This is a genomic window from Sphingomonas sp. CFBP 13728 (genome assembly GCF_014841895.1).
Classification (GTDB): Bacteria; Pseudomonadota; Alphaproteobacteria; order Sphingomonadales; family Sphingomonadaceae; genus Sphingomonas.
Genome location: NZ_JACYUS010000001.1, coordinates 1771380 through 1963240, shown reverse-complemented (window position 1 = coordinate 1963240; position 191861 = coordinate 1771380). Strand labels below are relative to the sequence as shown.

Here is a 191861-nt window from a genome sequence, read left to right as displayed (position 1 = left end):
TGGAGCAGCCCGGTAGCTCGTCAGGCTCATAACCTGAAGGTCACAGGTTCAAATCCTGTCCCCGCAACCATACACCACGAAAGCCCCAGGCCCACCAGCCCGGGGCTTTCGTGCGTTTGGACTGCACGCCGCCGCGCCGCTGGAAATTCAGCGGCGGTCTCGGCGTTCAACATGGTATCAAAACGCCTGCGGACCGTGCTGGCAACACTCCCGCCAGCGTCGCCAGTCGCGACCTCGAGTAAGTTCAATTCGCCACCACTCGAGACTACGGAATGACTTGCCAGGATTTGATCCAGCAGGGTTGTCCCGGATCTCGGGAGACCGGTGACGAAGATCGGGTCGGTTGGTCCTAGGTCGGGCAGCGCGGCCTCGTCCAGCCATGACCGATCCAATTCATTCACCAACGCGAGCGCCGCCGCCTCGTCGCCATCGGCATCCCATGGACGTTCGCCCCGAATCAACGTCGCACCCACGTCGAACGCGTCGAACGCGCGATCATATTCGCCGAGATCGTCCCACGCCTTGCCCATTGCATACAGGTACGCCGCTCGTGCAGTCGGGGCGGCAAGCGCCGTATCCCGGTCTGCGGCCAGCAATGCCGCGAACGCCGTAGATCCGGATGCATAGCGTTGCGCACTGGCGATCGCGAGCCAGGTCATGCCGGAGGCAGGCCAGATCCGAGCCGCCGCGTTGAGGTGGTCGAGTCCCGACGCAGCGTTACCGACCTGGATATATGCCGTGCCCAGCAAGTGGTGCAATCGCGCATCGCCTGGTGCGCGCTGAGCCAAGGGCGCGATCAACGCGATTGCGTCGTCGAGACGTCCGGCGCTGGCGAAAATGTCTGCAAGTTGAAGCGTCCGATCGAGATCGCCTGGCTTGCGCGTGACAAAGCGACGCATCGCATCGATCGCGAGGGGCCATTCCGCGACGCGAACGGCGAACCGAGCGATCGCCTGCCATTGATCGCCAAGCATGGCATTGTTCGCAACCAGGCGGTTGGCTGCATCGACGGCAGCGGACCGATCACGACGATTGAGTGCGGCGATGAAATCAGCGGCGGTGGCCATCGATGTATAGCTTCCCGAAATGACATCGAACGCGGAAAGGGAGCCGACGATCGTCGATTCCCTTTCCGCGTTGCGCAGGTCTTCGCCTAGAAGTCGAAGCCCAGCTGGAAGCGAATGTAGCGGGGAGCCTGATAGCTGACCGGCGTACCGAAATCGACGCGAGGCGCGCCGTTGGCCTGCGTGCCGAGTTTGCGCACGTCCAGCACGGCCTTCTCATTGAAGACGTTGAACACGTCGATCCGGAACGTGCCGCTGAACAGGTCGGATGGCACCTTGATCGCCGCCGTGATGTTCGTGGTCGTTTGCCAATCCGACTTTATGACCGAACCGCGTGGCGTCAACTGACGCTCGGGAACGGCCTCGCCCGCTGCGAACGGGGTCGTCCTGATCGAGCCGTCGGTATTGACGTTACAGTAGAAGCCGGCGGCGCCGTATACGCCGGCGAACGAGTCGACAGAGTCCGGAACGCGTCCAAGGCACCCGAAGCGGCGGGGCGACTGAGCCGAGAAGTTCGCTCCCAGGGTTAGCCAGTTGGTGGGCGCGTACGATCCATACAGCTTGAACTTGTGGCGGTTGTCGGTTGGGAGATACCCGTAAGCGCCGTTCGTCAACCCAGGCTGATCGAATGCCGTGGTCAGGCCGGAGTCGGTCTGACCGTTGTCGGACCGGACACCGCCCTCGATGTTGCCCTTGTTCTTCGAGTAGGGGTACGAACCGTTGAGGCTCCAGACGCCGTCGAAATCGCGGTCGAAGGTGACCGTCACCGCCTTGTAGGTACGCCGTGCCTTGGGATAGCCGAGCTGCTCGCCGGTAAAGTCGATCGTCCGGATGGTGGTCTCTCCAGGGAGTACGTCCGACAACTGGATCTTCCTGCGCGGCGGCCAGAGAGGCCAAGAAAGTAGAGGCAATGATTCATACGGTCGCGAATTATGCCGCAGCGCACAATAATCGGGCACGCGAACGCGCAGGACTCAGAATTGCCCGCCGACATTGAAGGTGATCAGCTTGCTGTCGTCACCTGGTGCCTTCAGCAGCGCCTTGGCAAGGTCGATCCGCAGCGGACCGAATGGCGAGGTCCAGTTGACGCCGATGCCGACCGAAAGGCGCGGGCTCGCGGTGTTCCCCGAATAGGTCTCCTTATAGGTGCCGAGCGCGTAGGTGTACGGCGTGCCGGTGTTGGTGGTCGTGCTGGCACCCGCGGCATCGAGATACAGGAGGTTGCCGGAGCCGTCGGTATATTGGCGCGTGCCGGCGACGCACGCGACCGAGGCTGCGTTGGCGGTAGCGCAGGTGTCGGCGAGCGTCGGCGTTTTGCCACCGAATACCGCGCCGACGTCCATGTAGATCGACGGACGCAGGCCGAGTTCGCGTGCGCCGGCACCCATCGGCAGTTCGAGTTCGAGACGTGCCTGATAATACGCGGTGCCGCCGAGCGCGGTCTGCGTTGTCGTGCCGCTGGTGTTCGACAGCGTCGCGGGCACCGTCGTCGTGTCGTAATAGGTGCGCGTCACGCGGGGCCCCACGCCGCGGATGTCGAAGCCGCGCATCTGCGGATCGCCCAGATAGAAGCGATCGGTCAGCCGCACGTCCTGGCCAAGCCCCTTGATATAGCCACCCTCCGCATGCGCCGAGAGGATGAAGCTTGATCCCAGATCCATGTACTTGGTGTAGTTCGCGGTGCTGCGGATATATTTGGTGTCGCCGCCCAGTCCCGCGAAATCCTGGCTGACGGAGAACTTGCTGCCCTTGCTCGGTCGGGTACGGCTGTTCGTGCTGTCGAACACCAGCGAATAGCCGATCGACGAGGTCCAGCGATTGCCGACCGCGTCGCACAGATACGTGCCGGCGATCCCGGGATCGCAGACGCCGTTGGTGTAATAGGTATCGGCATCGAGCGTGACTTGGTCGTAGGACAATCCGTAGCGCGCGGTGGCGGACCAATATTCGGTGAGCGGGACCGCGGCGCGGATCTGGAAGCCGGTCGAGACCTGTTCGTAGGTCGTGTCGTTGCTGTCGCCGGTCGTGCTGTACGAGCTGTAGTCGCGGCGGAAGAGATCGCCGCCGAGCGCGACGTTGGTGTCGAACAGATACGGTTCGGTGAAGCCTAGATTGACCGACTTGGAATACGCCGAATAGCTGACCCCGGCACGTAGCTCCTGGCCCATGCCGCGGAAATTGCGCTGCGTGATGTTCGCGGTAGCGATGAAGCTTTCGAGGCTGGAATAGCCCGCCGAGAGCTGCAGCTCGCCGCTCGATTTCTCCTCGAGATCGGTCTCCAGCACGACGCGGTCGGGGGCCGAGCCGGGAAGCTGCTTGATGGCCATCTTGTCCTGGAAATAGCCCAGCGAATTGATCCGGTCTTCGGAGCGCTTCACCTGGAAGCTGTTGAACGCGTCGCCCTCCGCCAGACGAATCTCGCGCCGGACGACCTTGTCCTTGGTCTGCGTGTTGCCGTTGATCTCGATCCGCTCGACATAGGTCCGCTTGGCTTCGGCGATATTGAAGTTCACGCCCATCGTCAGCGTGTCGGCGTCCTTCTGGAACTCCGGGTTCACCTCGGTGAACGCGTACCCGAACAGGCCTGCGGTCTGGCTGATATTGTCGACCGAATCCTCGACCAGCTTGGCATTGTACCAGTCGCCTTTCTTGAGCGGCAGCGTGGCCGCGAGCTTCTTGCCGTCGAACTCGCGGATCTGGCTGTCGACGCTCACGTCGCCGAATTTGTAGCGTTTCCCTTCCTCCACCACGTAGGTGATGATGAAGTCCTTCTTGTCCGGCGTCAGCTCTGCAACGGCCGAGGTCACGCGGAAATCCGCATAGCCTTGCGTCAGGTAGAACTGGCGGAGCTTCTGCTGGTCGTACGACAGGCGATCTTGGTCGTAGCTGGTGGCCGATGACAGCAGGCGGCTTAACCGGGCCTGCTTGGTCGCCATCTGCGCGCGGATCTGCGTATCGGAGAATACGGTATTGCCCAGGATGTTGATCTGGCGGACCTTCGACTTGGGTCCTTCGCTGACCACGAAGACGACGTCGACGCGATTCTGGTCCAGCGTCACCATCTTGGGGTCGATCACCGCCGCAAACCGGCCTTGGCGGCGATAGAGTTCGATGATCCGCGCAACATCCTGGCGGACCGCGGTGCGCGTGAAGATCTGGCGCGGCGCGAGCTTGATCTCTTTCGTGATCTTGTCGCTTTTCAGCGCCTTGTTGCCCTCGATGATGACCCGGTTGATGATCGGGTTCTCGCGTACGCGCAGGACGATGTTGCCATCCGCGACGCCGGCGATCGAATAGTCCGCGAACAGGTCGCTCGCCTGCAGGTCCTTCAGCGCCTGGTCGAGCGTCTCCGTGGTGTAGGGGACGCCGACCCGCAGCTTGGTGTAGCTCAGCACCGTTTCCGCTTCGATACGCTGTGCACCCTCGACGCGGAGGGTCTTGATCGTCCGGGTCGTGGCGGGGACGGTGCCCGTGGTCGGCTGGGCGGGTTTGCCGGGCAGGCTGGGAGCCTGCGGCGGCGTGGTGCCGGACGCGGTGGCCAGTGTTCCTGCGATGGCCCAGGCCATGGAACCGGCGCCCAAATCGAAAATCATGCATGCATCTCCGGGGTGAGCCGGGCGCATCGACGGAGGATGTTTCCTCGGGATGTTCCAAGGTGTCCGATCGGCGACAGTGCTGCAACATCCGCCAACCGCTCGCTGGCAGTCGCACCGGGATGTGTCGCGGAGATGTCGCGAGGGAAATGCCGCGGACATTCGGGCGGCTTAGGCACGCGGCGGGCGCTCGTTCAGCCCCCGCCAATTGCAAGGAGCAGCATCATGCGTGTCGCCATCAAGGGCGTTCCGTCGGAACCCCAACCGTCGCCCCCTCAGTCAGCGGCGTTGCCCGCGTTGATCGACAATCCCTTCGCCCCCGAGGTCTTCGCGACCGGGCTATCGGGATTCGCGAACCTGAACGGCGTCATCGTGCTGACGCTGGAGAGCGCACGCTGCGATCACGCGCGCCAGCCGCCATCGGTGGACCGCGTCGTCGTCGGTCGCGTCGCGTTGACCAGTGGCGCCGCGCAGGATCTCGTCGCGGGGCTCAACCAGTTCCTCGAGCAGCAGGGGCTCAGCCCGAGCAAGGCGATGGCGAGCGGAGCGACGTTTCAATGACGCGCGCACCTGTCTCCGCCGCGCCGATTCCCGCCGCGCCGATTCCCGCCGCGCCGATTCCCGCCGCGCCGATTCCCGCCGCGCCGATCACCGCCTGGCCGATTACCGGCGCGACATCATCCTATGGTGCCATTCGCGGCACGGGGAGGATCGTGTTCGCCGGAGTGGCGCGCACCGCTCCGACCATGGTGTCGCACGCGCCGTTCGAACTGGCACCGAGAGAGATGACGGGTTGAGCCGGTGTGTCTCCGCCGTCATCGCGCGTCGTGCGAAGCCGTAATCCTGCAATAGAACGTAGCAAACCGTGCCGACCGTACAACACATCCCGTCGATGACGTTTCGATGACCAAATAGGCATTGTCGATCCCCGATTACGGCCGCAGACCGAAGCCGCGGAACCAATCCGTAATTGCACAAAATTGCCGCAATACATGGGATTGCGGTTCAGGGAGTACCGACATGCGTCTGGATTTTCGCAAGCGCCTTCTGGTGTCTACGCTTCTGCTTGGGGTCGCTACTCCGGTCTATGCACAGACCGTGGCACCCGTGGAAACGCCCGCCGATCCGGCAGCGCCCGCAGATGGGGATACGATCGTCGTGACGGGCTCGCGCCTGGGTGGCGACAGCCTGAAGCAGGCGTCGCCGATCTCGGTGGTGAGCGCGAAGGAGATCGCACTGTCCGGCCAGATCAACGTTGAAAGCGTCCTGAAGGACCTGCCGCAGCTCATCCCGAGCACCACCGGCGCATCGAACAATCCCGGCGGCGGCGTCGCTACGGCTGATCTGCGCGGGCTCGGCTCGACGCGTACGCTCGTGCTCGTCAACAACCGCCGCTACGTCGCTTATGACGCGAACCAGATCGTCGATCTGAACACCATCCCGGCCGCGTTGATCGAGCGCGTCGACATCGTCACCGGCGGCCGTTCGGCAGTCTATGGTTCGGATGCGATCGCGGGCGTCGTCAACTTCGTGATGAAGAAGGACTTCAGCGGCGTCCAGGCGAACGCGAACTACCGCATCAACGAAGCGGGCGATGGCGGCAACTTCAACGGCAACCTGTTGCTGGGCGGCAATTTCGAAGATGGCCGCGGCAATGCGACGATCTATTTCGATTATACCAAGCGCAACGGCATCCTCCAGTCGGCCCGCGACTATTCGAAGCAGGCGCAGGTCGACGACGGGGAGGGCGGCCTGATCGCCGGCGGCTCGGGTTCGATCGAAGGCACGCGGTTCGCGATCGGCGGCGTCAATCGCAAGTTCGAGACCGACGGCAGTTACACCCCGTATGATTCGACGACCGACGCGTACAATTACGCGCCGTCGAATTACCTCCAGGTCCCGCAGGAGCGGTTCCTGATGAGCGCGCAGACGCATTACGAGGTCAGCCCCGCGCTGAACGTCTATGCCGAAGGCCAGTTCATCAACAACCGCGTCAAGAACAAGCTGGCGCCGACGCCGTACACCGGATCGGTGGAGATCGATGCGGATTCATCGTTCCTGTCGCCCGCATCGCAGGCTTTGCTCAAGGGGCTCGACACCGACGGCGACGGCTATGTCACCTCGACCATCTATCGCCGCCTGACCGAAGTCGGCGATCGCGTATCGAGCCTCGACAACACGGCCTATCGTGCGGTGCTGGGCGCCAATGGCGACATCGGCGGCGGCTGGAACTACGACGCCTATTACAGCTATTCGCGCACGAAATCGATCGAGACGCAGATCGGCAACGTCTCCAACAGCCGCGTGCTGCAGGCACTGCGCACCAGCTATGATGCCAGTGGCAACCTGGTCTGCTCGGATACCAGCAACGGCTGCGTCCCACTGAATATCTACGGTGCGGGCAACATCAGTGCGGCGGCGGCGGCGTTCATCACCATCCCGGTGCAGAACACCAGCACGATCAGCGAGCAGGTCGCCAGCGCGTCGATCTCGAACCGCAACCTGTTCGATCTCGGCGCGGGCCCGGTCGGCATCGTGTTCGGCACCGAATATCGCCGCGAGCACGGCAGCTACAATCCCGACTTCGCGCTGTCGTCGGGCGACGTCGTCGGCTTCAACGCGGGCGAAGGCCTGAGCGGCGGCTATGACGTGAAGGAGGCCTATACCGAAGTCGCGGTGCCGCTGCTGGCGAACATCCCGTTCATCAAGAAGCTCGAAGTGAATGGCGCCTATCGCTATTCCTATTATTCGACCGCGGCGAAATCGGTGAACACCTATTCGGGTGGCGTGGTCTGGTCGCTGATCGACGACATCTCGCTGCGCGGCCAATATTCGCGGGCGGTTCGCGCACCGACCGTGTCCGATCTCTACAGCGGTTCGGCGCAGGACTTCCCGGCGGCGACCGATCCCTGCACTACCGCGATCGCGCTCACCAACACCAACCTGAACGCGAGCTGCGTCGCGACCGGTGTTCCGGCCGCGTTGATCGGCACCGCCTATGACGGCGGCAGCACGCAGATCCAGACGGTCAATGGCGGCAACCCCGCGCTCCGCGAGGAAACCTCCGACACGTATACGGCGGGCATCGTCCTCCAGCCGCGCTTTCTGCCCGGCTTCTCGTTCACCGCCGATTACTACAAGATCAAGATCGCCAACTATATCTCGACGGTCGGCACGACGAACCTGATCCGCGCCTGCTACGGCGATGCGGACAATGGGTATACGCCGTATGACTCGAGCTATTGCGCATCGCTGCCGCGCGATTCGAACAGCTATGCGATCACCGATGCCGCCAACACGCTGGCGAACACCGGTGGCGTGACGACCCGGGGCGTCGATTTCGAGGCTCGCTACGGCATGCCGCTGAACTTCGGTGCATTCGGCAGCGCGACCAGCAAGGTCGATTTCCGGATCAGCGGCACGCGCCTGATCGCCTTCGACTACAACCCGCTGGCGGCGATCCCCGATCTGACGATCAACTGCGCGGGCAAGTTCGGCCAGACGTGCGGCAACCCCTATGCGAAATGGCGCCTGTCGGCTCGTACGACCTACTCGACCGGCCCCGTGACGGTGTCGGTGCTGTATCGCTACCTGTCGCCGGTCAAGGACGACGACAGCGGCACCGTCTATGCGGTCGAGAAGATCAAGGCCTACAACTACTTCGACCTCACCACGTCGTTCGACGTCAAGCCGGGCTTCACCTGGACGGTCGGCGTCAACAACATCTTCAACAAGCAGCCGCCGATCCTGGGCGACAACCAGGAGCAGGCGAACACCTACCCGTCGACCTACGACCCTTATGGTCGTGCGTTCTTCGTCAGCACGAACATCAAGTTCTAGGACCGGACCATGGCGCTCATCCCCTCAGCGGGGGAGGAGCGCGGGCAACCGCCCTCGTCGTATGAGACAGCCGGATACCCCGCCATCGGCCACGATCGCGGGGTATTCGTGCGTCAGCGGAGCATCGATTGCCCGGTCCGCCCCGGTATCACCCCGGTATCGGGCGTCATGCATGCGCGATGGACCGCACAGCGTGTCCGGTTCGTCGCAGACGTCGGCACCGTGTCGCAACCCGTAACGATACTGTCTCGAACGCTTCGCAAAATTGACCCGAACCGGACGTAATGGCGCCGGGAGTGGCAGCGTCGCCACGGGGGACTTTCTACAATGCGTATGGTCAAGGGCCTGCTTCGGGCATCGGTTTCACTCATCCTGCTGACGGGGGCGGCGACCGCGCAGGCTCAGGCGCAGGTGCAGGCGGACGCTCCGAAGCGCGCCGACCAGCCGGCTCCCGGCGACGACGGCACCGACGAAAACGGCGAGATCGTCGTCACCGGCAGCTACGCGCGCAGCCTTCGCGCGGCGACCGAGACGAAGCGCCGCGCCGACTACGGCGTCGACTCGATCAGTTCGACCGACATCGGCAAGTTCCCGACGCAGAACGTCGCCGAAGCGCTCCAGATGATCCCGGGCGTCACCATCACCCGCCCGCGCGGCGAGGGGCTGTACGTCAGCGTCCGCGGGCTCGGGCCGCAGTTCCAGAGCACGCTGCTCAACGGCAGCACGGTCGCCTTGAACGACATGATCGAGAATGGCGGCGCCAACGGTCGCCAGTTCCGTTTCGAGATGCTGCCCGCCGAATTCACCTCGAGCATCGACGTCGTGAAGACGCCGACCGCGAACATGACCGAAGGCGCGCTCGGCGGTAACATCGACGTGAAGACGTTCCACCCACTCGACGTCAGCAACAAGACAACGGTCAACCTGCGCGGCACCTATACGAGCCAGACCGACAAGGTGAAACCGAACGCGACGGTCATCACGAGCGCGACCAACGCCAGCGGCACGTTCGGCATATTGGCCGGGGCGCAATATTGGGAAAAGGCGGTCCGCAACGATCGCTTCCTCAATTTCGGGTGGAACCTCAACAGGTTCACGGCGCCCGCCGCGGGTGGTCTCGCGACCGGTCTCTATACGCCGACGCGCACGCGCCCGACGATCGAGACCGAGAACCGCAAGCGTATCTCGGGCATGGTCTCCGCGCAGTGGAAGCCGAATGCCGAATTCGAGACGACGCTCGACATTCTCGCGACCCGGCTCGACGTGGCCTATGACGAGTTCGGCCTCGACATCTATCCCGACGACGCGAGCGTCGCGGGGCATCGCCCGGTGATCGTGCCCGGCAGCGTCAGGCTCGACGGCGATACGGTGGTCGGCGCGACGATCAACGACGTGCGTTTCATGGCGTCGCGCGAATACAGCCTCAACCGGCACGACCTGCTCAATATCGGCCTGCGCCAGACCTGGAACTCGGACCGCTGGCACGCGTCGGGCAACGTCAACTGGTCGAGCGCGCACAGCTATCACCCCGATTACAACGAGGGCACGGTACGCAGCCGCGCGATCTTCTTCGCGCCGCTGACCTATGATGCATCGGCGGGATACAAGACTATCCCGACCTTCACGACGACGGTCGATCCGACCAATCCAGCCAATTACCAGCTCTACCAGTTCAACATCGCGCCCAAGAACAGCAAGGACTGGGACTTCTACACGCGCGCCGATCTCGCCTATGATTTCGACGGGTTCCTGACCAAGCTGGCCGTCGGTGGCGAATATCACTGGCGCAAGCGCGACTATTTCCGCCGCGATTTCAACGTCAATCCAGCAGCCAACACGCCTCTGTCGAGTCTTGGAACGGGTGCGTACGAGCAACTGCCGTACGACGATTTCCTGAAGGGCGTCTCGGGCAACACGCTGCGTACATTCCTGGTGCCCGTCACGCAGGCCTATCTCGACGCGCTCTTCACCCCCGCGGTGCAGGCGTCGGCGCTGACCGCAGGCGATCTGCGCTCGTCGTTCGTCGTGAAGGAAAAGATCTGGGGCGCGTATGCCCGCGCCGATTACGGCTTCGATGTCGGCGCAGTGCCGGTCACCGGGAATGTCGGCGTGCGCTATGTCCACACCGATCAGGTCGCGAGCGGTACGCTGACCACGGGCAATGTCGCGACGCCGGCAAGTTTCCCCAAGACGTTCAACAACTGGTTGCCGAGCTTCAACCTGCGTGCCGAACTGACGCATGACCTCATCGGCCGTCTCGCCGCGAGCCGCGTGCTGACGCGCCCGAACGTCACCGACAGCGCGCCGCGGATCACCGTGTCGACCGACGCGCCGACCGCGAGCGGCGGTAATCCGCAGCTGGTGCCGTTCCTCGCCACGCAGTTCGACGGATCGCTCGAATGGTATTTCAATCGCGCGGGTTCGCTGACGGGCGCGGTGTTCTACAAGGCGATGGACGACTATATCACGCAGCAGAACGTCAACATCGAGATCCCCGGCCGCGGCACGGTGCTGCTCTCGACGCAGGTCAATGGCGGCGATGCCAAGGTGTACGGTGTCGAGGCGGCGTACAACCAGGTCTTCACCTTCCTGCCCGCGCCGTTCGACGGTCTCGGCGTGCAGGCGTCCTATACGCACACCTCGGTCAAGGCGAGCTACACCGCGGGCGCGCGGCCGATCCGCGACGAGCTGATCGGGCTGTCGAAGAACAGCGCCAACATCACCGGCTTCTACGAGAAGGGGCCGATCTCGACCCGGCTCTCCTATGTCTGGCGCGACCGGTATCTGTCGGGCACCGGCAGCACGACGCAAGCGCCGGTCTATACCGCGCCGTTCGGATCGCTCGACGGCAATATCTCGCTCAAGGCGACCGACCGGGTGACGTTCAGCCTCGAGGCGATCAACCTGTCGGGCGCGCATCTCTACACGTATAACGACAAGGACGTGCGGTTCGGCGAGATCAACTACTGGGGCCGGACCGTGCTGTTCGGTGTGCGAGCCGAATTCTGACCCGCAGGCCGGCGCGGCAGGGGGGAAGGCCCTTACTCCGCGCCGGCCTCCGTCAGGCATCGTGCCGGGTTCGGTGCGGTGCCGGCGGCGCCGGCGAGTTCGGTGCGCGCAGCATCCATGTCGCGTCGGAAGCCGGCGGAGGTGTGCAGCATCGCGACCAAGACCGAGCCTGCCATATACCCCGCCTCGACCGCACTTTTGCTGTGCGATCCACAGATATACCGGCTTTCGCCATATTGGCGTCCGCGGCGCAGGATCTGCGTCGCGCGGGACGGCATCAGTTCGGCAAGGATCAGTGCCGCGGACCAGCCCGACGTCGTATGCCCCGACGGGTAATCGCCGTTACCCGCCAGATGCGCGGTCTTGGGTTCGCAGATCGGCAGGTCGTCGTTGAGGTACGGGCGTCGCACCGCAAAGCCGTCCTTGGCGCGCCCGACCATGCCCTGGTCACCCATCTGAGCGAAGATGCGGGTGAGGGCAGGCGATGACGTCGCGTCCAGCTTGCGGCCGATCGCACAGGCGAAGACGGTAAGGCGATCGTCGGTCACGTCGCGCGTCGCCATGTCGCCGCGCGGCGTACCGAGCAGCGCGCGCGTCTGGCGGAATGTCGCGCGATCGGCGACGTTCTGCGGCGAGCCTGACTTGGGCGGGGCGGGGAGGACTTTCATCAGGTCCGGCATCGGCTGGTCGAGGAGATAGTCGGTCGATGCGGTCGCGCCGGTGGCCAGCGTCAACACGGCCAGGAGAGCGAGCGTCCGCATCACTTGATACCCTTGTCGAGATCGCCGCAGCCCTTGGGACGGCGCACGGGATTACAGCGCGCGATCAGCCCACCGGGCAGCGCGACGTGATAGCCACCGGCGAGGCGCGGATCAGGCCAGAGATAGTCGGTGGAGACATATTGCGCGCCGCCCGCCAGCGCGGTGTCGCGCGGGACGGTGTCGTTGGCGCGGGCCTCGCGCGTATTGGCGTCGGCGCGTGTGCGGACGATGAAGCCGGCAGCGACGTCGCGGCGGATGCGCGCTGCGTCACGAACCGGATCGTTGAGCGTCAGATAGGCGGCCGCGGGCGAGGCTTCGTCGGTGTTGATGAAGAACACGCGCCCTTCGAGCGAGCGCCGCTTGCCGCGATACACCGCGACCTTGGCCGGCGGTTCGTCCAGCGCGAACAGGAATTTCCCGCGCGATGCCTCCAGCAACGGCCAGTTGTCCGCCAGCACCGCCTCCCGGAGCGTCGGATAGCGGCCCTGAACGTCATCGGGCACGATCAACTTGCCGGGCGCCATCACCGAACGGATTTCCGCATCGAGCGCATCATATGCCGCCTCGTCGAACGGCAGCGCGTCGATCCCGCCCCGCGCGGCGTTCTGCTCGTCCTTCGCGTTGAACATCAGCAGGATCGGTACGTGACGCGGATGCTTTGCCGACCAGTCGCGGACGATCGTCAGGCATTCGGTCAGCAGCACGCAGCTCGATGCGTTGTCGATGCCGGGGATGTGCAGCACCTTGAAGCCCGGCCGCTTGAGCTTCGGATCGTTGGAGCCTCGCGCGTAATGCCCACCCTGCGGATCGTAGTTCACGTCGATCTCGAGTTGCCGCGCGCCGGCATCGAGCTGCTCGATCAGGCTGCGGTGCGAGTAATCGAGCGCATCGGCCATCGCCGGGTCGACCGCACGGACCTTTGCCATCGTCGCGGCAGGCATCGGCTGCTTGTAGCTGTTGTGCGTACCAATCACCGCGACGTCGTTGACCCGGAGCGGCATCGGCCTGTCGCGTGCGCCCGCCGACTGGGTAAGGAGTGCGATGGCGAGTCCCGCCACGATCGATCGCGTCATGTCCGTAGTCCCCGATCTCAATTCGAACGACGCCGCGCCCAGTACCGCACGATCGAAGATCGGTCGTGCAGGCCGACGTCGTCCGGCGCTATGGGGTCGGGTCGTGACAGTGACGGGACGGTTTCATGACGTCGCCGTGACCATGCGAGGCAGAACGTGTCACGATGTCCGCCGCGCGGTGGCCTGGCCGCACGGCGGGTCTTCGCGTTATCTGGTCAGATCGGTGAACAGCGAGCGGTAATAGGTGACCGCGAGCGGGATGTTGTCGATCGGGGTGCGTTCGTTGAGGCCGTGGCTGAAATCGTCCGACTGCTTGATGAAGATCGGGCTGACGCCGTAGCTCGGCACGCCGACCGAGCGGTACCACATCGAATCGCTCGCACCCGCCGACATGCTCGGGAAGACCGGCACGCCGGGGCGGATCTTGCCCATCGCCGCCTTGACCGCGCCGGTCAGGTCCGCGCGCAGTGGCGAGGCGTCGGTCGGGTTCGAGCCTTCGGTGACGTCGCTGAACTTCACGCCGGGATCGGCCGCGACCTTCGCCAGTTCGGCCATGACGGTCGCGGGCTTCACGCCAGGGAAGATGCGACAGTTGATGTTCGCGGTCGCGCGCTGGGGAAGCGCGTTCAGCGCGTGGCCGCCATTGACCATCGTCGTGACGCAGGTCGTGCCGATCTGCCCGACATACCCCGTGTTGGCGGCGAGCGTCTCGATCGCCTTCTGGTCGGCGGGATTGGCGACGAACGCGCGCATCGCGGCGCCGAGTTCGGGCGTTTGGCGTGGCGCGACGCCCTCGAAATAGCCCTTGGTGATCGGCGACAGCTGCGGCGTGAAGCGATAGGCTCCGATCTTTACCAATGCCGCCAACAACTCGTTGATCGCGTTGACTTTCCGCGGCGCGGACGAGTGACCGCCGGGGTTTGTCACCTCGAGCTGGAAGTCGGCATAGGTCTTTTCGGCGGCGCCGATCGTGAAATACTCGGCCTTGCCGTTTTCCGCGTACAGCCCGCCGCCGCCGTCGATGTTGAGCGCCATCTCGCTGGCCTTCAAACGGTCGGCGATCAGCGACGACGTCTTCATCACGGTTTCCTCGTCACCGGACAGCGCGAGGACGATGCCGCGCTTGGGGGTGTAGCCGGCCTTCTTCATGTCGAGCAGCGTCGCGATCGCGAGCGCGGCGTCGAGCTTCATGTCGGTCGCGCCGCGGCCATAGAGATAGCCGTTCTCGACCACTGCGGTGAACGGATCACGCTGCCAGTCGGCGGGCTTGGCCTCGACCACGTCGATATGGCCGGAGACGACGATCGGCTTCAGCGCCGGATCGCTGCCCTTCCATGTCGCGATCAGATACGCGGTGTCGTCGACCGGCGTGATCGTCACGTCGCTTGCCGGAAAGCCGCCCGCGACCAGCGTCGCCTTCAGATACGCTGCGAGTTGCGGAGTCTGGTTGCCGGGACCGCGCACGCTGCGAAACGCAATCATCTTCTTGGCGATTTCGAGGCCGTTGGTGGCGGCAGCCTGCGTCTGTGCCGTTGCGGGCAGCGCGGTCATCACGGCAGTGCAGGCCAGAAGAAGCTTGATCTTGGACGTCATCGTCATCGTTCCTCGAAGAAAACTCATCCTCCCCCGCGCAGGGGAGGATCGCAACCGTCGCCGCGCGTCTACCCTAGAATTTCGCGCCTGCACGCAGGCCGATCGTGCGCGGCGTACTGCTCACGATGTAGGTGCGTTGCGAACACGTCCCGCATTGCTGGAACCGCGACAACTGCGCGCGTTCGTCCCACAAATTCTGGACGAACAGCTCGAGCGTGTAGCCGGACAGCTCTGCGCCGATCGACGCGTTCGCCGTCGTATAGGCCTTGAGCCGGCCGAAACTCGCAGCCTGCTCCAGTCGGATGTCCGCGGCTGCCGAACTCTGGTGCGCGACCAGCCCCTGGATATACGCCTTTGCCGTGCCGACCGGGACGCTGTAGCGCGCCGTCCCGCTCGCCTTGAAGCGCGGCGTGATCGGCAGGCGTGTGCCCTTCGGCGCAAGCACGTCGAGACCCGTGCCGCTACAGGTCTGTGTTGCGCACAGATCGTTGCGCGTCTTCGCGTCGGTGTAGGAGGCCGCCGCGGTCAGCGACAGGCCGCCGGTCGAGAAGTTCGCATCCGCCTCCGCGCCCCTGATCCGCGCATTCGGGCCGTTCTGGATGATCGTGAAGCTGTTGAGCCCCAGGAACGAGAACTGGAACTTGTCCCAGGCCTGTTGATAGATCGACGCGTTGAACCGGAGACGATCGAACAGCGTCGTCTTCAAACCAAGCTCGTAATTGGTCAGGAAATCCGCGTCGTACGGTGCCACGTCGCCGCGGCGGTTGATCCCGCCCGGTCGGAAGCCGCGCGAGAACGTGGCATAGGCGAGCACCTTGTCGCTCGGCTTGAACGTCAGGTTGAAGCGATAGGTCGCGCCTTGCCCCTGCGTCCGCTTCGGGATCAGCCCGGTCGTCGTGTACGTCGCGAGGTTGGTACAGGGCGAGCCCGATACCGCTGCGGGCAGCAGGGCGGAGGTGTCGCCGCCGTTCAGATAGGCTTCGCGCAGGGTCTGGCCGTTCGCCAGATAGCAGCCTGCGACGCCCGTCTGGCTACTGCCCGCGGCATTGAACGGCGTCGCCGTGAAGGGCCGTCCATCGTCCGGATCGACCGCCGGATTGCGCCCGAACCCGTAGAAGCCGATCAGCGAATTGTCGTAGATGTACGCGCGGCCACCCGCGGTCGCGGTCAGGTTCGGCAGGATGTCGAAGCTTGCCTCGCCGAACATCGCGTAATCCTTGTCTACGCGCTTTTGCTTGGTCAGCCACAAGGTGCCGGGCGAGCCGTTGACCGACACCGCGGTGCCGAGATTGGCGATCTGGTAATCCTGGAAGATCGCGTTGGTCTGGCGCTGATAGAACGCGCCTGCGACGATCCGGAACCGGTCCTCGACGGGCGACGCGACGCGCAGTTCCTGGCTCGTCTTCTTGAAGTGATCGGTGCCGATGATCTTCTGGCGCGGATCGATCGTCCGGCCGGCATTGTCCTGGTAATAGAAATAGCCGGCAAGCCCGCCGACCGAGGAATAGGCCGAGTCATACGCTTCGGCGTAATCGGTATAGTCGCTCGACGTGTACGTCTTCCGGTCGAGATACGCGCCGGCATAGGTGACGTCCCAGTTGCCGACCTTGCCCTCGATCGTCAGCGCGCCCTGGATGAAGCGATCGCGGCGGAATTCGGGGAAGAAATGCTGGACCTGGAGATCGCCGACCTTCGGGTCGTAGCCATAGGTGCCGTGGTTGCGCTGTTCCTGGTACAGAACGGTCGGCGTCACGGTCCAGTTGCTGTCGAGATCGACCTTGAGCGCCGCGCGGCCACCATAGGTCTCGGTATCGTTGTAGTTCTTCTTCACGAATGCGGCGTTGTCGACGACCACGCCGCCATTCGCCGACGTGCACGAGGTCGGAGTCGGCTCGGGTAGATAGCTGCGGCACCCGGCCACATTGTCGATATAGCCTGCGTCGCGCTGGTAGAACCCGACCACGCGCAGCGCTGCGGACTGCGACAGCGGCATGTTGAGCATGCCCTCGATCTTGCTGCCGATGCCGCCCGACTTGACGCTGTTCACCTCGCCATCGACGCGGCCGTAGAAGCCGCTGGTGTCGGGCTTGTTGGTGATGATGCGGATCGTGCCGGCTTCGGACGAGGCGCCGTAGAGCGTCCCCTGTGGCCCGGCGAGGCTCTCGATCCGGGCGATGTCGTAGATGTGGACGTCGAGCGTACCGCCGATGGTCGTCACCGGCTGCTCGTCGAGATACGTGCCGACCGAGGGGAGCGGCCCCGAATGGTTGCCGTCGCCACCCGATGCGACGCCGCGCATGTAGACGACCGTCGAGCCGGGCTGCGTCGTCTGGAACGACACCGACGGCAGCAACTGCGTATACTGGTTGAAGTTCGAGATGTTCAGATCGTCGAGCCGCTTGGTGCCGATCGCCTGGATGCTGATCGGGACGTTCTGGATGTTCTGGTCGCGCTTCTGCGCGGTGACAACGATGTCGCCCTCATATTCGCCCGCCTGAGGCGCGGCGGCGTCCGGGGTCGGCACAGCGGTGGTCGCGGTCTGCGCAATGGCTGGCGAAACGATGGCAGATGACGCCAGGAGCGACGCGATGACTACGCGACGATCGATTATGTGCATGCCCGTTGCCCCCACGACGATTTGTGTCCGCAACCTGTGTTGCGGCGCAACAAACGTCAAACGAAGCTTCGCGGGGAGAAACTTTTTATGACGCATCCGTGACGTTTTCGCCACTGGTCAGGTCGTCGCGGCGAGTCCCAGTGCCGATCGCAGCGGCCCGAGCCACTGGTCATAGGGTCGCCAGGCATCGACGCCGTCGCGGTTGATCGGCCGGCGGACCTGTTCGGAACTCGCGGTGCGAACCGCACGCTCGGTCTCGTGGAAGGCGAGGCAGGCGGGTTCGAACGCCAAGCCGCAAGCGGCCAGCAGCGCGCGGACTTCGGCCTCGGTGTTCTCCAGCAGCGCTTCGTGATCGACGCGGTGGACGCGACCCGGCAACACTGCGTCGACATGCGTCATCAGCCGGACATAGTCGCGGTAATAGCGACCGAGATCGTCGAGCGCGTAGCTGAACGTCTGCCCCCGCGCGTAATGCTGCTTGAAGTTCGAGAAGCAGCAGTCGAGCGGATCGCGGCGTGCGTCGATGATCCGCGCATTGGGCAGCGCGAGGTGGATCAGTGCGACATGCGCCCAGTTGTTGGGCAGCTTATCGATGAAGAACGGACGATCGGTGCGCCGCTGGATCGCGGCACGACGCAGATAGTCCTCACCGATCTCACGCAGCGCATCGGCGGAGAGGGTGGCGAGGCCGTCGGGATAGTCGGCGATGCGGCGGGCGAGCGCGGGCATGTCCGGGAGTTCGGTGGTGCCCTCGACGAGACTGTGGCTGGCGAGGATCTGTTCGATCAGCGTCGAGCCTGCGCGCGGCATGCCCAGGACGAAGATCGGGTCGGGCGCATCGCAACCCTGGCCGCGGCGTGCGTCGAGGAACGCAGGCGTCAGCACCGCGATGCTGCGATCGACGAACGTGCTCGTTTCGTCGGCGTCGTACACGATCCGGGTCCGGCGCAGCGCGTTGCCGGCGTCGTAATGCGCGAACGAGCGCACCGGATCGCGCCGATCCTCGAACGCCTTGCCTAGCGCGAAATCGAGGTGGAAGCGGTCTTCGACGTCCAGGTCTTCCCGCGCGAGCGCGGCCTCCATCGCTGCGATGTCGGCATCGTCGAACCGCACCGTCTTGAGGTTGGCGAGGCTCCACCACGCATCGCCGAGCGTCGGCAACAGCGACAACGCGCGGCGATACGCGGCGATACCGTCGTCGCGGCGGCCGACGGTCTTCAGCATATGGCCATAGCTCAACCACACGCGCGGCCGGCCCGGCGCATAGTTAAGCACCTTCTCGTACAGCGCGATCGCGTCCTCGAACCCGCCCAGCCGGCCCAGCGCTGCGGCCTTCAGATTGGCATGTCCGGGATTGTCGGGTTCGTCGGCGATCACGGCGTCGAGCAGCGTCAATGCCTCGGGTGCACGATTCTGACGGTACAGCACGAGCGCAAGGTTCGCGCGCGCCGCGGTGAAGCCGGGTGCCAGCTCGACTGCACGACGCAGCAGCGTCTCGGCATCCTTGTACCGCCCGATCCGACCCGCCAGTTCGGCCAGCATCCGGATCGCGCGTGCATCGAACGGATCGCTCTTGAGATACGCTTTCAGCAGCGGCTCGGCGACGTGAAGCTGGTTGTCGTGGAGTGCGAGCGCGGCCTGCATGAGGTCGCTCGGCCAGCGGGGTTTCGGAGCGGGCACCATCGCATGACACTCGGGCTGAACCACGAGATCGTCAAGCGGTCGACGACCCGCTCGCCCACGCTCGATCCGGTCCGCTGGATCATCGACGGACCGGACATCGATACGGGATTAGCCGCCGCGTCGCGCGCGCTCGGCCATCTCGTTGAACTGCGCCACGGCCTCCGGAAAACGGTGATCGGCTTCGGCGTTGCGTAAAGGGCGGACGCGTTCGACGAGGATTTCGCTCGGCGTGGGCTGCTGCGTCCATAGCGCCATGACCTCGTCCGCAAATGCCTCCAGCGGCATGTAGCCGGGTCGCGTCTCCTGCCCGGGCGTCAGGCCGGTCTGGACGCCGGGGGGGACGATCTCGATCACCTCGACCTTGCCGTCCAGGGCGCGACGCAAGGAGACGGTGTAGGAATGGATCGCCGCCTTGGTCGCCGAATAGGTCGGCGCTGCGGTCAACGGGACATAAGCCAGTCCCGACGTCAGGTTGACGATCGTGCCGCCGGACTGCGCCGCGAGGTGGTCGACCAGTGCATTGGTCAACCGGATCGGCCCCAGCAGATTGGTGACGATCGTCGCCTCCGCATCCGCCAGATCGCGCCGCGCCGAGATGTCCTCCAATTTCATGATGCCGGCATTGTTGACCAGCACGTTGAGCGCGGGATGGTCGGCGACGAGGCGCCGCGCGAAGTCCTCGATCGCGGCGGGATCGTCGATGTCGAGCGTCATCGCGCGCATGTTTTCACGTCCCGCGATCGTCTCGTCGAGCGCCTCCTGGCGCCGGCCGGCAACGATCACCGCGTTGCCGGCATCGTGAAGACGCTGCGCCAGCGCGGCGCCGATACCCGACCCACCGCCGGTGATGAGGATGGTGTTGCCAGTCGGGTTCATGACGCATCTCCTGATGATAGCGGCCGTACAACGCAGGCGATGCGTGTTCGGTCCCCGTCCATCGCGGGTCGGCTTCTACATAGCCTCGACCGTATCCGCCGAAGCCGGATGGCGCTGACTATGCGCGATATTCCTGCGAACGCTGACGATGACCGCGATCAGCCCCAGCGCCGACGCGACGGCTCCTGCCACGGCGACGGCCGGATAGCCGAACCCTGCTGCGATCACGCCGCCGCCGACCGCTGCGCCGATCGCGTTGCCGAGATTGAACGCACCGATGTTCATCGCGGAAGCGAGGTTAGGCGCGTCTGCCGCGGCGTGCATCACGCGGATCTGGAGTGGCGGGACGAGCGCAAAGCTGGCGATGCCCCAGAGGAATATCAGGATCGCCGTCGGTACCTTGAACGGCATCACCACCGCGAACGCGAGGAGGATTGCCGTGAGCGAGGCGAGCGTGACGATCAACGTGCGGTCGACCGAGCGATCGGCGAACCGTCCGCCCAGCCAGTTGCCGAGCGTCAGCCCCAGCCCGTACGTCACCAGCATTGCGGTGACGTAGCCGAGCGAGGCGTGCGTGACCTCGCGCAGGATCGGCGTGATGTAGGTGAAGACGGTGAACATCGCGCTCGCACCGACGACGGTCAGGCCGAGCGCGCCCAGCACCGGCCCGCGGGTCAGCACGCGCAGTTCCGCCATCGCGTCGCTGCCCTTGGGGGCGGGCAGAGCCGGCAACGTCAGCCGCAATGCCGCCATCGTCGCCACGCCGAGTGCCGAAACACCCCAGAATGACGCGCGCCAGCCGAGATGATCGCCCGCCCAGGTCGCGAGCGGCACGCCAACGACGTTGGCGATCGTCAGCCCCATGAACATCGCCGCCACCGCGCCCGCGCGTCGCTCCGCCGGCACGAGGCTGGCCGCGACGACCGAACCGACGCCGAAGAACGCGCCGTGGTTGAACGAGGTCAGGATCCGCGCTGCCATCAACATGCCGTAACCGGTCGACACCGCCGCGAGCAGGTTGCCGATCGTGAAGATGCCGGCGAGTGCGATCAGCAGCGTCCGCCGCGGCACGCGTCCGGTGGTCAACGTCATCAGCGGCGCACCGATGACGACGCCGAGCGCATAGGCACTGATCAGCAGCCCCGCGGTCGGGATCGAGACGCCGAGGTCCTGCGCGATGACGGGCAGCAGCCCCATCGGTGCGAATTCGGTCACGCCGATGCCGAACGCACCGACGGACAGGGCCAGCAGGCCGGGATTGAACTTCATGATGTCGTTCCTCAAACCAGCGAAGGGTTCAGGCGGGCGAACCCCTCCTGCTGGCGGTACGGGGTGTGTGGATAAGCCGGCAGAACGTCGCTCGCCGCATCGAGCGCGGCGACCTGTTCCACCGACAATTCCCAGCCGACTGCGCCCAGATTGTCGCGCAACTGCGCCTCGTTGCGCGCGCCGATGATCACCGACGCGACCGTCGGGCGGCGCAGCAGCCAGTTGATCGCGACCTGCGGCACGCTCTTGCCCGTCTCCGCCGCAACTGCCTCCAGCGCGTCGATCACGCGGTACAGATGCTCGGTCTCGACCGGCGGCGCGAACTGTTCGGTGTCGTGCAGGCGGCTGCCCGCCGGGATCGGCCGGTCGCGTCCGATCTTGCCGGTCAGGCGGCCCCAGCCCAGCGGACTCCACACCAGCGCACCGACGCCTTGGTCGATACCCATCGGCATGAGGTCCGCCTCATAGGCGCGGCCGATCAGCGAGTAATAGACCTGATGCGCGACGAGCCGCGGCCAGCCGTGACGATCGGCGATGCCCTGCGCCTTCGTCACCTGCCAGCCCGGATAGTTCGACACGCCCGCATACCGCACCTTCCCCGCGCCGATCAGCAGGTCGAGCGTACCCATCACTTCCTCTGCGGGGGTCGACGCATCGAACGCATGAAGCTGGAGCAGGTCGATGTAATCGGTCCCCAGCCGCCGCAAGGAATCCTCGACCGCGCGGATCAAGCGGGCACGCGATGCACCCCAATCCTGCGGGCCATCGCCCATCGGCAGACCGGTCTTGGTCGAAATCAGGACCTGATCGCGGCGGCCCTCGATCGCCGCGCCGAGTACGGACTCCGAGGCGCCGTTCGAATAGACGTCGGCGGTATCGAACAGCGTCACGCCCGCTTCCAGGCAGACATCGACCAGCCGCCGTGCCTCGACGTCGTCGCTGCGGCCCCACGCGCCGAACAAGGGGCCGGTGCCGCCGAAGGTCGCAGTGCCGAAGCTCAGCGCCGGTACGCGCAGGCCCGAAGATCCCAATTGCCGATAGTCCATGTGCGTATCCCAATCTATGCGTCGAGGCATAGATGGCCCGTCGCGCTACCGCGTATTAGACCGCATGACAGCGAAGGATTTTTGACATGGACGCAAAGATGCCGATGGGCACCGATCGTGCCCGCGCGTTGGAAATCTTCGCGGCGGTCATGCGCGCGGGCAGTTTTTCGGGGGCGGGACGCGCGCTCGGGCTGACCCCGTCGGCGGTCGCGCGCTCGATCGACCGGATCGAAGCGCGGCTCGGCGTCCGGCTGTTGCTGCGCTCGACGCGCGCGCTGACACCGACTGCGGAGGGCCAGGTCTATCTCCAGACCGCGCGGCGTATCCTTGCCGACCTCGACGACGCCGAACAGCAGATCGCCGATCAGGGCTCGCCCCGCGGACGGCTGCGGATCAGCGCCGCGCTGTCGCACGGGCGGCTCTGCATCGTCCCGCTGCTCGGCGAATTCGTCCGCCTCCACCCGCATATCGTGCTTGATTTCGCGCTGACCGACGCCATCGTCGATATCGCCGCGGGGCAGGCGGACGTCGCGATCCGCTTCGGTCCGCTCGCCGACAGCCTGCTGACGGCTCGCAAGATCGGCGAGAGCGGCCGCGTGATCGTCGCGTCGCCGGACTACCTGGCACGCTGGGGAACGCCGACGCAGCCCGAAGACCTGCACCGTCACAATTGCCTCAACTTCAACTTCCGCCGGGTCGAACCGGTCTGGCCGTTCCGCCGCGACGGACAGGCGATCGCGCTGTCGGTGCGGGGCAATATCGAAGCGAACAACGGCGAGACGCTCGGCCAGCTCGCCGCCGCCGGCGTCGGCCTGGCGCGCGTCGGCGCCTTCAGCGTGGTCGACGATATCGCCGCGGGCCGATTGGTGGCGGTGCTCGAAGCGTATAATCCGGGCGACGTCGAGCAGATCCACGCAGTCTTCGTCGGCGGCACGAACGTCCCCGCTCGCGTCCGCGCCTTCGTCGATTTCCTCGCCGCGCAGCCCGGCCTGAGCGCGTGAATTTTCGGCGCCTGCCGTCGTCATGACGAACGAGGCGGCAACTGGCTGCGCGAACGCTCCCCGGTTCCGCGTCAGTCCTTGAACGGATCGATCTGCTGGATCGTGCCGTCGGCGTTGAACGACAATTCGGTCATCTTGGCGGAGCGGAGGTGGTTCTTATTCGACAGTTGCGTGTCGTGATAGAACAGCCACCAGCGGTTCTTGAACGCGATGATCGAGTGGTGCGTGGTCCAGCCCTGCACCGGCGTCATGATATGACCGGTATAGCGGAACGGACCATAGGGATTGTCGCCGACCGCGTAGGCGATGAAGTGCGTGTCGCCGGTCGAGTAGGTGAAGTAGTATTTGCCGCCGCGCTTGAACATCCATGACGCCTCGAAGAAGCGCCGGTCGTGGTCGCCGCCGAGGATCGGCTTGCCGGCTTCGTCGACGATCCGAACGTCGCGTGGCGCTTCGGCGAACTGTTTCATGTCCGCGGACATCCGTGCGACCTTGGGGGCGAGGGCAGGCTTGTCGTCCTGCTTCAGGTCGGTATCGCCGCCGTTCGGGTCGAACTTGCCGGTTGTCCAGCGCTGGAGCTGGCCGCCCCAGATGCCGCCGAAATACATGTAGCTCTCGCCGGTCGTATCGCTGAACACCGCCGGATCGATCGAGAAGCTGCCGCGGATCGGCAGCGCTTCCGACTTGAACGGGCCGGTCGGCGATTTCGAGGTGGCGACGCCGATCCGGAACACGCCCTGTTTGTCGCGCGCGGGCATGTAGAGATAATAAATGCCGTTCTTGTACGCGGCGTCGGGTGCCCAGGTCTGCTTCGAAGCCCAAGGGATCTGCTTCACGTCGATGCCGACCGGATGGATCGTCACCGGGCCGCCGGGGCGATCCATGCTCAGCACGCGGTAATCGTGCATCGCATATTGGTTGCCGAGATCGTCGTCGGGGATCCCCGCATCGACGTCGTGGCTGGGATAGACGTAGATCCTGCCGTTGAAGACATGCGCGGACGGATCCGCCGCGAAGATCTTGGCGACCAGGGGCTGCGCCAGATAGCGCTTGCCGTCGGGACTGCGCGGTTCGGCCTTGGCGGCACGCGCTGTTGCGGCGGGCGTCTTGGCGGGCGCCTTGGCAGTCTGGGCGATCGCGATGCCCGAGGCGATCATCACGGGCAACGCGACGACGAGGGCGGGGATATGGCCGGGTATACAGAGGCGCATGGCCTTTCGATCCTTCCTGATAAACGATCTTCTATGAGATCTGTGGTCCACGGATGTGGAGAGATAGCGCTATCATATCACGGCCGCGGACACCGGCAAGCGCTGATCGGCGCCGTCGGTCCGGGTGGTCAGAGGCAGAGGTCGGCGGGCGGTCCGGCAAGGGCGGGCGCGGATGGCGGTCCGGCCAGCGCGGGTGTCGGTCCCGGTCGCGACAGGTCAGTTGCGCTGGCGTAATAAGGATCGGCTTCGGCTTCCTGCAACGTCACGAACCGGAAGCCCATGTCGCGGTAGAGTGCGAGCAGGCGAGGCAGCATGCGTGCGTCGAACGCACCGACATGCATCAGCAGGACATAGGGGATGTCGCGTCCGACCTGCGTGTGCGCTCGCGCGCGTGCGGTCAGCGCGGCGGCGCGGGCGTCGGCGAGGAAGCTGGCCTCCAGCGCCTCGATGGCGGCGGCTTCGCGCTTGACCGCGCAGGCGGCGTAAACCGGGTTCCATTTGAAGTCGTTGAAACTCACCGTCACCGCGGCGGCACGGTAGCCGCGTTCGTGCAACGCCGTCCGTGCAGCGTCGCGTAGTGCAGGCGTGCTGCCCTCCGCGAGGAACGGATACCGGAACCAGTGCCAGTCGGTGCCTTTGGCTGCGGCGGCCAGCGCGGCTTCGTTGCGCGTCACCTCGGCGGCGAAGGCGGGGGCACCGACCTGATCGAGATTGACGTGCGAATAGGTGTGGTTGCCGAGCGGCAGTCCGGCGGCGCGCCACGCGGCGATCGCGCGTGCGGCATCGTCGGGCGTGTGGAGCCCGAACCCGGCGTTGAGGAAACCGAACGCGGGTGCCTTCGCCTTGGCCAATGCAGCGGCGATGTCGCGGATCACGCCGACGCGCGTCTGGCCGGGCGCGAGCGGTCCGTGCGCCGGGATGTCGTCGAAGGTCAGCGCGATCGCAGGACGCCGATCGCCGGCCGGTGCGACCGCCACGCGACCCGCAGCCCCGATCACCGCGCGCGAAGTCGACGCGGTACTGTCGAACAACGCCAACGGTACGGCCTCCCCCATGATTCGATATCCGGCCTCGGACGGGTGGAGATGATCGCTGGAATCATAAGGGGGGGCGAGCCGGTCGGGATGCGCGGGATCGCGCATCAGCCGGTCGAAGTCGATCACCGAGTCGAACACGCCCGACGTGCGGATGAAGCGGTTGACCGCCTGACGGTCGGCCTCGTTCGCGGCGCCCGGATGATAATAGTCGTTGCCGCCGAACGGCATCACCGTGCCGCCGATGACCTTGATCCCGTGAGCGTGCGCGCGCGCGACGATCTGCGCGTAGCCTGCCGTCATCTGCGCGACGATCGCGGCGTGCTGCGCAGGGGTGGCGGGGGCGTCGCGGGTGAGGACGCCGAGATCGTTGACGCCCTCCAGCACGATCGCCCAGCGCACGCCGCTGCGCGCGATCACGTCGCGATCGAAGCGGGCGAGCAAATTGGGGCCGAGCCCGTCGAGCAGCATGCGATTGCCCCCGATCCCGGCATTGACGACGCCGATCGCCTGCGTTGCCGGTCGCGCGCGCAGTCTCTGCGCCAACACGTCGGGCCAGCGGCTGTTGCGCTCGGGCTTCACGCCGTAGCCGTCGGTGATCGAATCGCCGATCGCGACGATCGTCCCGGCATTCGCGGTGCCCGAGACCTCGACATCCGCCAGCGCATACCAGCGCGTCGTCGACGTCGCGTCGGCCAGCGTCGCGGCGTCGACATGATCGCCGGCGAGCGTGAAGCTCGTCGCGCGCGCACCGGGATGGCCGGTCTGCGGGCTGGCGGCGTCCGGCAGGTACAGGCTCACGGCGAGGTCTGCGCCGGGTGCAACGGGGAACGCGATCGGATCCGAATAGACCTCCGCCCCCGCCGGGATCATCGCATCGGCGCGTCCCGAAAAGGTCAGCCGTGCGCCTCGCTCGATCTGCGGCGTGCCGGGCGCGACCGACCGCGCGACGTGCGCGCCGCCGATCGCGAGCGGGCGCGTGCCGAACGCGTTGGACAGGCGAACGCGGATGCGCGCGCCGCCCGCGGACAGCCGCACCACCTGCCGCAAGGTGATCGCGCCCGCACGGTCGGCGGGGAGCGCATTCTCGCCCTCGGCGATCATCTGCGACGAGCCCCAACTCGCGATCCACGGCGTATGGGGATGCGCGGGAACGACGTCGCGTGCGCCTGCGCCCGTCACGATCATCGCGCCCAGGATGAGCACTATTGGCCACCGCTTAGGCCGCAATGGGCTCGATCCGCCGATCATTGCGGATTGCCCGGTGCGTACGGAAAGTTCTGCGCCTTGTACCAGGCCAGATCGTGTTCGGGTGCGCGCGTACCCACCGGAAGCGGCAGGCGGTTGACCGACATCCAATAGGACAGGCTCGCATCGCGCCACCATCGCGCCTCGCGTTCCTGGATCGCCAGATACGTCGCGGTCTTGTCCCAGCGTCCCGCGTCGATCTGCGTCTTCAGGCCATCCCATTGTCTACGCATGTCGCCGACATAGCCGACGCCGGCATCATAATCATGGACCATTTCCGCCCACAGGATCCGCCCCGACGCCATCCGCCGATCCCACGGCACATGGTGGAACCACAGCAGTTCACGCTCGGGTGTCGTCGCTGGATCGGCGAGCCGGCGGGCGAGATCGGGTGCGTATTGCGCGACCGCGTTGCTCCCCGTTTTCGTCCGGTCGAAGCCGATCCCCGCCCTGTCGGCGCGGTGGTAATAGACCGGGTTCCATTCGGGGCGCTTGAGGTCCGCGATCCACGGGCCGGGGCCGTAGTGATGCCCCGTCGCCATGACGTGCGCGAGACCGAGCGGGGTCATGTAATCGACCACCGCCTCGCGCGATCCCATCATCATGCGCGTGACGGGATCGACGACGGCGGGCGAAGGGGCGAATGTCATCGCCGCCCATTCGCGCGCAACGGGGGCGGCGCCGAGCGTCGGATCCCATGCCATCCGTCCGAACGCATACCAGTTCGCCTGGTTGAAGGTGGAGCCCGCCCAGTCGCGATCGCGCCCGATATTTGCGACGCCGGCCATCCCGGTCAGTTTATGCCCCTCGACAGACCCGTCGACGACCTTCGCGACAGTCTCGCCGGGCGATCGCATCGTCTCGCTCGCCAGCGTCTCCGCGAACAGCGGCCCGAGATAGGCGAGGTGAGTCGCGAAGCCGAGATACTCCTTGGTGATCTGGAATTCGATCATCAGCGGCGTCTTCGGCATCGCGCCGAACAGCGGATGGAACGGCTCGCGCGGCTGGAAATCGATCGCGCCGTTCTTCACCTGGACGATGACATTGGCCGCGAACTTGCCGTCGAGCGGCTTGAACTCGGTGTACGCCTGTTTCGCGCGGTCGTCGGGGTCGGTCTCGGCATAGACGAACGCGCGCCACATCACGATCCCGCCATGCGGCGCGACCGCAGCGGCGAGCATGTTGGCACCGTCGGCATGGCTGCGGTGATAGTCGCGCGGACCCGGCTGGCCCTCGCTGTTCGCCTTCACAAGGAAGCCGCCGAAATCGGGGATCGCACGGTAGATCTCGTCGGTCTTCGCCCTCCACCATGCCGCGACCTGTGGATCGAGCGGGTCGGCGGTCTTGAGGCCACCGAGTTCGATCGGTGCCGAAAACCGCGCCGACAAGTACACCTTGATCCCGTACGGCCGGAACACGTCCGCCAGCGCCGCCGCCTTGGCGATATAGCGCGGCGTCAGGCTTTCGGCCTTCGCGTTGACGTTGTTGAGGACGGTGCCGTTGATGCCGATCGAGGCATTGGCGCGCGCGTAATCGGTGTAGCGCGGATCGCGGAGATTGGGGAGCGTCCACCAGTCCCACAGCGACACGCCGGCATAGCCGCGCTCGACGACGCCATCCAGATTGTCCCAATGGTTCAGCACGCGCAGTTTCACGCTGGGCGCGGACGTCAGGTCGATGCGGTCGAGACTGCCGCCGGTCTGGACGTACCGCAGCAGCGCGAAGCTGCCGTACAGCACGCCGCGATCGGTGTTCGCCGTCACCAGCGTCGCGCGCTTGCCGCCGATCGTCGTCGTGCGAACGATATAGCCTTCGTCGCCCAGCGTCGTGAGCGGCAGGCGGAGTGCGGCGACGTCGCGGTCCGTTGCGGTCGCCAGCACGATCGGATGCGCGCTCGCGCCGTCGGCGACCGCGTGCCCGGACAGCCCGGCGATCCCGCGGCGGACTTCGTCGGCGGCAACGCGGAGCGTCAGCGTGTCGCCCCTGCGTTCGATCGATTGCACGCTTCGGTTCAGCGCGCCGGCCTGCGTCGCCGCGAGCGGGCGATAGCGCATCCAGAGGTCGTACCCGTCCTCCGCCTGCGCCGCGGTGGTCCCCGTGACGATCATCGTGATCGCGACGACGAGCTTGCCGAATAGCGTCATTCTTTCCTCTCCCGCCGACCGACCGCGCATTGACAACGGTTCTGTTTGTCGGACATGTTATCGCTATCACGACGACGGCATCGACAGCAATGCCGCGTTTCAAAACAGGAGAACAGGGTGTCCGGCAACACAATCGCCTCGATCGCGACCAACCGCCGCAGCGTGCTCGGCTGGCTGGGAACCGCCTCGGTCGCAGCCCTGACACCCGGTATCGCGTGCGCCGCGGCGGCACCCGCGATTTACAAGGACGCGCGTGCGCCGGTCGATCTGCGGGTGCGCGATCTGCTGTCCCGCATGACGCTCGACGAGAAGGTCGCACAGTTGATCACGCTGTCGACCACCAAGCGGCAGGTGATGGATGCGGCGCTGAAATTCGATCCCGCGCGCGCCGATACCGCCTATCCGAACGGCATCGGCCAGATCGCGCGGCCGTCCGATCGCGGGGGTGCCGCGACCGCCGCGAACACGGGCACCGACGTCACCGGTCGCTGGCGCGCGCCCGCCGATACGATCGCCTTCGTCAACGCGGCGCAGCGCTGGGCGACGACTCGCAGCCGGCTCGGTATCCCGATCCTGTTCCATGAGGAGGCGCTGCACGGCTTCATGGCGCCCGAAGCGACGAGCTTTCCGCAGGCGATCGCGCTGGCGGGTTCGTTCGACCGCGAGCTCGTCCGCCGCGTGAACGCGGTGATCGCGCGCGAGGTTCGCGCACACGGCACCGTGCTGGCGCTGTCGCCGGTCGTCGACATCGCGCGCGATCCGCGCTGGGGCCGGATCGAGGAGACGTTCGGCGAAGACCCGTATCTGTGTGGGGAAATGGGTGTCGCCGCGGTGATCGGCCTGCAGGGCGAGGGCAAGACGCTGGCGCCGGGCAAGGTCTTCGCTACGCTGAAGCACATGACCGGGCACGGCCAGCCCGAAAGCGGCGAGAACGTCGCGCCCGCGCCGATCGCCGAACGCGAACTGCGCGAGAATTTCTTCCCGCCGTTCCGTTCCGTCGTCGCACGCACCGGGATCGGCGCGGTGATGCCGTCGTACAACGAGATCGACGGCGTCCCCAGCCACGCCAATCGCTGGTTGCTGCACGACGTGTTGCGCGGCGAATGGGGCTTCGATGGCGCGATCGTCAGCGATTATGCGGCGATCGGCGAGCTTGCCTCGCTGCACCACATCGCGGTCGATCGCGACGCCGCGGCCCGCCTCGCGATGGCGGCGGGCGTCGATTCCGACCTGCCCGACGGCGAGGCCTATCGCTCGCTCGCGGATCAGGTGCGCGCCGGCAAAGTGTCGGTCGAGGCGGTCGACGAGGCGTGCCGGCGGATGCTGACGATGAAGGTCCGGTCGGGCATGTTCGAACAGCCGATCGTCGATCCGAAGGCCGCCGCGCGGCTGACCGGCAATGCCGAGGCGCGCGCACTGGCGCTGGAGGCGGCGCGACGCTCGATCGCGCTGCTCGTCAACGACGGCACGCTGCCGCTGACGGCGGGTGCGCACAAGACGGTCGCGGTGATCGGCCCCAATGCGGCGATCGCGCGGCTCGGTGGCTATTCGTCGATCCCCAAGGCGACCGTCTCGCTGCTCGACGGCGTGCGCGCGCGGCTAAAGGGCAAGGCGGAGATGGTCCATGCGCAGGGCGTGTTCATCACCCAGAACGAGGATCGCTCTGCCAACGAAGTGCTGCTCGCCGACCCTGCGAAGAACCGCCAGCTGATCGCCGAGGCGGTCGAGGTGGCGAAGAGCGCCGACGTCATCCTGCTCGCGATCGGCGATACCGAACAGACCAGCCGCGAGGGCTATGCCAAGACGCATCTCGGCGATCGCACCAGCCTGGACCTGCTCGGCGAACAGAATGCGCTGTTCGCGGCGATGAAGGCGACCGGCAAGCCCGTCGTGGTCGTCGCGATCAACGGCCGCCCGCCATCCTGGCCGACCGCGGTCGAGAGCGCAAACGCGTTGCTCGAATGCTGGTATGTCGGACAGGAAGGCGGCACCGCGATCGCCGAGGCGGTGTTCGGCGACATCAATCCGGGCGCCAAGCTGCCCGTGACGGTCGCGCGGTCGACGGGGCAATTGCCGGTGTTCTATGACGCCAAGCCGTCCGCGCGCCGCGGTTATCTGTTCGACACCACCGCGCCGCTGTTCCCGTTCGGGTTCGGGCTCAGCTACACCAGGTTCGAGATCGGCACGCCGCGCCTGTCTGCGCCGAAGATCGGGATCGCCGGGACCGTCACGGTCGCGGTCGACGTGACGAATACCGGGCAGCGCGCCGGCGACGAAGTGGTGCAGCTCTACGTGCGCGACCAGGTCTCGTCGGTCGCGCGACCGGTCATCGAACTGAAGGGGTTCGAGCGCGTCACGCTGGCGCCCGGCGAGCGCAAGACCGTGCAGTTCGCGCTCGGCCCCGACGCATTCCGGTTCTTCGACCTCAACATGCGCGAGGTCGTCGAGCCCGGCCTGTTCGACATCTCGGTCGGACCCGATTCCGCACATCTCAAGACCGCCATTCTCGAAATCGCCTGAGGGACTGCCCATGCCCAAGATCGTCTCCGCCCGCGTCATCGTCACCTCCCCCGGGCGCAATTTCGTCACGCTGAAGATCGAATGCGACGATGGTACCACCGGGCTCGGCGACGCGACGCTCAATGGCCGTGAACTCAGCGTCGCTAGCTACCTCACCGACCACGTCGTACCGTGCCTGATCGGCCGCGACGCACACCGGATCGAGGACGTCTGGCAGTACCTCTACAAGGGCGCGTACTGGCGCCGAGGGCCGGTGACGATGGCGGCGATCGCGGCCGTCGATACCGCGTTGTGGGACATCAAGGGCAAGCTCGCGGGGATGCCGGTGTACCAGCTGCTCGGCGGCGCGGCGCGCGATGCGTGCATGGTCTACGCGCATGCCAACGGCACGACGATCGAGGACACGATCGCGGTCGCCAAGGCCGAGCAGGCTAAGGGCTACAAGGCGATCCGGCTGCAATGCGGCGTGCCGGGGCTCGCCTCGACCTACGGCGTCGCCAAGCACGGCGCGCGCTACGAACCCGCCGATGCCGACCTGCCGAGCGAGAGCGTCTGGTCGACTGAGAAATACCTGCGCGTGGTGCCCGAACTGTTCAAGGCAGCGCGCGAGGCGATGGGCTGGGACGTGCATCTGCTCCACGATATCCACCACCGCCTGACGCCGATCGAGGCGGGGCGGCTCGGCAAGGCGCTCGAGCCGTACAATCTGTTCTGGATCGAGGACCCCACGCCGGCCGAGAACCAGGAGGCGTTCAAGCTGATCCGCCAGCACACGACGACGCCGATCGCGGTGGGCGAGGTGTTCAATTCGATCTGGGACGCGAAGGACCTGATCCAGAACCAGCTGATCGACTATATCCGCGCGACCGTCGTGCATGCCGGCGGTATCACGCATCTGCGCCGGATCGCGTCGCTCGCCGACCTGTACCAGGTGCGGACCGGCTGTCACGGCGCGACCGACCTGTCGCCGGTGGCGATGGCGGCGGCGCTGCATTTCGGGCTGTCGGTGCCCAATTTCGGCGTGCAGGAGCATATGCCGCACACCGACGAGACCGATGCGGTCTTCCCGCACGCATACAGCTTCGACGACGGCATGATGCATCCGGGCGAGGCACCGGGGCTGGGCGTCGACATCGACGAGGATCTCGCGGCGACCTACGAGTATAAACGTGCTTATCTTCCGGTCGCGCGACTGGAAGACGGCACGTTGTGCAACTGGTGAGCGGCGACGTGACGGCCGCTCGCGTGATCGACAAGCCGCGCGGTCGGATCCGCTGGATCGTCTGCGCGCTGCTGTTTGCAGCCGTGGTGCTGAGCTATATCGACCGGCTCGTCCTGCCGACGCTCAAGCCCGATCTCCAGGTCCGCTACGGCTGGAGCGAGACGGGCTATGCCGATCTCGCCATCTGGTTCCAGGCTGCCTACGGCCTCAGCTACGTCATGTTCGGCCGGCTGATCGACCGGGTCGGCGCGCGCGTCGGCTATGCGCTGGCGGTGACGTTGTGGACGCTCGGCCATGTCGCGCACGTGTTCTTCACCTCGACCGGCGGCATGATCCTCGCGCGGATCCCGCTCGCGCTGGGGGAGGCGGGGACGTTCCCGGCGGCGATCGCGGCGACCAACGAATGGTTTCCCCGACGCGAGCGCGCGCTGGCGATCGGCATCTTCAACGCAGGCTCGAACGTCGGCGCGATCCTGACGCCGCTGGTGGTGCCGATCATCGCGGTGACGATGGGCTGGCGCTGGGCGTTCATCCTGACCGGGCTGCTGACCGTCATCTGGCTGGTCGCATGGCTCGGCTTCTATCGCCGCCCGCGCGAGCATCCCAGGGTCACGCCGGAGGAACTCGCCTATATCGAGAGCGAACCGGTCGAGCCCGGTCGGCCGGTGGCGTGGAAGACGTTGCTGCGCCAGCGCCAGACCTGGGCCTACATGCTCGGCCGGTTCCTGATCGATCCGGTGTGGTGGACCTTCCTGTTCTGGCTGCCCGACTTCTTCAACAAGCAATACGGCATCACGATGCTGGCATTCGGCCCGCCGCTGATCGCCGTGTATCTGCTCGCCGACGTCGGTTCGGTCGCCGGCGGCTGGTTCTCGTCGCGGCTGATCGGCCGGGGGCAGAGCGTCAACCGGGCGCGGAAAACCGCGATGTTCGTCTGTGCGCTGTGTGCGGTGCCGATCGCGTTCGCGACGCAGGTGCCGAACATGTGGTGGGCGGTGCTGATGATCGGCCTCGCCTGCGCCGGGCACCAGGGGTTCTCGGCCAATCTCTACGCGTTGCCGGGCGACCTGTTGCCACGCTGGGCGACGGGCTCGGTCGTCGGCCTCGGCGGGCTGTCTGGCGCGGTCGGCGGGATGCTGATGGCGAAGTTCGCCGGCTCCATCCTCGAGACCGTCGGCAGCTACCAGCCGATCTTCATCGTCGCGGCCTGCGCCTATCTCGTCGCGCTCGCCGTCATCCACCTCATCGTGCCGCGCTATGCACAGGTGCCTCCGGAACGCCTCCTATGACCAAGCCTTTGCGCCTTCATCCCGATCGCCTGTTCCCCGACGAACCGCGCACCCGCGACATCGCGCGCGCGCTGCATGCGGGCGTGAAGGACCTGCCGATCGTCAGCCCGCACGGCCATACCGATCCGGCATGGTTCGCAAGGAACGAGGCGTTCAGCGATCCCGCCTCGCTGCTGATCGTGCCCGATCATTATGTGTTCCGCATGCTCTACAGCCAGGGCGTGCCCCTCGACGCACTCGGCGTCCCGACGGTGGATGGCAGCGCGACGGAAACCGATCCGCGGAAAATCTGGCGCATCTTCGCAGGCCACTACCCCCTGTTCCGCGGCACGCCGTCGCGGATGTGGCTCGACTGGGTGTTCGCCGAGGCGTTCGGGATCAACGTCCGCCTCGAACCTGCGACCGCGGACCTGTATTTCGACACGATCGATGCTGCGCTGAAGACGCCCGAGTTCCGCCCCCGCGCGCTGTTCGACCGGTTCGGGATCGAGCTGATCGCGACCACGGAGAGTCCGCTAGACCCGCTGGAGCATCACGCCGCGATCCGCGCCAGCGACTGGAATGGCCGCGTCGTCACCGCCTATCGCCCCGACCCGGTCGTTGATCCCGACACGCCAGGTTTCGCCGCCAACGTCCGCCGCTTCGGCGAGACTGCGAACGCCGATGTCGGCAGCTATGCGGGCTATCTCGCCGCGCACCGCTTCCACCGCGCACGCTTCCGCGCGGCGGGTGCGACCTCGACCGATCACGGCCACCCATCGGCGGCGACGGCGGACCTGACGCCTACCGAAGCGGACGCGCTCTACGCCCGCGTCATGGCCCAGCCGACCGCCGCGGACGCGGAACTCTTCCGCGCACAGATGCTGACAGAGATGGCGGCGATGTCGGTCGAGGACGGGATGGTGATGCAGCTCCACCCCGCCGTCTCGCGCAGTCACAACGCGTCGGTGCTGGCGCGCTTCGGTCGCGACAAGGGCGGCGACATCCCGCTGCCCGGCGAGTTCGTCCGTGCGCTGAAACCGCTGCTCGACCGGTTCGGCAACGATCCCCGGCTCACGCTGATCCTCTTCACGCTCGACGAGGACACCTACGCGCGTGAACTCGCGCCGCTCGCCGGGCATTATCCGTCGCTGCGGCTCGGCCCGCCCTGGTGGTTCCACGATAGCCCGGAGGGGATGCGCCGCTTTCGCGAACGCGCGACCGAGACCGCCGGCTTCTACAACACGGTCGGCTTCAACGACGACACGCGCGCCTTCCTGGCGATCCCCGCGCGCCACGATGTCGCGCGCCGGATGGACTGCGCGTTCCTCGCCAAACTCGTCGCCGAACACCGGCTCGAAGAGGACGAGGCGCATGAGGTCGCCCGCGCGCTTGCCTATGACCTGGTCAAGGATGCCTACAAGCTGTGACACACATGATGACATTGCGCACTTCGATCCTGGCGCTGACCGCGCTCTCGGTCGCGACGCCCGCGCTTGCCGACGCACCCTCGCTGCGCAAACAGGGTAGCGCGACGCAGTTGATCGTCGGCGGCAAGCCGATGCTGATCATCGGGGGCGAGCTGAGCAATTCGGCGGCGTCCAGCGCGGCGTACATGGCGCCGCACTGGAAGAAACTGCGCGCGATGCACCTCAACACGGTTCTCGCGCCGGTCGCGTGGGAACTGATCGAGCCGCGCGAAGGCCAGTTCGACTGGACCTCGGTGGATACCATGCTGCGCGATGCGCGCGCCGCCGACCTGAAGCTCGTGATCCTCTGGTTCGGCGCGTGGAAGAATTCGATGTCGACCTATGTGCCTGCCTGGGTGAAGCGCGACCAGACGCGGTTTCCGCGCGCGCAGGGCCCGAACGGGCAGGGCGTCGACATCCTCTCGGCATTCGCGCCCGAGACGCTGAAGGCGGACCAGCGCGCCTATGCCGCGCTGATGGCGCATCTGAAGGCGGTCGACGGCACGCAGAACACCGTCGTGATGATGCAGGTCGAGAACGAGATCGGGATGCTGCCGGTCGCCCGCGATTACGGCCCGCTCGCCGAAGCCGCGTACCGCCAGCCGGTGCCGACCGAACTCGTCCGGTATCTGACCGCGCACAAGGCGAACCTCGTTCCCGAGATGCACGCGATGTGGGTCGAGCGTGGCGCGAAGACGCAAGGCTCCTGGGAGGACCTGTTCGGCGCGGGCGATGCGGCCGCGGAAGTGTTCACCGCCTGGTATTATGCGCGTTTCGCCGATCAGCTGACCGCGGCGGGCAAGGCGGCGTATCCGATGCCGATGTACGTCAACGTCGCGCTCAACCGTCCCGGCCGTGCACCCGGCGAATATCCGAGCGGCGGTCCGTTGCCGCATCTGATCGACGTGTGGAAGGCCGGTGCGCCGACGATCGATTTCCTCGCGCCCGACATCTATTTTCCGAACTATGTCGACCTGGTCGGCCGCTACAAACGCCCGGACAACCCGCTGTTCATTCCCGAAGCCAACAATGCGGACAATGCGGCTGTCCCGGCCAACGCATTCTATGCCTATGGCGAGCATGACGCGATCGGCTTCGGCCCGTTTTCGATCGACTCCGCCGACGATGCGCCGGGCGATCTGGCCAAGGCCTATGACGTGATCGCGCAGCTTTCGCCGCAGATCCTCGCCGCGCAGGGCTCGAACCGGATGGCGGGGTTCAAGCCGCGCGTTCTGTATGACGAGACCGTGATCTACGAACCGCAGACGCGCGACATCGGCGGATACCGGTTCACGATCGCCTATGCCGATATCCAGCGGCCGGTCGCGAAACCCGACATGGCGAGCTATGGCGGGATGATCGTCCAGACCGGACCGGAAGAGTTTCTGGTCGCGGGGCAGGGCATCACCGTCACCTTCAAGCCGATCGGCGACGGCCCCGGGCTTGCCGGTATCGACAGCGCGTACGAGGGGCGTTTCGACACTACGGGACGCTGGGTGGCGGGTCGGCTGCTCAACGGCGATCAGACTCATCAGGGCCGTCACATCAGCCTGCCGGCCGGCGAATGGCAGATTCAGCGGGTCAAACTGTACCGCTACCGCTGAAACTATTGACACCGATCGGTCAGACAATTACTCATAATATGATAGCGCTATCATAAATTGCGCAAGATTTAACGTATCCCGACATCGAAGCGGGGACATCACACGGAGGGGATATCCCATGAACTTCACCGCACGCCGTCACCACGTCCGCGCCACATTGCTGGCCGCTGCTGCCGGTAACATCCTGATCGTCGCGGCGCCTGTCGCCGCACAGGTCGCGCAGGCCGATGCGGCGACCAGCACGACCGCACCGGCAACCCCCGACCAGCAGGGCATCACCGGCACGACCACCCAGGCGGCGCCGTCGCAGGCCGATGCCACCGGGCAGAGCGCCACCGCCGCCGACAATGGTCTCGGCGCGACCGACGAGATCATCGTCACCGGCATCCGCGGCAGCCTGCAGAGCACGACCAACGCGAAGCGCAACGCGGTCGCGTTCGGCGACTCGATCTTCGCCGAGGACATCGGCAAGCTGCCCGCGACCAACCTCGCCGAGACGCTCAACCGCATTCCCGGCGTGCGCCTGAACCGCGATATCACCGGCGAAGGCGTCCAGGTCGCGATCCGCGGCCTCGGCCCGAGCTTTTCGAAGGTGCTGCTCAACAACACGCAGATCGCGATCGCGTCGGATGGCGGCACCAACGGCACCGGCGGCGGCAACCGCGAAGTCGATCTCGATTTCTTCCCGTCCGAACTGTTCACCCGCCTCGACGTGCTGAAGTCGCCGGTCGCATCCACGCTGGAGGGTGGGATCGCCGGTACGGTCAATCTGCGCAATGCACGCCCGTTCGACAATCCGGGCACGCACCTGACCGTCGTCGGGCAGGGCCAGTATAACGATACCAACAACCGCTTCGGCCCGCGCGGCGCGATCGTCGCGAGCAAGACCTGGGACAAGTTCGGCATCCTGATCGGCTTGCAGGGCGTCGATCAGAAAACCCGCGTCGATGGTTTCGAGACGGTCGGCTACACCGACGGCAACGTCCCGACCGGGCGGCCGGGCGTCGGCGACATCGGCGGCAACGGCTTCGCCTATGCGCCGGTCGTACCGCGCAACACCGGCTTCGGCCTGACGCCGGGTGCGCCCGTCAATCTCGCGGCGACGTCGGGGCTGACCGATACGCAGATCCGCAGCGCGCTGATCCCGCGTCTCGGCCGCAACAACGTGACGCAAGGGACCCGCTCGCGGTATTCGGCATTGCTCGCGCTCGAGTTCCGCCCGACCGACACGCTCAGCTTCGCGTTCGACGGCATCTACGCCAAGTCGAAGCGCGATTACGTCAAGTCGAACATGAACTGGTACGTCCGCAATTCGGGCCCCGGCACCGATCCGACGTCGACCGGCGGCATGGTGCCGATCGGCCTGACGGTGGACGCGAACAACGTCGTCACCAGCGGTACGTTCGCCAACTCGGTGTTCTTCCTCGAAGAGAGCATCTTCCGCCAGACCACCGAATTCTACAATGTGAACCCGAGCGTCACCTGGGCGCCGAGCGACACGTTCAAGGTCGAGGCGCAGGTCAATTACGGCAAGAGCACGTTCTATCGCGAACAGCCGAGCTTCCTGATCCAGACCCCGCGCGAGACCGGGATCAACGCGTTCTACGACAATACCGACAGCAACAATCCGCAGCCGATCATCACCTCGAACGTCGATCTCGGCGATCCGAACCTCGGCTGGAAATGGTACCGCCAGAACGTCCAGAGCGTACGCCGCAAGACCGAGACCAAGGGCGCGCATGTCGATTTCACGCTCGGCGATGCGAATATGAACCTGAAGTTTGGCGGCGCGTACGACAGCGCGCTGCGCAACGTCCGCGCCTACGACAATTCGACCGCGTACCAGACGTCGGTGTGCGGCGCGACGTGCGACGGCACCACCGGCAGCGTCACCAACGCGCAATTGTCACAGTATCTGCAACGCCTCAACGTCACCGATATCGGCAAGCTGTCCAAGGGCAATGTCGGCTATACGAGCATCATCTCGACCAAGCTGAAGGAGCTGCAGGCGGCGACCAACTACCAGTCGTTCCTCGACAACGCGCCCGAAGCGCGCGGTTCGGTGACCGGCGGCACGACCGGCGACATCCTCGAGAAGACGTTCGGCTTCTACATGGAGGGCAACGGCGTCACCGAGATCTTCGGTCGCGAACTGCGCGCCAATGCCGGCGTCCGCTATGTCCATACCGACCAGCACGTCGCCGGCCCGGTCCAGGTCGCGGCAGGCCTCGTCGACGTGATCCAGGACTCGTCCTACGAGAAGGTCCTGCCGTCGCTCAACCTGACCTACGACGTGGCGACCCGCCTCAAGCTGCGGTTTGCGACCTCGATCAGCATGACGCGCGCCGATGCCGGGTCGCTGCTGCCCGGCCTGACCTTCTCCGATCAGGGCGCTCAGGTCGCGACCGCGGGCAACCCCAACCTGAAGCCCTACACGTCGGAGAACATCGATCTGGGCGGCGAATATTATACCGGCGGGATCGGCTATGTCGGCGTGTCGTACTTCCGCAAGAACATCGACGGGTTCACCGCCAACATCCAGTCGACGGTGCCGTTCTCCGCGCTGAACCTCGCGTTCAGCACGCTCACCACGACGCAGCAGCAGGCGATCAATGGTCGCGGTGGTCCGGACGTTGCGCAGATCGTCGTGACGCAGCCGGTCAACCTGAACCAGCTCAAGATTCAGGGCGTCGAGGCGACCTGGGTCCAGCCGCTCGATTTCCTCGTCCGCGGGCTCGGCTTCTCGGCGAACGGCACGCGGATCACGCAGAAGTCGGATACCGGGCTGGTCGCGTCGGGCATCGCGCCGTGGAGCTACAACCTCCAAGGCTTTTATGAAGGCCACGGCGTGTCGCTCAGCCTGAACTATGTCTGGAACGACGAATCGATCGCCGCGAACGGTCCGCAGAACAACATCCCCGTGCCGCTGCGTGCCGATGCGCGCGGCCAGTTCGATATCTCCGCCGGATATCAGCTGCCGTTCTTCGACAACCGCGTGCGCCTGACGCTCGACGTACTCAACATCACCAACGAGCCGCTGCGGACCACCTTCGGCTACGACAATGCAGCCTATAGCGTCTATTATCCGGGTCGCCAGTTCCTCGCCGGCATCCGCGCCAAGTTCTAAGTCTCCTCTCCCGAGGACCCTGTGGGGCCGGTCCGAAAGGATCGGCCCCTTTTTTGTACATCCGCCGCCAATTCCCCGGGTCGTGCGCAACCTGCGTTGCTTGTCTATCCTGTGACGAGGGCGTGGTGGTGCTAATTTGTCACGGCCACGAGCGATGCTCCATTAGCTTTCTGCCGACTTATCAACCGATTGCAGATTAAATCCAATTTGGATCAATGTTTATCGCGGTGTGTGTAACAATAGAGAGATATTCGGTCGCAAAGATGCTTGCCACTGTCTCTGTAAGGTCTATGTTAGCGCTCGCACAGCCGGCGTACGATCGGCGTGGGAGTATCCGCGGTCACAAGATTGCGACCAAGAGGGGATGATCATGAAGGCTAATAGTCTTTCGTCGGCGCTCGCGCGTTCGGCATCCGTTATAGCGGTGGCGTACTGTCTTACGGTATCAGGCGTTGCTTCTGCACAAGCTCAGGCGCAGGCCGGCGCCGACGCCACGAATGCGCAGCCGACGACGGCACCGGGCACGACGGCAGACCCCACGGCCGCGGCCGGTCAGCTCACGCAACCACAGACCGCGCCGTCGTCCGAATCTTCTCTTGCTGCCCAGGCGCCCGCGAGCGACGAGATCGTCGTCACCGGCGTTCGTGCCAGCCTCGAACGGTCGATCGCGATCAAGCGCAATTCGACCGGCATCGTCGACGCGATCTCGGCGGAAGATATCGGCAAGTTCCCCGACACCAACCTCGCCGAGTCGCTGCAGCGGATCACGGGCGTCTCGATCAATCGTACCAACGGCGAAGGCGCGCTGGTCACCGTTCGCGGCTTCGGCCCGAGCTACAATCTGGTCACGCTGAACGGCCGCCAGCTTGCGACCGCTAACGTGCAGGTCGTCGGCGGCGATCAGAATTCCGATGGCGCGCAGGGTGCGAGCCGGTCGTTCGACTTCTCGAACCTCGCCTCCGAAGGCGTCCGTACGCTGGAGGTCTACAAGACCGGACGCGCATCCGTGCCGACCGGCGGCATCGGCGCGACCATCAACGTGGTCACGCGCCGTCCGCTTGACGGCAAGGGCGGCCTGACCGGCAGCATCGGCGCGAAGGGCGTGTACGACACCAGCACCGATGGCTGCCTGGATTGCGGATCGAAGGTCACGCCGGAGCTTTCGGGCGTGCTCAGCTGGGCCGATCCGACCGACCGGTTCGGCGTGTCGCTGTTCGGCAGCTACCAGAAGCGCAACTTCACCTCGATCGCGGCGACGTCCAACAACTGGAACATCATGCCGTACAGCACCTTCCTGTCGGGAGGGTTCGTCAAATCGGATGGCAGCACGAAGATCACGGGTGGGCCGAGCGACCCGAACCAGCTCGTCGCGATCCCCAACGACAGCCGCTATCACTATGCGGAAGGCAGCCGCGAGCGCATCAACGGCCAGGCGGTGGTCCAGTTCAAGCCGATCGAGACGCTGACGCTGACCGCCGACGCGCTGTTCGCGCAGAACACGCAGAAGGAAGTCCGTTCGGATCTGTCCAACTGGTTCAGCCGGCCGTTCGACGAGGTGCGGTTCGACGCCAACCCGACGGTCGCCACCGCGACGTATCTGCACGAAACGATCAACGGCGCGAAGGACGAAGGCTTCGAGGCGCAGAACCGCGGTCAGAAAAGCCGGATCCAGGATTTCGGCCTGAACGGCAAATGGGACATCACCGACAACTTCACGTTCAATCTCGATGGCCATTACAGCAAGGCATCGAGCCGGCCGGACAATCCCAACGGCAACAGCTCGACGCTGGTCGGCATGGCGGCCAACGTCGTTTCCTCGCATTCGGTGGATTTTTCCGGCGGTATTCCCGTGCAGGACATCACGCTCTCGGGTCCGCTGACGGTTACCCAGGTGGGGTCGCAGATCGGTCGCACGTTCGCGTCTGCGCAGGATCAGCGCGTGAAGGAACTGCGCGGCGATTTCGGCTGGGATCTCGGGGGCGGCAGTCGCTTCGATTTCGGCGGCAACCTTCGCAACACCAACATGCACCAGACGCGAACCACGACGCAGCAGGTTCTCGGCGACTGGGGCATCACCAACCCCGGCGACGTGGAACGGCTCGCGCCGGGCGCGCTGCAGGCGTTCTGCCTCGTCTGCAAATTCAAGCATTACGATCCCGGCAACGATCCGGAATCGCAGACGGCATTCCGCGGTGATGCGGCGTCCATCTACTCGGTCCTGTCGCCGTTCTACAGCAAGGCCGGCAATCTCGTCGGTACCACCGCCACCGAAGACAATCGGGTTCGCGAGAAGATCTGGTCGGCATATGGCCAGGTCACGTGGAAGGGTGAGCTCGGGCCATTACCCGCGACGCTCGTCGCCGGCGTGCGCTACGAACACACGAAGTCCACGTCGCGATCGCTGGTGGCCGTTCCTGCCGCGATCAACTGGGTTTCGGACAACGACTACACCCTCGTGATCTCGAACCAGAGCAGCTTCCTGACGGACGGCGGGTCCTATAATAATTTCCTCCCCTCAATGGATTTCCAGGTCGAGTTGAAGACCAATCTGATCGGGCGCCTGTCGTTCAGCAAGACGATCGCACGGCCGGAATATGGTAATCTGTTCACCTCGACCAGCGCCAACGGGCCATCGCGACCGGTCGCCAATGGCGGTATCCCGAGCGGGACGACGGGAAATGCGCGGTTGATCCCGCTCGAATCGGACAATCTCGATGCCTCGATCGAGTGGTATTACAAACCGGACAGCTACGTCTCGTTCGGGGTGTTCGACAAGCGGGTACGCAACTTCATCGGCAACGGCCAGTTCACCACCGAACTGTTCGGACTGCGCGATCCGAGCTCGGGCGCGCCGGGAACGCGATCGGGCCAGGCCAAGGCGGCGTTGCAGGCGCTGGGTGCCGATCAGAGCGACGTGAACCTGTTCGTGCTGACGGCATTGCTGGACCAGACCGGCTCGATCGGCGCGGCCACCACAGTGTTCCAGGCGAACTATAATGGCGCCACCGGCTCGCTGAACGACGATTTCGTCAAGCAGATCAACAGCAGCCGTGACGTGATCGCGAACGGGACGGACGTCCTGTATCAGTTCCAGCTCACCAGGCCGGTCAACAACAAGGACGCGGAGATCTACGGCTTCGAAGTCGCAGGCCAGCATTTCTTCGGATCGACCGGTTTCGGCGTCAGTGCCGCCTATACGCTGGTGCGGGGCGATGTCGGGTTCAACATCGGCGGGCTTCCGTCGGAGAACCAGTTCGCGCTGCTGGGCCTGTCGGACACGTTCAACGCGACGCTGATCTTCGACAAATACGGACTGTCCGCCCGGCTCGCGTACAACTGGCGCGACAAGTTCCTGTCGGGCATCAACCGCCAGGACTCGCGCAATCCGGAGTTCACCAAGCCGTTCGGACAGCTCGATGCGAACATCAGCTACGACATCACGCCGCGCTTCGCGGTGTCGATCGAAGGCATCAACCTGACCGAGCAGAAACTCCGGACCTATGCGCGCGACCAGAGCGAGCTCTGGTTCGGACAGGAACTGCGCCGCCGCTTCCTGCTGGGCGGGCGCTTCCGCTTCTGAACGGATGCGGGGGATCGACGGGCAACGATGTTCCCCTTCCAAGCCGGGGAGGGGGACATCGCTTGTCGGGATACCAGCGTGCGGCAATCCCACTTTCCACGTCATGCTTACGGTGGGGCTGGGTACGTCTCGGGAAACATGCACTGCCTGGAGAAATCCCCACCACCCTGAGGGCCGGAGCCCAATGGGAAGGCGCTTCTGGAACAGTGGTGGCGCGTTATTCTCGCGACCTAACGAACCTGCAAGGCTTATGGACAAGGCCCTGAATGCGCGCACGAGCAAACGACCTGATGTCTACGAAGCGCTCAGCGGCCCGCGCTGGATTGCGTGCCGCAACCGTGCTCTGCATGATGCCGCGCGTACCAGGCCCGTGGTTTGCGAAAGGCGCATCGTGACGAATATTGTCCTTCTGAATAACGTCGATCACCAGGATCTGACGGTCGCGACGGGCCATGGTCCCGAGTTCGGCGACGCCGTGAACCAGGTTCTGGTCTTCCCGACCGAATGGCAGGATCTGCAACGCGAATACCCGATCCTGTTCCGACGTTCGGAAGAGGGGCGGTTCCAGTCGGTCGCACTCGTCGGGCTCGATCGGGACGAAAATCTGTTTCTCGGCGATGGCGTCTGGCACGCGCGCTATGTCCCGGCGCTGCATCAGCGGGGCCCCTTCTCGATCGGCCTGACCCGCGCCGAGGACGGCAGCGAAGCCGAGCCGATGGTCCACGTCGACCTCGATTCCCCCCGTATCACCGCGCGGGGCGAGGGCGTTCCCGGGCAGATCGTCTTCCTGCCGCATGGTGGCAACAGTCCGTATCTCGATGCCGTGTCGGACGTGCTGGGGCGCATTCATGACGGGGTGATCGCGAACGACCCGATGTTCGACGCCTTCCAGGTCGAAGGCCTGATAGAGCCGGTCGCGCTCGAGATATTCCTCGACGAGACGAACAAATACACGCTCGACGATCTCTACACGATCTCGGCCGAACGGCTTGCCGCGCTCGATGGCGAAGCCCTGGCGCGCCTCCATGCCCCCGGATTTCTCCAACTCGCCTTCTTCGCGATCGCGTCGCTCGGGACCGTCTCGCGCCTGATCGAGCTCAAGACCAGTCGGCTCGCGGCGCGGTGACCGCTTCCGTTGCCTTGCCGGCCGTTCGCAAGATCGAAGGGGCGAAACGGGGCGAGATCGACTTCGCCGCGCTGATCGAAGCTGGCGAACCGGTCGTGCTGAAGGCGGTGGCGACCGACCTGCCGCTGGTCGAGACCGGGCGGGAGGGTGCGGACGCGGCGATGGCGTATCTGTTGCGGTTCGATGCCGGACGTCTGGTGGTCGGCTTCGTCGGCGAACCGAAGATCGGCGGCCGCTTCTTCTACAATGACGACGTCACCGGCATGAACTACGCGGCGAGCCGCGCGCCGCTGGCCGATTATCTCGACCGGATCCGCGCGGGTATCGCCGGAGCCGAGGCGCCATCGGTCTATCTCGGCTCGACCGACGTCGACACGTTCTTCCCCGGTTTGCGCGCCGAGAACCCCGTCGTGGCCAAGGGCGACCTGCCCGGTGCCGGCACGCCGCTCGCCAGCCTCTGGATCGGCAACCGCACGACCGCGGCGGCGCACTGGGACATGTCGAACAACATCGCCTGCCCGCTGGTCGGCCGGCGTCGTTTCACGCTGTTCCCGCCCGATCAGGTCGCGAACCTGTATCCCGGCCCGCTCGAACCGACGCCCGGCGGGCAGGTCGTCAGCATGGTCGATTTCGTCGCGCCCGATTTCGACCGCCATCCGGGCTATCGCGACGCGCTGAGCAGCGCTCGCGTCGCCGAGCTCGAACCGGGTGACATCCTCGTCTACCCAGCCTTGTGGTGGCACCGGGTCGAGGCGCTCGACGACTTCAACGTCATGGTCAATTATTGGTGGAACGACGTGCCGGGGTTCGTCGATACGCCGATGACGACGATGCTGCACGCGATGCTCAGCCTGCGCGATCGGCCCGAAGGCGAGAAGCGGGCGTGGCGCGAACTGTTCGACTATTACGTTTTCGGCCCCGCCGAGCGCGCGGGCGAGCACCTGCCGTCGCACGCCCGCGGTGCGCTCGCGCCGCTCGACGACACCGCCGCACGGCGATTGCGCGCACAAGTCCTGCAGCGTCTCAACAGATAGGATGGCCATGACGGACACACAGCGGAGCCGCGTCGTGATCGCGGGCGGCGGCACCACCGGCTGGCTCGCCGCCGCCGCAATCGCGCAACAGCTCGGCGCGCTGGTCGACGTCACGCTGGTCGAATCCGAGGAGATCGGCACGATCGGCGTCGGCGAATCGACCATCCCGACGGCACGCGCGTTCCACCGGCTGATCGGGATCGACGAGCAGCGGTTCATGGCCGAGACCGGCGCCACCTTCAAACTCGGCATATCGTTCGAGAACTGGGCTCGGATCGGCGATCGCTACATCCACGCGTTCGGCGAAACCGGCCAGTCGACCTGGATGGGTGCGTTCCACCATTTCTGGCTCCAGGCGCGCGAAGACGGTTTCGGCGGCGACCTCGGCGACTATTGCCTCGAACTCCAGGCGGCGCAGGCGGAGCGGTTCGCGATCGGCGGCAACGCGCCCGAGCTGAGCTATGCCTATCACCTCGACGCGGGCCGCTATGCGCGACACCTGCGCACGCTGGCCGAGGGTGCAGGAGCGCGCCGCATCGAAGGGTTCATCGACCGCGTCGAACAGGATGGCGAGAGCGGTGACATCGCCGCGCTCGTGCTGCGCTCGGGGGAGCGGATCGAGGGCGATCTGTTCATCGACTGCACCGGGTTCCGCGCGATGCTGATCGGCCAGACTTTGGGATCGCCGTTCGAGAATTGGCGGCATTGGTTGCCGACCGACAGCGCGGTCGTCACGCAGACGCGCTCGGTGGGGCCGGCGGTGCCGTACACGCGCGCGATCGCGCACGGTGCGGGGTGGCGCTGGCAGATTCCTCTCCAGCACCGCGTCGGCAACGGGCTCGTCTATGACAGCCGCCATCTCTCCGCGGACGAGGCGCACGCGCAATTGCTCGCCGAGGTCGAAGGCGAAGTCCTGTTCGATCCACGCCTGATCCGTTTCCAGCCCGGCCGCCGCCAGGACGTGTGGCGCGGCAATTGCGTGGCATTGGGGCTAGCGGGTGGGTTCGTCGAACCGCTCGAATCCACCGCGATCCACCTCGCGATGATCGGCATCACGCGCTTGCTCCAGGTGTTCCCGTTCGGCGGCAATCATGCGGCGACGGCCAAGCGCTTCAACGAACAGGCGGCGGCCGATATCGAACGGATCCGCGACTTCATCGTACTGCATTACGTGCTGACCGAGCGTGACGACACGGCGTTCTGGAATGCATGCCGGACGATGGATATCCCCGAGACTCTGAGTGACCGGATCGCGCTGTTTCGCGAAAGCGGCATGGCGTATCAGGACGGCGAGGAGATATTCCGCGTCGCTTCCTGGGCGCAGGTGATGACCGGCCAGCGACTGTCTCCGCGTCAGCATCACCGGATGGGCCGGATCATGGGAGAGCCGCGGTTGCGACAGATCCTGGGGGACATGAAGACGACTATCGCCAGACAGGTTGCGGTCCTGCCGACGCATCAGGACTTCCTGCGTAGCTATTGCCCCGCCGATGTTTGAGCGGACCGCCAACGATGCGTTCCGGCCGGGACGTCGCGACATCCTGCTTGGTGCGGTGGCGATGGTCGCCGCGCCTGCTTTTGGTGCGGGCCCCGCTGCCGAACCGCGCATCCAGCGGATGTCACCCGCGTTCGATCGGATGGTCGCGCCCGGCACGCGGGTCGAGACGATCGCGACCGGCATCCGCTGGGCGGAGGGCCCGGTATGGGTCGACGCCGGACAGTATCTGCTGTTCTCCGACCCACCCGCCAACATCGTTCGTCGCTGGCGCAAGGGTGGCCGCGCCGTGCCGTTCCTCGATCCGTCGGGGGCAGGGGGCACCGATCCCAAGCTTATCCGCGAGCCGGGTGCGAACGGACTGACGCTCGACCGTGAAGGCCGGCTGTTGATCGCGAACAGCGGCGGTCGGTCGATCGATCGGGTAAACCTGGTCACGCGGCGGCGCGAGACGGTCGTCGATCGCTACCAGGGAAAGCGGTTCAACAGCCCGAACGACATGCACGTCGCGCGCGACGGGACGCTCTACTTCACCGATCCGCCGTACGGCCTGACCGAAGGCGATACGTCGCCGCTCAAGGAACTGGCGGTGAACGGCGTCTATCGGCTGCGGCCGGGCGGCATGGTCGAACTGCTGGAGGGGAGCCTGACTCGACCGAACGGCATTGCGCTGTCGCCCGACGAAACGCGGCTCTACGTGTCGGTGTCGGACGAAAGCGCGCCGCGGATCATGGTCTATGATCTCGATGCGAAGGGCGTGCGCAATGCCAGGGTGCTGCTCGATGCCACGGCGATGAAGGCGCGGGGCGGGGCAGGGTTGCCCGACGGCATGAAGGTCGCGCGCGACGGGACGCTGGTGTGCTCGGTGCCCGGCGGCATGATGGTCATGACGCCCGACGCGGAGCCGCTCGCGCTCGTCACGACTGGCGCGCCGATCGCCAACTGCGCGTTCGGGGAACGAGGGCGGGCGCTATACATGACCGCCAACGACCGCGTCCTGCGCCTGCCGCTGCGTGGCGGTTGGCAAGGCGAGGGCTGATCGATCTTCGTTCGACACGGACCGTTCAGCCCTTCGGCGTGTGGGGTCTTATGACCGACACGAGTTGAATATTCGCGATTTTAAATGGTCTTGGAACGGTGCGCTCCCCCGGCAGCGGCCGCTGCCGGGGAAAGGCCGCTCAGAACCTGGCGCGAACGCCTACGCGGTAGATGCGGCCGAGCGTGTCGTACAGCGCAGGGTTCACGTCGAGACCGGTGTTGGTCTGTGGCGCGGGCGCCGGGTCGTGATCGAACAGATTGTCGACCTTGAAGAACATGCTGACCTGCTTGGTGAAGTTCACCGACCCGCCCAGGTCGACGTAGAACGCACCCTTCATCTTGTTATAGTCGATGGTCGGGTGGTTGGCGGTCGAGACTGGGCAGCCGGTGGTGCAGACCACATATTGGTTGCCGAAGACGCCGTCCGAGAACCATCGTTCTTGCAGGTTGATGCTGAAGACGTCGTTGTCGTAGCTTTGCGTCGCCAGCCACTTCCAGTCCGGCGTGTTGCCGTTGTTGGCCCCGGCCTGGTCGACCACGTCAACGCCGGCGATCCCGGCGTCGACGAGGAACTCCTTCACATGCGTGCCCAGTATGCGGAGCGTGAAGTTGCCGGGAATGCCGAGCGGCTTCTTCCATTGATAGCTCGCCTCGATGTCGAACCCACTGGTCTTCCACGACGCGAGATTGAACGGCTGGACGTTGATGAAATTGCCGCCTTGGGTCGGACTGTTCAGCACGAAGCCGCCGCAGAACGCCTGATTGCCCTCGAAGCAGAAGCGGACGATCTGGTCGGGCGACAATGTCGAGACGACGCCGTCGAGCTTGATCTTGTAATAGTCGAACGACAGGCCGAGACCCGGCGCCCATGACGGATGCGACAGGACGATACCGACCTCGGTGTTGCGCGCAATTTCCGGCTTCAGATCGGGGTTGCCGACGGTGTTCTGGAACGCCTGCACGCCGCTGCCGGAAAAGGGATTGGTGAAGTTCGGCAGCGTGGTGACGGTTGGTGCGGCGAAAAGTTCGGACAGGTTCGGCGCGCGGACGTCGCGCGACGTGACGGCGCGCAACCGGATGCCGTCCAGCGGCGTATTCCAGGTACCGCCGGCCTTCCAAGCCCAGACCGTGCCCGACGTGCTGTAATGCGTCACGCGGCCCGCGCCGTTGAGGTTGGCGCGGCCGATCGCCTCGCTGTTGAACAGGGGCAGGTTTAGCTCGAGAAAGCCCTCGTACACCTCGTACTTGCCGCGACCGTTCTTGTAGTTGCCGGCTGCCCAGTTGCTGCCCAACGCGGAATTCAACAGCGGATCGGCGGGATAGGCTGTGCTGTTGGGGCTGAGTGCGGCGACGCCCGCGCCATAGGGATCGCCGTGGACGCGGTAGAATTCACGACGATACTCGCCACCGAAGGCAACCGACAACGGCCCGGCCCACAGGTTGAGCGGCTCGCCGGAGAAGTTGAGGCTGGCGACGTCCTGCGTCAGCTTGGTGCGCTGGAGCGGGCCGTTGGCAGGCGTGACATAGGCGAGCGCCGCTGCCGACGGTACCGCGCCGCCGAAGATGTTGATCGGCTGGCACCCGGCGGCGCGCGCGGCAGGATCGGCGCAGACGATCGCGCCGTTCAGCGTGATCGCATTGGTCGCCGCGACATAGCGGGGCTGCAACACGGTGTTGTCGACGTCGATCGCCGCCTTCGTGATGCCGTGCTCGTAATAGGCATCATAGGTCCACGGCGTGCCGCCGATGTCGAACTTGCCCTTCAGGCCACCGACGAAGCGGTATTGGCGACGATCCGTCTGGACCAGCGGATCGGGGAAGTTGCCGTTGCTGGTACCGAAATTGAACTGCGTGATGTTGGCGGTCGCGCAGCGATCGCGGACCAGTTGCGGCAGGAAGGGGTTCGCGCACTGCACGGTCAGGTTCGGGCGGCCATACCCTGGGCTCGGCTGGTTGCTGGTCTTCACCTGCGCGATGTTGACGGTGACGTAGGCCTCGTTGTTCTCGGCGAAATCGAAGCCGATCCGCCCAAACCCGTTGAGCCGCTCCAGCGAGGATTTCAGCGATGCGCCCGAACCCGGCGCACCCGACAGGTCGCCGCCGACGCAGAAGCTGTTGGCGGGGAAGCAGTTGGTGACGCCGCCGGTGCCGGTCGGACGACCGTTCGAGCCATAGTTGAAATTATACGGCGCGCCGTTCTGGTCGAACGCGATGCCCTGCAACGGGCCGTTGTTGATCAGGCCGAAGCGCGCATATTGATACGGTTGCGCATAGTCGCGGTAGTTGAACTGCGGCAGGCCGTTGTTCGTTTGTCCGGTGTTGACGAGCGTCGTGGCGCGGTACCAGTCGCGACCTTTGGCGAGGTCGGTGCCGAAATCGCCTGGGCCGACGCCGTCTTCGTCGTCATATTCACCGCTGACGATCAAGTGCAGCTTATCGCCGAACAGCGACGTGCCGAACGCGGCCTGGACCAGCCCCTGCTTGTCGTCGCCATAATTGGTGATGCCGCCCTGGACGTTCGCCTTGAAGCCCTTGAAGCGCGTGTCGGTGATGAAGTTGACCACGCCGCCTACCGCGTCCGAACCATAGGAGGCGGACGCGCCTCCCGTCACGACGTCCACGCGCTTGACCAGCAACTGTGGGAACATGCTGATATCGGGCACGCCGGAGACGTTCGCGCCGACGACGCGCTGGCCGTCCAACAGGGTCAGCGTACGGATGGGGCCAAGGCCACGCAGCGAGAAGGAACTAAGCCCCTGCGTGCCGCTCGACGTGCTGAACGTGCCGGTGGAGGCGCCGGTCGAGCCCTGCAGCGACGGCAGCTGCGCGATCGCGTTGAAGATGTTGGGTTGCGCGTTCTTGAGGATCTGGTCCTCGCCGATCACGGTCGTCGGCGTCGGCGCATTGAAGCCGCTCGACGTGATGCGCGTGCCGGTGACGACGATGTCGTTCGAGGTGGTCGTCGCGCGGTCTTCGGCTTGCGCGGCCGGTTGCGGCGCGAGAAGCTGGTCGGGCGCGGCCGGGTCTGCGGACTGTGTCGAGGCCGGCAGGCTCGCATCCGGAGCCGCGGTCTGGCCAAGGGCGGGCGAGCAGAGCAGCGCAGTCGCGAGTACGGCTAAGCTGGTAGCGGTACCACGGAAATTCCGAACGGAGTACCGATCGCGCATATGCCTGTGCATCATTCCATCCCCATGTTGCACGACGCGCATACCGTGTGTCCGGCTTGGCGACGTGTCGTGTCCCGACGCTCTTTATCGGAAGCCGGTCGCGGTATCATCTACGACCATGGTCGCAGGGGCGGCGGTCGCAGGGGGCGGTCGCAGGGGGAGCGCATGCAGACCGCGCGCCAGTCAGGGCATCAACCGTTTGCGCCCCTGCGAGAGATGCCAGCGCATCGCCAGCGCGGCGCCGTCCGCATCCTGCGCGCGGATCGCCTCGACGATCGCGTCATGCTCGTCCATCATCGCCTTGATGACCTCGGGCGCCCGCGACCGCGATATGTCGACGCCGGCGCGCAGGATCTGCATCACCTGTTCCTGGAGGTGATCGAAGACGGGCAGGAATGCGGCGTTGGAGGTCGCTTCGGCGATCGCACGGTGCAGCACCCAGTCCTCGTCATGCGCCGGCGCATTGGACAGCAGCGCGGCGCGCAACGCCTCCAGCGCCTTCTCGATCGCATCGAGCTGGTGGTTCGACCGTCGCTGCGCCGCCAGCCTCGCGGCCTCGGCTTCCAGCACGAAGCGAACTTCGTACGTCCCCAGCGTCGTCGCCAGAGCGTCCATCGGCATGTGCGATCCAAGCCGTTCGGACGGCCGGCGCTTGACGAACGATCCCGCGCCGAGCCGCGCCTGCGTGATACCGTCGGACGCCAGCCGCGCCAGCGCCTCGCGCACGATCGTCCGCGACATCCCGAAGGTCGCCGCCAGCCGCAATTCCGAGGGTAGCCGGTCGCCGATCGCGAGCCGTTCGTCGAGGATGATCTGGACGATGCCGGCATAGGCGCGATCGGCCAGCCGTCCCTCGTTCGCCGCTGTCTTTTCCGGGGCGGCGCCGAACGGGTCAGATGACATGGCTGAGCGCCATGACCAGCGCGAGGCCGACCACCGAGATCGCCGTTTCGAGCAGCGACCAGGTCCGGAACGTGTCGGCGGTGCTGGTGCCGACATAGCTTTTCACCAGCCAGAAACCGGGATCGTTGACGTGGCTGAAGAACACCGATCCCGCGCCGATCGCCAGCACGACCAGCTCCGGCGACACGCCCGAACTCGCGACCACGCCCGGCATGATCCCGACCGCGGTGATCGTCGCGACCGTGGCGGAGCCCGCGGCGAGGCGGATCGCCACCGCGACCAGCCAGCCGAGCAGCAGCGGCGAGATCGCGTGCATCAGCACCGTGCGCGCGAGCAGATCGGACAGCCCGGCGGTCACCAGCACCTGCTTCAGCGCGCCTCCCGCGCCGATCGCGAGCAGGATCGCGCCCGCCGCACCCATCGTCTCGTGCCACACCGCATCCTGGATCGCCGCCTCGCGCAGCCGCCGCCCGAACAGCAACGGCAGTGCGAGGAGGTTGGTGATCAGCAACGCGATCACCGGATTGCTCGCCGCGACCAGCCACGCGGTGCCCTTCATCCCCGGTACGATCTGGCCCAGTTCGCCGGTCGCGATCATCAGCACGGGGAGCAGCACGATCAGCAGCGACAGCATCCGATGCGGCGGCGCGATCGAGAGTCCCTTGTCGGTCACGATCGGCGATGCGAGCCGCACGCCGCGCGTCGTCACCATCGCCAGCAACGGCCCGGCGATGATCGCGGTCGGGATCGCGATCAGGATGCCGTAGAACATCGTCAGCCCGAGGTTCGCGCCAAGCGCCTCGACTGCGAGCAGCGGCCCCGGATGCGGTGGCACGAGCGCGTGGACCACGCCCAGCCCGGCGAGCGCGGGCATGATGAGCCGCAACTTGGCCGCATCGCGATCGGCGCCGTCCTTGCCCGTCATCTCCTCCGCCGCCGCGACGACGATCGGCAGCAGCAGGACGAGACCGGTTTCGAAGAACAGCGGCAGTCCGACGACGATCGCGATTCCCAAGGTCGCCCAGGGTGCGGCGCGCACGCCGGTAAGCTGCAACGCGCCCTTCGCCAGCGACGCGGCAGCACCCGAAAGATGCAGCATCGCACCCAGCGACAGGCCGAGCGCAACGACGAGGCCGGTGCCGCCGATGATATCGCCGACGCCCTTCTGCACCGCCTTGGCGACGTCGGGCAGCGGCAGTCCGGCGAGCAGTCCGACGGTGAACGCGCCGCACAACAGCCCGATAAAGGGGTGAAGCCGCCCGCGGACGATCATCAGCACGGCGAGGAGGATCCCTGCCAGCGCGGCGATCACCAGCCGCATGTCGCTGCCGATCATCGGCGTGCGGCTCGCGATCGTCCGGAACGATCCAGTGCTCGTGGCATAAACGCCCCTCCTATCGGTCCCGCGGCGCCTTCGCCTGCTGGTACAATCGCATATCTGTACGACAGGTCTTTTCGAACTACCAACAGAAAAGGCTTGATTGCGCCCAAAGCTGCGGCCCATACATCGGACCTGTCCAACCGAATCCGCACAACCGGATCAGTGGATCAACAGCTCGAACCATGCCGTCGCGGTCCCGATCCGCTGCACACATGGCCGAAGCAGAGGAGGATGACCATGGAAGGACCTGGACACGAAACGCGCCAACCCACGGCCGCCGCAACGGTGACCGAGACCCGCGCCGCGCTGACGCCGACCCAGTTGAGGGTGCTTCGCGGCGTCCATTCGGGGTTGCTCAACAAGCAGATCGCCTTCGACCTCGGCATCGCCGAAGCCACGGTAAAGGTCCACATGACTGCGCTCATGCGCAAGCTCAACGTCCGCAACCGCACCCAGGCGGCGATCCTCGCGCAATCCCTGGCGATCTGACGCCCCTTTTATGGGGAGGGTTCGACGGCGCCCCAGCTACGACCATCGTCGCAGGTGAAGCATCCGCTCCCGAACGGTAGGACTGCTGTCCTGATAATTGGAGACGGATGATGGTTGCGCACTGGCTGCTCTGCGGAACGGCGCTGCTCGTCGCCGCGCCTGCGATCGCGAAGACCGCACCGCCTGCGAAGTCCGTCTCGGTCTATCTCAGCCAGCCCGACGATCCGCGTGCGATCACCGTCAAGGGCGTCGGCGACGGTCGCGCGGACGACAGCGCCGCGCTCCAGCAGGCGATCGACGCGGCGGCAGCCGGCGGTCATGGCGGCGTCGTGTTCCTGCCCTCGGGGCGCTACCGGATCAGCCGGACGATCTTCGTCCGCTCCGCCGTCCGCATCTTCGGCATCGGCCCGACCCGTCCTGAGATCGTGCTCGGCGACAACAGCGCGGGCTACGCCTCGGGCGTCGCGGCGATGGTCAGCTTCACTGGCGAGGATCAGTACCGCGTCGGCAAGGCGCCGGTCCCGCCGCGCACAAGCGTGCCTTTCGACCCCGCGATCTTCGACGCGACCTCCAGCACCTTCTATTCGGCGCTGTCCAACGTCGATTTCCGGATCGGCGAGGGCAATGCCGGCGCGGTCGCGGTGCGCTTCCGCGTCGCGCAGCATGGCTATCTGCGGCACGTCGACTTCCACATCGGCTCGGGGCTCGCCGGCGTCTATCAGGCGGGCAACGAGTTCGAAAACCTGCGCTTTTTCGGCGGTCGCTACGGCATCATGTCCGAAAAAACTTCGCCCGCATGGCAGTTCACGCTGATCGACTCCGAATTCCAGGGCCAGCGCGACGCCGCGATCCGCGAACACGAGGTCGACCTGACGCTGGTCAACGTCGCGATCCGCGACACGCCGGTCGGAATCGAGATCGACCGCGGCTATTCCGACTCGCTCTGGGGCAAGGACGTCCGGTTCGAGAACGTGTCGCAGGCAGGCGTGATCGTGTCGGCGGAGAACAGCGTCTTCACGCAGATCGGCTTCGACAATGCGGTGGCGTCGAACACCCCGACCTTCGTCCGCTTCCGAGACAGCGGCAAGACCGTGGCAGGGGCGGGGCTACGCTACCGCGTCAGCGATTTCTCCTACGGGCTGAAGCTGGCCGGGTTGGGCGCGATCGGCGAGTATGCGACCGACATCCAGATGGCGCCGCTCGCGCGCCTGCCGGCACGGCGTGCGCCGGCGATCCGCCCGATGCCGCCGGTCCGCGAATGGGCGAACGTCCACGATCTCGGCGTGAAGGGCGACGACACGACCGACGACACCGCGGCGTTGCAACGCGCGATCGACACGCACCGCGTGCTGTACCTCCCGGTCGGTCGCTACCGCGTCACCGACACGATCAAATTGCGTGCCGACAGCGTCCTGATTGCGCTGCACCCCAGCCTCACGCACCTCTATCTGCCCGACGAGACACCGGCGTACATGGGTGTCGGCGGACCAAAGGCGCTGTTGCAGAGCGCGAAGGGCGGCAATGCGGTCGTCTCCGGGCTTGGCCTGTGGACCGGCGGCGTAAATCCCCGCGCGACCGCGCTTCTTTGGAAGGCGGGCGAGGCGTCGATGGTCAACGACGTCAAGATCCAGGGCGGCGGCGGCACCGTGCTGACCAAGGGCAGCCCGATCGGCTTCGGCGATCCGCGCGCGCGCTTCGACGGCCAATATCCGAGCATCTGGGTCACCGACGGCGGCGGCGGCACGTTCGCGGCGATCTGGTCGCCGAACACGCTGGCGTCGGCCGGTTTCCACGTCTCGAACACCAAGACCCCCGGCCACGTCTACGAGCTGTCGGCCGAGCACCATTATCGCGCCGAGATCGTCCTCGATACCGTCGAGAACTGGGAATTCCTCGCGCCACAGACCGAGCAGGAGGTGCGCGACGGCGTCGACGCGATCTCCACCGAGATCCGCAATTCGCGCAACATCCTGTTCGCCAATTACCACGGCTACCGCGTGACGCGCTCGATCAAGCCGATGGACGCCGCGGTGAAGCTCTACAACTCGGGCGACATCCGTTTCCGCAACGTCCACGTGAACGCCGAAAGCGGATTTGCCAGCTGTGATACCAAGGGCTGCGGCACGTATCTGCGCGCGAGCAAATTCCCGTTCGAAAACGCCATCAAGGATATGACGGGAGGCCAGGAGGTCCGCGAGCTCGAGTTCGCCAGGCTCGACGTGCCGCCCGCACCCGCGACGGCAGTCCGAACCCTGATACCGGCATCGCCCGGTGTTAAGAAACTGGCCGACGGCTTCTACTCGATCGCCGGCGGCGCGGTCGATGCCCAGGGCAAGCTGTACTTCATCGATCGCCGTTTTCAGCGGATCCACGGCTGGTCGAAGACCGAGGGCCTGTCGATCGTCTCTGAGGCACCGCTCGATGCGGTCAACCTCGCCGTCGACCGGTCGGGCGATCTCCTCGTGCTGTCGTCGGCGGGACGCGACGGCACCGTCTACAGCATCGATCCGGCCAAGCCGACCGACGTCAAGGTCATCGCGCCGACCCCCGCCAAGCCGCGGCCCGGATCGGCAACCGTGCTTCCGGTCAACGTCTGGGCGAACGGCGAGTTCGCCGACCGGATCGATCCCGCGACGTACCAATATCCCCCGCTCGCAGATTTCTTCACGAGCAAGATGGGCGAGGCCAAGCCGCAGGACTATGTCTCGCCCGACGGGTCGCTGGTGCTGCCGGCGTTTCGCGTCTGGAACCAGGGTTCGGACGATCATCAGGGCTGGCGCTGGTCCGATACGCTCGATGCCAACGGCTTCGTTTCCGCCGCACCGGGCGAACGCATCGTCCTGACCAACGGATCGGAGAACCGCACGTATAGCGGGCTGGTCGGTGGCAACGGCAAGGTGACCGACCTCAAGATCGTCGCCGATCGCGGCGGCGAGAGCGTCGCGCGCGATGCTGCGGGCAACCTCTACGTCGCGAACGGCCAAGTGTTCGTCTACGCGGCCGACGGCACGCTCGCGCGCCGCATCGACGTACCCGAACGCCCGCTGCAACTCGTGATCGGCGGCGCCGACCACCGCACGCTTTACATCCTCACGCACCACGCCTTGTACGCGACGGGGATCTGAGGCGCAGCGGAATCAGACGTTGCCGTCGCCCTGTTCGAGCACCTCGACGTTGTCGCCCACGGCGATCGTGCCGAAGCGTTCGGGCACCGCGTTCTGCCCGAACATGATGCCGCCCGCATTGGCGTGACCCATCGCGCGCAGCGTGCCGAGCGGTTCGTTGCCGTCGAGCCGCTCTCCGGTCAGCGGTTGCTGCGTGACTATGATGCACCGCGAACAGGGCCGCGCGATCCGCAACACGGTCGTCCCGATGCGTATCCGCCGCCAGCGATCCTCCGCCCAGGGCTCCGCCCCCGCGATGACGATATTGGGGCGAAACCGCGCCATCGTCACGCCGTTCGCGAGCCGATCGTTCAGCGCGACGAGCGACGCTTCGGTGGTGACGAGCAACGGAAAGCCATCCGCGAGGCTCACCTGCTCGCCAGGCATGGACCAGTCCGGATGGATCGCCCGAACGCTCTCGTCATAGTGATACGCCAGCCGCACCGGACGGCCGAGCGCCTTGCTCAGGAACGCATCCGCCTCGGGGTTGCCGAAGCGGACCATCACGGTATCGCGCCACACCGTCGCAGCGACGCCTGCCACGCTGTCGTCGGGGACGGCGGCTTCGCACGTTCCCAGTTCGGCATGGTGGAACAGGATATGGCTGCCCTCTACCGTCACGCCGATACGCGCCATGTCCGGCACTTGGCGGCGCGTGATGAACCGGTCGGCGTCGTCGACCAGCATCCACCGCCGGTCGCCCGCGATACCCCGGGCTTCGAGGTCGGCATGCTCCAGCGCATGCCCACCCAGGCTCTTCACGGGATAGCGGAACAGGCTCGACACGATCATCATCGGGCGTGTCTAGCAAGGTTTCCGGGTCAGGATAGCGCAGGCTCGTGCAACATGCCGTGTCGACCGACGTCGAGAAATGCAGCCGAGCATGGTCGCGGCATCAATGCGTTGACCGAGCCCGGATCGATAGGCTCACGGCGATCCACTTCGTCGAGTGGCGGCCTGTTCGTTAGTCCAGCGCGGCGCGGATCGCTGCCGCCGCAAGGAACGGCGCGCCCGCGACCAGCACCAGGCTGACCGCGGCGAGCAGCTTGATCGCGCCCCCGCCGCCGGCCGGGTCGAGCGATCCCGCGCCGAAGATCAGCAACGGGACCGCGAGCGGCAGCATGACGAGGCCCGTCACCGCGCCGCCGCCGCGAACGCCCGCGACCAGCGCGCTCGTCGCGACCGCGAGTGCGGCGAGGCCGGGCGTACCGATCAGCAGGCCGATCTCGACTCGGAGCAGCGTGTCGGCCGACAGGTTGAGCAGGCCGGCGGCGATCACCGCGGCGAGCATCAGCGGGGGGCCGAAGCTCAGCCAGTGCGCGATCGTCTTCGCCAAGGCGACCAGCGCAAGCGACATCCCGCGGACGACGAACTGGTCGAACACCCCCGCCTCCAGATCGGGACCTACGAGGCGCTCGACCGGCAACAAGGCCGCAAGCAATGCCGCGGTCCAGATCACGCCCCCGCCGATCCGCGCAAGCAACGCCGCGTCGGGGCCGATCGCGAACGGGAACAGCGTCGCGACCAGCAGGAAGAACGCGACCACCAATGTCGCGCCGCCACTCGACACGCTGCGCCGCAGATCGCGGCGAATGAGCGCGATCACAACGCGATCTCCTGCGCGTGGGGAATCTCCAGCGCCAGATGCGTTGCGACCAGTGCGATACCCCCGGTGGCGCGGTGCTCGGCGATCAGCGTTTCCAGTCGAGCGATCGACACCGTGTCGAGCCCGTTGGCGGGTTCGTCGAGCAGCCACACCGGCGCTCCGCTGGCGGCAACGCGCACGATCGACGCGCGGCGGCGTTGCCCGGTCGACAGCAGGCGGACCGGAATGTCCGCGAGCGCGTCCAGATCGAGGGCGGACAGCGCTTGGGCGATCCGGGTATCGGGGGCGTGCGCATTGTCCAACGCAGCCCAGAAATGGAGCGCGGCGATCAGCGTGCGGTCGGGGTCGAGCGCGCTCGCCTCGGTCAGCAACGCCTGCGCCGCATCGCACGCCACGCTGCCCTCGAACGGCGCGAGCAGGCCGGCGGCGATGCGGATCAGGCTCGATTTGCCGACGCCATTGGGGCCGGTGACGATCGCCGCATCGCCCGGCCCGAGGTCGAACAACACGCCCGAGAACAGCAATCTTCCGCCCCGCACGCACGCCACGTCGCGAAACGCGAAGCTCACGTCGCGCTATCCTCCAGCGCATGCATATCGTCGTCGCTCAGGCCGAAATGATGGCCGATCTCGTGGATCGTCACGTGCGCGACGAGATCGTCGAGGCGCACCCCAGTCTCGATCCATTCCTCCAGGATCGCGCGCCGGTACAGGACGATGCGGTCGGGCATCGGCGCGACGTCCATCGACGATTTCTCGCCGAGCGGGCGGCCGTGATACAGTCCTGACAGGTCGAGCGGATGTTCGAGGCCCAGCGCGGCCAGCGTATCGTCGTCGGCAAACTCCTCGACCGCGAAGACGATGTCGCCGAGATGCTCCGCGAACTGCTGCGGCAGCCTGGCGATCGTCGCCCGCCCGATCGCCTCGATCGTGTCGGCGTCGGGGGCTTCCCCGGATATTGTCGCTTGCCCGCTCATGCCGCCAGCCATACGCGTCGGCGAACTGTTGCGGCAAGGGAGAGCCCGATGATCGAAGCGCTGAACGATACCGAGCGGGCCGAGGCGCTCGATGGGCTCGACGAGTGGGATTACGACGATGCGCGCGACGCGATCACGCGGACGATCGTGTTCGCCGATTTCGTCGAGGCGTTCGGCTTCATGACGCAGGTCGCGCTGATCGCCGAACGCGCGAACCACCACCCGGAGTGGAAGAACGTCTGGAACCGCGTCGAAATCCTGCTGACGACGCACGACGCGGGTGGCCTCTCACCGCGTGATATCGAGATGGCCGAAGCGATCGACGCGATCGTCGGCGACGCCTGAGCTGAAGGTATTTTGAGCACCACCCCGGCCTTCGCCGGGGTGGTGCTCAAATAAATTCCGCAACTTCTACTTCCGCATATCCCGCCGCATACGCTTGCGCAGCGCACCCGGCATCCACCGCGCGGCGAACGCCATCCGGTGCGCGGTCTTGCCCACGAAAGTGTGCACCTTGTCGCCGTGCACCGCCGCCCAGGCCGCCTCCGCGACCTTGTCCACGCCGGTCAGCTCCAGCCCCGCACCCGTCACCGTCTCGCGGATCGAGTGGTTCGTGTTCCCCGCCGCGGAATCGAGCAGCGGCGTGTCGATGAAGCTCGGCACGATCGAGCGCACCTTGATGCCGTCCGCCGCCCATTCGCCGTCGAGCGCCTCGGTGATCGCGCGCACCCCGAACTTGGTCGCGGAATAGGGCGCGAGCCCAGCCGAGCCGTAGATCGCCGACGCCGACGCGGTGTTGAGCAGGCACGATCCCGGCGTCCGCTTCAGATACGCATGGCCGATCCGCGCCCCGTTCAGCGCGCCGACCAGGTTGATCGCGATCACTCGATCGATCTCGGCGAAGTCCGTCTCCGCGAGCGGTCCGCCCGATCCGATCCCGGCATTGTTGAACAGCACGTCGAGCCGCCCGCCGGTGGTCGCGACGAACGCATCGAGCGACGCCACCCACGCATCGCGGTCGCGCACGTCCATCTGGTAGGTACTGACCATCCCCGCAGGCAGCAGCGCGGCGGTCTCGGCTAGCCCGGCGACGTTGACGTCGGCGAGCCCGACCCGCCAGCCTTTCCGCGCGAACAGTATCGCGGTCGCGCGGCCGATCCCCGATCCGCCGCCGGTGATGAAAATGCCCTGCTGGCTCATACCCTCTCCATTTGATTTTCCGGTATGTTTCCCGCATCCTGCGCGCAGATGCCAGACAATTCCCCAGCGCTCGCTTTCGAACGCGTCACCAAACGGTACCCTGGTTCTGGGGGGACGACGATCGCCGTCGATACGGTCTCGCTGGAGATCGCGCGCGGCAGTTTCGTCGCGCTCGTCGGCACGTCCGGTTCGGGCAAGTCGACGCTGCTGAAGACGCTCAACCGCTTGGTCGAGCCAAGCGAAGGCCGCGTCACGATCGACGGTGCCGACGTCGCCGCCGAGCCCGCGCCCGAACTGCGCCGCCGGATCGGCTACGTCTTCCAGAATATCGGCCTGTTCCCGCACATGACGATCGCCGAGAACATCGCGATCGGCCTGCGCATCGCCGGGCGCACGGACGAGGCGAAGGTCGGCGAACTGCTCGACCTCGTCGACCTGCCCCGCGACATCGCGAGCCGCATGCCCGACGCGCTCTCGGGCGGCCAGCGCCAGCGTGTCGGGATCGCGCGTGCGCTCGCACCCGGCGCGAAACTGCTGCTGCTCGACGAGGCGTTCGGCGCGCTCGACCCGGTCACGCGCGATGCGCTCGGCACGCGGATCCGCGAACTTCACGACCGGCTCGGGCTGACCACCATCCTCGTCACGCACGACATGGCGGAGGCGCTGCTGCTCGCCGACCGCGTACTGGTGATGAAGGCGGGGCGGATCGTCGCCGACGCCACGCCTGCCGACCTCGTCGCCGGCAAGGGTGGCGACGACGCGCAGGCACTGGTGCAGGTGCCGCGCGCGCAGGCCGAACGCCTCCAGGCGCTGGTCGCATGAGCGCGTTCCTCGACGCGCTCGGCCGCGTGCCGCCGCTGCTCGCCAATCACGTCCTGCTCTCCGCGGCGGCGTTGCTGCTCGGCATCGCGATCAGTCTGCCGCTCGGCATCTGGTCCGCGCGCAACGCGACCGTGGCGCGCGTGTCGCTTGGTTTCGCGAGCCTCGTCCAGACCATCCCGAGCCTCGCGCTGCTCGCCTTGTTCTATCCGCTGCTGCTCAGCCTCTCCGCGCTGGTCGGCGGCGGCATCCCCGCGCTCGGCTTCCTCCCGTCGCTGATTGCGCTGACGCTGTACGCGCTGCTGCCGATCCTGCGGAATGCGGTCGCGGGGTTGCACGGCATCGATCCAGCCGTGATCCAGGCGGCGGATGCGGTCGGCATGACGCCCGCGCAGAAACTGCGGCTGGTCGAGGCACCTCTGGTCGCGCCCGTGCTGATCGCCGGTATCCGCACCGCGGCGGTCTGGACGATCGGTGCCGCGACGCTGTCGACGACGGTCGGCCAGCCGAGCCTCGGCGACATGATCTTCGCCGGGCTCCAGACGCAGAACTGGGCGCTGGTGCTCGCAGGTTGCGTCTCGGCAGCCGCGCTCGCGCTGGCGGTCGACGCACTGATTGGGGGAATCGAATACGGCATCCGCTCGCGCCGCCGTTGGCTCTGGATCGCGAGCGCCGCGGTGCTGCTCGTCGGAACCGCAACGGCGACCGCCCCGCTATGGCCGAAGAGTGGCGCCGACCGCACCGTCGTGGTCGGCGCGAAGAACTTCTCCGAGCAATATATCCTCGCGCGGCTCATCGGCGACCGGCTCGAACATGCCGGCTACACCGTCGAATATCGCGACGGCCTCGGCTCGGCGGTGGTGTTCGGCGCACTCTCCGGCGGGGATATCGACGTCTATGTCGATTATGCCGGGACGATCTGGGCGAACGAGATGAAGCGCAACGACGTCCCTGAACGCCCGGCGATGGTCGCCGCGATCGCCGACTGGGCGAGGCGCGAGCATCATGTCGGCCTGGTCGGATCGCTCGGGTTCGAGAACGCCTATGCCTTCGCGATGAAGGGCGACGCGGCAAAGTCCAAGGGCATCGCCAGCCTCGACGATCTGGTGAAGGCCGCGCCCGGGATGACGCTCGGCAGCGATCTCGAATTCCTCGAACGTCCCGAATGGGCCGCGGTGAAGCGCGCCTATCCGCTCCGCTTCGCCAAGACGACGCCGTACAGCCCGACCTTCATGTACCGCGCGCTGGAGAGCGGCAATGTCGACGTCATCTCCGCCTTCTCGTCGGATGGCCGGATCGCCGCGGATGGCCTCACCGTGCTGACCGACCCGCGGCGTGCAATCCCCGGCTACGACGCGATCCTGATGGTCGCGCCGAAGCGGGCAGGGGACGCCAAGTTCCTCGCCGCGCTGAAGCCGATGGTCGGCCGAATTCCGGTCGAGGCGATGCGCGCCGCGAACTACCGGGTCGACCGCGATACCGACAAGCAGACGCCCGAGGCCGCGGCGAAATGGCTCGTCGCGAAGACCGGGCTTCAGGAATAGGCGCGGTAGAAGAACACGATCGTCGTCGTCGCGGTCACGAACAGCGTCCAGGCGCGGATCACACCGTCGGGCAGCTTCCGTCCGAATCGCGCGCCGAAATACCCGCCGACCACGCCGCCCGCCATCATCGGCAGGCACAGCGCCCACGCCACCATCCCCGTTGCCGCGAACACGATCGTCGCGGCGGCATTCGCGGTCGCCAGCATCAGCGTGCGCGGCGCGGCGAGCTTGGCGGGCGACGCGCCGGCCAACAATCCCCATGCCGCCGTCAGCATCATCCCGACGCCGCCACCGAAATAGCCGCCATAGATCCCCAGCAACGTCTGCGCGGCGATCAGCGAGCGCGACCCGATCGCGACGCGTGCGTGCAGCCAGGTCGACGCGGGCTTGCCGAACGCGATCGCCAGCGTCGCCATCAGCAACAGCCACGGCACGATCACGTCGAATGCGGTCGCCGGGGTGAAGAACAGCAGCAGGCTGCCGACCAGCCCGCCGACGAACGTGATTCCCGCCAGCGTCCGGATACCGACGCCGCCGACCGGCCCCAGATCGCTGCGATACGCCCATGCGCTAGCCATCGCCGCGGGCTGCACCGCGACGTTGCTGGTCGCGTTGGCGATCGGCGAGGGCAGGCCGAGCGCGATCAGCGACGGCATCGTCGCGAAGCTGCCACCGCCCGCCAGCGCGTTCATCGCGCCGCCCAGCATCCCCGCACCCGCCGCCAATCCCAGCGAACCCAGATCAGACAAGAGCATCCGCTTCGGCTGCAGCTTCGCGATCTACCTGCGCGCGGCTCTTCTTCTCCGACGCGGTCTTCAGCTGCCCGCACGCCGCATCGATGTCGCGCCCGCGCGGCGTCCGCACCGGTGCCGAGATCCCCGCGCCGAACACGATGCTGGAGAATGACTTGATCCGCTCGGGCGTCGAACACTCGTACTGAGCGCCCGGCCACGGGTTGAACGGAATGAGGTTCACCTTCGCCGGCAGCTCGTACTTCCGCAGCAACCGCACGAGCTCGCGCGCGTCGTCGTCGGAGTCGTTCTTGTCCTTCAGCATCACATATTCGAACGTGATGCGGCGTGCGTTGTTAGTGCCCGGATAATCCGCGCAGGCCTGCAACAATTCCTCGATGCCGTATTTCCGGTTGAGCGGCACGATCTCGTCGCGCACTTCCTTGGTCACCGCGTGCAGCGATACGGCGAGATTCACGCCGATTTCGGCCCCCGCCCGCGCCATCATCGGCACCACGCCCGACGTCGACAACGTGATCCGGCGGCGGCTGAGCGCGAGGCCCGCGCCGTCCATCACCAGCTTCAACGCATCGCGGACGTTCTCGAAATTATACAGCGGCTCGCCCATTCCCATCATCACGATGTTGGTGAGCATGCGGCCCTCGGGCTGGCTCGGCCATTCACCCAACGAGTCGCGCGCGAGCATCACCTGGCCGACGATCTCGGCCGGCGTCAGGTTGCGCACCAGCCGCATCGTCCCGGTGTGGCAGAAGGTGCAGTTGAGCGTGCAGCCGACCTGGCTCGACACGCACAACGTGCCGCGATCCGCGTCGGGGATGAACACCATTTCGTAATCCTGCGCGTCGTCCGACCGCAGCAGCCATTTCCGCGTGCCGTCGGTCGACACCTGCGCCTCGACGACGTTGGGCCGGCTGATCACGAAGCGCTGCTCGAGCCAAGGATGCATCGTCTTCGAGATGTCGGTCATCGCCGAGAACTCGGTCGCGCCGCGATTGTAGATCCAGTGCCACAGCTGTTTCGCGCGCAGCTTGGCCTGCTTCTCCTCGAGCTGCGACGTCTCCAGCGCCATCCGCAGATCGGCGAGCGACAGCCCGAGCAGGTCGATCCGCCCATCGCTACGCGGCACGAAGCTGCGGGGAACGGGCACGGGATCGATGTGCCCAGGGATGGGCATGAGGTTCGCGGCGGTCTGCATGCGCGAGCCCGTAGCGGAATTTTCGTGATTTTTCTACTGGCTGCGAGAAGGGGGTGGAGTCAGCGCAATCAGGCAGGACGTAGCTTAAAACAACCACCACCCCGGCGGAGGCCGGGGCCCAATTGGAAAGGTCGTTGTAACGGAGAACTGAGTGTCGTCATTCCCGTCCCCCAATTGGGCCCCGGCCTTCGCCGGGGTGGTGCCGGTGGGCGGGGCTCGCCCGAAGTTTCACCCCCCGCTGCACGCCAACACGGCCGCATCGATCGCCGTCGCCCCCCCAGACAGCGCATACACATCGACGAACGGCCGCCCGCCGACGCCGACCGCCTCGACACTCATGCTCCGTCCCGACCGCATCGCCGCCACGATCGCGCGATCGCTCGGCGCATCGCTCGCCCACGCATCCAGCCCATTCGCCACCAACGCGAATCGCCGCTCGCCGACCGTAAGCGTCACCCCCGCCGACCGATCCCGTTCCCGACTGAGCCGCACATACAAGGACGCCCGCAAACCCCGCTTCGGCCACGTCGCGACGCTGGCAAACCCGGACGAACGCCCCCCCGCCATCACCGGCCGCGCGATCGCGTAACACCGCGCCGGGCTCGCATCGCGAAACGCACCCCAACCCTTGTAGATGCCGATCGTCTCACGCGCCGCCGCCGGAGCAGCGATCGCCAACGCCAGCAGGACTGCGAATTTCACGCCGGAGCGAACCCCGTGCCGAGGTGTGGCACCGTCGCGCGTCCGTTCTCCACCAGCGTGACCGACCCCTGCGGCAATCCCTTCGCAACCGGCGCGCCGAGCGCAGGATCGATCGCCGCACCGGTCATTACGCCGAGCATTACCCGACTCGAGATGCCGTGCATGATCACCAGCCGGTCGCCCGGATCCTCCGCGGTATCCGCCAGCCACCCGCCGACTCGTGCCGCGATCTCCGCATAGGTCTCGCCGTCCGGCGCAGGCTTCAGCGTGCCCCCCGGCAGCATCACAGGCCCGACCTCATCGACGACGTCCGCATAATAGCGCCCGCCCCACGACCCCATGTCGATCTCGACCAACCGGGCATCGGTCCGGGCATCGTGCCAATCGAGCTCCAGATGTTCGCAGATCACCGCGAGCGTCTGCAACGCCCGCCCGGTCGGCGACGCCCACAAGGTCAGCCCCGGCTTCACCCCAAGCACCTCACGCAATGCACGGCCAAGCTCGTCCGCCTGCGCGAACCCAGCGCGGGTCAACGGCGTGTGCGCCGCATCCCCCTGCAACCGATGCGCCGCATTGAACACGGTTTCGCCGTGCCGCGCGACGAAATCGCGACCCTGGCGCAGGGGCGGCGTATCGATTGATCGGGCGTCTGCTTCACCCTGCCGTCGGCTTGGAATCATGGCCCGCGTTTCAACCCCCTGTGGCGCAAAAGCAACGGATTTCCCTGTTTATCTGGGGTTCATGCAACGCACGCCCGGCTAGTCCATTGGGGCTGTCCATCCCGCGTTTGCCCGTCGCGGCAGGGGTGTGACGAAGACATTATGGAGTATCCCAATGCGTAAGCTTATCGCCGTCTCGCTGCTCGCTACCACCGCGGTTGCAGCACCCGCCTTCGCGCAGACCGATCCGACCTTCACCGGCCCCCGCATCGAGGGCACGCTCGGCTACGACCACACCGGCGCCGGCAGCAGCGTGTCCAACAACAATGGACGCGACGACCAGAAGATCGACGGCCTGCTGTTCGGTGGCGGCATCGGCTATGACATCGCGACCGGTGGCGGCCTGGTGCTCGGCGCCGAAGCCGAACTGACCGGCTCGACCGCGAAGAGCGATCGCTACGACTACACCAGCGATTTCGGCTTCGGTCGCGTCAAGCAGGGCCGTGACATCTACGTCGGCGGTCGCGTCGGTTACGTCGTCGCGCCGACGACGATGTTGTACGTCAAGGGCGGCTACACCAATTCGAAGCTGAAGGTGCTCGCCGGCGACACCAACCAGACGACCGACAACAAGTTCAACCTCGACGGCTGGCGCATCGGTGCGGGTGCCGAGCACGCGATGGGTCCGAACACCTATGCCAAGCTCGAATATCGCTATTCGAACTACGAGCGCAGCAACATCGACTATGCGACCGGCGGCACCAGCGGCCGATTCGACGTCGACACGGATCGCCACCAGGTGGTCGCCAGCTACGGCTTCCGCTTCTGATCGAGACGGCTCGCGCGTTTTAACGCGACGTTTACCGTGATCAAAGAAGGGTCGGGGCGCTTGCTCCGACCCTTTGTTGTTGGGTAAGCCATCTGCGGATTGCCCCCAGCCCCGATTCTGGCTGTGGTGGCGGGGGGAATTACGATGAAGGCGACGATCGAACGCGCAACGCTCCTCAAGGGGCTGAGCCATGTCCAGTCCGTGGTGGAGCGGCGCAACACCATCCCCATCCTGTCGAACGTGCTGATCGAGGCGACCGCCGAGGGCACGCTCAAGCTGATGGCGACCGACCTTGATCTCCAGATCAACGAATCGATTGCAGCCGCAGTCGACCAGCCCGGCGCGACCACGGTGTCCGCGCACACGCTGTTCGACATCGCGCGCAAGCTGCCGGAAGGCTCGCAGGTCCAGCTCGCCGCGTCGGAAGGCCGGATGAGCATCGTCGCGGGCCGCGCGCGCTTCTCGCTCGGCACGCTGCCGCGCGACGATTTCCCGGTGATCGCCGAGGGCGAACTGCCGACCCAGTTCGAGCTGCCTGCCGAGACGCTCAAGCAGATCATCGACAAGACGCGCTTCGCGATCTCGACCGAAGAGACGCGCTATTATCTCAACGGTATCTTCCTGCACGTGGCGGACGGCGACAGTTCGAACCCGGTGCTGAAGGCCGCCGCGACCGACGGCCATCGCCTCGCGCGCGTCACGCTGCCGCGTCCCGAGGGTGCCGAATCGATGCCCGACGTGATCGTCCCGCGCAAATGCATCGGTGAGCTCCGGAAACTGCTCGACGAGGTCGACGGTTCGGTCGGTGTGTCGCTGTCGCCGACCAAAATCCGCTTCGACCTCGGCCAGGCGATCCTGACCTCGAAGCTGATCGACGGCACCTTCCCCGATTACAGCCGCGTGATCCCGACCGGCAACGACAAGATCCTCAAGATCGACCCGAAGAGCTTCATGGAAGGCGTCGACCGAGTCTCCACCATCGCCACCGAAAAGACACGCGCCGTGAAGATGGCGCTCGATCGCGACAAGATCACGCTGTCGGTGACCTCGCCCGAAAACGGCACCGCCGCGGAGGAAGTCCCCGGCGATTACGTCGCGCTCCCGTTCGAGATCGGCTTCAACAGCCGCTATCTGATGGACATCCTCGCGCAGATCGACGGCGACATGGTCGAGGTGCACCTGGCGGATGCCGCCGCCCCAACGCTGATCCGCGAGAACGACAAGTCGCCCGCGCTGTACGTGCTGATGCCGATGCGCGTGTGATTCGGTCTGCCTGTCGCGCCGTGGTATAGCGGCGCGACAGGCAGGAGCCGGATCATGGACTCGATCAACATCGCGGATCTGAAAGACGAACTGGGTACGCTCATCGACCGGCTCGAAGCTGGCGAGGCCGTGCAGATCACGCGCAATGGCCAACCCTTTGCCCGCGTGACCCCCGAGGCACCGCCGCTCCCGCGCCGCAAGCCCATCGATGTCGACGCGCTCGAAGCGCTTGCGAAGCGCCTACCGTTTCAAGAACAAGGCGCGGGCGACTTCGTGCGGATGATGCGAGACGGCGATCGGTATTGACCGTCTATTGCGACACGTCGCTGATCATCGCCTCGCTGACGTACGAGGCGCATAGTCCCGCGGTGTGGCGATGGCTTCGGACGCAATCTGACCGACGTTTGTATGTCAGCGACTGGACCGATACCGAAGTTTCCAGCGCGCTCTCCCTCAAAGTTCGTACCGGGCAGATTTCTGCCGTGGACCGAATTGATCTGCTGGAAACATGGCGCGCATCGATCGGCACGAACTATGAGCGCGTCGGGGTATCGGCAGAGAATTTCGCGACGGCCGCAGGCTTCGTCGAGCGCTATGAACTCGGATTACGCGCTGCCGATTCGCTTCATCTTGCGATCGCGCAAGCGCACGGATTGGCGATGGCGACGCTCGATACGCGCCTCCGACATGCAGCAATCGAATACGGAATCGTCGTCGAGAGCGTTTGATTATCCGCACTTGAATGCACCGTCGAACCTGATACTAACAGCAATGTCAGTAAGGAGTCGACTCGATGGCGAAGCTTCCTCCGTTTCCCGGTACGACCGGTCGTCGCGATTGGCGTACGGCGTTCGATGCGATCAAGAAACTGCTCGCGAATGGCGACGACACGACGCAGGTGTTCCGGATCATGCGCGCGCTGAACGTCGGCAATGCGCCGATGAACTACGCGCGGTTGATCGCCACCGAGCAGGGTGGGCGGATCGCCTATGACCGCGTCGAACTGGCGCAGCGTTTCTCCGACCCCGCGTTCGTCGCGAGCTTCGCGCCCGGCACGGTCGGGGCGGCGTATCGCCATTTCCTCGAGACGACGGGCTATTCCGCGGACGGGCTGGTCGAGGTCTCGCGGCTCGTGCCATCCGAGGACGATCTGGCGCACCCTTACGCGTGGTTCGGCCGGCGGGTGCGCGACACGCACGATATCTGGCACGTGCTGACCGGCTACAAGGCGGACGAAAGCATGGGCGAGGCGGCGCTCGTCGCGTTCAGCTATGCGCAGGTCGGCGGGCTCGGCTGGGCGCTGATCGGCTCGGCCGCGGCGCTGAAGAGCATGCGCGTCACCGGCAGCAAGCTGTTCGCCAACGCGGTCTGGGAAGGCTATCGCAACGGACGCAAAGCGAAATGGGTATCGGGCGAGGATTATCTCGAACTGCTCCACGAGCCACTGGAGGCCGCGCGCGAACGGCTCGGCATCGTCACGCCGGTCGCGTATCTGCACGCGCAGCGCGAATTAGGACCGGCGCTCGCATCGTATCTCAGCACGCAGAAGGCCGCGACCGCAGCAGCCGCACCGGCAAGCGCGCCGGAGCGGATCGCCGCCTGACGCGATGCTCGATAGCGACCGGGCGTGTCGCTAGCGCGGTTGTGATCGGATCGGTCCCCCCGTTCGTGCTGAGCGAAGTCGAAGCACCATAGCTTTTGCCACGCCTTTCGACTTCGCTCGGGGCGAACGGAAAAGGGCGATGCAATCGGCTTCGAAAGTCCTTTAAGGCGGGTGCAATGCTCTCGCGCCTCGTCCTTACCGATTTTCGCAATCATGCCGACCTGACGCTGACGCCGGGACCAGGGTTCGTCGTGCTGACTGGTGAGAACGGCGCGGGCAAGACGAATATCCTGGAGGCGGTGTCACTGCTCGCGCCCGGCCGCGGGCTGCGGAGGGCGGCACTAGGCGAGATGGCGCGACAAGGTGGGGCAGGCGGCTTCGGTGTCGCGGCCACACTCTTCCCCTCCCGCTTGCGGGAGGGGTTAGGGGAGGGCGCGACGTACGTACTGGCGTCCGCTCCCGAGGAAAGCGCGCCCCTCCCCCGACCCCTCCCGCAAGCGGAAGGGGAGTCAGAAGCACAGAGGCTGATACAGGCTCCGGCCGAAGTCGACGTCGCGACCGGCACACTCGCCTCCGCCCCCGAGCGCCGCATCGTCCGCATCCAGGGTGCGACCACCACCGCCAACGCGCTCGCCGAGTGGCTCACGATCCTGTGGCTCACCCCAGCAATGGACCGCCTGTTCGTCGCCCCCGCCGGCGAACGCCGCAGCTTCCTCGACCGCCTCACGCTAGCGCTCGCCCCGAGTCACGCCCACCACGCCGCCCGCTACGACGCCGCGATGCGCGCGCGAAATCGCCTGCTCGCCGACGAAGGCAGTCCCGACGGCGACTGGCTCTCCGCACTCGAAGCGCAGATGGCCGAGCACGGCGCCGCGGTCGATGCCGCCCGGCGCGAGACGGTGACGTTGCTCGGAACACGACTGGCGGAACAAGGCGACGGCCCATTCCCCCGCGCCGGCCTGACGCTTGAAGGCTGGAGCGGAGACACCACTCGCCTGCAAGCCGACCTCGCCCAGGGCCGCGCGCGCGACGCCGCTGCCGGGCGCACGCTCAGCGGCCCCCACCGAGTCGACCTCATCGTCACGCATCTCGACAAGGCGCGTGCCGCCTCGCTCGCCTCGACCGGCGAACAGAAGGCGCTCCTCCTCGGCATCGTCCTGGCGCATGCCGATCTCGTCGCCGAGCGAACCGGCCAGCCCCCCGTCCTTCTCCTCGACGAAGTCGCCGCGCACCTCGATCCCGCTCGCCGCGCGGCGCTGTTCGCCCGGCTCGCAGGCCGCGGCCAGGTGTGGATGACCGGTACCGAAGACGCGCTGTTCGACGCGATCGGCCCCCAGGCAACGCGCATCGCGGTCGGGCGTTAGGCTGAACGCGCGCTGTCGAGCAGGCTCACCGCGCGTTCAAGCGGGCGCGGGCAAAGCTCCGTCCATCGAAGATACGGAGAGACGATGATGACCCGGAAATTCACGCGCGCAGCCCTTGGCGTCCTGATGGTCGCAGCGACCACCGCCCCCGTTTTCGCGCAAGTCCGCGACGGCGGACGGCCCGAGGGGCGTTACGACATGAGCCGTGCCCCCTGGTCGCGTCCCGGCTATCGTCTGCAAGGCGCCGGCGTTCCGGTGCTCTTCCCCGAGCTGCGCAATACGCGGCGCGGCATCGCATTCGTGATGCCGAACTTCGACGCGAACGGCGACGGCCGGATCAGCCGCCAGGAAGCCGACGACGCCAACCGCGAATTCGCGCGCATCGCCGGCCCCCGCCGCGACCGCTTCGACTGGGATGCATACGGCCGTGACCCGCGCGGCTATCGCGGCGACCGCGGTGGTACGACGATCGTCGAGACTACCACGACCTGGGATCGCGGTGCGATGCGCAACTACGGCTTCCGCCAAACCCCGCGCGGCGCGACGCTGACGCTGCAGGAGGACGTGCTGTTCCGCACCGACAGCGCCGTGCTGCGTCCCGGCGCGATCGAGAAGCTGCGGCCGCTCGCGCGCTACCTGCGCGGCAACCCCGGCGTCCGCGTGGCGATCGACGGCTTCACGGACTCGCGCGGGACGGATACGCATAACCAGGACCTGTCCGAACGTCGCGCGGCCAGCGTCCGCCAGGCGTTTGACGACATGGACGTCGTCCGCGCGCGATTCAGCGTCGTCGGCCACGGCGAGAACCAGCCCGTCGCAACCAACGCGACTCCGGCCGGCATGCGCCTGAACCGCCGCGTTGAAGTGACCCTGCTAGGCCAGCGCGCCGACCGCTTCTGAAGCCGGTCTCCCTCGCCCCTCCGGGGAGAGGGAAGGGGCCCGCCGCGCTTGCGGTGGGAAGGGAGAGGGGAGTGGGGCTCGGGAGGTTGATCCCAACTCTCCCTCACCCTCCCGTCGCCTCCGGCTCCTCCTTCCCTCTCCCCAAGGGGAGAGGGAAGGAGGAGCCATGCGGCTTTAGTCGGTCACCACCCCGGCGAAGGCCGGGGCCTAATTGGGGGACATTGCTGACGAAGCGCAGTTCGTCGTTACTGAGACCTTTCCAATTGGACCCCGGCCTTCGCCGGGGCGGTACTAGAGCAAGCCGCTGTCCTACACAGCCAGACCCTGTCACCATCCCCGCATGGCGCTCCGAACCTCTTCGAAACCAACCCGCCCGGCACCCGAAGTGCACACTCGCCGCAAAACGCTCCCAGCGTCTGCACTTCCTATACTTCACTCGCCGACGCCCCGACCCCCGCAGGCCATTTCGCTTCCGTTTCGGCCCCCGAATGCCTATATACTCGGCATGGCATCCAACCCCGAAACCAACAATCCCAACCTCCCGAACATGGGCGACTATGGCGCGGACTCGATCAAGGTCCTGAAGGGCCTCGACGCGGTCCGCAAACGCCCCGGCATGTACATTGGCGATACCGACGACGGTTCCGGCCTCCACCACATGGTGTTCGAGGTCAGCGACAACGCGATCGACGAGGCGCTGGCGGGGCATTGCGACCGGATCGACATCGTCCTCAACGCCGACGGCTCGGTCTCCGTCACCGACAACGGCCGCGGCATCCCGACCGGCATCCACACCGAGGAAGGCGTGTCCGCAGCCGAGGTCATCATGACCCAGCTCCACGCCGGCGGTAAGTTCGAGAACACTTCGGACGAGAACGCGTACAAGGTCTCGGGCGGCCTCCACGGCGTCGGCGTCTCGGTCGTCAATGCGCTCAGCGAATGGCTCGACCTGACGATCTGGCGCAACGGCGAGGAGCATTACATGCGCTTCGCGTTCGGCGATGCGGTCGCGCCGCTGAAGGTCGTCGGCCCCGCCACCGAAGGCCAGAAGGGAACGCGCGTCACCTTCTTCCCGTCGCCCGCCACCTTCAAGATCACCGATTTCGACTTCGACAAGCTCGAACATCGCTACCGTGAGCTCGCCTTCCTCAATTCGGGCGTCCGCCTGTTCCTGAGCGATGCGCGCAGCGAAGAGCGCAAGACCGTCGAGCTCTATTACGAGGGCGGGATCGCCGCGTTCGTGAAGTATCTCGATCGCGCCAAGCTCCCGTTGATGCCAGAGCCCGTCGCGATCAGCGGCACGCGCGACGACGTCACGATGGACGTCGCGCTCCAGTGGAACGACTCGTATTACGAGAACGTCCTCGCCTTCACGAACAACATCCCGCAGCGCGACGGCGGCACGCACATGGCCGCATTCCGCGCCGCGCTGACCCGCACGCTCAACAACTACGCCGAGAAATCGGGGATGTTGAAGAAGGAGAAGGTCCAGCTCACCGGCGAGGATATGCGCGAAGGCCTGACCGCGATCGTCTCGGTCAAGCTGCCCGATCCGAAGTTCAGCAGCCAGACCAAGGACAAGCTCGTCTCGTCCGAGGTCCGTCAGCCGCTGGAAAGCCTCATGGCCGACAAGATGGCGGAGTGGCTGGAAGAGAACCCCGCGCATGGGAAAGCGATCGTTGCGAAAATCATCGATGCCGCCGCCGCCCGCGAAGCTGCCAAGCGCGCCCGCGAACTGACGCGCCGGAAAGGCGTGATGGACATCGCCTCGCTGCCCGGCAAGCTCGCCGACTGCCAGGAGCGCGATCCCGCCAAGTCCGAACTGTTCCTGGTCGAGGGTGACTCGGCAGGCGGCTCGGCAAAGCAGGGCCGCGATCGCCATTTCCAGGCGATCCTCCCGTTGCGCGGCAAGATCCTCAACACTGAGCGCGCGCGCGAGGACCGGATGCTGTCGAGCCGCGAGATCGGCACGCTCATCACCGCGATGGGCACCGGCATCCGCGACGACTTCAACGCGGACAAGCTGCGTTACCACAAGATCGTCATCATGACCGACGCAGACGTCGACGGCGCGCACATCCGCACGCTGCTGCTGACGCTGTTCTACCGGCACATGCCCAAGATCATCGAGGGCGGCTATCTCTACATCGCCCAGCCGCCGCTCTACAAAGCGACCAAGGGCCGGTCCGAGGTATACCTCAAGGACGACGCGGCACTGGACGAGTATCTGGTCGATGCCGGCGTCAATACGATGGTGCTCGACGGTCCCGGCGGCGGTCGTTCGGGGCGCGACCTGAAGGATCTGGTCGATCACGCGCGCCGGATGCGCACGCTGATGCGCTACGTTCCCAAGCGCTACGACGCCGGCATGATCGAGGCGCTGGCGTTGGGCGGCGTGTTCGATCCGGAAGTGTCGGTCGAGGACCGGACGTCGCGTCTCGAGATCGTCACGCGTCGTCTCGAACTCGACGACGGCGATGCCCGCTGGACCGCGGTACTAACCGAAGACGGCGGCATCCACTTCCAGCGCGCCTGGCGCGGCGTCACCGACCACCACATCATCGAAGCGAGCTTCTTGGTGTCGGCCGAGGCGCGCAAGCTGCACGCACTGTCGGGCGAACAGTCCGAGAGCTACGCCCACACCTCGAACCTCGTCCCCGCGAGCAAGGCCTCGCACGCCGAAGAGCCCGAGGCCGAAGAGGGCGCGGAAACCGGTGCCGGCGTGATCGGCTCCGCGACCGTCGTCGCGACGCGCGGTTCGACCCAGGTCTCGCGTCCGAGCCACCTGCTCGACGCGATCCTGACCGCGGGGCGCAAAGGTCTCGCGATCCAGCGCTACAAGGGGCTCGGCGAGATGAACGCGGAGCAGCTCTGGGAAACCACGCTCGACCCTTCGGTCCGCTCGATGCTCCGCGTCACCGCGGTCAACGCCGAGAGCGCGAACGAGATCTTCACGCAGCTGATGGGCGAAGTCGTCGAACCCCGCCGCGAGTTCATCCAGGACAACGCACTCAACGTTGCCAACCTAGACGTCTGAGACGACCCGGCGCGGACCGTCGCGAGTCGGTCCGCGCGCGGGGTGGGACACGCGCTGGTCGCGGATCGCTCTAACCCCGTCATCCTGACGAAAGCCGGGATCCAGGGCCAGGAACGTATCCGCCCGCTATTCGAAATCTCGACTTTCGTCAGTCTGACGGGGGCGGATGGGAATTCTATTCCACGACAAGCAACCGCCGAACGCGAACGGCGGTGCCCGGCAAAACGCTCTTAGTTGAGCGTCGTCATCTCCACGGGCTTGCCCTTGGTGGTCGGGTTCGACGCATTCGCCTTGGGGGCTTTTTCGGCCTTGGGTTTGCGAACTTCCTTGCTCGATTTCTTCTGGCTCTTGGCCATGACCACACCTCATGGGGCGGAAGGCCCCACGGCGATGCTACACCTTTCGCCGGCGATACACCCGTCTTATCGCGGGCCCGACGCAAGCAGGTCGAGCGTCGCCCGGTCGTCTTCGCCCCCAAAGAACCGGTCGAGCGCCGCGCGAAACGGCGAAGGGTCCTTGGCAACGGCAGCGAACAGCGTCATCGACGACCGTAACTTCACCGCGTCGATACCGCCCAGGATCGCGTCGGCGGATCCCGTCGCAGCCGTAACCACCTGCGCAACCTCGATCAGTCGCGGCCCGAGCACGGGATGCGCGAGATACGCCCGAGCCTCGTCCGCCCCGGCAATCGCATAGGTCCGCGCCATCTCGCTCTGCCCCAGCCCGGCGATCTGCGGGAAGATGAACCACATCCAGTGACTCCGTTTGCGGCCCGCGCGCAATTCGGCAAGCGCCTGCGGATACACGCCGTCCTGCGCGGCGACGAAGCGGTCGAGATCATGCGTCATCCTCGTCACATGGTCGGGCCATTGGGCTCCCGCAACCCTAATGCCCGCCGGTACGTTGCACCCGTAACGATCGAGGAAATGCCATGAAGACGATGATCACCGTTGCGCTTCTCGCTGCACCCTTGTTGCTCGGTGCGTGCGGGAAGAAGGACGATCCTACGAACACCGCCGCCCCAAGCGGGTTCACGCCCCCCGAAACGCGCGCGCCGACGCCGATCGCTGGACAGGCGCAGACCACGCCGATCACCGCCTATGTCGGCAAATATCCGCATGATGCGGTCGGCGGGGTCGATTTCTTCGACCGCACCGATGTCGCTACCGGCCTGGTCCATGCGGTTGGCGATGCGAAGCTGCGCGAGATGATCCGCGGGCGTACGGGGCCGGAGACGCCGATCTTCACGCTGGGCAACCGCGTCGCCGCATGGGGCTGCGAACAGCATAATTGCGGCGATCACAACTGGGCCGTGCTCGTCGATCCGAAGGGCGGCAAGACCGAAGTCTGCTACCACGACGCGGCGACGATGGGCACGCGGAGCGATTGGTACGACGGTGCCGCGCCCGCCCGCCGCGACGCCGCCTGCCCCTCGCAAGGATAAGCCATGCTCGAACACATCCCCGCCTGGCTCGGCGCCGCGATGAGCGGTCTGCGTGCCGGTGCCGACAAACTTGCTATCGCCCAGTTGGGCAGCGATTTCGAAACGCTCGACCTGTCCAGTCCCGCCTTCGCGCAAGAAAGCCGTCTGCCGCCGCGCTTCACCGCGGATGCGGAAGCCGGCGAGGGCGTATCGCCGCCATTGGTCTGGAGCACGCCACCGACTGGAACCCAGCGCATGGTGCTCGTCGTGGAGGATCCCGATGCCCCGGCACCGCAACCTCTTGTCCATGCGATCGTCTGGGGTCTCGAAGCCGATGCGGGACGGCTGGCGGAGGGTGCGATCGTCGCGGACGGCGCTGGCGCCGATACCGGCGGCCGTGATGTCGGACGCAACTCCTATCTGCGCGAAGGCTGGCTGCCGCCCGATCCACCGCGTGGGCATGGCGAGCACCGCTATGCATTCCAGCTTTTCGCGATCGGCGCGGGGGCAGGGGATCCCGGTACGACACCGGGTCGTTCTGCGGTTATCGACGCCATTACCGGTCATGTCCTGGCGGCGGGGCTGTTGATCGGGACCTATTCGCGCGAAGAAGATGCGCCGGTCGGACCGGTTGGGATCGGCGCGCCGGCCTGATCCAGCAGTGAAGCCCGGTCCGTCATTGGGCCACGGCCCGGATCGTCAGGCCAGCGCGCTGCCGGCATGTGACACGATCAACAGGATCGTGGTCGAGAAGGCGGCGAGGGCGATGATGATGCTGCGGTTCATGGTGATGCTCCTTGGCGCAGCGGTCAGGCGATCGGGATGATTGGGGTGGCGGCGCTGACGGCGATCGCGGCAAAGAAGAGCGCACCGACGAACGAGAGAGCGATACGCTGGGCGGTTTCGAAACGGAGCGACATGGGAAATTCCTTCGACTGGTGGGTGCCGGACCATCCAGCCTCCCATGTCGAATGAATTGCATGCGCCGTGCCAGTTTTTTAACGCTTTGATCTAGCTGGCATTTCTAGATCGCCTGCCAAGGAGTTGGGAAAACGCGCCACGCCAGCGCGGTAAATTGCACCAACTTCCAGGATCAGGCCGCGCAAACCTGATCGCGACCGCGTTCCTTGGCGGTGTACAGCAGCCGATCGGCACGCTCGAACGCGGTTTCGGCGGGTTCATCGGCGTGAATCGCGGTGATGCCCGCCGAAAACGTGATCGTCCCCAGCGCCGTATCCGTCTCGCGATTGCGATACCGTTTTTGCGCGACTGTCTGGCGAACCGTATCGAGCAGCTCGGCAGCATGGGACAGGCTCACGCCGCTTAGCAGCACCGCGAACTCCTCGCCGCCATGACGGACGACGAGATGTGGCGCGCATTCGGTCGCCATCGCCTGGCCGATCGCGATCAGCACGCGGTCGCCGACGCCGTGGCCGTGCAGGTCGTTGACGTGCTTGAAGCGATCGATGTCGCATACCGCGAGACAGTAAGGTCCGGCGCTCGGATCGCGCCCGGCAAAGGCTTCCTCGAACGCGCGGCGATTGGGCAGGCCGGTCAGGACGTCGCGCCGTGCCGTATCGCGCGCTTCGGCGAGTTTGGCGCGTAACGCATCGGTCTCCGCGGTCGCCTCGGCCAGTCGGACTTCGCTGTCGTGGATGCGCGCGATCATCGAGCTGGTGATCCGGGTGATTTCGTCGATCTCCGCCATCTGCGTGATCGAGGCCGCGCTTCTGGCCAGATCGCGCCCGAATCCGGACGTTTCGGCCTGCATCGTCCGCATCATCTGCGCGAAGTCGTCGACCTGTTGCTGTGTCTCGATGACCAGCGCGTCGGCCGTATCGGTATCGGCGTCGGACGTCGCCGCGCGGCGTTTTCGGACGGTTGGCGGGCCGTCCGCGACACGCCCCGCGAGTCGTTCGATGTCATGCGCCCTCAACCGAACACCGTGAGCGGTCAGCCGCGACACCGTCTTGGCCAACGGTCCGGTGGGGGCGGACAGCACTGCAAACGCGAACGCGTAATGCGCGGGATCGGGGCTAAGCCCATGTTCGGCCAGGAAACTACCGATGCGCTCGAACAGCATGCTGTCCGGCGATGATTCGATCACTGGCTTGGCCGCCCGCGCATTCCGCATGTCACTCTCCGCCTCTCGATCTAAATCAATAGACCCAAAAGCGTTAGGATAGCGTCACTGACCGGCAATTATTTGCCGGCCGTTGTAATTATCTACCGATTTACCGCCCCGCGAGCTTCTGAACGGCAGCGAGAGTCGTCGCGACATGCTCGGCGGGGTTCATGTCGTCGTGCACGAATGCGACTCGGCCGTCCTTGGCGATGACGTAGCTGGTGCGCTTGGTGATATCGCGGCCCGCGATCTGCTTGCCGAGCGCGACGTCGTAGCCCTTGACCACGTTCGGTCCGGCGCTGGCGACCGCGAACTTGCCCGCGCACTTCTCGGCCGAGAACTTGCTGAGCGTCTCGACGTTGTCGGCCGACATGCCGATCACCGTGCCGCCTGCCTTGGTGAACGCCGGGATCGCTTCGGCAAACGCGTGCGCCTCGGCGTTGCAGCCGCCGGTGTACGCCGCCGGGAAGAAATAGAGCACGACCGGACCCTTCTTCAGCTGCTCGGCGAGGTGGACGGTGAACACCTTGCCGGCGATCGCGCCGCGTGTGGTGAAATCCGGAGCTTTGGCACCAGGAGCCAGTGCCGCCAGCGCAGGCGCCGCGACGAGGAGGGCGGCGGCGGTAGCAAGTGTCGAGACGAGGCGCATGGATGATACTCCGTTTAGATCGCAATGACCTACGCCTGCACGAACGATCCGTCCATTGCCCGTGACGCCCGCGCTCGATAGGCTGGAAATATGCCAGTAACCCAAGCCGATATCGATCTCGCGCACCGCCTCGCGGATGCTGCGGGCAACGTCATCCGACCGTATTTCCGCCATGAGCACGGCGTCGAGATCAAGGATGACCAATCCCCCGTCACCCGCGCCGACCGCGAGGCCGAATCGGCGATGCGCCGGCTGCTCGACGCCGAACGCTCGGGCGACGGCATCGTCGGCGAGGAATATGGCGAGAAGACGGGTGTCACCAATCGCAAATGGGTGCTCGACCCGATCGACGGCACGCGCAGCTTCACCGTCGGGCGCGCGATCTTCGGCACGTTGATCGCGCTTGTCGAGGATGGCTGGCCGGTGCTCGGGATCATCGACCAGCCGATCCAGCGCGAACGCTGGGTCGGTGTCGCAGGGCGTCCGACGACGCTGAACGGCGTACCGGTCCGCACGCGTACCTGCCGCGAACTCGTTGGCGCGACGATCGCCACCACCAGCCCGCATCTCTTCGACGAGGTCGACGTCCCGCACTACTTGGCGCTGGTCGCGGCAATCTCGGGCGGCAACCCACGGCAGGGGCCGGTGTATGGCGGCGACTGCTACAATTACGGTCTGCTCGCGAGCGGGCATCTCGACGTGGTTTGCGAGTCTGGCCTCAAGCTCTACGACTTCGCAGCGCTGGTACCGGTGGTCGAAGGGGCGGGCGGCCGCATGTGCGACTGGAACGGTGACCCGCTGACCGCGGACAGCGAAGGCCACGTGCTGGCGATCGGCGATCCGGCGAGAATGGACGACGTGCTCGAGGCGATGCACCGGTTGCAAGATGACGGGCACGCCCATGACGGCCATAACCACTGAGAAAGATGCCCCTGCCGCCTGCGGGAGGGGCTAGGGGAGGGCGCGACGTACGTACCGGCGACCGGCATGCGTTCAGCCCTACTCAACTCCGCGGGCGGGAGGGGGAACCAAAGGGCTGCATCGCAAACCGCAACAGACCCATCTCACCACCCACATCCGTCATCCCGGCGGACGCCGGGACCCACGGACACGCAACGCTGGCCGTCTACGCGCGCCCAACCGCTGGCGCCGGCGCCGCCTGACCCCAGAACGGGCGAGGTAGGGAAGGGAGCGTATTTACTCGCCCCCGCCGCGTTAGAAGATTCCCAGGAACTTCTTCTTCTGCCCCTTCTTCTCCGCGTCAGACGTCTTCCCGTCCTCGGCCTTGGCGGTCGTCCCATGCCCCACGTCATCGCGCGGCTGGCCCTTGGTAGTCCGCTGCGCCGCCGCCGTAGCCCCGGAGAGGACCGGCCCACACGCAGTGGACTTCGCATCCCCGACATCGACGAACGCCAGGATCCCCGCAACCGGCGTTGCGACCAGCGCCAGCCCAAGCCCGCTGCCGACCCGCGCAAGCAGATCCTTCGAAATTACGTTGAGCTTAGGCGCGGCGAACATTCCGCCAACCCCAACCGGCGATTGCCCCGCAAATAGGCTGAACTTCTTTGAATCTGCTCGGAACGCCAGGTCCACCGCCTCATTCCGGAAGCTGAACCCACCGCGGCCGACGATCACGTTCTTGCGCGTATCGATCAGGATCGGGTCCGCAGCGGCGACCCCGCCGCGCACGGTGAATCCGATCAGCCCGCAATTGATCTGTACCGGCTCGTCGAGCTTTCCTTGGAACATCCGCTGCGCAAACGTGCCGATGTCGAGTTCTGCGAGTTGCACGTTGCGCACCGATAGCGCTCCCGACGGCAGCACGAACGCAATCCGCCCCCGCGACGACGCGAGCGAATCGTGGATTGAGTCGCCACGCCCGTCGAGCTTGATGCGACCCTTGACGGTCCCGGTCGTCCCGGCCTCGGTCAACCCATAGCCCTTAAGCAGTCGACCCAGTGGCGTCGGCGCAAGGCGAATGTCGTAGGACACCGCACTCGGCCGCGCGCGCGTGTCGAAGATGACGTCTGAGGCCACGTTGCCGCGCGCCATCGAGAAGGTCAGCGGCGACAGCGCCAGCCGCCCACGCTCCAGGTCGAGCGTCAGGTCGATGTTGGAAATCGGCAGGTTGCGCGACTTCACCACCCCGATCGTCCATTTCAGGTCGGCATCGAAGATCTGCATCGTCGCGACCGGCAGGTTCCCGTCGGGGAGCAGGCGTTGCGGAGCGGCGCCCGTGGCGGCGGCGGCTGCCACCGCGCCCTTCGACTCAACGATGTCGGGATTGAAGCCGATGAACGGCGCCGCATCGATGATGTCGAGGCTCTTGGTCGTGAGCACCGAATCGAGATGGATGCGCTCGCCGTTGACGATCGTCAGCTTCCCCGCGAGATCGGTCCGACCCGCGAAACCGCGCAGATGCGTGAAGGCGTATTCGTCGCCCTGCTTGATCAGCTGCGCGCGCAGTTTGTAGGTCCGCGTGTTCGGGATCGCGACGTCGATCACGCCCAGCAACGTCGAGAGATTGGCACCGCGCGCGGTGACGGCGAGCGGCACGTTCTCGACATCGGCGATGCTCGGCAGCGTGCCTGCGACGTCGATGATGTTCCCTGCCGCCCGCGCCCGCGCGACCAGCTTGTTCTGTCCGCGATTGGCGGTCGCGTCCGGCGACAGCAACTGCGCGGTCACGGTGAACGGCGTCTCGCGCAACCGCCCCTTGCCGGTCAGCCCGACCGCGCGACCGATCGTCGCATCGACCGATCGGATGTCGGCGACCTTCAGGTCCGCCAGCACGCGCATCCGCGGATCGAGATAGCGCACCGTCGTGCCCGTGACCGTCGCGACGTCGATCCGCGGGAACTCGAGCGGCTTGCCACCCTTCTTGTTCGAGAACGTCCAGGTGTTGGCCGAGTGCGCCGCGTTCCACTCGAGATCGACCGCGCCGTTGACGAGATCGAGCCAGTAGAGCCGCCGCTTGCCGAACAGCAGCGACAGCGGCGCGATCCGCGTGTCGAGCTTGTCCGCCTGGAACAGATTCGGCCTGCTCGCCCAATCGGGGTTCGAGAGCGTGAAGTTCTCCGCGTACAGCTTGATGCGGAACGGCGCGAAATAAAGCTGGAAATCGCCGCGCACGGTCAGCGTACGGTGCGTGAGCGAGCCGACGACGCGCTCGAACGGATGCTTCAGGAAGCGCCCCTTGGTGATGTACAGCACCAGCCAGATCGCGACGAGGACCGCGACGATCCCGAGCAGGATGTTGCGCAGTATCCGCCGCTTGCGACGTTTTTGCGCAGAGGCTGCTTCCGGGGCCGCGGAAGGGGTCTCGATCGGCTGCGTCGGGCTGTCGTCCATGCTTGGCCTATCGCACGACAGCCGCGTCAGTTCCACAGCGGTTGATATGCCGCATTAATGCGTCTATGCGGCCCGCTTCCTCGAAGGGAACGCGTTCTACGAATCGCCCGGCCAGTGTGGGCTGCCGCGGCGATTTCAGCGTCCTCCTTCGTAACCGAAAGGATAAAAATGCCCAAGCTGAAGACCAAGAGCGGCGTCAAGAAACGCTTCAAGCTCACCGCCACCGGCCTGCTCAAGCACGGCGTCGCCGGCAAGCGTCACCGTCTGGCGCATCACAACGGCAAGTACATCCGTCAGAACCGCGGCACCAAGCTGCTGTCGAAGGCCGATACCGCAGCAGTGAAGGCCTGGGCGCCTTACGGCCTGCGTTGAGCTGAGAAGGAATTAGACAATGGCACGCGTAAAACGGGGTGTTACCACCCGCGCCAAGCACAAGCGTATTTTGGTTCAGGCGAAGGGCTATTATGGCCGTCGCAAGAACACCATCCGCATCGCCCGTCAGGCCGTCGAGAAGGCCGGACAGTACGCTTACCGCGACCGCAAGGTTAAGAAGCGCACGTTCCGTGGCCTCTGGATCCAGCGCATCAACGCCGGCGTCCGCGCCGAGGGTCTGACGTATTCGCAGTTCATGCACGGCGTGAAGCTTGCAGGGATCGAACTCGACCGGAAGGTCCTGGCCGACATCGCCATGCACGAGGGCGCTGCATTCAGCGCGATCGTCGCCCAGGTGAAGGCGGCTCTCCCCCAGGCCGCGTAATCCGCGACTGAGGTTGGGTTTCGGGAGGGCGTCGGTGGGAGACCACCGGCGCCTTTTCTGCGTTCTGGCGGGGGGGGGGGCGCTGGAAGGAACGCGTAGTTTCTCAGGCTCAAGCTTCGATACCGATCCCCAACTATGATCACCCCTCGCCCCTCCTCCGTCATCCCGGCGAACGCCGGGGACCCATGGTTACGGCGGACCCGGCGATAACGTGCTACCATCACCCGCCCGCTACCGTGGGTCCCGGCGTCCGCCGGGATGACGGGGTGTTGATGGACGGAACTGCGAAGCACTTCGCTTTACAGATCAAGCGGACGAACAAGGGGAGTACGAAATGCGCGAAACCTTCCAGCCGTGCGTCTACATCCTCCACTCCCGCCGCCACGGCACGCTCTACATCGGCGTCACCTCAAACCTCCTCGCAAGGCTGGTTCAGCACCGAGAGGGGTTGATCCCCGGCTTCACTCGCCGGTACGGCATCAAGCGTCTCGCCTATTACGAGATGTTCGACACGATGGAGGCCGCGATCGTTCGCGAGAAGCGGCTGAATGAATGGCGAAGAGCGTGGAAGATCGAGCTGATCGAAGCGCGTAACGAAAATTGGGACGATCTGGGTATCGGCCTCGGGCTGCCCCGCCTAACCGAACCCGCCCTGGGAGTATGACGTGACGCAAGACCTGAACCAGATGCGCGACCACATGCTGACGGCGATCGCCGCCGCATCCGGGCTCGACGCGCTTGATGCGTGCCGGGTCGAGGCGCTCGGCAAGCAGGGCACGATCACCGCGCTGCTGAAGACGCTCGGCAAGATGACCCCCGACGAGCGCCTCGTGCAGGGCCCGCTGATCCAGGGCCTGCGCGAAGCCGTCGCCAACGGTATCGCCGAGCGCAAAGCCACGCTCGAACGCGCCGCGCTCGACGCGCGCCTCGCCAGCGAAACGCTCGACATGACGCTCCCTGCCGACGCGACGCCCGCCGGCACGATCCATCCGGTCAGCCAGGTCATGGACGAACTCGCCGAGATCTTCGCCGACCTCGGTTTCGCGGTCGCGACCGGTCCCGAGATCGAGACCGACTGGCACAATTTCACCGCGCTCAATATTCCCGAGACGCACCCCGCGCGGGCGATGCACGACACCTTCTATCTCCAGCAGGGGATCGACGCTAAGACCGCCGGCACCGCCGACGAGAAGACGACCTTCTCGCTGCTCCGCACGCACACCTCGCCGGTCCAGATCCGCACGATGTTGTCGCAGAAACCCCCGATCCGCATCATCGCCCCCGGCCGCACCTACCGCTCGGATTCCGACGCGACGCACACGCCGATGTTCCACCAGGTCGAGGGCCTCGTGATCGACAAGGGCATCACGCTCGGCCACCTGAAGTGGACGCTCGAGACGTTCGTGAAGGCGTTCTTCGAGCGCGACGACATCGTGCTCCGCCTGCGCCCGAGCTACTTCCCGTTCACCGAGCCGTCGGTCGAGATCGACGTCGGCTACACGCTGGTCAAGGGCAAGCGCGTCGTCGGCGGCGCCGAGCCCGATGGCTGGCTCGAGATCCTCGGCTCGGGCATGGTCCACCGCAAGGTCATCGAAGCATGCGGCCTCGACCCCGACGAATGGCAGGGCTTCGCGTTCGGCTGCGGCATCGACCGGCTGGCTATGCTCAAATACGGCATGGACGACCTCCGCCCGTTCTTCGACGGCGATATCCGCTGGCTCAAGCATTACGGCTTTTCGAGCCTCGACGTCCCCACTTTGTCCGGCGGAGTCTGCGCATGAAGTTCACCCTCAGCTGGCTCAAGCAGCACCTCGAAACCAGCGCCACACTCGACCAGATCGTCGAGGCGCTGACCCGCATCGGCCTCGAAGTCGAAGGCGTCGAGAACCCCGGCGAGAAGCTCGCCGCGTTCAAGATCGCCAAGGTGCTCAGCGCCGAACGCCATCCACAGGCCGACAAGCTCCAGATCCTGTCGGTCGACGCCGGTAACGGCCCGCTGCAGGTCGTCTGCGGCGCCCCCAACGCCCGCGCCGGCCTCGTCGGCGTGTTCGGCGCACCCGGTGCGTACGTCCCCGGCCTCGACGTGACGCTGAAGCTCGCCAGCATCCGCGGCGTCGAATCCAACGGAATGATGTGCTCGACGCGTGAGCTCGAACTCGGCGAAGATCACGACGGCATCATCGAACTGCCCGAAGACGCCCCGATCGGCACCGCGTACCCGGACTATGCCGGCCTGACCGACCCGGTCATCGACGTGGCGATCACGCCCAACCGCCAGGACTGCATGGGCGTCCGCGGTATCGCGCGCGACCTCGCCGCCGCCGGCCTCGGCACGCTCACGCCACTGACGTTCGACACGTTCACGAGCGAGGGCGCAGGCCCGGACGTCCGCACCGACGATACCGCCGGCTGCCCCGCCTTCTTCGCGCAGACCGTCACCGGCGTGACCAACGGCGAATCCCCCGAGTGGATGCGCCGCAGCCTCATCGCGATCGGCCAGAAGCCAATCTCCGCGCTCGTCGACATTACCAACTACCTGATGATCGATCTCGGTCGCCCGCTGCACGTCTACGACCGCGCAAAACTCTCCGGCGGCCTCGTCGCGCGCAAGGCAAGCGACGGCGAGCAGGTCGTCGCGCTCAACGGCAAGACCTACACGCTCGACGCGACCATGACCGTCATCGCCGACGACGCGGCCGTGCACGACATCGGCGGCATCATGGGCGGCGAGCATTCGGGCGTTTCCGCGGACACCACCGACGTGCTGATCGAATGCGCGTATTTCGATCCCGACCACATCGCGCGCACCGGCCAGAAGCTGACGCTGACCTCCGACGCGCGCAGCCGCTTCGAACGCGGCGTCGACCCGGCGTTCCTCGACGACGGCCTCGCGATCGCCACTGCGCTCGTACTCCACATCTGCGGCGGCACAGCCAACGACGTCACCCGCTCGGGCGAGCCCCCGCTCGAACCGCGCGTAATCCACTACGACCCGCGCCTCAGCGCCGACCTCGGTGGCCTCCACGTCGCCCCCGAACGCCAGGCGCGGACCTTGTTGTCGCTCGGCTTCACGATCGGCGCGATCACGTCCGCCGACGCGTTCAGCGACGCGCTGTTCTCGACGATCGAGGGCAAATGGCCGGTCACGATCCCGACCTGGCGGCGCGACGTCGACGGCCCCGCCGATCTCGTCGAGGAGGTCGTCCGCATTGAGGGCATCGACAATATCCCTTCGACGCCGCTCCCCCGCATGCCCGGCGTCGCCAAGCCGACCGCCACGCCCGAGCAGAAGCTCGAACGTAGGGCGCGCAGGGCCGCCGCTGCCCGTGGCCTCGACGAGGCGGTAACCTGGAGCTTCCTCTCCGAAGCCGAAGCCGCACCGTTCGGCGGCGGCGCGTGGACGCTCGCCAACCCGATCAGCGAAGACCTCAAGGTCATGCGCCCCTCGCTACTCCCCGGCCTGCTCGCCGCGACGGGGCGCAACCTGAAGCGCGGGGCACAGAGCGTCCGCCTGTTCGAGATCGGCCGTCGCTATCTGGCCGAAGCCGAACGCGCGACGCTTGGCGTGGTCCTCGCGGGCGACCGCCGCCCGCGCGGTTGGCGTGAAGGCAAGGCGGCGAGCTTCGACGCGTATGACGCAAAGGCCGAGGTGATCGCACTTCTTGCCGCCTCGGGCGCGCCGGTCGACAACCTGCAAGTGATGGGCGAAGCCGGTGACGCATGGCACCCCGGCCAGTCCGGCACGCTTCGCCTCGGCCCGAAGACGGTGCTGGCAAGTTTCGGCATGCTCCACCCATCCGTGCTGAAGGCGTTCGATCTCGACGGCGCCGTCGCCGCGGTGGAAGTCTACCTCGACGCGATTCCGCCCAAGCGTGCGACAGGCTTCTCCCGCCCAGCCTACACGCCGCCGGCGCTGCAAGCCGTCCGCCGAGACTTCGCGTTCCTCGTACCGGCGGCGCTTGCCACCGACACACTGGTCCGCGCGGTGAAGGGAGCGGACAAGGGCGCGATCGTCTCGGCCCGCGTGTTCGACGTGTTCACCGGGGCAGGGGTCGAGGATGGCCACAAGTCGGTCGCGGTCGAGATCGTCCTGCAACCGACCGCCAAGAGCTTCACCGACGAAGAGATCAAGGCGATCGCCGACAAGGTGGTCGCAGCGGCCGCAAAACAGGGCGCGACCCTGCGCGTTTAACCGTGCCCTCACCCTTCCCACGGCCAAGCAGCCGCGGGGCCCTTCCCTCTCCCCAAGGGGAGAGGAAGAAACGCCAAAGGCGGCGAGGGTGAGGGCACGCGCTGGCGTCCTCCTCAAAGAATCACCCTTCATGTCATCCCCGCGGAGGCGGGGATCCAGACGGGCTAACCAAGCGATTCCATCGACAGCGTCGCCACTCTGGATCCCCGCCTCCGCGGGGATGACATGAAGGGCATAGACCGTTCGACCGTCACGGAGACAGAGATGACCGACCTGATCACGATCGCCAACGACCACCTCACCGCGCAGATCAACCCGCACGGTGCCGAGCTCACCCACCTCCACGACGCAGCCGGCCGCGAGCTTATGACCAACGCCGACCCGGCCTTCTGGACCGGCCACGCGCCGATCCTCTTCCCCGTCGTCGGCGTCGTCAACGAAGGCGTCATCCGCCTCGACGGCCAGGCCTACCCGATGCAGAAGCACGGCTTCGCGCGCCATTCGACGTTCGACGCCGTCGCGCAGACCGAAACCTCCGCCATCTTCCGCCTCACCGACAGCGAGGAAACCCGGAAGGCCTACCCGTTCGCGTTCGCACTCGACATCGTCTTCACGTTAGAGGGCGCGACGCTTGGGATCGAGGCGCACATCCACAACCGCACCGACGCGGCGATGCCGGCAAGCTTCGGCTTCCACCCCGCCTTCGCCTGGCCGCTCCCGTACGGCGAAGCCCGCGCAGACCACCGCATCACGTTCGACGCCGACGAACCCGGCAAACTGAAGGTGATCAGCCCCGACGGCCAGATCGCCGTCGATGAGCGCCCCTCGCCGGTCGAGGACCGCGTGATCGCCCTGCGCGACGAGCTGTTCGCCAAGGACGCGCTGGTCTGGGACCCGATCCACTCCGACGCCGTCACCTATGGCGCCAAGACAGGCCCGCAGTTGAAGATCGCCTTCCCCGACACGCCGAAGCTCGGCATCTGGACAAAGCCCGGCGCGGCCTATGTCTGCGTCGAGCCGTGGCACGGCATCGCCGACCCCGAAGGCTATACCGGCGATTATCGCGCCAAACCCGGTGTGTTCGAGATCGCTGCGGGCGGCACGAAGACTATCACGATGAGCGTAACGCTGGTGGCTACCGCCCGCTGACGTACTTACGTCGCTGAAGTGCACACATTGTTCTCCCGCGAAAGCGGGAGCCTAGGGTCTCAGGTGTGACGTCCGCGACCCTGGCCCCCCGCTTCCGCGGGGGAACGGACAAGGTCAGGACTAGACGCGAACCCGCGCTGTTGAAGCGCCTCTGTCCTCCACGCCCTACATCTGCCAAGAGCGCGCATCCTCTTTTCCCGAGCCGGCCACCCGCGCTCACCGGACCCACGCCATGACCCAATTTCCCCGCCGCACCTTCGCGATCATCTCGCATCCCGATGCCGGCAAGACCACGCTGACCGAGAAGCTCCTGTATTTCGGCGGCGCGATCCATCTCGCCGGCGAGGTGAAGGCGCGCGGCCAGACCCGCCGCGCCCGCTCCGACTGGATGAAGATCGAGCAACAGCGCGGGATCTCGGTCACCTCGTCGGTGATGACGTTCGAACGACAGGGGATCACCTTCAACCTGCTCGACACGCCGGGCCACGAAGACTTCTCCGAAGACACGTATCGCACGCTTACGGCGGTCGACTCGGCGGTCATGGTGATCGACGCCGCGAAGGGCATCGAGCCGCAGACGCGAAAACTGTTCGAGGTCTGTCGCTTGCGCAACGTGCCGATCATCACCTTCGTCAACAAGGTCGACCGCGAGGGCCGCGATCCGTTCTCGCTGCTCGACGAGGTGGCGGAGATGCTCCAGCTCGACGTGTGCCCGATGAGTTGGCCGGTCGGCATGGGCGGCGAGTTCGAGGGCGTCTACGATCTCTACGCCAACACGCTGAGCCGTCCCGAAGGCGACAGCCGCGAGTTCATGGGCAAAGCGATCCCGTTCACCGGCATCGATGATCCCGAACTCGCCAAGATCCTCAGCCCGGAAGCGATGATCCGCCTGAACGACGAGGCCGAACTGGCACAGGGCGGCTATTCGAGCTTCGACCCCGAGGCCTATCGCGCGGGCAATTTGACCCCGGTCTATTTCGGTTCGGCGCTGAAGGACTTCGGCGTCGCCGAACTGATCGCCGCGCTCGCCGACTACGCCCCGCCACCGCGCGCGCAGCCCGCCGAGCCTGCGCCCGTCTCGCCGGACGAGCCCGAAGTCACCGGCTTCGTGTTCAAGGTGCAGGCGAACATGGACCCCAACCACCGCGACCGCATCGCGTTCATGCGGCTGTGCTCGGGCGTGTTCAAGCGCGGCATGAAGCTTACGCCCACCGGCCACGGCAAGCCGATCGCAGTCCATTCGCCGATCCTGTTCTTCGCGCAAAACCGCGAGCTGGCGGACGAGGCGTTCCCCGGCGACATCATCGGCATCCCCAACCACGGCACGCTGCGGGTCGGCGACACGCTCAGCGAGAAGGCCACGATCCGCTTCACCGGCCTGCCGAACTTCGCGCCCGAGATCCTGCGCCGCGTCGTACTGAAGGACTTCACCAAGACAAAACAGTTGCGCAAGGCACTCGACGACATGGCCGAGGAGGGGGTGACGCAGGTGTTCTATCCCGACATCGGCTCGAACTGGATCATCGGCGTGGTCGGGCAGCTCCAGCTCGAGGTGCTGCTGTCGCGATTGGATGCGGAGTATAAGGTCGCGGCCGGGCTCGAACCCGCCCCCTACGAGACCGCGCGCTGGATCACGGCGGAAGACCCGCTGGAACTGAAGACCTTCGCCGAGATCAACCGCGGCGCGATGGCCAAGGACCGCGACGGCAACCCCGTCTTCCTCGCCAAAAGCGCCTGGGAAGTGAACTACATCGCCGAGCGCTACGCCAAGATCCGCTTTGCCGCCACGCGCGAGCGGTAACCGGATCGGCAAGGCATCGGGGCGGCCAACGCCACCCCGATGCTTCGTGATTACCGTTTTGGGGCGGCCGCAAACGCCGTCTTCAGGCGCGCGATCGCCAGCGTGTTCGCGTCCTGCGCGCCGCGTACGACCATGCCCATCCCGAAGAACTCGTGCGTCACGCCTGGAAACGTGCGCTGCTCGACCTTGTCGCCGGCCGCACGCATCGCCGCCGCGAGCGTCTCGCCGTCGGAGCGTAGCGGATCGATCTGCGCATTGATGATCGTCGTCGGTGGCAGGCCGCGCAGGTTCGCCTTGACGAGGTTCAGGCGCGGGTCCTGCGCATCGGCTGGCGTGGTCTGGTAATAATACCCGAACCACTTCAGCATCGCGCCGTTGAGCGGCTTCGCATTGGCCGAATCCATCCGCGAGGGCAGCGTCATGCTGCTGTTGGCGATCGGGTAGACCGACAGGATATGCAGCGGCGTGGTCAGGCGATTGTCGCGCGCATAGATCGCGGTCGCGACGGCCAGATTGCCGCCTGCGCTCTCACCGGCGACCGCGATCTTGCGCGGATCGCCGCCCCAGGATGCAGCGTTCTGCAGCGTCCAGCGATAGGCTGCGGCAGCGTCGTCGTGCTGTGCAGGAAACTTGAATTCCGGTGCGTGGCGGTATTCGACCGATACGACGATCGCGCCAAGCTGCTTGGCGAGCAGGCGCGGGGCGGCATCATAAGTGTCGACCGTCGCGATTACCCAGCCACCACCGTGATAGTACACGATCACCGGGAGGTTTCTTGCGTTCGCCAGCGACGCGGGCTTGTAGATCCGCGCGAACTGGTTGGCATCGCTGCCATAAGGAACGTCCCGCGTCATCACTGTGGAGTCGGGCGTCGCCGACAGGCCGTGCTTGACCATCACCGCCTTGACGGCGTCGGCTGCGGACGGCTGGGTACGCGCGACGGCGGGCGTCAGCGTCTCGATCGGCTTGCCACCAAGCGCCGCCAGCTGGTCGAGCACGACCTGCATGTCCGGCGCGGCCTTGGCCGGCTTCGTCGCGGCCACGGGCGGTGGGGGCGGGGGAGCGGCATCGACCGATCGTGCCGACTGCGCGACCGCGTGGGTCGTCAGCGCGAGCCCGGAAGTCGTGATCAGCGCTGCGGCGGCCAGCGCCGTCATGGCGCGCGACGAACGATTGGTCATATGATGGAATATCCTGTTCGAGTGCCCCCACTCGCCGGCTTAAACCTCAATCGTACCGACTTCGTTCCGGTGATCGGACCGTAAGTCACGCATATAAAACGTATTTCAGAAGGCGGTCGGCCGTCCAGCTACCCAGGTCTCGACGACCTTGTCGGCATCGTCGATCGATCGCGCCGGATCGCCGTCGAGTACGAGCAGGTCGGCGCGCAGTCCCGGCGCGATGATACCGCGGTCGCGCAACGCCAGCAGGCCCGCAGCGTTCGCGGTGGCCACCTGCAACGCCTGTACCGGGGGCAGTCCGGCCTGCACCATCAGTGCGAGTTCGCGATGTTCGGCGATGCCGGGAACGCGAACCGCACTTGCGCCACTGTCGGTGCCGAAACCGATCTTCACGCCCGCATCGTAGAGCGTCTTCAGGTTGCGCAGGTTCATCGCCAGCGACGTGCGTGCGTCGGCGGTCTTTGGATCTGCCAGGATCTTGGCGCGCCACGCCGGATTGTCGATCTGCCGGGCAAGCGCCGGTGACAGCGCCGCCCGTGCGAACGGGGTCAGCGTCCACGGCGCGCGATCGGCCCAAGCGAACGTCGCTTCGTCGAGCTGGAGCGTGGCGATGTACCATACCCCCTTCGCCTTCAGCGTCGCAACGAAGCTTGGTGGCACAGGCTTGTCGCGAACGCCGTGCGCGATGATGTCCGCACCTGCCGCGACGATCGCCTCGGCATCCGCCAGATCGTGGATATGCGCGGCGACGCGAAGCCCGCGCGCATGCGCCTCGGCGATCACGGCGTTGTAGATCGCCGGGCTCATCTTCACCGGTACGCTGCCGCCGAAATCGTCGAGCCACAGCTTTACCAGGTCGGTCTTCTCGGCGGCCATCATCGCCACCGCCTTGCGTGCCTCGTCGGGCGTCGACGGACGGAAGAGCTGGTCAGGGCCGACCTTGAGCATCGCCTGGGGCGGCGCGCCGTTGGGAACGCCGATGCCCTGCATCACCCCGAACAGGTCTGCGCCAGCGATCCGCCCGGCATGGGCGTCGGCACGGATGGCGGCGAACGACGGCGCGTTGTTGCCCAGTGCGGTCACCGTGGTGACGCCGTAGCGGCGGAACTGCGCGAGCTGCGCGACGATGTTGGCGCGTGTGTAGTTCTGCGCGCCGGTCTCGGTGCCGCTCACCTGCCCGACATGGCTATGGTCGGAGATCAGCCCCGGTATCACGCTGCGCCCGTGATAGTCGCGTCGCTCGGCCCCGGCCGGAACCGCGACCTTGCCCGCCGCGACGATCCGCCCTTCGGTAATCACGATCGTCGCATCCTCGACCGGTGCGCCGCCGCGCCCGTCGATCAGCCGGACCCCGGTGATCGCCACGGTCTGCGCGAGCGCGGGCGTCGCGAGGGCACTGGCGGCCAGCAAGCCCGAAACCAGGTAGCGCATCATCGTTCATCCTCGATCGGTGCCGTCATCACGACGCGCAGCCCGGGCATGTTGTCGTCCTGCTCGATCGTCCCCGACAGTCCGGCGACCACCGCGTTCATCATCCGGCTGCCGAACCCGACTCGTCCATCCGTCGCTGTCGCAGCCTTGCCGACGCCCTTGTCCGCGACGATCAGCCGCAACCGGCTACGATGCTGTTCGAGCGCGATCAGGATCGGCCCTGGCTTGCCGGCATAGGCATATTTGCTGGCGTTGATGATCAGTTCGGTCAGCACCAGTCCGATGTTCACCGCACGGTCTGTGGGTACCAGCACCGGCGCCAGATCCAGGCTGATGTGCGCCGACCAGTCCTCGCCGAGCGACGTCTTCATGTCGTCCGCGAGTTCTTCCAGATACCGCGACAGGTCGACCGATTCGACCTGGTCGTCGCGGTACAGCCGGCGGTGGACCAGCGCGACCGCCGCGAGCCGCGCCTGTGCCTCGGCCAGATGCGCCTTCACCTTCGCATCGTCGGACGACTTCGCCTGCAACGACAGGAACGCGGCAACCAGTTGCAGGCTGTTCTGCACGCGGTGATTGACCTCCTTCATCAGGACGTCCTTCTGCGCGATCAGCGCATCCTTGTCGGCGAGCGTCCGCTGGAGGTCGGCGTTCAGCAACCGCAGTCTTTGGTTGACGTACGCATCGTGGAACGCCCGACGCAGCCGGTGCGCGGCCTCGATCTCCTCGCGCGTCCAGCGTCGCGAGCGACCGCTGACCGCCTGCGTCCAGGATTCGAACGAGGTACGCGGCGTCAGCATCGCATTCGGATCGAGCGAAACCGCCTTGTGAGGATTGCCCGCCCACTCGACCTCTTCGATCTGCTCGGCACGAAACCACAGCAGCACCGCTCCCTCGTCGACCAGCGACAGCGCGAGCAGACCGCTTGCCTGCGCACGGTATGCTTCGGCGCGGGGAAACAGCGACGGCAGCTCGTGTGTCGTGAACGGCTCGATCACACCGCGCGTGCGTGCCCATGCCGCGAGATCGAGAATGTCGTCCTTGCTCGGACACGGCCCGTCGGTGTCGACGATCGTGCCCTCGACATAGGCGAAACCGTCGCCGCCGAGCATCCGCCGAAGATCGTCGCGCAACGCGGCGACGATGCTGCGCGGGGCCGGTTCGGTCGCGAGCTTGGGGATGACCGCATCCTCCGCCGCGCGCAGCCGCAGCCGCTCGCGGTACGTCTCCGCCTCTTCCTTCGCGCGGATCTGGCGCGCCAGTCCGCTGGCCAGCGTCGCCGACGCCGCACGAATGTCGGGGGTCAGGCCCTTAGGCGTACCGTGATGGCAGGCGATCAGACCCCAGAGCAGCCCGTCCTTGACGATCGAGATCGACGCCGACGCCGCCACGCCCATGTTGGCGAGATAGCGCAGATGGATCGGCGACACGCTGCGCAGCGCGACGTCGCTCAGGTCGAGCGTCTCGAACCCGGCCGGGCGCAGCACCGCGGGCACGTAATCGATCGCCGGGATCGTCCGCGTCCGGTTGCGCACGTACAGCGCGCGCGCCTGTTTCGGAATGTCCGACGCGGGGAAATGGTGATTGAGGAACGTGCCGAGCCCTGTCGCCTTGTCCTCCGCCATTACGCGGCCCGCCTTGTCGTCGAGGAAGCGATAGACCATGACGCGGTCGAAACCGGTCAACTGCCGGAACGCGGTCGCGGCGCGCTCGCACAACGTCTGGAGGTTGCTCGCGCGCTCGAACGTCATCGCCATCGCATTGAGCCGGCCGAGCATGCCAGCCGCAGTGACCGGCTCACCTTCGACGGGTTCGAGTTCGACCAGCACGTGTTCAGAGGTACGGTGGAGGGTGATATCGAACCGCTCGGTCGGGCCCGCTACCGGCAGTCCGGCCAGCGCGACGCCGGCGACCGTGTCATTGGCTATGAGTGTCGCAGCGATATCCTGCGCCAACAGCGCCGACAGGTCGCGGCCGAGCCAGTCGGGGGTCAGGCGGGTCTCGAGATCGCCCGCGCCTGCCACGACCGTCAGACTGGTCGCGTCGGCGACGAGCAGCAGGCCATGCGGCTGGATCGCACCTGGAATGTGGATCGGCTCGCGGTCGCACGCATTGAGGTCCAGCCCCACGCCATCGGTGGAACCGGCAATATCGCTCGACGCGTTCATCTACCCGAAACTCTCCTATCGAGCCCCGATCATGCAACCCCCGGCGGAACAAAGCAAATACCCGCAGCGGGTTACGATATTAATCTGAAGCAATATCGCGCGGTGCGGACTCGGCATAGCGGCGCGCGATCACGGCGCAGGCGATCAACTGCAACTGGTGGAACAGCATGACGGGCAGCAGGATCACGCCGACCTGCGCGGGCGGGAACAGCACGCCGGCCATCGGCACGCCCGACGCGAGGCTCTTCTTCGAGCCACAGAATTGCAGCACGATCGCATCCTCGCGGGGCAGCTTCATCAGCCGCGCAACGGCAAACGTTAGCCCAAGCACGAAGGCGAGCAGCGCGGCGCACAGCAGTCCGATCAGGATCAGGTCGCCGATCGACAATTTGGTCCACAGCCCTTCCACCACGGCGGCACCGAACGCGCTGTAGACGACCAGCAGGATCGAACCCCGATCGACCACCGTCAGCAGGCCTTTGTTGCGCGTCACCCACGCACCGATCCACGGGCGCAACAGATGTCCTGCGACGAACGGCACCAGCAGTTGCAGCACGATCGCCTCGATACTCTCGATCGAGATCCCGCCGCTGCCCGAAGTGTTCATCAGCAGCGCGACCAGCGCCGGCGTCACGAGGATGCCGAGCAGGTTGGAGAAGGACGCGCTGCACACCGCCGCCGCGACATTGCCGCGCGCGATCGCGGTGAAGGCGATCGACGACTGCACGGTCGAGGGGAGCAGCGTCAGGAACAGCAACCCGGCGGCGAGCGGCCCGGTCACGAACGGCAATGCGGTCAGCCCAAGCCCGAACAGCGGGAACGCGACGAAGGTGATGGCCAGCACCGCCAGATGCAGCTTCCAGTTGCGCAGCCCCGCCCAGATCGCATCGCGCGACAGCTTCGCGCCGTGCAGGAAGAACAGCAGGACGATGCCAATATCGGCGGCGTAACCGACGATCGTCGCCATCTCGCCACGTGCCGGCAGCAGGCTCGCCAGCACCACGGTGCCGAGCAGCATCAAGATGAACGGCTCGAAGACCGCCAGGAACCGCCCGATCACGGATGCGCCTTCACATAGGCGTCGAGCGTCGCGAGGTGGCCGCTGAGCGCGTCGTCGTCCAGGAAACTGCCGAGGAAGCTGTTGCGCGCGAGCGTCACGACCTGCTCGCGAGACAAGTTCTTGGCCCACGCTGTCTGGCGGAAATTCTCGCCGATATAGCCACCGAAATACGCCGGATCGTCCGAATGGATCGTCGCGCGCAGGCCGAGATCGAGCATCCGGTCGATCGGATGGTTCTCCAGCCGGTCGACGTTGCGCAGCGCGACGTTCGACAACGGGCACACGGTGAGCGTCATCGCATCGCGTGCGAGGCGCGCGACCAGCGCCGGATCCTCCAGCGCGCGGTTGCCGTGGTCTATGCGGTCCACCTGAAGGATATCGAGCGCCTCGTGGATATAGGCGGGCGGGCCCTCCTCGCCGGCATGCGCGCACAGCATCAGTCCGGCATCCGCCGACGCCGCGAACACGCGTGCGAACTTCGACGGCGGATGGCCGACCTCGGACGAATCGAGCCCGACGCCGATGAACTGGTCGAGCCACGGCTCCGCCTGCGCGAACGTCTTGAACGCGTCCTCCTCGTCAAGGTGGCGCAGGAAGCTCATGATCAGCCCGACCGACATGCCGTGCTTGGCCTGCGCCTCGTCGATCCCCGCGAACAGCCCGCGCGCGACGACGTCGAACGGGATGCCGCGATGCGTGTGCGTCTGCGGATCGAAGAAGATCTCGGCGTGGACGACGCCGTCCTGCGCGACGCGGTCGAAATAGGCGACCGCCAGATCGCGGAAATCCTCTTCGGTCTGAAGCACTGCTGCGCCGGCGTAATAGATGTCGAGGAAGGTCTGGAGATTGGTGAAGCTGTACGCGGCGCGGACGTCTTCTACGCTCTTGAACGGGATTGCGACCTTGTTGCGCTCGGCCAGCGCGAACATCAGCTCGGGCTCGAGGCTGCCCTCGATATGGAGGTGGAGTTCCGCCTTGGGCAGGTTCGTGATGAAGTCGTCGGTCATAGCTCGTCCTGTCGCTTGGGTCGCGTCGGCTGCAACCATTCCGCCCGCCACGCACTACCGCAAGTGCGAAAGCCGTTGCATGACAATCCTGTCACGTTACCGAGCGGCGATACTTACGCGAAGGACACCATCGATGCCGACAGGATTGGTCGCACTGCTCGACGACATTGCCGGGATCACCAAGCTCGCCGCCGCCAGCCTCGACGATATCGCCGCGACCACCGGCAAGGCGGGCAGCAAGGCGATCGGCGTGGTGGTCGACGATGCCGCCGTCACGCCGCGCTACATGGTCGGGTTCGAGCCGAAGCGCGAACTGCCGATGATCGGGAAGATCGCGCTGGGATCGTTCCGCAACAAACTGGTCTTCATCCTGCCGGCAGCGCTGGCACTCAGCGCGTTCGCACCGTGGCTGCTGACGCCGTTGCTGATGATCGGCGGCACCTATTTGTGCTTCGAGGGCGCGGAGAAGATTCTCGAGGCATTCGGCGGCGGTCATGCCGAGGAGGTCGTCGCCGAGCCGGTCGATGCAGCGACGCTTGAGGCACAGAAGGTCTCGGGCGCGATCCGCACCGACTTCATCCTGTCCGCCGAGATCATGGTCATCGCGCTGTCCGATGTCGCGACCAAGCCGATCTGGGAGCAGGCGATCGTGCTGGCGCTGGTCGGGATCGTCATCACCATCGGCGTCTACGGCGTGGTCGCGCTGATCGTGAAGATGGACGATATCGGGCTGCATCTGGCGCAGCGCAGCAGCGCGGTCGTGCAGACGATCGGGCGTGGGCTAGTGAAGGGCATGCCGATCGTGATGTCGGCGCTGTCGGTGATCGGGACGGCGGCGATGGTGTGGGTCGGCGGGCAGATCATCGTTCACGGGATCGAGGAGTTCGGGTTTACCACGCTGCCGCACTGGATCCATGACACTGCGGAAGCCGCCTCGCATGCGGTGCCGTTCGCCAAGGGCGCGGTGAATTGGGTGATGAATGCGTTCTTCTCGGGGATCGTCGGTCTGATCCTTGGCGGCGCGATCGCGCTGGGGCTCCATGCGGTGAAGAAGCCGAAGGCGCACTGACCGGGAGAGCGTTGTCCGCCCTACCTTGTTCTCCCGCGAAGGCGGGAGCCCAGTCTGGGTCCCCGCCTTCGCGGGGAAACACGTCGCGCTTGGTTATGAGGCGCTACCACCACCATCAAACACCACCCCGGCGAAGGCCGGGGCCCAATTGGGGAACAGAGGTAACGGCGGATAGTCCCCCGTTACTGCGACCTTTCCAATTGGGCCCCGGCCTTCGCCGGGGTGGTGCTTCTGTTGGGAAGGAGACGCCCCCTACTTAGCCGTCCACTTCCCCATCCAGCCCAGCACTTCCCCATACCATTGCCGCGAGTTCTTCGGCTTCAGCACCCAGTGGTTCTCCCCCGGGTTCACCAGCAACCGCGACGGGATCCCTCGCCGCTGCAACGCAGTGAACGTCGCCAGCCCCTGCGTGTACGGAATCCGGAAGTCCTTCTCGCCGGTGATCACCAGCATCGGCGTCTTCCACTTGGCCACGTAATTGACCGGGTTCCATTTCTCGAACGCCTGCGGGTCCTCGTAATAGGCCTTCCCGCCATGCTCCCATTCGTCGAACCAGAGTTCTTCCGTCTCGTAGGCCATCGCGCGCGCGTCGAACACGCCGTCATGCTGGACGATGCACTTGAAGCGATCGGGCCACTGCCCCTCGATCCAGTTCATCATATAGCCGCCGTACGACGCACCGAGCGCGCACGCATTGTCGGCATCGAGCCACGCGAACTTGTCGGTCGCGGCAGCCAGCCCCTTCTTCAGATCCTCGAGCGGCCAGCCGCCCCAGTTGTTGCTGATCGCGTCGGTGAAGCCCTGTCCGTACCCGGTCGACCCATGGAAATCGACCGCGACCAAGCCGTAGCCAGCGCCGGCGAACACCGCCGGGTTCCAGCGATACGACCAGCTGTTGTTGCTCGATCCCTGCGGGCCGCCGTGGACCATGTAGGCAACCGGGACCTTCCCCGTGGAGCCGTACGGCTTCACCGCATAGCCCCAGACGGTGTCCGCGTTCGCGCCCTTGAAGTTGAACCGCGTGACCGTCGGCATGTCGATCCCGGCAAGCTTCGTCGCGTTGACCTGCGTCAGCCGCTGCGGTGTGCCGGTGCCCGCGATACGGTAGAAATCGGCGGGTGCGGTGAGGCTGTCGATCGCCACCACAGGCCCCCGCGGCGTGATCGCGACCGCGCTGACGTGACCCTCCTGCGTCAGCCGCGCGACCGCACCGCTGGTCGCATCGACACGGAACAGCGGCGTCTCCTGCGTGTCGTCCGCCGTCACGTAGAGCGACTTCGAGTCGGGCGCCCACGCGATCGAGCCGACCGACCGGTCCCAGCGCTCGGTCAGCGACACCGTCTTGCCGCTGGCGATATCGCGCAACGTCAGTACCTGGCGATCCGCCTCGAACCCCGGCCGGCGCATCGCGAAGTATGCAAGCGTGCGGCCATCGGGCGACACGGTTGGGAGGTTGTCGGTCGCCTTGTTCGTCGCGGTCAGGTTCACCGGCGCCGCCGAGCCGTCCGCGGGCACCGAGAAGATGTCGAGATTGGTCGACAGCGCTTCGATCCGGCCGGCCTCGCGCAGCGCAAAATAGACGGTGCGGCCGTCCGGGCTCCACGAGATTTCCTCGCCGCCGCCATTCGGCTTGGACGGAGTATCACCGACCAACGCGCCGACTAGCGGAACACCGTTTCCGGTCGCACCTGCGGCGGTCAGCGGCAACACGAACAGTTGCGAGCGCGTGCCGTCCGCCCACGTATCCCAATGCCGCACGAACAGCTGGTCGTACGTCCGGCCGGCCCCCGCGTTGGGATCCTTCTTCACCATCGCTGGCTCGAGGCTCGGCGCACCCGGCTTGCGATCCGCCCAGACGAGCAGTTTGTCGCCCGTCGGCGCGACCTTGAAGCCGCTGAACCCGCCCTTGAAGCTGGTGACGCGCCGCGACGCGCCGCCCGTGACCGGCACCGACCAGACCGCATCCTCGCCGCCCTTGTCGGACGTGAAGTACACGGTGTTGCCGACGATCTGCGGGTCGTTCTCGTTGACCTGCGGATCGGCGAGCAGCTTCACCGGCGCCGCGCCCGGCTTGCTCAGGTCGAGCCGCCAGAGATCGTAGCGCCCCTTGTCCGCCGCGAGATCGGTCTCGCGCTGTGCCCAGACGAGCCAATGCCCGTCCTGCGACGCGGTCGGCGCACCGACGCGGCTGAGCATCGTCACGTCGTCGATGGTGAGTTGCCGGGCGGCGGCAGGGGCACTCGCGAAGGCGAGCACGGCGAGGCTGGCGGAGAGCATGATCTTCATGGGCCGCTTGATAGGACGCATGCGGGAGCGCGCGCAATCACCAGGGTTTGCTTGCCTTGGACGTTTCAGGTCGCTTGCAAGACAGCGCCCGTTCAGATCATGGCGGTATCAGGCCACAATCGCCCAACGCCTCCAGGATCGCCGTGTATGTTGATGACCTTGATCCGCGCGACGGCGAGCGCGCTGCTGGTGATTGCCATGGCGACCGCGTCCGTGGCGCAGGTCGTTCCTCCGCCCACAAGCGGAGCGGCGCGTGTCCAATTGCCGGTCGATGCGTTGATGCAGGATGCAGCCGAATATGCGCAGCGGTTCGGCGTGCCGTTCGACGAGGCGATGCGGCGCATGCGTGCGCAGGGCGACAGCGTACCGGCAACCGACGCGCTGCGCGAAACCTTCAAGGATCGCTGGGCCGGAATAGCGATCGAGCATCTGCCGACCTACCGGATCGTCGTGCTGCTGACCGGCACCGATCCGGTCGCGGAGCAGTCGGTGATGGCAGGCGGCATGACCGTGCCGATCGTCTTCCGCACCGGCGCTGCCGCGACGCGCGAGGCCGTGCTCGCGGCGATCACCCGCTACCAGGCGAAGATCCGCGATTCCCTGCCGCATCCGCCTGGACTCGGCGTGGACCAGAGGACCGGCGAGCTCGTCGTGATGACCGCCAGTGCGGACTCCGATCTTGACCGGAACGGCGAATTGCGCGCGCGGATCACGGCGATGACGGGCGTACCGGTGCGGATCGATGTCGTAGATCGGCCGCCGGTCGACATGGCGCAGGACCAGGTCGTTCCGGTCCCCACGCTCATACCCGCCCCGGTCGACAGCGGCGCGATCGAGGGCGGGGCGCGCGTCGTCGGGACGGTCGATGGCAAGCGCTATGCCTGCACGACCGGCTTCGTCGTGTCCGACGGTTTGCGCAACGGCGTGGTCACCGCGGCGCATTGCCCGGACACGCTTTCCTATGTCGGCAAGCGCCCTTCGGACGGCAGCCGCGAGGAATGGCCGCTGGCGTTCGTCGGGCAATGGGGCTGGGGGTATCAGGACGTACAGGTCAACGTCGCGACCGCCCCAGGCGTCGGCTACGCACCGCTGTTCTACGCCGACACCGCCAAGACGCTCGCGCGGCCCGTCGCCACGTGGCGCTACCGGACGAGCACGCGCGCGGGCGACTTCGTGTGCCATCGCGGCGAGCGTACCGGCTATAGCTGTGCGGTGATCGCGATGGTCGATTTTGCGCCGGCGGGCGATCTGTGCGGGGGCGCGTGCCTGCCGACCTGGGTCGCGGTCGAGGGGCCGACGTGCAAGGCCGGCGACAGCGGCGCGCCGGTGTTCGAGGGCAGCACCGCGCTGGGCCTCGTCAAGGGCGGCACCTATCGCCGCGACGGGACGTGCCTGTTCTATTATTACATGTCGACCGACTATCTACCGCAGGGCTGGACGCTGCTGCACCAGTAACACGGCGTCGGGCGCGCTGATTGTGTCTCCCCGCCAAGCGCTGTACGTCCCGCCGGGAACACGGTGCCGCCGAGCGCCGATCGGCGGCCTATCGACACGGGCATGACATGGACTCCTCGGGCCTTGAGGCCGTTTTCCTGGCTAATCGCGATACGCTGCTGCGGTTTATCCGCTCGCTCGGCGCGAGCGATGCGGAGGATCTTGTGCAAGAACTATGGGTGAGGATCCAGACAGCCCCAACCGGCCCGATCGCGTCGCCGCTATCGTACCTCTACCGGATGGCGAACAACCTGATGCTCGATCGCCACCGCGCGGTGCGGCAGGCGGAGAAGCGCGATCGCGAATGGACCGAGGTGACCGGGGGACCGTCGCTAGACCGCTCCGAGGAGCCCTCCGCCGAACGCGTCGTGATCGCGCGCGAGCAGGCGGCGCTGGCGGAGTCGGCGTTGCAGTCGGTCGGCGATCGGGCGGCGCGGATTTTCCGACGTCACCGGATCGATGGGGTCGAGCAACGTGTGGTTGCAGCGGAGTTCGGGGTGAGCCTCAGCACGATCGAGGGTGATCTGCGCAAAGCCTATCGTGCGATGATCGATGCGAAGCGACGTTACGATGAGGCTTGATCGCAACGTCTCCGTCTTCGGCTATAGGAGGCCATGATGGCGGAGCATGACGATATCGAAGCACGCACGCTGAACGAGACCGCGCTGGATTGGGTGGTCCGCACCGGCAGCGATGCGTTCGACGACTGGCCGGCGTTCCACGCCTGGCTGGAGGCGGACCCGCGTCATGCGGCGGCGTATCATGCGATGTCGATGGATATCGAGGAGATGGCTGCGACTGTGCCGCCCGTGCAGGCCGCGCCGATCGTCATGCAGCCTCCGCGGAGACGGTGGCCGGTATGGGCCGGTGGAGCGATCGCCGCGTCGCTCGCGCTGTTCGTCGGGTATGAGTCGATCGAGACGCGCGCGCATCCTTATGCCGTCGAAACCGCGGCGGGGACGATGCGAACGGTTCGGCTTGCCGATGGCAGCACGATCGCGATGGGCGGCGCGACGCGGCTGATGCTCGATCGCAACGACCCGCGGATCGCGACGCTGGAGCGCGGCGAGGCGATGTTCGTAGTCCGGCACGACGACAGCGATCCGTTCGAGGTGAGCGTCGGTGGCGCGCGGCTGGTCGATGTCGGCACCGCGTTCGACGTGAAGCACGCGCGCGGCGAAACCCGCGTCGCCGTGTCGGAAGGTGCAGTCGACTACAACCCGGGACAGGGCGGCATCCGGCTCGTGAAGGGACAGGGGCTGGTCGTGCGCGACGGCAAGGCGACTGTGACCGCAGTGGATGTGGCGAGCGTCGGATCGTGGCGCGACAGCGTGCTGGCGTATGAAGGCGCGACGCTGGCGGAAGTCGCGGACGACCTGTCGCGTGCGCTCGGCGTCGATCTGCGCGCCGATCCGGGCGTCGCGAAACGCGCGTTCAGCGGCAGCATCGCGACCGCCAAGCTGTCGGGCGATCCCCGCCTCGCCGCGCCGCTGCTGGGTGTCGCGATCCGCAAGCGTGGCGGTCACTGGGTGATGTCCTCGCGCTCGTGAGGATGCGCGGATGTCTGGTCGTCGCGGCGCTAGCCGTCGCCGCTCCCGCGCAGGCGGGGCAGGGGGCGGTCGACTTGTCGGCGGGGCGTCTTGGGGATGCGGTGCTGGCGCTCGGGCGGCAGTCGGGGACGAGCATCGTCGTCGGCGATCCGGGACTGTGGGCGCGTCGCGTGCCGGCAGTGCGTGGGCGGATGACCGCGCGCGAGGCGCTCGACCGACTGGCGACTGCCGCGAATGCCGATGTCGTCGCAGCGGGTGCGGTCGGATGGCGGCTGACCGCTCGCGCACCGCGCGTCGTTCGGGTGAAGCGTCCGAAGGTCGTTCCGATCGCCGCGCCATCCGCGGTCCAGGGTGCGGACATCGTCGTCACCGGCAGCAAGCGCGACGTGCGACTGCGCGATTTCGCAGGGCAGGTCGCGTTGCTCGATGGCGTCGACCTCGCGCTCGGCGGTGCGGGCGGGACCGAGGCGATCCTCGCGCGGCTGGCCGGCGTATCGTCGACGCATCTGGGAGCGGGCCGCAACAAGCTGTTCATCCGCGGGATCGCCGATTCCAGCTTCACCGGACCGACCCAGACCACCGTCGGCCAGTATTTCGGCGACCTGCGGCTGAGCTATAACGCGCCCGATCCCGACCTGCGGCTCTACGATATCGCCTCGGTCGAGGTGCTCGAAGGACCACAGGGGACGCTGTACGGCGCAGGCTCGCTCGGCGGCATCATCCGCACCGTGCCGAACGCGCCGGAACTGGGCGCGGTGTCGGCGTCGATCGCAGGCGGCCTCTCCGCGACGTGGCACGGTGATCCGGGCGCGGATCTGGGCGCGACGCTGAACGTGCCGCTCGGCGAGCGCGTGGCGCTGCGCGTCGTCGGCTACGGCGTGAGCGAAGGCGGATATATCGACAATCCGGTGCTCGACCGGCGCGACGTGAACCGGACGCGGATCGGCGGTGGCCGCGCGGCGCTGTGGCTCGATGCGGGGAATGGCTGGACGGTCGATCTCGGCGGGATCGGGCAATGGACCAAGGGCGACGACAGCCAGTACGCGGACCGCAACGCGCCGCCGCTGACCCGGTCGAGCGCGATCGTGCAGGGGTTCTCGGCGGACTACACGATGGGGCAGCTCGTCGTGTCGGGCGCGATCGGCGGGCTGAAGGTGAAGTCCTCGACCGGGATCGTCAGCCAGACGCTGACCGAACGGTACGACGCGACCCTGCCGGCCGTCGATCCGACGCTACCGATCACCAATTGGCCTGCATTCGGCAGCCCCCTGACGACAGCCGCGGGCAGCCCGCGCGTGTTCGCGCAGCGCAACGCGACCGGCATGATCGCAAACGAGACGCGGGTATGGCGGCCGATGCGCAACGGGTTCGGCTGGGTGGTCGGCGGCAGTTTTACGCATAATCGCACGCGGTTGTCGCGCTCGCTCGGCCCGGTCGATGCGCCCGCGCCGGTGACGGGCGTGACCAACAGCATCGACGAGGCGACGCTGTACGGCGAGGGCAGCGTGCAACTGGTTCGCGGATTGACCGCCACCGCCGGCGCGCGGGTCACGCGGGCATCGCTAGCGGGGACCGGCGAGGATATCGCACCGGCGCGGCTTGAAACGGTCGCGCTGGCCCGTGCGCGCGTGACGGCGGACCGGATCGAGACGAGCGTGCTGCCGTCCGCCTCGCTGATCGCGGCGGTGTTGCCGAAAGTGTCGCTGTACGGCCGCTACCAGCAGGGGTTTCGACCTGGCGGGCTGGCAATCGAGAGTGATTTCGTCCGACGGTTCGAGAATGATCGTGTGCGGACGCTGGAGACCGGCATGCGCTTCGGGCTCGCCGGTGTCGATCGCGCGTACCTGACGGCGAGCGTGTCGCACACGATCTGGCAGGATATCCAGGCGGACTTCATCGACGCCACCGGCTTGCCAAGCACCGCCAACATCGGCGACGGGCGGATCTGGACGTTCAGCGCGGCGGGCGGGTGGAAGCCGCTCGCCGGGCTGACGCTCGACGCCGGCTTCACCTACAACGACAGCCGCGTCACCGAACCGAGCGCGGCGCTGTTCATGGCGCTGGCGCGGATGAGCCAGGTGCCGAACATCGCGCGCTATGCCGGGCGGCTCGGGGCGGACTACCGGCGTGATATCGGGCGGGACCTGGAACTGCGGGTCTATGGCTGGGCGCGCTATGTAGGGCGGTCGCGCTTGGGCGTCGGGCCGGTGCTGGGCGAGGAGCAGGGGGACTATCTCGACACGGCGCTTACTGCGCGGATCGGGCGGCCGTCGTTGGGCGTGACGCTTGGGGTGACGAACCTGACGGATAGTGTGGGCAACCGGTTCGCGCTCGGTACGCCGTTCCAGGTAGGCAGCGGGCAGATCACCCCGCAACGTCCGAGGACAATCCGCATCGGCTTGGACGCCGCCTTCTAACTTCCCCCCTCCCTGGAAGGGAGGGGTCGGGGGTGGGTCGGCTTCCGCATATTCGAATGGTGGTGGCTCAAACGGGCCGACCCACCCCCAGCCCCTCCCTTCAGGGAGGGGAGCTAGAAGGTCCCGACGCTTACTCCTTCGCGTTCACCAGTGCTCGCTGATCGGCCGGCAGCAATGCCAGCGCGGTTTTGTAGCAGTCGTCCACGTGTGAATTACCGACAAGTTTCATGGCGCCGAAGCTGATCGTTGCCGCTACCGCCGAGCCCGCGAACGGGATGAACTTCGCCATCGATCCCACGGCGATGCGGGCGCCGACGCGGCGGAGGAGGGCGGCGACGATGCGTTTGGTCACCATCCGGCCGATCATCGTGTTGCCCAGACTCGACGCCATTACGAGCGCCTGCTGCGCGAGCTGTGGCTCCATCGTCTTGACCTGCTCATGATCGAGCCCGAAGCGCTTGCTGATCTCGGGCAGCAGCTTGGTGAGCAGGCCGATGTCCGCGACGATGTCCGCGCCGGGGATCGGCACGACCGCCGCGCCCGCCGACATCACCGAGCGCGTCGTGACGAGGCGCTTGCTGTCGTCGCGGATGCGGTCGAGTTCGGCGATGGTGGTGATCATGCTGGCATTTCCCTGAAGATATCCGCCGCACAACGCGCCGCCTCCGCCATTGTGCCGCACGATAATAGAGCGCGCTTCAAGGTTCGCGAGCCGCGGCTCCGTCCTCTTCTCGAAAACACATCGAAAAGGGTTCCGTATGCGTCGTCTCCTGCTGACCACCACCTGCCTGTTCGCGGTAACGACGGGCGCCCAGGCGCAGACCGTGATCGACACCAAGCGGACCGACGCGGTGCGGACCTCGACGATCAAGGCCGGTGCGCCCGACAATATCCGCATCGCCGCCGCCGGTTCGGTGACGCCGACCACCGGCACCGTAGTCACCGTCGACAGCGTCAATTCGGTCGCCAACGAAGGCACGATCCAGATCACCAACGCCGACGGATCGACCGGCATCCTCGCCAACGCAGGCACCGGCGGCGGAATCACTAACGCGGCGACCGGCAAGATCATCATCGACGAAAGCTATGTCGCGACTGACACCGACAAGGACGGCGACCTCGACGGTCCGTTCGCGGCGGGCACCGGACGGACCGGAATCCGCACCGCAGGCGCGTACACCGGCGCGATCGTCAACAGCGGCGCGATCACCGTGAAGGGCAACAACTCCGCCGGCATCTGGCTCGGCGGACCGCTGACCGGCGCCTTCACGCATAACGGCCAGACATCGGTCACCGGCAACGGATCGACCGGCGTGCGGATCGCCGACGTCACCGGCAACGTCCGGCTCGCCGGTACGATCGCGGCGATCGGGCAGGGCGCGGTCGCCGCGCGCGTCGATGGCGACATCGCGGGTGCGCTGGTGGTGCAGGGCGCGCTCGGCTCGACCGGCTATCGCTATGCGACGGCGCCGGCCGATACGACCAAGCTCGACGCCGACGACCTGTTGCAGGGCGGATCCGCGCTGGTCGTCGCGGGCAACGTGTCGGGCGGTATCATCTTCGCGATCCCGCCGAAGGACGCGAGCACGACCGATGCCGACGAGGACAAGGACGGTCTTCCCGACGCCACCGAAGGCTCGGCCGCGATCACCTCCTACGGCGCGGCGCCTGCCGTACAGATCGGCTCGGCCACGCGGACGGTCGCGATCGGTGCGGTGGCGGGGACGGGGACCGGCTACGGCCTGATCGTCGATGGCGGCATCGCGGGCAACGGTGTCTATGGCGGGGTCGAGGGCAACGGCCTGGCGATCGGTGGGCTTGGCGGCGCGGTGACGATCGCGGGCGGGATCGGCATCAACGGCACCGTAGCGGCAACCGCGAACGGCGCGAGTGCGACTGCGTTGAAGCTTGGCGTGGGTGCATCCACGCCCGAGATCCGTAATGCCGGCACGATCTCCGCGGCAGGCGGCGGCACGACCGCATCGCGTTCGACGGCGGTCCTGGTCGACACCGGCGCATCCGTCGCCACGATCCGCAACAGCGGCACGATCAAGGCGACCGCACAGGCCGCCGACGGCACCGCGATCGCCATCCTCGATCGGTCGGGCACCGTCACATTGGTCGAGAACAGCGGCGGGATCGGTGCGTCGGGGGCGCTTGCGACGTCCGAGCGCAACGTCGCGATCGACCTTTCGGCGAACACGACCGGCACGATCGTTCGCCAGACCGCAGTCGCGACCGGCATCGCGGCACCAGCGATCGTCGGCGACGTGCGCTTCGGCAGCGGCAACGACGTGTTCGACGTCGCGGACGGCACCGTCGCCGGTACTGCGCGCTTCGGCACCGGCAACAACCGCCTGGCGCTGTCGGGTGACGCGAATTTCACCGGCGGCGCAGTGTTCGGCGCGGGCAACGACGCGCTCACGCTCGCGGGGACCTCGGTGTTCAGCGGCGCGGCGGACTTTGGCGGCGGTGCCGACACGCTGACGCTCGGCGGCACGTCGCGCTTCTCCGGCACGCTCGCCAATGCCGGCGGCCTTGCGGTCGCGGTCAACGGCGGTACGCTGGACATCACCAAGACGGCATCGATCGCGTCCTTGTCGGTTGGCGGTGGCGGCGTGTTGGCGGTAACGCTCGACAAGACCGGCGGCACCGGCACGATGATCCAGGTCGCCGGCACGGCTGCGTTCGACAAGGATTCGAAGCTCGCATTGAAGCTCACCAGTGTCGTCGATGCGGAGGGCCGCTACACCGTCCTGCGCGCCGGCACGCTGACGGGCGCTGCAAACCTTACCGCGACCACGACGTTGCTCCCGTTCCTCTACAAGGGCAGCATTGCGACCGGGACGGGCAACGACCTCGCGGTGGACGTCGCGCGCAAATCGTCGACCGAACTCGGGCTCAACCGCTCTCAGGCGTCGGCCTATGATGCGATCTACAAGGCGCTCGGCAGCGACGCCAAGATCGGCGGCGCGTTTCTCAATATCACCGACGGCGACGCGTTCCGCGGTTCGGTCCGCCAGATGTTGCCCGACCATGCCGGCGGCACGTTCGAGGCGGTCACGATGGGCTCGCGCGCGACGGCCCGCGTGCTCGCCGACCCGCACGGCCCGTTCAAGGACGAGGGCAAATGGGGCTATTGGGTGACGCAGGTCGCGTGGGGAACGTCGAAGAGCGTCGCGGATACCGCAGGCTACGACATCAGCGGCTGGGGCGTTTCGGCAGGCGCGGAGTACAAGACCGGCGTCGGCAACTTCGGCACCTCGATCGCCTATCTCCACGGACAGGACGCGGACGACGGCACGGACAATGAAGTGAATTCGGACCAGTATGAACTGGCCGGATACTGGCGCGGGCGTTGGGGCAGGCTGCAGGCCAACGCGCGGGCGTCGGGGGCGAAGGTGAAGTTCGACGGTATCCGGCAGTTCACCGGTGCTATCGGCAGCGAGGCGGTTGCCCGGACCGCGAAGGGCGAGTGGGACGGTACGCTCTACGCCGCATCCGGCGGGCTGTCGTATGAGGCAGGCAAGGGCATGCTGATCTTCCGCCCGGTGCTCGCGATCGATTACTACAAGTTGAAGGAAGACGGCTATGGCGAGACCGGCGGCGGCAAGGCGATCGACCTCGTCGTCAGGTCACGCACGAGCGACGAGCTGGCGGTTACGGGCAGCGGCGCGCTCGGGCTGAACTTTGGTGGTCCCGAGTATCAGGACGGCTGGTTCCGCGTCGAAGCCGAGGGCGGGCGCCGGCAGCTCGTTGGTGGCGGGCTCGGCGCGACCACCGCATCGTTCGAGGGCGGCCAGTCGTTCACGCTGACTCCCGACAAGCGCACCAGCGGCTGGGTCGGCAAGCTGCGCGGCGTCGGTGGCAACGGCATCTTCCGCATGGGCGGCGAGTTCAACGCCGAGCAGCAGCAGGGCCGCGTCGCGCTGTCGCTGCGCGCGAGCTTGCAGATCGGGCTCTGAGGCGACAGCTTTTCGGGGGCGGGGATGGCTCGATTCCGCCCCCGGACTGTTGTCCGCGCATAAGCGAGGAGTGAACATATGGCCGACGACCGTCTGAACATCGATACCAAGACTCTCGAGGACAACAGCGACCTGCGTCAGGTCGAGTTCGAGGCCGAGGTGAGCGAAGAGCGCTATCAGTTCGCGGTGCAATATGATGTGCTCGAAGCGCTCAGCACGGTATCGCCCGAGGGCGATGCGGTGGCGATCTTTCGACAGCATGCCGACGAGATCGCCGACCTCGGTGTCGTGGCCCTCGCGCGGGATCCGGATCAGGAGATCGTCGTGATCAGCGAGAACGATCTGGACTAGCGTCGTCTTCGGGACGATCCTCCCCATCGAATCCGGCACTATCGTCCGGACCGGTGGGAGACGGATGATGAAATCGATCTGGATGGGCGCCACGATGGCGGTGGCAATTGCCGGCGGTGCGGTGCCCGCAGGCGCGCAGAAGGCCAGCCCGGCGATAGCCAAGGCGCTGGCCGACCCTGCACGGACGGACCAACAGGGCGACGACGCGCGGCGCAAGGCGGCCGAGGTGCTGGCCTTCTCGGGGGTCCGGTCCGGTAACGTCGTCGTCGATTACCTTCCGGGTGCCGGGTATTGGACGCGGATCTTCTCGGGTGTGGTCGGTCCCAAGGGTCGCGTTTATGCGGTATGGACCGCATCCGGGGCCAAGTACGCCGAGAAGTCGCTACCGGCGTTGCAGGCGCGTGGCCTCGCCAACGTTACTGCGGAGGTACAGACGACCAACCTGCCGACCTCGCCGGTGCCGGTCGACCTGGTCTGGACCGCGCAGAACTACCACGACCTTCCGAACAAGGGCGCGGGCGAACCGGCGTTGCGCGCGTTCGACGGCGCGGTGTTCCGGATGCTCAAGCGCGGCGGCACGTATATCGTCATCGATCACGCCGATGCCGCTGGGACGGGCATGAGCGGCACCGAGACGCGTCACCGGATCGATCCGGCGGCGGTGAAGGCGCAGGTCCAGGCGGCGGGCTTCAAGTTCGTCGGCGAATCTACCGTGCTGCGCAATCCGGCGGACGACCACAGCAAGGCGGTGTTCGACCCGGAGATCCGCGGCAAGACCGACCAGTTCGTCTACAAGTTCAGGAAGCCGTAAGCGGCGCTGTTTGGGTGGTCCGCGCTGGTCGACGTCGCTTTGGATCGTCGACCAGCCGGGAAATACTGGTGCTGCCGGTGAGGATTGAACTCACGACCTCAGCCTTACCAAGGATGCGCTCTACCACTGAGCTACGGCAGCACTCGCTGGCATCGCTGCCGGCGGAGTGGGGCTAAGAGACGAGGGCGGGGCGGTTGTCAAGGCATCGCGGCCCGATATAGGGCGTATTTATGGACGATCGGGATCGGAAGGCGGCGGAGAAGGCCGAGCGCATGGCGGCTGCGCTGCGCGAGAACCTGCGGCGGCGGAAGGCGCAGGCGCGTGCCGTCGGGGCTGCGCCTGCGATCAAGGACGAGCCTTCTAGCTGAGGGGGGCGCATTTGGCGGTGAGCCAGGCGCGATCCTCCGCGTCGGTCATTTCGGGGGTCAGGACCGCCAGCACCTGCGCGTGATAGTCGTCGACCCATTGGCGCTCTGCCGCGGTCAGCAGCGTCGGCTCGATTAGCGTTCGCTCGATCGGGCAGAAGGTGAGCGTCTCGAAGCCGAGCATTGCGCGGTCGGCGCCGGGGATATCGCGCGGTTCGATCAGGATCAGGTTCTCGATGCGGATGCCGTATTCGCCGGCCTTGTAATAGCCGGGCTCGTTGGAGAGCATCATGCCGGCGCGCAACGGCTCCATCGCCGCGCCGCCGGGGTAGTTGGGCGCGGCGATCCGCTGTGGGCCTTCGTGGACCGCGAGATACGCACCGACGCCGTGGCCGGTGCCGTGGCCGAAATCGAGGCCGGCGTCCCAGAGCGGCCGGCGCGCGAACGCGTCGATCTGGCCGCCCATCGTACCGTCGGGGAAGACCGCGGTGGCGATGCCGATATGGCCCTTCAGGACGCGGGTGAAGCGGTCGCGCATCTCTTCGGTCGGTTCGCCGATCGGCATGACGCGGGTGACGTCGGTGGTGCCGTCCGCATATTGGCCGCCGGAGTCGATCAAATAGAGCTGGCCGGGTTCGATCGGCGCGCTCGATTCCTCGGTGACGTGGTAGTGCGGGATCGCGCCGTGTGGGCCGGTGGCGGAGATCGTGTCGAACGAGGTGTCCTTGAGGACGCCGGTCTGTTCGCGGAAGGCGAGCAGCTTGGCGGCGGCGCTGAGTTCGGTTTGCCCCCCCTTCACGCATTCGGTTTCGACCCAGCGCAGGAAGCGCGCGAGCGCGGCGCCGTCGCGGGCGGAGGCGGCGCGGTGGCCGGCGATCTCGACCGGGTTCTTGATGGCCTTGGCGAGGACGACTGGGTCGCGGAGGGGGAGGATCTTCGCGCCGCCTGCCTGGAGTGCTTGCGTGATTGCAGCGACGGCGCGTTCGGGGTCGGCGGCGACGCGTTTGCCGGCATAGGTCGCGAGGGTTGCGGCGAACGCGCTGCGGTCGTGGAGGCGGATGGCGTTGCCGAGATGCTGGCGTACCGCGTCGTCGAGCTTGTCGGGGGCGACGAACAGGTCGGTCGTGCCGTCCGCGCTCACGATCGCGTAGGACAGCGCGACGGGGGTGTGATCGACGTCGCCGCCACGGACGTTGAGTGCCCAGGCGATGGAGTCGAGTGCGGTGAGGACGACCGCGTCGGCGTTCTGCTCGGAGAGCCAGTCGGCAATGCGCGCGCGCTTTTCGGCGGAGGAGGCGCCGGTGAACTGGTCGGGCTGGACGGTGAGCTTGGCGGGCGAGGGGGCGGGGCGGTCGGTCCAGATTGCGTCGATGGGGTTGGTGTCGACCGCTACCAGCGTCGCGCCGCGTTCGGCGAGCGCTATGGTGGCTTCCGCGACCCAAATTCCGGTGTGGAGCCACGGGTCGTAGCCGATACGGCCGCCTTCGGGGGCGTGCCTGGCGAGCCAGGCGGCGGGGCTGGTCTGGGGGACGTCGGCATAGTCCCACTGCGCGCCGTCGACCTGTTCGCGGACCTGGATGGTGTAGCGACCGTCGGTGAAGATCGCGGCGCGATCTGCGAGGACGACCGCGGTGCCGGCCGAGCCGCCGAAGCCGGTGAGCCAAGCGAGGCGCTGTGCGTAGCCGCCGACATATTCGCTCATGTGCTCGTCGGTGAGCGGGATGACGAAACCGTCGAGAGTATCGGCAGTTAGCTGGGCGCGGAGGGCCGCGAGGCGGTCGGCTGAGCGGGCGGTCGGGGTCATCGGTTCGGTCTCTCGTCAAAAGTGAAGTATAGAAAGTGCAGACGCTGGCGAGGTTTCAATACTTGCATCCGGCGGGCGTGGGGGACGGGCGCGACGGCATCAATATGGGCGCGGATCGGGCGGTCACGGTCATGCCGGGGGTTGTGACAGAAAGCAGATGCGTAGGACAGCGGGTGCGGGCGGGGGAGCTTTGTCGGGTTGCTTTCTCGCGAGGCTGACGGACCACACCTGCCACTACCTTGTTCTCCCGCGAAGGCGGGAGCCCAGTCTGGGTCCCCGCCTTCGCGGGGAAACACGTTTGGGTCACGGTCGCTTACACCAATCGTTACCACCCCGGCGGAGGCCGGGGCCCAATTGGGGGGGCGATGGTAACGAGGGATTGCGCGCGGTTACTGCGACCTTTCCAATTGGGCCCCGGCCTTCGCCGGGGTGGTGGGGTGGGATGGTGGGCGGTCTTTATCGATCGCTCGCAAACGCCGCAGCGTTTGGCATCCACACCGGGCGCGGCTAACACCGCTGCATGACCACGCCCCCCATCGCCGAACAGCGCCCGCACAGCTTCACCACGCATGGCGTGACGATCGAGGATCCCTATGCGTGGCTGAAGGATCCGAACTATCCGGAGGTCGATGACGCCGACGTGCTGGCGTATCTCGCCGCCGAGAATGTGTATTTCGAAGAGCAGATGGCGCCGCACAAAGCGCTCACCGATACGATCTACGAAGAGATGAAGGCGCGCATCAAGGAGGACGAATCCTCGGTGCCGCAGAAGGATGGCGATTGGCTCTATTGGACCGCGTACGAGACCGGCGGGCAGTATAAGAAATGGTGGCGCAAGCCCGTTGCGGGGGGTGACGACGAGCTGTTGCTCGACGAGCCGGCGCTGGCGGCGGGGCATGAGTATTTCCGGCTCGGGGCGTTCTCGATCAGCAATGACGGGCGCTATCTCGCTTATGCGATCGACGACAATGGGAGCGAGCGGTTCGAGGTTCGGGTCAAGGACCTGGATACCGGCGAGCATCTGCCCGACGTGATCCCGGGGATGCTCAGCGAGATCGTCTGGACTGCGGACGATGCGGGCTTCCTGTACGGTCTGGCGAACGAGCAGTGGCGGACTGACAATGCGCGGTTCCACCGGTTGGGGACGCCGGTCTCCGAGGACGTCGTGCTGTTCCACGAGGAAGACGAGGGCTTTCGCGTCGGCGTCGGCGAGACGAGTTCGCGCAAGTGGATCGTGATCGCGACCAGCGATCATGTGACGAGCGAGCTGTATCTGCTGCCGGCGCATGAGCCTCTGGCGGTGCCGATCCTCGTTTCGGCGCGGAAAGTCGGCCGCGAATATGACGTGGACGAACATGACGGGACGCTGTTCATCCATACCAACGACGTCGATCCGAACTTCCGGCTGTGTACCGCGCTGGTCGAGGAGCCGGATGCGTGGACCGAACTGATCCCGGCAAGCCCGACGTTCTATATGACGGGCGTGGAGTGCTATCAGGACTTCTTCGTCGTCGATGGGCGCGAGGACGGCTTGGATCAGATCGCGATCCATCGGTACGAGACGCCGACCGAGGGCAAGCGGATCGACTTTCCGGAGGCGAGCTATGTCGCAGGGCTGGGGGACAATCCCGAGTACGACATGACGGTGCTGCGGCTTGGGTATGAGTCGATGGTCACGCCGGGGACGGTGTACGACTATGACGTCGATACCGGTGAGCGGACGATGCTCAAGGTGCAGGAAATCCCGAGCGGGTATGACGCGGCGAAATATGCGACCGAGCGGCTGAAGATCGTTGCGCGGGACGGGACCGAGATTCCGGTTTCGATCGTGTATCCGGCGGGGTTCGTGCGCGATGGGTCCGCGCCTTTGTTCCTCTATGCTTATGGGGCTTATGGCTATGCGATTCCGCCAGGCTTCTCGACTGGGCGGATGAGCCTGCTCGATCGCGGGTTCGCCTATGCGATCGCGCATATCCGCGGCGGCGACGACCTAGGCCAGCAATGGTATCTGGACGGCAAGCTGGAGAAGCGGGCGAACACGTTCAACGATTTCGTCGATGTGGCGAAGGCGCTGGTCGACGCTAAGTGGACGTCCGCGGGCAAGATCGCGATCGCGGGGCGGTCTGCTGGCGGCGAGCTGATGGGGGCGGTGGTCAATTCGGATCCCGAGCTGTGGGGCGCGGTGATCGCGGACGTGCCGTTCGTCGACGTGCTCAACACGATGCTCGACGAGAGCCTGCCGCTGACGCCGGGCGAGTGGCCGGAGTGGGGCAATCCGATCGAGGACGAGGCGGCGTTCGCGCTGATCCGGTCGTATTCGCCGTACGACAACGTGAAGGCGCAGGCTTATCCGCCGATGTTCATCAGCGGCGGGTTGAACGATCCGCGCGTGACCTATTGGGAGCCGGCGAAGTGGGCGGCCAAGCTGCGGTTGATGAAGACCGACGACAATGTGCTGCTGCTCAAGACCAACATGGGCGCCGGGCATGGCGGCAAGTCGGGGCGGTTCGAGTCGTTGCGCGAGGGCGCGGAGGAACACGCGTTCGTGCTGTGGCAGCTGGGCGTCGCGGGGTGAGCCGGTTCACGCTCTCGATCACGGCGCAGGACGCGGATATCGACGAGCTTGGGCATGTGAACAATGCGGTCTGGGTGCAGTGGATCCAGGCGATCGCGACCGCGCATTGGGAGGCTGTGGCGCCGGCCGAGCATAAGCTGGCGTATGTGTGGGTCGTGACGCGGCATGAGATCGATTACCGCGGGAGTGTCGTTTCGGGGAAGACGGTCGTTGGCGAGACGTGGGTCGAGGGCGCGCCGAAGGGGGCTCGGTTCGATCGGCATGTTCGGTTTGTTGGTGACGATGGGCGGGTGAAGCTTGAGGCGGTTACGACCTGGGCTTTGCTGGATCGGGCGACGGGGCGGTTGATGCGGGTGCGCGAGGATGTTGCTGCGCCGTTTTATTCCTAGTCCCTCTCCCCTTCGGGGAGAGGGAGGGAGCGACGCAGGAGCGGAAGGGTGAGGGGCGTGAGGCTCGGGACGTCCATCCCAACGCCCCTCTCCCTTCCCACCGCAAGTGCGGCGGGCCCCTTCCCTCTCCCCGGAGGGGCGAGGGAGTTTTTAGCCGCTGTTTCTTAGGGCGGTGGCGATGGCGTTGATGGATAGGAGGATGCCTTCGCCGATGCGGGGGTCGTCTTCGCCTGCTCGGCGGCGTTTGATCAGCTCGATTTGAAGGAGGTTGAGGGGCTCGATATAGGGGAGGCGGAGGCGGATCGAGGCGTCTAGGGCGGGGTGCTTTTCGAGCAGGCGGGACTGGCCTGTTACTGTGAGAAGCCCGTCGTGGGTCTGGTGCCAGCCGTCGCGGATCGTGGTGAAGATCTCGCGGAGTTTGTCGTCCTCGACTAGCCCGGCATAGCGTTCGGCGATGCCGATGTCGGACTTGGCGAGCACCATCTCCAGATTGGCCAGTGCGGAGGCGAACAGCGGCCAGCCTTGCGCCATGTCCTTCAGCAGCGCCTTGTCCTCGAAATCGGCGATCGCGCGGCCGACCCCGTACCAGCCGGGGAGCATGACGCGCGCCTGCGCCCAGCTGAACACCCAGGGGATCGCGCGGAGGTCTTCGATGCGGTCGGATTTGGTGCGGCTGGCGGGGCGGCTGCCGATCTTGAGGCCGGCGATCTCGGCGATCGGCGTCATCTGGCGGAAGAAGGTGCGGAAGCCTTCGGTACCATAGACCAGGTCGCGGTAGCTGTGGAAGGCGGTGTCGCTGAGCGTGTCCATTGCGGCGGAAAAGCTGGCGTTGTCGGCGTTGGAGAGGCGTTCGGGTTCGAGGCTGGCGAGCAGCGTGGCCGACGCGATCGCCTCGAGATTGGTCATCGCGGCGTCGCGCGTGCCGTATTTGGCGGCGATGACTTCGCCTTGCTCGGTGATGCGGATGCGGCCCTGGACGGTGCCCGAGGGCTGCGCGCGGATCGCGCGGAACGCCGAACCGCCGCCGCGCCCGACTGCGCCGCCGCGGCCGTGGAACAACTGCATGCCGACGCCGGCGGCTGCGAAGACGGGTTTGAGTGCGGTCGAGGCTTTCGAGAGCTGCCAGGTGGAGGTGAGGTAGCCGCCGTCCTTATTGCTGTCCGAATAGCCGATCATCACTTCCTGATGGCCGCGCGCCGTGGAGATCGTCGCGATCTCGGGGAGTGCGAACCAGGCGGTCATGACGGCGGGGGCGGCTTCGAGATCGCCGATCGTCTCGAACAGCGGGACCGCCATGATCGCTGCGGTCGGGGTTTCACCGGGGCGGTAGAGGCCTACTTCCTTGAGCAGGAGGTTCACTTCGAGCAGGTCGCTGACCGACTGCGCCATCGAGACGATGTAGTTGGTGATGCACGCGGGGCCGTAGGCGGCGTGCGCGTCGGCGGCGGCCTGGACGATCGCGAGTTCGCCGGCGGTTTCTTCGGAATATTCGGCGAAGCGCGAGGTGAGCGGGCGGGCGTTGGCGAGTTCGCGGCGGAGCAGCGCTACGCGGGCGTCTTCGCCGAGCGCGAGGTAATCGTCTTCTACGCCGGCGACTTTCAGCAGTTCGGCGACGACGCGTTCGTGGACGGCGCTGTTCTGGCGGAGATCCAAGGTGGCGAGGTGGAAGCCGAACGTCTCGACCGCGCGGATCAACCGGCCGAGCGCGCCGCCGGTCTTCAGCGCTATGCCGAGGCCGTGCGCGAGCGTGACGAGGTCGGCGCGGAAGTCGGCGGGGTTGGCATAGGGCTCGCCGACGAGACGGCCGGGGCGGGGGGCGTGCTTCCCCGTGAGTGCGTCGTGCGTCGCGGACAGGCGGGCGTAGATGCCGGAGAGTGCGCGGCGATAGGGCTCGTCGCTGCGACTGGCGGCATCGTCGCCGCTGGCGTCGGCGAGCGCCTGCACCGCGGCGTCGGCGGGGGCGTGTTCGGTCGAGATCGAGAGCTCGGCGCCGAGTGCGTGCACTGCGTCGCAGTAGTAGCCGAGCACGGCTTCGCTTGCCTTAGACAGCGCGGTCTTGAGCGACTCGGCGGTGACGTACGGGTTGCCGTCGCGGTCGCCGCCGATCCAGCTGCCGGGGCGCAGGAAACTAGGGGTGCGTTCGCCGAGTGCGCGGTCCCAGCGCTGGTAGAGCGCGGGGAGCGCGGGGAGGAACACGTCGCGCAGGTAGCTGAGCGCGGTGTCGACTTCGTCGGTGACGTAGAGGCGGTCGCGGCGCAGGACGCGGGTTTGCCAGAGCAGCGCGATCTGGCGGAGGATCGCGTCGTCGACGCTGTCGCCATCCGGCGTGGTATCGCGGCCGAGATCGCGCAGGCCCATCAGCTCGGCGATGCGGTTGCGGTGGTCGATCATGCTCTTGCGGCGGACTTCGGTCGGGTGCGCGGTGAGCACGGGGGCGATCAGCGCGTGGTCGAGCAGCGTACGGATCTGCGCTCGGTCGATGCCTTCGGATTCGAGCTGGGCGATCGCGGAGGCGAGGTCGGCGCCGTCTTCCGCGGCGATGCCCTGGCGGTCCTCGGCGAGGTTGGCGAGCATCGAGAACAGCATGAAGCCGCGAACGAAATCGAGCGTTTCGTCGAGGCTGAGCTTTTCAAGGCTGAGATCGACCGCGCGATCGTCGCCGGGCTTGCCTTCGGAGGCATCGCGGTGGCGCTCGACCGACGCCTTGCGGATCGTCTCGGTGGCTTCGAACAGGCGCTCGCCGCCATAGGCGCGGATGACGTCGCCGAGCAGTTTGCCGAGGAAGCGGATGTCGGAATTGTTCGCGATTGCGGGGAGGCTTGCCATGATTCCCTGCTGCGCTGCGGCAGGGATCAGGTCAACAACGAACACCGCGCGACACGGTTAAATAGTCGCTTGTTTAGTGCTTTAGGCGACAGATTATTGCACAGATCAGCGCTTGCGCGACTCCGCGCGCTCTTCCGACGTGACGGTGCCGTCGTGGTTCAGGTCCATCCTGTCGAACCAGGCGAGCGTGCCTTCGCTCCACTCGATCGCGGTAATGACGCCGTCCTTGTTGCGGTCGAATGCCTTGATGCGCGTGTTGGGCGAGGGGAGCTCGTCCTTGGTGACGCGATCGTCGCCGTTGCGGTCGAGCGTGCGGAAGCGGCGTTCCATGCTGGCGCCGAAATCGAGCCGCGAGGTTACCGAGGGCGGCACGAAGCCGACCGCGTTGGCGTCGGCCTGCGCGCGCTGCTCGTCCTTGTCGCCGCACGCGGACACCAGAATTCCCGTCGCGGCGAGCGCCGCTACCAGTTTCACCTGCATAGAATCTCCCGTCGTATCGATGCCGTCAGGCCTCGAGTTCGATGTCCCAATAGAGCCAGTCGTGCCACGTGTCGTGCAGGTAGTTGGGCGGGAAGCTGCGGCCGTGTTCCTGAAGGTGCCAGTTGGTCGGGCGGATCGCCTCGATATGCAGCGGCATCGCCGCCTGTTTCGGCGTGCGCCCGCCCTTTTTGAGGTTGCAGGGCGAGCAGGCGGTGACGACGTTCTCCCACGTGGTACGACCGCCTTGCGCGCGGGGGACGACATGGTCGAAGGTGAGATCGCGCAGCTTGCCGCAATATTGGCAGGTGAACTTGTCGCGCAGGAACAGGTTGAAGCGGGTGAAGGCGGGAAATTGCGACGGTCGGACGAACTGCTTGAGCGCGATCACCGAGGGCAGCTTCAGCGCGAAATTGGCGCTGCGGACTTCGCGTTCATAGGTGGCGACGATGTCGACACGGTCGAGGAACACCGCCTTGACCGCGGTTTGCCACGGCCAGACGCTGAGCGGATAGTAGGAAAGCGGCGTGTAATCGGCATTGAGCACGAGCGCCGGACAACCATCCGGGTGACGCATCAGATCGGGGTGAAACACGGCTCCTCCCACTCAGGCTTCGCAGAGCGCCCTATGGACCACAGCGATGACACCGACATGACAGCACGCCGCGTAGCGGTCGGTCAAGCATGCTGAGCGACGGACCGGTCGTAACGCGGTTCGCGCCGAGCCCGACCGGGCGGTTGCATCTGGGCCACGCGGTGTCGGCGATCCGCGCTCACGATTACGCGCGCGAGCGGGGCGGGCGGTTCCTGCTGCGGATCGAGGACATCGATGGGACGCGGAGTCGGCCTGAATTCGTCGCGGGGATTTTGGAGGACCTGGGGTGGCTTGGGTTGCGGTGGGACTCGTTGGTGTTCCAGTCGGAGCGGTTGGCTACGTATGATGTCGCGCTGGAGGCTTTGAGGGCGCGCGGGCTGGTTTACCCCTGTTTCTGTACGCGGGCGGAGATCGCGGCGAGCGCGTCGGCGCCGCAGGGGGATGTCGGGCCGGTCTATCCGGGGATTTGTCGCGGTCTGAGCGCGGCGGAGGTCGCTGCGCGGGGTGATGTGGCGCATTGCTGGCGGCTCGACATGGCGAAGGCTGTGGCGATTACCGGCGTGCTCGTTTGGCATGATGCGATTGCCGGGACGGTTGTCGCCGATCCGTTGGCGCAGGGGGACGTCGTGCTGGCGCGGAAGGACGCGCCGGCGAGCTATCATCTGGCGGTGACTTTGGATGATGCGGCGCAGGGCGTGACGGACGTGGTGCGCGGGGTGGACCTGTTCGCGGCGACGGACGTGCACCGGGTGTTGCAGGCTTTGCTAAGGTTGCCGGTGCCGGCGTATCATCATCATCCGCTGGTGGTGGATGCGGCGGGGCGGCGGTTGGCCAAGCGGGAAGGGGCTTTGTCGCTGGCGGAGATGCGGGCGGCGGGGGAGGATGGGGTGGCGTTGGCGGCTCGGGTGCGGAGTGGGGTCATCGCGGCCGTCTCGCGCTGCTGATCGTCAACGTCCGAGTCAGCGGCAAGGTGTGCTGAGAAACGGATGGCAGCCCATGCCTCCTTGTTCTCCCGCGAAGGCGCGAGCCCAGTCTGGGTCCCCGCCTTCGCGGGGAAACAGTGTTGGTTCACGGTAGCTCAACCCAACCACCACCCCGGCGAAGGCCGGGGCCCATTTGGGGCACGTTGCCAACTAAACGCTGCGCTTCGTTACTGCGACCTTTCCAATTGGGCCCCGGCCTTCGCCGGGGTGGTGCTACGTACGGGTGGCGCTGATTTACATCTGATGAGGGCGCTGCTGCTACAGCTCGATCCCTAGCCTTGGCGCCGCCCACGTCATCGCCGCGTACAGCGCGATCGTCAGCACGCACCCCGCCACCAGCGACACCCAGAACGGCGCACCATGTCGCAACAGCGCCGGGATCAGCAGGAACATCGGCAGCGACGGCAGCACGTACCAGAAGGTCGCGCCGGCATGTGCGGCCATCGTCCGAGGGTCGGGCTTGTCGCGCCATAGCCAGATCATGCCGAGCACCGACACCAACGGCAGCGACGCCACGAGTGCGCCGAAGCCGGGATAGCGCTTGGCGATCTCCGACGCGGCGGCGATAAGAATGCCCGAGATCAGAGCTTTCAGCGTCAAGTATAACATGTAGCATTTGCGCGCATCACGGGGGGATCCGCAACACTGTTCCAGCCATTGCTAGCGACAGCCGGTGCGCTTACATTCCTTGTATGAACACATTCCTCGTCATCCTCCTGATCGCGGCGATGATCGCGACCGTCGTGGCTCTGGTGCGGGGCGTCGTGTCGTTCCTGCAGGAGGGCACGGCGCAGGTCCGCGACGGAAACGGGCCGAGCGCGGCATCGCTTAAGTCGAATCGGATGATGCAGCAGCGGATCTTCTTCCAGGCGCTGGCGATCCTGATTGTCGTCGTGATCCTTTTCGCGGCGGGACGGAACTAGGGTCTAACGCGCTTTCCTAACCACCGTCATCCCAGCGCAAGCTGGGATGACGGTGGTTAGGCGGATGTCGCGAGCCACGAGGGATACCCCAGCTTTCGCTGGGGTGACGGGTTTGTGGCACAGCATGGTCGGACAGAAGGAATCGACCGATGGTCAAGCTCAACAAGATCTACACGCGAACGGGTGACGACGGCACGACGGGGCTGGTCGACGGCTCGCGCGTGTCGAAGGCGAGCGCGCTTATGCAGGCGATCGGCGATGTCGACGAGGCGAACTCGGCGATCGGCGTGGCGGTCGTGGCGCTTGGCAACGATCCGCTTGCCGCCGCGCTGGAGCGTATTCAGAACGACCTGTTCGATCTTGGTGCCGACCTTGCGACGCCTGCAGGCGATGACGGGTTCGCGCCTTCCGAGATGGTGCTGCGGATCGTGCCGGCGCAGGTCGAGCGACTCGAGCGTGAGATCGATGCGATGAACGTACACCTCGCGCCGTTGCGGAGCTTCATCCTGCCGGGCGGATCGCCGCAGGCCGCAGCGCTGCATCTGGCGCGGGCGATTTCGCGGCGTGCGGAGCGATCCGCGGTCGCGGCGACGCATGATATGCCGCTGAATCCGGCGGCATTAGCGTATGTTAACCGGCTATCCGATTTCCTGTTCGTGGCGTCGCGCGCAGTGAACCAAAACGGGGCCGGCGACGTTCTATGGCGACCGGGGGCTACGCGCGCGCAGGCGTGATCGGCGTTCGAGCGTTGCGGTACCGGGCGACGCATTGAAGGATAATCGATGCCGCAGCCTGTTCGTCCAGATATCACTCCCGGTCATTCGTCGGATTTGAGTGAGCGTTTTTCGGCCGTACGCGCGCTGACGCTGGCGCTCGCCGCGCCGCTGTCGGATGCAGATGCGACGGTGCAGTCGATGGACGATGCGTCGCCGACCAAGTGGCATCTGGCGCATACGACGTGGTTCTTCGAGACTTTCGTGTTGCGCGATCACGTCGCCGGTTATGCGCTCCACGACGAGCGTTTTCCGTTTCTGTTCAACAGCTATTACGAGGCCGAGGGGCGGCGCCATGCGCGCGATCGGCGGGGGATGGTGACGCGGCCGTCGCTCGACGAAGTGCGGGCGTATCGTGCGCATGTCGATGCGGCGTTGCTTGATGCGCTGCCTGGGTTGTCGTCGGATGCGCAGGCTTTGGTGGCGCTCGGGTGTCATCACGAGGAGCAGCACCAGGAATTGCTGGTGACGGACATCCTCCACATGTTTTCCGAAAACCCGCTGGAGCCCGCGATGTGGCCGGCGCCGCGGAAAGTGCCGGTCGAGATGCCGGGGCCGATCGGCTGGATCGCGCGCGAGAGCGGGATCGTCGAGGTCGGGCATGACGGCGACGGGTTCGCGTTCGATTGCGAGGGACCGCGTCACGCCGCCCTGCTGGTGCCGCATGCCATCGCGGACCGCACCGTGACGAATGGCGAATGGGCGGCGTTCATTGCCGATGGCGGCTATACCGAAGCGCGGCATTGGCTGGCGGATGGCTGGGCTTGGGTGAAGGCGGAGGGCATCGTCGCGCCGCTCTATTGGGAACAGGGCGAGGCGGGCTGGACGCGGTTCGGGCTCGACGGGCGGCGCGCGATCGATCCGGCGGCGCCGGTGACGCATGTGAGCTTCTTCGAGGCGGATGCGTATGCGAGTTGGGCCGGCGCCCGGTTGCCGACCGAGTTCGAATGGGAGGCGGCTGCGGCCTCCTACGACTCCACTGGCGGCAACCAGATGGATGTCGCGGGGCCGGTCGAACCTCGACCCGCGGCGAATGGCCCAGGGTTTTTCGGCGATGTCTGGGAATGGACCGGCAGCGCCTATCGGCCCTACCCTGGTTTCGTGACCGCGGCCGGCGCCGTCGGCGAATATAACGGCAAGTTCATGAGTTCGCAGTTCATCCTGCGCGGTGGCAGCTGTGCGACGCCGCGCGGCCATGCACGCGCGAGCTACCGCAATTTCTTCTATCCGCACCAACGGTGGCAGTTCACCGGCGTGCGTCTCGCGAAAGATATCTGATGTTGAAGCCTGAGATCGAGGACGGCCAGCAGACGCTCGCCGATCCGCAATTCCGCGCGGACGTGCTGGACGGGCTCGCGCGGCGCCCGCGGGCGATCCCGGCGCGGTGGTTCTACGACCGGCGCGGTTCGGAGTTGTTCGAGAAGATCACGGATCTGCCCGAATATTATCCGACGCGGACCGAGCGGTCGATTTTGGAGACGGCATGTCCCGAGGTGGCGACGCTTGCCGGCGCAGGGCGTGCGGTCGTCGAGTTCGGCTCGGGATCGTCGACCAAGACGCCGATCTTGCTCGAGGCCGTGGCGCCGTCGGTCTATGTGCCGATCGATATCTCAGGGGATTTCCTGCGCGAGTCATCGAAGGTGCTGGGCGAGCAGTTCCCGGACCTGCTGGTGCTGCCGTTCGAGGCGGACTTCATGCGGCCGTTGAGCTTGCCGAAGACGATCGCGGATACGCCCAAGCTCGGCTTCTTTCCGGGATCGACTATCGGCAACATGATCCCGCTGATGGCGGTCGATCTGCTGCGCGCGATGCGGTCGTCGCTTGGCGTCGGCGCGATGCTGTTGATCGGGATGGACCGGATCAAGGGCGAGGACGTGCTGGTCCCCGCGTATGACGATGCGCAGGGCGTGACGGCGGCGTTCAACCTGAACCTGCTCGAGCGGATCAACCGCGAACTGGACGGCGATATCCCGGTCGACGCGTTCCGGCACAAGGCGGTTTGGAACGACGATCGCGCTCGGATCGAGATGCATCTGGAGGCGGTGCGCGACGTCGCGTTCGCCGTCGACGGACGATCGTTCGAAATGACTGCGGGCGAGACGATACACACCGAAAATTCGCATAAATATGGCGCGCGCGATGCGCGGATCTTGCTGCGGTCGGGCGGGTGGACGCCGGTGGCGGCGTGGACCGATCCCGAAGGGCTGTTCGGCGTGTATCTGGCCGAGGCGCAGGTGGAGCGGCCGGCGCCCTGATTAGGGGGCGACGGCTTGATGCAGTATCGCCCAAACATGGACGTAGCGAGCCGGAGTTGGCGAGCCAGCAAGCGGCCGTTTGTTAATGCCGAAACCGGAACTCCAGTCAGAGGGTTTCGGCTGTCAGCTCAAACCCGATGTAGGATCGCTTATTGGTGACCACGAGCAAGACGCGGGTGATAGCTCCGCGCCACCCGAGCAGATCTGTCCGCTCTCAAGCACGCCAGAAACTGTGGTAGCCTTACCGGAATCAACAGAAACAAGACGTTGTCCGCTTCCGTCCTTGACCGCGAACCGACATGTTCCACTACTACTTTTCACGCAGCGCATAGACAGAACGTGACTATTGCCGTCGTAGTCGACCGCAGTTGAGATGATAGTCGCGGTTCGGACGGTTGCGGCCGGGTGATAACTATACCAGAAATTTAGTTTGGGCGACGGCAGAGCGGCTACCGCTAACGCACCTACTCCAATGACAGCAGCGACCGCTAAAGTTCGGCGTTTGGATATCATGATATGCCCCCGTTTTCCTGATCAAACTTGGTGGAGACTTGGTGGAATGTCGAGGTTTAAAACCATCAATTTTGGCCTTCAAGCGGCCGTTCCGCTTTCCTGCCCAACCCAGACATTCCCGAATTCGATTGGTTGTGGGAACGCTCGCGCGAAGATCGACAATCCCGCGATCTGATCGCTACGAAGGGCTATGTCCGTGCCCAGCCACTATAGGAGGCAGCGCCCGTCGTCATATCGATCACAAAGGTGTCACCGCCGATCCGGCTTGCATAAAATCGTCCTTCGATATTGCTGATGGCGGAGAAGGTGTCGGTCGCGGGGCGGGTCGCATCGAACTTCCGGTGCATGTCGTCCGTCGCGCCTGGTTCCGGTGCGATCTGCCAAACGGGCCGGTTGCCGGCGTCGAACAAGAACACCTCTCGCCCCCAGATTTCGCGGTGAATGACATCCCTCGTCGGATACGCTTCGAATAGAACCAGACGCCCCGAGCCGGGCACCGGTAAGATCATGCCGATAGGGTAAGACTGCACAGCCTGATCCGATATTCTTGTTCCACACACCACAATACGAGGCAGCGGTTAATTCCTCAAACTCGATCCTTTTCGGGAAAAGCTGAGCCCCGCAATGTCGGCTAATGCCACCTGCCTTCCCGAAAGCTGCCGTTCCGCTCCCCTCGCCTAACCAGCTATCTAGCTACTGTTGGATATGTCCCACCCCGACCTTCCCCTTAAGGGGAGGGAGCAAATCAGGGGCGCACGACTTTCGCGCGCCACGTCGTGATGTAATCGATGTTGCCGCGGCATTCGCTCATGTCGGCTTGTTCAGAGAGGCGGAAGCGGGTGGCGTCCCAGACGAAGCTCTGGTGCGAGCCGCAGTCGCCGAGACCTCGGCCCTTGGCGTAGCTGGTCAGGATGCCGTTCTTGAAGTCGCCGTTGATGATGCTCTTTACGGGGGTACCGGCGTCCGCGCCGGTCGCTTCGAAACCTGCGGGGGCGTCGAGTTGGGCTGGGGTAATGCTGGCGCCGTCGACGATGAAGAGCGCGCTGATCAGGTTATAGGCGCCGGTCGAGCAGGGGAAGATCACCAGCGACTTGCCGCCGCCGAGCGCGTGCGTTTCGGGGGTGAAGCCTTCGAGGTCGCAGGTGGCGCGTTTGCGGAGTGCTGCGACCTGGGTGGCGGTAAGCTTTGCGGGGGTGCCCGATGGCGCGATCGCGGCTATGACCGGGAGCGGCGGTGTGGGGGCGGTCGACGTGGCGGGGCCCTTGGCGACGATCGCGTCGGTGCTGCCGGCGCGGCCTTGTTGCGCGTCGATGTAGCGGAGTGCGGCGGCGGCGCCTTTCAGCGAGAGCGTGGCGAGCGTGCCGCCGTCTGCGTCGAGGATTTTGAGCGACTGGGCGTTGGCGATGGCGGCGGCGAGCGCGGTGGCGTTGCGCAGGGCTATGGCCTTGCCGTCGACCGCGAAGCTGGCGGGCGGGCGCTTGGTGGCGGCCTGGTCGTTGCGGGTTTCCAGCGCCAGCGAGATCTTGCCGCCGCCGTGCGATGCCGCGCCGGGCTCGCGCGTGAGGTTGAGCGTGATCATGTCGCCGCCGCCCGTCTCGGGGAGGAGCGAGGCTAGCGTGCAGCGGAGCGTATTGTCGCAGCCGACGGTCCAGTCGGTGAAGGTCTTCAGTTCGCCGGGTTTCGGTAGCGTGTGCGAGTCGGTGGCGGGGGTTGGCTGAGGTGCCGTCGGCGCGGCGGGGGCTGGCTCGGTCGTTGGCGCCGCCTCTGCTTTGGGCTGGGGTGCGGGCTGGCTCGGCGAACAGGCTGCGAGCGGCAGCGCGACGAGGGGGCCGAGGGCGGAAAAGATCGGTTTGCACAGCATTGTTGCCGTCTAGCGCTCTGGCTGCGCGGGGAAAAGCGGCTAGGGAGGGGGCAACAAATCAGGAGAGTGATGTGCAGACGATCGGCGTGATTGGTGCAGGGCAGATGGGCGCGGGGATCGCGCAGGTTTCGGCGCAGGCGGGGTACCGCGTGCTGCTGGCGGACGTGTCGCTGGAGGCTGCGACTAAGGGCAAGGCGGGGATCGCCAAGGCGCTTGGCCGGCTCGTCGAGAAGGAAAAGATCGCGGGCGAGGCGCGTGATGCGGCGCTCGCGCTGATCGAGCCGGTCGCGAGCGTGGCGGACATGGGCGACTGTGCGATCGTGGTCGAGGCGGCGACCGAGCGCGAGGCGGTGAAGCGAGCGATCTTCGCCGAGGTCGGCAAGGTGCTCGGGCCGGATGCGATCCTGGCGTCGAACACGTCGTCGATCCCGATCACGCGCCTCGCACAGGCGGCACCCGATGCGGCGCGGTTCATGGGGGTGCATTTCTTCAACCCAGTGCCGGTGATGCGGCCGATCGAGCTGATCCGGGGCCTCGCGACGTCGGACGCGACGGTGGCGGCGGTCGAGGCGTTTGCGGAAAAGCTCGGCAAGCAGGTGGTGCACGCGAACGACGCGCCGGGCTTTATCGTCAACCGGGTGCTGATGCCGATGATCAACGAGGCGTGCTTCGCGCTCGGCGAGGGCGTGGCGAGCGTGCGCGATATCGACCTGGCGTGCCAGTTGGGGCTGAACCATCCGATGGGGCCGCTGACGCTGGCGGACTTTATCGGGCTGGATACGTGCCTGGAGATTACGCGCGTGCTGTTCGAGGGGACGGGCGATCCGAAGTTCCGGCCGGCGCCGGTGCTGGTGAAGTATGTCGACGCTGGGTGGTTTGGGCGGAAGACGGGGCGCGGGTTCTATGATTATTCGGGCGCGGAGCCTGTGCCTACTCGGTGAAGGGAGCGCGGTTCGATGTGATCTGATCGGGCGTGCTTCACCATCTGAAGGGACCGCCGCAGCAATTGCCTGTCTTGCGATAGTCCATTGCGGGCCTTCGCAATGTGTGAGCATTTGACTGTCACAGGGGCGAATGCGCGGCGACCGACGGGCGAATTGAAATGACAGCGGCACAGTATGGAATCGGGGCCTACACGATCCCTGAAGCCGCACGCCTGATCGGGATGACGGCGGCGCGGCTGCGGCGTTGGCTGTACGGTTACGAATATGATGGTGGCCATGACGGCGAAAGGGGCACGCAACCGGCCCTCTGGCAGCCTCAGTACGACGTCGAGGCGGATGGCCAGCTTCTCGGTTTTCGCGACCTGGTCGAAGCGCGGATCGTCGCCGCGCTGACCAAGGCGCATTTTGGTTTGCCGACCATCCGCGCCTGCATCACGGCAGCGCGAGATCTGCTTGGCGACGAACGGCCGTTCTCGACACGTGCGTTCAAGACCGATGGGCGCAGGCTGTTTCTGGATATCACGGACGGGGTTCAAGACCCTGCGATGTACGACCTCAAGGCGAGACAACGGGTGTTCCGCGACGTTGTGATGCCGTCGCTGTCCGACCTGGATTTTGGGCCCAATGCCGCCGAGCGGTGGTGGCTGGTACCGGGCAAGCGGACGATCGTTGCCGATCCCGAGCGTTCCTTCGGGCAGCCGATCGTGGCGGCATCCGGGCTGCTGACGGCACGCGTCGTGCAGGAACTGAAGGCCGAGGGGTCGGTAGAGCGAGTTGCCAAGCTGTACGATCTACCCGTTCGTGCAATCCGCGATGCGCTCAAGTTCGAAAGCGATCTCCAACTGCGTAAGGCGGCTTGAAACTTTTCATCGACAACAACCTTCCACCGCGACTCGCGCGGGGGCTGGCAGCGTTGTTCGAGGGGGATCACGAGGTCGTCTGCCACCGTGACAAATACGGCGATACGCACCTACTCGACGAAGAATGGATACCCGCTCTCGGTGCCGAAGGAGATTGGGTGGTGCTGTCCGGCGATCTCAACATCGCGCGACGGCGTCCCCAGCGGGAGTTGTTCTTCCGGTCCCGTCTGGTCGGTTTCTTTCCGCGTGCGGCGGTGATGGAGTTGCCGTTACCGAAGAAGGCAGCGCGGATCTTGAGCGTGTGGGACCGAATGGTCGGTCTGGCCCGCGACGTACGGCCTGGGGCGTTCGAGCTTCAGCAGCGCGGCGAGCAATTTCGAGCTTTGTGAGCAGCCAAGGCGCTGGTGGTTAGGCTGGCTATTTGTCGTTCTCCCGCGAAGGCGGGAGCCCAGACTGGGTCCCCGCCTTCGCGGGGAAACATGCTCGCTGCTTGGTGTAGGCCGCGCGATCGCGAACCATATCGGTTAAACCGCTTGACATCGTCACGCTCGTTTGGTACATAACGGGAACGCTGAAGAATTGCGGGTCGGGCTGGTGGCTCGGGCGGAGAGAGGCCGGGACGGTCGGGGTGGGAGCCTCGGGTGTCGCCGGCCTTTTCGCGTTCTGGCGGACCTTGTTGTCGGGAGAGCGGGGATGGTGCGGTTGGTGGCGGCGGATAATCGGATCGTGCAGTGCGCCGCGGTGCGCAAGGATGGGTGGACCAAGGCACGGCGCGAGGGGTTTTTCGCGATGCTGAGCGCGACGTGCAACGTGCGGGCTTCGGCGGCGGCGATGGGGATGACCGATTGTGGCGCCTATCACGTGCGACGGCGCGATCCGGTGTTTGCGGCGCAGTGGCGGGAGGCGCTGGCGGAGGGCTATGGTCGGCTCGAACAGGCGTTGATGGCGCTGGCGCTGGAGGGGATCGACCCGGCGCCGGCGATCGAGGCGGGGATCGAGCAGGCGCGGGCGGCGACGTGCGGCGAGGCGAAGACCGAAGGCTTCGGGGCCGAGCGGCGGCGCGCGGAAGCGGCGGCTCGGGCGGCGGACGGTGGCGGGGATGCGGTGGTTCCGGGTGTCGGGCGCGAGGTTGGCGCTGGTGCGGGAGGTGGCAGTGGCGTGATCATGGGCTCGCCGGGTGGTACGCCGACCATAACGAGTGTCGACCTGGCGCTGCGGTTGCTGGCGCGGAATACGGATCGGGTTGCGGGTACGGCAGGGGGTCGCGGGCGCAAGGCGCGGGCTTCGGCGGAGGAGACCGATGCGGCGTTGATCAAGCAGCTCGATGCGCTGGCGCGGCGGATCGCGGCGAAGGAGGTCAAGCGGATCGAAGGCAAGGTGGTCGAAGGCAAGGTGGTCGAAGGCGGGGTGGTCGAAGGCGGGGTGGTCGAAGGCACGGTGGTCGAGCAGCGCGCCGTCGAAAATGATGGAGCCGAGCGGGCCGGCGTGCCCGGAACGCCTTCGGAATGAGTGCGGACGAGGGGGCTCCGGTGCGCGATCCGGTGGCGGAGCTGGCGATGTTGCCGCGGACGCGGGCGGATTGGGTGCTGGGTGCGCTGACCACGGCGCAGCGGCGGGAACTGCATGATCGGTGGGAGGTGTGGGCGCATCCGGGGCAGCATCTCGGCGCGCGCACGCGGGCTGGTACCGCGGCGGACGACTGGCGGATCTGGGTGATCCTGGCGGGGCGGGGGTTCGGGAAGACTCGGGCTGGGGCGGAGTGGGTCAGCCAGGTGGCGCGGGACAATCCTGGGGCTCGGATCGCGCTGGTCGGGGCGACCGTCGATGATGTGCGGCGGGTGATGATCGAGGGGGAGAGCGGGTTGCTCGCCGTCGCGCGCGATGACGAGGATCCGGTTTGGCGGGCTGGCTTGGGAGAGCCGCGGTTTGCCAATGGGACGTTGGCTTCGGCGTATTCTGCTGAGGCGCCGGAGGGGTTGCGCGGGCCCGAGCATCATGTGGCGTGGTGCGACGAGGTGGCCAAGTGGCGCAACGGGAATGCGACGTGGGACAATCTGATGATGGGGCTTCGGCTGGGGACGCTGCCGCGAATCGTGGTGACGACGACGCCTAAGCCGGTGGCGTTGCTGCGGCGGATATTGGCGCTGCCGGGGGTGGTGCGGTCGCAGGGGCGGACGCGCGATAATGTGCATCTGCCGGTGAGCTTCGTCGAGGCGGTGACTGCGTCGTATGCGGGGACTCGGTTGGGACGGCAGGAGCTGGATGGCGAGCTGATCGAGGATGTCGTGGGGGCGCTTTGGACGCGGGAACTGGTGGAGTCCCGGCGGGTGGCTTTTGCGCCTGCCGTCGTGCGGGTTGTCGTTGGGGTGGATCCTCCGGCGGGGAGTGTTTCCGGGGGGCCTGGGGATGCTTGCGGGATCGTGGTGGTGGCGCTGGGGGATAACGGGTTTGCGTATGTGCTGGAGGACGCCAGCGTATCTGGGGCCAGTCCTGAGGGGTGGGCTCGGGCTGTTGCCGAGTGCGCGGCGCGGCATGGGGCGGACCGGGTGATCGCGGAGGCCAACCAGGGGGGGACTATGGTGGGGAGCGTTCTTTCCGGCGCTGACCGGGCGATGCCGGTGAAGCTGGTGCATGCGTCGCTTGGGAAGGTGGCGCGGGCTGAGCCAGTGGCGGCTTTGTATGAGTCCGGGCGGGCCTGGCATGTGGGGGCTTTTCCGGACCTGGAGGATGAGCTTTGCGGGCTGATCGCGGGCGGGGGGTATGAGGGGCCGGGGCGGTCGCCGGATCGGGCTGATGCTCTTGTTTGGGCGATGACCGAGGTGATGCTGGGGCCGCGGGCGCGGGTTTCTGTGCGGGTGCTTTAGGTTTTCCCTCTCCCTTTCGGGGAGAGGGAAGGAGGAGCTCTTGCGACGGGAGGGTGAGGGGTGGTTGGGATTGCTGGTCCTTAGCCTCACTCCCCTCTCCCTCCCACGCGCAAGGGCGCGCGGTCCCCTCCCTCTCCCCGGAGGGGCGAGGGAATTTAGAGGAGATCGGCATGAAATTGTTCGGGTGGAAATCCGGGCGCGATGAGTCGCGGCCGGTGTTGTCTCGGTCTTCGGCGGGCGCGGTCGGGGGCTCCGCGTCTGGCGAGTGGCCGCGGAGTTACGAGGCTCAGGTGCGCGAGGCGTATCTCGACAATCCGATTGCGCAACGGGCGGTGAAGCTGGTGGTGGAGGGGCTGGGGAGCGCGCCGATCGTTGCGTCGGATCCGGCGTTGCTGGCGCTGGCGACGGTGCGGTCGGGTGGGCAGACGCTGATCGAGACGGTGGCGGCGCACCTGATGCTGCACGGCAATGCGTATGTGCAGGTGCTGCGCGACGTCGAGGGCGGGGCGGCCGAGCTTTATGCGCTGCGGCCGGAGCGGGTGACCGTCGAGCCGGATGCTAGCGGGTGGCCGGCGGCATATCGGTACCGGGTCGGGGAGCGGGTTTCGCGGTTGCACGCGGATCCGGTTCGGCCCGAGGTGATCCACCTGAAGAGCTTCAATCCGGTCGATGACCATTATGGGTTGGGGTGCCTGGGGGCGGCTTCGGGGGCGGTGGCGATCCACAATGCGGCGGCGCGGTGGAACAAGGCTTTGCTCGACAATGCGGCGCGGCCTTCGGGGGCGTTGATGTACGATCCCAAGGACGGCGCGACGTTGTCGACCGAGCAGTTCGAGCGGTTGCGGGGCGAGCTGGAGGCGTCGTTCTCGGGGGCGGGGAATGCGGGGCGGCCGATGCTGCTGGAGGGGGGGCTCAGGTGGCAGGCGTTGAGCTTGTCGCCGGCGGATATGGATTTCGTGGGCACGAAGGCGGCGGCTGCGCGGGAGATCGCGCTGGCGTTCGGGGTGCCGCCGATGCTGCTCGGGCTGCCGGGGGACAATTCCTATGCGAATTACCGGGAGGCGAACCGGGCGCTGTGGCGGCTGGCGATCTTGCCGCTGGCGACCGCGGTGCTGGGCGGGATCGCGCAGGGGCTGGCCGGGTGGTTCGACGGGGCGGCGATTTCGGTCGATCTCGACCGGGTGCCGGCGCTGGCGGAGGATCGCGAGCGGCTTTGGGGGATGGTGAGCGGGGCTTCGTTTCTTAGCGATGCGGAGAAGCGGGCTCTGCTGGAAATTCAGGAGGTGGTCTGATGGATGGGGCGGTTTTGGCGCAGTTGATGCGGCAGGGGGCTGAGCGGGGTGTGGACCTGGTGACGCTTCGGGCGATCGTGGAGGAGGCTGGGGAGTTGGGGGCGGCTCGGGCTTTGGCGCGGGTGGCGTTGAGTGACGAGCGGGCTCGGGAGGATGTGGCGGAGTTGCGCGAGCTGTTGGCGGCCTGGCGGGATGCGAAGCGGTCGGTTTGGAAGGCGGTGGTGGGGTGGATCGCTCGGCTGGCGATGGCGCTGATGCTGGCGGGGTTGGCGGTGAAACTGGGGTTTGCTGCGTGGTTGAAGTGACGGGCGCGGGGACGGTGGCTTTCGCGGGGTATGCGGCGGTGTTCGATGTTGTCGATCGGGCTGGGGATGTGATGCGGCGGGGGGCTTTTGCTGGGGCTGGGGTGGTGCCTTTGTTGTGGCAGCATCGTGGTGTGGCGGTTGGCTTGCTGGCCTCGGTTCGGGAGGATGCGCGGGGGTTGCGGGTCGAGGGGGTGGTTTCGGATGTTGAGCTGGCTCGGCTGGTGCGGTCTGGGGCGGTGGCTGGGTTGTCGGTTGGGTATCGGGCGACGTCCGTGCGGCAGGGGGTTCGGCGGGAGTTGCTGTCGGTCGAGCTGGCGGAGGTTAGTTTGGTGGCGGTGCCGATGCAGGCTTTGGCTCGGGTTGAGGTGGTGGACATCGTGGCGTGATCGTTTTCCTGCGGACGCAGGAATCCAGGGTCGAGGGGTGAGACGCGTGTGACCCTAGGCTCCTGCGTTCGCAGGAGAACGGTGATTGGCGCGGGCGTTCCGTGCCTCACGCCCCTCTCCCTCCCACGCGCAAGGGCGCGCGGGCCCCTCCCTCTCCCCGGAGGGGCGAGGGAATTTTGAGTTTCATGAGGCGTCCTGCGGGGCGCCTTTTTTCGTTTCATGCGAGGAGATGGACATGAGTGTTGTTGACCGGCCGGTTTTGGCGGGAGCTTCCCCCTTGGCGCAGAATGCGGCGTTTGCGGGGTTCGTTCGGACGGGCGCTACGCTGGAGATGAAGGCTTTTACCGGGGTTACGGGGGATGCCGGCGGGTTTGCGGTGCCGCGGGAGATCGATGCTCAGATCGATACGCTGCTGAAGGCGGTGTCGCCGATCCGGTCGATCGCCAATGTCGTGAAGGTTGGCTCGGCCGGGTATCGCAAGCTCGTGACCACGGGCGGTACGCCTTCCGGTTGGGCGGCGGAGAATGCGGCTCGGCCGGAGACCGCTTCGCCGGTGTTCGTCGAGATCGCGCCGCCTACGGGGGAGTTGTATGCCAATCCTTCGGCTAGCCAGGCGATGCTGGATGATGCCGCGTTCGATGTCGAGGAGTGGCTGGCGGGCGAGATCGCGATGGAGTTTGCTAAGGCCGAGGGGGCGGCTTTCGTGTCGGGTTCCGGTGTGTCGCGGCCTAAGGGGTTTCTGACGTCGGCTACTGCGGCGACTGCGGATGGCGTGCGGGCTTTCGGGACTTTGCAGTATCTCGCGAGCGGGACTGCGGGGGACTTTTCGGCGAACCCGCAGGAGCGGTTGATCGATCTGGTTCAGTCGTTGCGCGGGCCTTATCGGCAGGGGGCCAGCTTTGTCATGAATGCGGCGACGCTGGCGCGGATCCGGAAGTTCAAGACCACCGACGGCGCGTTCGTCTGGGCACCTTCGCTGGCGGCTGGGGTGCCGGCTACGCTGCTGGGGTATCCGGTGGTGGAGGCCGAGGACATGCCGGATATTGCCGCCAATGCGCTGGCGATCGCGTTCGGGAATTTCCGCGCGGGGTATATTATCGCCGAGCGGACCGAGACGGGGATCCTGCGCGATCCGTATTCGAACAAGCCTTTCGTGAATTTCTACGCGACCAAGCGGGTCGGTGGGTGCGTGACGAACTCCGAGGCTATCAAGTTGCTGAAGTTCTCGGTGGCTTGAGCTGTCCCTCTCCCCGTCGGGGAGAGGGAAGGAGGAGCACCTGCGACGGGAGGGTGAGGGGGAGTTGGGATTCACGTCCCGAGCCTCACTCCCCTCTCCCTCCCACGTGCAAGGGCACGCGGGCCCCTCCCTCTCCCCGGAGGGGCGAGGGAAGTTTTGGAGACATCGTTATGACGGGGTCGGCGATTTCTGCCGGGGTGATCGCTGAGGTGGTCGTCGCGGCTAGGGCTTTGTTGCGGGTGGAGACGGGGGAGGACGTCGTGCTGGCGCGGTTGGCGCAGACGGCGTTGCTGCTGGGGGAGGCTTTTCTGGGGGCGGCGGTGATTGTGCGGCCGTTCGAGGATGTGGTGACCAGTGCGGCGGGGTGGCGGCGGTTGTTGGTCGCGCCCGTCACCGTGATTTCCGGGCTGACCGGGTTGCCTGGCGAGGGGGCGCCGTTCGTGTTGGCGGTCGGGGCGTATGCTGTCGATATCGATGCGGATGGGGTCGGGTGGGTTCGGGTTCTTGCCGCGGGATCGGCCGGGCGGGTGGCTGTGGCGTATTCGGCGGGGCTGGCCTTGAGTTTCGAGGCGGTGCCGGCGCCGATCGCGCAGGGGGTGGCGATGCTGGTGGCGCATCTGTTCGATCACCGGGAGAGCGATGTCGCGCCGCCGGCTGCGGTGGCGGCTTTGTGGCGGCCTTATCGGCGGATGCGGTTGTCCGCTGCGGTGCATTCGTGAGTGGGCGGGTGGTCTTGCAGGCGGCGATCGTGGCTCGGCTGAATGCGGTGCTGGATGTCAGCGTGTTCGATGCGCCGCCGGTGCGCGGGGGGCTACCGTATGCGGTGGTCGACGAGCCGGTGTTGTCGGACTGGAGCACGAAGACCTGGGTCGGGCGGGAAGGGCGCGTTCTGCTGACGCTGTTCGATGGGGGGGGGCGGCCGGTTCGGTTGCGGGCTCTGCTGGCAGTGGCGGAGGAGGGGTTGGAGGCGCTGCCGCCCGATCTTGGCGAGGGGTGGCGGGTGGTTCGGTTGGCGCTGGTTCGGTCTCGGGTGCTGCGGGTCGGAGATCGGTGGCGGGGGACGTCGGAGTTTCTGGTGCGGATGTACCGCGAGAGCTGAAGGAGATCGACATGGCGGTGGAGAAGGGAAGTGCGTTCCTGCTGAAGGTGGGGAACGGGGCGGTGCCGGTGGTCTACGCGACGGTGGCCGGGCTGCGGACGACGCAGATGTCGGTGAATGGGGAGGCTATCGTTGTCACGACGAAGGATTCCGGCGGGTGGCGGCAGTTGCTGTCGGGGGCTGGGGTTCGGAGTGTGTCCGTTTCGGGGGCTGGGGTTTTTACCGGGTCGGTGGCGGAGTTGCGGGTGAAGGCTAGCGCGCTGACCGGCGTGCTCGATGATTATCGGCTGGCGTTCGAGGGGGGCGATACGATGACGGGTAAGTTCCTGGTGTCTCGGCTGGATTACGTCGGGGATTTCAATGGGGAGCGGTCTTATACGCTTAGCCTGGAGAGTTCCGGGGCTGTTGTTGTTGCTTAACTTTCCCTCTCCCCGTCGGGGAGAGGGAGGGAGGAGCTCTTGCGACGGGAGGGTGAGGGGTTTTGGGACTGGCGTCCTTAGCCTCACTCCCCTCTTCCTCCCACGCGCAAGGGCGCGCGGGCCCCTCCCTCTCCCCGGAGGGGCGAGGGGGTTTTTGGAGAATTCTCATGGGTGATTTGGCGAATCCGGTTCGGGGGGAGGGGTCTCTTCGGGTCGGGGGGGAGGTGCTTGTGCTTCGGCCTAGCTTTGCTGCGCTTGTGGCGGCTGAGGGGGAGTTGGGGCCTTTGTTTGCGCTCGTCGAGCGCGCGGCGGAGGGGAAGCTTGGGATCGGGGAGATGGTGGGGCTGTTCTGGCATTGCCTGCGCGAGTGTCCCGAGGGGGTTACGCGGGAGCGGTTGGGGGAGGCGGTCGTCGAGGCGGGGCTGGCGGCGGTGACGCCGGTGTTGCGGGGGCTGTTGCGGCAGATCCTGGCGGGGAAGTGACGTTTTCCGACAATGCGGCGCGGTTGGCCGGCTTTGCTGGCGCGGTGTTGGGGTGGGCGCCGGAGGTGTTCTGGCGGGCTACGCCGGCGGAATTGGCGGGGGTCGTGGGGGCTTTGGTGGGCGATGTGACGGCGCCGCCCGATGCTTCGACGATCGCGCGGTTGAGGGGGGCTTTTCCTGATGGATGATCTTGATGCTGCGCTGGTGAGCGTGCGGGCGGATACGACCGGGTTCTCGCGTGACGTCGAGGCGATGCGGGGGGAGCTGGAGGGGGTGCTTGGGGCTGGAGCCGAGCGGGCTGCGTTGCGGTTGGAGGCGGGGCTGTTGCGCGCGGTTCGGTCTGGGAAGCTGGGGTTCGAGGAGTTGAAGGGGGTCGCTCTGTCGGCGCTGGATGCGATCGCCTCGGCGGCTTTGAAGGCTGGGGTGCAGTCTGTGTTGCGTGGTGGGGGTTTGAGTGGGGCGCTTGCCGGGCTGGTTGGTGGGTTGCCGGGGCGGGCGACTGGTGGGCCGGTGTCGCCGGGGCGGGCTTATGTTGTTGGCGAGCGGGGGGCGGAGGTTTTCGTGCCTACTTCTAGCGGGCGGGTCGAGGTTGGCGCGTCGGGGGGCGTGCGCGAGGTGAGGGTGGCTATCACGGTGAATGCTGCCGGGGGGAGTGCGCCTGGGGTACGGCTCAGTCGAGCCGGCAGGTGGCTCGGGCTGTGAAGGCGGCTTTGGCCGTGGAGTGACCTTGTCCCTCTCCCTTTCGGGGAGAGGGAAGGAGGAGCTCTTGCGACGGGAGGGTGAGGGGTGGTTGGGATTTGGGTTCCTAGCCTCACGCCCCTCTCCCTCGCACGCGCAAGGGCGCGCGGGCCCCTCCCTCTCCCCGTAGGGGCGAGGGAATAGTGAGGAGATCCTTATGGCGCATTGGCTTTGCTCTGCTCGGACTGTGCAGGTCGAGGGGCTTGTGTCTCGGTTCGATCCTCGGTTCTGGACGGTGGATTTTCCGCGGCCGATGATGGCTTCGGTGGTGACTACCGGCCCCGCTTCGCTGCGGGTGGATGCGGTTTTCTATAAGGCGGACGATCTGGCCGGGGTGATCTGGGAGGCGGTGGACCGCTTCGATCATCCTTTGCTGAAGTATGAGACTTCGCGCGATTTTCGGGACTGTCGGTTGCGGTTTCGGTGGCGGTCTTCGGGGGTGATGGCGTTGGATGCCATTAACGGCCCGACCTTGACGATCGAGGGGCGGGATGCGGCTGGGGTGGCGCGGTCCTGGTATGTGCGGTTGTGGAATTATGCGGTGGGGACGCCGGAGGATGCGGTCGTTTCGCTCGATTTCGGGGCGATGGTGGGCGGGTATGAGCTGCCCGAGGATAGCGATCCGGTGTGGGCGGGGGATATCGACCGGATGTTCGTGTCGGTGGTGCCGCCGGACTATACCGAGGTCGATGTTCCGCTGGCTGCGCCGCGCGAGGGGTGGGTCGAGTGGACCGATCTCGTTTGCGAGGGGCCGGGGGCCGTGCTGGCGATCGGCGATGCCGTCGTGCCCGAGCACGGGGTTCGGATCGCGGGCGGATATGACGACAGTTATAATCTGACGCCGGCGCGGTTGCTGCGGAATGCGCTGCATCTGGGGTACCGGGGGAGCATCACGCATTATATCGGGATGAGCCATTATTTCCGGCTCGAGGCGCTTGGCGGCGGGTTCTACGTTTCGGCGGCGGGGGGCGTGCTGAACGTTGCGTGTGCCGCGTGGCACCGGGATTTTGCGGCGCGGGCGAAGGCGCTTGGCTATGACGTGATCTGGTCGCTGAGTTACGAGCTGTTCGATGCGCATTGCTGGAACGACTGGAAGCAGCGGGCGGCCGATGGCGCGCCCGCGCTGACGGGGTGGGAGCCGCCTTCGACGCTGCTGTCGCCGGCGCATGGCGGGGCGATGGGGTATCTCCAGGCGGTCGCGCGGGCTTTTCTGGGTATCGCGGTTGCGGCGGGGTTGGCGGCGAAGTTCCAGGTCGGCGAGCCGTGGTGGTGGGTGATGCCGGATGGGCGGCCTTGCCTGTACGACGCGAGCGCGGTGGCGGCGTTTGCGCCGGTGGCGATGGGGAGCATTCTGGGGCCCAAGACGCCGGCGCGGATCGCGACGCTGGATGCGGCCGGGGTGTGTCTGGCGGCGTCTACCGCTGCGCTTGTCGCGGCGGTGCGGGCGGAGGCGCCGGGGTGTGTGACGCATCTGCTGACGTATCTGCCGACCGTGCTGGATGCGGCGGCGCCGGAGGCGAAGCGCGCGAACATGCCGGTGGGGTGGGCGAGCCCTGCGTTCGATGTGCTGCAGCTGGAGGATTACGACTGGGTGACGGCGGGGGATTCGGCGTCGTCCGCGGAGGGCGTGGCGGTGGCGTTCGCGCGGCTGGGGTATCCGGTCGAGAGGCAGCATTATCTGTCCGGATTCGTGTTGCGGCCTGACCAGGCCGTGCAGTGGGGGCTGATCGAAGCCGCTGCCGAGGTGGCGCGGGCGCGGGGGGTGGCGGAGACGTTTCTGTGGGCGCTGCCGCAGGTGATGCGGGATGGGTTCGTGCATTTCGATACGGAACAGGAGGATGCCGTGGACGCGTTCGATGAGGTGCTGTTTCCGTTGGCGCTGGGGCGTGAGGCGGAGGTGGCGCCTGGGTTTTCTACGGCGATTTTGACGAGTGCCGGGGGGCGGGAGGCGCGCAACGCGGCCTGGGCGGAGGCTCGGACGTCGTATGATGTCGGGCCGGGGTTGCGGAGCGAGGCGGATATCGCGGTGCTGCTGGCGTTCTTTCGGGCGCGGATGGGGGCGGCGCGGGGGTTTCGGTTGCGTGATCCTTTCGACTTCGACGCGGTGGGAGAGGTCGTTGGGGTTGGCGATGGGGTGGCTCGGCGGTTTGCCTTGATGAAGTGTTACGGTGCGGCTGAGCGGCGGATTACTCGGCCGGTTGCTGGTAGTGTCTCGGTGGCTGTGGGGGGCGTTGGGACTTTGGCGTTTTCCGTGGAGGCTGGGGGGTGGGTGGTGCTGGATGTGGCGCCTGCTTCTGGGGCGGTGGTGACGGCGGGGTTTGCGTTCGATGTGCCGGTTCGGTTTGCCGAGGATCGGTTGAGCGTGGCTCGGGCTACGTTCCTGGCTGGGGTGGCGGCGAGTGTGCCGTTGGTCGAGGTGCGGGAGGCTTAGTTTCCCTCTCCCCTGCGGGGAGAGGGAAGGAGGAGCCGCTTGGCGACGGAAGGGTGAGGGGTGGTTGGGATTTGTGTCCCGTGCCTCACGCCCCTCACCCTCCCACGCGCAAGGGCACGCGGGCCCCTCCCTCTCCCCGGAGGGGAGAGGGTATGCTTTCGGAGGAGGCTTTCATGTTTCTGGATGCTGAGCTGGCGACGATCGCGTTGTGCTGGCGGATCGAGCGGCGGGATGGGGTGGCGGTGGGCTTGACCGCGCATGACCGGGACCTGGTGGTGGACGGGCTGGTGCACCGGGCTGCGCCGGGGATGACTCCTTCGGCGATCCAGCGAAGTGACGGGCTGGAGGCGGATACGATGGATGTGGCGGGGGCTTTGACGAGCGCCGCGATTGGCGAGCGGGATCTGCTGAGCGGGCGCTGGGATGGGGCTCGGGTGGTGCTGTTTGCGGTGGACTGGACCGATCCGACCTCGCGGGTGGAGTTGGGCGAGGGGGTGATCGGGGCGGTCGAGCTGGGGGATGCGGGGTTCACCGCGGAGTTGCGGGGGGCGAGTGCTGCGCTGGATCGGGCTGTGGTGGAAGAGACTTCGCCGGAATGTCGCGCGGAGCTGGGCGATCGGCGGTGTCGGGTGGCGATGGCGGGGCGGCGTAGGTTCGGCCGGGTTGTTGCTTGCGAGGGGGCGGTGGTGACGCTGGACTCGAGCGCCGAGGGGCTTGGGGGTGGGCTGCTGCGCTGGTTCGGCGGCGAGAATTGCGGGTTGGAGAGCGCGATCGCGCGGGGTGTCGGGGTGGCGGTTACTTTGCGGGCGGTGCCGGCTTTCGTGGTTGAAATCGGTGCTCTCGTCGAGGTGATGGAGGGGTGTGACAAGAGTCTCGCCACCTGTGCGGGACGGTTCGGGAATGCGGTGAACTTTCGGGGGGAGCCGCATTTGCCGGGGATCGATTTGCTCACGCGGTATCCTGGGGCTTGAGCGCGGTTGCGGCGGCTGCCGTTGCGGCGGTGGGGACGCGGTTTCGGTTGCATGGGCGAGGCGCAGACGGGCTCGATTGCGTCGGGCTGGTGGCGCTGGCGCTTCGGGCTGGCGGTTATCTCGGTGAGGTTCCGAGAGGGTATGCGCTGCGGGGGAACGATTGGGGTTTGCTTGATCGGGTTCTGGTGCGGGTTGCCGAGGCGGAGGCGGGCGACGTGCTGTTGATGGCGGCGGGGCCGGGGCAGCTTCATCTCGGGATCAGGACGGCGGCGGGGTTCGTGCATGCGGACGCGGGGTTGCGGCGCGTGGTGGAGCGGCCGGGGATGCCGCCCTGGCCGGTGCTCGGTGTTTGGCGGATGGGGGTGTGACATGGCGACCTTGGTATTGACGGCCGTGGGGAGCGCGGTGGGCGGGCCGATCGGGGGCGCGATCGGCGCCTTGATCGGGCAGTCGGTCGATCATGCGCTGTTCGGGCCGAAGCGGCGGGAGGGGCCGCGGCTGGTCGAGCTGGCGGTGCAGACTTCGTCTTATGGGGCGCAGATCCCGAAGCTGTTCGGGACGATGCGCGTGGCGGGGACGGTGATCTGGGCGACCGACCTGATCGAGAGTCGGGTTTCGTCCAGGAGCGGCAAGGGGCAGCCCAGCGTCTCGACCTATTCCTATGCGGCGTCGTTCGCGGTGCTGTTGTCGGCTCGGGCTATTCTGGGCGTTGGGCGGATCTGGGCCGAGGGGAAGTTGCTGCGGGGGGCGGCTGGGGACTTCAAGACAGCGACCGGATTTCGGTTGCATCTTGGTGGTGAGGACCAGGCGGTGGATTCTTTGATCGCATCTGCGGAGGGGCTGGCGACGCCGGCGCATCGCGGGTGCGCATATGCCTTGTTCGAGATGTTGCAGCTGGCGGATTTCGGGAATCGGATTCCTTCGCTGACGTTCGAGGTGATTGCGGACGAGGGGCCGGTGCTCGTGTCGACGATCGCGAAGGCGCTCGCGGGGGAGGTTTCGGGGACGGCGGCGCTGGCGGTCGGCGGGTTTGCAGCATCGGGCGGGAGTGTTCGGGCGGTGCTGGAGATGTTGGGGCAGGCTGGTGGGGCCTGGTTTGCGCCTTCCGGAGCCGGGTTGGTGATGCGTGATGTCGCGGGAGCGATCGTCGTCGTGGCCGACGAGGGGTTTGCGGTTGAGGGGAAGGGCGTGCGGCGGGCTCGGGCTGTGGCGGCGATCGAGACCGTGCCGCGGACAGTGACCGTCGGGTACTATGACGCGGCGCGCGATTATCAGGCGGGTGTGCAGCGGGCGCGGCGGCCGGGGGCTGGGGTGCGTGACGACCGCGTCGAGGTGCCGGCGGTGTTGGAGGCGGGCGCGGCGAAGACCGTGGCGGAGGCAATGCTCGCTCGGGCCGAGGCTGGGCGAGTGCGGCGAACGATCGCGGCCGGGTTCGGGGCGATGGCGATTGCGCCGGGGGCTTGCGTGACGGTTTCCGGCGAGGGTGGCGTCTGGCGGGTGGCTGACGTCAGTATCGAGGGCATGGTGACGACGCTTGGGCTGGTGCCGCTGGTGGCGGCTTCGCTGTCGACGACTGCGACGAGCGGGCGGGTCTCGGGGGCGGTGGATGCGATCGTCGGGGCGACGATCATGCGCGCGTTCGAGGTTCATGGGTTGGACGAGGCTCCGTTGAGCGCGCCGCGAATGACGGTGGTTGCGAGCGGCATGGGCGCGGCGTGGCGGCAGGCGGCTCTGCTCTACAGTGTGGATGACGGGGTGAGTTGGGTGGCGGCCGGGGCGACGGCTGCGCCTGGCGTGCTGGGAACGATCGCAGTGGTGGCACCGGGCGCTCCGGCGACGTTGGTCGATCTGCGCGGGACGTTCGAGGTGGTCCTCGCCCATTCGGACATGGAACTGGGCGATGCGGATGCGGCGGGGCTCGACCGGGGTGGCAATCTGGCTTTGCTGGGCGACGAGCTGGTGCAGTTCGGGCGCGCGGAACCGCTGGGCGGCGCGCGCTGGCGGTTGAGTGGATTGCTGCGCGGGCGGCGGGGCACCGAGGCGGCCGGCCTTCAAGCCGTGGGAGATCGGTTCGTGCTGTTGGCGGCGGAGGCCGCGCGGGCGTTCGACTTGCCACCCTCCGTGCTGGGACGCGAGGTGCGCGTGATGGCGTCGGGCGTCGGCGACGAGACACCGGTCGAGACGCGGTGCGTGATGCGGGGGGCGTCCGTCGTTCCGCCATCGCCGGTGCATCTTGGCTATCGCGACGAGGCTGATGGAAGTGCGACGGTGCGCTGGACGCGGCGGAGCAGGGCGGGGTGGCGATGGATCGACGGCGTCGATGCACCGCTTGCCGAGGAGCGCGAGGCGTACCGCGTGACGATCGCAACTGCTCTGGGCGTGCGCGACGTCGATGTGGCGGTGCCGTCGGTTTCGATCACCGCGGCCGAGCGTACGGGGGTGGTCAGCGTCGTGGTGCGGCAACGCGGGGTGTTCGGCGAATCTTCGGCGGCGGAATTGAACGTACCGGCATGATTTCGGAACGGGGGAACGAATTATGAGCGACGACATCACACCGCGACTGGCATTGCCGTTGTTGCAGCCGGGACAGGCGCAGAAGGAAACGACTCACAACGAGGCGCTCGTGCTGCTCGACCTGGCGGTGCAGGCGAGCGTGCTGGCCGTGGGAACGAACGTGCCGCCGGTCGCTCCGGCGGCGGGACAGGCCTGGATCGTCGGTGCCGCGCCGACGGGGGGCTGGCTGGGGCAGCCGGGCACGATCGCGGGGTGGACGAGCGGCGGCTGGCGATTCCTCGTGCCACGCGAGGGTATGGCAGTCTGGAGCGTCGCGGACGGGCAGGTCGCGCGGTTCGGTGACGGCGTGTGGACGCTGGGTGTCATCGCCGGGAGCCGCATCGCGATCGGTGGCCACGACGTCATCGGCGCACGCCGCGCGGCGGTTCCGGAACCGATCGGCGGAAGCATCGTCGATATCGAGGCCAGGGCGGCGATCGCGGCGATATTGGGTGGTTTGCGGGGTCACGGACTGATTGCTGGCTAAAACACCCCAAAAACTGTGTCGTTCCGGCAACACCCCCAACTTTTGTTAGCTTGCGTGGAAACAAGGCCGAGGATAGGGAGTTTGCGATGTCCGTGTGACACTCATGAAAGGGGATTTATATGCGGAAGCTTGCCGTCGTTCTGGCACTCGCCTCCACCGCTCTTGCTACTCCCGCCCTCGCCCGCGACAAGTCGTGGTACGTTGGCGTCGAAGGCGGTGCGATGATCGTTGAAGACATCGACTATGATATTGGCGCATTGAACAATGCCGGTTCGGTCGATCATGACTATGGTTACGATGTCGACGCCGTAATGGGCTACGACTTTGGCGGTTTCCGCCTCGAAACCGAAGTCGGCTACCGCAAGGCAACCGTGGACGGCTACTCGTCGACCACGACCACGCCAACGTTCGGTGCAACCGGCGTTCGCGGTAACGCGGCAACCGGCAACTACGACTATGCCGGTGGCTCGTCGTCGGCTCTAAGCTTCATGCTGAACGGGCTTCTGGACTTCGGTCCGGACGATGGCATCCAGGGCTTCGTCGGCGGTGGTGTCGGTGTTGCTCGCGTCAAGGCGCAGTACGCTCTCAACAACAACGGCGACTTCCTGAACGACTCGGACACCGTGTTCGCGTATCAGGGCCTGGCCGGTATCCGTGCACCGCTGACCGACCACATCGACGCGACGCTGAAGTATCGTTTCTTCAACGCCGAGAACGTCAAGCTGGTCGACGTTTCGAACCGCGTGTTCGACGGTCGCTATCGTTCGCACAGCATCCTTGGTGGTGTGACGTACAACTTCGGCGAGCCAGCAGCTCCGCCGCCGCCGCCGCCGGCACCTGCGCCTGAGCCAGTTCCGGCTCCGCCGGCACCTGTTCCGGAAGCAGTGGTCTGCTCGCCTGGTCCGTTCATCGTGTTCTTCGAATGGGACAAGTCGGACATCACGCCTGAGGCAGCGTCGATCCTCGACAACGCCGTCACGCAGTACCAGTCGTGCGGCAACGCACAGGTCATGCTGGCAGGTCACGCCGATAAGTCGGGTTCGGCATCGTACAACGTCGGTCTGTCGCAGCGCCGCGCAGATGGCGTGAAGGCATACCTGTCTTCGCATGCCATCCCGGACAGCGTCATCTCGACGGAAGCATTCGGCGAGAGCCGTCCGCGCGTCGAGACCGCCGATGGCGTTCGCGAAGTGCAGAACCGTCGCGTGGAAGTCACCTACGGTCCGGGTTCGGGCCAGTAAGACTTTCGCCAACCGGCTCTCGGGTCGGTTACGGAATGAAGATCGGGGAGGTCGGCGAAAGCCGGCCTCCCTTTTCTTTTGTCGAGCGTGCGGACCGTGGCTCGGTGAGTTTGCTGAAGAGGGTTGGAGACTGGGCTGTCTGTAGCATCCGTGATGGCGGCAGCGACGCTCCGGATCCCGCACACCTATGCGAACGCCCTCACCTGTTTACGAAGCCGACAAGTGATTATGCAGTCGATCGGGCGCGATCAGCGCCGCGCCCAGATCCTTCGCACGACGATCCACAGCACTACCGAAATTACGACTGCGAGGATCAGCGCGCCTGCAACGGCCCCGGCAACCCGGAAGATCCCCCAGAACAGCGCTTCAACGAAGCGGCCGACCGCGACCGAAAGGCCGATCATGCGAGAGGGTCCGAACGCGCCACTCCCTCGACCCTAGCCGGTGAAGGCTTGCGCGCCAAACCCCGTCTTCCTACGCCTCCGCCATGCATACCAAGCCGAGCCACGCGGAAATCGTCCCCGACAGCGAACACAAGGGCTTGGTCGGTCGCCTCCCGCCAACCCTCCGCGGCCTCGCGCTGCTCGCCCGCTTCGACAGGCCGATCGGCTGGTGGCTGCTGTTCTGGCCCGGCGCCTGGGGCGTCGCGCTCGCCGGTGGCGCAATCGAGCGCTGGGACCTGATCCTGTGGCTCCTCCTCGGCAGCATCGCGATGCGCGGCGCGGGGTGCGTGTTCAACGACATCGTCGACCGCGACCTCGATGCGCAGGTCGCGCGCACCCGTGCCCGACCGATCCCGAGCGGGCTCGTGTCGATCACGCTCGCCTGGGTCTGGCTCGTCGCGCTCTGCCTGATCGGGTTCGTCGTCCTGCTGCAACTGACCTTCTTCGCCGCGATCGTCGCGCTCGCCAGCCTCGCGCCCGTCGCGGCCTACCCGTTCATGAAGCGCATCACCTGGTGGCCGCAGGCGTGGCTCGGCATCGTCTTCTCCTGGGCATTGCTGGTCGGCTGGAGCGACATCGCCGGCGCGCTCGATATGCCGATGTGGCTGCTTTACACCGGCTCGATCGCGTGGGTGATCGGCTACGACACGATCTACGCGCTGCAGGACCGCGAGGACGACGCGATGATCGGCATCCGCTCCTCCGCGCTCCGGATGGGCAGCCACGTTAAGGCCGGCGTCGGCATCTTCTACGTCGCCGCCGTCGCGTTATGGGCCGCAGCCTTCTGGCAAGTCCGCCCGGATCCGCTCGCGATCGCCGCGCTCGTGCCCATTGCGCTCCACCTCGCATGGCAGGTCGTCACACTCAAACCCGACACGCACGAGGGCGCGGGCACCGCAGCGCTGGCCCGCTTTCGCGCGAACCGTTTCGCCGGACTGTTGATGTTCCTCGCCTGCGTGGTTGTCGGCACGAGCCTGCATCCCTAACTCGCTGATATGCTGACCCCAGACCAAGCCCGCGACCGCGCCCACGACATCGTCCAGCGCGCGAGGGCGGCGGGCGCCGACGCCGCCGACGCGGTCTTTGCCGCCGATGCCGCGCTCGACGTGTCGATCCGCCTCGGCAAGCTCGAGGATATCGGCCGCTCCGAGAGCGAGGATCTCGGCCTGCGCGTGTTCGTCGGCCAGCGTTCCGCCAGCGTCTCCACCTCCGACCTGTCGACCGCCGCGATGGACGCGCTGGTCGAACGTGCGGTCGCGATGGCGCGTGAAGCCCCCGAGGACCCCTGGGCCGGCCTCGCCCCTGCCGAGCGCCTGCTTCACGGCATCACCCCGATGCTCGGCCTCGACGACGGCGGCGAGGTCAGCCCCGAGCAACTCCGCGACGCCGCGCTAGAAGCCGAAGACGCCGCCCGCGCCGTCCCCGGCGTCTCGAACAGCGAAGGCGGCGGCGCCAGCGCCTCGCGCAGCGTCTGGGCGTTGGCGACCAGCCACGGTTTCGCCGGCGCCTATGCCGCGACCGGCTACGGCGTGTCGGCCAGCGTCTTGGCAGGCGAGGGCGGCAACATGCAGCGCGATTATGCGCACAGCAGCGCCCGGCTCCGCGCGCATCTCGAAGCCCCCGAAGCGATCGGCCGCCGCGCCGGCGAACAGGCGGTCGCGCGCCTCAACCCCGGCCGTCTCGTCAGCGGCCCCACCACGATCGTCTACGATCGCCGCGTCGGCGGATCGCTCGTCGGTCACATGCTCGGCGCGATCTCCGGCCAGGCGATCACGCGGAAGACCAGCTTCCTGCTCGACTCGCTCGGCAGCCAAGTGTTCGCGCACGGCATCACCATCCGCGACGATCCGCACCGCCCGCACGGCTTGCGCTCGCGTCCGTTCGATGGCGAAGGCCTGCCAGTGTCGCCGAGCGACATCATCGAGAACGGGATGCTCGAACGCTGGCTGCTCGATTCCGCCTCGGCGCGCCAGCTCGGCCTCGAACCGACCGGCCATGCCGCGCGCGGTGTCGGCGGCGGCCCCGGCGTATCGACCAGCAACGTGTTCATGGAACCGGGCCACGTGCCGCTCGAAACGCTGATCGCGGACATCGAGTCGGGCGTCTACGTCACCGAACTGATGGGCGGCGGGGCGAACGGCGTGACCGGCGACTACAGCCGTGGCGCGGCGGGCTTCAGAATCGAGAACGGGCAGATCACCACGCCGGTCGCGGAGTTCACGATTGCGGGCAACGTCAAGGACATGTTCCTCGCGATGACCCCGGCCAACGATCTCGAATTCCGCTACGGCGTCAACGTACCTACGCTGCGCGTGGAGGGCATGACGGTGGCCAGTGGCTGACCGGCGGCGCGGGGCCGAGCGGTCGCCGGCATGGCTGCGCGCTATGGCGGACGCGGTAGCGAGCATCGCCGCAGAGGCCGGCGCAATGGCGCTCGATCGCTTCGACACCGACTTCCAGCGCTGGGAGAAGACCCCCGGCAGCCCGGTCTGCGAACTCGACATCGCGATCGACCGGATGCTCAAGGCGCGGCTGTCGACGCTTCTCCCCGAGGCCGGCTGGCTCTCCGAGGAAACCGCCGACAACGCGGACCGCCTCGCACACGACCTGCTCTGGGTCGTCGACCCGATCGACGGAACGCGAGACTATATTCGCGCCCGTCCCGGCTGGTGCGTCTCGGTCGCTTTGGTCGATCGCGGCAAGCCGGTGATCGGCATCCTCGAAGCGCCGTCCCGCGACGAACGCTGGCACGCGGTCGCAGGGCAGGGGGCCACCCGCAACGGCATCCCGCTGAAGGCTGGCGACCGAACCGACTTCCCCGGTAGCCGAACCCCGGTGGACGCCCTCCCCAAAGCCGACCGAGACCTCGTCATGGTCCACAAACCCAACTCGATCGCCCTACGCATAGCGATGGTCGCCGCCGACGAAGCCGACCTCGTCGCCACCCTCCGCTGGGGCAACGAATGGGACATCGCCGCCGCTATCCTCGTCGCAAGCGAAGCGGGCGCGGTGGTGACCGATGCGCTGGGTGTGCCGCTGGTGTTTAACAAGCCGCGGCCGCAAGCGTTCGGCGTGTTGACCAGCGTACCGGGCATTCATGCCGCCGCGGTGGCGCGGCTCGCCGACCGGGCACGCGTGGGTACCGACTAAATACCCAACGATCAGCGGTGAGCGGTCACCGATTTTTCAGGCTCGGTCAGATCGAGAACCTCCAATTCGGCGGGGCCCGCCCGCCTACGGACCAAGCTGCCGGTTGGGACGAGATAAGTACCGCGCAAGGTGAACCGCTCGATCAGATATGTGCCGGGATCGCCTGCGGTTGCGGCATTTCCCGTGTAGCGACGGTCGGATATCTGGCTCAACAGATCCTTCGCCCACGCCGTCGATCGCGATCCACGCAAGATCTCCGGCTCACTGGTCCTGCCGTCGGGTCTGATCCAGAATCCGATATCGACCCATTGGATCTGGCCATAGTCGGACGGCCGGGTGGGAATTGGATCGATGACATCGAACTTTGCGGTGTTGATCTTGGCCGCCATCTCCGCGGTCGGCTTGTAGGGAGGCGCCCAGATCAGCACGGGGCGAGTCGAGGCGTCATGACCGATCGCGCGTACCAGCCGATCGACCTGCCCGTCATCGGCACGCTTGGCGGCCAGCCGTAACCTCACCACCTGCATCGCCGTGCGGAGCGTTGGATCCGACGCGTCGGGTCGCGCTTCGGCTTCGGCCATCAATCGCGCGGCGCCTGCGGTATCGCCGCGTGCGTTCGCGAGGCCGACGCGTCGCAGAACCGCCTGCAACGCCAATATCGTATTACCGTGTTGCAGCGCTTGCCGCTCGACCGCGTGGTACGAAAGCTCGGCCGATCTCGCATTCCCCAGCTGGGCCCACATGTCGCCCGTCGCGAACGCCGCGGCGAGCACCGCCGGATCGTCGGGCGGGAGGTTGTCGCGCAAGACCCGTACCTGTCGACCGACCGCCGTTCTGAAGGCATCCATGTCGCCGTCGTGTCGCGAAACCGTCGCATAGGCCTCATAGATCGCCGCGAGCGGTTTCGGTGCGGTCGCGGCGTTTCGCTTGTTGCGCGATGCCGCCGCGGCCAAGGTGTTGCGCGCCTTGACGTACGCCCCTTCGCGAAACTGGCGTTCGGCATATGCTATCGAAACCTGCGCATCGCGGAGCGGCGGACAGGCTTGCTGGATGCATTCCCGATAGGCATCGTCCAGCCGCTTCCCGGCAACGACGATTTCGGGAGCGACCTGTGTCGTCAGCAACAGCAACAGCGCGATCATGGCCTGGTCTCCGAATGCGTGCGCCCAGGCGATCATGGCCTGGTCTTCGAATACGTGCGCCCAGTCTAAGCGAATCGTCCGGGCTGCAAAGTCGAGATACGATCGAGTTTGAACCTAATGCTCGTGATGCCGGTGCTCGATCTCCCGTCGATCAAAGACCCGCCGGCGTTCCGGATACGCACTTGCCCTTCGTCCGGCTGGTCAGGTGAAAGTGCAGACACCGATCGCAGCGATAGGCCCTCAGCGGTACGCGTCCGGTCTGCGCCACGACGAGCGCGTCGGCTTCGGAGACAAAGCGCGCCTTGCGACGGCAGACGCTGAGCCGGGTGCGCTTCACCGCCTCAGTCCTTGTACTTCATCTCCAGGAAGCGGCCGCGGGTCGACAAATTGTCGAGGTCGCTTTGCGCCAGTCGCGCAGTCATCTCGCCAATCTCCTGTTCGATCAGCTTCAGGCCGTCGACCAGCTCGGCGTCGGGCGAGCGACCGTTGCGCGGAGTGGTGCGGAGCGACGCCGGCACTTTCTCGTAATCCTTGACGAAGGCAGGGAGCTGTTCGCCGATCAGTTTCCGGACGTCGACCGCTTCCTGCGTGTTCGCGTCGAGCGTCGCGAGTTGCGGCGTCAGCGTTTCGAGGCGCAGGCCGATCCGGTCGACCAAGGTCATCGCGGGTGCGGGGAGGGCCGGGCGCTGCGCTTCCAGCCAGCGTTCGGTCTGTGCGGGGAGGGCGCGGATATCGACCGCCGCGAGGCGCTCGGGCGTCGGCGCGCGTTCCGCCGGCCAGACCGCGAACAGCACCGTCGCGGCGACCAGCAGCGCCATCACCAGCATCGCGCCGCCGATCCCGAGCGGCACGATCCAGCCGATCACCATCGCCGCGATCAGGATCGACACGTCCGCGACCGCGATCCGGGTCAGCCGCTTGCCGATCGCCTGCGTCTGCCGCGCCCGTCCCCGCGATGGCGCGCGCGCGATCAAGGTGCCCGTCCGGTCGTCCGAAATGCGCGACCAGGAGGCGCGGGCGCTGGCGATGGCGTCGTCGACTTCGCTCACGAGGGTTACATCGCCTCCAGCTTGAACGGGCTGGCGGAAGGTCCGCCCAACTGCCCCTGCGTCGCACCTTCAGCACGCGCGATATAGCCACGGGATTTGTCGACCTCGTTCGACAGCGCGCCGACGGTGACCTTCATCGAATCGAGCGCCTTCAGCTTGAACACGTCAATCGCGTCCATCGTGTCGTAGATATTCTGGAACGCGCGTTGCAGCGTCTCCAGCGGGATCGTCGCCGATGCCGCCTGCTCATGGATCTGCGCGGTCTGCGATTTGAGCAGCTTGCCGGTCGAATCGATGATGTTCGCGGTCGTCGTGTTGAGCGCGGTGATCTGCTCCAGCACCAGCTTCTGGTTGGTCAGCGCCTGCGCCACCGTCACTGCGGTCCGCAGCGCCGACACGGTCGTGGTCGAGGCGCGATCGACGCCCTTCACGAGCTCGACATTGTTCTTCTTGACCAGATCGAGCGCGAGATAGCCCTGCACGGTGACCGCCATCTGCGTCAGCAAATCCTGCGTCCGCTGGCGCGTGTAGAACAGCGCCGTCTCGCGGATCGCCTTCGCCTTGGCGGGATCGGTGTGGTCGAGATCGTTGGCGACGTCCTCCAGCTTGGCGTCCATCGTCTTCGACAGATGGATCATCTGCTCGAGCCGACCCATCGCCGCCCACAGGTTCGCGCGCTCGGTATCGATCGCGGCATTGTCCATCAGCAGCTCGTCCTTGCCCGAGCCGAGGCTCTTCAGGATCTGCGCGATGTGCGTCTGCGACGACTTATAGCCGTCGAAATAATTGCGCATCTTGCCACCGAACGGGATGATCCCGAACAGCTTCTGCGGCGCGGTCAGATTGCCCTTCTTGCCGGGATCGAGATCCTCGACGACGCGGCGCAGCTCGGCGAGGTCCTTGCCGACACCGGTCTCCTGATCCATCGCCTTGACCGGGCGATCGAGGAAGCGGTTCGACTGGCCAGCGGCCTCGCGGATTTCCTTCGCGCCCATCGCGGTGATCGCGTCGACGCGCTTGCCGAATTCGGGCGAATTGACGTCCTGCGCGACGAGATCGGTGACGAACCCCGACACGCGCTCCTCCAGCTGCGACTTCACGCCGGCATCGACGGGGACCAGCCCGGACGCCTTCGCAGCCGCGACCGTGGGCACCGGATCGGGCGGGGTCAGCACCAGGCCAGGCTCTTCCGTCAGCGTGTTCGGGGTCGTCGCCATGCTCGTGTCTCCGTTCAGTGGGGCATCGTGGCTGCAACCCGCCCCGCGTTCAAGTGGCGTATATAGATAATACACTCAGGCTTGCCAACAGCTCTCCTTGAAACCGGGCGGCCGCGTGGACAGCTTGTCGGCAACATCACAGGAGTTCCAGCATGCGCGCCATCGGCTATACCAAGTCGCTCCCGATCAACGATCCGCAGTCGCTCGTCGACCTCGACCTCCCCAAGCCCGAGGCTATTGGCCGCGACCTGCTGGTCGAGGTGAAGGCGGTGTCGGTCAATCCGGTCGACACCAAGATCCGCCAGCGTCGCGAAGATCCCGACGGCAAGCCACAGGTGCTCGGCTGGGACGCATCGGGCGTCGTCGTCGCGGTCGGTCCAGACGTGACCGGGTTCAAGGTCGGCGATGACGTGTTCTACGCAGGCGCGATCGACCGGCCCGGTACCAATTCCGAATATCACCTCGTCGACGAGCGCATCGTCGGCCACAAGCCGGCATCGCTAGACTGGGCGCAGGCGGCGGCGCTGCCGCTGACCTCGGTCACCGCGTGGGAGACGCTGTTCGACCGGCTCGACGTGCGCAAACCCGTCCCCGGCGCCGCGAACGCGATCCTGATCATCGGCGGGGCAGGCGGGGTCGGCTCGATCACGATCCAGCTCGCGCGGCAGCTCACCGACCTGACCGTGATCGCCACCGCGTCGCGCGACGAGACGCGTGGCTGGGTCGAGGAGCTCGGCGCGCATCACGTGATCGACCACCGCAAGCCGCTCGCTGCGCAGGTCGAGGCGCTGGGGATCGGCGCACCGGGGTTCGTGTTCTCGACGACGCATACCGACGAACACATCGCCGAGATCGGCGAACTGCTGGCGCCGCAGGGCCGGCTGGCGCTGATCGACGATCCGAAGACGCTCGACATCGTGCCGCTCAAGCAGAAGTCGATCTCGGTGCACTGGGAGCTGATGTACACGCGCTCGCTGTTCCAGACCGCGGACATGGGCGAGCAGGGCAAGTTGCTCGACGAGGTCGCGCGGCTGGTCGATGCGGGGACGATCCGGACGACGCTCGCGGAGAATTTCGGGACGATCGATGCGGCGAATTTGCGGCGGGCGCATGAGCGGATCGAGAGCCACACGGCCAAGGGGAAGATCGTGCTGGAGGGGTTCTGACACCGCCCTAGTCATCCCTGCGCAGGCGGGGATCCATACTGGCAAGCCTTGAGACAGCGTCGCAAGCCTCCTGACAATATGGGCCCCGGCCTCGGCGGAGAAGACTTGCAAGGGTGTGCACCACCCCGGCGGAGGCCGGGGCCCAGTTGGGGAACGTTGCTAACGGATCGCGGCACGTCATTATTGCTGCCTTTCCAACTGGGCCCCGGCCTCCGCCGGGGTGGATAAAGTGGAGGGCGGGGCACTCCTTCTTGTTCCCTCGCGAACGCGGGGGCCCAGGAGCCAAGGACGTCATCGCTCGTAACCCTGGGCCCCCGCTTTCGCGAGGGAACGGCATTGGTTCGGCGGAAGGCGCATCTCCCGCCGAATGAGACTGGCGGCGGCGCAAATACACGATACTCTGCACCATGCTCCGCCCGCTGATCCTTGCGCTCGCCCTCCTCCCAGCGGCCGCCACGAATCGTCCCCCGCCAGCCGACCCACTCACCGCAACGATTCACACCGAAGACGCCGACCGCTTCGCCGCGCTGTTCGCCAAGACCAAGGGCAAACCCACCGCCGCGCAACTGAAACGCGAGTATCTCGACAAGGGCAGTTTCGGGATCGGCGTCTTCACCCCCGGCCGGATCGTCGACGCGGACACGCTCGCGCGCGCCATCGCTACCAACCCCACCCGCTACGCACAGGCGATCAAGACCTGCCTCCCCGCCGCCAAGACTGCGATCGGCGATCTCCGCGCGATCTATCTCGGCCTCCACGGCGCACTCCCCGACGTGAAGCTTCCGCAAGTCTATATAGTCTTCGGCGCGAACACCTCCGGCGGCACCGCCAAGCCCGGCGCGCAGGTGCTCGGCCTCGAAGTCCTCTGCCGCATGTCACCCACGCCCGAGAAACTCCGCCAGACGCTCCGCCACTTTTTCGCGCACGAGACGGTGCATTCCTTCCAGCAGGACGCCGGGATGACGCTCGCCCGCGATCCGCTGCTCACCGCGATCCTCGTCGAGGGCGCCGCCGACTTCATCGCGCAACTCGTCACCGGCGAGGAGCCGGACGCCGCCCGCGCCGCCTGGGCCGCCCCACGCGAAGCCGAACTCTGGCGCCAGATGCAGGCCGACATCGCGCTCACCCGCAAGCTTACCGACAAGGACGACCCGGAGGAAGGCTCGCCCGAAGCCAAGGCTTACGCGCGCTGGATTGGCAACTACTCCACGCCGCCCGCCGGCTGGCCGCCCGAACTCGGCTATTGGATGGGCCTGCGGATCTGGCAGCGTTACTACGCCGCCGCGCCCGACAAACGCGCCGCGCTGAGGGCAATGCTGGCGGTCCGCGATCCCCGTGCTATTCTCGCCGCCGGAACATATAAGCGCCGCGGAGGTTCCCTCTAAAGGCGACGAAATGCCGCTGCGTCTTCCCGCGGCGCAACAATTACGCTATGGCGCGCGCCAACCCCGTTCCTCGATCAAGAGAATACATTCATGAGCCTCCGCAACGTGGCGATCATTGCGCACGTCGATCACGGCAAGACGACGCTGGTCGACCAGCTCTTCCGCCAGTCCGGCACCTTCCGCGACAACCAGCGCGTCGAAGAGCGCGCAATGGATTCGAACGACCTCGAAAAAGAGCGTGGCATCACCATTCTCGCCAAGCCGACCTCGGTCGACTGGACCCCTCCCGGCGAGTCCGAGAGCATCCGCATCAACATCGTCGACACGCCCGGCCACGCCGATTTCGGTGGCGAAGTCGAGCGCATCCTGTCGATGGTCGACGGCGTCGTCCTGCTGGTCGATTCGTCGGAAGGCGCGATGCCGCAGACCAAGTTCGTCACCGGCAAGGCGCTGGCACTCGGCTTGAAGCCGATCGTCGTCGTCAACAAGGTCGATCGCAACGACGCGCGCATCCAGGAAGTGCTCGACGAAGTGTTCGACCTGTTCGTGTCGCTCGACGCGAACGACGACCAGCTCGACTTCCCCGTGCTCTACGCATCGGGTCGCAACGGCTATGCCTCGACCGACATGGACGCGCGCGAAGGCACGCTGATCCCGATGTTCGAGACGATCGTGAAGCACGTGCCCCCGCCCGCCGTGGAAGTCGCCGGCGTGCCGTTCACCTTCCTCGTCACGCTGCTCGACCGCGATCCGTTCCTCGGCCGCGTCCTCACCGGCCGCGTCAATTCGGGTACCGTGAAGACCAACCAGGCGATCCACGCACTCGATAACGACGGCAAGATCATCGAGACCGGTCGCGCGTCCAAGATCATGTCGTTCCGTGGTCTCGAGCGTGTTCCCGTCGACGAAGCCAAGGCCGGCGACATCATCTCGCTGGCAGGTCTCTCGGTCGCTACGGTTGCCGACACGATCGCCGACATCACGGTGACCGAGCCGCTGCACGCGCAGCCGATCGATCCCCCCACGCTGTCGATGCGTTTTGCCGTGAACGATTCGCCGATGGCGGGCCGTGAGGGCTCCAAGGTGACGTCGCGCATGATCCGCGAGCGCCTGTTCCGCGAAGCCGAGTCGAACGTCGCCGTGAAGGTGACCGAGGCGGCCGACAAGGACAGCTTCGAAGTCGCCGGCCGCGGCGAGCTTCAGCTGGGCGTGCTGATCGAGACGATGCGCCGCGAAGGTTTCGAGCTCGGCATCTCGCGTCCGCGCGTGCTGTTCGGCGAGGACGAGAACGGCAAGAAGACCGAGCCGTACGAGACCGTCATCATCGACGTCGACGAGGAGCATTCGGGTACCGTCGTCGAGAAGATGAACACGCGTAAAGCCGAGCTGACCGACATGCGTCCGTCGACCGGCGGCAAGACCCGCATCACCTTCTCGGCGCCGAGCCGCGGGATGATCGGCTATCATGGCGAATTCCTGTCCGACACGCGCGGCACGGGTATCATGAACCGGCTGTTCGAGAAGTACGGTCCGCACAAGGGCGCGATCGAAGGCCGCAAGAACGGCGTGCTGATCTCGAACGGTTCGGGCGAGGCGAACAACTACGCACTGGGTCCGCTCGAAGAGCGCGGCATCCTGTTCGTGGGCCACGGCGAGGCGCTCTATGAGGGCATGATCGTCGGCGAGAACGCCAAGCCGGACGACCTCGAGGTCAACCCGATGAAGACCAAGGCGCTGACCAACTTCCGCGCGAGCGGCGGCAAGGACGACCAGGTCCGCCTGTCGCCACCGAAGCGCGCGACGCTGGAGCAGGCGATCGCGTACATCGACGATGACGAGATGGTCGAAGTCACGCCGAAGTCGATTCGCCTGCGCAAGCGCTTCCTCGATGCGAACGAGCGCAAGCGCGCTAGCCGGGCTAAGCAGAGCGCCTGAGGCCAGCAAAGGCGGAGCCGGCTGAGCATCAGGCGCTCGGCCGGCCTCGCTCAAACGAGGTCCGACGACGCGGCTTTGCCGTGGCGCGCTGGCTAGGAATTGAAGAAGGGCCGGGGGGAAACCTCCGGCCTTTTTCTTTGTGCGAGAAAGTCCGAAGGCAGCACTCACGCTGACGGCAACGCGAGCGCTCAGGACTCAATTGGTGCATCTCCCCGGCGAAGGCCGGGGCCCAGGTGGAAAGGTCGCAGTAACTGGGCGCTGACCTTGGTTAGCGACGTCCCCCAACTGGACCCCGGCCTCCGCCGGGGAGGTGCCGATTTTCAGGATATGAAGGCGTTTCCAAATTCCTCTCCCGCGGGGAGAGGAAGAGACGCCGAAGGCGTCGAAAGGTGAGGGCACGGTGCGCTACCGCTCACTACACCCGCCCTCAAGCAGCAGTAATCCGCCCACCCCGCGCCAACATCTCCCCACTCGTAACGATCACCCGATCCCCAAGCTTAACCTGCTCGAAGATCAGCTTCGCAAACGCAGTCGGCACCCCAACGCACCCATGCGTAGCGTACTTCCCATCCATCAGCTTACTGCCATGGATCGAAACCCCATCATTGGTCAGCCGCATCATGTACGGCATCGGCGCCCCGTACAGGTTCGACACATGATGCGCGTCCTTCTGCGTGATCTTGAACACGCCGAGCGGGGTAGGCTTCTCATCCGCGCCATAGATCACGGCCGCCGTCCCGATCTCGTACCCGGCGCGGAAGATCGACAAGGTCTGCGCCACCAGATCGACCGTGATCACGATCGGCCCCTCCGGCACGCCCTCCGTATCCCAGTAATACGCCCCGTGCCGCAAAGGCTCGGGCACATTCAGCACCCGCTTCACGACATACGCGTCGACCGCTTCCTCGGCAGCGACCGCAACCGGCTTCGGCGCCGCGTTCGCAATCGGTCCAGCGACCTTCGCCACCCGAGCAGGTGCTTCGACCGCCCGCACCTTCACCGGCGACCCGGACAGCGCCAGCCCACCGATCAGCACCGCACTCCCGCCGAGCACGGCAAAGGCGATCGCTCGCGTCGTCATCATCCTGTGCATCGCGGCACCCTAACCGATATTCGTAAACATTGCCCAGCCGTGCCGCGCCGCCCGTGTCCCCGCACGGGACCACCTTCGCCAGCTATACAGTGGGTTAACAAGCCGTTCCGAACCAGTTCAGACCGAATCGCCTAAATGCTGAAACACGGTCGGACACTTATGCGTTTGTCCCAAGCGGACCGGGCGTAACTAGTAACGGAGTTCGGAAGAGATGAACGGATTTTTGAAGAAGGCAGGCTTGGGCGTAGCACTCGCCGCAACCGCGTTGACCGCGGCGGCACCGGCCGATGCGCAGCGTTGGGGCCGTGGGGGCTATGGGCGTGGCTATGGCGGCGGCTGGCACGGTCATCGTGGTGGCGGCAACGCGGCGGGCGCAGCGGTGCTCGGCGGCATCCTGGGTCTCGGCGTGGGCGCAGTGATCGCCAGCAACAACAACCGCAACCGCGGCTATTACGACGACGGCTATTACCGCGGTCCCCCACCGCGCGCGTATTACGCCGAGCCGGTACGCACCTACTACCGCGAGGATTACCGTCCGCGGTGCTGGAACGAGTGGCGCGTCGACCCCTATTACGGCGACCGGGTATCGGTTCAGGTCTGCAGCTGATCCGATCATAAGGTTGCGGAGAGGCGTCGGGAGCAATCCCGGCGCTTCTTTTGCGTCCGGTGCCTTTTTTCTGGCGCGCCCCCGGTGCTTGCCGCTAGACGCGCGACCATGACCGACACGCCAAACACCCCCGAGACCGAAGCCGCCGCCACCCCGGCCGCAACCGGCGACACGCCCCCCGATCGCCTGTCGATCAACCAGCGCAGCCCGTTCTTCCAGCAGGACCTGCTCGAACGCGGCATCGGCATCCGCTTCAAGGACAAGGTGCGCCACGACGTCGAGGAATATTGCATCTCGGAAGGCTGGATCCGAGTCGCGCTCGGCAAGAAGGTGGACCGCAACGGCAACGCGCTGACGCTCAAGCTGGTCGGGCCGGTCGAGGCGTGGTTCGAGCGGCCTGCATCAGGCGCGGACACCGACGAGGGCTGAGCCCAACGAGCTCGGAGCCTGCCTCCGAACCAAGGCAAGCATGTTTCCCCGCGAAGGCGGGGACCCAGACTGGGCTCCCGCCTTCGCGGGAGAACATGGAAGCGCGGAACGTCGCGGCAATACAGCCGCAACCGAAAGTCCGTCACCCCAGCGAAAGCTGGGGTATCCCGCTTGGCGGACGCTGCGACCCTAATGGGGAGATCCCAACTTTCGCTGGGATGACGGCGAGGGGCGAGGGACGTTACGCGGGGCGGGGGGCCTTAAGCCTCCACGCCCTCCAGCGCCTCGCTAGCCTCGAGCCACTTCGCCTCGCTAGCCTCGAGCTTCGCATGCACCTCGGCGCGACGCTTGCTCAAATCCCCCATCGACATCCGCGAGAACCGCGGCTCCGCGTTCGCCGGATCGACCATCGCGCGGTCCAGAGCATTCCGCTCCTTGGTGAACTTGGCCGTCTGCTCCTCGATCTCGCGCAGGGCCTTCCGCAACGCCGCGTCGTTGCTCTTCGCCTCGGCCGCAGCCTTCTTCCCGGCCTTCTTGTCGGCCTTCGACGCCGCATCGCCCTTGCCGCCATCGCCCTTCAGGACGAATGCGATGTAATCGTCGAGGCTGCCGTCGAACTCCTTCGCCGTCCCGTCATCGACCAGCACGAGCCGATCCGCGGTCAGCTCCAGCATATGCCGGTCATGGCTGACCAGCACCACGGCGCCGGTATAGGCGTTGAGCGCCTGCACGAGCGCCTCACGCGCATCGACGTCCAGATGGTTGGTAGGCTCATCGAGGATTAGCAGGTGCGGCGCATCGCGCGTGATCAGCGCCAGCGCCAGACGCGCCCGCTCGCCACCCGACAGCTTGCCGACCCGGGTCGTCGCCTTGTCGCCGGAGAACCCGAACCGCCCCAATTGCGCGCGCACCGCGGCCGGCGTCGCGCCCTTCATCAGGTGCGACATATGCTCAATCGGCGAATCGGTCGGATCGAGTTCCTCGACCTGATACTGGGTGAAGTATCCCACCTTCATCTTGCCCGACGACGACATCTCGCCGTCCATAGGCGTCAGCTGCGCCGCCAGCAGCCGCGCGAGCGTGGTCTTGCCGTTGCCGTTGCGCCCGAGCAGCGCGACCCGGTCGTCGGGGTCGAGCCGCATGTTGAGCCGCTTCAGGATCGGCACGTCGGCATAGCCTACCGTCGCCATGTCGAGCGTGATCAGCGGCGGCCGCAGTTCGGTCGGGTTGGGGAAGCCGAACGACAGCGTCGGATCGTTATAGCTCTCGGCGATCGGCTGCATCTTCGACAGCATCTTCTGTCGCGACTGCGCCTGCTTCGCGGTCGAGGCCCGCGCGGAATTCTTGGCGATATATTCCTGCAGCTTCTCGCGCTGGACCGCCTGGTTGGCGCGCGCCGCCTCGATCTGCGCGAGCCGCTCGGCACGCTGCCGCTCGAACGCGTCGTAGCCGCCCGGATACAGCGTGATCTTGCCGCCCTGCAGATGCAAAATGTGATCGACCACGTTGTTAAGGAAATCGCGCTCGTGGCTGACCACCACGATCGTCGCCTTGTAACCCTTGAGGAAGTCCTCCAGCCACATCACCGCCTCGAGATCGAGATGGTTCGAAGGCTCGTCGAGCAGCAGCAGGTCCGGCTGCGAGAACAGCAGAGCGGCAAGCGCGACGCGCATCTTCCAGCCACCCGAGAAGCTGTCGAGCGTGCGCGCCTGCATGTCCTCGTCGAAGCCTAGACCCAGCAGGATCTGCGCGGCGCGGGCGGGCGCGGTGTACGCGTCGATCGCGATCAGTCGCTCGTACACGTCGCCGAGCCGGTCGGGATCCTCGCTCGTCTCGCTCTCGATCATCAGCGCGGCGCGCTCCAGATCGGCTTCCAGCACGGTCTCGAACGGAGTCTTCACGCCGTGCGGTGCCTCCTGCGCGAGGTAGCCGATGCGGGCGCCCTTCGGCATGTCGGCGGACCCGTCGTCGGGCTCGAGCTGCCCTGCGATCACGCGCACCATCGTCGACTTGCCCGCGCCGTTGCGCCCGATCAGCCCGACGCGCGAGCCCGGCGGCAACGCGGCCGTGGCGCCATCGAGGATAACGCGTCCGCCCAGGCGCACCGTGATATTGTTCAGGTTCAGCATGCGCGTGCCGTTAGCAGATGCAGCATGGTTTTGCGAGGGTCGGGGTTTGGGCGTTTCGGGAGCCGAAGCCTCCGATCGAGCGGGGCTAGTTCCCCCGCGAAGGCGGGGGCCCAGGATCACAAACGCCACCGCCCGAGACCCTGGACCCCCGCCTCCGCGGGGGAACAATAGGGAGCAGTCTCGCCACCAAAACTATCCCGCATTACTCCCACCCCGGCGAAGGCCGGGGCCCAATTGGAAAGGTGGTCGTAACGGAGCGCCATCCGCCGTTAGCAACTTTCCCCAATTGGACCCCGGCCTCCGCCGGGGTGGTGTCCTTAGAGTGGTTAGGTTTCGTCCGACACTACCGCGTCGTCTGCGGTACCACTGCCGATCATCGCAGCCGCCCGCCCACGAACGTGAACCCGGACCCCAGAAACCAACCGGGTCTGCACAACTGCCGCGCCCGCCATCGCCGAGACAGAACGCAACACCCCCCGGTGCACCGTCACCCCGTGCAGCACATCGCCCGGCTCCGCACCCGATTCCGCAACGTCGTCCCGATTACCATAATGCACCGAAACGCCAGCAACCTGCGCCGCGACCGCCGCCACGCCACCATCGCTCGCGAAACCACCACCCCGAACCCCGGGCTCGACCCCGGCATAAGCCTGCCGAAACGTCAGCGCTCGCTCCAACGCCCCCTGCCAGCGATAGAACACATGCGCCCCGACCGTCGTGATCCGCGCCAGGCTCGACGCCCACCAAGGCAAAATGCTCGTCGTATGAAACGACGTCGCCGCCCCAACCGGTGCATAAACGCTCCCGCCAAGCGCCGCGCTCGCCACCGCCCGCGCGCGATCCCAAGCCCCCGGCTCGCGCGCACGGTTCATCGAGCCATCGCAGGTAAAGCTGAACTGGCACCCGGTCCGCCGCTCGGCCCCCTGGTACACGACCCCGCAAACGCTGTTCGGAAAAGCCCGGTCGCGCACCCGATTCAACACCACCTGCGCCACCGCGCGTTGGCCGTCTTCGGACTGCGACCGCGCCTCGTAATACACCGCCGCAGTCAGGCAGTCGGCTGCACGACTAGCGTCATCGACGGAATGCGACGTCAAAAACGGCGGAGCAACGAACGGCGCCGCAGCCGCAAACGGCGCATCAGGCGCGGCCGTCGCAATCTTCGCCGAAATATCATCGGGCACGTGCAACGCCATCCGGCTCAGCAAGGCTCGCGAGTTCCGCTCCGGCTGGACCCGAGCGATCGCCGCCGGCCGATCCGCCGGCACGCACGACGTCGCCATCACCAGAGCGGGCAGGCTGATCAGCGCGTGGCGGTAAAGGCCGTAACCCGACGTCTTCATCCCCCCGCTCTACGCCGCGGGGTTTAGGGACTGGTTAATCGCCACGGGAAGCGGGGGAAGCGCCCGCTAAGAGAGCGCACCCCCGTCATCCCGACGAAAGTCGGGACCTCGTACGGCAAGGGCACCCTTGGAACGGCGAGGTCCCGGCTTTCGCCGGGATGACGGGTGGCCCTAACTTATCGCGAGCTTGAGATCGTGACGTTCAAACTCAGTGAACGAACCGCGCCACCACATCGCGATACGACCGCGAAACCTTCACGCTCGCACCCGAATTCAGCACCAGGAAACATTCGCCGTTAGTATGCGGTTTAACCTGCTTCACCAGATCCAGGTTCACGATCGTCGACCGATGCACCCGCTGGAACCTGCGCGGATCGAGCCGCTTCTCCAGATCCTTCATAGTCTCGCGCAGGATCAGCGTATTATCGCCGGTATAAATGCACATGTAATCGCCCGCCGCATCGATCCGCTCGATCGTATCCACATCGACGCGGAAGATCTGCCCGCGATCCTTGATGTTGATGAGCTTCTCGAACCGGTTCGCCGACACGGCATCCCCATCCGGCATGTCCGCCGCCGCATCCGGCGCGACATCGGCGAGCACTTCGCGCAACCGATCGACCTCCTCGACGCCGCGCTTCTCCGACAGACGCTGCCGAACCCGCTCGATCGTATCGGCCAGCCGCGATTCCTCGACCGGCTTCATCAGATAATCGACCGCTTGAGCCTCGAACGCGCGCAACGCATGGTCCGAATACGCGGTGACGAACACGAACAGCGGCGGCTCGACCTCCATCAGGCCCTGCACGACGGAGAACCCGTCGAACCCCGGCATCTGGATATCGAGGAAGACCAGGTCGGGCTTGTGCGTCTTGATCGCGCGAATCGCCTCGCGGCCGTTCGAGCATTTTTCGATGATCTCGACGTCTTCATGGGCCTGGAGTCGGAGTTCCAGCCCCTGGATCGCCAGCGGCTCGTCGTCGACGAGAATGGTACGGATGGTCATGAGGCCTCTCTGTTCACGTCTTCAAGCTGATACGGAATCTCGATTTCCACCGAGAAGCCGCCAGCGGGCGTGGAGCGGGTTTCGAAACGGTGGTCGGGCCCATATGCCTGAGCCAACCTGTCTCTAATATTAGCGAGCCCCACGCCTGTGGATTGGCTTGAACCGATCCTGCCCTCGATCAAGCCCGGACCGGTATCGGATACGGCGATCTGCACGCGTTCCCCGGCGAGCCGCACTTCGACGCAGATTTCGGCGCCTTCCTCCTGCGGCGTGACGGCATATTTGATCGCGTTTTCGACCAGCGGCTGCAGCAGCAGCGACGGCAGCCGCGCGCGTTCGGCGCGCGGATCGATGTCGAACTTCGGCCGCATGCGGTCCTCGAAGCGCATCTTCTCGATCTCCAGATACAGCTTCAGCTGGTCCACCTCCTGCGCGACGGTGACGTGCGCGGTCGGCTCGTTCGCCAGCGTATAGCGCAGAAACGACGACAGTCGGCTCAGCATCGCATTCGCCCGCTCGGTCTGTTTCAGCAGCACCAGCGTCGAGATCGAGTTCAGCGTGTTGAACAGGAAATGCGGATTGAGCTGATAGCGCAGCATCGCCAGCTGCGCCGACGACGCCTGGTTCTCGAGATGCTCCATCTGGTCGATCTGCTGCTCGACGATCAGGTAGAAGTTGATCCCGAAATACAGCGCCGACCATCCGAACAGCACGGTGAAGGTAACGTACACCGACCCCAGCAGCCGCGTGAGAGTCACCCCCGGCGTCGCGGTCGCGATGAACGAGAAGGTGAACGCGTCGAGCACCGCATACAGGAACGTCGCCGCGGCGAGCGTCGCGATCGTCAGGAACATCCCGACCAGCCGGTTCATCCGCCGATACTGGCCGTACATCGTCGAGAGCAGCAGCGTGATGCAATATCCGACGATCGCCTCGACGATCACCGGGATCACCCCGTCGAGCGACAGCCCGTTCGAGATCGACACCACCCCGCGCAGCAGCAGATACCCGCTCCACCCGACCGCCTGGAGGATCCAGAACGCGCGCGCCTTGTTCTCGAAGAACGGTCGCGCGGTGAAGGGCAGACGCCGGGCGGAGTTCAAGGCGGACGAGCCGGGAGGCGGGGCGGGAGAGGTAGCCATTATGGCCTGCGCTCTTACACGGCGAAACTAGACCGCGCAAAACCTGGAGCGCGTAGTCCTACGCTTGCTCGATATCGAAGGACAAAGTTCGTAGCGGCCTGCCAGCCTGCCAAGGCATAACGCCCGCGGCATATCCGTCGCTACGAAGCGCGCGTTGCCCGTGTGGCGCCGACATAAAAATCGCCGCCCCGAACCCGGGACGGCGATTCTTCTCGTCACGATGTCGAAGGCTCAGAAGCCGACGATGAGCGATCCGCTGATCGCACGCGGCGAACCGAAGTTCACGAATGCGCCGGTGCCGAGCTGCGACAGGCTGCCGCTGAAGGAGCCAACATAGAACTCGTCGAACAGGTTGCTGACGTTGAGCTGCAAATACGTCTTCGCGAGCCCTGCACTCGCCAGCGAGTAACGGATGTCGAGGTCGACGACCGTGTAGCCGCCAAACTTTACCGTGTTGATATCGTTCAGGAAGCGACGACCCGTGTACTTGACCTGTGCGCCAAGATCGAGATCGCCGATGGTGCCCTGAAGACGTCCGCCGGCGAGCCAGTTCGGTGCGGCACGCTCGTAGTTACCCGCGGTGGCGGCGAACGTCGTTGCCCCGGTGGCGACGTTGTCCTGGATTTCCGACTTGATGTACGAACCGAAGACATAGGCGAGAACCTGCGGAACCGGACGAACCGATACGCTGGCATCAAAGCCGTACTTCTTCACTTCGCCCAGATTGGTGTCGACCGAGCAATCGCAGTCGAGGTCATAAGCCGATACGATGCGGTTCTTGTAGGTCGAGTACCAACCGGTCAGCGCTGCCTGGACGATGCTGCGCTGGTAACGCAGGCTCAGATCATAGCTGTTCGACGTTTCGGGCCGAGGCCGGGCTGCAGAGTTGGTCGCAGGCACGTACAGCGAGTTGTACAGCGTGTCCGTGCCGGGAACCGAGAGGTTCTGGGCAAAGCTCGCTGCGACGCTGACCGCCGGGGTCAGGCGGAACGTCGCGCCGACGTTCGGCAGGATCTTGTCGTACTTGTACGTCCGCGACTGCGGCGGCGCTGCACCCCGTGGTGCACCGGTTGCCGTCGTCGTGTACGGATTGGCGGCCTGGAAGGCAGCGGCGTTGCCGCCGGCAACGCAGTTAACGTTGCCGCTGAGCGACGTCGTGTAGCAATACTGGTTGAGATCGCGCTTGTAGAACGGTGCGCTCACGCCGAGCAGCAACGTCAGCTTCTCGTCAATGAACTGCCCGCGATATTCGGCGGCGACCTTGTTCAGCGTCGCGAACGACTTGCGGTCGCGCTTTTGCACTACGTTGCCGGCGCCATCGGTCAGCGGATTGTTGACCGGGAACACGTCGGACGGCTCGCCACCGATATCCAGCGCACCGGTTTCACCGGTCTGGCGATGGCGGGCGCGGTCATACGTATACGACAGGCGGACACGGTTGTTCGGGTCCAGATCGTACGCGAGGTTGGCAACGCCGGTATAGCGGTTGGTCTGCGTCTGGCTTGGCTGAAGGACGGTTACCCGACCGGTGGGGCTGATGATGCCGTCGCCGTTAAGATCCGCGTTATAGTACGGGATCGGTGCGCCGGTGTTGCCGATCGCCGACGGGAAATAGCCGGTGAAGCTCTGGCCGTTCTGCGTGAAGGCGCTCTCGCGGGCCGACACTGTGCCGCCGCCGTTTGCCTTCACATACTGATACGCGCCGTCGAGCGACAGGATCAGGCCTTCTGCCAGCGTGTAGCGCGAGTTGATGCGCGCATTGCCGTTATTCGACGGGTTGTAGCGACGCTCGAACGAGGTGCCGCACGTGTTCGGCGTGCCGTTCAAGCTGACGTTGCAGGGAATGCCGCCGGGAATGTCGTAGAACCGCACCGACTTGTCGTTGCCGAACGACGCAGCGTTCAGCGGCGAGCCACCGAAGTTGTTGCGGTTAACGTTATAGTTGCCTGCCAGCGAGATGAAGTCGCCGTTGCTGCCGATGTCCTGGCGGATCTTGGCGTTGTACTGCGACTTCTGGACGACGCCGTAGTTCGCGAACGCTGCCTCGTTGTGCGCATTCGATGCCGCGAACCAGGCCTTGGTGCCGTGGCCGGTAATGTCGCCGGTCTGGATCAGGCCGAAAACGCGCGTGTAGGGGCGGTCGCCTGCGCCGTCGGCGACGATGTTGCCATAGCTGGCGACAGCCATGCCGCTCAGTACTTCGCTCGGGTTCAGCGTATTGATGTTGACGGTGCCACCGACTGCCGAGGCGGTCGGGCTGTCGACGTCGGTCGCGCCCAGGTTGACGTTGACGTTAGAAATCAGTTCGGGGTCGACTTGCTGATTGGTATAGATGGCATAGTTGCCCGAGTCATTCAGCGGGATGCCGTCGAACGTCTGCGAGATGCGCGACGAATCGAAACCGCGGATCGTGAACGAACCGCCCGACGAACCCCAAGGATCGTTGTTCGTGAAGCTGACACCGGGGACGAGGTTGATGATCTCGTTGACCGACTGGCCAGGGCGCTGACGCTGGATCAACTCGCTGGTGATGACGACCTTGGGCTTCGGCGAGTCGGGAATCTCGACACCGCCGACGGCCTTGTCCTTCTTGCCGCTGACGACGATTTCGCCCGTTTCGTCGAACGACTGTGATCCGGTCGACTGAGCGAAGGCCGCGGCCGGAAGCATGAGCGCGGCTAATGCAACGCCGCAAGCAAGCATGGTACGCATCTGAATAATGTCCCCTTAGAGCTCGTAGCTCTGGATGTCGGCTTTCCACCGCACATCCGTGCCCCTGCACTCGGGATATTTCGGTTATGTTACATTGGCGAGTCGGGAATTGTCATAGAGTCACTCGGTGATGTTGCGTTGCAAAAAAGCCACGCAATCGAACCGATTCCGGGGGACTGGAACCAACCCCGGCGGGGGCATGATAGCGCCTAGCTGGCGGCGACGATCTCCGCCCATTCGGCTTCGGTGATCACCCGTATCCCCAGGTCGGTGGCTTTCTTGAGCTTCGATCCTGCACCCGGCCCGGCGATGACGAGGCCGGTCTTGCTCGACACCGATGCCGCGACGCGGGCGCCGAGGGCTTCGGCCTGCGCCTTGGCTTCGTCGCGGCTGAGTGTCTCCAGGCTGCCGGTAAATACCAGAATTTGCCCGGTTACCGGCGACTCGCGGGTCTCGTGGACGACGTCCGCGGGCTTCACTTCGCGCAACAGGTCGAACACGACGCGGCGATTGTGCGGCTCGGCGCAGAAGCCGACCAGTGCGCTGGCGACCTCGGGGCCGATCCCCGCGGTTTCGATCGCGCCGACCAGCAGCTTGTCGCGGCGGAGGACGAATTTGCGCTCGGGTTCGCCGATCACCGGTTCGATCTGGCCGCGGAGGAACACCGCGTGGCGGAGCACCGTGCCGAGCGCGCGCGCGGATACATAGCGTCGCGCAAGGTCGCGCGCGGTAATCTCGCCGACGTGGCGGATGCCGAGCGAGAACAGGAACCGGTCGAGCGGAATCGTCCGCTTGGTCTCGATCGCCGCGATGACCTTCGCCGCCCACACCCGCCCGTCCTTTTTCCGCGCGGCGAGCTGTTCCTCGGTCAGGCGGAAGATGTCGGCGGGCGATTCGATCAGTCCGTCGCGGAAGAACGCCTCGATCAGCGTCTGGCCGAGCCCGCCGATGTCGAACGCGTGGCGCGAGGCGAAGTGGATCAGCCGCTCGACGCGTTGCGCCGGGCAGATCAGCCCGCCGGTGCAGCGATAGACGACCTCGCCTTCCTCGCGCTCGGCAGCGGACCCGCATTCGGGGCAGACATGCGGGAAGACATACGCCTCGCGCTCGGCCTCGGGCGTGAGGTTCTCGACGATCTGCGGGATCACGTCACCGGCGCGTTGGACCAGCACGCGGTCGCCGGGGCGCACGCCGAGCCGCTCGATCTCGTCGGCATTGTGCAGCGTCGCGTTGGTTACGACGACGCCACCGACGGTCACGGGCGACAACCGCGCGACCGGAGTCATCGCGCCAGTCCGTCCGACCTGGATGTCGATCTTTTCGAGCAAAGTCTGCGCCCGCTCGGCAGGGAATTTGTGCGCGATCGCCCAGCGTGGCGCCTTGGCGACCTGACCGAGTCGGGCCTGCCAGTCGAGCCGATCGACCTTGTAGACCACGCCGTCGATGTCGAACGGCAGGTCGGCGCGTTCGGCTTCGATCTTACGGTACACGTCGAGCGCCGCGGCCGTTCCTTCGACCCGCGCGAACCCTTCGGCGATCGGAAAACCCCAGCCGCGCAACGTGTCGACGACTTCGGCCTGCGTCTCTCCCGGCACGACGCTCGCCTCGCCCCAGCCATGCGCGAGGAACCGGAGCGTGCGGCTCGCGGTGACGCTCGCGTCCTTCTGGCGCAGCGACCCGGCGGCGGCGTTGCGAGGATTGGCGAACTGCCGTGCGTCCTTGCCGGTCTCCTCGGCCTCGGCGAGCAACCGCGCGTTCAAGGCGGCGAAGTCGTCCTTCGCCATATAGACCTCGCCACGAACCTCGAAGACTGCCGGCGCTTCGCCGTGCAATTGCTGGGGAATATCGCCGATCGTGCGGACGTTCGCCGTCACGTCCTCGCCGACCTGCCCATCGCCGCGGGTCAACGCCTGGACCAGCCGCCCATCCTCATACCGCAGCGAACACGACAGCCCGTCGATCTTCGGCTCCGCGGTCAGCGCCACCGGCGCGTCGTCCGCCAGCTTCAGGAACCGGCGCACACGCGCGACGAACTCCTCGACCTCCTCGTCCGCAAACGCGTTGTCGAGGCTCATCATCGCCTTGGCATGCGCGACCTTCGCGAGATGCCCAGCAGGCGCCGCACCCACCGTCCGGCTCGGCGAATCAGTCCGCACCGCAGCCGGATACGCCGCTTCGACCGCCGCATTGCGCCGCACCAGCGCATCATAGTCGGCATCGCTGATCTCGGGCGCGTCGTCGGTATGATAGCGCGCGTTATGATACGCGATCTGCGCGGCGAGCGTCTCCAGCTCGGCAGCGGCTTCGGTCTCGGTCGCGGGAAGGTCGGTCATCGCGTCGGGTTAGGGGAGGGGGGCGTCTTTCGACAAGACCTGGATCAACTCTCGGTGAACATTCGTCCGACTTGCGCGCTGACATCCCAAGAGAATTTTTCCCAAGGACACGCCATCATGACCGACACCAGCCGCCGAGACCTGTTCAAGGGCGCCGCCGTCACTGGCCTCGCCGCCGCCGCCGCGCCTGCCTTCGCGCAAGGCGCCGCGCCGCTGGCCGACCCGCAGACTCGTTTCGTCTCGACGCCGTTCCCCGAACAGCGCCAGAAATGGCCGGCGCTCCAGCGCGACATGCGCCCGGTCCCCGATTGCGGCGAGGCAAGCTATCGCGGTTCGGGACGGCTCGCCGGTCGCAAGGCGCTGGTAACGGGCGGCGATTCGGGGATCGGCCGCGCGGCGGTGATCGCGTTCTCGCGCGAAGGCGCCGACGTCGCGATCAACTATTACCCGACCGAGGAACCCGACGCGCAGGACGTCGCCAAGCTGCTCCGTGCCGAGGGGCGGAAGGTCGTGCTGATCCCCGGCGACCTGACCGACGCGAAATTCTGCAACGACCTGATCGCGCGCGCCAACCGCGAACTCGGCGGGCTCGATATCCTCGTCAACAACGCCGCGTACCAGCAGTCGAAGGCGTCGATCGCCGAGATCAGCTTCGAGCAGTTCGACCGGACGATGAAGACCAACGTCTATGCGATGTTCCACCTCTGCAAGGCGGCGATCCCGCTGATGAAACCGGGTGCGTCGATCATCAACACGGGGTCGGTGAACTCGGTCGATCCGGGCGAGGAATTGCTCGACTATGCCACCACCAAGGGCGCGATCCTGATCTTCACCAAGGGGCTGGCGAAGCAGCTCGGCAAGAAGGGCATCCGCGTCAACATGATCGCACCAGGCCCGGTGTGGACGCCGCTGCAGGTCGCGGGCGGACAGCTGCCGGGCAAGATGGGCGAGTTCGGGCAGGACACGCCGCTCGGCCGCGCGGGTCAGCCGGCGGAACTGGCGTCGCTGTTCGTGACGCTGGCCGAGACGGGGACGAGCTTTACGAGCGGGAGTGCCTTCGCGGCGACCGGCGGCAGCGGGGTTCTCTAACTCTCCCCCAACACCACCCAGCGAAGGCCGGGGCCCAGTTGGCAAGGTCGTTGTATCGAGGCGCCGCGTTCACCAACTATCGTTTCCCAACTGGGCACCGGCCTTCACGGGGGTGGACGTGGGGAGGGTGCGATGAAAATAGCAGCTCTAGTGGCAGTCCTACTCTGCACGGCGCCAGCCGCAGCACAGCAGACGCACGTCACGCCTGAGCCCGCCCCGGCGATCGGCTACGACTGGAACGACGACTCCTCCGCCGACGACCGGGTCCAGCAGCCCCTATGGCCACGGTCGGATGCCAGCGCGGCGGGCCTCGACGACATGATTCACGCCGAGCAGGCGCCGGTCCGTGCCGCGATCCACGAAGACGGCGCGTTCGGCAGTCGCGCGCTCCACGGTCTGCGCAAAGTCGGCGGCGATTACATCGTCGTGCCGGTGCTGAAGATTCACCTGGGGCACCCGCGGCAGGCGATGCCCTGAAGTCAGCCCTTCGCGGCATCGTTCTCCCGCGAACGCGGGAGTCCAGGGTTAAAGGCGCTGCGGGTGATACCCTGGGCCCCCGCCTTCGCGGGGGAACAAGACCGGTGGTAAGTCCATCTGAACCTGAGTGCGTCAAGCCCGCTCGAGCAACCGCTCCGCCTGAGCCCGCGCTTCATCCGTAATCTGTGCCCCCGACAGCATCCGCGCGATCTCCTCCCGCCGCTCGTCCTCGCTCAAGGCCCGCACGCCGGTCCGCGTGACCGTACCGTCGCTGCTCTTGGCAATCAGCAGATGCTTCGCCCCCCGCGCCGCAACCTGCGGGCTGTGCGTCACCACCAGCAGCTGCGTGCTCAGCGCCAGTCGCGCGAGTCGCTCGCCGATCGCGCTGGCCACCGCACCGCCAACGCCGCGATCGATCTCGTCGAACACCATCGTCGACGCGCCGCCTTCCTCCGCCAGCGCCACCTTCAGCGCGAGGATGAAGCGCGACAATTCGCCGCCCGATGCGATCTTGGTAAGGGCGGCGAACGGCGCACCCGGATTGGTCGAGATCTCGAACTCGACGCGGTCCTTGCCCGCCGCCGACCAGCCCTCTTCACCCAGCGGCGCGACGACGGTCTGGAACCGCGCGGCGTCGAGCTTCAACGGCGCCAACTCGCCCGCCACCGCCACGTCGAGGCGTTTCGCTGCCGCCAACCGCCGCTTCGTCAACGCATCCGCCGCCGCATCGAAAGCCTTCCGCGCCGACGCCACGCGTGCCTCGATCTTCGCGATCCCGCCTTCGCCCGCATCGAGCCGCTCCAGCCGCGCGCGCATCTCGTCCGCCAGCGCCGCCAGATCGTCCGGCTGCACGCGGTGCTTGCGCGCCATCGCCCGAAGCTCGAACAGCCGCGCCTCGTCATCCTCCAGCGCGCGCGGATCATACGCCATCTCTGCCCGCGCATCCCGCAGGCTCTCCTCGGCGACCGAAGCCTCGATCACCGCGCGATCGACCGCCGCCAGCGCATTGCCGAGCGCAACATGATCCTCCGCGATCCGCTCGAGCACGCGCGCGGCCTGGCGCAACTTCGCCATCCCGCCGTCCTTGCCCTCGAGAAAATCGTCGATCGCGGCGAGATCGTCCGCGATCTTCTCCGCGCGCTGCATCGACCGCCGCGTATCCGCCAGCGTCTCCTCTTCGCCCGCGACAGGCGCCAGCGCGGTCAGTTCGGCAACCGTATGCTCGAGCCACTCGCGATCCCGCGCCGCCGTCTCGATGTCCGCGCGCGCCGCAGCAAGTTCGGCCTCGGCCGCACGAAACGCCGTGTAAGCCTTGCCCGTCGCACCCGGCTCGGTCCGCCCGAAGATGTCGAGCAACGCCCGATGCCCCCGCGCATTCAGCAGTCCGCGCTCGTCATGCTGCCCGTGGATCTCCACGAGATGCGGTGCCATCTCGCGCAACAGCCCCGCCGACGCGGGCTGGTCGTTGACGAACCCGCGACTGCCACCATCCGCCTTGACGATCCGCTTCACGATCAGCGGTTCGCCGCGCTCGATCTCCACCCCGTTCTCGTCGAACAGCAGCGCGAGCGGCGACTCGGGGGCAGGAGCATCGAACGTCGCGGTGACCACGGCCTGCGCGGCACCATGCCGCACCAGGCCACTGTCGCCACGCCCACCCAGCGCGAGGCCGAGCGCATCGAGCAGGATCGACTTGCCCGCACCGGTCTCGCCGGTCAGCACGCCGAGCCCTTCGCCGAATCCCAGATCCAGCGCTTCGATCAGCACCACGTCGCGAATGGAAAGTTCGGTCAGCATAGGATGTCCGCCATAGACGAACGGGCGCGCAATGCGATCCCCCTATGTTCCAACCGAACGATCTGGACTCGCGTCAGCTGCCGGTGTTGGACGGCTGGCCTGCCGAGCGCGGCTTCTCGGGCGTACGGATCGAGGGACCGGTCGGTGTCGAACCCGGCTCGTCCAGCTCGACCATCACCGAGGGCGTACCCTTGGTTCCGACCGGAACGACCTGCTCACCCGCGGGCAGCGGAGGCACAGCGGGGACCTGGTTCTTCTTCAGCAGGTCGTACGCATGCTGATACCAGTCGGTGCCGGGATAGTTGCGCCCGAGCACCGCGCCGGCCTTCTCGGCCTCGACGGGCACGCCGAGCGCCAGATACGTCTCGGTCAGCCGCATCAGCGCTTCCGGCGTGTGCGTGGTCTGCTGGAACTTGTCGATCACGGTGCGGAACCGGCCGTTGGCCGCGAGCCACTGGCCGCGCGTCTCGTAGAACCGCCCGATCTCCATCTCCTTGCCCGCGAGATGGTCGTTGACCAGATCGATCTTGAGGCGCGCATCCGACGCATAGCGCGTGTTCGGATAGCGGCGCATCAGTTCGCCCAGGGAATCGAGCGCCTGTCGCGTGATCTTCTGGTCGCGCGTGACGTCGGTGATCTGCTCGTAATAGCCGAGCGCGATCAGGTAATAGGCGTAGGGCGCGTCGCGGTTGCCCGGATGGACCGCGAGGAAGCGCTGCGCCGAGCTGATCGAGGCGGTGTAATCGCGTGCGAGGTAATAGCTGAACGCCGACATGATCTGCGCGCGGCGCGCCCAGATCGAATAGGGATGCTGGCGCTCGACCTCGTCGAACAGCTGCGCGGCTTCCTTGTAGCGGCCCTGGTCGAGCCGCGCCTTGGCGGTCGAATACAGCGTACCCACGTCGCGCGCGACATAGGGGAGGTCGCCCTTCGCGGCACGACCGCTCGCACAACCGGCAATGGGGAGCGCAAGCGCGGCGATGAGCGTGACCGCGAGGGCACGAGACTGGGTGATACGCATCGGCGTGATCCTTAGCGTAAGCGGATAGCCGCGAACAATCCTTTTCGCCGGACCGCGCTTGCCCCTTCACGTGCGCCGGATCGCACGGCAATAGTCATGCGTTCGCGTTACGCCATTCAGTCGAGGATCATGTCATGCCGGCCACATTGTTGCACACCCACCGCGTCGAAAAGCCATGGGGTCGCGACACGCTCTGGCCCGGTTTCGAGGACCCTGCCGCCGGCACGCCGCCGATCGGCGAAGTCTGGTTCCAGGAGCCCGGCAACACCACGCCCGACCTGCTGATCAAGTATCTGTTCACGAGCGAGAAACTGTCGGTGCAGGTCCATCCGAACGACGAGCAGGCGCACGCGCGCGGCCTGCCGCGCGGCAAGGACGAATGCTGGACGATCCTGGCGGCCGAACCCGATTCGACGATCGCGGTCGGCACCAAGGCACCGATCTCGAAGGACGAACTTCGCCAGTCGGCGATCGACGGCACGATCGAGGACAAGCTCGACTGGAAGCCGGTCAAGCCCGGCGACTTCATGTACTGCGCGTCGGACACGATCCACGCGATCGGCGGCGGCGTGACGGTGATCGAGGTCCAGCAGAACTCCGAGACGACTTATCGCCTGTACGATTACGGCAGCGATCGTGAGTTGCATCTGAAGGACGGGATCGAAGTCGCGGATCCCACGCCGTACGTGCCGGTCGCACCCCCGATCGAGATCGAGACGGGCCGGACGATCATGGTCGAGGGGCCGAAGTTCGTGCTAGAGCGCTGGAAGGGCGGCGACCACCTCGTCAACCTGCCCGAAGGCACGACCGGCTGGGTGATCCCGATCGCCGGCTCGGGCGAAGTCGCCGGCGTCGCGTTCAAGGCGGGCGAATGCGCGACGATGACGGGCAGCGAGACCGTGTCCACCAGCGCGGATGCGGACCTGCTGTTCGCGTATCCATTGGCGAAGCGGATCTGATCAAGCTGGGCGGGAAGAGCGCTTTCCGCCCTTGTTCTCCCACGAAGGCGGGAGCCCAGCCTGGGTCCCCGCCTTCGCGGGGAAACAGGGTAATCGAAGGTCGTTACCAGCCCAAATCACCACCACCCCGGCGAAGGCCGGGGCCCAATTGGGGAACGTTGCTAACGAAACGTGGCACGCTGTTATTGCCACCTCTCCAATTGGGCCCCGGCCTCCGCCGGGGTGGAGTAACGGGTAACCGCCGCTTCGCACTCACCACCCATTAACTGCGGCGCTATATCCCCGCGCAATGCTCCACGTTCTCACTCTCTCCACCCTGTTCCCCGACGCCACCCGCCCGAACTTCGGCGGCTTCGTCGAGCGGCAGACGCTGAGCCTGGCGGCGCATCCCGACGTCGACCTGAAAGTGGTCGCGCCGATCGGCCTCCCACCCGGCATTCTCGGCAATTTCCGCCACTACGCGCCGCTTGCGAAACTACCGCATCGCGAAAGCTGGAAGGGCGTCGACGTCCACCGGCCCCGCTTTACCGCGCTCCCGTTCACGAAAGGGCGCTACCATGCCGCTGCCCTGGAACGTGCCCTCGTCCCCGTGCTCGACGCGATCCGCACGGACTTCGCGTTCGACGTGATCGACGTGTCGTATTTCTTCCCCGAAGGCCCCGCCGCAGTCGCGCTCGGCAAGCGCTATGGCGTCCCCGTCTCGATCAAGGCGCGCGGCTCCGACATCCACTATTGGGGCGAAGCGCCCGCGACCGCAGCGCAGGTGCGCAAAGCCGGGCAGGGAGCAGCCGGACTGCTGGCGGTCAGCGCGGCGATGAAGACGGACATGGTGACGCTCGGCATGCCGGCCGACCGCATCTCGGTGCATCACACCGGGGTCGATCAGGACCGCTTCCGCCCCATCGACGATCGCGCATCGGCCAAGGCGAAACTCGGCGTGCAAGGTCCGCTCGTCATCGCGATCGGCGGGCTATTGCCGCGCAAGGGGCATGATGTCGTTATCGAAGCGGTTGCGGCGCTGCCCGGAGTCTCGCTGCTGATCGCCGGGCATGGCCCCGCTCGCGCCGACCTGGAGGCGTTGATCGCCCGGCTCGGCGTCGGCGACCGCGTTCGCCTGCTCGGCGCGTTGCCGCATGCCGACCTGCCCGCGCTGATCGCTGCCGCCGATGTCAGCGCGTTGGCGTCGGAGTCCGAAGGGCTTGCCAACGTCTGGGTCGAGTCGCTCGCCTGCGGCACGCCCGTCGTCATTACCGACGCCGGCAGCGCGCGCGAGGTGGTCACATCGTCCGAGGCCGGTCGCGTGACGATCGGCGATCCGCTGGCGTTTGCGGCGGCGATCAAGGATCTGCTGGGCAGTCCGCCCGCTCGGTCCGCGACGCGCGCGATGGCCGCCGGCTTCACTTGGGAAAGAAATACCGCAACGCTGTACGCGCACTTTGTGGCGCTCGTCGCGGGTTACCCCTCGAGAGGGTAGAGCGCCGCCACGATCCAGCGACCTTCGCCGCGAAGGACCGCCCACGCCCGAGCGGCGGCGCGACTGTCCATAGCCTCGATGCCGAACCCCCGCGCCTCAACCGCCTTCTTGAACGCAAGCGGCGGCTGGCGAAGCGCGGAACCGGTCCCCAGCAACAGGAACTCCGGCGGCGGATCGAGCGCCAGCAACGCCGCCACATCCGCCTCGCCGAGCGCTTCGAACGCCGGCGGCTCCCAGCCATCCGCGCGTTCGGGACTGATCGACAGTGCGGTATAATAGCCGTCGTCGACCTTGAACCCGGCCCGACCGATCGCCGAGATCATCGGTCCATCGGTCTTCTCGCGGTCCATCCTCATGACAAAACCCCGTCATCCCCGCAAAGGCGGGGACCCATATTGGCAACCGCCAGCGACTCGATCGCGACGCCAGCCACTATGGGTTCCCGCCTCCGCGGGAATGACGGAAGCATGTAAATCAACGCTCGACCTTCGGACCAACCCGCTCAGCTCCGTCCTGCACGCCGCCCTTGCGCGGTGCAGGATCGGCCCGCAGACCCAGCGTGATCAGCAGCGACGACGACACGTAGATCGACGAATACGTCCCCACGACGATACCCAGGATCATCGCCGCAGTGAACCCGCGCAGCACATGGCCGCCGAGCACCAGCATCGCGACCAGCGCGAGCAGGATCGTCACCGACGTCATCACGGTGCGCGGCAGCGTCTCGTTCACCGACAGGTCGATGATCTCGCGCATGTCCATCTTCCGATACCGGCGCATGTTCTCGCGGATACGGTCGTCGATCACGATCTTGTCGTTGATCGAGTACGAGATGATCGTCAGCACCGCCGCGACGATGTTGAGATCGACCTCGAAATAATTCCGCATCAGCGCGAAGAAGCCGACGGTCATCAGCAGATCGTGGACGATCGCGACGATCGTCGACACGCCGAACTGCCATTCGAACCGCACGACCGCGAACAGCGCGATGCCGAGGATCGAGAGCACCACCGCGAGCAGGCCCTTAGTAATCAGCTCGTCGGACACCTTACCGGTAATCGTATCGTATTTCGAGAAGGTCGAGCCGGGGAACTTGACCGCGAGATCGTCCGACACCTTCTTGACGAGTCGGTTGGTGGCACCCTCGTCGCCGTTCTCCGGCAGGGGAAGACGAATCGACAGCGTCTTGGGATCGCTGAACGACTGGATTGCCGCTTCGCCTACGCCGAGTCGATCGACCTCGGTCCGCACCGCCTCGATCGACGGCGCAGTCGCGAAGTTCTGCTCCATCAGGACGCCCCCGACGAAATCGACGCCCATGTTCAGGCCGCGGAATGCGACAAGGCCCACCGCGAGAAGCGAGAGGATCAGGGTCAGCCCGAACGCCCATTTACGGAGCGACACGAACTTCAGGTTGGTGTTGTCGGGTACGAGTTTCAGCAGGCGCATGGTTATCTCCCGCCTCAAATATTGATCGTGGTGGGGCGGTTCTTCCGCAGCCACAACGCGACCATCATCCGCGTGAACGTGACGGCGGTGAACACCGACGTACAGATCCCGATCAGCAGAACGACCGCAAAGCCCTTCACCGGACCCGAGCCGAGCAGCAGCATGATCACGCCGGTGATGGCGTGCGTCACGTTGGCCTCGAAGATCGTCCGCGATGCTTCCTTGTAGCCGAGCTCGACCGACTGGATCACGCTACGCCCGCGTCGCCGCTCCTCGCGGATACGCTCGTTGATCAGCACGTTGGCATCCACCGCGGTACCGATCGTCAGCACGAATCCGGCGATACCGGGCAGCGTCAGCGTCGCGTTCAGCATCGCCATCACCGCGACGATGACCAGGATGTTTATGACCACCGCAAGGTTCGCATAGACACCGAACCGGCCATAGGTGACGAACATGAACACGATCACCGCGAGTGCCGCGATGATCGAGGCCAGCACGCCGGCCCGGATCGAATCCTTGCCAAGATCGGGGCTGACGGTGCTCTCGGCAATGATCTTCAGGTTGACCGGCAACTTGCCCGAGCGGAGCGAGATCGCGAGCGCGTTCGCGGACTCGACCGTGAAATTGCCCGAGATCGACGCGCGACCGCCGAGGATCGGCTCGTTGATGTTCGGGGCCGAGATTACCGAATTGTCGAGGATGATCGCGAACGGCTTGTTCGTGTTCTCCGTCGTCACCTTGGCGAAGCGACGGCCGCCGACCGCGTCGAACGTGATCGCGACTTGCGGCGCGTTCGACTGCTGCTCGAACTCCTGGCGTGCATCGGCGAGCTGGTCGCCCGAGATGATCACCGAGCGCTTGACCGCGATGAACGGCACGCCCTGCGGGTTGCCGGGGTAGGGGAGGACCTGGCTGCCGACCGGGGCGATGCCCTTGACCAGGTCTGTCGGGTTGGCGGTCTGGTCGACCAGCTTGAATTCGAGCTTGGCGGTCTTGCCGAGCAGGCTTTTCAGCGCCTGCGGGTTCTGCAGCCCTGGCACCTGGACGACGATCCGGGTCGCGCCCTGGCGAACGATCGTAGGCTCCTTGGTGCCGAGTTCGTCGATGCGGCGGCGGACGACTTCGGTCGCGTCCTTCATCGCGGTGTCGATCGCCTGGGTCAGGCCGGCCTCGGTCGGCTTGAGCACGAACCGGCTCGTGTCGACGACGTTGATGTCCCACTCGCGCTGGCCACTCATCCCGGCGCCACCGCCGGTGATCGCCAGCAGGCGCTCACGCGCCGCATCGACCTGGCTCGGATCACGCAGCAGGAAAGTCAGCTGGCCGCCGCGCGTCGAAATGTCGCCGATCTCGATCCGCGGCGTCCCGTTGCGCATCGTCCCCGCGACGCTGTCGCGCATCGCCTCGATCCGCGTCGCGGCGAGGTCGGCAGTATCCGCCTCGAGCAGCAGGTAGCTGCCGCCGGCGAGATCGAGCCCGAGGTTGATGTGCGGATGCGGAATCCGCCCCCATTGGCTCGTGGTGCTCTCGGGGAGGAAACTCGGGATCGCCAGCAGGCACAATGCCGCCAGCAACCCGATGATCGACCCGACCTTCCAGCGCGGAAAATCCAACATCAGTCGTTGGCCGGCTTCGTGTTCGGGCTGGTGATGTCGGTCAGCGTCGCCTTGACGACGCGCACCCGGACATTCGGCGCGATCTCGACCTCGACGACATTATCCTCGACCTTGGTCACCTTGCCGAGGATCCCGCCCGAGGTGACGACGCTGTCGTTCTTCTTCACCGCGGCGACCGACGCCTGCAGCGCCTTCATGCGCTTTTGCTGCGGACGGATCATCAGGAAATAGAACACGACGAACACGAGGAAGAGCGGCGCGAGGCTCAGGAACGAGGCGATCCCGCCTCCGGCCGTGGCGGCGCCGTCTGCGGCCTGGGCGTATGCTGGTGAGATGAACATGGAGTTCCGTATCTGTGAAGGGTGGCTCGGTTCGCGCGCCGCGCGGCCGGTCGCAATGGTCCGCCCGCTATCATCGCTTGGGGTCCCGTGCAACTGACGCGGGCGTAGACGGTTCGTGTAGAGACCACGATGAAGTCGCGGCGAAACCGGGGCGAAACAGGAGAGACGCGATGATTCTGGTGATGGGACATATCAAGCTTGCCGCCGGCGAAGGCGCGAAGATCGCCGACACGCTGGTCGCGCACATGGCCGCCTGCGCCGCGGAAGACGGCTGCGAATTCTACAATCTCGCGCTCGACCTGGTCGATCCCGACCTGATCCGGATCTCCGAGCGCTGGGCGAGTCCCGAGGCGATCGCCGCGCACGGTCAGGCCGATCACCAGAAGGCATTCGGTCGCGCGCTCGGCGGGTACACCATCGAGCAGATCAGCGTGAAGGCGTACGACGGCAGCTTCTGGCGCACGCTGATGGGTGAGTGAGGTAATCTTTGCGGCCAAGCGGCGTTGCGACTTGCATCGCACGCCGACCCTGCGTAGAGCGCGCGGCTCGGGCTGCTCTGCGGCCCGTTCGGTCGGAGCGTAGCGCAGCCTGGTAGCGCACCACACTGGGGGTGTGGGGGTCGCAGGTTCGAATCCTGTCGCTCCGACCATTTTCTTACATCGACGAACGGTGAACTCGTGCAGCTCTTGTGCGAGCGCATTCCGTTACACTCGTCGTCATCCCCGCGGAGGCGGGGACCCATAAACTCGAACGTTGCCCGTCACCAGCAACGCCAGCCCGTATGGATCCCCGCCTGCGCGGGGATGACGGAACTTGGAATGGGGCCGACTCTGATGCCGGCCCCGTCCGGTGATCTTACGCCGTCTCGCTCACCGTCGCTGCATGACCCACGGCCACCGCGCTGAGGTTCACGATTCCCCGCGCGGTCACGCTCGGCACCATCATCTGCAACGGCTTGGCGAGCCCCAGCAGCATCGGCCCCAGCGGCAGCGACTCGGTCGACGCCGACAACAGCGACACCGCGATGTTCGCCGCATCGATGTTCGGCATCACCAGCAAATTCGCCGAACCGGTCAAAGGGCTGTCCGCGACCAACCGCCGCCGCAACGCCTCCGACAACGCCGCATCGCCGTGCATCTCGCCGTCGAACTCGAACTCCGGCGCCGCTGCCTTCAGCAACGCATGCCCCGCGCGCATCTTCTGCGCCGAGGGCGACCGCGACGCGCCGAAGCTCGAATGCGACAGCAACGCCGCCTTCGGCTCGATCGCGAACGCGCGCACGGCTTCGGCCGCCAGCAGCGTCATCTCGGCGATCTGCTCGGCGGTCGGATCGACCGTCACATGCGTATCGCAGAAGAACAGGCTCCCGGTGCGCAGGATCACCGCCGACATCGCATACAGCCGCGAGACGCCCGGCATCCGCGGAATCAGCGGCATGACGTACGTCATCTGCGTCCACCAGTCGCCGATCCCGCCACACAAGGCTGCATCGACGCGACCCTCGCGCAGCAGCATCGCCGCCGCCACGCTCGGCCGAGTCCGTAGCGCGCGCTCCGCGCTGTCGGGCGGCGATCCACGACGGCCGACCAACGCGTTATACCCGGCGAGCAGCGGATCGAACACTTCGCGGTCCGTACCCGGATCGAGCACCTCGACATCGGTGCCGATCGCCATCCGCAACCCGCTTGACTGGATCTTCTCGGCGATCACCTCGCGCCGGCCGATCAGCACCGGCCGCCCGATCCCTTCGTCGATCACCGTCTGCACCGCGCGCAGCGTGCGGTCGTCCTCGCCCTCGCCATACGCGATCGAGCGCCCCGCCTGCTTGGCGCGTGCGAAGATCGGCCGCATCAGCTGGCCCGAGCGGTACACGAACACTTCGAGGTCACGCAGATACGCGTCGAAATCCTCGATCGGCCGCGTCGCCACGCCCGAATCCATCGCCGCCTTCGCCACGGCGGGCGCGACGTGGAGGATCAGCCGCGGATCAAACGGCTTGGGAATGATGTAGGTCGGCCCGAACACCGGCGTCGCGCCGCCGTAAGCGGTAACGACCACATCGGAAGCCGTAGCACGTGCAAGCGCCGCGATCGCATCGACGGCAGCGACCTTCATCGCCTCGTTGATCTCGGTCGCGCCGACGTCGAGCGCACCGCGGAAGATGAACGGGAAGCACAGCACGTTGTTGACCTGGTTCGGAAAATCCGAGCGGCCAGTGGCGATGATCGCGTCGGGCCGCGTCGCATGCACCAGCGCCGGCTGGATCTCCGGCTCAGGGTTCGCCAGCGCCAGGATCAGCGGATCGGGTGCGAGCAGATGCAGCCATTCCTGCTTCAGCACGCGCGGCGCCGACAGCCCGAGGAAGATGTCCGCCCCCTCCAGCACGTCCGGCAGCGTCCGCGCGTTGGTCGTGCGCGCGTACCGCGCCATGTTCGGCGGCATCACGTCGCCGCGATCCTTGTGCACCACGCCCGCGATATCGGTCAGCGTCACGTTCTCGGGATTGAGCCCCATCGACACGAGCAGATCGACCGTCGCCAGCGCCGCCGCGCCTGCACCCGACGTCACCAGCTTCATCTGGTCGAGCCGCTTGCCGCGCAGTTCGAGCACGTTGCGGACCGCGGCGGCACACACGATCGCGGTGCCGTGCTGGTCGTCATGGAACACCGGGATGTTCATGACCTCGCGCAGCTTCGTCTCGATCTCGAAGCATTCGGGCGCCTTGATATCCTCGAGATTGATCCCGCCGAAGGTCGGCTCGAGCACGCGGACCGCCTCGATGAACGCCTGTGGATCGAGCTGGTCGATCTCGATGTCGAAGCAGTCGATCCCGGCGAATTTCTTGAAGAGCACCGCCTTGCCCTCCATCACCGGCTTCGACGCGAGCGCACCGATCGCACCGAGCCCGAGCACCGCGGTCCCGTTGGTGATGACCGCAACGAGATTGCCGCGCGCCGTGTAATCGCGCGCCTTGTCCGGATCCGCGGCAATTTCCTCGCACGCGGCAGCCACGCCCGGCGAGTAAGCAAGCGCGAGATCGCGCTGCGTCGCCATCCGCTTGGTCGCCTCGACCGAGAGTTTGCCCGGCTTTGGATAGCGATGATAATCGAGCGCGGCTTTGCGGAAATCGTCTTCCATGGTCTTCCTAACCTGTCGGCCGCGGCGGCGACCGGGTGGGCGCGGGCAAGGCCCGCGGCGAATGTTCAAGGGAGCGCATAGCCTTAGGGGAGGCAGTCCGCCAACCCCGCGCGGACGTAGCGTCGGTTTGGGTGGGGGGTAGGGCGGCGGTCGCGACCCGGCACCCCACACCACAGCACTACCCCGCCATAGCACCACCCCGGCGAAGGCCGGGGCCCAATTGGAACGTCCGACGTAACGAAGCGCCGTCCTCCGTTACAACCGTCCCCCAATTGGACCCCGGCCTCCGCCGGGGCGGTTCGATCTAATCGGATGGGCCGGGCTCCCTTTTCCGTTCTCCCGCGAAAGCGGGAGCCCAGGAATCACGAGCGGCGTCCGCCGTAACCCTGGCCCCCCGCCTCCGCGGGGGAACAGTAGAGAGCGGAAGTGAGGGAACGATGCAGGGCATGACCCGCCAAATTTCCCTGTCCTACAGCGAACCAATATGGTTCGCTCCCGCCAACAAAATCGGGAGCCAGCCATGACCATCGACCACCTCATCGAAGCAGTCATCGACCGCGAAGGCGGCTACTCCAACCACCCCGCAGACCGAGGCGGCCCCACCAGATACGGCATCACCCAACAAGTAGCCCGCACCAACGGCTACCCCGGAGACATGCGAACCTTCCCCCGCGACCAGGCAGAAACGATCTACCGCCGCCTCTACTGGACCCGCCCCGCCTTCGATCAGATCGCCGAGCGAGCCCCCAAGATCGCCGAAGAACTCTTCGACACCGGCGTCAACATGGGCCCCGCAGTCGCCGCCACCTTCCTCCAACGCGCGCTCAACGCACTCAACCGAGGCGCCACCGACTACCCCGACATGACCCTGGACGGCCGCATCGGCCCCGCGACGCTGACCGCGCTCGACGCGTTCCTCGCCCGCCGCAAACCCGGCGGAGAAACCGTGCTCCTGAAAGCGATCGAGGCGCTCCAGGGCGAACGCTACGTCGCGCTCGCCGAGACCCGCCCGGCAAACGAAGCCTTTCTCTACGGCTGGCTCGCCAACCGCACCTGACGCCCGCCGCCAAAACGCTCCCAGCGTCTACACTTCCTATACTTCACTTTTGCCGGAGGCAGCCAATGACCCCGCAACCCCTTGATCCAGCACCAGATCCCTGGATCACCCGAGCCCGCCCGACGTTCCTCTACGTGATGTACACTTTGCTGCTCGGTGCGATCCCCGCAGGCCTGATCGCCGCCGTCCGCCCGCAAACGGCACAGGCGATCGCGGCAGGGATGGCGGCGTATTTGAACGCAATCCCCGAACCCCTCTACGCGCTCTTCGGCACCGGCTATCTCGGTTACACGGTCGCCCGCGAATGGGGGAAGGGGCGGTAACCACCCGAGCCTCCTTCGTCATTCCCGCGGAGGCGGGAACCCATACTGGCAAACCTCAGTGATGAACGGGTGAGGTCCGAGGGTCTGGATCCCCGCCTGCGCGGGGATGACGGATGATGGGAGAGGGGGGATGGGAGGGGCAGGGGCGTTGCACCCCCAAAACCAAACCCTACATCGCTGCCATGAGCAACGACCCCCACGCCATGCCGACATGGCACGGCACCACGATCCTCTCGGTCCGCCGCGGCGGCAAGGTCGTCGTGATCGGCGACGGCCAGGTCTCGATGGGCCAGACCGTCATGAAACCCAACGCGCGCAAGGTCCGCCGCCTAGGCGACGGCAGCGTCATCGGCGGATTCGCCGGCGCCACCGCCGACGCCTTCACGCTGTTCGAACGCCTCGAACGCAAACTCGAAGCGCACCAGGGCCAGCTCCTGCGCGCCGCGGTCGAGCTCGCCAAGGACTGGCGCACCGACAAGTTCCTCCGCAACCTCGAGGCGATGATGATCGTCGCCGACAAGGACGTGACCCTGATCCTCACCGGCAACGGCGACGTCCTCGAACCTGAGAACGGCGTCGCCGCGATCGGCTCCGGCGGCAACTACGCGTTGGCGGCAGCCCGAGCGCTGGTAGAATACGAGACCGACGCCGAAGTCCTCTGCCGCAAGGCAATGGGCATAGCGTCCGAGCTCTGCGTCTACACCAACGACCGCCTTACCGTCGAAACGATGGACTCGACCACGTAACTCCTTCTCCCCCTCCCGCAAGCGGGAGGGGGCAGGGGGTGGGCGCCCGCTCACCTCCAGCGCAACCTTCGAGGGAAGCGCGAGCCCACCCCCAACCCCTCCCGCAAGCGGGCGGGGAGCGAGATCAGAATGAACGACCAGCTCACCCCCAAGGCCATCGTCGCCGCGCTCGACGCCCACATCATTGGCCAAGCCGCCGCCAAGCGCGCGGTCGCCGTCGCGATGCGCAACCGCTGGCGCCGCCAGCAACTCAGCGAAGACCTCCGCGACGAGGTCACGCCGAAGAACATCCTGATGATCGGGCCGACCGGCTGCGGCAAGACCGAGATCAGCCGCCGTCTGGCAAAGCTCGCCGACGCGCCGTTCGTAAAGGTCGAGGCGACCAAGTTCACCGAGGTCGGCTATGTCGGCCGCGACGTCGAACAGATCGCCCGCGACCTCGTCGAGGAAGCTATCCGCCTCGAAAAGGAACGCCGTCGCGTCGCCGTCAAGGACAAGGCGGAAGAGGCTGCGATGTCGCGCCTGCTCGACGCGCTCACCGGCAAGAACGCGAGTGAAGCGACGCGCGAGAGCTTCAAGCAGCGCTTCCTCGACGGCCATCTCAATAACGCCGAAGTCGAAATCGAGGTCGAGCAGGCGCCAACCACGCCGTTCGAAATTCCCGGCGGTGCGCCGCAGATGATCAATCTCGGCGAGATGATGAAGTCGTTCGGCGGCGGTCAGCAATTGAAGCGCCGTAAGCTGACCGTCCACGCGGCGTGGGACAAGCTCGTCGAGGAAGAGGCCGACAAGCGCCTCGACCAGGACGAGGTCAGCCGCGCAGCGCTCGCCGACGCGGAAGCCAACGGCATCGTCTTCCTCGACGAGATCGACAAGATCGCGGTCTCCGACGGCCGCGGCGGTTCCATCAGCCGCGAAGGCGTCCAGCGCGACCTGCTGCCCTTAATCGAAGGCACCACCGTCGCGACCAAATACGGCCCGATGAAGACCGACCACATCCTTTTCATCGCGTCCGGCGCATTCCACGTCGCCAAGCCGAGCGACCTACTTCCTGAACTCCAGGGCCGCCTGCCGATCCGCGTCGAGTTGAAAGGCCTCACCGAAGCCGATTTCGTCGCGATCCTGTCGGACACCAAGGCGTCGCTGCCGCTGCAATACAAGGCGCTGATCGCCACCGAAGGCGTCGGCATCGAGTTCACCGAAGACGGCATCGCCGCAATCGCGCGCATCGCCGCCGAGGTGAATTCCGAGATCGAAAACATCGGCGCCCGGCGGCTCCAAACGGTGATGGAAAAGCTGCTCGAGGAGGTAAGCTACAACGCCGAAGACCGCGGCGGCTCGAACCTCGTCATCGACGGCGCCTACGTCGACAGCCAGTTGAAGGAAATCGCCCGCAACACCGACCTGAGCCGCTTCGTGCTGTAACTAATGGGAGAAGGCAAACCTTCCCCCATCCGTTCGTGCTGAGCGAAGTCGAAGCACCCTGAGTCTCATTCCTTTCGACTTCGCTCAGGGCGAACGGAGTGGAAGTGTTTAGGAGAAACCATGGACGTAGCCGAAGCCATAGCCGCTCGCCGATCCGTCCGAGGCTTCCTCGACACCCCCGTCGATCTCGCACTCCTCCGCGACCTCACGATAAAAGCGTCCCGAGCCGCAACCGGCGGCAGCCTCCAACCGTGGCACATCGCCATCGTCCAGGGCGACGCCATGACCCGGCTGAAGGCCATAATGGCCGAAAAACTCGCGACCGGCGCCACCGAAACCCCAGCCTACGACGTCTACCCGCGCGACCTCGCCGCCCCCTACCGAGACCGCCGCTACGCCGTCGGCGAGGCGATGTACGCGCACCTCGGCATCCCCCGCGACGACAAGCCCGCACGCCAAAAATGGTTCGCCCAAAACTTCCAGTTCTTCGGCGCCCCCGCCGCCTATTTCTGCACGGTCGATCGCCGCATGGGTCCGCCGCAATGGTCGGACCTCGGCATGTACCTGCAAAACCTGATGCTGCTCGCGGTCGACGCCGGCCTCGCCACCTGCCCGCAGGAATGCTGGGCGATGTATCCTGAAACGGTCGGAAGGTTCCTGGACATGCCCGAAGACCGCATGCTCTTCTGCGGCATGGCGATCGGTTATGAGGACATAGGCGCGCCTGCCAACGCTTTGCGCACGGAGCGCGCGAACGAAGCGGAATGGCTGACTACGATCAGCTGATTTAGGCCATCCACGCTAACCAAAAACCACCCCGGCGAAGGCCGGGGCCCAATTGGGCGACGCTTTTGATATAGCGCGAACGCGGTTACGCTAGCCTTGCCAATTGGGCCCCGGCCTTCGCCGGGGTGGTGGTGGATACGGCAATGTTCACCCGCGAAGGCCGGGTGCCCAGACTTGGTCCCCGCCTTCGCGGGGAAACAAGTTTCTAGAGGATTACCGTCACCGGCTTCGCGCCCTTGATCCCCGCGAGGATCATCGCTTCCCAGACCGCCGGATCACCCGCCGCGGCCATCGCCTTGTCAGGCTCGCGCAACGTCTTCAGCACCGCCAGCGCATCGGGCAGATAGTCCGCCCACGCATCGTCGATCAGCCGCGAAGCCGACTCGGCATCGCCGCCGGCATTCGCGCTGATCCGCTGTCCGGCCAGCACGCGTGCGACGCGTTCGGCAACAGGTGTAGTGGAAACGTCCATGAGCATTCTCCTCGCGGGACCGGTCTACACCAAACCCGCGAGGCGAACGAATGCTCCTTAGCGTGCCGAACTCGGACCCGCGCCGCGGCTCGGACCACGACCACCGCCGCCGCCGCCAGCCGGACGACCACCGCCCTGACCACCGGGACGACCACCGCCCTGCGGACGACCGCCGCCGCCGCCCTGACCGCCGCCGCCACCCTGGCCACCACGGCTCGCACCCGCATAATTGCGCCCAGTCGTACCGGTAGCCCGCGGCGAATGCGTCGCGCGCGGCCGTGCCGGATCGCGCGGACGATCGATCCGAACCTCGGGATCGGCACCCATCGTCTTCACGCGCGTCTGCTTGATCTGGTTCGACAGGTTGACGAAATCGTCCGGCAGCGACCGGACCTGGACCTTCTGGCGCGTGATCCGCTCGATGTCGCGCAAATAGGCCTTCTCGTCATCCGCGCAGAACGCGACGGCGATGCCGCTGGCGCCCGCACGCGCGGTACGGCCGATGCGGTGGACATACTGCTCGGCGACGTTCGGCAGCTCGAAGTTGATGACGTGGCTGACGCCCGAGACGTCGATGCCGCGTGCGGCGATGTCGGTCGCGATCAGGACCTTGACCTTGCCCTGCTTGAACTCGCCGAGTGCCCGCTCGCGCTGGCCCTGGCTCTTGTTGCCGTGGATCGCGTTCGAGGCGATGCCGTTGCCCGCGAGCAGCTTCACGACGCGGTCGGCGCCATGCTTGGTGCGCGTGAACACGAGCGCACGGTCGATCGCCGGATCGGCCAGCGTGATCGTCAGCAGCGCCTGCTTCTCCGACTGGTTGCAGAAGGTGACATACTGGTCGACGCGCTCGGCGGTCGTCGCAGCGGGCTTCACCGACACCGTCTTAGGGTCGAGCAGGAACTGCGACGCCAGCTCGCGGATCGCGACCGGCATCGTCGCCGAGAAGAACAGCGTCTGGCGCTTCTTCGGCAGCATGCGGACGATCTTCTTCAGCGCGTGGATGAAGCCGAGATCCATCATCTGGTCGGCTTCGTCGAGCACGAGGATCTCGATCATCGACAGGTTCACGAAGCCCTGCTCGATCAGGTCGATCAGGCGGCCCGGCGTGGCGACGAGGATGTCGACGCCGCGGCTCATGTCCTGGCGGTTCTTGTTGATGCTGGTGCCGCCGAACACGGTCGTCACCGACATCTTGCTGAACTGGCCGTACGCGCGGGCGCTGTCTGCAATCTGGCTCGCTAGCTCACGGGTGGGTGCAAGCACCAGCATGCGGCAGTGCGTGGGCAGGACGCGCTTCTGGTTTTCGGTCAGGCGCTGGATCGACGGCAGCACGAATGCGGCAGTCTTGCCGGTGCCGGTCTGCGCGATGCCGAGCAGATCGCCGCCCTCGAGCAGGATCGGGATCGACTGCGCCTGGATCGGCGTCGGCTCGGTATAGCCCTTGGCTTCGAGCGCACGGACGAGCGGCTCGGCGAGGCCGAGGTTTGCAAATGACATGAATAGTCTCTCAAATAGATGCCGGGCTCGCGAATCCACACAAGGACGCGCGAGGGGCGGTGGTGTTTTGACACCCCGCGTGAAAAGGGAAGCCCGTTGGAAACGACCGAGGCGGAGCTAAGACCGGCTAGGGTCCAATCACGCTGCATTACGCCTCGATATGCCGCAGGTGCAGCAAACCACGCGAAAAGTCAAGCTTTGCCGTTCGGACGGCAAGCGTAGCCCCCTGCGGATCGCGGTGCGGATCGCGGTTTAGCCGATGACCTGCCCAAGGTGCAGATAGCGTTCGTTAAATTCCGCGACGTCGCGCAATCGCGACCAATCCACCACGCTGACCTGGCGCTTCTTGCGGACGATCAACTGGTCGGTCTCCAGCGATTTCAGCACGCGGTTTACATGAACGGGGGTCAGCCCGAGCGCATCCCCGAGCTGTTCCTGCGTCATCGGCAGCTCATAGGCGATGTCGCCGCCCGAGGTCGATTTGTTGAACCGGACGGAAAACTCGCACAGCAGATGCGCGAGCCTGCTGCGGGCGTTGCGACGACCGATGTTGAGCAGCCATTCGCGGTGTATCGACGATTCGACCAGCGCATCGATCCACAGCGCATGACCCGCCGCCGGACATGCCGCAATAAGCTGTCGCAACGCGGTGATGGGGATTTCCGCGAGCGTGACGCGGGTCAATGCCTGGATGTCGTGATCGGATTCATCGAGAAACAGGTTTTGAAGATCGACGAATTCGCCGGGCGTCAGGATCGATACGATCTCGCGTTCGCCGTTGGGCGTCAGCTTTTGACGGTAGGCAAGGCCTTCGACGATGAACGCGCATCGGGTCGGTCGCTGCCCCTCGCGCAGGACATACGTCGACGCGTCGATCGTCCGGACCTTGAAGGGCAATGTCGCTACGTGCGCACGATCGGCCGCACT

General features: G+C 66.2%; 160 protein-coding genes, 2 tRNA genes and 1 pseudogene (1 of these 163 only partly in view). 95 read left to right on the top strand and 68 right to left on the bottom strand.

What is annotated here, in order from left to right; translation table 11 throughout:
• Positions 1–26: 26 nt before the first annotated feature.
• The 3 genes from IFT67_RS08765 to bamA all read right to left on the bottom strand — a co-directional run bounded on the left by IFT67_RS08765 (position 27) and on the right by bamA (position 4657).
• Complete coding sequence (locus IFT67_RS08765; RefSeq protein ID WP_192146273.1) at positions 27–1067, bottom strand: tetratricopeptide repeat protein; 1041 nt, start codon at positions 1065–1067, stop codon at positions 27–29.
• Positions 1068–1153: 86 nt separating this feature from the next.
• The gene (locus IFT67_RS08760) at positions 1154–1927 is read right to left on the bottom strand and encodes a hypothetical protein (protein ID WP_192146272.1); all 774 of its coding nucleotides are present in this window, start codon (positions 1925–1927) and stop codon (positions 1154–1156) included.
• A 111-nt stretch (positions 1928–2038) separates the two neighbouring features.
• Entirely contained in the window at positions 2039–4657 is a 2619-nt protein-coding gene (gene bamA, locus IFT67_RS08755; RefSeq protein WP_192146270.1) for an outer membrane protein assembly factor BamA, read from the bottom strand.
• Positions 4658–4882: 225 nt separating this feature from the next.
• Here bamA and IFT67_RS08750 point away from each other — a divergent pair, with 225 nt between their 5' ends.
• The 4 genes from IFT67_RS08750 (at position 4883) to IFT67_RS08735 (ending at position 11506) form a co-directional block, all read left to right on the top strand.
• Positions 4883–5218, top strand: coding sequence for a hypothetical protein (locus tag IFT67_RS08750; protein WP_244647211.1), 336 nt, complete (start codon positions 4883–4885; stop codon positions 5216–5218).
• Positions 5215–5454 (top strand): hypothetical protein, encoded by a 240-nt coding sequence (locus IFT67_RS08745; RefSeq protein WP_192146268.1) that lies wholly within the window; start codon positions 5215–5217, stop codon positions 5452–5454. Before IFT67_RS08750 ends, IFT67_RS08745 begins: the two co-directional genes overlap by 4 nt.
• A gap of 223 nt (positions 5455–5677) precedes the next feature.
• Positions 5678–8497: a TonB-dependent receptor gene (locus IFT67_RS08740; RefSeq protein ID WP_192146266.1), complete on the top strand. Its 2820-nt coding sequence runs from the start codon at positions 5678–5680 to the stop codon at positions 8495–8497.
• A 327-nt stretch (positions 8498–8824) separates the two neighbouring features.
• Entirely contained in the window at positions 8825–11506 is a 2682-nt protein-coding gene (locus IFT67_RS08735) for a TonB-dependent receptor (protein WP_192146264.1), read from the top strand.
• Positions 11507–11538: 32 nt separating this feature from the next.
• Here IFT67_RS08735 and IFT67_RS08730 read toward each other — a convergent pair whose 3' ends face one another.
• From IFT67_RS08730 to IFT67_RS08695, 8 genes are all read right to left on the bottom strand, one after another.
• Entirely contained in the window at positions 11539–12267 is a 729-nt protein-coding gene (locus IFT67_RS08730) for an acid phosphatase (protein WP_192146262.1), read from the bottom strand.
• The gene (locus tag IFT67_RS08725; RefSeq protein WP_192146260.1) at positions 12267–13340 is read right to left on the bottom strand and encodes a phosphatidylinositol-specific phospholipase C1-like protein; all 1074 of its coding nucleotides are present in this window, start codon (positions 13338–13340) and stop codon (positions 12267–12269) included. Before IFT67_RS08725 ends, IFT67_RS08730 begins: the two co-directional genes overlap by 1 nt.
• Positions 13341–13547: 207 nt before the next feature.
• The gene (locus tag IFT67_RS08720) at positions 13548–14933 is read right to left on the bottom strand and encodes a M20/M25/M40 family metallo-hydrolase (RefSeq protein ID WP_192146258.1); all 1386 of its coding nucleotides are present in this window, start codon (positions 14931–14933) and stop codon (positions 13548–13550) included.
• Between the two features lie 73 nt (positions 14934–15006).
• Positions 15007–17550 (bottom strand): TonB-dependent receptor, encoded by a 2544-nt coding sequence (locus tag IFT67_RS08715; RefSeq protein WP_192146256.1) that lies wholly within the window; start codon positions 17548–17550, stop codon positions 15007–15009.
• 117 nt (positions 17551–17667) lie between these two features.
• On the bottom strand, positions 17668–19233 hold the full coding sequence (locus IFT67_RS08710) for a tetratricopeptide repeat-containing sulfotransferase family protein (RefSeq protein ID WP_244647210.1): 1566 nt from the start codon (positions 19231–19233) through the stop codon (positions 17668–17670).
• A gap of 108 nt (positions 19234–19341) precedes the next feature.
• Positions 19342–20109, bottom strand: coding sequence for an SDR family oxidoreductase (locus tag IFT67_RS08705; protein WP_192146254.1), 768 nt, complete (start codon positions 20107–20109; stop codon positions 19342–19344).
• Positions 20110–20184: 75 nt separating this feature from the next.
• On the bottom strand, positions 20185–21378 hold the full coding sequence (locus tag IFT67_RS08700; protein ID WP_192146252.1) for an MFS transporter: 1194 nt from the start codon (positions 21376–21378) through the stop codon (positions 20185–20187).
• Between the two features lie 11 nt (positions 21379–21389).
• Positions 21390–22424 (bottom strand): aldo/keto reductase, encoded by a 1035-nt coding sequence (locus IFT67_RS08695; protein ID WP_192146636.1) that lies wholly within the window; start codon positions 22422–22424, stop codon positions 21390–21392.
• An 86-nt stretch (positions 22425–22510) separates the two neighbouring features.
• Between IFT67_RS08695 and IFT67_RS08690 the strand changes: the two genes are divergently transcribed.
• Positions 22511–23425, top strand: a complete 915-nt coding sequence (locus IFT67_RS08690; protein WP_192146250.1) for a LysR family transcriptional regulator — start codon at positions 22511–22513, stop codon at positions 23423–23425.
• Between the two features lie 71 nt (positions 23426–23496).
• Here the strand turns inward: IFT67_RS08690 and IFT67_RS08685 are convergent, their stop codons facing one another.
• From IFT67_RS08685 to IFT67_RS08675, 3 genes are all read right to left on the bottom strand, one after another.
• A complete protein-coding gene (locus IFT67_RS08685; protein WP_244647209.1) occupies positions 23497–24636 on the bottom strand; it encodes a glycoside hydrolase family 43 protein in 1140 nt (379 codons plus the stop codon).
• 128 nt (positions 24637–24764) lie between these two features.
• A complete protein-coding gene (locus tag IFT67_RS08680) occupies positions 24765–26876 on the bottom strand; it encodes a GDSL-type esterase/lipase family protein (RefSeq protein ID WP_342450589.1) in 2112 nt (703 codons plus the stop codon).
• A 41-nt stretch (positions 26877–26917) separates the two neighbouring features.
• Complete coding sequence (locus IFT67_RS08675; protein ID WP_244647208.1) at positions 26918–29062, bottom strand: alpha-glucuronidase family glycosyl hydrolase; 2145 nt, start codon at positions 29060–29062, stop codon at positions 26918–26920.
• A 117-nt stretch (positions 29063–29179) separates the two neighbouring features.
• On the opposite strand from IFT67_RS08675, the gene IFT67_RS08670 reads away from it, so the two are divergent.
• The 11 genes from IFT67_RS08670 to IFT67_RS08620 all read left to right on the top strand — a co-directional run bounded on the left by IFT67_RS08670 (position 29180) and on the right by IFT67_RS08620 (position 48546).
• On the top strand, positions 29180–31582 hold the full coding sequence (locus IFT67_RS08670) for a glycoside hydrolase family 3 N-terminal domain-containing protein (RefSeq protein ID WP_446740800.1): 2403 nt from the start codon (positions 29180–29182) through the stop codon (positions 31580–31582).
• 10 nt (positions 31583–31592) lie between these two features.
• On the top strand, positions 31593–32804 hold the full coding sequence (manD, locus tag IFT67_RS08665; RefSeq protein WP_192146244.1) for a D-mannonate dehydratase ManD: 1212 nt from the start codon (positions 31593–31595) through the stop codon (positions 32802–32804).
• Positions 32801–34093, top strand: a complete 1293-nt coding sequence (locus IFT67_RS08660) for an MFS transporter (protein ID WP_446740799.1) — start codon at positions 32801–32803, stop codon at positions 34091–34093. Before manD ends, IFT67_RS08660 begins: the two co-directional genes overlap by 4 nt.
• Complete coding sequence (gene uxaC, locus IFT67_RS08655; RefSeq protein ID WP_192146242.1) at positions 34090–35502, top strand: glucuronate isomerase; 1413 nt, start codon at positions 34090–34092, stop codon at positions 35500–35502. The genes IFT67_RS08660 and uxaC overlap by 4 nt, the downstream gene beginning before the upstream one ends.
• Positions 35503–35507: 5 nt before the next feature.
• Positions 35508–37145, top strand: a complete 1638-nt coding sequence (locus tag IFT67_RS08650; protein ID WP_192146240.1) for a GH35 family beta-galactosidase — start codon at positions 35508–35510, stop codon at positions 37143–37145.
• 118 nt (positions 37146–37263) lie between these two features.
• Positions 37264–40272 carry a TonB-dependent receptor gene (locus tag IFT67_RS08645; protein ID WP_192146238.1) on the top strand — a complete coding sequence of 1003 codons (3009 nt, stop codon included), beginning with the start codon at positions 37264–37266 and terminating at the stop codon, positions 40270–40272.
• Between the two features lie 370 nt (positions 40273–40642).
• Entirely contained in the window at positions 40643–43852 is a 3210-nt protein-coding gene (locus IFT67_RS08640; protein ID WP_192146236.1) for a TonB-dependent receptor, read from the top strand.
• A 391-nt stretch (positions 43853–44243) separates the two neighbouring features.
• Positions 44244–44978 (top strand): SapC family protein, encoded by a 735-nt coding sequence (locus IFT67_RS08635; RefSeq protein ID WP_342450588.1) that lies wholly within the window; start codon positions 44244–44246, stop codon positions 44976–44978.
• Positions 44975–46012: a cupin-like domain-containing protein gene (locus IFT67_RS08630; protein ID WP_446740798.1), complete on the top strand. Its 1038-nt coding sequence runs from the start codon at positions 44975–44977 to the stop codon at positions 46010–46012. The genes IFT67_RS08635 and IFT67_RS08630 overlap by 4 nt, the downstream gene beginning before the upstream one ends.
• 7 nt (positions 46013–46019) lie before the next feature.
• On the top strand, positions 46020–47510 hold the full coding sequence (locus IFT67_RS08625) for a tryptophan halogenase family protein (protein ID WP_192146232.1): 1491 nt from the start codon (positions 46020–46022) through the stop codon (positions 47508–47510).
• Complete coding sequence (locus IFT67_RS08620) at positions 47503–48546, top strand: SMP-30/gluconolactonase/LRE family protein (protein WP_192146231.1); 1044 nt, start codon at positions 47503–47505, stop codon at positions 48544–48546. Before IFT67_RS08625 ends, IFT67_RS08620 begins: the two co-directional genes overlap by 8 nt.
• 139 nt (positions 48547–48685) lie before the next feature.
• Here the strand turns inward: IFT67_RS08620 and IFT67_RS08615 are convergent, their stop codons facing one another.
• From IFT67_RS08615 to IFT67_RS08605, 3 genes are all read right to left on the bottom strand, one after another.
• Complete coding sequence (locus IFT67_RS08615; protein ID WP_192146230.1) at positions 48686–51712, bottom strand: TonB-dependent receptor plug domain-containing protein; 3027 nt, start codon at positions 51710–51712, stop codon at positions 48686–48688.
• Between the two features lie 183 nt (positions 51713–51895).
• Positions 51896–52615 (bottom strand): FadR/GntR family transcriptional regulator, encoded by a 720-nt coding sequence (locus IFT67_RS08610; RefSeq protein ID WP_192146229.1) that lies wholly within the window; start codon positions 52613–52615, stop codon positions 51896–51898.
• A complete protein-coding gene (locus tag IFT67_RS08605) occupies positions 52605–53951 on the bottom strand; it encodes a GntP family permease (protein ID WP_192146228.1) in 1347 nt (448 codons plus the stop codon). The genes IFT67_RS08610 and IFT67_RS08605 overlap by 11 nt, the downstream gene beginning before the upstream one ends.
• Positions 53952–54233: 282 nt before the next feature.
• Here IFT67_RS08605 and IFT67_RS08600 point away from each other — a divergent pair, with 282 nt between their 5' ends.
• The gene (locus IFT67_RS08600; protein WP_244647207.1) at positions 54234–54485 is read left to right on the top strand and encodes a helix-turn-helix domain-containing protein; all 252 of its coding nucleotides are present in this window, start codon (positions 54234–54236) and stop codon (positions 54483–54485) included.
• A 107-nt stretch (positions 54486–54592) separates the two neighbouring features.
• Entirely contained in the window at positions 54593–57610 is a 3018-nt protein-coding gene (locus IFT67_RS08595) for a glycosyl hydrolase family 28-related protein (RefSeq protein ID WP_192146227.1), read from the top strand.
• A gap of 12 nt (positions 57611–57622) precedes the next feature.
• On the opposite strand, the gene IFT67_RS08590 is transcribed toward IFT67_RS08595, so the two are convergent.
• The 4 genes from IFT67_RS08590 to IFT67_RS08575 form a co-directional block, all read right to left on the bottom strand.
• Positions 57623–58444 carry an MOSC domain-containing protein gene (locus tag IFT67_RS08590; protein WP_192146225.1) on the bottom strand — a complete coding sequence of 274 codons (822 nt, stop codon included), beginning with the start codon at positions 58442–58444 and terminating at the stop codon, positions 57623–57625.
• A 169-nt stretch (positions 58445–58613) separates the two neighbouring features.
• Positions 58614–59255 (bottom strand): heme exporter protein CcmB, encoded by a 642-nt coding sequence (locus tag IFT67_RS08585; RefSeq protein ID WP_192146223.1) that lies wholly within the window; start codon positions 59253–59255, stop codon positions 58614–58616.
• Positions 59252–59824 carry a heme ABC exporter ATP-binding protein CcmA gene (gene ccmA, locus IFT67_RS08580; RefSeq protein WP_192146221.1) on the bottom strand — a complete coding sequence of 191 codons (573 nt, stop codon included), beginning with the start codon at positions 59822–59824 and terminating at the stop codon, positions 59252–59254. Before ccmA ends, IFT67_RS08585 begins: the two co-directional genes overlap by 4 nt.
• The gene (locus IFT67_RS08575) at positions 59821–60231 is read right to left on the bottom strand and encodes a metallopeptidase family protein (protein ID WP_244647206.1); all 411 of its coding nucleotides are present in this window, start codon (positions 60229–60231) and stop codon (positions 59821–59823) included. The genes ccmA and IFT67_RS08575 overlap by 4 nt, the downstream gene beginning before the upstream one ends.
• Before the next feature lie 48 nt (positions 60232–60279).
• On the opposite strand from IFT67_RS08575, the gene IFT67_RS08570 reads away from it, so the two are divergent.
• A complete protein-coding gene (locus IFT67_RS08570; RefSeq protein WP_055881974.1) occupies positions 60280–60576 on the top strand; it encodes a 4a-hydroxytetrahydrobiopterin dehydratase in 297 nt (98 codons plus the stop codon).
• A gap of 66 nt (positions 60577–60642) precedes the next feature.
• Here the strand turns inward: IFT67_RS08570 and IFT67_RS08565 are convergent, their stop codons facing one another.
• Complete coding sequence (locus tag IFT67_RS08565; protein WP_192146217.1) at positions 60643–61431, bottom strand: SDR family oxidoreductase; 789 nt, start codon at positions 61429–61431, stop codon at positions 60643–60645.
• A 48-nt stretch (positions 61432–61479) separates the two neighbouring features.
• Between IFT67_RS08565 and IFT67_RS08560 the strand changes: the two genes are divergently transcribed.
• Entirely contained in the window at positions 61480–62253 is a 774-nt protein-coding gene (locus tag IFT67_RS08560) for an ATP-binding cassette domain-containing protein (protein ID WP_192146215.1), read from the top strand.
• Positions 62250–63794: an ABC transporter permease/substrate-binding protein gene (locus IFT67_RS08555; protein ID WP_192146213.1), complete on the top strand. Its 1545-nt coding sequence runs from the start codon at positions 62250–62252 to the stop codon at positions 63792–63794. Before IFT67_RS08560 ends, IFT67_RS08555 begins: the two co-directional genes overlap by 4 nt.
• Here IFT67_RS08555 and IFT67_RS08550 read toward each other — a convergent pair.
• From IFT67_RS08550 to IFT67_RS08535, 4 genes are all read right to left on the bottom strand, one after another.
• On the bottom strand, positions 63785–64543 hold the full coding sequence (locus tag IFT67_RS08550) for a sulfite exporter TauE/SafE family protein (protein ID WP_342344965.1): 759 nt from the start codon (positions 64541–64543) through the stop codon (positions 63785–63787). The genes IFT67_RS08555 and IFT67_RS08550 overlap by 10 nt on opposite strands.
• On the bottom strand, positions 64536–65741 hold the full coding sequence (gene rlmN, locus IFT67_RS08545; protein ID WP_192146209.1) for a dual-specificity RNA methyltransferase RlmN: 1206 nt from the start codon (positions 65739–65741) through the stop codon (positions 64536–64538). The genes IFT67_RS08550 and rlmN overlap by 8 nt, the downstream gene beginning before the upstream one ends.
• 228 nt (positions 65742–65969) lie before the next feature.
• A complete protein-coding gene (locus tag IFT67_RS08540) occupies positions 65970–66443 on the bottom strand; it encodes an invasion associated locus B family protein (protein ID WP_192146207.1) in 474 nt (157 codons plus the stop codon).
• A complete protein-coding gene (locus IFT67_RS08535; RefSeq protein ID WP_192146205.1) occupies positions 66440–67123 on the bottom strand; it encodes a histidine phosphatase family protein in 684 nt (227 codons plus the stop codon). Before IFT67_RS08535 ends, IFT67_RS08540 begins: the two co-directional genes overlap by 4 nt.
• 154 nt (positions 67124–67277) lie before the next feature.
• Between IFT67_RS08535 and IFT67_RS08530 the strand changes: the two genes are divergently transcribed.
• The 8 genes from IFT67_RS08530 (at position 67278) to gyrB (ending at position 76098) form a co-directional block, all read left to right on the top strand.
• Positions 67278–67931 carry an outer membrane protein gene (locus IFT67_RS08530; RefSeq protein WP_192146203.1) on the top strand — a complete coding sequence of 218 codons (654 nt, stop codon included), beginning with the start codon at positions 67278–67280 and terminating at the stop codon, positions 67929–67931.
• 144 nt (positions 67932–68075) lie between these two features.
• A complete protein-coding gene (gene dnaN, locus IFT67_RS08525; RefSeq protein WP_056017955.1) occupies positions 68076–69194 on the top strand; it encodes a DNA polymerase III subunit beta in 1119 nt (372 codons plus the stop codon).
• A gap of 54 nt (positions 69195–69248) precedes the next feature.
• On the top strand, positions 69249–69500 hold the full coding sequence (locus IFT67_RS08520; RefSeq protein WP_192146201.1) for a type II toxin-antitoxin system Phd/YefM family antitoxin: 252 nt from the start codon (positions 69249–69251) through the stop codon (positions 69498–69500).
• Positions 69497–69922 carry a type II toxin-antitoxin system VapC family toxin gene (locus IFT67_RS08515; protein ID WP_192146199.1) on the top strand — a complete coding sequence of 142 codons (426 nt, stop codon included), beginning with the start codon at positions 69497–69499 and terminating at the stop codon, positions 69920–69922. Before IFT67_RS08520 ends, IFT67_RS08515 begins: the two co-directional genes overlap by 4 nt.
• Positions 69923–69987: 65 nt before the next feature.
• Complete coding sequence (locus tag IFT67_RS08510) at positions 69988–70797, top strand: Coq4 family protein (protein WP_192146197.1); 810 nt, start codon at positions 69988–69990, stop codon at positions 70795–70797.
• Between the two features lie 176 nt (positions 70798–70973).
• Positions 70974–72161: a DNA replication/repair protein RecF gene (locus tag IFT67_RS08500; protein WP_244647205.1), complete on the top strand. Its 1188-nt coding sequence runs from the start codon at positions 70974–70976 to the stop codon at positions 72159–72161.
• 84 nt (positions 72162–72245) lie between these two features.
• Positions 72246–73061, top strand: coding sequence for an OmpA family protein (locus tag IFT67_RS08495; RefSeq protein ID WP_192146195.1), 816 nt, complete (start codon positions 72246–72248; stop codon positions 73059–73061).
• A 505-nt stretch (positions 73062–73566) separates the two neighbouring features.
• A complete protein-coding gene (gene gyrB / locus IFT67_RS08490; protein WP_192146193.1) occupies positions 73567–76098 on the top strand; it encodes a DNA topoisomerase (ATP-hydrolyzing) subunit B in 2532 nt (843 codons plus the stop codon).
• Positions 76099–76328: 230 nt separating this feature from the next.
• On the opposite strand, the gene IFT67_RS20855 is transcribed toward gyrB, so the two are convergent.
• Together IFT67_RS20855 and IFT67_RS08485 are read right to left on the bottom strand one after the other, a co-directional pair.
• Positions 76329–76454 (bottom strand): hypothetical protein, encoded by a 126-nt coding sequence (locus IFT67_RS20855; protein ID WP_259457500.1) that lies wholly within the window; start codon positions 76452–76454, stop codon positions 76329–76331.
• A gap of 66 nt (positions 76455–76520) precedes the next feature.
• The gene (locus tag IFT67_RS08485; protein WP_192146191.1) at positions 76521–76946 is read right to left on the bottom strand and encodes a DUF1810 domain-containing protein; all 426 of its coding nucleotides are present in this window, start codon (positions 76944–76946) and stop codon (positions 76521–76523) included.
• 83 nt (positions 76947–77029) lie between these two features.
• Between IFT67_RS08485 and IFT67_RS08480 the strand changes: the two genes are divergently transcribed.
• On the top strand, positions 77030–77542 hold the full coding sequence (locus IFT67_RS08480) for an Ivy family c-type lysozyme inhibitor (protein ID WP_192146189.1): 513 nt from the start codon (positions 77030–77032) through the stop codon (positions 77540–77542).
• 3 nt (positions 77543–77545) lie between these two features.
• Entirely contained in the window at positions 77546–78175 is a 630-nt protein-coding gene (locus IFT67_RS08475; protein WP_192146187.1) for a YbhB/YbcL family Raf kinase inhibitor-like protein, read from the top strand.
• Between the two features lie 439 nt (positions 78176–78614).
• Here the strand turns inward: IFT67_RS08475 and IFT67_RS08470 are convergent, their stop codons facing one another.
• Both IFT67_RS08470 and IFT67_RS08465 read right to left on the bottom strand, forming a co-directional pair.
• A complete protein-coding gene (locus IFT67_RS08470; RefSeq protein ID WP_192146185.1) occupies positions 78615–79655 on the bottom strand; it encodes a GGDEF domain-containing protein in 1041 nt (346 codons plus the stop codon).
• Between the two features lie 100 nt (positions 79656–79755).
• Positions 79756–80295 carry a peroxiredoxin gene (locus IFT67_RS08465; RefSeq protein WP_192146183.1) on the bottom strand — a complete coding sequence of 180 codons (540 nt, stop codon included), beginning with the start codon at positions 80293–80295 and terminating at the stop codon, positions 79756–79758.
• Between the two features lie 90 nt (positions 80296–80385).
• On the opposite strand from IFT67_RS08465, the gene IFT67_RS08460 reads away from it, so the two are divergent.
• The gene (locus IFT67_RS08460) at positions 80386–81216 is read left to right on the top strand and encodes an inositol monophosphatase family protein (protein ID WP_192146181.1); all 831 of its coding nucleotides are present in this window, start codon (positions 80386–80388) and stop codon (positions 81214–81216) included.
• Positions 81217–81510: 294 nt separating this feature from the next.
• Here IFT67_RS08460 and IFT67_RS08455 read toward each other — a convergent pair whose 3' ends face one another.
• The gene (locus IFT67_RS08455; protein WP_192146179.1) at positions 81511–83646 is read right to left on the bottom strand and encodes an AsmA family protein; all 2136 of its coding nucleotides are present in this window, start codon (positions 83644–83646) and stop codon (positions 81511–81513) included.
• Positions 83647–83814: 168 nt separating this feature from the next.
• Here IFT67_RS08455 and rpmI point away from each other — a divergent pair, with 168 nt between their 5' ends.
• The 7 genes from rpmI to IFT67_RS08420 all read left to right on the top strand — a co-directional run bounded on the left by rpmI (position 83815) and on the right by IFT67_RS08420 (position 91545).
• Positions 83815–84018: a 50S ribosomal protein L35 gene (gene rpmI / locus IFT67_RS08450; protein WP_031395289.1), complete on the top strand. Its 204-nt coding sequence runs from the start codon at positions 83815–83817 to the stop codon at positions 84016–84018.
• 19 nt (positions 84019–84037) lie between these two features.
• A complete protein-coding gene (gene rplT, locus IFT67_RS08445) occupies positions 84038–84403 on the top strand; it encodes a 50S ribosomal protein L20 (RefSeq protein WP_056054375.1) in 366 nt (121 codons plus the stop codon).
• 334 nt (positions 84404–84737) lie between these two features.
• On the top strand, positions 84738–85067 hold the full coding sequence (locus IFT67_RS08440) for a GIY-YIG nuclease family protein (RefSeq protein WP_192146177.1): 330 nt from the start codon (positions 84738–84740) through the stop codon (positions 85065–85067).
• Between the two features lie 22 nt (positions 85068–85089).
• Positions 85090–86184 carry a phenylalanine--tRNA ligase subunit alpha gene (gene pheS, locus IFT67_RS08435; protein WP_192146626.1) on the top strand — a complete coding sequence of 365 codons (1095 nt, stop codon included), beginning with the start codon at positions 85090–85092 and terminating at the stop codon, positions 86182–86184.
• Positions 86181–88595: a phenylalanine--tRNA ligase subunit beta gene (pheT, locus tag IFT67_RS08430; protein WP_192146175.1), complete on the top strand. Its 2415-nt coding sequence runs from the start codon at positions 86181–86183 to the stop codon at positions 88593–88595. Before pheS ends, pheT begins: the two co-directional genes overlap by 4 nt.
• A 264-nt stretch (positions 88596–88859) precedes the next feature.
• The gene (locus IFT67_RS08425; protein ID WP_192146173.1) at positions 88860–89744 is read left to right on the top strand and encodes an aldose 1-epimerase family protein; all 885 of its coding nucleotides are present in this window, start codon (positions 88860–88862) and stop codon (positions 89742–89744) included.
• A gap of 232 nt (positions 89745–89976) precedes the next feature.
• Complete coding sequence (locus tag IFT67_RS08420) at positions 89977–91545, top strand: peptide chain release factor 3 (protein WP_056054389.1); 1569 nt, start codon at positions 89977–89979, stop codon at positions 91543–91545.
• A 50-nt stretch (positions 91546–91595) separates the two neighbouring features.
• Here the strand turns inward: IFT67_RS08420 and IFT67_RS08415 are convergent, their stop codons facing one another.
• The 5 genes from IFT67_RS08415 to IFT67_RS08395 form a co-directional block, all read right to left on the bottom strand.
• Positions 91596–92726 carry an alpha/beta hydrolase gene (locus tag IFT67_RS08415; RefSeq protein WP_244647204.1) on the bottom strand — a complete coding sequence of 377 codons (1131 nt, stop codon included), beginning with the start codon at positions 92724–92726 and terminating at the stop codon, positions 91596–91598.
• Between the two features lie 105 nt (positions 92727–92831).
• Positions 92832–94160 (bottom strand): amidohydrolase family protein, encoded by a 1329-nt coding sequence (locus IFT67_RS08410; protein WP_192146171.1) that lies wholly within the window; start codon positions 94158–94160, stop codon positions 92832–92834.
• Positions 94157–96325, bottom strand: coding sequence for a histidine kinase dimerization/phosphoacceptor domain -containing protein (locus IFT67_RS08405; protein WP_192146169.1), 2169 nt, complete (start codon positions 96323–96325; stop codon positions 94157–94159). The genes IFT67_RS08410 and IFT67_RS08405 overlap by 4 nt, the downstream gene beginning before the upstream one ends.
• Before the next feature lie 79 nt (positions 96326–96404).
• Positions 96405–97382 (bottom strand): bile acid:sodium symporter family protein, encoded by a 978-nt coding sequence (locus tag IFT67_RS08400; protein WP_446740809.1) that lies wholly within the window; start codon positions 97380–97382, stop codon positions 96405–96407.
• Positions 97382–98392 carry an adenosine deaminase gene (locus IFT67_RS08395; RefSeq protein WP_192146167.1) on the bottom strand — a complete coding sequence of 337 codons (1011 nt, stop codon included), beginning with the start codon at positions 98390–98392 and terminating at the stop codon, positions 97382–97384. Before IFT67_RS08395 ends, IFT67_RS08400 begins: the two co-directional genes overlap by 1 nt.
• Before the next feature lie 133 nt (positions 98393–98525).
• On the opposite strand from IFT67_RS08395, the gene IFT67_RS08390 reads away from it, so the two are divergent.
• Positions 98526–99461 (top strand): DUF808 domain-containing protein, encoded by a 936-nt coding sequence (locus IFT67_RS08390; RefSeq protein WP_192146165.1) that lies wholly within the window; start codon positions 98526–98528, stop codon positions 99459–99461.
• Positions 99462–99713: 252 nt separating this feature from the next.
• Here the strand turns inward: IFT67_RS08390 and IFT67_RS08385 are convergent, their stop codons facing one another.
• Entirely contained in the window at positions 99714–101747 is a 2034-nt protein-coding gene (locus IFT67_RS08385; RefSeq protein ID WP_192146163.1) for a S9 family peptidase, read from the bottom strand.
• Positions 101748–101894: 147 nt separating this feature from the next.
• On the opposite strand from IFT67_RS08385, the gene IFT67_RS08380 reads away from it, so the two are divergent.
• From IFT67_RS08380 to IFT67_RS08365, 4 genes are all read left to right on the top strand, one after another.
• Positions 101895–103202, top strand: coding sequence for a chymotrypsin family serine protease (locus IFT67_RS08380; protein ID WP_244647203.1), 1308 nt, complete (start codon positions 101895–101897; stop codon positions 103200–103202).
• Between the two features lie 107 nt (positions 103203–103309).
• Entirely contained in the window at positions 103310–103822 is a 513-nt protein-coding gene (locus IFT67_RS08375) for an RNA polymerase sigma factor (protein WP_192146161.1), read from the top strand.
• 33 nt (positions 103823–103855) lie between these two features.
• Positions 103856–104791, top strand: a complete 936-nt coding sequence (locus tag IFT67_RS08370) for a FecR family protein (RefSeq protein ID WP_192146159.1) — start codon at positions 103856–103858, stop codon at positions 104789–104791.
• A gap of 2 nt (positions 104792–104793) precedes the next feature.
• On the top strand, positions 104794–107208 hold the full coding sequence (locus IFT67_RS08365; RefSeq protein ID WP_192146618.1) for a TonB-dependent receptor: 2415 nt from the start codon (positions 104794–104796) through the stop codon (positions 107206–107208).
• A 130-nt stretch (positions 107209–107338) separates the two neighbouring features.
• Here the strand turns inward: IFT67_RS08365 and IFT67_RS08360 are convergent, their stop codons facing one another.
• Positions 107339–107830 carry a hypothetical protein gene (locus tag IFT67_RS08360; RefSeq protein ID WP_192146157.1) on the bottom strand — a complete coding sequence of 164 codons (492 nt, stop codon included), beginning with the start codon at positions 107828–107830 and terminating at the stop codon, positions 107339–107341.
• A gap of 136 nt (positions 107831–107966) precedes the next feature.
• Between IFT67_RS08360 and IFT67_RS08355 the strand changes: the two genes are divergently transcribed.
• The 3 genes from IFT67_RS08355 to IFT67_RS08345 all read left to right on the top strand — a co-directional run bounded on the left by IFT67_RS08355 (position 107967) and on the right by IFT67_RS08345 (position 112335).
• The gene (locus IFT67_RS08355) at positions 107967–111173 is read left to right on the top strand and encodes an autotransporter outer membrane beta-barrel domain-containing protein (protein ID WP_192146155.1); all 3207 of its coding nucleotides are present in this window, start codon (positions 107967–107969) and stop codon (positions 111171–111173) included.
• A gap of 78 nt (positions 111174–111251) precedes the next feature.
• The gene (locus tag IFT67_RS08350; RefSeq protein ID WP_107963084.1) at positions 111252–111524 is read left to right on the top strand and encodes a DUF1488 family protein; all 273 of its coding nucleotides are present in this window, start codon (positions 111252–111254) and stop codon (positions 111522–111524) included.
• A gap of 67 nt (positions 111525–111591) precedes the next feature.
• Complete coding sequence (locus IFT67_RS08345) at positions 111592–112335, top strand: class I SAM-dependent methyltransferase (protein WP_192146153.1); 744 nt, start codon at positions 111592–111594, stop codon at positions 112333–112335.
• A gap of 66 nt (positions 112336–112401) precedes the next feature.
• Here the strand turns inward: IFT67_RS08345 and IFT67_RS08340 are convergent.
• Positions 112402–112476, bottom strand: a tRNA-Thr gene (locus IFT67_RS08340).
• An 89-nt stretch (positions 112477–112565) separates the two neighbouring features.
• Between IFT67_RS08340 and IFT67_RS08335 the strand changes: the two genes are divergently transcribed.
• Entirely contained in the window at positions 112566–112703 is a 138-nt protein-coding gene (locus IFT67_RS08335; RefSeq protein ID WP_168371626.1) for a hypothetical protein, read from the top strand.
• Here the strand turns inward: IFT67_RS08335 and IFT67_RS08330 are convergent.
• Positions 112696–114504: an aminopeptidase P family protein gene (locus IFT67_RS08330; protein WP_192146151.1), complete on the bottom strand. Its 1809-nt coding sequence runs from the start codon at positions 114502–114504 to the stop codon at positions 112696–112698. The genes IFT67_RS08335 and IFT67_RS08330 overlap by 8 nt on opposite strands.
• Positions 114505–115024: 520 nt before the next feature.
• Between IFT67_RS08330 and IFT67_RS08325 the strand changes: the two genes are divergently transcribed.
• The gene (locus IFT67_RS08325) at positions 115025–117079 is read left to right on the top strand and encodes a S9 family peptidase (RefSeq protein WP_192146149.1); all 2055 of its coding nucleotides are present in this window, start codon (positions 115025–115027) and stop codon (positions 117077–117079) included.
• Complete coding sequence (locus IFT67_RS08320; RefSeq protein WP_192146147.1) at positions 117076–117468, top strand: acyl-ACP thioesterase domain-containing protein; 393 nt, start codon at positions 117076–117078, stop codon at positions 117466–117468. The genes IFT67_RS08325 and IFT67_RS08320 overlap by 4 nt, the downstream gene beginning before the upstream one ends.
• A 150-nt stretch (positions 117469–117618) precedes the next feature.
• Here IFT67_RS08320 and ppc read toward each other — a convergent pair whose 3' ends face one another.
• The 3 genes from ppc to IFT67_RS08305 form a co-directional block, all read right to left on the bottom strand.
• Positions 117619–120294 (bottom strand): phosphoenolpyruvate carboxylase, encoded by a 2676-nt coding sequence (gene ppc / locus IFT67_RS08315; RefSeq protein WP_192146144.1) that lies wholly within the window; start codon positions 120292–120294, stop codon positions 117619–117621.
• A 105-nt stretch (positions 120295–120399) separates the two neighbouring features.
• On the bottom strand, positions 120400–120774 hold the full coding sequence (locus tag IFT67_RS08310; RefSeq protein WP_107954660.1) for an EF-hand domain-containing protein: 375 nt from the start codon (positions 120772–120774) through the stop codon (positions 120400–120402).
• 25 nt (positions 120775–120799) lie between these two features.
• The gene (locus tag IFT67_RS08305) at positions 120800–121366 is read right to left on the bottom strand and encodes an HNH endonuclease (protein WP_056052248.1); all 567 of its coding nucleotides are present in this window, start codon (positions 121364–121366) and stop codon (positions 120800–120802) included.
• Positions 121367–121455: 89 nt separating this feature from the next.
• Between IFT67_RS08305 and gluQRS the strand changes: the two genes are divergently transcribed.
• Positions 121456–122310, top strand: a complete 855-nt coding sequence (gene gluQRS / locus IFT67_RS08300; protein WP_192146142.1) for a tRNA glutamyl-Q(34) synthetase GluQRS — start codon at positions 121456–121458, stop codon at positions 122308–122310.
• 297 nt (positions 122311–122607) lie between these two features.
• On the opposite strand, the gene IFT67_RS08295 is transcribed toward gluQRS, so the two are convergent.
• Positions 122608–122958: a DUF3147 family protein gene (locus IFT67_RS08295; protein WP_056489776.1), complete on the bottom strand. Its 351-nt coding sequence runs from the start codon at positions 122956–122958 to the stop codon at positions 122608–122610.
• A gap of 83 nt (positions 122959–123041) precedes the next feature.
• Between IFT67_RS08295 and IFT67_RS08290 the strand changes: the two genes are divergently transcribed.
• The 4 genes from IFT67_RS08290 to egtD all read left to right on the top strand — a co-directional run bounded on the left by IFT67_RS08290 (position 123042) and on the right by egtD (position 126300).
• Positions 123042–123272: a twin transmembrane helix small protein gene (locus IFT67_RS08290; RefSeq protein WP_056052241.1), complete on the top strand. Its 231-nt coding sequence runs from the start codon at positions 123042–123044 to the stop codon at positions 123270–123272.
• A gap of 149 nt (positions 123273–123421) precedes the next feature.
• On the top strand, positions 123422–124006 hold the full coding sequence (locus IFT67_RS08285; protein WP_192146140.1) for a cob(I)yrinic acid a,c-diamide adenosyltransferase: 585 nt from the start codon (positions 123422–123424) through the stop codon (positions 124004–124006).
• Between the two features lie 48 nt (positions 124007–124054).
• Positions 124055–125323 carry an ergothioneine biosynthesis protein EgtB gene (egtB, locus tag IFT67_RS08280; protein ID WP_192146138.1) on the top strand — a complete coding sequence of 423 codons (1269 nt, stop codon included), beginning with the start codon at positions 124055–124057 and terminating at the stop codon, positions 125321–125323.
• Positions 125323–126300, top strand: coding sequence for an L-histidine N(alpha)-methyltransferase (gene egtD / locus IFT67_RS08275; protein ID WP_192146136.1), 978 nt, complete (start codon positions 125323–125325; stop codon positions 126298–126300). The genes egtB and egtD overlap by 1 nt, the downstream gene beginning before the upstream one ends.
• A gap of 701 nt (positions 126301–127001) precedes the next feature.
• Here egtD and IFT67_RS08270 read toward each other — a convergent pair.
• Positions 127002–127322, bottom strand: coding sequence for a hypothetical protein (locus IFT67_RS08270; protein ID WP_055879890.1), 321 nt, complete (start codon positions 127320–127322; stop codon positions 127002–127004).
• Between the two features lie 236 nt (positions 127323–127558).
• Complete coding sequence (locus tag IFT67_RS08265) at positions 127559–128674, bottom strand: DUF1176 domain-containing protein (protein WP_192146134.1); 1116 nt, start codon at positions 128672–128674, stop codon at positions 127559–127561.
• A 71-nt stretch (positions 128675–128745) separates the two neighbouring features.
• On the opposite strand from IFT67_RS08265, the gene IFT67_RS08260 reads away from it, so the two are divergent.
• From IFT67_RS08260 to IFT67_RS08160, 21 genes are all read left to right on the top strand, one after another.
• Positions 128746–129615, top strand: a complete 870-nt coding sequence (locus IFT67_RS08260) for a 3-hydroxyacyl-CoA dehydrogenase NAD-binding domain-containing protein (protein ID WP_192146132.1) — start codon at positions 128746–128748, stop codon at positions 129613–129615.
• A gap of 161 nt (positions 129616–129776) precedes the next feature.
• On the top strand, positions 129777–130478 hold the full coding sequence (locus IFT67_RS08255) for a DUF433 domain-containing protein (RefSeq protein WP_192146130.1): 702 nt from the start codon (positions 129777–129779) through the stop codon (positions 130476–130478).
• Complete coding sequence (locus IFT67_RS08250; protein WP_192146128.1) at positions 130475–130867, top strand: PIN-like domain-containing protein; 393 nt, start codon at positions 130475–130477, stop codon at positions 130865–130867. The genes IFT67_RS08255 and IFT67_RS08250 overlap by 4 nt, the downstream gene beginning before the upstream one ends.
• Positions 130868–131171: 304 nt before the next feature.
• Entirely contained in the window at positions 131172–131987 is an 816-nt protein-coding gene (locus IFT67_RS08245; protein ID WP_192146126.1) for a hypothetical protein, read from the top strand.
• A complete protein-coding gene (locus IFT67_RS08240) occupies positions 131984–133342 on the top strand; it encodes a DNA-packaging protein (RefSeq protein ID WP_244647202.1) in 1359 nt (452 codons plus the stop codon). The genes IFT67_RS08245 and IFT67_RS08240 overlap by 4 nt, the downstream gene beginning before the upstream one ends.
• A gap of 170 nt (positions 133343–133512) precedes the next feature.
• Positions 133513–134634, top strand: coding sequence for a phage portal protein (locus tag IFT67_RS08235; protein ID WP_192146124.1), 1122 nt, complete (start codon positions 133513–133515; stop codon positions 134632–134634).
• Complete coding sequence (locus IFT67_RS08230; RefSeq protein ID WP_183129183.1) at positions 134634–134939, top strand: DUF6127 family protein; 306 nt, start codon at positions 134634–134636, stop codon at positions 134937–134939. Before IFT67_RS08235 ends, IFT67_RS08230 begins: the two co-directional genes overlap by 1 nt.
• A complete protein-coding gene (locus IFT67_RS08225) occupies positions 134927–135325 on the top strand; it encodes an HK97 family phage prohead protease (protein ID WP_342450586.1) in 399 nt (132 codons plus the stop codon). The genes IFT67_RS08230 and IFT67_RS08225 overlap by 13 nt, the downstream gene beginning before the upstream one ends.
• A gap of 235 nt (positions 135326–135560) precedes the next feature.
• Positions 135561–136562 (top strand): phage major capsid protein, encoded by a 1002-nt coding sequence (locus tag IFT67_RS08220; RefSeq protein ID WP_056052664.1) that lies wholly within the window; start codon positions 135561–135563, stop codon positions 136560–136562.
• Between the two features lie 170 nt (positions 136563–136732).
• Positions 136733–137281, top strand: a complete 549-nt coding sequence (locus IFT67_RS08215) for a head-tail connector protein (RefSeq protein ID WP_192146122.1) — start codon at positions 136733–136735, stop codon at positions 137279–137281.
• A 29-nt stretch (positions 137282–137310) separates the two neighbouring features.
• Complete coding sequence (gp17, locus tag IFT67_RS08210) at positions 137311–137661, top strand: tail completion protein gp17 (RefSeq protein ID WP_192146120.1); 351 nt, start codon at positions 137311–137313, stop codon at positions 137659–137661.
• Between the two features lie 11 nt (positions 137662–137672).
• The gene (locus IFT67_RS08205) at positions 137673–138080 is read left to right on the top strand and encodes a phage tail tube protein (protein WP_192146118.1); all 408 of its coding nucleotides are present in this window, start codon (positions 137673–137675) and stop codon (positions 138078–138080) included.
• 167 nt (positions 138081–138247) lie between these two features.
• Complete coding sequence (locus tag IFT67_RS08200; RefSeq protein ID WP_133032131.1) at positions 138248–138562, top strand: gene transfer agent family protein; 315 nt, start codon at positions 138248–138250, stop codon at positions 138560–138562.
• On the top strand, positions 138559–138750 hold the full coding sequence (locus IFT67_RS08195) for a phage tail assembly chaperone (RefSeq protein WP_192146116.1): 192 nt from the start codon (positions 138559–138561) through the stop codon (positions 138748–138750). The genes IFT67_RS08200 and IFT67_RS08195 overlap by 4 nt, the downstream gene beginning before the upstream one ends.
• Positions 138743–139264: a tail tape measure protein gene (locus IFT67_RS08190; protein ID WP_342450585.1), complete on the top strand. Its 522-nt coding sequence runs from the start codon at positions 138743–138745 to the stop codon at positions 139262–139264. Before IFT67_RS08195 ends, IFT67_RS08190 begins: the two co-directional genes overlap by 8 nt.
• Positions 139265–139457: 193 nt before the next feature.
• Positions 139458–141731: a DUF2460 domain-containing protein gene (locus IFT67_RS08185; protein WP_192146114.1), complete on the top strand. Its 2274-nt coding sequence runs from the start codon at positions 139458–139460 to the stop codon at positions 141729–141731.
• Positions 141732–141904: 173 nt separating this feature from the next.
• Complete coding sequence (locus tag IFT67_RS08180) at positions 141905–142702, top strand: phage/gene transfer agent baseplate hub protein (RefSeq protein ID WP_192146113.1); 798 nt, start codon at positions 141905–141907, stop codon at positions 142700–142702.
• Complete coding sequence (locus IFT67_RS08175) at positions 142699–143070, top strand: C40 family peptidase (protein WP_192146111.1); 372 nt, start codon at positions 142699–142701, stop codon at positions 143068–143070. Before IFT67_RS08180 ends, IFT67_RS08175 begins: the two co-directional genes overlap by 4 nt.
• A gap of 1 nt (position 143071) precedes the next feature.
• Positions 143072–145216, top strand: a complete 2145-nt coding sequence (locus IFT67_RS08170) for a phage tail protein (protein WP_192146109.1) — start codon at positions 143072–143074, stop codon at positions 145214–145216.
• A gap of 22 nt (positions 145217–145238) precedes the next feature.
• A complete protein-coding gene (locus IFT67_RS08165) occupies positions 145239–145742 on the top strand; it encodes a DUF2793 domain-containing protein (RefSeq protein WP_192146108.1) in 504 nt (167 codons plus the stop codon).
• Between the two features lie 119 nt (positions 145743–145861).
• Entirely contained in the window at positions 145862–146983 is a 1122-nt protein-coding gene (locus IFT67_RS08160; protein ID WP_192146106.1) for an OmpA family protein, read from the top strand.
• Between the two features lie 248 nt (positions 146984–147231).
• Here IFT67_RS08160 and IFT67_RS08155 read toward each other — a convergent pair whose 3' ends face one another.
• A complete protein-coding gene (locus tag IFT67_RS08155; protein WP_192146104.1) occupies positions 147232–147387 on the bottom strand; it encodes a hypothetical protein in 156 nt (51 codons plus the stop codon).
• Between the two features lie 83 nt (positions 147388–147470).
• On the opposite strand from IFT67_RS08155, the gene ubiA reads away from it, so the two are divergent.
• From ubiA to IFT67_RS08140, 3 genes are read left to right on the top strand one after another with little or no spacing between them, the layout of a single operon-like run.
• On the top strand, positions 147471–148412 hold the full coding sequence (gene ubiA, locus IFT67_RS08150) for a 4-hydroxybenzoate octaprenyltransferase (protein ID WP_192146102.1): 942 nt from the start codon (positions 147471–147473) through the stop codon (positions 148410–148412).
• A gap of 9 nt (positions 148413–148421) precedes the next feature.
• On the top strand, positions 148422–149768 hold the full coding sequence (locus IFT67_RS08145; RefSeq protein WP_192146100.1) for a TldD/PmbA family protein: 1347 nt from the start codon (positions 148422–148424) through the stop codon (positions 149766–149768).
• 43 nt (positions 149769–149811) lie between these two features.
• A complete protein-coding gene (locus IFT67_RS08140) occupies positions 149812–150576 on the top strand; it encodes a 3'(2'),5'-bisphosphate nucleotidase CysQ (RefSeq protein ID WP_192146612.1) in 765 nt (254 codons plus the stop codon).
• An 11-nt stretch (positions 150577–150587) separates the two neighbouring features.
• On the opposite strand, the gene IFT67_RS08135 is transcribed toward IFT67_RS08140, so the two are convergent.
• The 4 genes from IFT67_RS08135 to IFT67_RS08120 all read right to left on the bottom strand — a co-directional run bounded on the left by IFT67_RS08135 (position 150588) and on the right by IFT67_RS08120 (position 153984).
• A complete protein-coding gene (locus tag IFT67_RS08135) occupies positions 150588–151754 on the bottom strand; it encodes a hypothetical protein (protein ID WP_244647201.1) in 1167 nt (388 codons plus the stop codon).
• 115 nt (positions 151755–151869) lie between these two features.
• Positions 151870–152055 (bottom strand): hypothetical protein, encoded by a 186-nt coding sequence (locus tag IFT67_RS08130; protein WP_192146098.1) that lies wholly within the window; start codon positions 152053–152055, stop codon positions 151870–151872.
• A 4-nt stretch (positions 152056–152059) separates the two neighbouring features.
• Positions 152060–152767, bottom strand: a complete 708-nt coding sequence (locus IFT67_RS08125; protein ID WP_342450584.1) for a hypothetical protein — start codon at positions 152765–152767, stop codon at positions 152060–152062.
• A 5-nt stretch (positions 152768–152772) separates the two neighbouring features.
• Entirely contained in the window at positions 152773–153984 is a 1212-nt protein-coding gene (locus tag IFT67_RS08120) for a toxic anion resistance protein (protein ID WP_056051998.1), read from the bottom strand.
• Positions 153985–154136: 152 nt separating this feature from the next.
• Here IFT67_RS08120 and IFT67_RS08115 point away from each other — a divergent pair, with 152 nt between their 5' ends.
• From IFT67_RS08115 to typA, 3 genes are all read left to right on the top strand, one after another.
• Positions 154137–155150: a zinc-binding alcohol dehydrogenase family protein gene (locus tag IFT67_RS08115; RefSeq protein WP_192146096.1), complete on the top strand. Its 1014-nt coding sequence runs from the start codon at positions 154137–154139 to the stop codon at positions 155148–155150.
• A 407-nt stretch (positions 155151–155557) separates the two neighbouring features.
• Positions 155558–156535 carry a DUF2268 domain-containing putative Zn-dependent protease gene (locus IFT67_RS08110; RefSeq protein ID WP_192146094.1) on the top strand — a complete coding sequence of 326 codons (978 nt, stop codon included), beginning with the start codon at positions 155558–155560 and terminating at the stop codon, positions 156533–156535.
• 90 nt (positions 156536–156625) lie between these two features.
• Positions 156626–158470 carry a translational GTPase TypA gene (gene typA, locus IFT67_RS08105; protein ID WP_056051990.1) on the top strand — a complete coding sequence of 615 codons (1845 nt, stop codon included), beginning with the start codon at positions 156626–156628 and terminating at the stop codon, positions 158468–158470.
• A 427-nt stretch (positions 158471–158897) separates the two neighbouring features.
• Here typA and IFT67_RS08100 read toward each other — a convergent pair whose 3' ends face one another.
• Positions 158898–159554 (bottom strand): L,D-transpeptidase family protein, encoded by a 657-nt coding sequence (locus tag IFT67_RS08100; RefSeq protein WP_342450583.1) that lies wholly within the window; start codon positions 159552–159554, stop codon positions 158898–158900.
• Positions 159555–159774: 220 nt separating this feature from the next.
• Here IFT67_RS08100 and IFT67_RS08095 point away from each other — a divergent pair, with 220 nt between their 5' ends.
• Together IFT67_RS08095 and IFT67_RS08090 are read left to right on the top strand one after the other, a co-directional pair.
• Positions 159775–160170 carry a hypothetical protein gene (locus tag IFT67_RS08095; RefSeq protein WP_192146090.1) on the top strand — a complete coding sequence of 132 codons (396 nt, stop codon included), beginning with the start codon at positions 159775–159777 and terminating at the stop codon, positions 160168–160170.
• Positions 160171–160278: 108 nt separating this feature from the next.
• Positions 160279–160599 (top strand): DUF3297 family protein, encoded by a 321-nt coding sequence (locus tag IFT67_RS08090; protein WP_192146088.1) that lies wholly within the window; start codon positions 160279–160281, stop codon positions 160597–160599.
• 260 nt (positions 160600–160859) lie between these two features.
• On the opposite strand, the gene IFT67_RS08085 is transcribed toward IFT67_RS08090, so the two are convergent.
• The 6 genes from IFT67_RS08085 to ligA form a co-directional block, all read right to left on the bottom strand.
• Complete coding sequence (locus IFT67_RS08085; protein WP_056051982.1) at positions 160860–162728, bottom strand: ABC-F family ATP-binding cassette domain-containing protein; 1869 nt, start codon at positions 162726–162728, stop codon at positions 160860–160862.
• Between the two features lie 326 nt (positions 162729–163054).
• Positions 163055–164071, bottom strand: a complete 1017-nt coding sequence (locus tag IFT67_RS08080) for a cell wall hydrolase (protein WP_192146086.1) — start codon at positions 164069–164071, stop codon at positions 163055–163057.
• Positions 164072–164279: 208 nt separating this feature from the next.
• A complete protein-coding gene (locus IFT67_RS08075; protein ID WP_031393111.1) occupies positions 164280–165077 on the bottom strand; it encodes a LytR/AlgR family response regulator transcription factor in 798 nt (265 codons plus the stop codon).
• A complete protein-coding gene (locus IFT67_RS08070) occupies positions 165074–166219 on the bottom strand; it encodes a sensor histidine kinase (RefSeq protein ID WP_192146084.1) in 1146 nt (381 codons plus the stop codon). Before IFT67_RS08070 ends, IFT67_RS08075 begins: the two co-directional genes overlap by 4 nt.
• A gap of 231 nt (positions 166220–166450) precedes the next feature.
• A complete protein-coding gene (locus tag IFT67_RS08065) occupies positions 166451–168931 on the bottom strand; it encodes a TonB-dependent receptor (RefSeq protein ID WP_192146082.1) in 2481 nt (826 codons plus the stop codon).
• A gap of 209 nt (positions 168932–169140) precedes the next feature.
• Positions 169141–171264 (bottom strand): NAD-dependent DNA ligase LigA, encoded by a 2124-nt coding sequence (gene ligA, locus IFT67_RS08060; protein WP_192146080.1) that lies wholly within the window; start codon positions 171262–171264, stop codon positions 169141–169143.
• A gap of 117 nt (positions 171265–171381) precedes the next feature.
• Between ligA and IFT67_RS08055 the strand changes: the two genes are divergently transcribed.
• Positions 171382–172353, top strand: coding sequence for an SDR family oxidoreductase (locus IFT67_RS08055; protein ID WP_107963122.1), 972 nt, complete (start codon positions 171382–171384; stop codon positions 172351–172353).
• 132 nt (positions 172354–172485) lie between these two features.
• On the top strand, positions 172486–172830 hold the full coding sequence (locus IFT67_RS08050) for a hypothetical protein (protein WP_192146078.1): 345 nt from the start codon (positions 172486–172488) through the stop codon (positions 172828–172830).
• Positions 172831–172962: 132 nt separating this feature from the next.
• On the opposite strand, the gene recN is transcribed toward IFT67_RS08050, so the two are convergent.
• Together recN and bamD are read right to left on the bottom strand one after the other, a co-directional pair.
• Positions 172963–174627, bottom strand: coding sequence for a DNA repair protein RecN (gene recN / locus IFT67_RS08045; protein WP_192146076.1), 1665 nt, complete (start codon positions 174625–174627; stop codon positions 172963–172965).
• 73 nt (positions 174628–174700) lie between these two features.
• On the bottom strand, positions 174701–175648 hold the full coding sequence (gene bamD / locus IFT67_RS08040) for an outer membrane protein assembly factor BamD (RefSeq protein ID WP_192146074.1): 948 nt from the start codon (positions 175646–175648) through the stop codon (positions 174701–174703).
• A gap of 134 nt (positions 175649–175782) precedes the next feature.
• Here bamD and IFT67_RS08035 point away from each other — a divergent pair, with 134 nt between their 5' ends.
• Positions 175783–176607, top strand: a complete 825-nt coding sequence (locus IFT67_RS08035) for a class I mannose-6-phosphate isomerase (protein WP_192146072.1) — start codon at positions 175783–175785, stop codon at positions 176605–176607.
• 289 nt (positions 176608–176896) lie between these two features.
• Positions 176897–178081, top strand: a complete 1185-nt coding sequence (locus IFT67_RS08030; RefSeq protein WP_192146070.1) for a glycosyltransferase — start codon at positions 176897–176899, stop codon at positions 178079–178081.
• Here IFT67_RS08030 and IFT67_RS08025 read toward each other — a convergent pair.
• From IFT67_RS08025 to yajC, 4 genes are all read right to left on the bottom strand, one after another.
• Entirely contained in the window at positions 178063–178437 is a 375-nt protein-coding gene (locus IFT67_RS08025; RefSeq protein ID WP_056489903.1) for an MTH938/NDUFAF3 family protein, read from the bottom strand. The two genes, IFT67_RS08030 and IFT67_RS08025, sit on opposite strands and share 19 nt — an antisense overlap.
• Before the next feature lie 118 nt (positions 178438–178555).
• Positions 178556–179530: a protein translocase subunit SecF gene (secF, locus tag IFT67_RS08020; protein ID WP_107963129.1), complete on the bottom strand. Its 975-nt coding sequence runs from the start codon at positions 179528–179530 to the stop codon at positions 178556–178558.
• Between the two features lie 14 nt (positions 179531–179544).
• Positions 179545–181149 (bottom strand): protein translocase subunit SecD, encoded by a 1605-nt coding sequence (secD, locus tag IFT67_RS08015; protein WP_192146068.1) that lies wholly within the window; start codon positions 181147–181149, stop codon positions 179545–179547.
• A complete protein-coding gene (gene yajC / locus IFT67_RS08010; RefSeq protein WP_056416442.1) occupies positions 181149–181490 on the bottom strand; it encodes a preprotein translocase subunit YajC in 342 nt (113 codons plus the stop codon). Before yajC ends, secD begins: the two co-directional genes overlap by 1 nt.
• A 170-nt stretch (positions 181491–181660) precedes the next feature.
• Here yajC and IFT67_RS08005 point away from each other — a divergent pair, with 170 nt between their 5' ends.
• A complete protein-coding gene (locus IFT67_RS08005) occupies positions 181661–181969 on the top strand; it encodes a putative quinol monooxygenase (RefSeq protein ID WP_192146066.1) in 309 nt (102 codons plus the stop codon).
• A gap of 93 nt (positions 181970–182062) precedes the next feature.
• Positions 182063–182139: transfer RNA gene (locus IFT67_RS08000), tRNA-Pro, on the top strand.
• 206 nt (positions 182140–182345) lie between these two features.
• Here IFT67_RS08000 and IFT67_RS07995 read toward each other — a convergent pair.
• A complete protein-coding gene (locus tag IFT67_RS07995; RefSeq protein WP_056066752.1) occupies positions 182346–184628 on the bottom strand; it encodes an NADP-dependent malic enzyme in 2283 nt (760 codons plus the stop codon).
• Positions 184629–185148: 520 nt separating this feature from the next.
• Here IFT67_RS07995 and IFT67_RS07990 point away from each other — a divergent pair.
• The 5 genes and pseudogenes from IFT67_RS07990 (at position 185149) to IFT67_RS07970 (ending at position 188965) form a co-directional block, all read left to right on the top strand.
• Positions 185149–185685, top strand: a complete 537-nt coding sequence (locus tag IFT67_RS07990) for a glycoside hydrolase family 108 protein (RefSeq protein ID WP_192146065.1) — start codon at positions 185149–185151, stop codon at positions 185683–185685.
• 89 nt (positions 185686–185774) lie between these two features.
• Positions 185775–186008 (top strand): annotated as a pseudogene (locus IFT67_RS07985) (3TM-type holin); the annotation flags it as partial.
• A gap of 203 nt (positions 186009–186211) precedes the next feature.
• The gene (gene hslV, locus IFT67_RS07980) at positions 186212–186754 is read left to right on the top strand and encodes an ATP-dependent protease subunit HslV (protein ID WP_056066793.1); all 543 of its coding nucleotides are present in this window, start codon (positions 186212–186214) and stop codon (positions 186752–186754) included.
• A 129-nt stretch (positions 186755–186883) separates the two neighbouring features.
• Positions 186884–188179, top strand: a complete 1296-nt coding sequence (gene hslU / locus IFT67_RS07975; RefSeq protein WP_192146063.1) for an ATP-dependent protease ATPase subunit HslU — start codon at positions 186884–186886, stop codon at positions 188177–188179.
• A 120-nt stretch (positions 188180–188299) separates the two neighbouring features.
• On the top strand, positions 188300–188965 hold the full coding sequence (locus IFT67_RS07970; protein ID WP_192146061.1) for a nitroreductase: 666 nt from the start codon (positions 188300–188302) through the stop codon (positions 188963–188965).
• 205 nt (positions 188966–189170) lie between these two features.
• Here the strand turns inward: IFT67_RS07970 and IFT67_RS07965 are convergent, their stop codons facing one another.
• The 3 genes from IFT67_RS07965 to IFT67_RS07955 all read right to left on the bottom strand — a co-directional run.
• Positions 189171–189437, bottom strand: coding sequence for a hypothetical protein (locus IFT67_RS07965; protein ID WP_192146059.1), 267 nt, complete (start codon positions 189435–189437; stop codon positions 189171–189173).
• 57 nt (positions 189438–189494) lie between these two features.
• Positions 189495–190934, bottom strand: coding sequence for a DEAD/DEAH box helicase (locus tag IFT67_RS07960; RefSeq protein ID WP_192146058.1), 1440 nt, complete (start codon positions 190932–190934; stop codon positions 189495–189497).
• 252 nt (positions 190935–191186) lie between these two features.
• Positions 191187–191861, bottom strand: the 3' portion of a protein-coding gene (locus IFT67_RS07955; RefSeq protein WP_107963138.1) for a Crp/Fnr family transcriptional regulator. The gene runs 3 nt beyond the window's last position; 675 of the gene's 678 nt are visible here — the last part of the coding sequence; the start codon falls outside the window, past its right edge — the gene reads right to left on this strand; the stop codon is at positions 191187–191189.

What these genes read in the sequence shown, in the direction of transcription:
- IFT67_RS08765 (WP_192146273.1), bottom strand. Translation starts at nt 1,067, where the DNA reads ATGGCCACCGCCGCTGATTTCATCGCCGCACTCAATCGTCGTGATCGG.
- bamA (WP_192146270.1), bottom strand. Translation starts at nt 4,657, where the DNA reads ATGATTTTCGATTTGGGCGCCGGTTCCATGGCCTGGGCCATCGCAGGA.
- IFT67_RS08750 (WP_244647211.1), top strand. Translation starts at nt 4,883, where the DNA reads ATGCGTGTCGCCATCAAGGGCGTTCCGTCGGAACCCCAACCGTCGCCC.
- IFT67_RS08745 (WP_192146268.1), top strand. Translation starts at nt 5,215, where the DNA reads ATGACGCGCGCACCTGTCTCCGCCGCGCCGATTCCCGCCGCGCCGATT.
- IFT67_RS08740 (WP_192146266.1), top strand. Translation starts at nt 5,678, where the DNA reads ATGCGTCTGGATTTTCGCAAGCGCCTTCTGGTGTCTACGCTTCTGCTT.
- IFT67_RS08735 (WP_192146264.1), top strand. Translation starts at nt 8,825, where the DNA reads ATGCGTATGGTCAAGGGCCTGCTTCGGGCATCGGTTTCACTCATCCTG.
- IFT67_RS08730 (WP_192146262.1), bottom strand. Translation starts at nt 12,267, where the DNA reads ATGCGGACGCTCGCTCTCCTGGCCGTGTTGACGCTGGCCACCGGCGCG.
- IFT67_RS08725 (WP_192146260.1), bottom strand. Translation starts at nt 13,340, where the DNA reads ATGACGCGATCGATCGTGGCGGGACTCGCCATCGCACTCCTTACCCAG.
- IFT67_RS08720 (WP_192146258.1), bottom strand. Translation starts at nt 14,933, where the DNA reads ATGACGTCCAAGATCAAGCTTCTTCTGGCCTGCACTGCCGTGATGACC.
- IFT67_RS08715 (WP_192146256.1), bottom strand. Translation starts at nt 17,550, where the DNA reads ATGCACATAATCGATCGTCGCGTAGTCATCGCGTCGCTCCTGGCGTCA.
- IFT67_RS08710 (WP_244647210.1), bottom strand. Translation starts at nt 19,233, where the DNA reads ATGGTGCCCGCTCCGAAACCCCGCTGGCCGAGCGACCTCATGCAGGCC.
- IFT67_RS08705 (WP_192146254.1), bottom strand. Translation starts at nt 20,109, where the DNA reads ATGAACCCGACTGGCAACACCATCCTCATCACCGGCGGTGGGTCGGGT.
- IFT67_RS08700 (WP_192146252.1), bottom strand. Translation starts at nt 21,378, where the DNA reads ATGAAGTTCAATCCCGGCCTGCTGGCCCTGTCCGTCGGTGCGTTCGGC.
- IFT67_RS08695 (WP_192146636.1), bottom strand. Translation starts at nt 22,424, where the DNA reads ATGGACTATCGGCAATTGGGATCTTCGGGCCTGCGCGTACCGGCGCTG.
- IFT67_RS08690 (WP_192146250.1), top strand. Translation starts at nt 22,511, where the DNA reads ATGGACGCAAAGATGCCGATGGGCACCGATCGTGCCCGCGCGTTGGAA.
- IFT67_RS08685 (WP_244647209.1), bottom strand. Translation starts at nt 24,636, where the DNA reads ATGCGCCTCTGTATACCCGGCCATATCCCCGCCCTCGTCGTCGCGTTG.
- IFT67_RS08675 (WP_244647208.1), bottom strand. Translation starts at nt 29,062, where the DNA reads ATGACGCTATTCGGCAAGCTCGTCGTCGCGATCACGATGATCGTCACG.
- manD (WP_192146244.1), top strand. Translation starts at nt 31,593, where the DNA reads ATGCCCAAGATCGTCTCCGCCCGCGTCATCGTCACCTCCCCCGGGCGC.
- uxaC (WP_192146242.1), top strand. Translation starts at nt 34,090, where the DNA reads ATGACCAAGCCTTTGCGCCTTCATCCCGATCGCCTGTTCCCCGACGAA.
- IFT67_RS08650 (WP_192146240.1), top strand. Translation starts at nt 35,508, where the DNA reads ATGATGACATTGCGCACTTCGATCCTGGCGCTGACCGCGCTCTCGGTC.
- IFT67_RS08645 (WP_192146238.1), top strand. Translation starts at nt 37,264, where the DNA reads ATGAACTTCACCGCACGCCGTCACCACGTCCGCGCCACATTGCTGGCC.
- IFT67_RS08640 (WP_192146236.1), top strand. Translation starts at nt 40,643, where the DNA reads ATGAAGGCTAATAGTCTTTCGTCGGCGCTCGCGCGTTCGGCATCCGTT.
- IFT67_RS08625 (WP_192146232.1), top strand. Translation starts at nt 46,020, where the DNA reads ATGACGGACACACAGCGGAGCCGCGTCGTGATCGCGGGCGGCGGCACC.
- IFT67_RS08620 (WP_192146231.1), top strand. Translation starts at nt 47,503, where the DNA reads ATGTTTGAGCGGACCGCCAACGATGCGTTCCGGCCGGGACGTCGCGAC.
- IFT67_RS08615 (WP_192146230.1), bottom strand. Translation starts at nt 51,712, where the DNA reads ATGCGCGATCGGTACTCCGTTCGGAATTTCCGTGGTACCGCTACCAGC.
- IFT67_RS08610 (WP_192146229.1), bottom strand. Translation starts at nt 52,615, where the DNA reads ATGTCATCTGACCCGTTCGGCGCCGCCCCGGAAAAGACAGCGGCGAAC.
- IFT67_RS08605 (WP_192146228.1), bottom strand. Translation starts at nt 53,951, where the DNA reads ATGATCGGCAGCGACATGCGGCTGGTGATCGCCGCGCTGGCAGGGATC.
- IFT67_RS08600 (WP_244647207.1), top strand. Translation starts at nt 54,234, where the DNA reads ATGGAAGGACCTGGACACGAAACGCGCCAACCCACGGCCGCCGCAACG.
- IFT67_RS08595 (WP_192146227.1), top strand. Translation starts at nt 54,593, where the DNA reads ATGATGGTTGCGCACTGGCTGCTCTGCGGAACGGCGCTGCTCGTCGCC.
- IFT67_RS08590 (WP_192146225.1), bottom strand. Translation starts at nt 58,444, where the DNA reads ATGATGATCGTGTCGAGCCTGTTCCGCTATCCCGTGAAGAGCCTGGGT.
- IFT67_RS08575 (WP_244647206.1), bottom strand. Translation starts at nt 60,231, where the DNA reads ATGAGCGGGCAAGCGACAATATCCGGGGAAGCCCCCGACGCCGACACG.
- IFT67_RS08570 (WP_055881974.1), top strand. Translation starts at nt 60,280, where the DNA reads ATGATCGAAGCGCTGAACGATACCGAGCGGGCCGAGGCGCTCGATGGG.
- IFT67_RS08565 (WP_192146217.1), bottom strand. Translation starts at nt 61,431, where the DNA reads ATGAGCCAGCAGGGCATTTTCATCACCGGCGGCGGATCGGGGATCGGC.
- IFT67_RS08560 (WP_192146215.1), top strand. Translation starts at nt 61,480, where the DNA reads ATGCCAGACAATTCCCCAGCGCTCGCTTTCGAACGCGTCACCAAACGG.
- IFT67_RS08555 (WP_192146213.1), top strand. Translation starts at nt 62,250, where the DNA reads ATGAGCGCGTTCCTCGACGCGCTCGGCCGCGTGCCGCCGCTGCTCGCC.
- rlmN (WP_192146209.1), bottom strand. Translation starts at nt 65,741, where the DNA reads ATGCAGACCGCCGCGAACCTCATGCCCATCCCTGGGCACATCGATCCC.
- IFT67_RS08535 (WP_192146205.1), bottom strand. Translation starts at nt 67,123, where the DNA reads ATGATTCCAAGCCGACGGCAGGGTGAAGCAGACGCCCGATCAATCGAT.
- IFT67_RS08530 (WP_192146203.1), top strand. Translation starts at nt 67,278, where the DNA reads ATGCGTAAGCTTATCGCCGTCTCGCTGCTCGCTACCACCGCGGTTGCA.
- dnaN (WP_056017955.1), top strand. Translation starts at nt 68,076, where the DNA reads ATGAAGGCGACGATCGAACGCGCAACGCTCCTCAAGGGGCTGAGCCAT.
- IFT67_RS08520 (WP_192146201.1), top strand. Translation starts at nt 69,249, where the DNA reads ATGGACTCGATCAACATCGCGGATCTGAAAGACGAACTGGGTACGCTC.
- IFT67_RS08510 (WP_192146197.1), top strand. Translation starts at nt 69,988, where the DNA reads ATGGCGAAGCTTCCTCCGTTTCCCGGTACGACCGGTCGTCGCGATTGG.
- IFT67_RS08500 (WP_244647205.1), top strand. Translation starts at nt 70,974, where the DNA reads ATGCTCTCGCGCCTCGTCCTTACCGATTTTCGCAATCATGCCGACCTG.
- IFT67_RS08495 (WP_192146195.1), top strand. Translation starts at nt 72,246, where the DNA reads ATGATGACCCGGAAATTCACGCGCGCAGCCCTTGGCGTCCTGATGGTC.
- gyrB (WP_192146193.1), top strand. Translation starts at nt 73,567, where the DNA reads ATGGCATCCAACCCCGAAACCAACAATCCCAACCTCCCGAACATGGGC.
- IFT67_RS20855 (WP_259457500.1), bottom strand. Translation starts at nt 76,454, where the DNA reads ATGGCCAAGAGCCAGAAGAAATCGAGCAAGGAAGTTCGCAAACCCAAG.
- IFT67_RS08485 (WP_192146191.1), bottom strand. Translation starts at nt 76,946, where the DNA reads ATGACGCATGATCTCGACCGCTTCGTCGCCGCGCAGGACGGCGTGTAT.
- IFT67_RS08480 (WP_192146189.1), top strand. Translation starts at nt 77,030, where the DNA reads ATGAAGACGATGATCACCGTTGCGCTTCTCGCTGCACCCTTGTTGCTC.
- IFT67_RS08475 (WP_192146187.1), top strand. Translation starts at nt 77,546, where the DNA reads ATGCTCGAACACATCCCCGCCTGGCTCGGCGCCGCGATGAGCGGTCTG.
- IFT67_RS08470 (WP_192146185.1), bottom strand. Translation starts at nt 79,655, where the DNA reads ATGCGGAATGCGCGGGCGGCCAAGCCAGTGATCGAATCATCGCCGGAC.
- IFT67_RS08465 (WP_192146183.1), bottom strand. Translation starts at nt 80,295, where the DNA reads ATGCGCCTCGTCTCGACACTTGCTACCGCCGCCGCCCTCCTCGTCGCG.
- IFT67_RS08460 (WP_192146181.1), top strand. Translation starts at nt 80,386, where the DNA reads ATGCCAGTAACCCAAGCCGATATCGATCTCGCGCACCGCCTCGCGGAT.
- IFT67_RS08455 (WP_192146179.1), bottom strand. Translation starts at nt 83,646, where the DNA reads ATGGACGACAGCCCGACGCAGCCGATCGAGACCCCTTCCGCGGCCCCG.
- rpmI (WP_031395289.1), top strand. Translation starts at nt 83,815, where the DNA reads ATGCCCAAGCTGAAGACCAAGAGCGGCGTCAAGAAACGCTTCAAGCTC.
- rplT (WP_056054375.1), top strand. Translation starts at nt 84,038, where the DNA reads ATGGCACGCGTAAAACGGGGTGTTACCACCCGCGCCAAGCACAAGCGT.
- IFT67_RS08440 (WP_192146177.1), top strand. Translation starts at nt 84,738, where the DNA reads ATGCGCGAAACCTTCCAGCCGTGCGTCTACATCCTCCACTCCCGCCGC.
- pheS (WP_192146626.1), top strand. Translation starts at nt 85,090, where the DNA reads ATGCGCGACCACATGCTGACGGCGATCGCCGCCGCATCCGGGCTCGAC.
- pheT (WP_192146175.1), top strand. Translation starts at nt 86,181, where the DNA reads ATGAAGTTCACCCTCAGCTGGCTCAAGCAGCACCTCGAAACCAGCGCC.
- IFT67_RS08425 (WP_192146173.1), top strand. Translation starts at nt 88,860, where the DNA reads ATGACCGACCTGATCACGATCGCCAACGACCACCTCACCGCGCAGATC.
- IFT67_RS08420 (WP_056054389.1), top strand. Translation starts at nt 89,977, where the DNA reads ATGACCCAATTTCCCCGCCGCACCTTCGCGATCATCTCGCATCCCGAT.
- IFT67_RS08415 (WP_244647204.1), bottom strand. Translation starts at nt 92,726, where the DNA reads ATGACCAATCGTTCGTCGCGCGCCATGACGGCGCTGGCCGCCGCAGCG.
- IFT67_RS08410 (WP_192146171.1), bottom strand. Translation starts at nt 94,160, where the DNA reads ATGATGCGCTACCTGGTTTCGGGCTTGCTGGCCGCCAGTGCCCTCGCG.
- IFT67_RS08405 (WP_192146169.1), bottom strand. Translation starts at nt 96,325, where the DNA reads ATGAACGCGTCGAGCGATATTGCCGGTTCCACCGATGGCGTGGGGCTG.
- IFT67_RS08395 (WP_192146167.1), bottom strand. Translation starts at nt 98,392, where the DNA reads ATGACCGACGACTTCATCACGAACCTGCCCAAGGCGGAACTCCACCTC.
- IFT67_RS08390 (WP_192146165.1), top strand. Translation starts at nt 98,526, where the DNA reads ATGCCGACAGGATTGGTCGCACTGCTCGACGACATTGCCGGGATCACC.
- IFT67_RS08385 (WP_192146163.1), bottom strand. Translation starts at nt 101,747, where the DNA reads ATGAAGATCATGCTCTCCGCCAGCCTCGCCGTGCTCGCCTTCGCGAGT.
- IFT67_RS08380 (WP_244647203.1), top strand. Translation starts at nt 101,895, where the DNA reads ATGTTGATGACCTTGATCCGCGCGACGGCGAGCGCGCTGCTGGTGATT.
- IFT67_RS08375 (WP_192146161.1), top strand. Translation starts at nt 103,310, where the DNA reads ATGGACTCCTCGGGCCTTGAGGCCGTTTTCCTGGCTAATCGCGATACG.
- IFT67_RS08370 (WP_192146159.1), top strand. Translation starts at nt 103,856, where the DNA reads ATGATGGCGGAGCATGACGATATCGAAGCACGCACGCTGAACGAGACC.
- IFT67_RS08365 (WP_192146618.1), top strand. Translation starts at nt 104,794, where the DNA reads ATGCGCGGATGTCTGGTCGTCGCGGCGCTAGCCGTCGCCGCTCCCGCG.
- IFT67_RS08360 (WP_192146157.1), bottom strand. Translation starts at nt 107,830, where the DNA reads ATGATCACCACCATCGCCGAACTCGACCGCATCCGCGACGACAGCAAG.
- IFT67_RS08355 (WP_192146155.1), top strand. Translation starts at nt 107,967, where the DNA reads ATGCGTCGTCTCCTGCTGACCACCACCTGCCTGTTCGCGGTAACGACG.
- IFT67_RS08350 (WP_107963084.1), top strand. Translation starts at nt 111,252, where the DNA reads ATGGCCGACGACCGTCTGAACATCGATACCAAGACTCTCGAGGACAAC.
- IFT67_RS08345 (WP_192146153.1), top strand. Translation starts at nt 111,592, where the DNA reads ATGAAATCGATCTGGATGGGCGCCACGATGGCGGTGGCAATTGCCGGC.
- IFT67_RS08335 (WP_168371626.1), top strand. Translation starts at nt 112,566, where the DNA reads ATGGACGATCGGGATCGGAAGGCGGCGGAGAAGGCCGAGCGCATGGCG.
- IFT67_RS08330 (WP_192146151.1), bottom strand. Translation starts at nt 114,504, where the DNA reads ATGACCCCGACCGCCCGCTCAGCCGACCGCCTCGCGGCCCTCCGCGCC.
- IFT67_RS08325 (WP_192146149.1), top strand. Translation starts at nt 115,025, where the DNA reads ATGACCACGCCCCCCATCGCCGAACAGCGCCCGCACAGCTTCACCACG.
- ppc (WP_192146144.1), bottom strand. Translation starts at nt 120,294, where the DNA reads ATGGCAAGCCTCCCCGCAATCGCGAACAATTCCGACATCCGCTTCCTC.
- IFT67_RS08310 (WP_107954660.1), bottom strand. Translation starts at nt 120,774, where the DNA reads ATGCAGGTGAAACTGGTAGCGGCGCTCGCCGCGACGGGAATTCTGGTG.
- gluQRS (WP_192146142.1), top strand. Translation starts at nt 121,456, where the DNA reads ATGCTGAGCGACGGACCGGTCGTAACGCGGTTCGCGCCGAGCCCGACC.
- IFT67_RS08295 (WP_056489776.1), bottom strand. Translation starts at nt 122,958, where the DNA reads ATGTTATACTTGACGCTGAAAGCTCTGATCTCGGGCATTCTTATCGCC.
- IFT67_RS08290 (WP_056052241.1), top strand. Translation starts at nt 123,042, where the DNA reads ATGAACACATTCCTCGTCATCCTCCTGATCGCGGCGATGATCGCGACC.
- IFT67_RS08285 (WP_192146140.1), top strand. Translation starts at nt 123,422, where the DNA reads ATGGTCAAGCTCAACAAGATCTACACGCGAACGGGTGACGACGGCACG.
- egtB (WP_192146138.1), top strand. Translation starts at nt 124,055, where the DNA reads ATGCCGCAGCCTGTTCGTCCAGATATCACTCCCGGTCATTCGTCGGAT.
- egtD (WP_192146136.1), top strand. Translation starts at nt 125,323, where the DNA reads ATGTTGAAGCCTGAGATCGAGGACGGCCAGCAGACGCTCGCCGATCCG.
- IFT67_RS08270 (WP_055879890.1), bottom strand. Translation starts at nt 127,322, where the DNA reads ATGATCTTACCGGTGCCCGGCTCGGGGCGTCTGGTTCTATTCGAAGCG.
- IFT67_RS08265 (WP_192146134.1), bottom strand. Translation starts at nt 128,674, where the DNA reads ATGCTGTGCAAACCGATCTTTTCCGCCCTCGGCCCCCTCGTCGCGCTG.
- IFT67_RS08255 (WP_192146130.1), top strand. Translation starts at nt 129,777, where the DNA reads ATGACAGCGGCACAGTATGGAATCGGGGCCTACACGATCCCTGAAGCC.
- IFT67_RS08245 (WP_192146126.1), top strand. Translation starts at nt 131,172, where the DNA reads ATGGTGCGGTTGGTGGCGGCGGATAATCGGATCGTGCAGTGCGCCGCG.
- IFT67_RS08240 (WP_244647202.1), top strand. Translation starts at nt 131,984, where the DNA reads ATGAGTGCGGACGAGGGGGCTCCGGTGCGCGATCCGGTGGCGGAGCTG.
- IFT67_RS08235 (WP_192146124.1), top strand. Translation starts at nt 133,513, where the DNA reads ATGAAATTGTTCGGGTGGAAATCCGGGCGCGATGAGTCGCGGCCGGTG.
- IFT67_RS08230 (WP_183129183.1), top strand. Translation starts at nt 134,634, where the DNA reads ATGGATGGGGCGGTTTTGGCGCAGTTGATGCGGCAGGGGGCTGAGCGG.
- IFT67_RS08220 (WP_056052664.1), top strand. Translation starts at nt 135,561, where the DNA reads ATGAGTGTTGTTGACCGGCCGGTTTTGGCGGGAGCTTCCCCCTTGGCG.
- IFT67_RS08215 (WP_192146122.1), top strand. Translation starts at nt 136,733, where the DNA reads ATGACGGGGTCGGCGATTTCTGCCGGGGTGATCGCTGAGGTGGTCGTC.
- IFT67_RS08205 (WP_192146118.1), top strand. Translation starts at nt 137,673, where the DNA reads ATGGCGGTGGAGAAGGGAAGTGCGTTCCTGCTGAAGGTGGGGAACGGG.
- IFT67_RS08200 (WP_133032131.1), top strand. Translation starts at nt 138,248, where the DNA reads ATGGGTGATTTGGCGAATCCGGTTCGGGGGGAGGGGTCTCTTCGGGTC.
- IFT67_RS08190 (WP_342450585.1), top strand. Translation starts at nt 138,743, where the DNA reads ATGGATGATCTTGATGCTGCGCTGGTGAGCGTGCGGGCGGATACGACC.
- IFT67_RS08185 (WP_192146114.1), top strand. Translation starts at nt 139,458, where the DNA reads ATGGCGCATTGGCTTTGCTCTGCTCGGACTGTGCAGGTCGAGGGGCTT.
- IFT67_RS08180 (WP_192146113.1), top strand. Translation starts at nt 141,905, where the DNA reads ATGTTTCTGGATGCTGAGCTGGCGACGATCGCGTTGTGCTGGCGGATC.
- IFT67_RS08170 (WP_192146109.1), top strand. Translation starts at nt 143,072, where the DNA reads ATGGCGACCTTGGTATTGACGGCCGTGGGGAGCGCGGTGGGCGGGCCG.
- IFT67_RS08165 (WP_192146108.1), top strand. Translation starts at nt 145,239, where the DNA reads ATGAGCGACGACATCACACCGCGACTGGCATTGCCGTTGTTGCAGCCG.
- IFT67_RS08160 (WP_192146106.1), top strand. Translation starts at nt 145,862, where the DNA reads ATGCGGAAGCTTGCCGTCGTTCTGGCACTCGCCTCCACCGCTCTTGCT.
- IFT67_RS08155 (WP_192146104.1), bottom strand. Translation starts at nt 147,387, where the DNA reads ATGATCGGCCTTTCGGTCGCGGTCGGCCGCTTCGTTGAAGCGCTGTTC.
- ubiA (WP_192146102.1), top strand. Translation starts at nt 147,471, where the DNA reads ATGCATACCAAGCCGAGCCACGCGGAAATCGTCCCCGACAGCGAACAC.
- IFT67_RS08145 (WP_192146100.1), top strand. Translation starts at nt 148,422, where the DNA reads ATGCTGACCCCAGACCAAGCCCGCGACCGCGCCCACGACATCGTCCAG.
- IFT67_RS08140 (WP_192146612.1), top strand. Translation starts at nt 149,812, where the DNA reads ATGGCGGACGCGGTAGCGAGCATCGCCGCAGAGGCCGGCGCAATGGCG.
- IFT67_RS08135 (WP_244647201.1), bottom strand. Translation starts at nt 151,754, where the DNA reads ATGATCGCCTGGGCGCACGCATTCGGAGACCAGGCCATGATCGCGCTG.
- IFT67_RS08120 (WP_056051998.1), bottom strand. Translation starts at nt 153,984, where the DNA reads ATGGCGACGACCCCGAACACGCTGACGGAAGAGCCTGGCCTGGTGCTG.
- IFT67_RS08115 (WP_192146096.1), top strand. Translation starts at nt 154,137, where the DNA reads ATGCGCGCCATCGGCTATACCAAGTCGCTCCCGATCAACGATCCGCAG.
- IFT67_RS08110 (WP_192146094.1), top strand. Translation starts at nt 155,558, where the DNA reads ATGCTCCGCCCGCTGATCCTTGCGCTCGCCCTCCTCCCAGCGGCCGCC.
- typA (WP_056051990.1), top strand. Translation starts at nt 156,626, where the DNA reads ATGAGCCTCCGCAACGTGGCGATCATTGCGCACGTCGATCACGGCAAG.
- IFT67_RS08100 (WP_342450583.1), bottom strand. Translation starts at nt 159,554, where the DNA reads ATGATGACGACGCGAGCGATCGCCTTTGCCGTGCTCGGCGGGAGTGCG.
- IFT67_RS08095 (WP_192146090.1), top strand. Translation starts at nt 159,775, where the DNA reads ATGAACGGATTTTTGAAGAAGGCAGGCTTGGGCGTAGCACTCGCCGCA.
- IFT67_RS08090 (WP_192146088.1), top strand. Translation starts at nt 160,279, where the DNA reads ATGACCGACACGCCAAACACCCCCGAGACCGAAGCCGCCGCCACCCCG.
- IFT67_RS08085 (WP_056051982.1), bottom strand. Translation starts at nt 162,728, where the DNA reads ATGCTGAACCTGAACAATATCACGGTGCGCCTGGGCGGACGCGTTATC.
- IFT67_RS08080 (WP_192146086.1), bottom strand. Translation starts at nt 164,071, where the DNA reads ATGAAGACGTCGGGTTACGGCCTTTACCGCCACGCGCTGATCAGCCTG.
- IFT67_RS08075 (WP_031393111.1), bottom strand. Translation starts at nt 165,077, where the DNA reads ATGACCATCCGTACCATTCTCGTCGACGACGAGCCGCTGGCGATCCAG.
- IFT67_RS08070 (WP_192146084.1), bottom strand. Translation starts at nt 166,219, where the DNA reads ATGGCTACCTCTCCCGCCCCGCCTCCCGGCTCGTCCGCCTTGAACTCC.
- IFT67_RS08065 (WP_192146082.1), bottom strand. Translation starts at nt 168,931, where the DNA reads ATGCGTACCATGCTTGCTTGCGGCGTTGCATTAGCCGCGCTCATGCTT.
- ligA (WP_192146080.1), bottom strand. Translation starts at nt 171,264, where the DNA reads ATGACCGACCTTCCCGCGACCGAGACCGAAGCCGCTGCCGAGCTGGAG.
- IFT67_RS08055 (WP_107963122.1), top strand. Translation starts at nt 171,382, where the DNA reads ATGACCGACACCAGCCGCCGAGACCTGTTCAAGGGCGCCGCCGTCACT.
- IFT67_RS08050 (WP_192146078.1), top strand. Translation starts at nt 172,486, where the DNA reads ATGAAAATAGCAGCTCTAGTGGCAGTCCTACTCTGCACGGCGCCAGCC.
- recN (WP_192146076.1), bottom strand. Translation starts at nt 174,627, where the DNA reads ATGCTGACCGAACTTTCCATTCGCGACGTGGTGCTGATCGAAGCGCTG.
- bamD (WP_192146074.1), bottom strand. Translation starts at nt 175,648, where the DNA reads ATGCGTATCACCCAGTCTCGTGCCCTCGCGGTCACGCTCATCGCCGCG.
- IFT67_RS08035 (WP_192146072.1), top strand. Translation starts at nt 175,783, where the DNA reads ATGCCGGCCACATTGTTGCACACCCACCGCGTCGAAAAGCCATGGGGT.
- IFT67_RS08030 (WP_192146070.1), top strand. Translation starts at nt 176,897, where the DNA reads ATGCTCCACGTTCTCACTCTCTCCACCCTGTTCCCCGACGCCACCCGC.
- IFT67_RS08025 (WP_056489903.1), bottom strand. Translation starts at nt 178,437, where the DNA reads ATGAGGATGGACCGCGAGAAGACCGATGGACCGATGATCTCGGCGATC.
- secF (WP_107963129.1), bottom strand. Translation starts at nt 179,530, where the DNA reads ATGCGCCTGCTGAAACTCGTACCCGACAACACCAACCTGAAGTTCGTG.
- secD (WP_192146068.1), bottom strand. Translation starts at nt 181,149, where the DNA reads ATGTTGGATTTTCCGCGCTGGAAGGTCGGGTCGATCATCGGGTTGCTG.
- yajC (WP_056416442.1), bottom strand. Translation starts at nt 181,490, where the DNA reads ATGTTCATCTCACCAGCATACGCCCAGGCCGCAGACGGCGCCGCCACG.
- IFT67_RS08005 (WP_192146066.1), top strand. Translation starts at nt 181,661, where the DNA reads ATGATTCTGGTGATGGGACATATCAAGCTTGCCGCCGGCGAAGGCGCG.
- IFT67_RS07995 (WP_056066752.1), bottom strand. Translation starts at nt 184,628, where the DNA reads ATGGAAGACGATTTCCGCAAAGCCGCGCTCGATTATCATCGCTATCCA.
- IFT67_RS07990 (WP_192146065.1), top strand. Translation starts at nt 185,149, where the DNA reads ATGACCATCGACCACCTCATCGAAGCAGTCATCGACCGCGAAGGCGGC.
- hslV (WP_056066793.1), top strand. Translation starts at nt 186,212, where the DNA reads ATGCCGACATGGCACGGCACCACGATCCTCTCGGTCCGCCGCGGCGGC.
- hslU (WP_192146063.1), top strand. Translation starts at nt 186,884, where the DNA reads ATGAACGACCAGCTCACCCCCAAGGCCATCGTCGCCGCGCTCGACGCC.
- IFT67_RS07970 (WP_192146061.1), top strand. Translation starts at nt 188,300, where the DNA reads ATGGACGTAGCCGAAGCCATAGCCGCTCGCCGATCCGTCCGAGGCTTC.
- IFT67_RS07965 (WP_192146059.1), bottom strand. Translation starts at nt 189,437, where the DNA reads ATGGACGTTTCCACTACACCTGTTGCCGAACGCGTCGCACGCGTGCTG.
- IFT67_RS07960 (WP_192146058.1), bottom strand. Translation starts at nt 190,934, where the DNA reads ATGTCATTTGCAAACCTCGGCCTCGCCGAGCCGCTCGTCCGTGCGCTC.